This is a genomic window from Nocardia sp. NBC_01730, from assembly GCF_035920445.1.
Classification (GTDB): Bacteria; Actinomycetota; Actinomycetes; order Mycobacteriales; family Mycobacteriaceae; genus Nocardia.
The window spans coordinates 172,531-403,216 of sequence record NZ_CP109162.1 but is presented as its reverse complement, the minus strand read 5'-3'; the positions used below and the strand labels follow the sequence as shown (position 1 = coordinate 403,216).

Sequence of the window (230,686 nt, the reverse complement as noted above, 5' to 3'; positions counted from 1 at the left end):
GGCCGCCATGGAATGCGATGTGCCACCGGGGCCCATCCCGAGAGCGGTGCCCGAGCCGCCGCCCTTGCCGCCCCCGCCCTGCACGGCGAGTGCGAACCGGTTGGCGATCCAGTCGTTGCCGCGGCCGAGACCCGCGCTCAGCCGCTTCAGCTGGAGAATCGCGATGACCTCCACGATGGCGCCGAGGACGAGCACCAATGTCACCTGGCCGTGAGCTTCGTGGAACAGATTGCCCAGGAACAGTACGTAGACCCCGAGAAAGATGGTGTATGCCGCCATACGCCCGGCCGCGATCACGCTGTCCACGATATTGCGCACCAGGAAGGTCTGTGTGGGCCCGTAGACGAATCCGCCTGCCGCGAATCCGAAGATCGACATGAAGCCGTGATAGACCGAATCCAGAGCGGCCCAGACGATCTTGATCCCGAGGTACGCCCCGAAGCAGAGCAGGACCGCTGCACAGAACAGCAACACCAGACCGGAACCGATCTGCCCCATGCTGGGATGGTTCGCCTTGGCATACGCCATCGGGTCGCCGCAGGCGCGCATGCCGTTCATCACTCGGGAGTCCTCACCGGACCGCACCGCCGCCGTCCAGGCGGCCGCGCACCGCGGCGACTCGTCGACCACGTGACCGAAGTTCCACACCTGCACCGGCCGCCGGGCGAAGTTGTCGGCCAGATCGCCCTGCATCGTCGCGATCAACTGGTCAGGATTCGGCGCGACGTGGCCGTTCAACCCCGCGGCCACCGAGATTCCGAGGTCGCGTCCCTGCGCCAACAGACCGTCCGACGACAACACTTCCGCCAAGGGCGCCGCCAGTACGAACGGGCCGACGAGCGCGACCCCCAGCATCGTCACGATCTGCATGGTGGCCTTGGCGTGGTATCCGCGTACTACGAACCAGCCGACGAAGAACGCGCCGATCGTCGCCGCCAGAGTCATCAGGATCGGGGTGGCGATCTGGCCGGTCAGGCTGTCGGCGACCCCGCTCAACGCCCGCCCGAAGGGATCCAGCCACTGGAAGCTGATCGCGAAACCGATCGCCCACACCGCGCTGGTCACGATCACCATGTACCCGACGAACTCCAGGCCGAGCACTGTCGACACCGCGGTCTCCACCGGATTGAACAGGCCGCCACCGCTGGTGGCGAATACATAGCCGGTCAACTGGACGCCGGCCGAATCCCGAATATTCATCCAGCTCAGCGCGTCGATACTGGATCCCGCCGTGGTCGAGTCACCCTCCCCCACCGCCATGGCGGTGGCTCCGACGACTCCGGGAAAGACGAACAACACGACTGCGATGGCCAGAAACGACACCACCCTGCGCCGCGCGCGCGAGGCGCCGACCCACGTACGGCACCGCCCCAGCAGCACCGGAAGCTGCCATCGGACCGGATCCCAGAACGCCATCTCCCGAGCCGACCATGACCTCCGCAATCCCGACTTTCGCACTGACGCAATGGGTTTCACGGCGGACAAGGAGAGGTTCGTCGGCACAGTCATCGGATTCTTTCGGTCGAAGATCGGTCGGCCGACATCAATGGGGCCCTTCACCTAAATTGGTACGTAAGTACCACTCTGGCAACCTGCGCTACCTTACTGCTCTTTCGCCCTTGCAATACCGGGCACTCCGGTCATGGCATGAACTGAGAACGATGGAGAGAAGCGCCAGCACGCTCCGTTCGATCAACGGTAGGGTCCGCCGAAAGCTGGCCAGAGATATGCAATCAGCGTGATCACAACATCACCACCAACCACCACCCGGACGGACTCGACCGTATGACCTGCCGCGGGCGTGGTCGACGCCTTGGTCGCCCGCGCCGATGACAGCGTCGGCCGTGATGTGCGAGTCGCGTTGGCGCGCACCGCATCCTGGTTGCTCGACGCGCCGGATCGCACGCCACATCACCCGCAGACCGCGGCCCCGAGCCCGGCCCACGCGGTGCGACACGGGCAGATCGCCACCGCCGCACCCGCCCTCGCCGAGTACCCCGACTACGCCTTGCCCGCACCCGCCCACGGCGCGGTTCGCCCCGCTCGGCGGCAGCCGACACACGGACCGGCCTGGATCCGAAAGGCGACTAACCAGCCGCGGGCACGTCTGCCATGAGGGCGGCCACGGCTTGCGCCAAACGGTCCCCGTCGGGGAGCCTCACATCCGGAGCGATCGTCTGCAGCACGCCGAGCCCCTGTACGAGCACGAAGTACAGCTCGGCCATCGCCTCCGCCTGTTCCGCGCGCAGGTGCGGGTGCGCCTCACGCAACGCCACCGCCATGTCACGATAGGCCCCGGGCAGGCTCTCGGCGAAGAATTTCTGCGACTCCGGCGACCGCGCGACCCGAACCAGGTTCTCCATGCTCGCGAGCATGGAGTCCCGGTTGTCCGCGAATACCTTGGGCATCACGTTCCACATCGCGGCGAACGCTTCGAGCGGTGCGACGCCGCCTCCCTCGCGGATCATCTCCTCCATGCTGTCGCCGATCGCGGTGCCAAGGGTGTCCGTCAGCGCCTCGGTGATCAGTTGCTCCTTCGAGCCGAAGTGATATCCGATCGCCGCCAGGCTCACGCCCGCGGCCGAGGCGATATCACGGGCCGTTGCCTTGGCGACGCCGCGCTCGACGATGACTTTCCGTGCCCCCGCCAGTAGATCCTCGCGATTTCCCATGACCAGAGGCTACAACGTCTCAGACAAACGTACTAGACACTCGTACCATCGCGCACCGCCGATGCCGGCGAGTTGCCGCCTCAGCGCGGCGAGGCCGCTCCGGCTCGCTAGTCTCGTGCCGTGCGGCAGAAAATCATCATGGACGTCGATACCGGCATCGACGACTCGCTCGCGCTGCTCTACCTGCTCGCGTCCCCCGACGCCGAGATCGCCGGGATAGCCGCGACGGCCGGCAACGTGCCCGCAGCACAGGTCGCCGCGAACAATCTCGCATGGCTGGATGTCTGCCACGCCCCAGACATCGAGGTCGCGCTCGGCGCCGCCGGCCCCATCGCGATCCCGTTGCGCACCACCGAGGACACCCACGGACCGCAGGGCCTCGGCTACGCCGAATTGCCCGCCGCCACCCGCCGTCTCTCCCCGCGCCCGGCCGCGCGAATGTGGGCCGACCTGGCTCGCGCGCACCCCGGCGAACTCGTCGGACTCTGCACCGGCCCCCTGACCAACCTGGCCCTCGCCCTGCGGATCGAGCCCGAGTTGCCGATGCTGCTGCGCCGCCTCGTGATCATGGGCGGCGCGTTCAACCACCCCGGCAACACGACACCGACCAACGAATGGAACGTGCACGTCGACCCCGAGGCCGCCAAAGAGGTTTTCGACGCGTTCGCCGCGGCGCCCGCGCAGCGCAGGCCGATCGTCTGCGCGCTCGACATCACCGAGACCATCGAGATGCTGCCGTCGCACCTGGTCCGGTTCGCTGAGCGTGCGAAAAGCCTTCCGGCGGAATTGGTTTCGGAGAATAATCGGCCCGAGTCCCGCTCCGCCGCGAGCAATCCGATCGTCCGGTACGTCACCGACGCGGTGCGGTTCTACTTCGACTTTCACCGCAGCCACGACCTGGGGTATCTCGCCCACATGCACGATCCGTTCGCGGCAGCGGTGGCGCTGGACCCGACGCTGGCCCGCACCCGTCCCGCGACGGTCGACGTCGAGCTGGCGGGCACCCTTACGCGCGCGACCACGGTCGCCGACTGGGCGGGCATGTGGGGCAGGGAACCCAATGCCGACATCGTGATCGGCACCGACCCGGAGCTGTTTTTCGAGCGGCTGATCACGCGGGTCGGCGATTTCGCGCAGGCCGTCCATCCCCCCGCCACCCAAGAGGTGCGATGACCGACGACGCGGCCACGGACCTTTCCGCCTTTCGCACCAGGCTCGACTTGCCCGGAATCATCGACGTGCACACCCATTTCATGCCCGACCAGGTACTGCGCAAGGTGTGGGCGTACTTCGACTCGGTGGGTCCGCTGATCGGCCGCAGCTGGCCGATCACCTACCGGGCCGACGAACAGGTCCGCCTGAAGACTTTGCGCGACTTCGGCGTTCGGGCGTTCACGTCGCTGGCGTATCCGCACAAGCCGGATATGGCCGCGTGGCTCAACGAGTGGACCGCCGAGTTCGCCGAGCGGACCCCGGACTGCCTGCACACCGCCACGTTCTTCCCCGAGCCGCAAGCGGAGGGCTACGTGAAGGCGGCCATCGAGCGAGGTGCACGCGTCTTCAAAGCGCATGTGCAGGTCGGCGGCTACCATCCGGGCGACCCGTTACTGGACCCGGTGTGGGGCTTGATCGAGGCCGCTCGGATTCCGGTAGTCATCCATTGTGGTTCCGGACCCGCGCCCGGCACATATACCGGCCCGGAACCGATCGCCGGTGTACTGCGGCGCTTTCCGCGCCTATCGCTGGTCATCGCGCACATGGGGACTCCTGAGTACTCCGAATTCCTGGACTTGGCCGAGGATTACGCGGATGTCAGGTTCGACACCACCATGGTGTGGACCGATTTCTCGGAAGCGAACGCTCCCTTCCCTACCGGCGAGCGCGGCAGGCTGCGCTATTTTGCCGACCGCATCCTGTTCGGCAGCGACTTTCCCAATATCCCGTACTCCTACCGCCATTCGATCCAGGTTCTCGAACGCCTCGAGCTGGGCGATGACTGGTTGCGGCAGGTCTGCTACCGGAACGCGGCCCGGCTCTTCGGCGTCGAATAAGCACCGGTGCCACGCACTTGTTCCTGTCGTATTGTGCCCCAGGGATTCTGTGTACCGCACGGGCCGAGAACGCCGAGCCCCAGCCCGTGCGGCCGCCCTCACCGGGTGCGGTCGAAATGGAACGGGCAGTGCGAGCCACCGCGCCCGATGGTCGTCGCCCTCTCGAAACCGAAGCCGTGCTTCGCCGGGTCGATGGCTCCGATCCAGTTCGCGTCGAACTCACACATCACCGGCGTCAGCTCGGCCACCGAATGCGCCACCAGCACATCGTGATAGAAGCACCGCACGACGTCTACGTGGTAGGTGCGGTCGTCGTCCACGGGACGGACAAAGGTGAAACCAGCACCGAAGGCCTGCCGCTCACGCGCCTTGGACACCGCGACCATGGCCGCGAAGGGGTCGGGCGCGGCATCCAGCATGGCGAGGGCGCCCGCCCCCACCGCGGCGCCGAGAGCGGTTCCACGAACGCACGGCGCAGCGCGGTGATCGTCGCCTCGGTGCCCAGATGAGGACGTAGAATTCGGTAGGCCACCACGAGCGCGGGGGTCATCCGTCCAATCCGGCTGGTCCACACAACCTCCCGGCACGGCGCCGGTGCGCGAACGCATCCTTCGCCTGCGCACGACTCGCCTGATCGCCGACGGCGCCGGTAGCCGGCGCCATGGGTGGATCAGCGGCCGTCGAAGGCCCGCAGCAGTTCCTCGGCCGCCAGCGCTGCGGTCAGGGTGCCATCGCGGACCTGCTTCTCCACCTGCGCCCGAATGGTTTTCACCTCCGGGTTGTCCGCCAGCCTGCGCAACAGCTGGTCGTGCACCATGGTCCAGGTCCAGTCGATCTGCTGGCGGCGACGCTTCTCGTCGAACTCCCCGGCGTCGGTAAGCACCCGGCGATGGTCCAGCACGGTGTCCCAGAACTTGTCCAGTCCCGTGCCTTGCAGTCCGCTCATGGTGAGCACCGGCGGCCGCCACAGCGCGTCGTGCGGGTGGATGAGGCGCAACGCTCCCGCGAGTTCGCGGGCGGCGGCTTTCGCCTCCATCTCGTGTTTGCCGTCGGCCTTGTTCACCGCCACCAGGTCGGCGAGCTCCAGCACTCCTTTCTTGATGCCCTGCAGCTGGTCACCGGTGCGGGCCAGAGTAAGGAAGCAGAACACGTCGACCATGTTCGCCACGGTGACCTCGGACTGGCCGACCCCGACGGTCTCCACCAGGATCACGTCGTAGCCCGCGGCCTCGAGCAGCACGATGGTTTCGCGGGTCGCCTTGGCGACCCCGCCGAGCGTGCCCGCGGTAGGCGACGGGCGGATGTAGGCGTCGCGTTGCACCGACAGCCGTGCCATCCTGGTCTTGTCGCCGAGGATGGAGCCGCCGGTCCTGGTCGAGGACGGATCAACCGCTAGTACGGCGACCCGATGCCCTCTGCCGATCAGATACATGCCGAGCGCGTCGATGAACGTGGATTTGCCGACGCCGGGAACACCCGTGATTCCGACCCGGTTCGAGACCGTGGCCGTCGCGGAACCGCCGCCCTCCGGTGTCACCTTCAGCAGCAGTCGCTGCGCCAGCGCCCTGTGATCGGCGCGGGTGGACTCCACCAGGGTGATCGCCCGCGCCAAGGCGGACCGCTCGTTGTTGCGGACCGCCTCGGCGAGCGCGTCGACATCGATCGTCCGGCGCACGGTCACCTTCGCGGCCTGCGAACCCACTTCGCTCATTCCGTGGCGGCGGAATCAGCGGCGCCGCTCCCGAGTTCGTGACCCAATTCGGCGCCGAGCTTCTTCAGCAGGTCGATTGCCGCGTCGGCGATCACCGTGCCGGGCGGGAAGATCGCCGCGGCGCCGGCCTGGTAGAGCTCGTCGAAGTCGCCGGGCGGGATGACGCCGCCGACGATGACCATGATGTCGGGACGTCCGACATCCGCCAGTGCCTGCCGCAGGGCGGGCACCAGCGTGAGGTGGCCTGCCGCCAGCGAGGACACGCCGACGACGTGCACGTCGTTGTCGGCTGCCTGCCGCGCCACCTCTTCCGGGGTCTGGAACAGCGGGCCCACGTCGACGTCGAAGCCGAGATCGGCGAAGGCGGTGGCGATCACCTTCTGTCCACGGTCGTGGCCGTCCTGGCCCATCTTGGCGACGAGGATGCGCGGACGACGGCCTTCGGCCTCCGCGAACTCCTCGACCAGCTCACTCGCCTTCGTGATATTCGTGACCTTTCCTGCCTCGTCGCGGTACACACCGGAGAGCGTCCGGATTTCGGCCTGATGGCGGCCGTACACCTGCTCCAGCGCGTCGGAGATCTCCCCGACGGTGGCCTTGGCGCGCGCCGCGTCGATCGCCAAGGCGAGCAGGTTGTTCGCCATACCGCCCTCGGCTGGTGTCCCAGGGTCGCTCCGCGGGCTCCGCTCCCATGCTGCGGCGCGGGTCAATTCGACCAGCGCCCGCCGCACTGCGTCGGGGTCGCGCTCGGCACGCAACCGCCGGAGCTTCTCGATCTGCTCGGCGCGCACCCGGGAGTTCTCGACCTTGAGAACCTCGACCTGCTGGTCCTCTTCGACCTGGTATTTGTTGACGCCGATCACCGGCTGCTGGCCGGTGTCGATGCGCGCCTGGGTCCGCGCGGCCGCTTCCTCGATACGCAGCTTCGGAATGCCCTCACCGATCGCCTGCGCCATGCCGCCGTGTGCCTCGACCTCGGCGATGTGCGCGCGGGCTCGGTTGGCCAGCTGATGGGTCAGCCATTCGACGTAGTACGAACCGCCCCAGGGGTCGATCGGACGGGTGGTGTTGGACTCCTGCTGGATCAGCAGCTGCGTGTTGCGTGCGATGCGCGCGGAGAAATCCGTCGGCAGCGCCAGCGCCTCGTCGAGCGCGTTGGTGTGCAGCGACTGTGTGTGGCCCTGGGTCGCCGCCATCGCCTCGATGCAGGTGCGCGCGACGTTGTTGTAGGCGTCCTGCGCGGTGAGCGACCAGCCGGAGGTCTGCGAATGGGTGCGCAGCGATAGCGATTTCGCGCTCTTCGGATCGAACTTCGCGACCAACTCGCTCCACAGCAGACGCCCGGCACGCAGCTTGGCCACCTCCATGAAGAAGTTCATGCCGATGGCCCAGAAGAACGACAGCCGTGGTGCGAACTTGTCGACCTCCATGCCGGCGTCGATGCCGGCGCGGATGTACTCGACACCGTCGGCGAGGGTGTAGGCCAGCTCCAGGTCGGCGGTCGCGCCCGCCTCCTGGATGTGGTAGCCGGAGATGGAGATCGAGTTGAACTTCGGCATCTTCGCGCTGGTGTAAGCGAAGATGTCGGAGATGATCCGCATCGAGGGCTTCGGCGGGTAGATGTAGGTGTTGCGGACCATGAACTCTTTCAGAATGTCGTTCTGAATGGTTCCGGCCAGTTGCTCCGGTGCGACGCCTTGTTCTTCGGCGGCGACGACATACAGCGCCAGGATCGGCAGCACCGCGCCGTTCATCGTCATCGACACGCTGACCTGGTCCAGCGGAATGTGGTCGAACAGCTGGCGCATGTCCAGGATCGAGTCGATGGCGACACCCGCCATGCCGACGTCACCCTGCACTCGCGGGTGGTCGGAGTCGTAGCCGCGGTGGGTGGCCAGGTCGAACGCGACCGACAGGCCCTTCTGGCCCGCCTGCAGGTTGCGGCGGTAGAAGGCGTTCGAGTCCGCCGCGGTGGAGAAGCCCGCGTACTGGCGGATGGTCCACGGCTGGTTGACGTACATCGTGGGGTACGGCCCGCGCACGAACGGCGCGATGCCCGGCACACTGCCGAGCGGATATCCTTCGGCGGCAACGTCATCCCGGTCGGCCTTGGTGAACACCGGCGGCACGTCGATACCTTCCGGCGTCGACCACACCAGCTGCTCGGGCGTGTGGTGGTTGGCCGCCGCTGCCGCCCGCACGTACGCCTGCACCTGTGCCGCCTCGACGGCGACCGCCTTCGGCGCGCGCTCGGCCAGCGGCACGTCGGCGAAACTGCCGATCAGATGCTTGATCTCGCGAGTGGTCATCAGGCTCCCGCCTTCTCCAGCAGGGCGAACAATGCCGCGACCGCGTCTATGCGCGCCGCGAGGAATCCGTCCGGACGCTGCGCGTCACTCAGTTCGGCGACGGCCTTGGCCGCACCGGCCAGCAGCACGGTCGGCACCCCTGCCGCGCGCAACTGCTCCACCGCGGCCCCCGCTTCCGCCGCGTACCGCGCGTCCGACCCGCACAGCACCGCGATCGGCGCGCCGGCTTCCGTTGCCGCGGCGGCGATTCCGCTCACCTCGAGCGGCCCCGGGTTGATCGATGCGATCCCCCCCGAGGCCAGCAGGTTCGCGACGAAGGTGACCCGCACATTGTGCTCGGCGACCGAACCGAGCGGCACCAGAAGGGCTTTCGGCCGCGCGCCGGTAGCCGCCAGGTAGGCGTCGGAGCGGTTGCGCAGTTCCTCGAACGCCGCGCCGTAACGGGCGACCCGGCCCGCCCGCCACGCTGCCTCGGACAGTGGCTGCTCGGCCAGGTTAGGGAATTCGTTGACGCCGGTGACGGCAGTCTTGCGATGCGCGACATCGGTGTCGCGCGCGGTCTTGACGTCGGCGATGCGCTCGGCGAGCAGTCCGGAGTCCAGCGCGGCGAGGTAACCGCCCGCCACCTCGATCTCCTGCATGAACTCCCACGCCTTCATGGCGAGCGCGGCGGTGAGGTCCTCGACGTACCAGGAGCCCGCGCCCGGGTCCTGCACGTGGCCGAGATGCGATTCCTCGAGCAGCAGCAGCTGGGTGTTGCGCGCCATGCGATCGGAGAACGACTTCGAGACGCCGAGCTCACCTGGTGGAAGCGCGGCGTCGAAGGGCAGCACGGTCACGGTGTCGGCGCCACCGACGCCCGCGCCGAACGCGGCGAGCGTGGTGCGCAGCATGTTCACCCAGGGATCGCGCTGGCTCATCATGGCCGCCGAGGTCACCGCGTGTTGCGGCGCGCCCCCGAAATCCGGTGCGCCGCACACGTGCGCGACCCGGGCCCAGAGTTGGCGTGCGGCGCGGAACTTCGCGGTGGTGGCGAACTGGTCGTCGGTGGCGGCGAACCGGAACTCCAGCTGCTCCAACGCGTCCGCGATGTCGAGCCCCTCGGTCAGCGACCGCAAATAGGCCAGCCCGGCCGCAATGGCCGCGCCGAGCTCCTGGGCATCGGAGGCGCCCGCGTCGTGGAAGACGGTGCCGTCCACGGTGATCGCGCGCACCGTCTCGGCGCGCGCGGCGGCCTGTCCGGCGAGCGTGACCGCCTCGATGAGGTCGACATCGGCGAGGCCGGCGAAGCGGCTGGTCAGCGGCGCGGCACCGAGGGCGACCCGAATGTCCTTGCGGGACGGCGCGGAATAGCCGTCCAGCGTGGTGAAAACCTGCGCCGCCGCGTCGGCGGCCGCGCTGCCCGCGTCCAGGGTCAGCGGAGCCAGCTCGAACAGCAGACCCGCAACAGCGGTCGGCAGGTCGGCCACCGGCAGGCCGCGCTCGCCGACACCCAGCCAGATCGCGCTGATTCCGTTCTCCAAACCAGCCAGGATCTCCCGGTTGGCCGTCGCGGCATCGCGTTCGCCGACCCGGGCGCTCACGTACCATCCGCGGTGCACGTCCCGGGTGGCGTCCCGGCCCCGGACGAAGGGGAAGGAACCCGGCAGCGGCTGCTCGGGCAACTCGTCGCGCAAGGTGTACAGCGGGGCAATGGTCAGCCCGTCATAGGTGGTCTCGTCGAGCAGCCGCTCGGGCTCCTCAGGAAGTTCGGTGATTTCGACCCGGCGAGACTTCGCCAGCACGCCGGCCACGCCCTTGCGCCACGCGGCGTACTCGGGCACCGGATCCACCCCAGGATCTGAAGCAATCGGCATATTGCTGTTCCTCTTCCTCGACACGGGCACACCGCCTGAGTGGGCCGGATACCCTCATATTCGCCCAGCTCAGCGACTACTTTAGTTAACGATCATTCGTCCCGCCTCCTTCGATGCTAGCGGGCGGTTTCACGCCGGTTGACCCTGCCCGCTACTACCAACCGGTAACCTGTCGCGGGTGACCAAGCTGATCCGAGACCCGCGTATCGCCGGGCTGTTCGTCGGCGCGGCCGCGTTGTTCGTCGCGGCGATGCTGGTTCCGCTGCCGAGTCCACACCAGATCCAGGACTGGGCGACCTCGGTCGGCCCCGTTTTTCCCCTGCTGTTCTTCGCGGTCCACGCACTGGTCACGGTGGCGCCGATCCCGCGGACCGTGTTCACCGTGAGCGCCGGGCTGCTGTTCGGTCCACTGCTGGGCAGCACGCTCGCGGTGGGGGCGACGACGGTCAGCGCTGCGCTGGCGATCCTGCTCGTACGCGCGCTCGATCGCGATCAGGTCGCCTCCCGGCTTACCCATCCCGCGGTGCGCGCCATCGACGACCGTCTGCGACGCCGCGGCTGGCTCGCGGTCGGTTCGCTGCGGCTCATCGCCGCGGTGCCGTTCTCCGTGATCAATTACTGCTGCGGGTTGTCCTCGATCCGGTTCTGGCCGTACCTGATCGCCACGGTGCTCGGGGTATTGCCCGGCACCATCGGCACGGTCATCCTCGGCGACGCGCTCACCGGGACGACGCATCCGGCGATGCTGGTGCTCTCCGGCGTCTGCCTCGCGGTCGGCGTCGTCGGCCTGGTCGTCGACACACGCTGGCAGATGACAACAACGCCGGTCCAGGAGCCTGCGCGTCGTTCAGTCGACAGTCAGTTCGATCGGGACGGCGATCACGTCCACCATGGCCCCGTTGCGTAACACCGTCACGGGCAGGTGCACACCGATCACCTCCGCGAACAACTGCCGCTGTATTCCCTGCGCGTCACGCACTTCCGAACGTGCCACGCTGAGCACGAGATCGCCGCGGCGTAGTCCAGCCCGGTCGGCGGGTCCGCCGCGGATCACTTCCACGATGCGCACCCCAGCGTCTCGGCCGGTCCGGGTGGCAACGGTCTCGGGCAGCGGCGCGGGCACGCCGACCAGCCCGAGCGGGCTCCCACCGCGACCACCAACTCGCCGACCACCAAAAGGTCCGCGTCCCCGAGCGATGCCGCGCCCGGCGCACCGCTGCGGGTGCGCAGCACCGCAAGATCCGACAGCGGATCGACCCCGATGACGTCGAACCGCACGTCGACCCCGTCGGCGAAGACCACCTCTCCGCCGTTCGCCCCGCCGATGACATGCGCGTTGGTCAGTTTGGACACCCTTTCGTAGCGAACTCGCAACCTTGCAGGTGATCTTCAACAGATCTGACACCTCGTACCGACGGCTGTTCACGCCGTGCCTGCGGCCAGCCCACGGGAGGTGGTCCTCGTGAACCACATCTTGCCGCCGGTGTTGCCCAGCGGTGGCTCTCCTCCTCCACGGTCAGATGCTTCTATATTTGTCAAGCTGTGCTGGTGTTTGGTGAGCTGAAGTCAGGATTCGGAAGAGTTGCCTGGTGACGTAGCGTTTCAGGCTGCGCATGATCTCTTTGGTCGTGCGGCTCTCGGCTCGTCGGCGGGCGACGTAGACGCGGGTGGCGGGATCGATGCGCATCCGCACGATGACGACGGTGGTCAACGCGCGGTTGACGCGGCGGTCGCCGCCGCGATTGAGTCTGTGGCGCACCGTGTTTCCCGATGATGCCGGGACCGGGCAGGTTCCGGCGAGCGCTGCGAAGGCAGCCTCGGACCGTACTCGCCCTGGATGTGACCCGGCGATCAGGACGGAGGCTGCGACGACGGCCCCGACGCCGGGTGTCGCGGTCAGGTCCGGCGCGGTGGTTTCGATCAGCGCGTCGAGGGCTTTGCGGTTGTCGCGCAGCTCGATGTCCAGCGCCCTGATCGATGGGCCCGTTCGCCGATGAATCCGATAACGCTATTGATGTCGCCCGTCGGGTGCTCGGATCCGACGCCTTCGCTGCGGTGGAAGCGCAGGGTTCACGGTTGCGTCCGGAACACAACGAGGTACAGCGGCTCGCCTTGGGCACACTGACCATCGACACCCCACAGGACAAGCCCATCACCTCGCGGTGGGACGAGTTGACTCCTGCCGAGCGGCAGGTCGCCATCCTGGCCACGGCCGGATGGACCAACCCCGCCATTGCCGTCCGCCGCGGGAAATCGGCCAGAACCATCGACTCCCAAATGGCCGCAATCCTGCAAAAACTGGGCATCACCTCCCGCGAAGACATCATCGACCACATCCCCAAAGACATCATCGAACAAGTCCGCACCGAAACCATCCGACGACCACAACGAAACACCCGCAAACCACAACCACACTGAGGTGACGTTCGCGGAGATGTCGGCGTCGCCGAGGTGTGTGGCCGAGCTGTAGCAGAGTTGGTGCAGGCGTAGGCCGTCGCCGTAGTGGCCGAGCAGTATGCGGGCGCAGTCGTATCCGAGCCTGCTGCAGCCGGTCTGGGGGCAGATGTAGCCGGGTCGGTCGTCACGCAGCGGTGCGGCCCGGGCCGGTATTCGGACAGAAGCGGCGGCCCGTGGTCGCGTCCGGCGATGAGCCTGGGCAACAGGTGGGCGGTGTCGGTGCCCCAGGTGATCCACATGGTGTGGCCGTCCTTGGCGGTGATCTTGGCTTGCTTGTTGGGCAGGTCCAGGTCCTCGACGTTGAGCGCGAGCACGGCGCTGGCTCTGCTGGCTGACTTATACAGCATCCGCCACAGTGTCTTCTCCCCGAATCTGCACGCCGCGGCGGCGGCAGAGCCGGTCGATGCGGGAGCGTGCGACGGCTTTGGTGGTGTCGGGGCTTGACCAACAACCGAACGGCCAAGGGCGGTAGCCGTGCTGAGGTTCGTTGAAGTACTGCCCGTGGCTGTTCTGACGTGGTCTGATGATGTCAGGGCAAGCTCTGGTGCGGGCTGCAGTACACGGGCATGCGCAACCCGCTCCACCACCGTCACCGGACCCGGCCGGATCACCCGCGCCGGGATTCGTAATTACGGAAGTTCACTCCGGCGGTGCTGTCGAGCGTGAGGTTCGCCGGTGGCAAAAGCCTCGACCTGCTCTGCCACTGAAGATGATCCACCGCAGGTCAGGGGGCTGCTAGTGGCTCACCTCCGCTGTCATAGGACAGCTTTGTAGGTAGCGGTATCGGTATGTCACCGATGTGGGGTTGTTGTCACCGACGCAGGGTGGTTGTCGTACAGGAAAAGCAGGTCCGGGCGCCGTCAGTGAAGCATCCGGATCGAGCGACTTCCAGCGATCCCGCATCGAGCAACGACGCGCACATATCTATGCATGAGGTGCTTTATGAAAATCCTGAGCCAGCGTTGTGCCACACTCGAATACACGGTGACAACTGCGAGTTCGGCGGCAATAACGCTCGATCCGGTGAATATCGGTGCGTTGCAAGAGTTTTCCGATTGCCTCTTTCTGCTGGTGGGTGTCGAGCGCAGCGACCTCGGGGTGGCTCGGCAGGCCGCGAAGGCGATCAACCGGATCGCGAACAAGACCGGTGCGACTCGGATCGTGATCAACGGTTTTTCTCAGATGGCCGACCCGTATGAGCATTGCGATGGGCCTACTGCTCAGCATGTGTTGGCGGTGCTGGCCGAACTGCTGTCCGCGCGTGGCTGGGATGTGCACACCATGCCCTTCGGCTGGAACAAGGAATGGACAGCCCACGTGCTCGATGGCGAGTGGGAGCAACGCGTCACGCATCTCCCGGCCTCGAACAACCAGTCCGAGGCGGTGACCACGCCGACGGTTCGGCACCGACCGGGAGGGATCATGACCGGGCTAGGAGCCCAGAACGACCATCCTGCTGGATCCGGGCCGTCTGGCCCCGTCCGGCCTTCGGTTCAGTCGCCGGACCGAGTTGTCCGGACCTAACCGCCTCGACGAGGCCAGAAGGCCTGTTAAGGATGGCGTCGCCTGGTACGTCTAACCAACAGTCGACGAGCTCCTGAGCCGCTTGGTGTCGTTGGCGCCCTTGGCCGTTGGGATGTTGGTCAAGCCCCTACACCGGCCGCAAACCCGCCCTCACCCCCGAGCAGGCACAGCAGCTGCGGGCAAAGGCCGCGGCGGGGAAACCAAAGTCCGTACTGGCCACTGAGTTCGGCATCAGCCGCGAGACCTTCTACAGCTACCTGCGCAAGCCCCTCCAGTGCAACCGGGCGCACGGCCGGTCGAGACGGCGCGCCCGACGCTGGGTCCAGCATGATCGAAACCGTTCGGTCGGAGAAACGCTCTTCCATGCGTCGGAGCGGGGCGCTCGACCTGCATCCGCCGCAGGTCTGACACAAACCGCCGCAGTTCGTCTACCACGCAGATGGTTCGGTATCGGCCTGCTACGCGGGTGAGGGCTGGCATGTGACAGGCACGGATCGCCGCGACGCAATCGAGAAGCTGGCTGCCGAACTCGAACGCCGCCTCCAAGGACCCGGCATACATAGCCGCACGATGGGCAGGCTGACCAGCGACTTACGCCACGGCCACAGGGTTCGAGCAAGCGACAAAGTGGCGACCGAGCACGTTGGGCGCCTGGACGTGCCCGAGCGTGGTGTGAGGTGATCGGGTCGGTCGCTGTTCGAGGTACCAAAGTCGGCAGGGCAGGCGTCGGTTCACACCGAGACTTCGTGGACTGCGGCGCCGGCCCGCACGTCGAGGACCGCCAGCAGGACCATCCGGCACACGGCCATATTCGACATGTGTCCGTGCAGGGTTATCACCGCGTGTGCTGCGGCTCGCCGGCATTCCTGGACGAGATCGACGAATGCGGGGGGCAGTGTCGCGTTCTGCGGTGCGGGCTCGTGGAATACCGTTCCCAGTTCGTAGCCGAGCGAGCGGGCGGTGTTGCGCAGCTTGTCTTCACTCGAACCCGAGTCGCGGTCATCGAGTAGATCGTCGCGCACGTAACCGTAGGCAAGGGGCAATAGAGCAGTTGTCATGGTGGTTCGGTTCCAGTCGGCCGGGCCACAGAAGATGTCGCAGACTACCTCTGTAAGCAGGATGGATCTGTTCTCGCGGGGCGATGTGCCACCTGTGTCACCTTCGGCTCGGCATGCAAACGTCGAGCTCGGCTATCGCATTCGTCGCCCAGTCGTGTCCCGGGCCGCGGCACCGTACCTCGCCGTATCCGGGACCTCGTCACAGCCTCGGCGGCATTGCCGAAGATGTCTGCTGCGATCCCTCGGGCGTCCTCGCTCGACTCGGTCACACACCATCGTGTGCCGCTATGGGATCGTGATTCCCGCTGACGGACCACCGTCGTTGGTGGTCCTTCCAGCGTCGTTGCTCGATGCGGGATCACTGGGAGTCGCTCGATCCGGATGCTTCACTGACGGCGCCCGGACCTGCTTTTCCTGTACGACAACCACCCTGTGTCGGTGACGACAACCCCACATCGGTGACATGCCGATACCGCTACCTACAAAGCTGTCCTGTGACAGCGGAGGTGAGCCACTGTTACTACCGGAACCCCTCGATGAGCTGATCGGGTACGTCCGCGATGGCGACACTGTGATCGTGCACTCGATGGACCGCCTCGCCCGCAACCTCGACGATCTGCGGCGGCTGGTGCGCACCCTGACCGGCAAAGGGATGCGGGTGGAGTTCGTGAAGGAGTCGCTGACCTTCACCGGGGAGGATTCACCGATGGCGAGCCTGCTGCTGAGCGTGATGGGTGCCTTCGCCGAGTTCGAGCGCGCCCTGATCCTGGAACGTCTGCGCGCCCGCGTGGCCGGCGGGGAGTCCAAAGCCGCGCTGGCCAAGGAATTCGGTGTCAGCCGCGTAACCGCCTACAGCTACCTACGCGCCGGTCTGCCTCCGCGTCATCGACCGCTGGTTGAGCTATACGGGCGCGGCTGATGGGGAATGGAACCGGGGCCGGGTCACCCGGCCGGGATGCCTCGATGACGCCGAGATGCGCTGTGAGACTGGACAAGCCGGTGAGGCGGCCTTGGCCGTGTGGGGTGCCGACGAGGAAGACCTCGATCTCGCAATCTTGCACGGTTCAGCAACCCCGAGCCGCGAGGTAAGGTGCCGGGCTATGAACACACATACGTGGCGAAATCGCTGCGAAATGGGTGTCCTAAGGTCAGCAGGAACCCGTCGTCGGTGAACACCACCGCCGATCCGTTCCCCCGCTTGGTTTGCACGCTGGCGACATGCGGCGTCACCGAAGCCGCGACCGCGATCACCGTGCGGGAATAGGCATCCATCGCGGCGTCGTCCATCGAGACCACCACCCTGATTACACGATGACAACAACACCAGGATGCCCACGCACCGCCCCGCGGCGCACCGTGTTCGCCACAGGCGCAACCGGACCGTGGCGAACCGGGTGCCGCTGGGATGTCCGCGGGACTCCGCCAGGCTGGACACTCCATTCGGTGCACTGTCCGGCCGATCCGGCGCGCGACCAGCAGGGCCCGCAGCTCTCGTGCACGGATGGTCGAGCACGCGCCGGGGCCGGATGCCATGGTCCGGCCCGCGACAAGTGTCGACAGCTTCCCGCGCCAAGAGCGGACGTTACGCCGACGGCACCCGGTCCAGGAAGCCGTGCACGCCGATGATCCGGTCGTCGGCGGAAAGGTTGATCACGTCGGAGCCTGCGACCGGTGCACTGCCGTCAGCGAGTGAGACCAACTCCCACGCGAAGCGCGCGACGTCGTGGTGTCCGTCTACGACGCCGATCCGACGGAACTCGAAACCCGGGAACTGCGCCTGCACTCCCCCGATGGCCGCCGCGAGCTGGTCGTGCCCGCTGACGTCCGCGAGCGGGTCGGTGTAGAACCCGTCCTCGGTCCATGCAGCGGCGACCGCCTTGGCCCTGGCCTCCTCCTCGGTGGCATTCCACGCCTCGAAGTACCGGTCTACCGCTTCCTCGTATCGCGACATGGCGAATCCTCCTGTGCAGAAATGGTTTTCGTCATCCGGCCCGGGTTTCCGGACCGGCTTCCTCCACGATGCCGTGCCACGTGCGCCAAGTCGATTACGCGCGAGGTAATGATCCGCCGGACCCGGATCAGCGCAGCCAGCCCTTCTTCTTGATGTAGGCCAGCGGAATCACCGCGGCGACGAGAGTCATCAGGGTGGTGGCCAGGAAACCGTGCTGCCATTCCAGTTCGGGCATCCAGGTGAAGTTCATCCCATAGAAGGTGGCGATCAACGTGGGCGGCACGAAGACCGCGGTGATGATGGTGAACACCTTGACGATCTGGTTCTGCTTCACGTCCAACCAGGTCAGCACGGATTGCTGCAGATAACGGACCTTGTCGTGCTCGAAGCCCGCGTGCTGCTTCACGCCGTCGATGTCGGCGATCAGGATGGTGATCAGGCTGTCCAGCTCGCGGTGCTCGGCTGGTGTGTCGGCCATGAGATGCCGCGCGGCCCGGGCTAGTTGCAGCTGGGTCTCCTGGGTGCGCGAGACGATCTCCTCGGCCGCGTTCATCCGCGACATCGTGCCACGCATGTCGGCGACGCCGATCTCGCGACCGCGCCGGTCGTAACCGTTGGTCGCCATCTCGATCTCGTCGGTCATCGCCTCCAGCGCGTCGCTGGCGTAGTGGATCACCCGCTCCGAAGCCTCGTTCAGCGCCCAGAGAAGCGCGTACATCACGCCGTGCGCGGAGCCCGCGAGCGCCGGATTTCGGCGCATCTTCGCGATCGCCTTGTCGAACGGGACGAAGTGCTCGGCCGGTTGCAATGTCACGAGAAAATCGCTACCGAGGGCGAAGACGATGGTCTCGCGCTCGATGGTCTCGCCGCGTTTGTAGTTGGCGACCACCGGAAGGTAGAGAAAGTTGTCGGTCTCCCAGACGCGGTCGCGTGCGGCGGCGAAGTCCACGCCGAGCCGTTCCCGGAGCACGGCGGCAGTGTCGGCGTCGTCGCGGGCCAGGGGAATCCAATGCTGCTGAAGCACTTCGGTGTCGAAACGGTCCGCGGTCACGGCGCTGAGGAGGGTGGTCATCGGCCTACCGCCCGGAAGACGTGTGGGCGGGCGAGACCGACGGGGAGCCGACCGGATGTTGGGGATGCACGTAGTGCATCGTCAGCAGGCCCGCACTGATGAACAGGTAGAGATCGACGGTGAACCAGATCGCTTGACGCTCCAGATTCGTTGCGCGCCGCGCAGATTCAGCTTTCTCGAACAATGTGGCCATCACGGTAAGCTCCAATACTCACTATCGTCGCGGGTGAGCGCACTCCTCCCGGTCAGGGGACGGGCACGCATGAGCGGGCAGCGCCGAGCCGCGCGGCGGACCACTGCCGGTCGCGCCACAGGCGAAGGACCGCGTGCCGGGCACCCGGACACGCCGCCCTGTCAGGGTCGAAGAATGACGACTGTGGGGTTTCGGTGCCGCATCAGGCGATCGAGCCGGACCTGCCCGGCCACCGGTCCCGTACGCAGATCAACAACGAAACGGCACAACCCATTTCGCCAGAACGGCCCGGCTGTGAACGTCGATACTGTCATCCGGCATCTGCCGCTCACCCCGTTTCGTTGGTCGATCGACGCACGAATTGCGCCATCCATCATTAGAAACCCGCCGATCCGGGTACGTCAATCAGTTGCGCAAGCATTCCGCTGCGCGCAACTCGGTAGACACCTTACAGGCGGGCGATTCGTCCAATCACAGACTGTGGCAGCGCTTTTCGGGCATGGCGGCGAACGTGTGCGCCCCGGTCGATCAACAGGCCACGCACCCGGACCGCAGCGAAAGGATGCCACAGCGTCACACATCTCCAGTTGGCAAATTTTTAGCAAACTCAATATCGCACCGCTGGCATCTCATGACAGACCACGCAAAGTACTCAATATTCAGGCATTTCGGACAGATTACAACGACATCGCACGAAATCAATCGAAGCAACCCATACTGTTCGGTAAAGATTTGGCTATCCCCCGGGAACCGGGATAGAGGCTGCGGCACGACGCCAGATCCCGTAGCCAGGAGCGGCCCGGGAGGTTAGCCGTGCCCCCTCCGCCCCACGACCCAGAGTGAGTGCAGCCATGATTCTCACCGCCGTTCACGAAGCCCTCCTTGCCCAGATCGACAATCCCACGCCGGAGGCGCCGCCCGGCGCGGAGAAGATCCTGCAGCTGGTCCGCTATCTCACCTGGTTCGTGCTGCTGTCGGGTGTCTCCGGCATCACCTACGCGGGAGGCAAATTCGCCTGGGAGAAGTGGAGCGGCGGCACCCTCGATTCGCCGAAGATGGTCGCGGGTGCCATGATCGGCGGCGTCGTCGCCACCAGCGCGGGGACCATCATGAACGCCGTCGTCGGGTGATCGGCCCCGCCTCCACCTGATCCGCGCTCGGTTGCGCAACCGATCACGCCGTGCCACGCTACCGACAGGTTGGAGGCGGACGTGACCAAGCATGGAGAGCCGCCGGGCCTTATCCCGGCGGACCGATTACAGGATGCGGCAGCGGTTTTCGGAATGCTCGCGGCCACCGCTCGTCTGCAGATCCTGTGGCTGCTCAGCCAGGGCGATCGCGACGTCGGGACCCTCGCCGCCGCGATCGGCCAGACCGTACCCGCCGTGAGCCAGCACCTGGCCAAACTGAAACTCGCCGGCCTCGTCCGCGCCAACAAGGACGGCAGGCGCAACGTCTACGCGATCGCCGACCCCGACATCGCCGATATCGTCCGCCTCGCCTTCCGCCACCAGCTCGGGCCGCACGACAAGCACTTCGACTGAACGAACGGCCCCTACTCCTCGACCTCCACCCCGTAACCGAGAGCCAGAGTGGCGAGATCGGTCGGATGGCCCTGGCCGACCGCGCGCAAACGCCAAACGTCGCCGCGCAGATAGATCTCGGCGAGCACCAGCGTCCGCTCCTCGGTGGCAGCATCCAGCGTCGCGCGAGCAACGACGCTCGCCTCGACACCCGGCGTCACCTCGAACTCGAGAGCTCCTACGTCGCCGAACGTGACATTCGCGCCGTCCAGCGCGACGGCCAGCACGATCCGGCGAATATGACCAGGCAGTTGGTCCAAGCGCAGCGCGATGGACTGTTCGTCGGGGCCGTCGGCGCTAAGCCGCACACCGCCGGTCTCCGGCTGGTTGTAGAAGACGAAGTCCTCGTCGCCCGTAACCTGCTCGGCGCCGTCTACTAGGAACGCGACCAGGTCCACCATCCAGCTGCCGTTCTGCGCCCAGGACGCGCGAATAGTCCAGTCCGCGCCATACTCGTCCACCGGAAGGTCCATCACCTGGCCGCGGCGCAGCGGCACCGGCTCGGCCGCGTCGTGCCGCGTCGTCGACAGCTCTGCGGGCGGCCGCTCGGCCGACAGCAGGTCGGCACCGTGTACAGGCAGCCCGAGCTCGGCGGCTTTCGCGTAGCGACGGTCGGCGTGCCCGCCCGCAAGCAAGAGCACGTCGGTCACCCTGGCGGACATGTTCACCGCCGCCGATCCACCGAGCTCGACGATGCGAGCCCGCGCGGTGACGGCATGATCGTGCGAACCGCCCAGCACTAGCACCCGGTGTTGCGCCAATGGCCCGGCGGGACCGCCGGGCACGCGCGCCGTTCGCACAAGGCGGGGCGCGGGCCGTCGCGACTGCTCGTCTTTGCGCCTACCCGGCTCGACGCGTTCGAGCAGCAGCAGGAACCTGCTCTCCCCGACAATCGGCGTGCCAACCTCGATCGCCTTGCGCGCCTTGCCCGTCGAAGAGTCCGGCGCGTTCGTGACGAGCACACTCGTGCGGCCGCTCACCGCGCTGGTCACCTCGAGTCCGGCCGCCTCGGCGCTCGAGACCAGAGTGTCCCGGTCGGTTGCGGTGTCGCCGGTGAAGGCCACCTTCATCCCCTGAACGAGAGTGCCGCCGGTCTCGAGCCGCCCCGGATAGACATAGGGACACGGCGCTTTCGGGCCGGTACGTTCGGTCGGCAGACCCCATGTGCTCTGGTAGTTCTCCTTCGGCGGGCAACGCAGCAGCGGCGGCGTGATCCCGAGCCGCGCCGCGTCGGCCACCAGCGCACGCAGCACGCCCGCCAGCACGCGGGTATCGTCCAGTACGTCATGGGCCTTCGAGCGCGGCACACCGTAGTAGGCCGCCAGTGTGTCGAGCTTGCAATTCGGAGTGGGCGGCGCGACGCGTCGGGCGAGGGCGAGCGTGCACAGCCGACGGTCCACCGGAAGGTCGGCGCCGGTCCTGCCGAATTCGCGGGCGAGGAACCCGTAGTCGAACTGCGCGTTGTGCGCAACCATTACCCGTCCGGCGAGCAGCGCCGAAAGCGGTTCGCGCACATGCTCGAACCGAGGCGAGCCGCGCAGGATCTCAGCGGTCAGCCCGTGAACATGCACCGGCCCCGGGTCGCACCCGGGATCGAGCAATGTGTGGAACTCGCGGGCCACTCGGCCGTCGGCGTCCAACGCCAGTGCCGCCACCGACAACACCCGGTGGCCGGACGCCCGCAGCCCCGAGGTCTCCACATCGACGATGGTGTAAGCGCCGAAGCCCGCCGCAGAAGGCACTTGGCGCACAATCGAATTACCCTGCACGGCCAACTCATCGGTGCGCGGGCGGTGAATGTTGCACCCGGCTCCAGCCAGGCCGATCCGGACTCGGGGCCTTGCCACTGTCGAGTGGGCCCCAAGGACAACACGCTCATGGCGAGTACCGAGCGCGGGGCCATGCGATCACGGGAGTGTATTCGGGGTCGGTGCGGCGGGACGACCAGGACCACTTGGCGAACCAGGACGGTGGCAGCCCTGATCGTTGGGCGGGCGCACTCGCCAGCAGCCGGATGACGCCAACGCACCTATCAGTTAGAACCGTGATCCCATCCGACACTTGTCAGACACCTTGCCTGAGGCGAAGTTTGCACCTAGCAGCCGAACTTGGTCAGTGCGCCGCTGCGATTGCTCTTGAACCACCGGGCTCCGGACAGGTAAACGTTCACCTTGATACTCGCTATCTTCCGCAGCACTTTGCCGCCGACCTCATCCAGCGCTAGGTGCTGGATGAGGTCGTACGCTTACTCTTCAGGGTGTCAGGCGGTGGGCCTGTTGAACTCGCCGCCTTGCACCCCTGCGGTGAAGGCGTACCACTCGCCTGGCGTGAACACCAACGCCGGACCGGTCGGTTTCTTCGAGTCACGGACCCCGATCAAGTGCACCTGGTGAATCCGGATCCGATGGCCGCACAACTTCATGAACTCACGGGGCGAGCCACACGAGCGGGTTACCACCCGGTGCGCGGCAGCTCGGCGCCGTACGTCTGGGAACTCGTGGACGCCGAGGACGGCGCACCCATCCTTTCCGCGTCCAGGCTCGAACAAATCGAGCAGTGGCTCGATTCATGAGCGAGTGGCACCCCAGCGAGAGCTTTCTCGCGTTTCGCCACAGCCATGTCCCGAGCTCAGAACAGGAAGTAGCGCTGGGCCATCGGGAGTTCGGTGGCGGGCTGTTCGGTCCAGACCTCGCCGTCGATGCGGACGGTGAACGTGTCGGGGTCGACCTCGATGCGCGGCATGGCGTCGTTGTGCGGCATCTCCGTCTTCGCGACTCGTCGGACATTACGAACCGGCACCAGTTTGCGGCGCACCCGCAGCTGCTCGGCCAGCCCGTCCTCGATCGCCTGCTCGGAGACGAAGTGCAACGAGGTCGCCGCGGCGGTCGAGGGGGCTGCGCCGAACATGGGACGCGGCAGCACCGGCTGCGGTGTCGGGATGGAGGCGTTGGCATCGCCCATGGCGGCCCAGGCGATCGTGCCGCCCTTGAGCACGGCGTGCGGACGAACGCCGAAGAACGCGGGCTCCCACAGCACCAGGTCGGCCAGCTTGCCCACCTCGACCGAGCCGATCTCGTGGTCGAGGCCGTGTGCGACAGCCGGGCAGATGGTGTATTTCGCGACGTAGCGCTGAACGCGGGCGTTGTCCGCCGCGCCGTCGCCTGGCAGTGCGCCGCGGCGGCGCTTCATCACGTGCGCGGTCTGCCAGGTGCGCATCACGACCTCGCCGATCCGCCCCATGGCCTGCGAGTCGCTGCCGATCATCGAGATGGCACCGAGGTCGTGCAGCAGATCCTCGGCGGCGATGGTGGACGGGCGGATACGGCTCTCGGCGAACGCGAGATCCTCCGGGATGGAGGCGCTCAGGTGATGGCACACCATCAGCATGTCCAGGTGCTCGTCGAGGGTGTTGACCGTGTGCGGGCGGGTCGGGTTCGTCGAGCTGGGCAGCACGTTGAGCTGGGCGGCGACGGTGATGATGTCGGGCGCGTGCCCGCCGCCCGCGCCCTCGGTGTGATAGGCGTGAATGCCGCGGCCCGCGATGGCGCCGAGAGTGTCCTCGACGAAACCGGCCTCGTTCAAGGTGTCCGAGTGCAACGCCACCTGCACACCGGCGGCGTCCGCGACGGTGAGGCACGCGTCGATGGCAGCCGGGGTGGAACCCCAGTCCTCGTGCAGTTTGAAACCCGCCGCGCCGCCGCGCAATTGCTCCCACATGGCTTCGGCGCTGACGGTATTGCCCTTGCCGAGCAGCAGGATGTTCATCGGCCAGCCGTCGGTGGCCTCCAGCATGCGCGCCAGATGCCACGAGCCGGGCGTCACGGTGGTTGCCTTGCTGCCCTCGGCGGGACCGGTGCCGCCGCCGATCAGCGTGGTGATGCCGCCGCCGAGCGCCTCTCCCATCAGCTGCGGGCAGATGAAGTGGACGTGGCAGTCGATGGCGCCCGCGGTGAGGATGCGGCCGTTGCCCGCGATGATCTCGGTGGATGGGCCGACGACCAGGTCCGGGTGCACCCCGCTCATGGTGTCCGGGTTGCCCGCCTTCCCAAGGGCGCAGATGCGGCCATCCCGAATGCCGATGTCCGCCTTGATGATTCCCCAGTGATCGATGATCACCGCGCCGGTGATCACGGTGTCGGGGGCGCCCTCGGCGCGGGTCGCGCGGCCCTGGCCCATCGACTCGCGCAGCACCTTGCCGCCGCCGAACACGGCTTCGTCGCCCGCCAGTCCCGGTCCGCCGCTGCGGTCCTCGGTGATCGCGATCAGCAGATCGGTATCGGCAAGGCGGATCCGGTCACCGGTGGTCGGCCCGAACAGCTCGGCGTAGCGGGCGCGGCTCAGTTCACTCATGTCTGCACCTCGCCTGCGCTCGGCTCCGGCATGCGCGACGCACCCGGTGACATGATTCGCTCGCTGCGCTCACTCATGACTGCACCTCGCTGGCGCTCGGCTCCGTCATGACCGAGCGATGCTCAGCTGTGCCCATTGTTCGCTCGCTGCGCTCACTCATGACTGCACCTCGCTGGCGCTCGGCTCCGTCATGACCGAGCGATGCTCAGCTGTGCCCATTGTTCGCTCGCTGCGCTCACTCATGCGGGTCCATCCAGGAGTCCGGGCGGGGTCGGACTGATTCCGTGCACTTCGCGTGCACCGCCCAGCGGGACCAATGAAACCCGCTGACCGAGGCCGGGTTCGAAGCGCACTGCGGTGCCCGCCGGGATATCGAGGCGGTGCCCATGCGCGGCGGCGCGGTCGAAGCGCAACGCGGCGTTTGCCTGCGGGAAATGCATGTGGCTGCCGACCTGCACCGGTCGATCACCGGTGTTCAGCACATCCAGCTCGATCCGGTCGGCCCCGGCGTTCAGCTCGATCGCGCCCTCGGCGCACAGGTACTCGCCCGGAATCACACGGTCCTCCTAGCCGATCGGGTTGTGCACGGTGACGAGCTTGGTTCCGTCCGGGAAGGTCGCCTCGACCTGGACATCGTGGATCATCTCCGGCACGCCCTCCATCACGTCGGCACGGGCGAGAACCGTTCGCCCCGAGGACATCAGCTCGGCGACTGTGCGGCCGTCCCGCGCGCCCTCGAGCACGTGGTCGGTGATCAGCGCGACCGCCTCCGGGTGGTTCAACCTGAGTCCGCGCGCCTGCCTGCGCCGGGCCAGCCCGGCGGCGTAGCTCAGCAGGAGGCGCTCCTGCTCGTGCGGCGACAGTCGCATCCGGGCTCCTCACCGGGTCGAAGTGGCTGGGTGACGGACATTCTGGCACGCGGGTTCCGCCGTTGCCGGACGAGCGCGCTCAGGGGCGATGCGGCAGGTTCTGCAGCCGCACCTGGCCGTGCGCCACGGTGCGGCCCTGCTCGTCGGTGATGACGACCTGCCACAGCTGCTGGAGCCTGCCGCGATGCACCGGCGTCGCCTCGCCGGTCAGGGTGCCCTCGCGGACCGCGCGCAGAAAGTCGGTGTTGTTGTTCACGCCGACCACCGTGCCTTGGTCGCCGAACCAGATCCCGCCCGCCATGCTGGCGAGCGTCTCGATGACAGTGCAGTACACGCCGCCGTTCTGGATGCCGGCGGGCTGGTACAGGTGCGGCTTGACGACCCACTCGCCGCGCACCCGGTCGGCACTCAGCTCGGTGTAGCGCAGGCCGATCAGGTCGGTGAAGGTGCCTTCGCTGAGTTTGTTGATCTGCTCGGGCGTGAGCTCCGCCAGCGAGCCGATGGCCTGGGTCTCCTGCTGTGTCATGTCTTCACTGTCGCACAACGCCAGTGACTGCCCGCCGCACACCCGGCGCCCTGCGGGTCGACGGGAATCATGGGAAACAGAGCGACGGGCCCCACCGGAGTGGAGCCCGTCGCGGCAAGGGATCGGGGGTCACCGCAGCCCTCGGGACTCTCACGCGATCCATACGCCGGGTATGAGTATAGGCCAGGCTTACCTAACTAAGCAACCCCGCAGGTCGACACACCGGAAGTCCGCGGTCGGCAAGCGCGGCCAGCAGCGCCCGACCGCGCCGTGCGCCGAGGACCGAGTCGGTCCGCGCGAGGTCGGGCACGTAAGTCGAAGCACCCGCGATGGATTCGCCGACGAGAGACCAGAACCGGCGCGGACTCAGTCCGGAGCAGTGCGCCATGCTCGCCTGGATGAGCGCCAGCGGAGGTTCGCAGCGATGCGCGAGCCAGACGTACATGGCCTCCTCGCACGGCAAGGTGACCACGCCGGGCTCGCTGGCGAGCCGGTCACCGTCCAGCACCCGAATCGTGGTGTCCACCAGGCCGGCCCAGTCGATTCCGCCGTCGTTGTCGGTGTGTATCCAGAGGTTTTCCAGCCCCGGATCCCACGCGCGCCCCTCCGCGACAAGCAACGCGACCACGCGACCCACGACCGCGTGAATCAGAGCCGTCGCAACGACTTCCGCGGCGATGTCGGCGCTGATCATCTCCGCGGCGTGGCGCCTATACATGAGTTCGATCCGACCCTCGCGCGCTCCGTCCGACAGCCGCCACCAGCGTCGTTTGCCCTGCTCCGCCATCGCCGCCACGGCGTACACCCGCGGATGCTCCGGTTGCAGCGCGCGCAGCCGGGCACAGGCGCGCCCGAATGCAGGCTGGGATCGGCGCGGTGTGGTGACGAGCTCGGTCATCGGACCTCCTCGGGTCGGCGTAGTCGAAAGATAGGTTAGGCTTACCAGACCTAGCAAGTAGCGCGGTTCGAGTAGGAGCAGTTCGTCGCCGTGAATCCCCTTGGCACCGTGAGGCGGCGTCGCCTTTCCGGACTCCTCGTCTTGACCACCCTGCTACTACTGGCCGTTACGGCCGGCGTCGCCGTCGGCACCCGCTCGCTCGCACCGGGAACCGTGTACGACGCCGCGCACCACGCGCTGAGCTGCCCCGGCGGGCCCTTCACCTGCCCGGCGGACTCGACCGAGGAACAGATCGTGCGCGGCCTGCGCATCCCCCGTACCGCGCTCGCACTGGTCTGCGGGCTGGCGCTGGGCATCGCGGGCGCACTCATCCAGGGCTACACCCGGAACCCGCTCGCCGACGCCGGGCTGCTCGGCCTCAACGCGGGGGCAGCCTTCCTCGCGGCGCTGAGCGTGTACCTGTTTGCGTTCACTGCGCCCGAGCAGTACATCTGGTTCGCGTTCGCAGGGGCGTTGATCGCCGGTCTGGTGGTGTTCGGAACCTCGGCCGTCGGCGGCGGCAAGGCGAGCCCGCTGAGCCTCGTGCTGGCCGGCGTCGCGGTGACCGCGTTCTTGCAGGCAATGACGAACGCCATCATCGTGCTCGACGCGTCGGCGCTGGATACCTACCGGTTCTGGGTGGTCGGCACGGTCGCGGGCCGCGATGCCGGGGTGTTCTGGCAGGTGCTTCCGTTCCTGGCGCTCGGCACGCTGCTCGCGGTCGCGGCGTCGCCGAGACTGAATCTGCTGAGCCTCGGCGACGAGGTCGCGCGGGGGCTCGGCGTGCACGTCGGCCGGAGCCGGGCAGTGGGACTGGCGGCCGTCGTGCTGCTGTCGGGAGCGGCGACGGCGGCGGTCGGGCCGATCGCGTTCCTCGGCCTCGCCGTCCCGCACCTCGCCAAGGTGTTCACCGGTCCGGACTACCGCTGGCTGGTTCCCTACTCCGGTTTGTTCGGCGCGTTGCTGCTGCTGGTCGCCGACATCGTCGGCCGCCTGGTGGTGCGGCCCGGCGAGTTGCAGGTCGGGGTGACGCTTGCCGCGCTCGGCGCGCCGTTCTTCCTCACGTTCGTCCGTCGCCGCAAGCTGGTGAGCCTGTGACGATCTCGCTGGAGACCAGAAGCAGGCGACGCGCACTGCGGGTAGGACCGGTCTCGATGGTGCTGCGTCCGGCGATGGCACTGATCGTCGTCGCGCTGGCCGCGCTGGCGCTGGCGCTGTTCTGCCTCGACATCGCCGTCGGCGAGTCGCACCTCCCGCTCGGACGTGTACTCGACGTGCTGACCGGAGGCGGCACCCGCTCGCAGCGGTTCATCGTGCTCGAATCCCGGCTGCCGCGCGCGCTCACCGCCTTGGTGGTCGGCGTCGCGCTCGGCCTCGCGGGCGCGATCACGCAGTCGATTCTGCACAACCCGCTGACCGCACCGGACATGCTCGGCATCACCTCCGGCGCGAGCCTCGGCGCGGTCGCCGCCCTGGCCGGCACAGGCGGCGCGAGCGCAGGACTGGCCGCCACGGTCGGCGCGCCGCTGGCCGCGCTGGTAGGCGGGCTGCTCACCGCGGTTGCCGTCTACCTGCTCGCCTGGGGACGCAGTCCCACCGGTGCGCGCGGCGCCACCGGCCTGCGGCTGGTTTTGATCGGCGTGGGCGTCAACGCGCTGCTGGTGTCTGGCATCAGCTGGCTGCTCACGCGCGCCAGCTCGGTGGACGCGCAGCGCGCGCAACTATGGCTCAACGGATCGCTCGACGCGGCCGACCGCACTCACCTGGCACCCGCTGGGCTCGCCACGACCGTAGTCGTGCTCGTCGCGCTCGGCTCGGCCCGCACACTCGCGGCACTGCGCCTCGGCGCGGACACTACCCGCGCGCTCGGTGTGCGAATCCAGACCCAGCAGGCCGTCCTGATCGGCGCGGCAGTGGTGGCCGCCTCGGTGGCGACGGCCACTGTCGGGCCGGTGAGCTTCGTCGCGCTGGCGGGCCCGCAGATCGCGCGCCTGCTGCTGCGCACTCCGGGCGAACCACTGATCGGCTCAGCGCTGATCGGCGCCATCCTCGTGGTCGGCGCGGATGTCGCCTCGCGTGCGTTGTTCCCGGTCGACCTGCCGGTGGGCGTCGTGACCGCGACATTCGGCGGTCCGTTCCTGCTGTACCTGATCGTGCGGATGAATCGGAAGGCGACGCTGTCATGACCACCGGGGACATCACCACTACGGAAACCACGGGCACCCGGCCGAACGCCTCTGAGCACTGGCTCGGCGCCGACGGTGTCACCCTCGGCTACGGCGACCGGGTGATCGTCGAGGGGCTGAGCCTGGATGTCACTCCCGGTGTGATCACCACGGTGATCGGGCCGAACGGCTGCGGCAAGTCCACGCTACTGCGCTCGCTCGGGCGGCTGCTGCGCCCGCGAACGGGCCAGGTCCTGTTGGACGGCAAGGCCATTTCGACGATGAAGACCAAGGACGTGGCCCGCGTCGTCGGCATGCTTCCGCAGTCGCCGGTCGCGCCGGAAGGGCTCACCGTCGCCGATCTCGTCGCGCGCGGTCGCCATCCCCATCAGTCCTGGTTCCTGCAGTGGTCGGCGACCGACGAAGCCGAGGTCACCACCGCGCTGGAGCAGACGGGGATCGCCGATCTGGCCGACCGCACGCTCGACGAACTCTCCGGCGGACAGCGCCAGCGCGCCTGGATTTCCATGGCGCTGGCCCAGGGCACCGACATCTTGCTACTCGACGAGCCGACCACTTTCCTCGATCTGGCGCATTCGGTCGAGGTACTCGATCTCGTCGACCGGCTGCACGCCGACCTCGGCCGCACCGTCGTCATGGTGCTGCACGATCTGAACCTCGCGATCCGCTACAGCGACCAGCTGGTCGTGATGCGCGCCGGGCGCATCGTCGCCACCGGCGCCCCGACTGACGTCGTGTCCGTCGACCTGTTACGCGAGGTCTTCGACTTGGACGCCGCGGTGCTCGAGGACCCGGTCTCGGGCAGGCCGATGGTCGTGCCGATCGGCACCAGGCACGTGCGCGGCACAGCGGGCGGACCGGCTACCGTCGCGCCGGAAACCGCACCGTATGAGAAATGACACACCAGCTATTCCATAGTTACGACATCCTGTAGTACGCATCGGCGTCGTTGATTACCTAAAATTGTGGAATGGCAGGTCTTGGTGAACTCGAGAAAGCGGTTATGGACCAGTTGTGGTCGACCGACGAACCGCAGACGGTCCGGCAGGTGCACGAGGCGCTCGCCGCACGCCGTGAGCTCGCGTACACCACGGTGATGACCGTGCTGCAACGCCTCGCTAAGAAGAACCTCGTGGTTCAACAACGCGACGACCGCGCGCACCGCTACGCACCCGTGCACACGCGCGACGAACTCGTGGCCAGTCTGATGGTCGACGCCTTACAACAGGCGGACGAGGCGGGCAGCCGCGCCGCCGCGCTCGTGCACTTCGTCGAACAGGTCGGTAAGGACGAGGCTGCCGCGTTGCGGGAAGCACTCGCTAAGCTCGAAGCAACCGAGGATTCGGCACCGCCACCGCAGTAGTCTCCTCGGGCGCCCTGGCCCCACAACGCAGTGAGCTGAGTCGATGAACGCAACCGCGCCGGTCTTCGCCGGACTCGCTTTGCTTCTCGCGGGGCCTGCCCCGGCCTTACTCAGTCGGGCGACCTGGACTTACCGGACGCCCCGTGCAGCGTTGGTGCTCTGGCAGGCCATCGCGCTGGCCGCGGTGCTCAGCGCATTCGGGTCTGGGCTCGCCATCGCGGCTGAACTGCTCGTTCCCGGCCCGGACGGGCACCCGACCACCGCACCAACCCGCGAGATCGACGCTCTCGGCCTGCCGCTGTGGCTGGCTTATGTGCTCGTCTTCGCGCTCACGCTCTTGGTCGGCGCCAGGCTGATCTACGCCATCGTCCGGGTCGGCGTGCACACCCGCAGGCGGCGCGCACACCATCGCATGCTCGTCGACCTGCTCGACCAGAGCGGTCCGCACCGACGCGCGGCCGATATCCGGGTGCTCGCCGCCACCGAACCGATCGCCTACTGCCTGCCCGGCCTGCGCCGACGGGTCGTACTCAGCGAGGGCACGCTGACCAACCTGGCGGACGCCGAGGTCACCGCCATCGTGAGCCATGAGCGGTCGCACCTGCGGGCCAGGCACGATCTGGTGCTCGAGGCGTTCACCGCGGTGCACGAGGCCTTCCCCAGACTGGTGCGCAGCGAGGCGGCGCTCGGTTCGGTGAAACTGCTCATCGAATTGCTCGCCGACGATTCCGCCGTCAAGGTCACCGGGCCGAAACCGCTGGCCCGCGCTTTGGTGGCGTGTGCGAAGTCCACCGCCCCGCAGGGCGCGCTCGCGGCGGGCGGGCCGACCACACTCATCCGTATCCAGCGCCTGAGCGATCGGATCGGCGACGTGCGCGTCGCCACAGCCGCCTATCTCGGCTCGGCCACCATTCTGGTGGTTCCGACACTGGCTGTGGCCGTACCCTGGCTCGTGGAACTGGGTCGGCTGTTCCACGGCTGAACCGTGGGCACGTATCCTGAACACTCGGCCGCTCTCCGGTCGGCCGCACCACCTCACCACCGGCACTCGATCGCTCGCGCCGCAGCGCGGTGAACCGATCGTGCACCGCTCTCGATCCCACCGAACAGTGCGTTCCTCGTCGAACGCGTTGTGCGACGAAAGGCATACACACCTCGTGACCCCCTCGACCACCGTCGCCGCGGCGCCCACCGTGACCTTTGCGGAACTGGGCCTGCCCGCCGTGCTCGTGCAGGCACTGCGGCGCGACGGCATCGAGATGCCGTTCCCGATCCAGGCCGCCACCGTGCCGGACGCCTTGGCCGCCAAAGACGTGCTCGGCCGCGGGCCGACCGGTTCCGGGAAGACCCTCGCCTTCGGCCTTCCGATGCTCACCCGTTTGGCGGGCGCGTCCGCCAAGCCGGGCAGGCCGCGCGGGCTCGTACTGGTGCCGACCCGCGAGCTGGCCGCACAGATCGAGCGGGCCCTCGACGAGCCTGCACTCGCCCTCGGCCTCCGGGTTGCCTCGGTGGTCGGCGGCGCGCCGATCAGGCGCCAGGCCGACCGGCTAGCCCGCGGCGTCGACCTGCTCATCGCCACGCCGGGGCGGCTCGCGGATCTCCTCGCACAAGGCTCCGCCGACCTGTCCGACGTGGCGATCACCGCGCTGGACGAGGCCGACCACATGGCCGACATGGGCTTTCTGCCGCAGGTGACCAAACTGCTCGACCGCACACCGAAAGACGGCCAGCGCCTGCTGTTCTCGGCCACCTTGGACGGCGATGTCGACAAGCTGGTCAAGCGCTACCTGCGCTCCCCAGTCACCCATTCCACCGCGCCGCCCTCGGCCTCGGTCGCGACGATGTCGCACCACCTGCTGTACGTACGGGACAAGGTGGCCAAGCGAGCTGTTGCCACCGAGATCGCCGCGCGCGAGGGTCTGACCATCATGTTCGTCCGCACCAAGCACGGCGCGGACCGCCTCGCCAAACAGCTGCGCGGCGCGGGCATCCCCACAGGCGCGCTGCACGGCGGTAAGGCACAGAACAACCGGACCCGCACCCTCGCCGCATTCGCCGACGGCTCGGTGCCGGTACTGGTCACCACCGACGTCGCCGCCCGCGGCATCCACGTCGACGGCATTTCCCTTGTCGTGCATGTCGATCCGCCCGCCGAGCCGAAGGCATACCTGCACCGGGCCGGGCGCACCGCCCGCGCCGGCGAGGACGGCGTCGTGGTCACGCTCGTCATGGATGAGGAACGCCGTGACGTCGAGTCGATGGCGCGCAAGGCGGGAGTCGAGGTCGACGGGGTCGAGGTCCGTCCAGGCGACCGCGCGCTGATTCGGATCACCGGCGCGCGCCGACCGTCCGGTGTTCCGGTCGCGGCGCCGACCGCACCCGCGGCACCCGCCACCGACCCGGCGAAGTCCGCGCGCCGGAAGCCAGGGCGTCGCGGAGAGCCTTCCGCAACCGGTGGGCGCGGCGCGGGCGCGGCGAAGCAGTCCGGCGGACGTTCAGGCGCGGCGGCGTCCCCGGCGGGCCGCGTCAGCGGCCCCGCCAAGGGAACATCGAGCCGACGCGGCGCCGCGAAACTCGCTGGAAATTCCGCCGCGGGCAACACTGTGGGACGGCATGCGGGCGCGCCGAAGGCCGCACCCGCGCGCAACTCCGGTGCGGCGGCCGAATTCTCGGCTCGAGCCGGAGGTTCCGGGTCCGCCGACACGCCCGGGCGGCCGCGGCGACGCGCCGTGCGAGCACAGCAGTCACCACGGCTTGGCAATCACGGAGCGAACTAGTCGGTGTCCAACCATTCGGTCGGGGCCGTCGTCAGCGCGCTCATCGCGGCGCTGCTGTTCGCGGTCGCCGCGGTCGCGCAGCAACGGGCGGCGGCCGCGGTACCGGAGGGGAAATCTCTCGTCGGATCGCTGCTGCGCAACCCACGGTGGTGGGCGGGCATCGTCGGGGACGCGGGCGGATATGCCATGCAGGTCGCCGCGCTCGCGCTGGGCGCGGTGCTGTTGGTGCAGCCCATCCTGGTGAGCGCGCTGGTATTCGCGCTGCCGTTGGCCGCGCGGCTCAACAACCGCCGAATCACAGCCCGCACCTGGGCGACCGCGCTCACCCTGACCGCCGCGCTGGCTTGTTTTCTCCTCGTCGGCGATCCGACCCAGGGCAATGCCAATGCGCCGTTGCGTGAATGGCTGCTTCCGCTGGGAGTATTGCTCGGTTTGATCCTCGCGGCCACCGCAGGCGGCATCGGCGCGGCGGACCCAGCGCGGCGGGCGCTGCTGCTCGGCGCGGCCAGCGGGTCCCTGTACGGTTTGGCCGCCGCCCTCACCTCTTATGTCACCGGACTGTTCGAGCATGGCCTCGGTCACGTGGTCGGCGCCTGGCAGACCTGGGCGCTGGTCGCGGCGGGCGTCACCGGCGTCTATCTGCAGCAGCGCGCGTTCCAGGCCGGGCCGCTCGCCGCGTCACTGCCCGCCGTCACGATCGCCGAGCCGCTGGCCGCCGCCTTCCTCGGCCTCGCAGTGCTGGACGAACGCTTCCGCACCAATACGGTAGGCCTCGTCGTCACCGGGCTCGCGGTGCTGGTCATGTGCGCTACCGCGATCGCGCTCTCCCGCTCCCAGGCTGCCGCCTGATCGCCGGCATCAGCGGCCGACTCGGCATTCGCGCTATCGCGCACGAGTATCCGCACCGCCCGCGATGCCGCGCACCGGCATTCGCACATGATCGCCGACGAAGTGCGGGCGACCACGGCGTGGTTCCGGGGCGCTGCGGGGCAGGCGCGGGAGAACCAGCTCAGGACGCGCCGGTCAGCAGGTCGGTCGCCGCGGCAATGTAGGCGTGCCAGAGAACGGCGCACTCGCACCGCCTGCCGGTTATCATCGGACAAGTGCACTTTCTCCCTGGTCACCAGCCGCCGTACGACCTGACCTACGACGATATCTTCCTCGTCCCGAACCGGACCGATGTCGCGTCACGCTTCGACGTCGATCTATCCACGGCCGACGGGTCCGGCACCACCATCCCGATCGTCGTGGCCAACATGACCGCCGTCGCCGGGCGCCGGATGGCCGAGACCGTGGCCCGCCGCGGCGGCATCGTGGTCCTCCCGCAGGACCTGCCGATCAGCGCCGCCTCCGACACCATCGCCTTCGTCAAGAGTCGCTCGCTCACCGCCGACACCCCGGTCAGCCTCGACCCCGACCGCTCGGTCTCCGAGGCCGTCGCCCTTATGCACAAGCGCGCCCACGGCGCCGTGATCGTCGTCGACTCCGGACGTCCGGTCGGCGTGGTCACGGAGGCGTCCTGCGCCGACGTCGACCGCTTCGCCCGGCTGCGCGAGGTCGCGGTCACCGATTTCGTGCAGGCGCCGGCGAGTGCCTCCCCGCGCGACATCTTCGACCTGCTGGACAGCAAGCACGCCGCGTTCGCCGTGCTCACCGCCGAGGACGGCACCCTGGCGGGCGTGCTGACCCGGACCGGCGCCGTCCGCGCCGGCATCTACCAGCCCGCCGTCGACGCCAAGGGCAAGCTGCGCGTCGCGGCCGCGGTCGGCATCAACGGCGACGTGGCCGCCAAGTCCAAGTCCCTCGTCGACGCAGGCGCCGACCTGCTCGTCATCGACACCGCGCATGGCCACCAGACCAAGATGCTCGAAACCCTCGCCGCCGTCCGCGATCTCGGCCTCGGCGTCCCGCTGGTCGCGGGCAACGTGGTCTCCGCCTCGGGCACCAGAGACCTCGCCGAGGCCGGCGCGGACATCATCAAGGTCGGTGTCGGCCCCGGCGCGATGTGCACCACCCGCATGATGACCGGCGTCGGCCGTCCGCAGTTCTCCGCGGTGGCCGAATGCGCCGCCGCCGCCAAAGAACTCGGTGTGCACACCTGGGCCGACGGCGGGGTGCGCCATCCCCGCGACGTGGCGCTCGCGCTGGCCGCGGGCGCGTCCAACGTGATGATCGGCTCCTGGTTCGCAGGAACCTACGAGTCGCCCGGCGACCTGCGCGTCGACCGCGAAGGCAACGCCTACAAGGAGAGCTTCGGCATGGCGTCCAAGCGCGCAGTCGCCGCCCGCACTGCCTCCGACAGCGAATTCGACCGCGCGCGCAAGGCGCTGTTCGAGGAGGGCATCTCCAGCTCGCGGATGCGGCTGGACCCCGAGCGTCCCGGCGTCGAAGACCTGATCGACCACATCTGCTCCGGCCTCCGCAGCGCGTGCACCTACGCGGGTGCGCGAAGCCTCACCGAATTCCACGACAAGGCCGTGCTCGGCGTCCAGTCCGCGGCCGGCTTCGCCGAAGGTCGTCCGCTGCCCAGCGGTTGGTGAGTCGAGACACGGGCGAACAACCCGCCACCGGCCCACGCGACCCGACGCGTGGGCCGGTAACATAGTGGTTGCCGGACTCCGGCACCATGGCTCATTCCGCGAAAGGATCCAGTTGTCACCCGCGTCCGAGGGCGCCGCACAGGAGGGCTCCTCTATCGAGCCGGGTGACAAACCCGGCGTCCTCCTCTTCGCAGTAGTCGTCCCATCCCCTACAGGCCGGTTCCCAGCACCGTTCGGATGGTGTTGACGATGTCTGTCGCGCTCACCGCGCTCAGTTTGATCGGGCTCGTCGCTCTCACAGTCGGCACCGCCCTGTTCGTCGCCGCCGAGTTCTCCCTCACCGCACTGGAACGCAGCACCGTCGAGGCGCACGCCCGCACCGGTGACGTGCGCGCGCGGATGGTCCGCAAGGCGCATCGCACGCTGTCGTTCCAGCTGTCCGGCGCACAGCTCGGCATCACCATCACCACGCTGATCACCGGCTACATCGCCGAGCCCGTGCTGGCCAGGCTGCTGAACCCGCTGTTCACCGGGATCGGCCTGAGCGATGCCGCCGCGCACGGCGTCGCGCTCGCGCTCGCGCTGGTGCTGGCCACCTCGCTGTCGATGATCTACGGCGAGCTGGTGCCGAAGAACATCGCCATCGCCAAGCCGCTGGCCACCGCCCGCACAACGGCCGGCCCGATGATCGGCTTCTCTGTGGTGTTCAAGTGGATGATCCATTTCCTCAACAGCACCGCGAACTGGGTGGTCCGCAGGCTCGGCGTGGAGCCCGCCGAGGAGTTGCGCTCGGCGCGGTCCCCGCAGGAACTCGGCTCCCTGGTGCGCACGTCCGCGCTGCGCGGCGCGCTCGACCAGCGCACCGCTCAGGTGATGGATCGCTCGCTGCAGTTCGGCGAGCGCAGCGCCGAGGAGCTGATGACGCCGCGGGTGAAGATCGAGTCACTGGACAAGCTCGACACCATCGCCGATCTCATCGACACGGCGGGCCGCACCGGCTACTCCCGATTCCCGGTGATCGATGGCGATCTCGACAACACCTTGGGCTTCGTGCATGTCAAGCAGGCGTTCACGCACCCGGCGAACACGCGCAGGACGATCCCCTTGCGCATGCTCGCCCGCCCGGTACCGATCGTGCCCGCCAGCCTCGACGGCGACGAGGTGCTCGAACGCGTCCGTGCCGACGGCATGCAGGTAGCGCTCGTCGTCGACGAGTACGGCGGCACCGCTGGTCTGGTCACCATGGAGGACATCATCGAGGAGATCCTCGGCGACGTCCGCGACGAGCACGACGAGGAGGAGCGCGATGTGCGGCGCGTCTCCGACGGCTGGGACTGCTCAGGTCTGCTGCGCATCGACGAGGTCTCCCGGGCCACCGGATACGACGCCCCCGAGGGCGAATACGAGACCCTGGGCGGCCTCGTGCTGACCAGGCTGGGCCGTATCCCCGTGGCGGGCGACGAAGTCGTGCTGCCGAATCCCCGCTCACAGCAGTGGTCGGCGGCGGACACCCCCCGCACAGGCGGCTGGGTCGCCCGCGTCGAGCGGATGGACGGGCGGCGCATCGACCGGGTGCGCTTGATCCCGGTCGCCGCCGACGCCCTCGCCACCAGGGAGCACAGCCATGGGTGACCTGTTCGGCGTGCTGCTCACCGTCGTGCTGCTCGGCGGCAACGCCTTCTTCGTCGCGGCCGAGTTCGCGCTCATCTCCGCGCGCCGGGACCGGCTGGAAGCGCTGGCGGCACAAGGCAAACGGAACGCGACCACGGTGATCCGCGCGGGCGAGAACCTCTCGATGATGCTGGCGGCTGCCCAGCTCGGCATCACGATCTGCTCGATCCTGCTCGGCCGCGTCGGCGAGCCCGCCATCGCGCACCTGCTGGAGGGCCCCTTCGAGCTGCTCGGCCTGCCCGAGCAGCTGTTGCACCCGGTGGCGTTCACGCTCGCGCTCACCATCGTGGTCATCCTGCACATCCTGTTCGGCGAGATGATCCCGAAGAACATCGCGCTGGCCGGGCCGGAACGCAGTGCACTGCTGCTGGTTCCGGTGCACTTGATGTGGCTGCGGCTGGCCCGCCCGCTCATCGCGCTCTACAACCTCGCCGCCAACCTGTCGCTGCGGCTGCTGCAGATCGAGCCGAAGGACGAGCTGCAAGCCACCGTCTCCTCGGTCGAGCTCGCCGAGATGATCGGCGAGTCACGCTCGGAGGGCCTGCTCGACGAGGAGGAGCACCGACGCCTCACCCAGGCGCTCGGCACCAGCGACCGGGTAGTCGCCGACGTCATGGTGCCGCTGGACGCCACCCGGTCGATTCCGTTGCGTGGCAACGGGACCACCCTCGGCGACATCGAGTCCGCCGTCGCCGAGACCGGGTTCTCCCGCTACCCGGTTCGGGCGAGCGACGGCTCGCTGGTCGGGTACCTGCACGTCAAGGACGTGCTCGACAAGGTCGCCGACGAGAGCGCCGGCCCCGCGACGCCGATCCCGCGCACCGATATCCGGCCGCTGCCGACCGTCGGCATGGGCACCACGCTCTACGAGGCGTTGGCCCGCCTGCGACGCACCAACAGCCACCTCGGCCGGGTGGTCGACGAGCGGGGCAACACCACCGGTGTCGTCGCGCTGGAGGACCTCGTGGAGGAGTTCGTCGGCACCGTCCGGGACGGTACGCACCGGGTGATCGAATGAGTGCCGGGCATCGAGTTCCACCGCCCCGTCGACGGGATGTCCGCATGACCGTACTGCCTGCGGCGCGCTGGCGGGCGAGCGCTGCCGCCCACCGGGTCCGGCTCGACGAGCTGGTCGGGCCGTACTTCGAACGGCGGGCGCAGGGCTCGTCGCATCCGGTGATCGACTTCTTGTTCACCTATTACGGTCACAAGCCCGCCCAGTTGCGGCGCTGGCATCCGGGTTACGGTATCGCGCTGGCGGATGCCGCCGAATACGAAGGCTTCCGCGGGTATCGCCACACGACGGTGGAAAGCGCTACCGGAAGCAACGGCGCGGCACACGCGTTACCCAGCGGCGATTTCGACAACGTCTTCACCGCCGACCTCGCCTATCTGACCAAGCGCCGTGACACCGTCGAGTTCGTCGCGAATCTGCTGCGCGCCACCGCCTCCCGACCCGCGCAGCTGTCCTGCTTCGGCCTGCACGAGTGGGCGATGGTGTATCGCACCGACGACATCCGTCACCAGAAGGTTCCGCTGCGGCTGGGACGATCGGGCACCGACGCCGTGGTCGAGTCGATGTCGTTGCGCTGCACGCATTTCGATGCCTATCGCTTCTTCACCCCGGAGGCGGTGGGCCGGAATGCCGAGCCGCTGACGCGGGCCGACCAGGTGTTCCGCGAACAGCCGGGATGCCTGCACGCCAACATGGATTTGTACAAGTGGGGCTTCAAGCTGGTCCCGCTGATCTCCTCCGAGCTGCTGCTGGACTTTTTCGAATCGGCCTGCGCCGCCCGCGAACTCGACATGCGCGCCAGCCCCTACGATCTGTCCGAGTACGGCTATGAGCCGGTGCGCATCGAGACACCGGTGGGGCGCGCCGAGTACGTCCGCGCACAATCGGCGCTGGCCGAGCGCGCGGCCGAGTTGCGCCAGATCTTCCTTGCCGTATGCGACGGACTTCTCGCGCAGCACTCCGCTCCGCCGCCGTTCGCCCGGCCCGGTCATTGGTACCGGGCGTAGCACACCGCTGAGTGCCGATCGTACGAAAATTTCCGCTCGGCCTTCGCCTACAAAGGCAAGAGCGCTCGCTCGATGATCCACCAGCAGGGTCTGGAAGCGGGGCTGATGGGCACGCTGCTCACCCAGCGCACGGCGGCGCGGCCGTCCTGATCGCCACGCGCCGTCAGGACGCCATGTGCAGCGCGAACCCGCTCGCGCCCTTCGCCTCCCGACCGGGCTCCAGGCGCAGGCTCCGGTCGTAGTCGCCCCCACCTTGCGAGCGGTAGCGGATCGGTTCCAGCTTCGCCAGGTTCGACATTCGCTGCCTGAGGTCGTCGGCGACCTCGTCGAAACGCTCCGAGCCGAGCCGAATAGTGCCGTGCACGAGGAACGGCGGCAGCACGTCCATACCCGGGTAGTAAAGAATGCCGTGGTGAATCGGGAATAGCAGGTCGTCGACCGGCCCATTGATGCCGCGATCGGAGTACGACGGCTCCCTGCCGCCGATACTGACCACGAGCATGGCACGCCTGCCCGCCAGCACGCCTGCCCCATACCTCGGCAGCGCATTCCCCCCGGCACCGTAGGCGAACCCGCAGGTGAGAACCCGATCGACCCAGCCCTTCATGATCGCGGGCATGCTGAACCACCACAGCGGGAAATGCAGGAGGACCGTGTCGGCCCAGAGCAGTTTCTCCTGCTCGGCGCGGATGTCGGGGCTCAGCGTCCCGTTCTGATAGGCGGCACCTGAGGCCAGCATGAAGTTGGTCTCCTCGACCGCACCGAAATCGTCGGTGTCGGCGTGGGCTTTCCAGCCCATGGCGTACAGATCTGTTATCAGTACCTCGTGGCCGTCTGCCCGTAACTGTTGCACTGCGACGTCTTTCAGCGCGCCGGTGAGTGAGTCCGGCTTCGGGTGGGCGTACACGACCAGTACGTTCATTCCAGCTTTCGTCACATCTCGGCGCAACGCCGTTGGCTGCGGAGGTATTCCGGCATGCCTTCGACCTGCACCGACTTGCCTCGCCGTCCACCAGAACGCAGAAGCCGACGGTGTTCACGGGCGTTTCCTACCTCTCCTACGCCTGGCCGATCTCCGAGGACGGCCGGAAACACACGGTGGGCGGCGCCTTCTCCACCGCCGGCGGCGTCCTGGGTGCCCTCGCCGAAGCCCTCTGGATCGAGCCCCGCGCATCGACAACCGTCAACGGACAGCCACCCGGAATCTCCATCGATCAACGCATAGCCGCGGGAACTATCCCAGGATCGGTTAGCGGCCAACCCCGGCTGGGCGGATCAGGTTTTCTCGGTGAACCGGTACCAGTGCCCCTCGAACGTCTCGTACTCGACGCCGTTGGCGGCGGGCGGGCCGATGTGGGGTGGGGTCGCGGTGTCGCGGAAGTAGGCGAATCCGCCCGAGTTAGATTCGTGTGCTTGGGTGTAGAACAGGCAGCCGCCGTCACGGGAAGTGATGTAGGTGATGGTGTAGATGCCGAGGCGGGTGCGGTGGCCCGGGTTGGCGCAGTCGGCGGCTTGGTCTTCGAGGATGGTGCGCGAGAGCCGCCAGCCGGTGGTTTCCGGTATGTCGAACCAGACCAGCGCTACCAGGACGCCGATGAGGAGAGGCGAAACGAGACTGTGGAAGAAGGCGCGGTAGCGGAGCAGGCCCAGCAGCCCGAACAGCAGGGCGATCGCGCCGAGCACCCCGAGTACGAGCCACAGCACAACGATCGTCGGGAGCGTCCCCTCGGCCGCCAGCTGCCAGAACAGCGCTAGACAGGACACTGCGACGAGGGCGGCCAAGAGCCCCATCCAGAGAACGAACCAACGAGGAATACGCGCCCGTGTACGGGGTCTGGTGGTGCTCACCTGATCAAGATACGAGCGGGGCGGGCTTCGCGGGCGCTATCGAGGGCGAAATCGTCCGACCCGCTGGCGATCACGACACTGCGGCCCCCAGCCAGGCGGGACGATCAGAGGCGGGAGACCCGCGGAATCGGTGCACATCCCAATTCCGCAAGGCGACCGAGCGCTACACGATGGGTTGACGATGTGCATCCCTTCGAACTTTCCTGACAATCCGACGATCACTTGCCGTCGCCGCACACCTCGCAATCGTGAACTCACGTTTCGGCCCGGCACCGGCCTCGGACGCGAAAATCCCCCGGCCAGGCACCTGACCAGGGGATTCGACTATCGAAATCGATCGCTCACAGCGGCGGGAACCCCGCCGACCCGGTGGCCAGCCAATTCCAGAACATCGCGGCACGATTGACGAGCAATGCCACGATGTCGAGCACAACGCTTCCCATGAATCTTCCTCACAAATCGACGATCTCGTGCGCCCACAGGGTAACGGATTGATAAACGGGAGTCGATGCTCGTCATAGTGGAAAGCGCGAATCCCCCGGCCGACCAAGTCGACCAGGGAATTCGCGACATGCGGAATTACACGGAGGCCAGCGACTTCGCCTCGCGGCGACGGCGGTGCAGGATCGGCTCGGTGTAGCCGTTCGGCTGCCTGGCGCCCTCCAGGATCAGTTCCTTGGCGGCCTGGAAGGCGATGCTCCCTACAAAGTCCGGTGCCATGGCCCGATAGCTCCGGTCGCCGGCGTTCTGCCGGTCCACGACCGGGGCCATCCGCTCCAGGCTGGCCACCACCTCATCGGCCGTGACGATGCCGTGGCGCAGCCAGTTGGCCATCAGCTGGCTCGAAATGCGCAGGGTCGCACGGTCTTCCATGAGCGCGACATCCTTGATGTCGGGCACCTTGGAGCAGCCGACGCCCTGGTCGATCCAGCGCACCACGTAGCCCAGGATGGACTGCGAGTTGTTGTCCAGCTCTTGGCGCTTCTCTTCGTCGGTCCAGTTCGGCTGGGCGGCCAACGGGATCTCCAGGATTTCCTCGACGGTGGCGCGGCGGCCGCCCTTGGCGATCTCCTGCTGCCGTTTGAACACATCGACCAGGTGGTAATGCGTCGCGTGCAGGGTGGCGGCGGTCGGCGACGGGACCCATGCGGTATTGGCCCCCGCCCGCGGGTGGCCGATCTTCTGTGTGAGCATGTCAGCCATCAGGTCCGGCATGGCCCACATGCCCTTGCCGATCTGCGCCTTGCCCGGCAGGCCCGCGGCAAGACCGGTGTCGACGTTCCAGTCCTCGTAGGACAGAATCCACTGCTGAGACTTCATGTCGGCCTTGCGGACCATCGGACCGGCCTCCATGGAGGTGTGGATCTCGTCGCCGGTACGGTCGAGGAAGCCGGTATTGATGAACACGACGCGCTCCGCCGCGGCCTGGATACAGGCCTTCAGGTTCACCGTGGTGCGACGCTCCTCATCCATGATGCCGACCTTGAGCGTGTTGCGATCCAGCCCGATCACGTCCTCGATCCGGCCGAACAACTCGTTGGTGAACGCGACCTCGTCCGGACCGTGCATCTTCGGCTTCACGATGTAGACCGAGCCGGTCCGGCTGTTCTTCAGCGCGGTGTCGCCGTTCAGGCTGTGCTTGGCGACCAGCGAGGTGATCAGGCCGTCCATGATGCCTTCGGGCACCTCGTTGTCCTCGGCGTCGAGGATCGCGTCGGAGGTCATCAGGTGACCGACGTTGCGCACGAACAGCAGCGAACGGCCGTGCAGCACGAGCTCACCGCCGTCCAGCGCGGTGTACACGCGGTCGGGGTTCATGGTGCGGGTGAAGGTCTTCTCGCCCTTGCTGACCTTCTCGGCCAGGTCACCCTTCATCAGGCCGAGCCAGTTGTGGTAGCAGAGCACCTTGTCCTCGGCGTCCACGGCGGCGACCGAGTCCTCGAAGTCCATGATCGTGGTGACCGCGGACTCCAGCACGAGGTCCTTGATGCCCGCGCTGTCGGTGCTGCCGATCGGCGAGGCCGGGTCGATCTGGATCTCGATGTGCAAACCGTTGTGCTTCAGCAGGACCGAACTCGGGGACTCGGGATCGCCGAGGTAGCCGACCAGTTGCGAGGCGTCGGCGAGGCCGATGCTGGTGCCGTCCTCCAAGACGACCTCCAGCTCGCCGTCGACAATCCGGTACGACGCCGAGCCGATGTGCGAGCCGGTGATCAGAGTGACCGAGTCGTCGAGGAAGTTGCGCGCCCACTCGATGACCTTGTCGCCGCGCACCTTGTTGTAGCCGCTGCCCTTCTCCGCGCCGTTCTCCTCGGAGATGGCATCGGTGCCGTAGAGCGCGTCGTAGAGCGAGCCCCAGCGTGCGTTCGCGGCGTTGATCGCGAAGCGGGCGTTCATCACCGGCACCACGAGCTGCGGTCCGGCGGTAGTGGCGATCTCGTCGTCCACGTTCTGCGTGGCGATCCGGAATTCGGCGGGCTCGGCACGCAGGTAGCCGATGTCGGTCAGGAAGTTCTTGTAGGCGGCCTTGTCGTAGTTCGCGCCGGGGTGCTCGGCGTGCCAGGCGTCGACCTTGCCCTGGATCTCGTCGCGTTCGGCCAGCAGGGCACGGTTGCGCGGCGCGAGATCGTTGATGATCTGCTCGGCACCGGCCCAGAACGCGGCGGAATCCACGCCGGTCCCGGGGAGCGCCTCGTTCTCGATGAACTCGTGGAGAACGCTGGCCACCTGGAGCCCGCCGACCTGAATCCGCTCTGTCATCTACTGCCTCACTTCTGAGAAAGCCGGGTGGGAAAAGACGCAACCATGTTACCCGTCGGTAGTAATACCACCGTGCGTCGGGTCGACACGCCGTCTGCCCAATCTGTTCCGCCACGCCAATCGTGAGTGGGTCCACTACTCGGCGGGTCGCAAAGGTGTCGGCGGTCGGCCGGACAACCCCTTGATCGTATCGCGCGACCTGACTAATGTACTGATCGGAACATTTTCGGGCACAGAGCCAGGAGGGCAGGTGTCACTCACGGACAAGTCGTCGTCACCGGAGGCAGCCGGGGCCTCGACAAGGAGACGGTGCTCGCATTGGAGGCGGCGGAGGCGAAGGTGGTGATCGCCGGCCGCAAACTCGACGACTGCGCCACCCTGGCCGCCGGGGTGAAGAATCAGGACGGGCACCGACCCCTGCCGGTGGCCCCTGGATCCGGCGCGATGATCGCCCCGGTCCGTCGACGTGGTCGCCCGCCCGCCGCTGAGTCGACAGCGGGCGACACCAGGCAGCGGATCGTGCGGGCGGCGATCGATCTCTTCGCCGAGAAGGGCTTTCACGGCACCGGTGTGGCCGAGATCGGCGAGCGCGCCGACATACAGCGCGGCGCGCTGTATTACCACATCGGCTCCAAAGAAGAGTTGCTCTGGCAGATCCTGCGCGACTACATCCAGCCGATGCTGGTCGAGGCCGAACAGATCACCGACGGCGACGACGATCCGATCACCAAGCTGCGCAACCTGATCCACAGTCACGTCCGGCTGATCATCCGGCATCAGCGCGAGGTAACCATCCAGCTACGCGACGTCGGTGCGTTGACCGGCGGACGCGCCGCCGACCTGCAGGGCCTGCGCGACCGTATCCAGCGCTGCTGGCAGCGCGTCATCGACGCGGGCCATGCCGGGGGGCTGCTGCGCACCGACGACCACGTGGTCACCAACAGCGTGCTCGGCATGTTGAACATGGTGACGTTCTGGTACCGCCCACACGGCGGCCACTCCCCAGGCGAGATCGCCGACATCCTCGCGACCACCCTCCTCGACGGCGTGGTGACCTGCACCGACAGAAACACGAAAGGCTGACCATGGCGTGGGATTTCGAGACGGATCCGGAGTACCAGAAGAAGCTGGACTGGGCGGCAGCGTTCGTCCGCGCCGAGGTGGAACCGCTCGACCTGCTGTACCCGAACCCTTACGACCGCACCGACCGAGAAGCTATGGCGCTGATGCGCCCGCTGAAGGAGAAGGTCAAGGAGCAGGGCCTGTGGGCTTGCCACTTGGGACCGGAACTCGGCGGCCCCGGCTACGGGCAGATGAAACTCGCGTTACTCAACGAGGTACTGGGCACCTCGGTCTGGGCGCCCTCGGTATTCGGTTGCCAGGCACCGGACTCCGGCAACGCGGAGATTCTCGCCCACTACGGCACCCCGGAGCAGAAGGCCATCTATCTGGAGCCGTTGTTGGCCGGTGAGATCGGCTCCTGTTATGTAATGACCGAGCCGACCGGCGGCTCGGACCCCACGCTGTTCACCACCCGTGCGGTGCGCGACGGCGATCACTGGGTGATCAACGGCGAGAAGTGGTTCAACTCGAACGCGCAGTTCGCCGGCTTCCACATCGTCATGGTGGTGACCAACCCGGATGTCAGCCCGTACCAGGGCATGTCGATGTTCATCGTGCCCGCGGGCACGCCCGGTCTGGAGATCGTCAAGAACTTCCACGTCGCGGGGTTCAGCGAGCACGAGGGCCATTTGCGGTTCACCGACGTCCGCGTCCCCGCCGATCATCTGCTCGGCGCCGAGGGGCAGGGCTTCGTCGTCGCGCAGACCCGTCTGGGTGGCGGGCGGGTGCATCACGCGATGCGTACCGTCGCCCTGGTGCGCAAGGCCTTCGACATGATGGCCGAGCGCGCGGTATCCCGCCGCATGCGCAACGGTCCGCTGGCGGGGCTGCAGATGACCCAGGAACGCATCGCCGACAGCTGGATCGAGATGGAGCAGTTCCGGCTACTGGTGCTGCGCACGGCGTGGCGCATCGACAAGGAGCAGGACTACCTGAAGGTGCGCAAAGACATCGCCGCCATCAAGGTCGCGATGCCCAAGGTGATGCACGATATGGCCCAGCGCGCGCTGCACCTGCACGGCGCGATCGGCGTCAGCCAAGACCTGCCGTTCATCGACATGCTCGGCTACGCCGAGGTGATGGCGATCGCCGACGGACCGACAGAGGTGCACAAGATCACCCTGGCGAAGGAGGTCCTGAAGGACTACGTGCCCGGCGATCCGGTGTACCCGAGCGGGTATCGCCCCGCGCTGCGGGAGAAGGCGCGCGAACTGGTGGCCGAACGGTTGGAGCACATCGTCGGAAACCTCTGACCCGCCCCGGCAGGCAGTTCGCGGCACCGGGCACGTGCATGATCGTGACCAGGCGCCTTGGGGATCGGCGGCGCTCGATGTGGAGCCCTGGATCACGACGCGCGCTCGGCCGGAGCAGCGGGACGCACCGGATCGGAGTACTCCGCCACCGGACTCAACCGCAGAACCGAGGGCATCCGCCGGGTGAGCGCGGACGGTCCGGTGAACTCCACGCGACCCATGCGCACCGCGTGCGTCAACAGCAGCCTGCCCAGCCACACCTGGTACAGCGAGCCGACGTCGGAACTGATGACGACATCCACCGGATACCCGGGATCGGACTCGCACACCGACGGCACGCCTGCCTCGATCACGATCCAGAAGCGGCGGGGCTCGTCGGCGAAGCGCACCAGCAGCACCTGACGCCTGCCCGGTAACGACGAGGTGTCCAGGCGGGTGTGCATCCACCACACCAGCAGCGCCGCGTCGAGTTCGTCGGCCTGCGGGTCGCCGAAGGTCCAGCGCGCACCCCATTCGCCGAGGCCGAACAGGATCGGCTCCAGTTCACGTCCTGCCTGCGAATTGGAGATGCGCTACCGTGACGTACACGGCTGCCTGTTCCACCCGCTTCCCCGAGCCAAGCAGACCCACTTCACCGGTCGTGTTCTGCTCGGACACACGCCGATCGGTTGACACCGCCACCCGCCTCATTCCCTTGGTGGGGCGCAAGCCCGAAAAATGACGACCGCCCAGCACGGTCGACGGGGCGGCGCCGTCGTCTCCGCTCCCCCGACCTCGAGCGCGCCACGACGCAGTCACACACCACCGCCCGTGGCGCGTTCGTCTCCCATGAGCACAGGTTCAACGTCTCCTTCGACGCTGCCGTGCCGCGGCCGGTCTGAACCGCCTCTGGCAGCTTCGACGCACCCGATCGGGCCGCGGGACGCACCGCCGGAAAATAGCCCGACAACGGCGGGTACGTTGTGTCACCATGTGATTCGACGATGACCACCGGATCGAGGCTGGTCACCGAACAGTGGAGAGGAGGGGCGGCAGTGATTCCGGAGAAAACGAATCGGGTGGATCCCGACGCGATGCCGCGGTTGTCGACCGCGGGCGACGCGTTCGGCTCGCAGTTGTGCATAGCGCACGGCGGACCGGACGACAGCCGCCTCCCGGCCGCCTGCTGACGCCGGCGCACCTCTCTCGTCTCTCGCTCGATTTCGCACGAAACATGGTGATTCCCATGCCATTCCGCCGCACCACCGATCAGGTGGTGTTGACCGCCGACAACTGGATACACACCGGTGTGCTGGTCCTGAACGCCTCTTACGAGGCGCTCGACGAGATCGGTGCCGACCGGGCTGTCGTGCTGCTTATCGCCGGAGCGGCGGAGACGGTCGCGGACCGCGAGCCGCACTTCCCGATTCGGTCTCGGCGCGTGGAACTCGCTCTGCCGGAGACCATTCGGCTGCTGCGCTATGTGTACATCGAACACGCCGCGCGGGTGCACGACGAGAGCCGGGCGACACCGGCCGGTGTGCTGCGCCGGGACAACCATCGGTGCGGCTACTGCGCGGGCTGGGCCCACACCGTGGACCATATCCGGCCACGCTCGCGGGGCGGCCCGAACATTTGGAGCAACCTGGTGGCTTGCTGCGCGCCGTGCAACATGGCCAAGGCCGATCGCACCCCAGAGGAGTCGGGCATGCGCCTGCTCTGGGAGCCGAAGGCGCCCAACCACCGCGCCAAACAGCAACGGCGGATCTGGAAGCAGCTCGCCACCACATGACCACGATCCGAGGAAGGAGAAGATCACGATGACCCGCACCGAGACCACGACCGTCGCGGAGTCGACCCTGGCCGACCTGCTCCCACTCTCGGATTCCCGAGAGTGGCACCGGGCAGCCTGCCGCGGCGACCCGAACCACGAAGCCTGGTTCCCATACCCCTCGCAGGATTTCGACTATGCGCGCGAAGTCTGTGCGGTCTGCCCGATCCGGGACGCGTGCGGTGAATTCGCCGCACGCACCGGACAGTCCGGTGTCTGGGGCGGGCACGAGTTCGACCGTGGACACGTGATCCGCCAGTGACGATCCGCCGTCGCGCCCCGCCAGGCGCGGCATCGCATGCGACGCGCACCGTCCGCCGCGGCGCAGGTGAGGGAACCTCGCCGATCCGGGCAACCGCGGGTGACCATACACTGAGCGCGTGGGCACTCATCGCAGCGGAACCAGGTCCCGGGGCGTCAGCAAAGGTCCGGTTATCGCAGTGGTCGCCGTTGCGCTACTCGTCGCGAGCGTCGTCGGCTGGTTTCAGCTACGGGATAGGGCGGCCGATCAGGACAGCGCGGCGGCGGCCGAGTGCGTGGAGGGGCCCGCGACGCTCTACGTGACCGCCGATCAGGACATCGCATCGCAGGTGCGGGCCGTCGCCGACAGCTACAACGCGACCAAGCCGCGGGTACGCGACCACTGCGCGCAGGTCGAGGTGACGGCGCAGCCGTCCACGGCGATCGTCGCCGCGTTCACCGGCGGCAAAGCGTGGGACCGGGCGCTCGGCCCGCAGCCTGCGCTGTGGATCGCCGATTCGACCCGCTCGATCGAGTCGATGCGGGTGCCTGGGCTGATCGAGGGCAGTCCCGTGCCGGTAGTCGGGAGTCCGATCGTGCTCGCGGTGCCGGAGGATCTGCGCGGCGCGCTGGAGCAGGCCCAGCTCGGCTGGGCGGATCTACCGCGCCTGCAACAAGGTTCGCTCGGCGAGCTCGGACTGTCCGGCTGGGGCGGTCTGCGGATGGCCTTGCCGTCGGGTGACGCCACGCTCGCCGCGGCGACCGCGGTCGGCGCCGCGGTGTCGGGCACCGACCCGCTCAGCGCGGAGGCCGCGCAGTCCGGTCAGGTCGTCGCCGCGGTTTCCGGGCTCGCCGCAGGCGCTCCTGAGGCGTCCGACACCGCGGCCGCGCTCGACGCCCTCGCAGGTGCGCAGGACGCGCCGATTCACGCGGTGGCCGCTACTGAACAGCAACTGAAAGCGCGACCTGGGCTCGCCGCGTTCCGCCCCGCCGGGTCCGCGCCGATGGCAGATTACCCGGCCGCACTGATGTCCGGGCCGTGGGTGGACAAGACGCAGAATCTCATCGCCGGACGCTTCATCGACTACCTGCGTGCCCCGAATCAGGCGCAGAACTTCCTCGCGGCCGGATTCACCACCGCACCGCAGTCCGCGGCCGCTGCCCCGCCGCGTGCCGTCCTCGACAAGATTCGGGCCACCCTCGCGAATCCCGTTCTCGGCGTGCAGTCCACGGTCCTGGTCGACGTTTCGTCCTCCATGGCGACCACCGAGGGCGGCACCACACGTCTGGCGAATGTTCTTGCCGCCCTGAACTCCACGATGACCGTCATGCCACCCGATTTCGGCCTCGGCGTCTGGACCTTCGGCAAGAATCTCGACGGCGCCGCCCCGTACCAGGTGCAGGCCGCCACGGCGCCGCTCACCGCCGATCAGCGAACAAAAATCAGCACCGCCCTGAATTCCGTGCGCCCCAGTGAGATTCGTTCCGACCAGGCGTACCCGTCCCTGATCGCCGCGTACAAGAGCGCCATCGACGGGTACGCACCGGGCCGCACCAACTCGGTGCTGCTGATCACCGACGGACCCGAGGACGACTCGACCGTCACCGGAACCAAGCTGGCAGCCGACATCGCCGCCGCGATCGACCGCGCCCACCCGGTCCGGATCGACGTGATCGTAATCGGCAGCGGCACCCAGACCCTCCAAAGCCTGGCGCAGCAGACCGGCGGCACCTATACCCGCCTGGCCACATCCGACGACATCAGCTTCGGCTCCGCCGTCGTTCAGGCCCTCACCACGCCGTAGCCGACCCCGGGCCGTCGGCGTAAGACTCCAACGGCGGGCATGAGCACACCAAATTCCGATCGCCATAAGCCCCGTCGACCCGGCGTACCGGCGGCCACACCTTGGCCCTGGCGTGCGCAAGGCCGCGGGGGTAGACGGCGAGCTCGCGGCTGTAGGGATGCCCCCACTCCCCCACCAGCGACGCCGCGGTGTGCGGCGCACCGCGCAGCGGGTTGTCGGTCACCGGCCACACTCCCGCAGCGACCTGGTCGATCTCGGCGCGGATGGCGATCATCGCGTCGATGAAATCGTCCAGCTCGGCGAGGTTCTCGCTCTCGGTCGGCTCTACCATGAGCGTGCCCGCCACTGGGAAACTCATGGTCGGTGCGTGGAAACCATAGTCCGCCAGGCGCTTGGCCACGTCGTCGACGGTGACACCGGTGTGCTTCGTGATCTCGCGCAGGTCGAGGATGCACTCGTGCGCGACCATGCCGCTCGCACCGGTGTAGAGCACCGGGAAGTACTCGTCGAGCCTGCGGGCGATGTAGTTCGCCGAGGCGATCGCCGACAGCGTGGCCCTGCGCAGGCCGTCGGCGCCCATCATGCGGATATACGCCCAGGTGATCGGCAGGATCGAGGCCGAGCCGTACTTCGCCGCCGACACCGCGTGCGAGCCTGACTGCAGCGGATCGCCGGGCAGATACCGCGCCAGGTGTGCGCGCACCGCGACCGGGCCGACACCGGGACCGCCGCCACCGTGCGGGATGCAGAACGTCTTGTGCAGGTTGAGGTGGCTCACATCGCCGCCGAACCGGCCCGGACGAGCGAGGCCGACCAGAGCGTTCAGGTTCGCGCCGTCCACGTAGACCTGGCCGCCCGCGTCGTGCACGAGTGCGCACAGCTCGGCGACCTCATGCTCGTACACCCCATGCGTGGACGGGTAGGTGATCATGATGCAGGCCAGCCGGTCGGCGTGGTCGGCGATCTTGGCGCGCAGGTCGTCCAGATCGACATCCCCGTTGTCGCGGCACCTCACCACCTCGACGCGCAGCCCGGCCATGGCCGCCGATGCCGCGTTGGTGCCGTGCGCGCTGGATGGGATGAGGCAGGTGTCGCGGTGGGCGTCACCGCGGTCCAGGTGGTAGCGCCGGATGGCCAGCAGCCCAGCGTACTCGCCCTGACTGCCCGCGTTCGGCTGCAGGCTCACCGAGTCGTAGCCCGTGATATCCGACAGCCAGTTCTCCAGGTCCGATATCACCCGCAGTAGTCCGGTCGCGTCCTCGACTGGCGCGTACGGGTGCACACGGGCAAAGCCGGGCCAGGTGATGGCCTCCATCTCCGCGGTGGCGTTGAGCTTCATGGTGCACGAGCCGAGCGGAATCATGCTCCGGTCCAACGCGATGTCCTTGTCGGACAGCGACCGCAGATAGCGGAGCATCGCCGTCTCGGTGTGGTACTTCGTGAACGCGGGATGGGTCAGGAACTTCGAGGTGCGGGTCTCGATCGCGGCGATCGGGGCGGCCGCGCCCTGCTCGGACGACAGCGCGGTCCCGAAGGATTCGAGCACGGCCGCGACATGCGCGTCGGTCGTCGTCTCGTCGCAGGCGATACCGACGCGGTCGGCGTCCACGAGGCGCAGGTTGATGCCGCGCGACTTCGCCTTCGCCACAACGGCTTCCGCTCCCCCGGGCACATATGCGAGCACGGTGTCGAAGAAGGTGTCGTACACGACGGCGCCGTCCAGCCCCGCCGCGATCGCCGCAGCGTGCCCGTGCACCCTGCGGGCGATGGCGCGCAGGCCCTCGGCACCGTGGTAGCTGGCGTACATCGCGGCCACGATGGCCAGCAGCACCTGCGCGGTACAGATGTTGGAGGTCGCCTTTTCGCGGCGAATGTGCTGCTCACGGGTCTGCAGCGCGAGACGGTATGCGATGTCGCCGTCTGCGTCCACCGAAACGCCGACCAGGCGACCGGGCAGCTGACGAGCCTGCGCCTTGCGCACCGCGAGATACCCGGCGTGCGGACCACCGTAGCCGAGCGGAACACCGAAACGCTGGGTGGTGCCGAAGCACACGTCGACGCCCTGCTCGCCGGGCGGCGTGATGAGCGTCATCGCCAGCAGGTCCGCGCCCACCGCGACCAGCGCACCGCGCTCGTGTGCCGCGGTGATGACGCCGGTCCAGTCCACGACGCGACCGGAGGCACCGGGCGTCTGCGCCAGCACGCCGAAGAACTCGCCGTCGGGCAGGTCGCCGGTGGACAGATCCGCCTCGACGATCTCGAGGCCGAGCGGCTCGGCCCTGGTGAACAACACGGTCCTGGTCTGCGGGAACAGATCGGAGTCGATGACCAGGCGCGAGGACTTGGACTTGCTCGCGCGATGCAGCAGCGTCATCGCCTCGGCGGCGGCGGTGGCTTCGTCCAGCATGGACGCATTGGCGACGTCCATTCCGGTCAGCTCGGACACCATGGTCTGGAAGTTGATGAGCGCCTCGAGTCTGCCCTGGCTGATCTCCGGCTGATAGGGCGTGTAGGCGGTGTACCAGGCCGGGTTCTCCAGCAGGTTGCGCACCAGCACCGGCGGGGTCAGCGTGTCGTAGTAGCCGAGCCCGATCATCGAGCTGGCCACGGTGTTCGCCTGTGCGAGCCCGGCCAGCTCGGCCAGCACCTCGTGCTCGGTGGCCGCCGCGGGCAGTCCGGTCAGGCCGGTGCTGTCCAGGATGCCGGCGGGCAGCGCCTTGGCGGCCAGCTCGTCGAGCGACGGCACGCCGACGGCGTCCAGGATCCGGGCGAGTTCGTCCCGGTCGGGTCCGATGTGGCGGTCGGCGAATGAGCGAGTCACGGCAGCTCCCAAGGTCGGGCGGTGTCGACGGTGGTCGACGGGTACCAGCCCTCCCCCTCTGTCGTGGCGCCTGAGAGATTCGGGTGGCGCGACCTTCGCCGAGCCCCTTTCCCCATGGGCGGGCAGCTCGAAGCCACCACTTTCCAGAGGCGCCGAAGCCCGCACGGTCCTTGTTGCCTGAGAGATTGACGGGGAGGTGCTGCTCCTTCGGCGCCCGGACTCATGTCGAGCCGGGACTCTCCCGCACGGCGGCGACGCAACGTCAGTTTAATGCCGACGCCACGCCGAAGCGCGCCGTAGGACCCCGCGCAGCTGTGTCGTTCTCATCACTCCGCGATCGTGCGCGGCCTCAGATCGCAAGACCGTGGCGCAGCCGGATCGCCGCGAGCATCATAGCTTCCGCTTGAATTCGCACCAGCCGCTCCAGCGGTATCGGGACGCCCGGCGCATTCTGCTCGACGTCGGCGCACCAACCGGCGAAAACCGCGGCGAACCGGTCACGTTCCATCGCCAGCACAGGCGACCCGTCGCGCCGGCATTCCGCCTCGAGCATCCGCAGCAGCATGCCCCCGAGCCGAAGTCGCAGCATCGCGGTCCAGTCGTACTGTCCGACGAAGATCTCGCCGCGGGTCGCGATCCGATGCCGCCCTGGCACAGTCTGTCTGCTCGTCGCGAGACCGGGCAGCCCGGCGATCAAGGCGCGCACCGACCGCTCGAACGGGCTACGACCGCTCAACCGGTCGGAGACCCGACCGAGCACGTCGGCCGCGACCTCGGCCAGCGCACGGAAGTCGGCCGCGGTCGCGTCGAGCAGGTCGCCGAGCACTCGGTCACCCGCCGAGCCGTCGCCGATCCGCGGATCGACCCACAGCGGCAGCTCGCAGACCAGAATCGCCGTGCCGTAGCGGGCCGCGTAGTCCCGGCAGCCGCCCCCGCCCAGCGCCGCGACCGCGTCGACGCCCTGGGCCGTGAGCCGGTCGGCCATCGTGTCGAACCGCGGCAGTTCGAAGACCCCCTGCGCCACGGTGCGTGCACCGGGCGCGTCGGGTTGGCCGTGATAGATCGGCACGTCCGCGGCGACGAGCCGCTCGGTCAGCGCCGACCAGTACTCGGGGTCACCACCGGTGGTGTAGAAGAAACCGCCGCCGAACTCCGCATTGTGCAGCGAAGCGATCAGGGCCGGCCGGGTGCGGTCGATCAGTGTCATCAGCGCCTTGGTCTCCGGCATGGGGACACCGACGGGATGGCCGCGCCACACAGTGGGAAAGCACCATTCCGGCTGTTCCACCGCAGGCGGGCGATAGAAGCCGCGGGCGACACCGGTCCTGGTATGCGGACCCGCGAACCAGCTTTCGTTGAGCCGAGTTCCGTCCGGGTCGACGCACAGCACGAAATGCCAGGTGGCGCCGAGCGTGAGCGCATCGTCCTCAGCCATCCTGCCGAGCAGATGACGGATCGTGGCCATTCCGATGGGCTCGTTCGGGTGCGGATTGCCGAACACCAGGATGTGCTGTCGGCCCGCACCTACCCGCACCTCACGGATCGGATCACCGCCACGCGATCGCCCGATCTCGGTGCTCGATATCCGGTCCGGATGGGCCGCGGACAGCGCGTCAGCGAATCCGTTCAGCTCGTCCACCGTCGGGAATGCGCTGATCCGGCCGATCGGCCCCACCAACTCGGTGATGTCGTCACCGACTCGCACGACGGCCCCCTCCTCGCCGTCGCGGTACGCATACGATCGTCCGCGACGGCACCTACCGGCGCACCACGGCCGGGGAGGATGCATGCATGTCCCGGCCGTGGGAGCGCTTCGATTGTCATCCGAAACGCCGCGATCGAGAGAGCAGTCGCTCCGATCGCGCTCATCGAGCGGCGACCGGACCTAGCCCGTCTTGCGGTTCATCCGCGCCTTGCGGCGGAAGGACAGCTCGTCCTCGGGGCGTTCGGTGACGGCCGACGCCCGTTCCGCGGGGAAATTGGCGATCGCGCCGGTCAACTCGCGCATGGCACCGCTGACGGCGATCCCGAAGACACCCTGCCCGCCCTGCAGTAAATCGACGACCTCCTCGGGCGAGGTGCACTCGTAGACCGAGGTGCCGTCGGAGAAGAGCGTGATGCCCGCCAGATCCTGCACGCCGCGGCTGCGTAGATGGTCGACGGCGATGCGGATGTTCTGCAGCGAGATGCCCGCGTCCAGCAGCCGCTTGACGATCTTGAGGACCAGGATGTCCTTGAACGAGTACAACCGCTGACTACCCGAGCCGGCGGCGCCACGAACGGAGGGCACGACCAAACCGGTGCGAGCCCAGTAGTCGAGTTGCCGGTAGGTGATCCCGGCCACCTGGCATGCGCTGGGCACGCGATAGCCGACCAGGTCGTCAGGTACCGAGTCGTCCGGGAACAGGCCTGGCTGTACCACATCCTGCGATTGCTCTGCCACTGACCACTCCCTTGCTTCGCCGACGCATTCACAGCCTCATCGATGACCCGGCTCCGTTGGTGGCCGAACCGGGTCGGATCCGGCCGAAACGGACGTGGCCCCAACTGTCGAGATTACTCCCTTCGATTGTCCAGGGAGCGCCCTCATCGAGCCAAACGCGACGCGCGGTAAAAGTCTCGACCTCTACTTCAGCTGTCGGTCGCCTTGAAGTCATCCGGTGACACCGACTCGAGAAATTCCTTGAACTTCTCCACCTCGTCCTCGCGCTCGTCCGGCATGACCAGCCCGGCCTCCTCGAGGACAGGCTCCTCGGCATAGATCGGGCAACCAACCCGCAAGGCGATCGCAATCGAATCGGACGGGCGCGCCGAGATCCGCAGATCGTTCTCGAAGACCAGGTCCGCGTAGAACGTGCCCTCTTGGAGGTCGACGATCCTGACCTCCTTGAGCGTGTGCCCGAGCTCGGTGATCAGGACCTTGATCAGATCGTGCGTCAACGGGCGGATCGGGGTCACCCCCTCCTGCTCGAGCACGATCGCCGTCGCTTCGGCCTGCCCGATCCAGATCGGCAGATACCGATCCCCCGCGACCTCGCGGAGCAACAGCACGGGCTGGTTCTGTGGCTGCTCGACACGGATGCCGATCACGCGCATTTCGCTCATCGCACTGCCTCCCATACTCGCCGCCAGCCCGGCATGACCGCTGCAGAGCTCGCCGTACCACGAGTCTAAGCGAACCAGCACGGGTGCAGCGATCCGTGTGCACAGCCGAAATCGGCGTGTTGGCTCGGCGAAACCCGCGGGCCGGAACCGACGGGGGGCTCAACCGCCCAGCGAACTCCGGACCGAAGCCTTGACCAGACAGGTGTGCAAGGTCAGCGACAGCGCCGCCAGTTCCCGCACCGTCTCCTCCGCGCGGGCTCGCGCACCCGCGTCGCGGCTCTTCGCAATCGGGGCGGCGATCTGCGCGACGAGCGCGGCCTCGCGATCGGCGGCGAGCTTGAACGCGCGCAGATGCCTTGCCTCCAAACCGAATTCGGCCATCGCCCGCGCGGCCTTCGCCAGCGTGACCGCGTCGGCGTCGAAGTACCCCGCTGGTCCCGGCGTGATCAGGTTGGCGCGGATCAGGTCGTTGAGAAACTTCTCATCGATCTCGGCCTGGTCGAGCAGATCCGTCCGGGTGACGCGGATTTCCGGATCGAACCGCAGATCATCCGGCGAGATCTCGCTCGGCACGACGCCGAGCCTACGTGGCGCCGCCACCTGGCGCGCGCCACGCTCGGCAGCCGAAGCGGGATGCTCCGCGTCCGGCGACACGTGCCCGGACTCCGCGGCACCGACGTGCGCCCGGGCGCGCGCTTCCCGCACACCGAGCGTCGCCGCACCGCTGTCGATCGCCTCGAGCTGCTCCTTGATCACCTTCAGCGGCAGGTACTGATCGCGTTGCGCGGTCAGTACGAACCGGAGCCGTTCGACATCCGCGACGGAAAATCTGCGGTAGCCCGAGGGCGTCCGCTCCGGCCGGATCAGGCCCTCCGCTTCCAAGAAGCGGATCTTCGAGATGGTGACGTCGGGAAAGTCGGGGCGCAGCAGGTCGAGCACGGAGCCGATCGACATACCTCCGCGGGCCCACTGCGCCGCACCGGTCACCGCGCCAGGTCCTTCATGACCCCGAGCCTTTCATGAGGTGTGAGACCCAGCGCCCTCGTTGTCATAGACTGCCCGCACCCGCCGACGAGTCGGTCACCTGCGCGCGCGGTCCGGTCAGGAACACCAGCCGGAACTTGCCGATCTGCACCTCGTCACCGTTCTGCAGCTCCGACGAGTCGACCGGCTCCCGGTTCACATAGGTGCCGTTTAGGCTGCCTACGTCGACGACCTGGAACGAATCGTCGTCCTGACGGAACTCGGCGTGCCGACGGCTGACAGTGACGTCGTCGAGAAAAATGTCACTGTCGGGGTGGCGCCCCGCCGACGTGGTCGGCTGATCCAGCAGGAACCGCGAGCCCGCGTTCGGGCCGCGTTTGACGACCAGAAGGGCCGCGCCAACGGGCAGACCCTCGACCCCTTGGACCGGCTGCTCGCCGGTCGTCTCTGCGGCGCGCGACGCGTCGACCTCGTTCAGGAAATCCGCGCGGAAGACCGACGTCGTCTCGGCCGCGGTCTCCCCGTAACCCGGGTCTTTGTTCTCGCTCACCGTTTCTCTCCTCCTCGAACCTGATTATCCATGCAAGCAGGTGATACCTCTGGCACCACGACCTGCCCTCGAGTGCCTGGACTCCCGGCACAACCGCCGGATACGTCTATTGGCATTGACCGTACCCTGCCGGGCCGCACCCGTGCAGGTAGAACTGGGAAGGCTGATTCAGCCCCCGATAACTCCTTGATAACCGGCGGCATCCAGCAGTTCACCGAGCGTCGCATCCAGGCGCTCCGCGTCGCTCGCCTCCAGCTCGAACAGCCACCCCTCACCGTAGGGATCGGTGTTCAACGTCTCCGGCTTCGAGGTCAACTTCTCGTTCACCGCAACGACTTTCGCGCTCAGCGGCGCGTAGATGTCGGACACGCTCTTGGTCGACTCCACCTCCGCGATGCTGTCCTCGGCGGCCACGTCCGTGTCCGTCTGAGGCAACTGTACGAACACAACGTCACCGAGTTGAGACTGGGCGTAGTCGGTAATGCCCACCCGAACCCGGGTCGGGGCGATCCGGCGAACCCACTCGTGCTCCTCGGTGTAGCGCAGATCCTCGGGGGTCTGGGTCACAGGCCGTCCTTTCGTTTGAACGTTGCACGCAAACTCTATCGGCTACGCCGCCCGGTCCGGCACAGCCGGTATCGCTCTTGCGACCGCGATGGCCTTGCCGGTGTAGAGAACGCCGGTCCACACGTAGACCGCCGTACCCCAGACCAGTAATGCCCCACCGAAGGCCCGCCCGAAACCGTCGGCCGCCCACTCCATCTGCCCCGCGAGCAACCAGGGCAGCGCGGACATCAGCGCGAAGGTGGCCGCTTTGCCCAGGTAGATCACCTCGGGCGGGGGCAGATCACGACGCTTGTAGACCGAGAGAGTGAGGGTGAGCGCGAGGTCGCGGCCGACCAGGATCACGGCCACCCACCACGGGATCAGGCCTCGGATCACGAAGGCCGCCAGCGTCGTGACCAGATACAGCCGGTCGACGAACGGATCGAGCAGCGCCCCGAGCCGCGAGGACTGGTCGAGCAGCCGCGCGAGCTTGCCGTCCAGGAAGTCGGTGACGCCGCTGGCGACCAGCAGCGTGAACGCCCAGCCATCGGCCCGCTGGACCAGCAGCAACCACACGAACAGCGGAACGCCGAGCAGGCGCAGCACGCTGAGCACGTTCGGCACGGTCAGGACGCGGTCGGCGAGGACGCCGCTGTCCGCGTCGTCGGCGCCCGCGCGTTCCCCCGGTTCCGTTCTGCCCGATTCGGTTGTCACGACCTGTGCATACCGCACCGACCCCCGCCGCCGCCATCTCCCCGCCCCGATTCTCCGATATCCCCGCCGCCGCTACCGTGCGACGATGGTTTTCGCCACAGCTCGACGATGACAGAATGAGTATGAAATTATCTCACCTATCGGCAGATGAGTGAGAGGTAGGCATGTCCGCATTCGACTACGACGTAGTAGTGATCGGCTCCGGCTTCGGCGGCAGCGTCAGCGCCTTGCGGCTCACTGAGAAGGGATACCGCGTCGGCGTCCTCGAGGCAGGTCGACGGTGGAACGCCCAGGACATCCCGCGCACGAATTGGAATGTGCGCAAATCGATCTGGGCTCCGCGACTCGGCCTCACCGGACCCCAGCGGATCAGCCTGCTCGGCAAGTGCGCCGTATTCTCCGGCGCGGGCGTCGGCGGGGGCTCGCTCATCTACGGCAACACCCTCTACGAACCGCTGCCGAACTTCTACACCGACCAGCAGTGGGCCCACATCACCGACTGGCGTGCGGAGCTGGCTCCGTACTACGACCAAGCCAAGCGCATGCTCGGCGTCACGCCGAATCCGCGCATGACCCCGGCCGACGAGGTGATCCAGCAGATCGCCGAGGACCTCGGCGCCGCCGACACCTTCCACCCGACCGATGTCGGCGTGTTCTTCAACGAGAGCGATCCGGGCACCGAAGTCGACGACCCGTACTTCGGTGGCGCTGGGCCACGCCGCAACGGCTGCGTGCACTGCGCGCGATGCTTGACCGGCTGCCCGCACAACGCCAAGAACACGACCACTACCAACTACCTCTATCTGGCCGAACAGGCGGGCGCGCAGGTACACCCGCTGACCACCGCCACCACCGTACGCCCGCTGCCCGACGGCGGCTACGCGGTCGACACCCGACGGTCCGACCGCTGGGTCCGCAAGCAGCGCAGGACCTTCACCGCCGAGCAGGTGGTGTTCGCCGGAGCCGCCCTCGGCACCCAGAAGCTGCTGCACACGATGCGCGACGACGGCGTGCTGCCCAACCTGTCACCTCGGCTCGGCGGGCTGACCCGCAGCAACTCCGAGGCGATCCTCAACGTGGTGAGCCGGTCGCGCCGCGACTTCGCCGAGGGTATCGCCATCACCTCCTCGATCCATCCGGAGGCCGATACCCACGTCGAGGTGTGCCACTACGGCAAGGGACAGAACGCGCTGTTCCCGATGTCGGTACCGATCGTGGACGGCGGTGCGTTCCGCATCCTGCGGTTCCTGCTGGCGATACTGCTGCACCCGCTGGTGTTCCTGCGCAGCCTCAACGCACGGCACGCGTCGGAGAAATCGGTGATCTTGCTGATCATGCAGTCGCTGGACAACTCGCTCACCTCGTTCCGCCGGCACGGGCAGCTCGTGACCAGGCAAGGCACCGGCCGGCCGAACCCGACCTGGATTCCACTGGCCCACGACATCGGCCGCCGGTTCGGCGCGAAAGTCGACGGCGACACCCACGGCCTGATCATGGACGTGTTCGACATTCCGGCGACCGCCCACTACATCGGCGGCTGCGTCATCGGCGACAGCACAGAGACGGGAGTGGTCGACCCGTACCAGCGGGTCTACGGGCACCCTGGCCTGCACATCGCGGATGGCTCCGCGGTGACCGCCAATCTCGGCGTGAACCCGTCACTGACCATCACCGCGCAGGCCGAGCGCGCGATGGCGTTCTGGCCCAACCGGAACGAGCCCGACGCTCGGCCGGAGCTGGGATCTTCCTACCGGCGCGTCGCACCGGTAGCGCCCGCCCATCCCGCGGTGCCTGCTGCGGCGCCCGGCGCGCTGCGGCTGCCGATCGAGTCGGCGCAGCCCCCGATCTCGGCGAAGTGAGGCCGACACCACACTGTTGCGGTGCCACGCACCCGCTAGCGTGAGTCGTTGTGTCAGAAGGTGGTATCGACCTGCGCTCCTACCTGCCCGCCGACGATGTCCGCGCCAAGGGGCGTGCGCTGCGTCAGCGGGTTCCGGTCATCACGCGAGACCGGGAGGCGACTAGCGTGCGCCGTCCCAGCGTGCTCGGGTTCGTCGAGACGAGCAACGCCGGTCGGCTGCCACACCTGGTGCCGCTGCGCATCGGCCGCATGATCGCCTCCCCGTTCACCTTCTACCGTGGCGCGGCGGGTTTGATGGCGGCCGACCTGGCGGGTGGTCCGGACAGTGGGCTCGTCGCCCAGTTGTGCGGCGACGCGCACGCCGCGAACTTCGGCCTCTACGGCACCCCTCGCGGCGAAATCATCATGGACATCAACGATTTCGACGAGACAATCGCTGGCCCGTGGGAGTGGGACCTGGAGCGGCTCGCGGCCGGCTTGGTGCTGGCGGGGCGCGAAGGCGGCGCAAGCGAGGACGACTGCCGCACGGCGGCGCGCGACGCCGCCCGCTCCTACCGCCTGGCCGTCGACGCCTTGGCCACCATGCCGTTCATGGAGTCCTGGAGCGCGCTGCCGGACGAGTCGGTGATCAGCCGCGCCAAGGCCGACGACTTACTCGACGACTTCAAGAAAGCCGCGAAGAAGGCGCGCAAGAACACCAGCGCCAAGGTGGTGGCCAAGTGGACCGAGCACCTCGACGACCACGAAACCGGCATCCGCCAACATCGGTTCGTCAGCGACCCACCGATTCTCACCCTGGTGGACGACCACGTCGCCGACGCGGTGATCGGAGGACTGGAGCGCTACTCCGGGACACTGCGCGAATCCCGGCGCAACCTGATCGCCCGATTCGCGGTGTCCGACATCGCGTTTCGGATCGTGGGTACCGGAAGTGTCGGGCTGCACACCTACCTCGCGCTGCTGCACGGCAACGACGGCGAGGCACTGGTCCTCCAGGTGAAGCAGGCCGGTCCCTCCGCGCTTGCCCCGTTCCTGCCCGCGACCGGAACCCGGCACGAAGGGGAGCGAATCGTGCAGGGCGCCAGGCTCGTTCAGTCCGAGAGCGATATCCTGCTCGGCTGGACGTCGCTCGACCCGACCGGCGCCGGGGTCGAATTGCCTTTCGTCGTGCGGCAATTCCGCAATCTGAAGGGCAGCATCGACCCCGCGGAGCTGCCCGCAAGCGACCTCGACGACTACGGGAGGCTGGCGGGTGCGCTGCTGGCCAGAGCACATTCCCGCTCGCTCGACCCGCGGCTGCTGTCGGGATATTTCGACGGCGACGAGCATTTCGACGACGCGGTGGCGAGTTTCGCGGTGCGCTATGCCGATCGCACCGAGGCCGATCACGCTGAACTGGTCGACGCGGTCCGTACCGGGCGGATCGCGGCAGAACAGCCGGAGTAGTCCCGGTCCCAACACGCCGATTGTTGCCGTGGGCGCGGCGAACTCGCCGCGAAACCTCGTATCCTGTCCACTGTCGAGTGTCGACGTGAAGGGCGGTCGCCAATGCTCGTGCGAGTCCAGAACGCCGCAGGCACAAATGCCGAGCGGGCGTTGATCGATTGGCTGCGCGCCTGGAAGGATCCCGACACTCCGCACGGTGTCGCGACCATCAATTGCAGCCTGTTCCACCAGGACCGGCTGCACCAGTTCGATGCCGTGGTATGGACGCCGACCAGCTGTGTGGTGATCGAGGCCGAGGCGCTCGTCGCCCGGCAGGACGGCGTGCTGGAGGTCCCGCTCAACGGCCCGTGGACGATCAACGGCACGCCCGCCGCGACGGAGGGCCGCGACCGCGGCACGCCCCTGGAGAGGTCCCGCGAACACACTTTCGCGCTGCAAAGCTGGCTCGCCGCCCGCAGCCTCGGACAACGAGCCGTCCACGGCCTCGCACTGATCGTCCCACTGCGCGGCGCCGAGTTGCGGATCGAGCAGGCGTGGACCGATCCGAGCTTCGACGTGGTCATCGGCGACGATGCCGGGCGGCTCCGGCACTACTTCGACGTGCTCGCCGAAGAGGAGAACTTCCTCTGGACAGCCAACGACGTCGCAGTCGCATTCCGCGGCCTCGGTATCCTGCCTTATCTGCCCGCACCGCAGGACCTGCTCAACGAAGGTTTCCTCGGTCCGATCGATATCACGCTGTGGCACGGCGGACCGAACCAGGCGCAGGCCGAGGCCTACGCGGAGGAACTGGCGCAGACCGAACGGGACGCGCAGGCGTCCGCCTTCACGATCGAGGCGCCGTGGTACAGCCCGTGGAAGCTGTACCCGAGGGAGGCCGGCGATCTGGATCTCGGCCGCACATTCATGCGCACCCTTTTGGTGATCGGCATGATCATCGGCTTCGCCTGGGTGCTGTGGTTCGTTGTCACCGCGATATCGACCTATGGCCCCGGCTGACCTGCTGACTATCGTCGACCCGTGCTCGCAGTTCCGGAGAAGTTCGCCTCAGGAAATATCGTCCGGACCGGCGTCGCCGCGGCAGGAGCCGCCGTCACCGTCGCGGTGCCGATCACCCTGCCCGCCGACGGCGGTCCGTCCGCGGTCGATCGCGCGATCGCCGATCCCCTCCAGTCGGCGCTCGACGCGCGACCCGGCGTGTACGAGGCGCTCGTCGTCCCGAGCAACGGTTACATCCTGCTCCCTCTACTGCTTCTGGCGTGCGCGTGGTTCGCGTACCGCGGTGACCGGCGCCGGGCCTTGACGATGGCCGTGGTGCCGGAACTCGCTGTCGCGGTGAACACCTGGCTGCTGAAACCGCTGTGGGGACGGCAGTGGCAGGACTATCTCGCCTACCCCAGCGGGCACACCGTCCACCTCGTCGCCATCGCAAGCACGTTCGTGCTGCTGGCCGACACGCACCGCACACGATGCACGGTGTGCGCCGTAGCGAGCGTGGCACTACTGGCGGCCGCCACCGGGATGGTCGGCCTCGATTACCACCATCCGACCGACATCCTCGGCGGCGCCGCAGCGGCGATCGCGATGGTGATACTGCTGTGCTGGGCAGCCGAATTCCGGCGCGGCCGCATTTCTATGCCCCCCGCCGGTGCTCGGACTACGTCCGGTCGAACACGCTCGCGTCGTCGAGCATGGCCGCACCCAGCATCGACTCGGGCACGCCCATCGCCTCGACCAAGGCATGCGCGTGCGGACGCAGCCGGTCGACCAGCTCGTTCACGCCCCGGCGCACCGCCTTCGCCCGGTCGACCGACATGAACCGGTGCATGATGTACCAGGACTGGTTCTCCTCGATCGTCGAGTAGACGAACAGATCGCACATCGAGTCGGCGAGCGCGCGCGCGTCCGGGTCCTCGATGCCCTCGATGCCCTCGATGAACGCCTCGAGCACCAACCGGTCGATATGCGCCGCGCCTGCGGCCAGGATGTGGTCTTGGGCGTTGTTGAACGCCTCGAACGGCCGGGTGTCCGCGGCCCGGGCGCGCAACCGGTGTCCCGCGGTGCGGACCAGGTAGTCCTCCCGGTCGGCGAACAGCTGCAGCTGCACCGCGCGACGCGACAGGTCCCCGTCGTCGATCGACTCGTCACCGCGATCCTTGAGGGTTTGGATCAGCTGGCGAACGCCCGATCGCTTGCGCACCACATCCCCCGCCATGGTTGCGGCGAAGCGCACCCAGCCGAGCGCGTCCAGGTCGCGCACTTCGTCGGCGTAGGCGGTGAGCAGCTCCTTGGCCACCAACTGGGTGAGCACGATGTTGTCGCCCTCGAAGGTGGTGAACACGTCGGTGTCCGCCTTCAACGTGACGAGCCGGTTCTCGGTCAGATAGCCCGCGCCGCCGCACGCTTCGCGGCACTCCTGGATGGCACGGGTGGCGTGCTCGGTCTGCGCGACCTTCAGGCCCGCCGCGCGCTTCTCCAGCGCACGCTGCGCGCCCGGCTCGAGGTCCTGGCCGGTCTGCACCAGATGCATCCGACGTACCAGGTCGTTCTGCGCGAACGCGAGCGCGTAGGACTTCGCGACCAGCGGCAGCAGGCGACGCTGGTGGCTGCGGTAATCCAGCAGCACCGTCTCCGCGCCGGTGTCCGGGTCGGCGAACTGGCGCCGCTTCAGTGCGTAACGCACCGCGATGCTCAGCGCCACCCGCGCACCGGCCGCCGCGGCGCCACCGACGCTGACCCGGCCGCGCACCAGCGTGCCCAGCGTGGTGAAGAACCGGCGGCTCGGGTTCTCGATCTCGGAGCTGTAGGCGCCATCCGGCGCGACATCGGCGTAGCGGTTGAGCAGGTTCTCCCGGGGCACGCGCACGTGGTCGAAGACGATGCGCCCATTGTCGACACCGGGCAGGCCACCCTTGAGTCCGTCGTCGGAGGTGGTCACCCCGGGTAGATCGGCACCGCTCTCGTCGCGGATCGGCACCAGCAGGCAGTGCACACCCTTGTTCTCGCCGCTGGTGATCAACTGCGCGAAAACCGCTGCCATTCTGGCGTGTTCGGCCGCACCGCCGATATAGTCCTTGCGTGCCGACGGTGTCGGCGAGTGCACGACAAACTCCTCGGTCTGCGGATCATAGGTCGCCGTGGTCTCCAGATTCGCGACATCACTGCCATGTCCGGACTCGGTCATGGCGAAGCATCCGAGCAGATCCAGCGAGATCAGCTGTTTTATGTGCTCCCGGTGCCGTTCGCTGCCGAGATTCTCCACAGCGCCGCCGAACAATCCCCACTGCACACCCGACTTCACCCACAGCGACAGATCCGTGTAGGCCAGCATCTCCAGTCCGACCACCGCCGCCCCCGGCTCGCCGGTTCCGCCGTTCTCCCGCCGGAATCCCCGCTCGGCGTAGCCGTTCGCGGCGACGGCACGCATCTGCTCGAGCACCCGCGCCCGCGCCGCCTTGTAGTCGAGGTAGGGGTTCCCGGTGAACTGCTTCCCCGCCAGCTGGATGCGAGCTTCGTCGCGGACGGCCGCCCAGGGTCCATCGAGTGCAGTACGTAGGTGATCGGCCGTCGTTGCGGTGCCGGAAGTCATAACTCGACGATAGCCCGGTACCCGAGCGGTAAAACGTTGACGCGACATGTCCGCCGGAGCCCTTGCTAGAATCTTGAACAAGCGTTTAATATACTGAACATGTGTTTAACAAACAGCCCGTTTCGCAAGGACCCGCCGACGATCTGACCACCGCGGCCCGCATCCGCGACGCCGCGATCGAGGTGTTCGGCGAGCACGGATTCCAGGTCGGAGTCCGCACGATCGCCGCCGCCGCAGGCGTCTCCCCCGGGTTGGTCAATCATCACTTCGGTTCCAAGGACGGCTTGCGCGTCGCCTGCGACGACCGCGTTCTGCAACTGATCCGCGACGAGAAGTTCAAGGCGATCACGGCGCCCTCCGTCGCGAAAGGCATGCTCAACGCCCTCGCCGAGATCGAGTCGTACGGACCGCTGGTCGCCTACATGGTACGCAGCCTCCAGGCGGGAGGACCGATGGCGAAATCGCTACTCGATCACATGGTTTCCGACGCCGAGGGGTACCTCGAGCAGGGGGTCGAGGCGGGCATGATCAAACCGAGTCGCGACCCGGCGGCACGCGCCAGATACCTGATATTGCTCAATGTCGGCGCCACTCTGCTGTACATGCAGATGCGCAGGCAACACGGCGAGAAGATCGACTACCGCAAGGCTGTTCGCGAACTCACCGAAGAACTCACCGCACCCGCCCTGGAGTTCTACACCCAGGGCCTCCTCACCGATCCAACGATCTTGGACACATTCACCAAGGAGAACTGATGTCCGACGTCATCGAAGTCCACGATCTCCGCAAAACCTTCGGACACGTCGCCGCGCTCGACGGACTGGATCTCAGTGTGACCGAGGGCGAGATCCATGGCTTCCTCGGACCCAACGGCGCAGGCAAGTCGACCACGATCCGGGTACTGCTCGGCATCCTGCGGGCCACCGCGGGCCGGGCTCGGATCTTCGGCCGCGATCCGTGGGCCGACGCGGTCGCCCTGCACCACGAACTGGCTTATGTCCCCGGCGATGTCACGCTGTGGCCGTCGCTGTCCGGCGGCGAGACCATCGACCTGCTTGCCAGGATGCGGGGCGGCATCAACGATAAACGCCGCGGCGAACTGATCGACCGGTTCGACCTCGACCCGCGCAAGAAGGCGCGCGCCTATTCCAAGGGCAACCGTCAGAAGGTCGCGCTGATCTCCGCACTGGCTTCCGATGTGCATCTGCTACTGCTCGATGAGCCGACCGCGGGCCTCGACCCGCTGATGGAGCAGGTCTTCCGGGAATGCGTGAACGAGGCGCAGGAGCGCGGCACCACCGTCCTGCTGTCCAGCCACATCCTCTCCGAGGTGGAGGCGCTGTGTGACCGGGTGACCATCATCCGCGCCGGGCGCACGGTGGAGAGCGGCTCACTGTCAGACATGCGCCACCTCTCGCGCACCTCGATCACCGCCGAATTACTCGGCGAACCCGGCGATCTCAGCCGTATCCCTGGCGTGGAGGACATCGAGCGGGACGGCGCCACGCTGCGCTGCCAGGTCGAGGGCGAGCACCTCGGCGAGCTGATCCGGGTGCTCGGCGACGCCGGCGTGCGCAGTCTGATCAGCGCTCCGCCCACGCTCGAGGAACTGTTCCTGCGGCACTACCACGTCGACGGCGAGGCACCGGACACCGCCGCGACCACCGGGAAGAAGGTGCGAGCATGACCATCTCCACCACCGACCGCACCGCCTCGGCACCGGTATTCGGCGACTCCAGCGATTTCGCGGGCACCCGCCAGCTGCTGCGGCTGTATCTGCGGCGGGACCGGATCGTGCTGCCGCTGTGGACGCTGCTGATCGGTCTGATGCCCGCTTTCCAGATCGCCAGCATCAAGGATCTGTACGACACCCAGGCCGAGCTCGACAGCTTCGCCAGAACCACGGCGGACAGCCCGGCGCTGCTCGCCATGTACGGCCCGGTGTTCAGCTCCGAGTTCGGTTCGATCGGCACCTGGAAAGCAGGCGCCATGTACACCATGATCGCCATCGCCACGGTGCTGACGGTGATCCGGCACACCAGGGTCGAGGAGGAGACCGGGCGCGCTGAGCTGGTGGGCGCTACCAGCATCGGCCGCTATGCCGGGCTCACCGCCGCGCTGATCATGACCTATTCCGGCGCGCTGTTCGCCGGAATCGTGTGTGCCTTGTCGCTTTACGGCAACGACCTGCCCGGCGCGGGCTCACTCGCCTTCGGCGCCGCGCTCGCGGCATCGGGCATCCTCTGGGGTTCCGTCGCCGCGGTGGCGGCCCAGGTGAGCGCGGGCGCGCGGGTGGCGCGCGGCGTGGCGTTCGGCACGCTCGGCGCCGCGTTCGCGCTGCGGGCCGTCGGCGACGCCGGAAACGGTGTGCTGTCCTGGTTTTCGCCGATCGGTTGGTGCCTGCAGATCCGGCCGTACGCGAGCGAACGCTGGTGGGTGCTGATCCCGCTGTGCGCCGTCGCGGTGCTCGGCACCGCCACCGCGTACGCGCTGCTCGGCAACCGCGACACCGGCTCGGGGCTGCTCGCCGAGCGTCCCGGACCGCCGGCCGCGGCCCCCAGCCTGTCCGGCCCGCTCGGACTGGCCTGGCGGCTGCAACGCGGCACGCTGCTGGCCTGGACCGTCGGCTTCGCCCTCTACGGCCTGCTGATCGGCGGCGCGGTCAACAGCGTCGGCGACATGCTCGATAGCAGCGCCACCATTCGCGACATCGTCACCAGGATGGGTGGCTCCGAGCAGTTGCAGCAGTCGTTCATCACCTATGCCATTGCGATGCTCGCCGCGGCCGCGTCGGCCTACTCGATCTCCGCCGCCCTGCGGCTGCACGACGAGGAGTCCAGCGCACGCGCCGAGGCCACGCTGTCCGGCGCGGTCGGTCGCTCCCGATACGCGCTCAGCCATATCGGTTTCGCGCTACTCGGTCCTGCGACGGCGTTGCTGGTCGCCGGTGCCGCGATCGGCGTCGTGTACGGCTCCTCGGCGGGCGATCTGGGGACGAAGTTGCCGCAGTCGATCGGCGCGGCGGCCGTGCAACTGCCCGCGGTCTGGGTGGTCACCGGCATCACGGTGGCCCTGTACGGTCTCGTACCGCGGTTCACTCCGGTCGCGTGGGGCGTGCTCAGCGCCATGGTGGTGCTCTACTTCGTCGGTTCCCTGGACGGGCTGCCGCAGTGGATGGTGGATCTGGTGCCCTACATCCATCCGCCGAAGCTGCCCGGCGCGGAGTTCCAGGCGCAGCCGGTGCTGTGGCTACTCGGAATCACCGCGATCCTGCTCGGCGTCGGTATCGCCGCGTTTCGCAGGCGCGACCTGCGCTGATCAGAACAATCGGTGGCCAACGCGCACCCGTCGCGGGCCACTTCCCTGTAGTGGGGCAGGTCGGGTCGCGCCACACGGTGTTCGACAATACGGTTACCAGGAAATTGCCCGGTGCCGCGCGATATCGCAGGCGAACACCCCGACGAGGACCATGCCGAGATTCACCGAGTTCACCACCGCGCTCGCCATCTGCCTGATCGCTGCCGCGCTCGCCGCCCCCGGAGCATCGGCACAGCCGAACGGCGCCGAACAACCCCCGCAGTACGCGCCGACCATGCTGATCTTGGACGCGTCCGGATCGATGCAACGACCGGACCCGGCCGGAACCATGATGGACGCCGCGAAGACCGCGGTCCGCACCTTCGTCGACACCGCACCCGCAGAGTCGAAGGTCGGGCTCATGACCTACGGCACCGGGACCGGAAACACCGAGGCGGAGAAGACCTCGGGATGCCGAGACGTGCAACTGCTGCGCCGCCCGGATGCCCTCGACAAGGCGGCGTTGACCACCGCGGTCGACGGCATCGAGGCCCGCGGCTGGACCCCCATGGGTACCGCCCTGCGCCAGGCCGCCGATACCCTCCCCAGCTCCGGCCCGCGCTCTGTCGTGCTGGTCTCCGATGGCGACGACACCTGCTCCCCACCCGACCCGTGCGAGGTCGCGCGCGAGGTGAAGCAGCGCGGCGTCGACCTGATCATGCACGCGATCGGCTTCGCGGTGGACGCGAGGGCACGCGCCCAGTTGACCTGTATGGCGCAGGCGACCGGCGGCACCTACACCGATGCCGCCGACGGCCGCGCGCTGGAACGCATCCTGCCGCGCGTAAGCGCCGCCGCCTTGCGCAACTACCAGACCGCGGGAACGCCCATCACCGGCACCGGCGGCTACGAGACCGCGCCGGTGGCCGCGCCCGGCCAGCACCTGGACACGATCGGCCAGCGGGAGAAGCGGTACTGGGCGGTGGACGTACCCGCCGGGGCGACCGCCTATTTCAGTGGCACGGTGTCGTTTCCGCGTCTGCCGGACATCTCGTCGACCGAGGACCTGAATACGTTGCAGCTGCGCGTGTACGGCGAGGACGGCCAGGACTGTCACGTCTTCGAGTCCGAGTTGAGCACCGCATCCAGTGACGGCGCAGCGCTGACCGTAGCCAAGGCCTGGGATGGCGCGACCAAGGAGCACACCGGCAGCGCGAGCTCCGACAAGTGCCGTGGCGGCGGCCGCTACTTCTTCGCCCTGACCTGGGACAAGGTCTCCACGGGCGTTCCGGAGCGGTTGCCGATCGAACTGCTGGTCGGTATCGAACCCGCCGCAACCGATCCCGGCCCGGCCGCCACACCGCCGCCGACGGCCTTCGCCGAGCCCACCGGCTCGGGCACACCCGCCATCGGCGGCGGATCGTTCAACGTGGCCACGCCACTAACGGGCAGCGGCCGCTACACCGACACCCTCCGGCAAGGCGAGTTCGTGTTCTATCGGGTCCGGCTGGATTGGGGCCAAGGCCTCGCCTACCGGGTGCGCTTCGGCGGCAACGGCGGGCGCGGCCTCGAGAACCTCTCCAGTATCCGTACTACGCTCTACAGCCCGATTCGCCAGGAGATCGACTCCGACTTCGCCGCCTACACCGGCACCGACACCGTCCTGCCGACGGACAAGCCGATGGCCACGGTTCCCATCCGCTACGCCAACCGGACCGCCGACGACATCAAAGCCCGCAGAGAGTCGGTGGCGGGCTGGTACTACCTCGCGGTGAAGGTGGGCTCGACCTTCGAGCAGGGTGATGCCGCACCGGTATCGATCCAGCTGGATCTCACCGTCAGCGGCGCGCGGGAGAACGGACCGACGTACTCCTCCGGCATCGACGACGGAGTCTTCGGCGAGAAGGCCACCGGCGCGGGCAAGGCGAACGGCAGGCCGCGCACTGCGGCGGCGCCCACCGCCGACGCGGACACCAGGTCAGCGACGAAGTGGCTTCTGGTCGCGGGACTCGGCGCGGGCGCCGTCGGCGTTGTCGCGGTGATCGCAGGCCTGTTGGTGGCCCGCAGGCGAGGCTAGCGCCGTGCGAAACCGGTGGCGCTCAGGCGTCACCGGGTTTCCTCGATCCCCAGCTTCTCCGCCAGCCGCGTGAGATAGGCCCTGACGTCGTCCGCTGAGCGGTCGGGCAGCCCGTAAACCACTTCGGTGACGCCGAATTCGGCCCACTGCTTCAGCTGCGCCGCGTCGTGCCGACCGGCGAGGGCGACGATCTGGGGCGTGTCCGCGCGATCGTGCTCGTGCCAGATCCGGTGCAGAAGTGCGATTTTGTCATCCAGACCGTTCTCGGTAGGGGTCGTGATCCATCCGTCGGCGTTCTTCGCCAGCCAGGTGAAGGTCTTCTCGGTCCCCGCCGCACCGAGCAGCACGGGGATTCGCTTCCGCACCGGCTTGGGCCACGACCAGCTGGCACCGAAGGTCACGAACTCCCCGTCGAAGTCGGCCTCCTCCTCGGTCCAGAGGACGCGCATGGCGTCCAGATGCTCGCGCAGCACAGTCCTTCGCTTGCCCGCGGGCACACCGTGGTGGGCCAGCTCATCGGTGTTCCACCCGAATCCCACGCCGAGGCTGACCCGGCCGCCGGACAGATGGTCCAGCGAGGCGATGGTCTTGGCCAGCGTGATCGGATGGTGTTCGGCGGGCAGCGCCACCGCGGTGGACAGCCCGATGCGACTGGTCACGGCGGCCGCCGTGCCGAGCGCCACCCAGGGGTCGAGGGTGCGCAGGTAGCGGTCGTCGGGCAGGCTCGCGTCGCCGGTGCGTGGATGCGCCGCCGCGCGGACCACCGGGATATGGGTGTGCTCGGGCACATAGAACGTGTCGAAACCGGCACGTTCGGCGGCCACCGCCGCATCCGCGGGGCTGATTCCCCTATCGCTGGTGAACAACACGATTCCGTACCGCATCGTACCCGCTCCCATCGCCGAAATTAGAACAAGTTCTATCACGATTCGCGAGACCGACCAAGAGCCCCGGCAATCCGACACGCCCGCCCTGACGCGCCCTGATGCCAAGGACACGCCCAGTGACTAGGTTCGCGGTCATGGGTCCTGACACATTTTCCGGAGGCGACATCACCGCCGAGCGAGTCGACCACCTCGGTTGGCGCCGCGGGTTGCGGCTGCGGCGGGCCCGCCGGATTCCCGTCGTCAGCCAAGCCGTCGGTTTGCTCGTCGCGGACCGTCAGGCGACCGCGGACACCATCGTCTCGGCGCCGGCGCCGCTACAGCCGATCGACCTCACCGACGACGCCCGCGTCGCCGAGGTCCTCGATCTCGCGGTCCGCGTGGGCGAAGTTGTGCTCGCCTCCGGCACCGGTGTTGTCGACACCACGACGACGGTGCGATTCATCGCCGCCACCTACGGCCTGTCCCGCTGCAGCGTTGATGTCACCTACGACGCCATCAGGATCTGGGCCGACCGCGGACCGCAGCTGCCACCGGCGAGCGCCGCTCGGATCGTGCACTACCGGTCCCTGGATTTCACGCGCCTCGCCGCGGTGGACCGGCTGACCCGTCGGATCCGCAACAAGCTGATTCCGCCGGACGAGGCGCGCGCCGCTCTCGATGCGATCACCTCGGCCCCGCACCCCTATCAACGCTGGACCGCTACCTTGGCCTGGTCGCTCATGGCGGCGGCGATCGCCGCACTGCTCGGCGGCGGCGCCCTCGTCGCGGCCGTCAGTTTCGCCAGCACCGCGGCGATCGACCGCACCAACCGGGTGCTCAATCGCTACGGCCTGCCATTCTTCTTCCAACACGTGGTCGGCGGCGCGATCGCGGCGATCCCGGCCATCGTGCTGGCGACCCTCGCCGCCCGGCTGCACATCGACATCGACCCGACCCTGATCATCGCGGCGGGAATCACCGTGCTACTCAGTGGATTACAACTGGTCGGCTCGGTACAGGACGCGATCACCGGCGCCCCCATCACCGCGACCGCCCGCATGCTCGAGGTGATGATGATGACCGGCGGGATCATCGCGGGCATCGCGCTCACGCTGCGCATCGCCGATCTGGTGGACGCCACCGTGCCGCCGGTCTATCTCACCTCCGGCGGCGACTTCACCGACCTGCCGGTGAAGATCATGGCGGGCGCGGTCGTGGCGCTGGCCTTCGCGCTCGCCTGCTATGCCGAACGCCGCGCCCTCGCCGCCGCCGCGGGCAGCGGCGCCGCGGGCACCATCTGCTTCCTGCTCGCGCAGCAAGCCGGGTTCGGTCCGGTGATCTCCTCCGCCGTCGCCGCGACGCTGGTCGGCCTGGCTGGTGGTCTGATGGCCCGCCGGGCGCTGACTCCCCCGCTGGTCGTCGCGGTCGCGGGCATCACCCCGCTGCTACCCGGCCTCAAGGTCTATCGCGGCTTGTCCGCGCTACTCAACGACGAACTGCTGATCGGAGCCAACCAACTACTCGCGGCGGTCGGCGTCGGCTGCGCGCTGGCGGCAGGCGTTACGCTCGGCGAGTGGTTCGACCGGACCGTCCGAAGGCCACAGATACTGCGGCGATTCGGCTCGCTACGACGCCCGATCGTGCGGCGTCGCCGCCGGTCGGCGCCGGTTCAGTGAGCGGCAAGATGCCTACCGGACCTGTACCCACCCGGTACCCTCGTATCGGTTGATCAGGGCAGCCGGATACCGTGGCCGCCCCGGCGCGAGGGGAGGCGGTTCGGATATGGCGGAGGCAGTCCCGTTCTCGACGCAGATTCGCGGCGCCACCGCGCGGCAGCACGCGGAGGCGGAGAACTCCCGATTCATGAGCGACATGCTCGGCGGAGCGCTCGGCGTCGATTCGTATCACCGCTACACCGGCCAGCTCTGGTTCATCTATCGCGCGCTCGAGGGGCGCTCGGACGCGCTGGCCGACGACCCGATCGCCGGGCCGTTCATCCGGCCCGAGCTCGCGCGCACCGTCGAACTCGAGCGCGACCTCGCCCACCTCATCGGTGCCGAGTGGTGCACGGGCCTCGAACCGCTGCCCGCGACCGCCGCGTACGCCGAGCGCATCGACGAGTGCGCCCGCGACTGGCCCGCCGGCTACATCGCCCACCACTACACCCGCTACCTCGGTGACCTGTCCGGCGGACAGGTCATCCGCGGCACCGCGGAGAAGCTGTGGAACCTGCCGCACCGCGGTGACGGTGTGCGCTTCTACGTGTTCGACCGCGTCGGCAACCCGGCGGCGTTCAAGCGCGAGTATCGCGACCTGCTCGACCGGCTGCCGCTCGACGATCTGGAGCGCCGCCGCGTGCTCGACGAGGGTCGGCGCGCCTTCGCGATGAACACCGCGGTCTTCCAGGAGCTTGCCGAGCAGTTCCCCGCCGCCCAGTAGGTGAGGCGATCACCCCGGACGACCGTGGTTGCGAACAGCGAGTCGGGTCCCCTTCGGCGGGTGCGGATTCCGCCGTGCCCTGCGTGGACGGACATGGCGTGAGACAGTCGTGACATGAGAGCGCGCCGCCGCATCGCCCTGGTTCTTATCGGTCTTGTGGGTCTGGTCGGGGGATGCGATCGGGTGTCCGATGCCGGCGGGGGGCCTGCCTCCTCGACGGCGCCGCGACCGGTGCCGTTGGTCTCTACGAATGATTTGCCCGCGACGCACCCCGACGAGGTGCACCTGTTCGGTTTCAACGACCTGCACGGAAACTTACAGCCGCCGGGCGGGTCGACCGGGAAGATCACGGGATACGACGCGGGCGGGGCGGCGTATCTCGCCACCCACCTGAGGCGCTTGCAGGCCGCGTATCCGGCGAGCGCCGTGGTGGCGGCCGGAGACAACATCGGCGGCAGTCCCCTGATCTCCGGACTGTTCCACGACGAGCCGACTATCACCTTCATGAACAACGTCGGGGTGGCCGCGTCGTCGGTGGGCAATCACGAATTCGACGACGGCGTACTGGAATTGGGGCGGATCCAGCAGGGCGGTTGCGCCCCGGACGGCTGCTCCCCTGGTGCGCCGTTCACGGGCGCGAGATTCCCGTATCTGGCCGCGAATGTCGCGGACGCGCAAGGCAATCCGCCGCCCGCGCTGCGCCCGTGGATGCTACTCCCGGTGGGCGGGCACAAGATCGGCATAGTTGGGACGGTCACGCCCGACACGGCGAATATCGTTCTACCCGAAGGCATTCGCGGCTATAACTTCGGCGACGAAGCCGACGCGGTCAACCGCTACGTGCCCGAGATGAAGGCGGCGGGCGCGGAGACGATCGTGGCCCTGATACACGACGGTGGCGCCCAGCGACCGGGCAAGGACGAACCACTCGACTACAGCGGATGCGCCGACATCACACCGAACGTCACCAGGCTCGCCGAGCGGGTCGACCAGGCGGTGCGTGCGGTGATCACCGGCCACAGCCATCAGCCCTATGTGTGCACGATCGGCGGGAAGGTGGTCACCCAGGCCGCTTCGTATGGTCGGCTCATCACCGACATCACCCTGCGCTTCGGCGCCGCCGAGGTGCAGGCTTCCGCGATCAACCGAGTGGTGTCCCGCGACGTCACACCGGACGACTCGACAAGCGCGCTCGTCGATTTCTTCACCGAGCAGTCCCGCTCCCGCGCCGGCCGCGTCGTCGGCGCGACCTCGGACGCCCTTTCGCACGAACCCGGCGCTGCGGGCACCTCACCGCTCGGCGACGTGATCGCCGATTCCATGCTGTCGGTCACCGCGGGCCCCGCCGCGGCCGTCGCCGCGTTCATGAATCCCGGGGGTGTGCGCGCCGATCTGGAGGCGGGTCCGATCACCTACGGCGATATCTTCACCATCCAGCCGTTCGGCAACCAGGTCGTCACGCGCACGCTCACCGGCACTCAGATCCTGCGCCTGCTCGAGCAGCAGTGGGACAACGCGAGCAAGCCGACTGTCCTGTCCCTCGCCGGCATCACCTACGCCTACTCCGACACGGCACCCACGGGCGCGAAGGTGATCGCCGGCAGCGTCCGCGTCGCGGGACAGCCGCTCAACCCGGTCGCCGGCTACCGCATCACCACCAACAGCTTCCTCGCCTCCGGCGGCGACGGCTTCACCGTTTTCACCGAGGGCACCGACAATGCCACGGGTCCAACGGATTTGGACGCCTTCGAAACGTTCCTCCGCGGCAAGCCGCCGCTGCAGGCGCCGCCAGCCCGGGTCGAGAAGAAGTAGCGGCACCGAACGCCGCCGGATTGCTGGACACTTGACCAGAATTTGGATAACTGGAAATCTTTGTAACACACACCCTTTGACCTGGGCATACGGTGACCATTCCCACAGCTCGACCAGACCATGATCGCTTGCTCGCATCACGCGTGGTCAGTTACTGTTGAGTAACAAGTCAGGACGAAGGTGTTCCTACTTTCGGCCCGACGGATTGTCATGGGGGCCGATTCGAAGCTTTCCGCATCCACTGCTGCATGCCGACTGACTTGTGCGACAACATGATTCAAGCGAACAGCAGGAGAGTGCGATGGCTTCCTACATCGTTACAGGCGGTACCGGATTCTTGGGCCGGCGGGTTGTGCAGGATCTCCTGGATCGCGATCCCGAAGCGATCGTGCACGTGCTGGTGCGCGAGGCGTCGTTGGCAAAATTCACCGAGCTCGCAGCGGGTTGGCGTGGCGGCGAGCGCGTCTTCGCGCTGATCGGCGACCTCACCGCCGACGGGCTCGGCCTGGCCTGCGAAGCGCCGTCGGCCGACCACATCATCCACCTGGGCGCCGTCTATGACATGACCGCCGACGAGGACACCGCGCACGCCGCCAACGTCGCGGGCACCCGCTCGGTCCTTGCGCTGGCCCGAGAGTTGGACGCGGTACTGCACCACGTCTCCTCCGTCGCGGTCGCGGGCGATCACAAAGGCAAGTTCTTCGAAGAGGACTTCGATCTCGGACAGCAGCTGACCTCGCCGTATCACCGCACAAAATTCGCCGCCGAGAAGCTCGTTCGCGAGTCGCGCGGCGTGCGCTGGCGGGTGTACCGGCCCGCGATCATCGTGGGCGATTCCCACACCGGCGAGATGGACAAGATCGACGGCCCGTACTATTTCTTCGCCGCCATCGCCAAGCTCGGCGCGCTGCCGACCGATCTGCCGGTACCTCTGCCCGATCTCGGCGCGACCAACATCGTCCCAGTCGACTACGTCTCCGCTGCCATGGTCGAGCTGGTCCGCCGCCCCGGCCTGGACGGCCGCACGTTCCACCTGGTCAACCCGGCGCCGCAGCCGTTCAGCGAGATCTACAGCGCACTCGCCGCCGCGGCGGGCGCACCGTCCGGCGTCGGCCCGGTACCCGGCAGCGGCCTCGCGCTCAGCGGGCTCGCGCAGATCCCCGGTGTCCCGGCCATGCGCGATTTCCTGTTGGAGCAGTTGGGCATTCCCGCCGAGGTCGCGCCGCACACGTCGTTCTCGGCCGATTTCATCAGCGACTCCACCCGCGCCCAACTGCGCGGCGCGGGCCTGACCGTGCCATCGTTCGACAGCTACGCCGAGCGCCTGTGGCAGTACTGGCGCGATCACCTCGATCCGCAGCGCGGCCGGGTATCCCTCACCGGTGATCCGCTTGCGGGCCGGGTCGTTCTCATCACGGGCGCCTCCTCCGGCATCGGTCTGGCCACCGCGCACGCGGTCGCCCGGCGCGGCGCCACAGTGCTCATGGTCGCCCGCGGACATGACGACTTGGCCGCCGCCGCCGACGCAGTGCGCGCGGAAGGCGGTGTGGCACATGCCTATCCCTGCGATATCACCGACTCCGATGCGGTCGAGAAGCTCGTGCAGTGCGTGCTCGACGACCACGGTCACGTCGACTACCTGGTGAACAACGCCGGCCGCTCGATCCGTCGTTCGGTGCTGAACTCGACCGACCGGATGCACGATTTCGAGCGCACCATGGCGGTGAACTACTTCGGCGCTGTGCGGCTCATCCTCGGATTACTTCCGTCGATGCGGGCACGCCACTTCGGACATGTGGTCAACATCTCCTCGATCGCGGTGCAGACCAAGGTGCCCCGGTTCGCCGCGTATGTGGCGAGCAAGTCGGCGCTGGACAACTTCAGCGAGATCGCGGCGGTCGAGAACCGCGATGCCGGAATCACGTTCACCTCGGTGCGGATGCCGCTGGTGCGCACACCGATGATCGCGCCGACCGACCTGTACCGCGCGCTTCCGGTTCCCGACCCGGAGCAGGCCGCCACCATCGTCATCCGCGCGCTGGAGGACCGTCCGCATCGGATCGATACCCCGGTCGGCACCTTCGCCCAAGCGGTCGAGCTGCTGATGCCGTCGGTGAAGCGCCAGATCATGCACCAGGGCTTCCGCCTGTTCGGGGAATCCCGTGCGGCGCAAGGCCACACCGATTTCGCGACCAAGGAGCCCGCCGCGCCGGACACGCGCCGGAGTCGCGGTCCCCTCGCTGTGCTCGCCCCGGTCATCATGCCGCTCATGGCCATGCCCGGCCCCGCGGCGCGCGTCGCCCGCATCGTCCCGGGATTGCAGTGGTAGGTGCGCGATGATCGGACGATGATCGGAGGCATTGTCAAGTTCTTCCACGCCGAGAAGGGTTGGGGCGCCATCGCATCGGCCGAGTTGCCCGACGGGCACGACGTGTGGGTGCACTTTTCCGTCATCGAGGGCACGGGATTCCTGGCATTGGAGGCGGGCGATCGCGTCGAATTCCACTACGAGGCCGCCAGACAGGACAGCTTTCGTTATCGAGCCACCCGAGTCAGGAAGCTGTGATCCCGGGCACCGGCGACTCCGCGCGCTGATCGACCTATTCCAGGAGCGGGTCACTCGCATGGAGAACACAGTGCGCTGGGATTGGCGCAAAGCAATCCCCAGGTCAAGGGCTTCAATGAGACGAGTTCAGCCATGAGGCGGCACCGCTCGAGGCGACATCGGCGGACAACTCCACGACGCTGGTACTGCCTTGCGCTCATCGTGGCCGCGACCACGTTCGCCGCCGCATGCGGCCTGCAGGCCGGCTCCTCCCTCCCGTTCACCATGAACCCTGGTTCCATCCAGCACAACGACAACCTCACTGGTGTCACCCTGACCGTCGGCTCGAAGGAATTCACCGAACAAGTCCTCCTCGGCTACATACTCGCGTTCTCGCTGCAAGCCGCAGGCGCCGAGATCCGGGACCTGACATCCATCGTGGGCTCGCAGAGCACCCGCGCCGCCCAACTCTCCGGCCAGGTGCAGCTCACCTACGAGTACACCGGCAACGGCTGGATCAATTATCTCGGCCATGAGAAGCCCCTGCCCGACCCGATGGAACAGTTCAAGGCCGTGCGCGACGCGGACGTCGCCGAGAACAACATCGACTGGGTGGCACTGGCTCCGATGGACAACACTTACGCGCTGGCGGCCAGCAAGGCCGTTGTCGAACGTACCGGCGTCCGCACGCTGTCCCAGTACGCCGAACTCGCCAAAACTACACCGGCCCAAGCCAAAACCTGCGTCGACACCGAATTCAACGTCCGCCGAGACGGCTTCCCCGGAATGGCCCAGGCATACGGCCTCGACCCTGCCACGGTATTCCGCTCAGTGCTTCAGACCGGCATCATCTACAACGCCACCGCGAGCGGCACCGAATGCCTGTTCGGCGAGGTCTACACCACCGACGGTCGCATCAAAGGACTCGACTTGGTACTGCTCACCGACAACCGGTCCTTCTTCCCGCACTACAACCCGGCCGTCACCCTCTCGACCGACCTCGCCCGCCAACACCCCGAGATCGAACAGATCATGACCCCGGTCTCCCAGGCGCTGACCAACGACGAGGTCATGGAACTCAACCGACGCATCGACGTGGACGGCGAGGATATCGCGGCCGTCGCGCGGGATTGGCTGGTGAACAAGGGGTTTGTCGCGGCCGGGTGAATCGCGCGAACTCGGCGGACGAGAAGCTGCTCGCGGCGCTGCTCGGCACGCCGAATTCAATGTCGGCACCGCACAACGGATCGCCGGAACCACCGACGCCAGCACTTACCGAGCCCTGGGACGACTGACCGACGCAGGAATCCTCGAGGCGCTGCGGGAGACGACCGTAACCGCGTTTGGGCAGCGACCGACGTCTCCGGCGACTCCATCGAAGTCGACGCCCCGAACAAGTTGTGGATGTCCGATGCCACCCGGATCCCGGTCGGTGAGGGTGTGTTGTGGTTCGCCGCGGTTGCCAAGTAGCCGGACGAGTCGAATATCCTCGAAACAAGCTGTGTCGCACAGCATTTCGACACAACATCCCGACGGGCTCGTTCGTGAAAACCTACCCGGCACGGACCTGCTCTGGACATAATGGGCTCATAGACAAGATCGAAGGGGAGTCATGACGTTCGAGCTCGGGTGCAGCGACCGCTCGCGGGCTTCAGACGGCATTATCGAGCCGGACCGCTCCTCGTTCTGGTCGAAATCGGTCGGCACCGCTCGCCCACAATCGGCAGCAAACAGCGATGCAGCGCAATCATTCTCGCGATACGATCGCCGTCGCCAACGGCTCAGAGCGCATACGGGCCCGAACAGCGGCAGATCCGTCGGAGTGGGAGGAGACCGATGTGAACGAGGTACCGGTGGAGCACAGTCGGCAAGCATGGCTGATTCGCGGCGGCAGCGACGGCGAACGTGAGATGCGTGCGCTGCGCGAGGGTCTCGCGGTTATCGGCTGGGTCGAGATCGGGGACCTTGCGGCATTCGCCACCTGGGAGGACTTGGTCGCGGGCCTCCAGTCGGCGTACCCGGCCGCCGGACGGGCCACGATCGGCAACTGGGCCGGGCAGCTCTGGAAGTTCGATACCGAAATCCAAGTCGGTGACCTGGTCGTCATGCCGCTCAAACGGCACCCCGGCTCGGTGGCGATCGGGTACGTCAGCGGCCCCTATCAGTATCGAACGGGCGAATCAGCGGATTTCCGACAAGTTCGCCCTGTCGACTGGCGACGCACCGACGTCGCCTGGGACTCGATTCGCCCGGACCTGCGGGCCAGCCTCGGCTCACTGCTGACCGTGTGCGGGCTGAGCCGCAACGACGCGGTCCGGCGGATCGCTCATCTCGCCGAGCACGGCACCGATCCCGGCTTCGCGGGCGACGAAGTGGTGACCAGTGCGTCCGAGCTGCTAAAGGCGGCTGCTGAGCGCGATCCCGCCGATCCCAAGACCCTGACGATTCGCGGTCTGCTCGGCCATTGGGATGCCGAACGGCGGACCGCGCCGGTGATCGACGCGGTGAAGGCCGATCTCGCCGCGGCCGGGCTCACCACCCGTCCACCGTTCACCGAGGGGTCGCTGAGCGATCCGGTCGCACTCGTCCAACTCGGCACCGAACCGGATGATCCCGCCGCCGAGATCACGGCCGAGGATGTCGAGGACGTCACCGAGCGCGAGCCGATGACCCGCCGCCTCGACGGGCTCCCGGCGAAGCTGGTTTCGGTGGCACCGACCGACACGCTGACCTTCGTCAAAACACTGATGCTGCAACGCAATTTTTCGCAGGTCGCTGTGATCGACGCGGAGGGCACGTATCACGGAGCCATCACCTGGGAATCGATCGGTCGGGCTCATATCGCCTCCGATTCGCCCTCGCTGCGCAGCACCACGATCTCCATTTCGCCGGTCGACCACGACGCGCTGCTCCTCGACCAGATCGACGCGATCCGCGAACGTGGATTCATTCTGGTGCGCAGTACCGATCGCACCCAGGTCACCGGCATCCTCACCGCCTCCGACCTGACCGCGCAGTTCGGCACGCTGGCGCGGCCTTTCCTGCTCGTCGAGGAAGCGGAGAACCGGCTTCGACGGGCGGTGGACACGCTGGACTTCGAAGAGGTGAAGAAGGCGGTCAAGGCGCAGTCGTGGGTCAAACAGCCGTCCAACCTGACTTTCGGAAACTACGTCCATCTGCTGAAGAAGCCGGAGTGGTGGTCGAAAATCGGTTGGAAACTCGATCACGAACAGTTCGTCGACCTGCTGGAGGCGGTGCGGAAGATGCGCAACGAACTGATGCACTTCGCCCCCGACCCGGTTGCCGAGGAGAAGTTCGCCGCGGTCACCGGATTGCTGGAGTTGCTACGAGCGGCGGACCCGCACCCCTGACGACGGCAGTCGCAGCACCCAAGCATTCGGCCCGTCCACGCTCGACCAGCCCATTGCATAGCGGACGGCGGGCGTTTGGATGTAACACGCCGATACGCCGGTCGATGTGGTGTTAGCCCACTCCGCGCGGATGCGATCCGCTGGACCCGGATCAGCTCACGAGCAGGGCGGACGCCGGCCGCATCGTCGCCGAACTAAGTTTGTATGCCGATCCGTTCCATCCACCAGGAGCACCGTCGAATGACCAACGTCGAATCCCGCGACTCACTCGAGGTCGCCCCAGGCTCCATTGTCGTGGTCCGCGACGAGGAGTGGCTGGTCACCTCCACCGAGGTCGGTTCCGACGGGCGGCTGGTGCGGGTTCGCGGACTCTCGGAGCTGGTGGCCGACACCACCGCCACCTTCTATGCGAGCCTGGACGACATCAAGGCGCTCGATCCGGCGCGGGCGCAGGTGGTCGCGGACGGTTCGTCGGGCTACCGCGATTCCCGGCTGTGGTTGGAGTCGTTGCTGCGCAAAACGCCGTTCCCCTATGGCGATCAGACGCTGACCGTGTCAACCGGGATGCTGGCCGACTCGCTCGGCTATCAGCGCGCTGCAGTGGCGAAAGCTCTTGATCCCCAGCATATTCGGCCGCGCATCTTGATCGCCGACGCGGTGGGTCTCGGCAAGACGTTGGAGATCGGCATGATCCTGGCGGAGCTGGTACGACGCGGCAGGGGCGAGCGCATCCTGATCGTCAGCCCGAAGCATGTGCTCGAGCAGATGCAGCACGAACTGTGGTGCCGGTTCGCGTTGCCGTTCGTCCGCCTCGACTCGGCGGGCATTCAGAAGGTGCGCCAGAAACTGCCCGCCACCCGCAATCCGTTCACCTATTTCAAACGGGCGATCATCTCGATCGACACGTTGAAGAGCCCGCGCTACAAGGCACACCTCGAACGGCAGCACTGGGATGCCGTGGTGATCGACGAGTCGCACAACCTCACCAACGTCGGCACCCAGAACAACGAACTCGCCCGAATCCTGGCCCCCAACACCGAGGCGTTGATCTTGGCCTCGGCCACCCCGCACAACGGCAAGGACGAGTCGTTCGCGGAACTGCTACGCATGCTCGACCCGACCTCGGTGAAGGCCGATGGAACGTTCACCAAGGAGGATGTCTCCTCGCTCGTGATCCGCCGTCATCGCCATCACGAGGAGGTGGCGGCGGAGGTCGGCGCGGATTGGGCACAGCGCGCCGAACCCGTGCACCTGCTCGTCGCTCCCTCCCGTGCGGAAGACGCCGTGGCGCAGGAGCTTTCCCGGACCTGGCTGCATCCGGAGTCGGGTTCCTCACCGTATTCGGGTGAAGCCAAGACGCTGTTCCCGTGGACGCTGGCGAAAGCGTTCCTGTCCTCCCCCGCCGCCTTGGCCGAGACGATCGCCCAGCGCCGCGCACCCAAGAGCGACACGAAATCGACTCCGCCGAGTCCCGCAGAACTGGCCGCACTGGACACCCTCGATGAGCTGAACGCGAAGGCATATAACGAATTAGCGGGAAAACAGGCCGCGTTGGTCGGTCGACTGGCCCAGATCGGCGTCGGCGCGGGGTCGAGCACCCGTGCGGTGGTGTTCGCCGAACGGATCGCCACCTTGACGTGGCTGACCGGACTGTTGCCCGCCGCGTTGGGTCTGAAGCCGGAGAACGTGGTGATGCTGTACGGCGGCATGTCCGACACCGAGCAGCAGAAGGTGGTCGACAATTTCAAGTTGGAGACCTCCCCCATCCGGGTGCTCGTCACCGGAGACGTCGCCTCCGAAGGCGTGAACCTGCACGCCCAATGCCACCACCTGATCCATTACGACATCCCGTGGTCGCTCATCCGCATCGAGCAGCGAAACGGCCGCATCGACCGCTATGGTCAGCGACATTCGCCAGTGATCTCCTCACTGATCTTGCAACCTTCCGACCCGGATTTCTCCGGCGACCTTCGTGTGCTGTCACGCCTGCTCGAGCGGGAGAACCAGGCGCACGGCACGCTCGGTGATGTCGCTTCGCTGATGGGCAAACACAGTGTGGGCGAGGAAGAGTCCGCGATCCGCGATGTGCTCGCCCGCCGCACCACCCTGGACGAGCAGGTACGCACGATCGAAGAAATCGCCGAGGGCGATGACCTCGACGCCCTGTTCGCCCAGTTCGACGCCGCCGCCGAAGAGCCGGCGCCACTGCCGGACGCACCACGCCACAGCCTCTACGCCGACGACATCAGTTTCCTCGACGAAGCCCTGCTGGCCGCGTTCGACGACGCGCCACACGCGCACCCGGACGACGGCGGCGTGGGGTGGACCATCCACCGCAACTACGCCATCGCCGAGCTCGTCCCGCCGAAGGATCTGCGCCAGCGGCTCGGACAGCTGCCGCAGAACTACCTCACCGAGGGACGGGTGCTGCAACGACTCAAGCTCGCGACCTCCGCCGCGGTCGGCGCCGAACAGCTGCGGGTGGCGCGTGAAGGCAAGGGCATCAACAACACCACTTGGCCGGAGGCGCATTTCCTCGGCCCGCTGCATCCGGTGCTCGACTGGGCCAGCGACCGGGCATTGAGCGCGCTCGGCCGCAATCAGATCTTCGTCATCCGCGGCAACGTCGACGCCCCGGCCGTGCTGCTGATGAGCACGTTGATGAACCGACGCGGCCAGTTGATCTCGCGCGTTTTCAGCACCGCCGAGTTCCCCAACCTCGACAATCCCGACTTCTGCATCGTCGAACCCCGCGCGGATCTCGAATTCCTGAGCACCGACACCGGTCTGCGTCCCGGCACACCGAATCCGGGCCCGGTGGGCGACCTCGACCGATACCGCCCGCTGGTGCCAATCGCGGTGGCCAACGCACGCAGTGCCATGTCGATGGTCCTCGCCGAGCAGGAGAAGACCGCGAACGAACGGTTGGCGCAGTGGCGCCGACGTGCGGACCGCTGGCACGACGGCGCCGAGCAGCTGGAATTGTTCGGCAGTCAGAAGAGCAAGGTGGCCAAGCTTTCCCGGCGGATCGTCGAAGAGCAACGCCTCGCCGAATCCCTCGCCCCCACCCAGCAGCTGGTGCGCCCGCTGCTGGTGATCGTTCCGGATAAGGATCAGTAACCGTGGCCTCTTACGACTCGATCGTCATCGGCGAGGACTGGATCAGCGAGCACTACTTCACCACCGACTCCACGAAGGAATCGTTCCACGGCAGGGTGCTCGAGCTGCGCAAGAACTGGGACGCCGAGGCCAAACAGAACCGACCGACCGTCCGTAGCACTCTGTTGGCCGCCTGCCGTGACCTCGAGATCGCTCTTGCCCGCCTGGCCGAAAACCCCTCCGCCGCAGCGGAAGCGCATGCGCTGACGCGGACCGCACTCGGATATTCCGGCGAGCCAACGGCATTCAATTCCGAGCGCGCAGGCTCGGCATTGACGATCCCCGATGCACAGCTCCCCCGAACACCCGGAGTGTTGTTCGTCCAAGCTCTCCCGGTCTCCGCCATCGAAGAACTCCTCAACCCCGAAACCGGTCTGCTACTCACCCCTGCGACCGAGGACGGCAAACCGATCGCGGCCGCGTCCAAAGCCGTCTCCGCGGCGTTCCGTTCCGACACGCCGCCGGCCTTCGTCGTGGTGCAAGCCGGGCAGTGGCTGTTGCTCGCCGAAGCCGAACGTTGGGCCGAAGGCCGTTACCTCGCACTCGATCTGCTCGTGGTGGCCGAACGTCGGCACGAAGCACGCGGCGGCGAGATCGATAGGGCGGCAGCGATCCTCGGCGAGCAGGCGTTCGCCCCCGACGCCGACGGCACCGTGTGGTGGGCCGAGGTGCTGAAGGATTCGGTCAAGCACACCGTTGGGGTGTCCAAGGACCTGCGCGAGGGCATCCGGCTGTCCATCGAAATCATCGCCAACGAAGTCGTGCGCCGACGCGCGGCAGCGGACCCGCCCCTCGACGCGATAGACGGCCAGGAGCTGGCGAAACATTCCCTGCGTTTCCTCTACCGCATCCTGTTTCTGCTGTATGCCGAGGCTTCCCCGGAAATGCAGGTGCTGCCCAGCGGTGCAGCCGAATACGAGGAGGGCTACGGCCTCGACCGGCTCCGCGAGTTGACCCTGGCCGAACTCGGTTCGGTGCGCGCAAAAACCGGCACCCACCTGTATGCCTCGTTGAAGAAACTCTTCGACCTCGTCGATCGCGGCCACACCCCAGCGATCCGCGAGAACATCGCCGACGATCCCGCCCCCGGCCTGGTCTTCAACCCGCTGCGTGCGGACCTGTTCTCTGCCAAGGCGACCGCACTAATCGACGAGGTAGGGCTCGGCAACGAAGCTACCCAGCAGATCCTCGAACACCTGCTGCTCTCGAAGGAGAGAAAGGGCCGAAAAGGGCGCGAACGAGGGTTCATCAGCTACGCCGAACTCGGCATCAACCAACTGGGCGCGGTCTATGAGGGCCTGATGTCCTACACCGGCTTCTTCGCCGAGGAAGACCTGTACGAGGTCGCGAAGAACGGCGACCCCGAAAAAGGATCGTGGGTGGTCCCGGTCGACCGCTCCGACCACCTGTCCGAATCCGACTTCGTCCGCGCGATCGATGAAACCACGGGCGAAGAAAAGCCCGTCCTACACACCAAGGGCACCTTCGTCTTCCGCCTCGCAGGCCGCGAACGGCAACAATCCGCGTCGTACTACACGCCGGAGGTGCTGACGAAATTCGTTGTCGAACAGGCACTCGAGGAACTACTCGACCAGAACGACACCCGCACCACCCCCGAACAGATCCTGCAACTCACCATTTGCGAGCCCGCCCTCGGCTCCGGAGCGTTCGCCATCGAGGCGGTCCGCCAGCTCGCCGCCGCCTACCTCGAACGTAAACAAGAAGACCTCGGCGAACTCATCGAAGCGGACCAGTATCCGATCGAGCTACAAAAGGTGAAGGCGCATATTGCCCTCCACCAGGTGTACGGCGTGGACCTCAACGCGACCGCCGTGGAGCTGGCGGAGATCTCCCTGTGGTTGGACACCATGGTCGCCGGGTTACAAGCGCCGTGGTTCGGTTTGCATCTACGCCGGGGCAACTCGCTCATCGGCGCGCGGCGGTCTGTGTATGCCCCGAGCATGCTCGCGAAGAAAGCGTGGCTGAAGACTTCCGCCAAGGACGTGCCGCTGGGTGAGTCGATCGGTGACGGAATCCACCACTTCCTACTGCCCTCGCAGGGCTGGGGTGCGGTGGTCGATACACCCGAGGCCAGGACCTACGCACCAGAGCGACGTGAAGAACTACGGCTGTGGCGCAATGAGATTCGCAAATCGCCGAGCAAGGCGATCGTCAAGCGGCTTTCGGCGCTGGCACAGCGGGTGGAGACGCTGTGGGAGTTCACCTTACGGCGGCTCACCATCGCGGAGTCGGAGATCCGGCGGGATATTCATCTCTGGGGTACGGAGCCGGCCGAGCACACTCCGGCGGTGACGCGGGAGGAAATCGAGGCCGCGCTGAACGACGAAGATGGTGCGTATCGGCGGCTGCGGCGAGTGATGGATGCTTGGTGTGCGCTGTGGTCGTGGCCGGTGACTGGGGATGCGGAACCACCGGATTGGGATCAGTGGGTGGGCGGTCTCGAAGCTCTGATCGGAGTACCGCCGAAAGCCGGGAAGTTCGAGAAGTACGGGCAAACCAGTATGGCCGGCGACCTGGACTGGCATGCGCTCGACACCGCTGAGGATATCGATCGAACGTTTGCGCAAGTCTCGACGATCGAACACGCCGTAGTCAGGTTCCCGTGGCTGAACATCGCGTCCGGCATCGCTGTCGCGCAGGGGTTCGTCCACTGGGACCTCGACTTCGCGCCGGTGTTCTCGCACGGTGGGTTCGATCTGCAAGTCGGTAATCCGCCATGGGTTCGGCCTGACTGGGATGAGGCTGGGGTACTTGCGGAGTTCGATCCGTGGTGGCAATTGGCCGCAAAGCCTTCCGAACAGGTCAAGAAGCAGAAGCTAGCCGCCTTGCTGGAGCTAGATGTCGTTCGGAAAGCACTGCTGGATGAACGGGCCGATCAATCCGGGCAGAACGAACATCTCGGGTCCGGCATCGACCGCCCCGTACTGTCCGGGCTACAGCCCGACCTCTACCGATGCTTCATCGAGCGAACGTGGCGCTCCTCATCCCACCGTGGGATCGTATCGATGATTCATCCGGAGACGCACTTCAGCGAGGCACGGGCGAACAAACTTCGCCGACAGTGCTATCGCCGACTGCGACGACACTGGCAGTTCCGCAATGAATTAAAGCTGTTCACCGAGATCAATCACACCCGCCAATACGGCGTGCACGTTTACGGTTCCAAATCAGATGTACGGTTCATCCAAGGAACTGCTCTGTACCATCCAGAAGTACCGACCCGATCGCTCCAACACGATGGTTCCGGACCCGCCCCCGGCGTGAAGGACCCCGACGGCAAGTGGGATGTCCGGCCGCATGCCCAGCGAGTCATTGAGATAACCGAATTAGAACTCGCCGACTGGGCAGCATTGATCGATGAACCCGGCGCTCCGGCGGCCGAATCCAGGATGCTCTACCCAGTGAATCGAGCAAGCGCAGACGTACTCAACAAACTCGCTTCTGCGCCACGCATCACTGAAACCGGGCTCGAATGGACCGATGGCTGGCACGAATCCGCCGACCGGAAGGAAGGCTACTTCGAGTCACGGTCCGCTGTACCGTCCAGTTGGGACGATGCGATCTTGCAAGGGCCGCATATTACTATCGCCTGCCCAATATATCAACAGGGCAATCCCACCATGCGCAACAATCTTGACTATTCAGCGATCGACCTTGCTTCTATTTCAGAAACATTCATCGCGCGAACCAACTATCAGCCAGCTAAACGCTACGAGGAATATATCGACGCGTATCCAAATTGGAATGGCGTACCCAGTACGAACTACTTTCGCCTCGCATGGCGTCGAATGGCCGACCCCGCAACAGTGCGCACACTCCATTCTTGCATCGTACCGCCCGGCACATGCTTCGTCGGCACGGTGCTCTCCGGAAAACTGCCAACACCAGTGGACGTAACGGTCGCGTCGGGCATTTGGTCGTCCCTGCCAGTAGATTTCTTAGTGAAAACATCTGGTTCTACAGAACTAAAACACGGCCTGATTCGTCGATTACCACATATTAGACACCATTTTCTAGAGGAACGACTCATCCTTCGCACTCTTCGAATGAACTGCCTTGTCCAACCTTTCGCGCCGCTCTGGGAATATCTTTACTCGCAACGATGGGGCGATGACAATTGGGTTCCCGGCGTCGGCATAGAGCACTCCGATCGCACAAAGATCGGTGCGATCGGGTTGGCATGGCGATGGTCCACTCCCCTCCGCCGAGCAGCCGATCGCCGCCAAGCCCTCATCGAAATCGACGCTATCGTCGCCGTCATGCTCGGCATCACCTCCGAAGAACTCCTGACGATCTACCAAACCCAGTTCCCGGTATTGCAGAAATACGAACGCGAAGCCCTTTACGATGCCACCGGCCGCCAACTCCCCACCAAACTCGCTTCTGAGTACCGCAAGCGGGGCGGGCTGAAGCCCGCCGATCTGACCGTTGACGGCATCACCTACCAGGAGCCTTTCCAAGGCGTCGACCGCGAACGGGATATGGAGTTGGCACACCAGCACTTCACGCAGCTGCTGGATACCCGGAATTCGGAATGACAAAGCGGCCGTCGCCAACTTGGGTGTTCCATATCACTCGGCTCGAGCATGTTCCGTCGATGATGGAGCATGGGATTTGGAGCGACACTCTCGCATCGTCGACGGGACTGACATCTATTCCGATCGGGCACAGTCACCTCAAGCAGCAGCGCGCCGCCCGAACCGTGCCGATACACCCGGGCGGATTCCTGTCCGACTACGTCCCCTTCTACTTCGCGCCGCGCAGCCCGATGCTGTACGCGATCAACAAAGGACGTGTTGCGGGCTACACCGATGGCTGCGATCGGATCGTGTACCTTGCCACCAAGGTCACGGAGCTGCGAACCCGGACGGAGTCCGTACTCGGCACCGACAGACACGCCCTTGCGGCCTACGCACGCTTCACGGCCGATGATAGCGAGCTGACACGGCTGGTCGACTGGCCGCTCATGGAGAGCAAATACTGGCATGACGTCGACGAGTACCCGGATCGCTGCGAACGTCGGCAAGCTGAGTTGCTCGTTCACCAGCATGTTCCGTGGGATAGCATCCTGTTCATCGCGACTCGATCCGACGAGGTAGCGACCGAGGTCAGGCAGATGCTTGGGTCCAAGACTCCGACACCCAAGCTCGATGTCAGACCCGGCTGGTACTTCTAGGGTATGGAGGACGACATGATTCGAGAGGAACACGGCAACCTCCTCCGTGCAGACGCCGACGCACTGGTCAACACCGTCAACACGGTAGGAGTAATGGGCAAAGGCATCGCCCTGCAATTCCGCCGCGCCTATCCGGAGATGTTCCGTGCCTATGAGACTGCGGCCAAAGCAGGTGAGGTCCGGATCGGGGAGATATTCATCTGGGAAACCGGGGCGCTGAACGGCCCACGCTTCATCCTGAACTTCCCGACTAAACGACATTGGCGCTCACCCAGTCGGTTGCCCGATATCGAGTCCGGGCTGAGCGATCTTGTTCTAGTCATTCGCAAGTACCAGATCCGTTCCATAGCGATTCCCCCGCTTGGCTGCGGAAACGGCGGCTTGGCCTGGCAAGATGTTGCGCCACTGATCTGGAAGGCGCTCGCACCCATCGCGGCCGATGCCGACATCCGGGTCTACCCGCCTGAAGGTGCGCCACCCGCCGCCGAGATGGTCACTCGCACAGCTCCACCACGTATGACGATTGCCCGGGCCGCCGTCATCAAATTACTGCGGGCATACGAGGAAGCGGCCTTGCACGCGGCGACTCAGGTCGAAGTACAAAAGCTGGCGTATTTCCTGCAACATGCGGGACTGAACTTGCGGCTGGAGTTCAGTAAGGGCCGTTACGGACCGTACGCCGATAACTTGCGCAAGACCTTGCGGGAAATCGAGGGACACTTCGTCACCGGTTTCGGCGACGGCAGCGGTCGCGCGTTAGAGTCCGAGCCGATCCGTGTGCTAACCGAAGCCGTGGATCGCTCCGAATCGCTACTTGCCGATCATGAGGATGCGACGCGGCACGTCGAGCGTGTTATCTCATTGTCGGAGGGCTTCAGCAGCATGTACGGCATGGAGCTGTTAGCTAGCGTCCACTGGGCCGCAGCACACGGGAATTCCCAGAACAGACATGAAATCGTCGATTACGTCCGAGCCTGGACAGAGCGCAAGGGTACGCTTTTCACCGATGCGCATATTGCTGCCGCGATCGCACGGCTTACCGAACAGCATTGGCTTCCAATGGAACTCATAGATTGAGTATTGCGGGTCCTTACCGCCATAGAAACGCAACCGCGTTTGGCGGAGGCGTAACCTCAACGCCATTGCACGGTGAAAAATACACTGCTCCTGGAATTGAGTTCATGCACGCCAAGACTTTACGAGGTGCTACACCAGTGCTGCACGCTTCCCCAGAAACTCCCGTACCTCGGGCACTGTGGCATGGATACGAACCCGATTGGCAATACAGTCGATTCGCTGATGCAATCGCGTGGAGGCGAGGCTACTGATGGCGTCGAAGTTGTCGGCAAGCAGCGCGCACCCTCGGGCGATGTCACCGGAGTTGACGAAGTTGTGCGCAAGGCTGACCTGCCATGAAGCACACTCCCGCGGCCAGGCCGACGAGCCGTCGATCGCGGCTTGCAAATGGACAGCCGCCGCACCGTATTCGCCCAACCACATCTGAGCCTTGCCGGTAACTCCGCTGAGCTCAGCCTCGGGCACATACACCCAATCAGGGTCATGCCCTCGAATCGATTCATAGGCACGGTGCGCCCGGCTGATCGCCGCAGTCGCCGCGGCCTTGTCGCCACGTGCCCCTTGGGCTTCAGCCTCGCGAATCGCCGTCAGCGCTCGTAGTTTCGGACCACCGTCACGAAGAGCTGCCCGCGACGCTGCCTGTGCGTACTGCACGGCCAGGGGATGCCCTGCCGGGTTTTCGGGACGCCTCAGCATGAGATGACTGGCGTTGCCCAAGGCATGAGCTGCCGCAACCCCGTCACCAGCCACGTTTGCCGCATTCGCCGCGTCGGCGTAGTAACGGCGAGCATCGTCCAGATGGCCCGCGTCAAGATGCACCCACCCCGTAGCGGTCATCATCTCGGCGCATGCGCTGGTCAGGGCTCGTCCGACCGCTTCACTGTAGGTCGCATTGTCGAGCAACTGCTCAACGTAACGGACTTGGTTCGCGGCCACCCGGCACAGCCGGTCACCGCCAACCACCAAGTCCAGCTCGTGGATTTGGTTCACACTCTCGTTGATAGCAGCTACATCGCTCGCACCAACTTTCACGCTGGATATCGATTCGCCCTGGGCCGGTGCGTTCGCCGCCATCATGGCGGCGGCCCCGACACCTCCGAGCGCCCCTGCTCTGAAGAAATTGCGACGGTCCACATCTGCCTCCTGGTCCGACTCCACCACCAGTATGGCAAGCGGAACCCCAAGGGCGCGAGCAACAAGTCGCAGGACGCGAACATCGTGGGACGCCGGGCCACCACGCTCCAAACCGGATACCGCCGGTTGGGAGAACTTGATCAACGCACCCAACTCCGTCTGGGTCATCCCGATGGACTTCCGCACCCGCCGGATGACTTCACCGGTCGTCATGTGCATCCCCGAACCCCCTGTGTTGTTGGTTGATCTCCCCAGCATGTCCGCCGAAAACGACTGCCACCGCACAATATACGGCTCCTCGAATAGCGGGAACGGAAACCGGTATTTGTGTCCGGGCCGCGCCATTCGCGCATCTTACGTTCGGTCGCAGGTGCCCGGTGCCGGGCCGACGCCATTCCCCTCGACGGCGCATCGGCCCGCCAGAGTGGCGCGCCGGTGGCGACAGTCCCCGGCGCCGGGCACCGCCGAAAAGTGTCCGAACCAGAGAGGTGTTACGTGCCACCGAATTCGCTCGCCGTGTACCAACTCGTCGCGCTGTGCGACGCCGCCGCCCACCAGCCCCCGGTTCTGCCGTTCACCGTCGCGCAGGCCCATGAGGTGATGCGTCGTCATGTGGCCTGCCGGGCGAAACACTGCCTACGCAAAGCAGCGGCACAACAGGCGCTCGTCGACATCGGGCGGATGGTGCCGGAGACGAGTAGGCCACACTGACGCGCCGCATGCCGCCGCCCGATCAGCCGAACCCACGGTGCCACCGGCACCTCCACATCGAATCCGGCCCGCTGCGCCTGGACTATCGAGCCAGCGCCGAACAAGCCGCAAGCGTGGCCGACCAACTCGCCCAACACTTCCCGGCACTCACAGTGATTGTCGACGACAACGTTCACGACGATCTCCCGCCTCTGCCCTGCGCACGACTCTGGGACTGACGGCCATCCACGATCTCCGAAATACGAACGGACACAACTCCAATGCCATCGCAAAAGCTCCCGGACCAGAGGGGGCGACGCCGCCTCCATGCTCGTCCAGGGATGCCGCCATCCACGGACCAGCCATGAGTACTCCCGATCCCACACTCGCCCGCTGCCTGCACTACCGACACGTCGGTGGCCTACCGTGCTTCGTGCACACCGAAACCAGGCGCATCACCATGCGCGCCGGTGACATCGCCGCAGTCACCGTCCCGGAACGGCTCGGCCGAATCGTGCACAAGGACCTCGCCAACGAATACCTACTCGGCCCCGTCATCGCCCACGGCTCCCGACGCTGGACCATCCTCGCCCGCCCCGACGACACCAACAGCATCGCCCTCGACAGCGACATCTTCGTCGCACTCCTACGTGCGGCGGCGACCATCGTCCCCGACGGCGGCGAAATAGTGCTGCCCTCCCCTGCCGACGAAACCACCGGATACCGACGATGGGTCGTCGCCCCACGCGATGCGTTCCGCCCACACATCAGCACCGTCGTGCAATCGATCATCACCTGCGCAGGAACCGGCCAGACATAGCATCGCCCACAGCGGAAGCACGATCCCCAGCCTGCCACCATTCCTTCGTGACTTCGCGGGACCTGCGCGAAAACGACACCCGCCCGTCGCACGCGCCTTCGAATCATCACCCGTACCAGCGGGATTCATTACAGCCGAGCCGCCCGCTTCCCCAAGAACTCTCGCACCTCCGGCACCGCAGCGTGGACACGAACCCGCATGATGCCTGATCATGTCGAGCTGCACCCGTATCCTCATCAAGCGGATTTCGTACGGATCGCAGTTGCGAACGAGAACCGGCGTGGCGTCAGCCAGCACATAGTACGTGTCGAGGGCGACCCCTACCTACCTGCGTTTATGCAGGTAAACGGCAGTTTGTCCCTCAGCTGACGTGCGTGAGAGTGCGGCGATGTCCAGAGTTGTTGCCGTCAGCGCTGCCGTCAGAGGCGTAGACCGCTGGGCGGATCTAGGGCAAGAGCGTGAACGCGGGGATGTGGGCAGGCTTGACGACGCTGAAGTGCCGCCGGTCGAGGGTGGCCACCCGGTCTACACCGAAGCTTTCGGCCACCGCGATGACCGAGGCGTCGACCCCGCCGAGTGGGAAGTCGGCGTACTGGAGGACCAGCTCGCCCATCCGGGTCAGGTCGGCGGGGGTGAGTTGCACCAGTTCGAAGGTTCCCCGTGCGACCTGGGCCAGGAACGCGGCCTCGACCTTGGGCCAGCACTCCAGTAGCCAGCAGACCTCGGTCATGACCGGACTGGGCAGCAGGCGGCGGCCGGTGAGCGACATCAGCAGTGAGGCGCACTCGGCGTGCCGACGGTCGCCGGTGTTCAGCGCTGCCGCGAGGGGCCGGTGTCGAGGACTGTGGCGATCACGCCGAGTCGCCGAAGCGCTCGCGCATCCGCTCGCGGATGTAGTCGTCGTGCCGCTCGCCCAGGTCCGCCGGGCCGTCGATACTGCCGATCAGGGCCAGCAGCCCCTCCGGGACCGCCTCCGCCTCGGGCGACTCGGCCTCGTGAAGCGTCTGAGCGACCTGGGACAGCTCCTCGTCCTGGGTAACGAGCAGACGCAGGCGTCGCACCTGGGTCGGGGTGAGCTGGTCCACCAGGTGGTGCATGTCCTCGTAGTCGTGTGCAGCGGTCACGCAAGCAGTGTAGGACGGCCGCGCGGCCCTGGTCAGCCCAATCGGCAGAAGTTCACCCCTGTTATGCGCGATGGCGCTCGGCGTACGTGAAGGCCAGGAACTGCTCCCACACATCAGCACCGTCGTGCAATCGATCATCACCTGCGCGGGAACCGGTCACACATAGCATCGGCACAGCGGAAGCACGATCCCAGCCCGCCGCCGATCCTTCGTGACCTCGCGGGGACGTGTACGAAAGCGAGACATCCACACGTCGGACGCGCCTGTCGAATCATCCTTCGTACCAGCTGGATTCAGTACTGTGCACCGTTGAATCGGCAGCTGGGACGCCACGCCAACCGGAGTCCTGCCGAGGCGGGGGCAGGTGCGCCAACCGTACCGAACCACCTCGACCGACCGAAGAAAATATCCCTGGGAACCGAACCGCGCGTTGGCGCGTCATAGACTTCAGGGACGATTTCGACGGCCCAGATCGGGAGGCTTCGGTGGGACGACGGACGATGGCGACAGTTGCGACGTTCGCCGGGGTGGTGCTGGTCGCCTCGGCATGCGGGTCACAGACAGAGGGCACGGCCACACCGAGCACCGTCGCAGACCCGTCGGCGGCCAGCGCCGCCCTTTGGGACCCGTGCACCCAGGTCTCGGATCAGCTGCTGCAGCAGATCGGCGTGGTCTCTTCCACGAAGAAGTCAGGAGTCGCGGGTGTCGAACAACCTGGATTTAAGGTTTGCTCCTGGCATGACGCGCCTTCCCAGTGGAGTTACTCTCTTGTCGTATGGTCGACGACTCACACTGTTGACGACTTCAAGAAAAAGCCCGAAAACACTGATTTCGTCAACATCAGTGTGAGCGGACGGGACGGATTTAGTTTCAAAACCACAACCGGGGCAAACAGAGACGACTGCGATCTCATCTTTCCTGCTGATCAGGGTGCGCTACAGGTCAGCATCTTCAATACGCAGAAAAGCACGGTACTTCCATGTGATCGAGCTACGAACGCAGCCAAGGTGCTCGTCTCAGAGTTTCCACGCTGATCAGGGGGAATTTTTATGTCGATAAGCGAGGAAGTGACGCGGTGGCGATATCTTGCTGACGAAGCCAATGCTGGCCGTCTCTATCTGGACAGCTCCGTCGCAATCGGATGCCGCGACGCCTGTAACCGTCAAATCGATCTCTACGTTGCCCTGCGAGATGAACTGGAGATGCTAACGCGAGTCACTGGGCTCGGCCGCTTCGACTGCTCGGACGAACTCGCAAAGGTGCTGGGAGCCAAGGCAATTGGCGGTGACGGTGACGTGGACTCGGCGCTGAAAGAGCACATCGAGGTACTCACCCTGATGCGCGACACCATCCAGATCTCCGTGGATCGCACCGTCGCCCAGGACCAAGCGAACGCACAAAACACCAACACTCTGCTGAACTGATCTGGGGGACGGTCATGGGTCTACCGTTTTTGGTCGCGATCGCTGCCGCACTGTACGAGCAGTCGAAATCCGGTCCGCCGGACAGCGGCTCACGCGACGAGAGTCCCGATGCGGCTATTGCCCGCAACCGGATCGCCGAGGTCATGCGCGGTGGTGGTGTGGCGCAGACCCAGTCGCCGCAGGTCCCGGAGAGCGCGTACAAGAATCCGGACGATATCGACGATCTTTACCAGCGGGTGCAGGCGATGTCGGTCACGGATGTCGTGGCGCTGCATCAGCGGTGGGAGTCCATTCGGGACAGGTTGGACCAGGGCCTGCGCGATTTCTCCCCGGAAATCAACAAAGCCATGGCGGGCAAGTGGGAGGGCGCGGCGGCGAAGGCCGCGGCGGATGGAGTCAAGGAGTACGTCGACAAGTCCGCCGGGCTGATCGATTCGGTGCGGATCGTCGCGGAGAAGGTGAAGATCATCCGGTCGGGCATCGAGGTCACCCGGCCTGCCGTGCAGGAAGCGCCGAGCCACACCTGGACCAGCGACCTCGCGAGCTGGGTGCCCGGCCCGACGTGGAAGGCGAACCGGCACCGTGACGATGCCGCGCACGACGCGTCGGTGAATGTCGTGAAGAACGTCTTCTATCCCGCGGTCCGGGAATCCGATACCGGTGTTCCGCTGGTGCCCAAGCCGTACAACCCGGTATACCAGCCCGGTGGCCCGACGTCCCCGTCGAGCAATCCTGGGCCATCCCCGTCACCAGGTACCTCGCCCGGCGACACATCCAGCACAACGCAATCCAGTCAGCCGGCCGGCACCAGCGAAAACCCGCAGGACACCGTAACGACCGGCACTGATCCTATTGATACACAGCAAAATACGACCGCTCAGTCGACGACGACCCCCGCGAACACGAACACCCCATCGACTCAACCGGCGAGCACAGCCACCGATCCGGCACTGACCCGCCCCGGCACACCCAGCACCGGACACCTCAATACGCCGAGCCCCGGTACGACGAGCCTTCCAGCTCCCGGTACACCGGCTCCGGGCCGGAGTGTCCCCGGCGTACCCGGTCTTCTCGGCGTCGCTCCCGCCGCCACGACTCGTCCCGGCGCGAACCGTCCCGGCATGGCCGGGATGCCGGGTATGACACCGCCGGGAGCCCGCGGCAAGGGCGACGACGACAAGGAGCACCAGACGAAGGACTACCTGGTGAACCAGCGCAACGGCGAGGAACTCACCGGTCTGGGCGAGCACAACCGCACCAAGACGGTGCCCCCGGTGATCGGCGAATGACCGCACGCACCGTCGCCACCATGCATATCTCCATGACGTGCCCACGATGTACGAGTCCGAGGTGTATGACGAGCGAACGAGCGTCATGAGTCGAAGAGACTGGTCGTTCACGGCGCTCGGCTTCACGGTGCTGTGGCGCGCCGTCGACCGTGACGTACTGCCCTACCCGTTGCAGTATCGGTCCACCGCCGAAACGATCGCCGAATACGAGGAAGACTGGAAATCCGAAGCGGCCGGACTACATCGGTGTTTCGACGAAGCGCTGTACGGCGCGCTGCGCGTGCTCGCCGAACCGGAAGCACGCATCGAGCTCGCGGGATTCGACCGCGAGCGGAAGATGCGGGTGCACGCCGCCGTCCACTACCGGCATGCCGTGCTGCTGGTACAGGAGCCGACCTCGTCACCGGATCACGGTGGGGCCGTTCACATGTCGCTGATCGACGCTGATGCGGTCAGCGGTCGGCTCATCGACCTGCTGCCACCCGCTCCCCGCGGCGGCGGCCCCCGCATCGAGGTCTCCCGACACGATCTCGACACCGAGCACGAAGAGCCGTACCGCGTGGGCGCACAGCCGACGCCGCGCGTGCGGGCCGCACGGTTCTTCGAACGCCCGCGCACGACTATCGCCCACGTCGGGGTTTACGCGGGCCCGGCATGGGACAACCGGCCCACACCCGCCAGGGGCTTCCACGTGATGGACTATCCAGACGGCCGCTACCTCGTCCGCAGCGGAGCCACCGTCACGGCGATCCCCGCCGACACCACCGAGATACGAACTCAGCTCCAGCGAACGGTGCAGGTGACTGTCAAGGGCTACCGCGAGGACAACGACCCGAACTACACGTGAGCTTCGATCGGCCCCGGGCAGATACACCCGATTCGGGTCATGCTCACGAACCGAATCATGTGCACAGGTTCCCGACTGATCGCCGCTGTCATGACCGCCCGATGACACGAAGATAAGTCGGGAATTACTTGACCGCTGACATGATCGCTCACGGCTGCGGTTTCGTGTGGCATCCGGGGATGCGAGCAGAGTCACGATGCACCCGCGACCGATGCACCCGCGACTGCACCGAACACTGTTACCGTAGGCGCGGAGCAGGATACGAGCAGCTATGGGGGAGCAAAATGATCGAAAACACGGACGAACTAGCGGCGCGGGTCAAGCGGATCAACGAGGCGACAGAGCGGGTGCGCGGACGAGCGCAATCCACCGACAGCACCGTCTATATCGAGACCGACGCCCGCGGGGCGATCACCGATCTCCAGCTGTCGCCCTATGCGCAGGAGCATGATCCGGATCGACTGGCTGCGCTCATCACCGATCGGCATCGTGTCGCACACGCGAATGCCGAGGCCGAAGCCGAGCGCGTCTTCACGGAGTTGTCATCGGAGTACCAACCGTCGACGTTCGCCCCGGCGAGCCGACACGATGAGCGCGGTCCCGGTCACGGCGGGTTCGGCGACCACGGATATGTGATCTGAGGTCAGGGAATGTTCAATATGGACCCAGGGCGAGTCCGGGAACTCGCCAGTCAGGTGCGCGGACATGCGGAGACGGTCGACGGCAAGGCGCCAATGGCCATCCCAGCCCGTGACGAATCCCGTAAGGGAGCGGACGAGTCACTGGCACTTACCCGGGTACAGGAGACTTTGCAGGCACTCGACGGAGTGCTGAAGTTCCATGCCAGTCGGTTTACCGGCGTCGCGGACATCTTGGACAAAGCGGTGACCGATTTCGAGAACCAGGACCAGATGCGAGCCGCCCGATTCACGCAAGAAGGTCCGCGATGAGCGAGGCCAAAGACCTGCTGATCCCGGAGGTGCTGCAGTGGAATCTGAGTCCCGCAAGGGAGCTGGCTTCGATTCTTTCCCGGGCCGCAGGAGAAATCGAAACGGAAGTCGAGGCAGTTGCTCGCGCGGTCGGTGACTCGCAACCGTATTTCGACAATGCAACCGGTGAATCAGCGCGACAGCGCACCCAAGACGATCGCAAGGATGCGCTCGTCACAGTGGACCTCTATGAGTCGATGTCCGGCATTATCACTTCCACGGCTGCCATTTTCGACGGCATGATCCTCCTGATTCGCGCCGTTATCAAGGAGGTCGAAGACTCCGAGTGGGATCTGTTCTACCACGATGACGGCGGAGTGTCGTCTCGGAAATCCAACTGGGAGTGGATGAAGAAGTACTGGTGGGCACCAGGCACTGCGGTCGCCAGAAAGGAGCTCGAAGAAATCCGGCTAACCGGCGGACTACGTCAAGCCCTGAGCAGAATCCAGGAAGCCGATCTCACCGCCGAGGGAAATATCCAGAATCTGCTCGAGCAGGTGCCGAACTCTGCCAAGCAGGCACTGGTCGCCATGCCGACCGACCCGACCCTGGCGAAGATCCTCGCCGACTATCAAACCGAGGCATCGGAATCCGCCCCTGTGGTGTGGCCGAGCGGCTGGTTGCTCGACTACATCCGTACCATGGACCCGAGCTTCCAGCCGAGTTCACTTCCGCGCGAAGAGGCCAACGCCTTGGAGATGCTTGTCTCCCGGCACGGCGCAGTCGGCCTCTGGGACTTCTACCAAATCAAGAACGAGGCAGAGCAGGCTGGCCTGGAGCAGTATAAAGGGCTGAAGAACGAAGACCTTCAGAGGAATGCCGACGCAGACGGACACGGAGACGCATTTCGTCACACGTACTGGAACGCACGGATGACACAGGAATTCGGCGACGATTGGACCAAGGCGTACACGACCGCACACGAGAAGTCCGGCGGTAACCCACCGGCCCGCGAAGCGATGGATCTGTTCAACAACGAAAAAGGCCGGGAAATCGGCCGGGACAACCCTGATGCCAGTCCAGAAGAACTGAAAGCCAAGATCGGCGCGTCTATTCAAGAGGGAAATATGATCGTGCTCCATGCTCCGACCGAGGGAGCCAACCCACAAATCGCATGGAGCAACAGCGTGCAACCTGGCGATACCGCGATCCAACCTGGAGTCAGCGTACCTCTTCCTGGGAAGTAACGGAGCGAGCAATGAAAAGTAAATACTTGATCGTTGTCGCAGCACTGGTGCCGATATTGAGTGGCTGCATCGGACCGTTCGCGTCATCGTCTTCGCCCGAATTGCCCTGCAACGCAGAAGTTGTCAACTTCTACGGCAATATCGAAACGCTCGGTTCGGGTACGAGGTTCACCGAGGAACTGGGGAAAGCGGCGCGGGATTCCGACTCGGTGACGCTCATCGAGGTCACCCGTGCGGCCGGATGGACCGACGGCTGGGAACGAATGGTGGATGTGCAACCGGCTATGGACCCCGAGGATCTGAGCCGCGCCGCGCAGGCCAACGTCGCGCCGGGCTGCTGGAAGGGAATTCCCGCAAAACAGGATTCGAGCACGGAGGTGCCGTGGGGGTACTACCTATTCTTCGCCAACAACAGGCCTGTCCAGAAGATTATTTGGACAGGCGATAAAAAGCCGCTCCGTCTGAACGACCGGCTCGCCCTCGCACCTCCGTCAGTGTTGATCCGTGACCCGAAGGGACGTCTCGTACCTGCACCGTGAGATACCCGACCGCCCCGCGGTCGCTCGATGAGAATCGACACCGCGGCTCGGTGTCGTGTGCATAGTCCGCCGCAAGTAGTTCCACTCCCCGGAGAGGCGATGATCGGCGGCGGCACCGTCGCGGCGATCCCCGCCGACACTACCGAAATGCGGACTCGGCTCCGGCGAACGGTGCAGGTCACCGTCGATGGACTACCGCGAGAAGCGGCCCAGATTACGCCTGGGAACTCGCCGACCAACCGCTCCGCGGCAACCCTGTCCGGTGATAACCGCGAAGCCGTTGCTACAGCCGCTTGGTAGGTTGGTGAGCGCCTGTCTCGGTGTCGTGTATCGCAAAACGCACCATCGTCAGGTGCGGGATGGGATAACAGCAGGGCGAAGCAGAGTCGGGGTCACGAATCCCGGCACGACGAAGGGGGCGGGCGTCGGCGAGACCGGCCGACAACCACTCACGACGCTGCTGCGCGACACGGAAACGGAAGAGAGCCGATCTTGGGGGAACTACTGCCCACGTTGCAGGCCCGTCGTCTGCGCAACGGCCTGACCGATTACCTCACGACGACTTTCGCGCTCACCGACCCCGACGCCTACGGCGCGCTGGCGGACTTCATCGGCGACCCGGCGGCGGGGATCTTCAAGGGCCCCTATGTCCGGCTACGGCTGCCATTCGCCCCGGCGAGGGGCAACTGGGGCGTGCACTTGGATTGGCGGCCTGACGGATTCACCCCCTACGGCCACCAGGCCGCCGCGTTCGAGCGACTCTCGACCAAAACGCAGCAGCGTCCGAAACCGACGCTGGTGACCACCGGTACCGGTTCCGGTAAGACCGAATCGTTTCTATTCCCGATCCTCGACCATGTCCTGCGAGCCAGGCGGGCGGGCATCACCGGGATGAAGGCGCTGATCCTCTACCCGATGAACGCGCTGGCCAATGACCAGGCGGAACGTTTGGCGAAGGTCATCACCGATGACCCGCGCCTGGCCGAGGTCACGGCCGGGCTATTCACCGGTGAGCAGTCCTCGGAACGCACCATCGTCTCCGAAGCCGGATTGATCACCGACCGCAACCTTCTGCACAAGTCACCGCCGGACATCTTGCTCACCAACTACAAGATGCTCGACCATCTGTTGCTGCGCCCCGACCGCGCCGATATGTGGCGATTGTCCGCGCACTCATTGCAATACATCGTGTTGGACGAGTTCCACACCTATGACGGTGCCCAAGGTACCGACGTGGCCATGCTGCTGCGGCGGCTCGGCCTCACGGTCAAGTCGTACTGGACCGATCGGACGGCGGTGACCGAGGAGGACCGGGCGCGTCCACTCGGCCGGATCACGCCGGTCGCCACCTCCGCCACGCTCGGGTCCAAGGCAGCGCCGACGGCGATGCTCGACTTCGCGCACACCGTGTTCGGCGAGGTTTTCGACAGCGACGCGGTGATCGGCGAGACCCGACTCGAGGTCGGCGAGTGGCTGGCGGATCGGGATGCCGCGCTCGGGACACGATTCGAACCGATAACCCCGGCGACCACCGACGCCAAGGTGCTCAGCCGCCTGGAGAAAGCCGCCGAGCGCGGCGGCAAGGCCCTGGCTGCTGAAGTACTCGCGACACTGTTTCGGTCGACCGACGGTGTCGAAGACCCCGCCGAACTCGTGGACAATTTCGCCCTGTTCGAACCGGTAGATCAACTGTGCCTGCTGAAAACCCACGACGGCTTCGCCCAATTGGTCCGGCGCACCGTCGACGCCATTTCGATGGCCGATGTCGTCGCCGACATCTTCACCAGCTCTGTCACCCCGACCGGCGCGGCAGCGAAACGACCACACTTCCTCGAACACCTCCTAGCGGTGCTGTCGTACCTGCGCACCGAAATCGGCCGCACCGCACTGAGTGTCGATGTGCACCTGTGGATTCGGGAACTGACCCGGATCGACCGAGCCGTCTCGACCGCGACGGCCTATCACTGGTCCGACGACGGACCACCCGAAGATCCGCAGACCATGTACCTGCCCGCGATCTTCTGCCGCCACTGCGGACGCTCGGGGTGGGGTGCGCGACTCGCGCCGACCGGCACCACACTCGACCACTCCGACAAAAACATTCGCGGCGACCACGCCGCGGGCGACGGCCGATTCCGCGCTCTCATCTCCGCACCCGCCGAAGCCGCCTTCGACACGACCGTCGAAGGGCTGCGCTGGTTCCGGCTCTACGACCGCGACATCACCGACACGGCACCGGATCTCGAAGGCGCCGATTATCTGAACGGCAACGTGCTTCCGGTCCTCGTGCTGACCGGGCCGGACGCCGACGAGGAATCGAAGGCGGACAAGTGCCCTTCCTGCGGCACCACCGACGGCATCCGGTTCCTCGGTAGCGCGGTGGCGACCCAACTGTCGGTGACGCTGTCCAACATGTTCGGCGACGCCGGCCTGGACACCGACGAGAAAAAGGCGTTGATGTTCACCGACAGCGTGCAGGATGCCGCGCACCGCGCGGGATTCGTCCAAGCACGTTCACACACGCTGAGCCTGCGCTCGGCACTGCGCAGCGCGATGGGACCCGACAAGCTGACCCTGCCGGAACTCGCCGCGGCGGTCGTCGACCGCGCCGGCAACGACCCGATCCGCCGCTACCACCTGCTCGCACCCGACATCGTCGAACGTGACGAGTTCGTCGACTTCTGGCGAGCGGACGCCACCTCGCGGCAACGCCGCGATGCCACCAGGCGGGCACTGCTGCGGCTGCAGTTCGACATCGACCTGGAGTTCGGGCTGCAATCGCGGCTCGGCCGGACGCTCGAACTCACCGGCAGCGCGGTCGCCGAGGTGAATCTCGGCGCACGTGATCGCGCCCAGCAACTCGGCCGCGCCGCGATGGACGCCATCGACCACCAATTGCCGCTCACTGCACCGGATTCTGCCGCGATCACGCGCTGGGTCCGCGGCACGGTCGAACGGGTGCGCATGCGTGGCGCCATCCACCACCGATGGCTGGAAACGTACATCGCGAAGGACGCGAACCGGCGTTGGGTCTGGGGCGGGCGGCCACGCGGAGAGGGGATGCCCGCATTCCCCAAAGGAAGGCCCGCTCCCGCGTTTCCCGCGATCGGCTCACGCAGCGTGCCAGAGGGCTTCGACTCCATCACCGCCCCGACATCCTGGTACGCCAAATGGGCGGCGCAATGCCTGAGTGTCGCGCCCGGCGACGCGGGACACCTGGCGAAGTCGCTGTTCTCGGTGCTTGCCGAGAAGCGTGTAATCACCGAGCTGACCACCGAAAGTGGTCTCACCGCATACGGACTCACTGCGGCAGCTGTCGCGGTCAGCGTCCCCGACGAGCAGGACCTCGTCGATCACAAGCATCTGCTGGTGTGCACGGTCTGCCGGACGCCGAACCCCGGCAGCCAGCTCGTCATCGATCAACTCGACGGGGCTCCCTGCATGCTGGACCGCTGTCCGGGGACGTTGCAGCGCGGGATCAACTCGTCGAACTTCTATCGCACGCTCTACGGCGAATCGGAGATGAAGCGGGTCGTCGCGAGGGAGCACACGTCGCTGCTGCCCGCGCAGACGCGACTGGCCTACGAGGCGGCGTTCAAGAATGGGAGCGCCGACCCGCAGGCACCGAACGTCCTGGTCGCGACCCCGACACTCGAGATGGGTATCGACATCGGCGACCTGTCCACCGTCATGCTGGGGTCGCTGCCACGCACCGTGTCGTCGTACCTACAGCGGGTCGGTCGCGCCGGACGCCGCACGGGAAATTCCCTGGTGCTCGCCTTCGTTCGCGGACGCGGCGAACATCTGCCGAAGCTCAACGAACCACTGTCGGTGATTCAGGGCGAGGTCCGTCCACCGGCTACCTTCCTGACCGCCGAGGAGATACTGCAACGGCAGTACATCGCGCACATCGTCGACCGCATCGCCCGAGCGACCACCGGCGCCTTCACGCCACGGCTCGAGGCGCAGGATGTGCTGCGTAGCTTCGACGTGGGTAGCTGGATGGGGAACCTGATCGCCCTCGCCGACCATCGGGCCACCGAGCTGCTCGACGAATTCCTCGCCCAGTTCGACGGCACCCTGGCCGAGCCCGCCGCCGACGCCCTTCGTGCATGGGCGACACCGCACGCCGACGCGGACAGTGCACTGACGGCATTCCTGCGCGAGTCGGTGCACAGGTGGAACAACGACTACACCGAGCTGAACGCCCGGCGCGACGCGGTCCTGGCCGAGCTCCCGGAATTCGAGCGCCGCGCGAACGCTCCCGCCGCCACCGACGACGACAAGCGCGACTTCAAAACCGCCAAAGGATCGCTGAAACTGCTCGGCGGTCAGATCTACGAGCTGACCGCCGACTTCTGGATCAGCGTGCTCGAACGGTACGGGGTACTACCCAACTACACGCTGCTCGACGACTCGGTGACCCTCGACGTCGGCGTCACCTGGATCGACCCGGACACCAAGGAGTACCTGAGCGACACCGTCAGTTATCGCCGCGGATCGCGGATCGCGCTTACCGAACTCGCCCCTGGTGCAACGTTTTACGCACAGGGTCTGGCCGTACAGATCGACGCTGTCGACCTCGGCGCGAACGAGTCGAAGATCGAACTGTGGCGCATGTGCCCGCGCTGCGGTTGGGCTCAGACGACTCCCGCGGGCCACGAGGTCGCGCGGGTATCACAGTGCCCACGGTGCCACAGCAGCGCCGTCACCGATGTCAGCCAGCAGTTGCGCGTGGTCGAGATGTCCAGAGTCTCCGCCGCTGTGCGACGCGATGAAGCCGTTATCAACGACGCCCGCGACGAGCGCCACCGGGAGTCGTTCACGATCGTCACCGCCGCCGACATCAAACCGGAGAACATCGGAAGTGCGTGGTTCGTTCCCGATCTCGATTTCGGCGCGGAGTACCTGCGCCACACCGATATTCGCTGGCTCAATATGGGGCGGGGAAGCTCCCAGGGCAGCAAGCGCATGATCGCGGGCCAGGAGACGGCCACCGGCTTGTTCCGGGTGTGCCGGGGATGCGGGCAGCTGAACCGGACGTCGGGGCGCAATGTGCGGCACGAACACCGCAGTTGGTGCCGCTACCGGACCGCGACCACCGAGCACGTCGACGAGATCGCGCTCGCCCGCACGCTGCGGACCCAGGCGGTACTGCTGCACCTGCCGGTCGCCCTCGAATACGACCCGTTCGCGCACCCGAGTCTGAGTGCGGCGATCCTGCTCGGGCTCAGGCAGGTGATCGGCGGATCACCCGAACACCTCGACGTCGCGAGCATTCCCGACGCGCTGCACGCACCCAACCAGCGGGCGCTACTGATCCACGACACCGTGCCGGGCGGCACCGGCTATCTTGCCGAGTTCGCCGATGCCGGGAAGGTGTGGTCGGTGCTGCGCGCGGCACGGGAGGTCGTCTCGACCTGCGACTGTGCCGAACAAGAACGGCTCGCATGCCACAAGTGCCTGCTGCCGTTCGCCCCACCACACGAGATGGACCTGGTATCCAGGAAGACGGCAGCGAAACTGCTCGACCAGTTGCTCGACGTCGGCGACGACGCGCAGCCACAGTGGGATTCGTGGCAAGCGAGAATCGTCCACGCCACACCCACCAAATCCGTTGGCAGCGAAGAATCCCCGTTGGAGAAAGAGTTCTACGCCGCCTTCATCGAACGGTGGAGATCCAAGGGCGCGACGGTCAGGGAAAAAGCAGGCACCTACGGCCCTTCGGCCAAGATCACCGTGTCGGGCAAAACGATTCGCACGTGGACATTGACCCCGCAGGTACTGGTGGGGGCCGCGCGACCCGACTTCGAGCTCAGCACCGACGACGCCACGATTCCGCCCATCGCGATCTTCGCCGACGGCCGCAAATACCACGCGACACCCGAACACAACCAGGTCGCCGACGATGCCGACAAACGCGCGGTCCTGCGTGCGGGCGGCCACCTCGTCTGGGCATTCGGGCACGAGGATCTTCAGCACTTCAAGAGCAAGGAGTCGGCGCAACCGTCGTGGTATGCGCACGGCCACGCCAAGCGGATGACCAGCGTGGTCACGCTGCAGCCCACAGTGGTCGAACTACTGACGGCCGATCCGATCACTCAGCTGATCGCCTTGGTCGAGAACCCGGATCTGGACGCATGGGAAGCCCTGGCACGCTGGCTGCCGATAATGTTCCAACGCGACGGTCGCGCCAAGGGCGACGGTGACGGGATCGCCCGCCGCGCGCGCGACGCCCTCGACGGAAGCTCGGCGGCCTTTCCGCCAGGCACCGACATGTGCTGGTCGTTCACTCATGGCCCACTCGTGGTCAGCGCGACAATGCGGCAGGCCACGAAAACGATCAATGCCGTACTGGCCCTCGATGATTACGACGACACGCTGGAGGCGCAGGAAGGCAAGGCGTGGAAGGACTGGCTGCGCCTGTCCAATTGGCTGGGCTTGAGCGACAACCATCTCATCACCACCCGCAGTCTGCTCGTCGCGGACTCCGCCGCGCCGAGCGGTGCGTCGGTGTACGCCAACCTCGCACTGAGTGCCGAATGGCAACAACGGTTCGATCTCACTGTGTCCGACGCCGAACGGACGCTGATCCTGCAACTGGCGGCCGAGGGCGTGCCGTTGCCGGTGGTGGGCGAGGAAACCCGCGATGGCGTGGTCATGACCTTGTCCTGGGCGGGCCGGGTCGGGGTGATGTTGGACGACGAGCCCGAGGTGGTCAAGACGTTGTCCGAGCAGGGGTGGACGGTCTGTCCGCCGATGGTGGTGCGGATCGTCGACGCACTCGAGACGAACGGGGTGATGTGATGGCGAACGTGGTGCTCGCGACCAACGGCAAGTCGATGCCGAAACTCGACGGGTCGATCAAGAACAAGGTGTACGACTTCTTCGAGAAGGTCCGCGCCGACGACACCGCGCCAGGCCTGCATATCGAGCCGATCAAAGGTGCCCGCGACCCACGAGTGCGCACCGGTCGGGTGGACTTGAACTTCCGCGCCATCATGTTTCGGGTCGATGACACCGGCGGTGAAACCACCTATATCTACCTCGGTACCTGGAAGCACGATGTCGCCATCACGCTTGCCGAACGGTCCACGCTGCGGGTGAATCCGATCAACGGTGTGCTCGAAGGAATCGTCGGCGAGCTGAGCGACGGCGCAAAGGGCCCTGTCACACCGCATTTCACGACATCACCGAGTAAGCAGGACGCGAAACCACCGACACCGTCCTTCCTTCGTGGGCTCGGCTTCACCAGTGCGGACCTGACAGACCAACTCGGGCTCGATCCAGATCTCGCCGCCCGCGCGCTCGCAGCGCCCGACGACAACGCGATTATCGAGATCGCCGCCACCGCGATCAGCTGGCAAGGCAGCGCGCTACTCGACCTCGCGGTTGGCATCGGCATCGACCAGATCCGCGACGCCTACGGTTTCACCGACGGACCGGTGGACGGCACCCTCAGCGAGGACGACCAGATCCTCGCCGCGATCGACCATCCTGCATCGAAAATGCAGTTCACCATTATCGATAACAATGACGAACTGCGCCGTGTGATCGAGGGCGGCGACTTCGCCAAGTGGCGTACCTTCCTGCACCCGACGCAACGCAAGTACGCCGAGAAGAGCTACCGGGGAACGTTCCGGCTGTGCGGTGGCGCGGGCACCGGGAAAACGGTCGTCGCCTTGCATCGGGCCAGGAATCTCGCGAAGCGGAACAAGGACGCACGAATCATCCTGACCACCTTCAACAAGACCCTCGCCCTGGATCTCAAGGCTGATCTCCGGATCCTCGATCCGGCGCTGATCATCGCGAACAAGCCTGGCGAACCCGGTATTTATGTGGCGGGCATCGATCAGCTCGCCAACGCCGTCCTGAACCAGTCCCCCGATCTCGGCCCCGCCTTCGCAGCCGTCTTCGGTTCCAGCGCGGGCGAGTTCGGGTCCAGTCGCACCGACACCGACAAGACGTGGCGGGAGGTGGTGCAGACTGTGGCCAGCGGGCTCGATCATCGACTCACGCACCCGAGCTTCCTCGAAAACGAGTACGTCGCAGTGGTACTCGGCAACAACGTAACCAGCCTGGAACAGTACGCGAAGGTCATGCGAACCGGACGTGGGGTGCGCCTGACCCGACCGCAGCGCATCGCGGTCTGGAAGCTGATCGACGGGTTCCGCCGACGCAGCCGGATGGACGAATCGGTCAGCTTCCCCGAGGTGCTGGCCTTGGCGGCCAAAGAGCTTCAACTGCGTGCCGATTCCGGAGCCGAGCGCCTGGCGGACCACGTCATCGTCGACGAAGCCCAGGACCTGCATGCCACGCATTGGGCACTGCTGCGCGCACTCGTTGCCGAGGGACCCGACGATCTGTTCATCGCCGAGGATTCGTATCAGCGAATCTACGGTCAACCGGTGGTGCTCAGTCGCCTCGGCATCAACATTCGTGGCCGCCGCTCGAACCGGCTGACGCTGAACTACCGGACCACCGCACAGAACCTGCATTTCGCGGTGAACATTTTGGCGGGCGAAGAATACCGCGATCTCGAGGAGGGCGAAGAGTCGACAAAGGAATACACCTCCGCCCGACTCGGGCCGAATCCGCGCCTGCTCGAATGCGATTCCGCCACCGACGAACTCGGCAAGATCGCAGATCGGGTCAAAAAATGGCTTGCCGACGACGGCATCGCCCCGGGTAGTATCGCCGTCCTGACTCGTGGAAAAAGCGATCGCGGCCAACTGGTGCGCGCCCTCGGCGAACGCGGCGTCGAAGCCCGCGCGCTCGACGACAAACCCGCGAGCGCCGACCACGTCCAGGTGCTGACCATGCACCGATCCAAGGGCATGGAGTTCCGGTGTGTCATCCTCACCGGGATCGACGACGCCCATGTCCCCTCCGCCGCGACACTGCGCGGATATCCGCAGGAAGAGCAGGCCGAGGCGATGCAACGTGAACGTTCGCTGCTGTATGTCGCAGCCAGTCGTGCCCGCGACCAGCTGGTCGTGACCTGGAGCGGGAAACGGTCGGAGCTACTCGGCTGATCCGGTGCACGGTCGATTCGCGCTGTCACGCAGCTCCACACTCCAATTCTTTGCACGACTGCGATGTCAATCGGCTCGAGGGCGGTGTCGGCGAAGCCCTTGAAGCGGAATCGAGATTGTCGTCATCGGGAGTGTGTAAGCGCCGCGCTCAACCAAACGGGTCGTGCTGCAGTGGTGTCCACTATTGCTCCGTCTGTGGCCGTAGCGGCGCGGTGCGAAGATGACTCATGCTGGCAGCAAATCTTCCCCATCCCACGTAAACCGCGCCGTCGTCACCGCATCATCCCCATCTCCGCCCACGATGTGATGAATTCCGATCCCACTCAACTCCGCATACGTGCACCACTCGTGATCCGACGTCAGCATCAGATCCAAATCCAGCGCCGACAGCAGCGCGAAAATCTGCCCCCGATTCACGCTGTCGACCCCGACGAACACCTCGTCCAGCAAAATGACGCGCGGAGCCTGCGGCGCTGCCTGATAGTGGGCGGCGACAGCAGCGAACAGCGGCAGGTGCAGCGCGATGGCCTTCTCGCCGCCTGACAGCGCGCCGTGCAGCTTCTTGGTCAGCTCCTGGAAGCCTTCCCCATTGCCGCGATCAACCTTGACCACGAACCGATGCCATGCTGTGTAGTCGAAGACCTGGGCGAGCTGCTGTTCCCAGCTGGTGGCGGTGTCGTCGGTTTTCGCCTCCTCGATCCGGTCACGCAGGAAGCGGTGCAGGGATTCGCGGTCGGCGTCGCTGAGGCGGACGGGATCTTTGAGCAGCAGATCGCGGGCGGCCTTGGTGCCGGGTGGGAGATCTTTGCCTACCTGCCAGACGAGTTGGACGGCGACATCGGAGGCGGTGCGCACGCGCTTCAGACGCGCGTTCATGCTGTCCACGAGGTCGTTGGCCTGGCGGATGCGGGCGGCGAGGTGGCGACGGGTGTCGCCGGTCAAGGTTTGGTCGAACAGGCGCCGTTCCTGCTCGGTGATTTCGTTCCTGCTCTGTTCGGCTTCGGTGACGAGGAGCGTCGATAGTTCGGCGCAGCCGACCCGGACACCGTCGATGACCGCGGTGAAAACCTGGATGTCGTCGTCGGTTTCGAGATCGAGATCGGCGCGGGCGCTGAGCGCGGTGCGGCATTCGTGCACCGCTTCATTGAGGCGGCGCACCGCTTCGTTGAGGTTGGCCAGGGCGTATGGGATGGTGGGCCACGCCGCGGCGACCAACCGGGCGGCGTCGAGGGCGGCGCGCACACCCTCCGAACCGGCCAGCGTCTCGCGGAACTTCGCCACATCGGGGATTGCACTGTCGTCGGGGAAGGTTCCCGCAGCCAGATGGCGAAACCGCAGGGCGACATGGTCTCTCGTCACAGCCGCATTATCACGTGCTGCGGAGTCGACGGCGTGCTGGGCCGCGAGACGACCAACCTCCATGGCGAGCTCCGTGAGGTCCGTGCGGTCGTGTTCGAGGTCGTCGGTGAGTTCCTTGATTCGGATGCGCAGATCTGCGATTTCGGCCAATACCTCACGGTAGTCACGCCCGACGGATCCTTCGATCGCTTCGAGTTCGGACGCCGATCTTAGGTGCTCGTCCCCTGCTTCGGCGGCGGCTTCGGCACGCTCCGCCGCGGCGTCGGCGGAACGTTCAGCGCGGTCGGCGCGGTCGGCGGTGGTCGCACGCGCCCGACCCAAGTCGCGGCGAGCGTCGAGCCACACCTCGGCTTGACCGACGAAATCGTCGATGGCGCCGCGCAGGGCCGTGAGTGCGGTGCGTTCGGTCGGGAGTCCGGTGTCGGCGGCGAGCGCGGAGAGAGCGTGCAGAGTGCTTTTGACCGCGGCTTCCTTGATGGACACGATCTCGAGGCGTTCGCGCAGCTGGCGATCGGCTGCGGCCAGGTCTGATTCGGTTCGGGTAAGCCGGTTTTCGGCCGCGAGCACGCTGTCGTGTCCGGGGCAGCTGTCACGTTCGGATTCGATGAGGGCGCGGTGGGCGACCAGCTGCCGCCGTTGGGTGTCCAGGTTGTCGAGCCGCCGGTCATACCCGGCGATCTCGTTGTCGAGCTGACGGATGCGACGCTGTCTGGTGCGTTGGCGGGTCGAGGCGCCGATGTAGGCGGCCTGGTCTTTTCGCCAGCTACCGGTGAGATTGCCGATGCGCCAGCCGCCGTCGGCGCCGACGGCGACTACTGACGCGATGGGTAGGCGGTCGTCGAAGGCGATGGTGGCCAGCAATCGACGCACCACGTCCGGGCTGACCTCGGCGTTGGATGCGGGAACGAGCGCGTCTGCCAAGGAGCGCCCGGTCACCGGCTCCACAGCGGTGTGGTCTGCGAACACATCGTGGCCTTCGACCTCGCCGCGCGGCCCGATCCAGGCATCCACGAGTCCAGCGGATTCGAGGGCGGCCTCAATGCCTGCCGCGGTGGTGTCCAGCACTCCCTCGGCGAAATCGACCAGGCGCCAGAGTGGCGCGCCGGGCATCCGGCTCCGGTCGGTGGTGCGCCAGGGCGGCGGGGTCGGGGGAATGTCCTGTTCATCGGCGAGGCGGTCCCGTTCGGCGACCAGGTCTTCGCGCTCGCTCGTGGCGTCGGTGATTTCCCGCTCGCACCGGGCCGCTTGCCGAGCCACCTCCTCCAGCGCTGAGGCGGCCGCCTTGTTCACCGTTTCGATCACCGCCGATTGGCTGTCCGCGAGATCGGCGACGAGATCGGGATCATCGAACGACAGTGCGCAACATCCGATCGCCCAGTCCCGCAGGCGCTCACGCAATGCGTCGAGTTCGCGGGCGCGCTCCTCGGCGGCTCGGGTCTGCGATTCTCTGGCTTCTGCGAATACCGTCCTGGCCGACTCCAACGCGGTTTCGGCGTCGGTTCGCGAATCGACCGCACGTTCATGGATGTCGAGTGCGCGCGTCATGTCGTCCAACCGGTCGCGTCTACTGCGCACCGCTGCCCGCAGCAGAGTTCGAGAGTGGTCGGAGTCGGGGTCATGCGCGAGCTCGTCGTACACGCTGACGAGTCCGGCACGGTGGGCTGCCTGTTGGGCTTCGATATCGCTGTTGTCGGCAATCCGCGCCCTGCCCTGTTCTGCCTCGACAGCGGCGGCATGGTCGGCCGCGTCGCTCGCGGCGACCCGCTGCAGCCGCTGTGCGTCGGCATCGGCCCGGTTGGCCCGCGCTTCGGCGCCTCGGGTCTGTATGCGCAGGTCGTCGAGTTTCAAGCCCTGCTTGTAAGCGTCGGTCTTCATCAAACCATCGCGTCTGGATTCCGCCTGCGACACATCGGCTTTCGCCGCGTCGATGCGTTGCTCGGTCGCACGCTTGCGCTGCTCGGTGCGCTCGCACTCCTCGGCGGAGCGCTTGGCTGCGCTGGAGATTCGGTCCAGGTCGGTGGTCGCCGAGATGAGCGCGGCGGCACCGGCACGCAGCACCCGCTGGGCGTAGGTTCGCTGATAACGCGCCAGCGTGCGAGTGGCCGCCACCTCGGCATCCAAGCGCACCAATCGTTCCCGCTGTGCGTCGAGGCGCTCGAATCCCTCAGCAAGATCTGCGATTTCGTCGTGGCTCAGCGGCGGCAACGCGCGAGAGAGCAGCGTGGACAGTAGGGCGGGGTCGAGGCGCTGCGATAGTTTGGGTGTGCGCAGTTGCAGTAGTGCGGTGATCAGCGCGTCGTACCGCTGTTCGTTCAACGTCGGGAACAGGGTCGCACGCACCGCGGCGCGGTAGTCGGCCGCGCTGTCGTGCACAGTACCCGCCGCGCCGAGCCGCTCATCCAGTGCCGCGCGGGTCAGCGGGCGACCGGCATCGGTCAGGATCAGCTCGTCGCCGGAATCCGATGCGCCGACGCGCAACTCGGTCGTGAAATAGTCCGCGTGCACCGATGTGGTGCGACTGGTGGCCTGGAGTCGAGCACCACAGGTGAACCACTGGTCGAGGTCCCCCACTAGCCGAAACTCGAGCCACACGTACCCGACCCGGGTGGCGCCAGATGCGCCCTCCCCCATCAGGTTCCAGTGCATTGTCCGCTCGCTGGTGCCGAAGGTAGACAGCCGGTTGGCCCGCAGATTCGCGTCGAACAGGAACGGCAGCAACAGCTCCAGGGCCTTGGATTTGCCGCTACCGTTCGGACCGCGCAGCAGCAGACGCCCTTCATGGAATTCGAAGACCTCGTCGTAGTAGCGCCAAACATTGAGAATTCCCGCGCGGGTCGGGATCCATCGGACGCTCTCGCCAGTCTCGGGCAACGGTTGCGGCAACTCGGTCACGGTCATGACGGTTCCTCGGTTGTATCGGCTGTGCGGATCGCGCTCACGCGGTAACGGGCCGCGGCGGGTAGCGGGGTGACCAGGCCCGATGCCGACGCGCGGACCAGCCCGAACGACTTCAGCACCGCAAGCGCATCGGAAACCAGTTGTCGTGCACCGTCTTCCCCTTGGTATGTACGGGCCCAGCGGGGAAAGCGGTCCAGTATTCCGGCGGCGCTGCGCTGCAACTGTTCGACGGTGGTTGGGCCCGGCATGGCATCGAGGAGCAGCAGCGCCGCCACCTTCGCAGGGCCCGCGTCGTCGGGAAACCGGCCGTCGGTGGCGATGCCGTCCGGGTCGACTAAAAGCAAGCCTTCTGCTCGCTCTTCGAGGACGAAGCCGCCCTGCTCGGCGGCGCGACGCAGCAACTGTCTGCCGGTGGGTGAGGCGAGGTAGGCGCGTTCGTCCGCGGTGAGGTCGTCGAGGTACACGACCGGGTCGTCGACCATGCGGCGAAACACGCTGTGCCGCAACCACAAGTTGCGCTGCACATCGGAGACACCGGCGTGCTCGGCATGCCTGCCCGATCGCGCACCCGCCAGCCCGTAGCGACGTTCCCTGGTGAGTTCCGCGAGGACGTCGTCGAACCGCAGCGGCACCTCTTCCGGGGGCACGCCCAGCTGCGAGGGCCCCGACGGGACCGCCAGCAGCCGCAGCAGCAGCGTGGCGTCGACCCGGAACAGCACCTTCGCCGTCTCCGACTCCACGAACGAGTCGGCCGATCCGTCGATCGCCTCCAGCACGCTGAACGATTCCAGGAGCCGCAGCGCGTCCACGAACGCCATCCGCTCACTGCGGCTTGCCGTATCGAAGCTCGCCACCACAGGATCCTCCGCGGTGGCGGCACGCACCCGTCCGGCGAGCAGACCGATCGTCGTCACGGGCGCGGCGAACAGTTCCGCGGCCACCACACACAGCAGAACATACCGTCGGCGATCGAATTCCGCTCTGCCCGAACGCAGTCGGCGCGCCGGTCGGGTCGGGTCGATTGCCGCGCCCACCTTGATCAGCCGGGCATAGCCGAGCCGGGGCTCGACGATCAGCGTCCAGCCGCAGTAGTAGTCGAACCATTTCGCGATCGGACCGCGCCGCCGCCGGATCACGTCGAACACGTCCGGTGCGGCACGTTCGGTGATCAACGGGTCGGCGAGCAGGTGCCGCACGCCTCGGGCGACCTCCTCCCGCTCGGCGATCACCAACTGGTTGGCGAGCTCGCTCATGGCTGCCTCCTGAGATTCACCCACCGCGCCGTACTCACGCGGAGGCTCCCCGTCGGCGCGCGCCACGCCCAGGTGCGGCAACTTCCACGATGTAGTCGGGTCCGCGAAACACCCCGCGCGGCGTTTTCAGCTCGGCGATTTCGCTGTCCGGCGGCGTGCGCAGGACAATCTCGACCCGACCATCCATGGTGCTGCCCCGCCGGGTTCCGTTCGGATCCGGCGCACTGCCCAGCGCGCGACCGAGCAGCTCGAGCAGCCGCTCGAACACCTCGTGTTCCAGTTCGCCGAATGCCGAAAGACGCATGGTGCCATCGGTATCCAGCATGTCCCACGCCGCCTGCAGTTCAGCGCGTTCGACTGCGGCACGGGCCGCTCTGGCCGCCCTGATCGCGGCGACATCGGGAATCGCACCGGTTCTGCCGAAGCGCTCGGCACGACCGGACGAACGCAGCAGCGGTGAGATCTCGACCGCGGGCGCCTCATGCCACGGCGCGGTGTAGCTCACCAGCTCCTGGTCGGGGTGGGCCAGATGCGGGTGCCGCGCGGAGCTGAGCCCGAAGGCGGTGGACCACAGCCGGTGCAAATCGTCCTGTTCCGGCAGGACCGAAAACCACCGCGCCAGCTCGCGGAAGTCGGCCGCGGCGCTACTGGAACGCCTGCGCGACTCGGTGATCCGGTCGAGCACCTGCAGCAACGTGATGATCGCCTTTCGACCGACTTGGCGCAGCTGGTCGATGCGAGGCGCCGTACCGTCGACGGGCAGGAACCAGGCTCGCAGACCGTCCCAGCGCGCTCTGCGATGTTCCAGCCATGCCCCTCCGGGATCGGCACCGGTCAGTTGCGGCAGTTCGGCTCCGAGCAATGCGCGCTGGTGCATGCGCGTCAACCCGTAGTCCTCGATCGCCTGGATCCGAGACGCGATGGCGTGGCTGCGGTATTCGATGTTGGTGAGGAACTCCTGGAGATAGGCCACGGTGGCGGCCTTGACCTCGTGGAATACGTTGATGTCGACGCCGTCGGCGCGTAGCAGTCGCTGCAATTCGCCGTTGAACTGTTTGGTGTTGCCGCGCAGCGCCTCGAGATGGGACTCGAGCTCGCTCAACACCGTGAACACTCTGCGGTCCGATCCCGACTCCAGTTCATGCGACAGGTCGGCGAGCCGGTCGGAGATGGCGTCGAGCACCGCGGTCTGCAGGGCGCCGGTCGAGGCGAGGACGGTCATCGCGTGCACGACACCGGCGAACGCGGCTTCACCCTGCCTGGTGAGCGAGTACTGCAGATTTCGACGTTCGTATTCGGTTACGGTGCGGTAGTTCTCGGAATGGTTCTGGATGACGTCGACCAGATTCCAGGCGCGCAGCTGGTCGAGCGCCGCGGTCAGGTCGTCGTCTTCGATGGCCTCCAACCATCCGACCGACCGTAATCGGGCCCGGATGTCATCGATACCGAGCGCCGTCTCCAGCCGTTCGTTCGCCTCACCGAACGCATGGAGCACCGACACGTACAACCCGGCGCGATCTCCACCGGTGAATCGGAACATCTCGGGTGGTACCCGAATCGGATCCATATCGGCTCCCCCTGGCTGGTGACTCGGAGGACCACCATAGCCGCACGGTCTGATAACTACGGCGCCATATCCTCGAGCAACAGATCGACGACGCGTTCCTCTGGCACCAGCCGGCCGACTCGACGCATATGCTCGGACAGCTCCGGGTCCCACGGCGCCTGCGTCACCCGACCGACTGACGGGCCGTCGGAGCCGAACGCCGCGAGATAGTCCGTGCTGGTCATCCGCCATGGCACCACGCCGACCCTGGCCACGAGATTCGCGGCGATCCGCAATCCCTCCCCGTCGAGGTCGCCATGGTAACGCAGCTCGGCACCCGCTCGTGCCAACTGGTCGAGCAGCCGAACGCCCGCGCTGCTCGGCCAGCCCGCCGTGCACACCATCGGCGGACAGCGGTCACCGAAGCGCGCCAATGCCATTGCGAGGATGCTGGGGTTTTCGATCACCCACACCCGGGCCGCCACCTCGGTCAGCTCCGCCTCGACGCGCAGCTGTTGCAAGGTCAGCACCGCGGCGAGCCCAGCCCCCGCACAGGTGTGCAGGATCTGGCCGATCACCGTGTTCGAATCGTCGGTCGGCACACCTGCGACAAGAACTGTCGACGACAGCTCGTCGTCGGCAATGCCCGCTCGCTCCCACAATGCCCGCAGCTGGACGACATCCTTCGGCGGCTCGCTGTCATAGATCGCGGTCAAGGCGCGAATCACCATCGCCTGCGTGCGGGTGCCATCATCGAGGCCGTGCGGATCCCCCAGCATTCTGGCGGCGAACACGGGCAACGGCACCCCGGCCCCTGGCAACTCGCGCAGGACGCGCAACGCGCGCTCGAGCTCGATCGTGGTCCGCTGGACCGATCCCTCCACCAGTCCGTTTCGCCGCATCAACGCCGCCCAGCCGATCAGCGCGGGCTGGGCTCGCACCACCTCGTGATCGAACAACCACTCCCACAACCGGTTTCGCTCGGCAGTAGCGGCCGCGCGCTCGGCCGACCGATTTCCGATCGAACCGACCAGGTGCTCGACGACGGTGTAAGCGTCGCAGCCGGTCACGTCGAGCAGCACCGTGTCCACCTGCGCCAAGCTGACCATCCAGTATTCGCCGGGCATCCGCGCGGATCCGAACAGATCGGCGATGGCCGTCCGCTGCGCGGCGTTCAGCGGGCCGACTTTGACCCGGCTCACCGAACGCCCCGTCGACAGTCGTCGATGGAGCGCATGCCACAGCGGCGCCAGATCCGCTGACAGCTGCCGCGGGGACTGCGCGCTGCTCATCGGACGCGTCGACCGGGCCACGCTGTGGTGTCACCGATAGCCATCAGGCCATTGTTACGCAGTCTGGATGGAAGGTGGCGATGGCGTGCGGCTTCCAGCCCATGCGGGCCAGGTCGATCAGACACAGGTGCCGGATCGTGTGCGTGGAGAAGCGCGGCAGCTCTGCGGTTAGCGCGATCCGCCGCACCACCTTCGACCAGTCCACAACGCCGAAGGCTCTCCCCGGTGCGGCGTGATTCCGACAAGAACAGCGGGCCAGAGGTTCGACTGAGCGCCGCTCGGTGGACCACGTATCCCTGCAACAGCACTCTGGCCGAATCGTGTCCTGTGGCGTCTTCCTATGGAACTAGAACCGCTGCGCCGGTGAACCGTCCGTGCGCGAGGTCGGCCAGCGCCTGGTCGGCCGTACCGAGGGAGTACCCGTGCGTGGTCAGGTGTATCCGGTATTCGCCCGCAAGAGCGAGGAATTCACGAGCGTCCGACCGGGTGTTGGCGGTGACGGAGCGAATCTCTCGCTCCTGGAACAGATGCCGCTGATAGTTCAGCGCAGGAATGTCGCTGAGATGGATACCCGCGATAGCAAGGACCCCGCCGCGATCGAGCGCCGCCAGCGCAGGCAACACCAGGTCGCCGACGGGCGCGAACAAGATCGCCGAATCCAACCGGACCGGAGGCGGGTCGGCCGCGCCCTGTACCGAGGCCGCGCCGAGGGCGGTCGCGAGTTCACGCGCGGCGGGATCACGTGTCATCACGTGCACCTCGGCACCCTGCGCGGCCGCGACCTGGGCGGCGATGTGGGCGCTGCCGCCGAAGCCGTAGATCCCGAGTCGTCCGCCGGGTGGCAGGCTCGCCCGCCGCAGTGCCCGGTATCCGATGATGCCCGCGCACAGCAACGGTGCGGTGTCGGCATCGGAGTAGCCGCCGGGCAGGCGAAGCGCGTACGCGGCGGGCACACAGGCGAACTCGGCGTAGCCGCCGTCGGCATCCCAGCCCGTGTAAGCCGAACGTGGACAAAGGTTTTCGGCTCCGCGCAGACAGTACGCGCATTCCCCGCAGGTGTGCCGCAGCCAGGCGATGCCGACCCGATCCCCGACAGCGAACCTCGCCCCCGTCGCCGACCCGAGGGCAACGACTTCACCGACGACCTCGTGCCCGGGCACTACGCCCGCACGGTGCACCGGGAGATCCCCCTCCACCACATGCAGGTCGGTCCGGCACACACCGCAGGCGAGTACGCGCACCAGCAGCTCGCCCAGCGCCGGTTCCGGGACGGCCGAGCGCACCTTGTCCATCGGACCGGTGTCGATCGGACCCGGCCTGCGCGCCTGCCAGCAGAGCATCGAGCCGGTACCGCCGCGGACCTCGCTCATCGGATCACCTCGCACCGATCGGCTCGACACGGACCTGGCCACGGCCGGATGCCGCCGAGCTCACCCTACCCGGGGGTTTCGCACTCGCCGGGCAAGCACCTCTGATACGATTCTGTATTGAATACATTCTTGTATCCAACGGCCGCGATCAGCCCGATTCGAGGGAGGCGCCCCGTGGCATCCGATGCCGCGAAAGCAGCGCCGACCCGGGTCACCCGGCGCCGCACCGAGACGAGGAACCGGCTGCTCACCGCGGCCTACCAGGCATTCTCCGAGGAAGGGTTCGGTCGCGCCACCGTCGAACGGGTCTGCGAGCGGGCCGGCTTCACCCGTGGCGCGTTCTACTCCAACTTCAACTCCCTGGACGAGCTGTTCCTGGCGATGTGGGAACAACGTTCGGCGGCCATGCTCGCCGAGGCGAGCGCCATCCTCGACAACATCGCGGCCGAAGGCACCGATGACGTCCGCACCGCGGTCGAACGGCTGGAACGGGCGGTTCGGGTCGACGAGGGCTGGTACCGGATCACCGCGGAGTTCACCACGCATGCCCTACGCACACCCGCGCTGCGCCGGGTGATGGCCGCGCGTGAGGAAGCAATCGTCGCGGCCCTCATGCCGACGATCGTCGCCGCGCTCACACGCGGCGGCCGCTGCGTGCCGGACCCGGACGCGTTCGGCCAGGCGCTCATCGCCGTCCACGACGGCACCAGTGTGCAGGTCCTGATGGAGCCGGACAGCCTTGTCGTCCGCAGGCGGCGCACCGAACTCTTCCACCACGTTGTGCTGGCCTACAGCACCGCAACCGAAGGATGAACATGTCCCACAACAGTCCCGATGTGGCACAGAAGGCGGACGTCATCGTCGTCGGCGCCGGGCTGGCCGGCCTGGTCGCCGCGCACGAGTTGGTCAAGGCCGGACACACCGTACATGTGCTCGATCAGGAGAACCGCAACAATCTCGGCGGTCAAGCGTTCTGGTCGCTCGGCGGGCTGTTCTTCGTCGACAGCCCTGAGCAGCGCCGCCTCGGCATCAAGGATTCCTACGATCTCGCGTTGCAGGACTGGCTCGGCTCGGCCGGATTCGACCGCGATGACGAGGACCTGTGGGCGCGGCAGTGGGCGCAGGCATACGTGCGGTTCGCCGCCACCGAGAAGCGGGACTATCTGCGCGATCTCGGCCTGCGCGTGACACCGCTGGTCGGCTGGGCCGAGCGCGGCGGCGGATTCGCGGACGGACACGGCAACTCGGTGCCGCGCTTCCACCTCACCTGGGGCACCGGCCCCGAGGTGGTTCGGGTGTTCGCCGAGCCAGTGCTCGAGGGCGAGCGGCGCGGGCTGGTGAGCTTCGGCTTCCGCCACCGAGCGGACGAGCTGATCGTGGAGAACGACGCGGTGGTCGGCGTGCGCGGCACCGTGCTGGAGGACACCGATCTCGAACGCGGCCGGGCTTCGTCCCGCAACAAGGTGGGCGACTTCGAGTTCCGCGCGAAGGCGGTGATCGTGTCATCCGGCGGGATCGGCCACAACCACGAGCTGATCCGCCGCAACTGGCCGACAGAGCGGCTCGGCCCGTGCCCACAAACGATGATCTCCGGTGTGCCCGCCCACGTGGACGGACGGATGCTCGGCATCACCGAGGCGGCGGGCGGCGCTATCGTCAACCGCGACCGCATGTGGCACTACACCGAGGGCATCGTCAACTGGGACCCGATCTGGCCCGACCACGCCATCCGGATCATCCCCGGCCCGTCCTCGCTGTGGTTCGACGCAAACGGAAAGCGGCTGCCCGCACCCTGTTTCCCCGGATTCGACACCAACAGCACGATGAAGGAAATCCTGAAGTCCGGCTACGACTACTCCTGGTTCGTGCTCACCCAGTCGATCATCGAAAAGGAGTTCGCGCTGTCGGGCTCGGAACAGAACCCGGACATCACCGGCAAGGACCTCGAGCTCACGCTGAAGAGCCGGGTCGCCAAGGGGGCGCCGGGCCCGGTGGAGGCGTTCAAGCGGCACGGTGTCGACTTCGTCGTCGCGAACACGCTGCGTGAGCTGGTCGACGGCATGAACAAGATCGGGCGGGCCGGGATCGACGGGCACCGCCCCCAGCTCGACTACGACGACCTGGAACGCCAGATAGTCGCCCGGGATCGGGAACTGGCCAACAAGTACACCAAGGACGGCCAGCTGATGGCGATCGCCAACGCCCGCCGGTATTTCGGCGACAAGGTGGGACGGGTCGCCAAACCGCACCGGATCCTCGATCCGGCGGCCGGTCCGCTGATCGCCGTCCGGCTCAACATCCTGACCCGGAAAACCCTGGGCGGCTTGCAAACCAACCTGGACTCCCAGGTGATCAAGCCGGACGGCGCCGCGTTCCCCGGCCTGTACGCCGCGGGCGAGGTCGCCGGATTCGGCGGCGGCGGCGTGCACGGCTACAACGCGCTGGAGGGCACCTTCCTCGGCGGCTGCATCTTCTCCGGCCGAGCCGCCGGGCGGGCGCTGGCCGCGAAACTCGCCTGACGGCCAGGGTTCACACCTCGCAGAGGCACGTATGACAGTATCGCGGGCCCGGTCGTCAGCGGGGCGCGACAAGCGACCGTGCTCCGGTAAAGAGCCGGACGGCGAAAGTGATTGTCAGCGGCCGACCGCGTTGCGCACCAGCGCGGCATCCGACTCCTCCACCGAGCTACCTACGCCGTCTCCTCGTACCGGATGTCGTACTTGCCTGCGATCAGGTTGATCTTCGCCGGGTCCAGTTCGCCATCGGTGAGCACCGACTGCCCGGCCTCGAAAAGGTCCTCCAAGTAGCACTCCCAACCGCCGGGCGAGGAGATCTGCAGCACCCGGGGCGGCGGCTGCGACCCGCACCGCAGGGCATGCGGCACCCCGTGCGGCAGCAGCACGAACATCCCTTCCGTCGCGGTGAGTGCACGGTCGTCGAACTCGACACCGAGCACACCCTCCAACACATAGATGCACTCGTCCGCGACGTGGTGCGTGTGTCGGGGAATATCGCGGGCGAGGGTCACCTCCAGCAGGGAAAACCTGCCTTCGGCGTCCTCGCTCATCGCCTTGACCGCGAAGGCGGCAGGCAATGGCACGCGGCCAGGCCGCACTTCACCGGGGCCGAGAAGGAGGAAACGATCGTCGGACATAAGCTGTACCCTTCAGTGATAAACGGAACCGGATTCCGGTTCCATTTGAAGCGTACACAAGGAAGGATTGCTGGTGTCAAGGCCTGCAGCACCCCGTAGACAGCGCGCCGATGCCACGCTCAACCGAGCCCGCATCGTGGCGGCGGCTCGCACCCTGTTCGCCGAGCGCGGCAGCGCGGTTCAGCTACCCGAGATAGCTCGCGTCGCCGGAGTCGGCATCGGCACCGTCTATCGCCACTTTCCCACCCATGCCGACCTCATCGAGGCCGCAGCCGAGCAACGCTTCGCCGAGATCGAGGACTTCGCCCGCAACGAATGCGTGCTACACGCCGAGCCGGGTCAGGCGCTAGCCCGCTATCTGAACCATGTCGGCGAAGTTCTGACGGCCGACCGTGGATTGTCCGCGGCGATCGAGGCGGCTCGGGAGTCGACCGGCAGCGAGCCACGAGGCGAGACCCGCGCCCGGCTCGAAACCGTCATCGCCGAACTCATCGAGCGGGACCGGGCCGCGGGCGCACTCCGCGATGACTGCACGGTGGCCGATGTCTACCTGCTCGTCGGCGCGATATCGGCGACGATCGGCAACCGTAGCGGCGACTGGCGGCGACTCCTCGGGATCATGCTCGACGGTCTGTACCCGCGGGGCACAACGAGTACCGCTCCATGAGTAAGCCGACGTCAGTGGTAATCCCAGTACTGCAGCCACTGCACCGACGCGAACAACAGCAGCGTCATGGCGTAGACCACAACAACCACCGCGGCGCCCACGGCACTGATTCGCCACCCCGCACCGTCGATCGGATCGAGCCACCGCCGGAAGCATGTCGCGACCGCGGGCGACAAGAACCAACTCATCAATGCGACGCTGACGATCTGGCTCAGCCACATCGCCAACCAGGGCTCCGCTCCGATCTCGTCCAGCACCGGGCCGAGAAACCTCGACAATGTCATCACCGTCGGATACAGCACCAACAGCACCAACATGGCGATCTTCCACGTCGGCGTGATTCGGGTCTCGCCGTCGACCGTTCGGAACGTGGACCCGAACGGTGTGGCGTGCGCATCGACCGTGAAATCCTCGGTCAACTCCGAGCGCAATTCCGGCAGGACGGCGGCGCGTTCCTCCGAGCGCATCCAATCCGACAGCTGGTGTCCCGTTCGGAATCGGAGCACCGAAAACCATTGCCCGGCTTTGCTCGTGGGAAAAAGCGCGGCGCCCTCGAATCCGGAAAATGTGGAACTCGACGCGACCAAGCGCAATTCCGTCGCCGCGAATTCATCTTCCTTTCCGCGGGCGACGCTGTGCCGGAACACGCCGATCCCCGGAGGTGGCAATCCACCTTCGACGATGATCAGGTCCGAACACTTGCGGCGAAACCCCAGCGACTCGCCTTCGACCAGCAAGCGCGCCCTGTCGGTCGAGTCCAGAAAATCGTGCACTGCCCGTTCGGATCGGAAAGTGACACTGAAACCCGGCTCGAGCTGGGGACCATCACGCACCGCGACGGACACGTCCACGAATCCGTCCGCGGCCTCGGCGATTTCGATCATCCGCGCCAGCCAAGCATGAAATTCCGTGCTGTCCGACGGGCGATGAAAGACAGTGACGGCGGTCGCGGCAGTTGTCATCGGCGCGCCTCTAGGCGCCGTCGATGCGATGGCCCCGAACGTAGACCTCCGAGATCACGGGCTCGCGCATACCCATCAGCAGTGCGAACAGTGTCTGATCCCGCGCCGATCTGGGGTCTTCGGAACGAATCCCCTGTGCCAGCGCACCCGCCAACGCCGGACAGCGCGCCGGTTCGACGACGATGAAGTCGGCTTCCTTGCCGAGATCGAAATTCCCGAATCGACTTTCCATGTCGAGAGCCCGCGCGCCGGCCAACGTGCCGGTGAACAGCATTTCCGCCGGATGCATCGACACGCCGTCGTCACCCGGCTCGGAGATATGGACCTTGAACGCGGCCGACAAGACCTGCGGGATCAGCCATTCATCCCCACCGCCGAAGTCGGTTCCCGCGGCCACGTTGACTCCAGAGGCGATCGTCCGCTTCCACGGCATCGTGCCGGATCCCAAAAACTGCTGCGAAACAGGACAGTGTGCGACCGAAGTGCCGGTCTCGGCCATCCGCTCGAGTTCGATGTCCTGACAGTGCACGCAATGCGCGAGGATGCTGCGCCGACCGAGCAGGCTCTTGCCACCCTCGGCCGAGCCGACCAGGAACTTCCCGTCGTAGGTGTCGAGGTACGAATCGACTCGGTAGACCTGCTTGGTGGTTTCGACCTCACCGGTTCCAGGGCGATTGTTCTCGTTGAGGTGACTGTGGAAATAGACACCGCGATCACGAACCGAATCATACAGTTCACCAAGATTCTTCAGCGTCTCACGCGTCACCGATAGCGAAAAGCGAGGAACGACAGCCACATGCAAGAGTGCCGTATCGACATCACCGGTATCGGCGGCATGCCATTTCTCGATCTCCTCCCTCGTCAACCTCAGGGCGTCTTCCTCCGAAGTGATCAGGGGCGCCGCGGACTGGTCTCCCGTCGTCTGGATCCCGCGGCCGCTGACCATCCGCAAGCCATGCCGTAGCGTTTCGGTGAACAACGAGTCTTGCGCTTGCGGAAAAGCCGACCCGAAGACCATCGCCGCGGTTGTTCCCGCCGCGATGCGTCGCGCGCAGAATTCGACGGCCGCCCGCTGCGCGAAGTCGGGTTCCGCATACCGGGATTCCGCGGGGTACATGCAGAGATTGAGCCATTCCAGCAGCTGACCACCGCCGTACGCGTCGCCGGCGAAGGTCTGCGGAAAATGAACATGGGTGTCGACGAAACCAGGAAGGAGAAAGCCTGGGCGGTGATCGAACGCCTTTCCGCCGCGGTATTCGGACGGGACCTCGTCGCGGCTACCGCAGTAACCGATCCGACCGTCGTCACCGATTACCAGAGCGCCGTCCGGCACCGCGACCAGAGCGTCAGCCGCATCGTCGGCAACGGGACGACCGGCAATGTGATAAATGTGCCCCAAGTGGACTTGGCTCACCGTTCGAGCAGAACACAAAATAATGGGTCATATCGGTGATTCGACAAAAAAGGGTGTCCGACCTCGGCCATGGCGCTCGGCACCGGCGTCGTCGACATCAGCAGGCCACCGGCGGTCGCGCCGACAATCCGAGCACGCGCTGGTCCGCCGGGATGCCTCGATGATCGGGGCATGAAACCCGCCGATACGGTCACCGCAGCTGAACCTGCTCCGGCGCGGCGGGCCGGAGCACGCCGGCCAGGTATCGGACTGTGCCAGCGCAACAGGCCTCGGCGCCGCTCCTGGCGGAGAATCGCGGAGATAACCGGTGCTGACCAGGAGCGGGATGCACCCGGCTGGCCGCGCTGTCACCGACACGCAGCGGTCAAGGCATATGCTGAACCAGCTGACACCAGCACCGGGAGGCCGACTCGCGGGGCCTCGGGCGGGAATCGCGATGCCGCGGTCAAGTCAGCGATCTGAGTACACGCGGCATCGGTCGGCGCTGAGTCGATGCCTTTCTCAGCTCAGCAGTCGTTCCAGAGGAAGGAGACCGAGGGTGTGACGGATGACCCGGTCCAGCTGATTGTGGTGGATGCAGCGAATGTCGTCGGCTCGCGGCCCGATGGTTGGTGGCGCGATCGCACTGGTGCGGCCGGGCGATTGCTCGTGAAGCTGACGAGGTTGGACGAGCACCTGGAGCGGCCGGCCCAGGTGGTTGCCGTGCTCGAGGGTGTGGCGAAGGCCGCAGGTGCTGTCCAGACGAATCCGGAATTCGAAAGCCTACATGTCGTGCTGGCGGACGGTTCGGGAGATGACGCGATCGTTGGCGTGGTAGCGGCAGCCGTTGAGGAGGACAGCAACCGTTCGATCACTGTCGTGACCGCAGATCGCGGACTACGCGATCGTGTTGAGGCGCTCGGGGCACACACTGTCGGGCCGCGCTGGCTCCTGGAGCGCATCGAGTCGTAGCGGTTTGATCGCAAGGAACAGCGACCACCGCGATCGCCGATCGTCACTCGTCGGGCAGCCAGACAAGACAGAAGGTGTGCCCTACCGGATCTGCATAGACGCGGAAGGCGCCGTCGGTGTCCAGCTGGACCGGAGTCGCGCCCAACGCGATCGCTTCTGCCTGGGCCACTTCGATATCGTCGACCAAAATGTCGAAGTGGATCTGCTGGGACGCTTCAGGATCCGGGAAGCGCGGCGGTTTGTACTCCGGCGCCGTCTGGAAAGCGATCCGTCGGCCCGACTCGTCGACCAGGACGACCCAGTCGTTGTCACTGCCGTCGAGCAGTTCGGCGCCGAGCAGTCCGCGATAGAACTCAGCGAGCTTGCGCGGCTCGGGACAATCCAGTACGACGCTGCGCAACTTCCCGACACCGTCATTTGTTGCCATCCTCCGGCCTCCCTCTGGTGGAACCCTCATCGCTTACCCGTGCCGCGGCGAAACAAACACCAGCGCCCTTCCCCGAGAAAGGACCGTCGGAACGGCGGTTGATCCGGATCTCGATGCGACCGGCCGAATCCAACGAATCCTTCTATGCTGCCGCTGATTACCGGATAGCTAGCGCAATCGGTCGTGACGCGGGAACAGCGAACGCCCAGCCTCGTCGGCGGCCTCGACCAGCAGGCGGCCGAGACGAGCGGTATCCAATACCGTTCGCTCACCGCCGATCTGGCCCGACAGCGACAGGGCGGCCACCGCGGCGCTGCGCCCACGAATCGGCACAGCGACGCACCCGATGCCGGGGACCGACTCCTCGTTGTCGACCGCGACACCCTGCCGATGGCGGATACGCATGAGCTCGCGATGCAGTTCGGTGCGATCGCAGATGGTACGCGGGGTGAGCTGCGGGATCCGGTCGCGAAAAGACACCTCGACGATGCTCGGTTCGAGCGAGGCGAGCAGCGCTTTGCCCAGTGCCGTGCTATGCGCGGGCATCCGGCCGCCGAGCCGGGTGGGAACGGCCGCGGCGCACCGGCCACCGGCCTTGTCCAGGTACAGCACCTCGCGCCCGTCCAGGACGCCGAGGTGCCCGACCATGCCGGTTCGTTGACAGAGGTCGTGCAGCATCGGGCTCACCACATCACGAATCTCGTTGTGGCCGGCGGCGAGTCCGCCCAACTCGAGCGTGCGCATGCCGAGCCGGTAGCCGCCCGGCGTGTGCGCGAGCCAGCGCAGCCGGATCATCTGGTCGAGGATGCGGTGCACGGTAGACCGCGGCAGCCCGGTGCGTTCGGCGAGACCTAGGAGGGTGAGGGTCGGCGTCGCACCGTCGAAAGCATCGAGTATCAGCGTCATTCGCTCGATCATCGACACCGGGGGCTGCGCGGGCCGTGCGGGCCCCGATCCAGTCCACAACTCTCCGGACTCGAGATGGGTCACCACCTCGACTGTCATGCTCACCTCCACACTGCGTGCCGCCTAGAGCTTAGAAGCAATTCGACCAGTATGTACGTTTCCGGCACGCACGCTCATACCGTCCCACCACAATGCCCCGTTCGGAAATCCCGTAAACACGAAGACCGGCTACGAATGTTCGCACGTCCAAAAATAGAACACGTTCTTGTCTTGCGGGCACTTACGTGCCACCCTCGACAGATGGATCTCGACGCCATCGAAGCCGTCCGCCAGCTGAAGTACCGCTACTTCCGAGCCCTCGACCTCAAACGGTGGGACGAGTTCGGCGATACCCTCGCCGTCGACGCGACCGGCCGCTATGGCACGCACGCGCTCGGCGAGCCACTGAGCCTGGACGGCCGCGACGCCATCACCGCGTTCATGCGGGAAAATCTCGGCCCCTCGGTCGTCACCGTCCACATCGCCAGCCATCCGGAAATCAGCGTCGATGGCGAAACAGCTACGGGTTCATGGGCTTTCGAAGACACGGTGATCGCGACGCAGTACGGCGTCCTGATCCGCGGCGCCGGTTACTACACCGACACCTACCGCCGCGACACCGATGATCAATGGCGCATCACCTCGACCGGCTACCAGCGCATCTACGAATCTATGCAAGCGCTGTCCGATACCCCCAGTTTCCAGCTGCTGTCCAACATGTGGGCGTTCGAGAAGTAGATTGCCGTCCTGGTCGCCGCCGCCTGGATACCTCGACCGATCCCCGGCAAACACCGCCAACCTGCGCTCGGCGCAGTCGAGCTCGCCGTCGGATGGCCAGAAGGCGTCGCGAGCGTATCGCCGCGGACCACTGCGGGAGAATCGGTCCACTATTCGTGCAGTGGCGCTGGACGGCACCGGGAATGGTGGCGGATGCTGCGGATATGTCCTCCCTAGCGCCGCACGAGTTCACGCCAGAGACCACCTATCTGAACACGGCCTCGTACGGACTGCCGTCCACGCGCGCGCTGACCGCGGTCCGCGACGCAGGCACGACCTGGGCGGCGGGCCGCGGCGGCCCTACGGAACTCGATCAGCTGGTGCCCGAACTGCGCGCGGGGTTCGCCCGCCTGCTCGACGGCGCGACGCCCGATGACATCGCGCTCGCCGGCGGAGTCGCCGGACTCATCGCCCCGGTGGCCGCCACACTGCCGCCCGGCGCCGAGGTGCTGCTTGCCGAGGGCGAATTCTCCTCGGTCTCTATGCCTTTCGTGTACCGCGGCGACCTCGTCGTGCGCTTCGCCCCGCTGGACGAGCTGGCCGCGCAGGTCCGGCCGGAGACCGCGCTGGTGGCGGTGAGTGTGGTCCAATCCGCGGACGGACGCATCATCGACCTGACCGAACTGCGCGCGGCGACCCGGGCCAACGGCACCCGGCTGCTCGTCGACGCCAGCCAGGCCGCAGGCTGGCTACCGTTGCGCTTCGCCGCCGCGGACTACTGGGTGTGTGCCTCGTACAAATGGCTCGTCGGCGCGCGCAGCATCGCGTTCTTCGCCGCGGCGCCCGAGTTCGCCGCCCAGCTGCGCCCGGTCGGATCCAGCTGGTACGCCGCGGAGGATCGCTGGGCTGAGCTCTACCATCCCGTCGCACTGCCCACTACCGCACGGCGCTTGGACGCGACGCCGGATTGGCTCGGCGTCATCGCCGCGACGGCGGGCCTGTCTTTGATCGAGGAACTGACGGTCGAGAAGATCGGCGCGCACAATATCGAACTGGCCGACCGGTTCCGCAATGGACTGCGCGAGCTCGGTTTCGAGCCCGTCGAAGCTCGCTCGCCTATCGTCGTCGTTCCCGGCGCTGGTGACGCGACAGCCCGGCTGCAAACGGCAGGTGTGATCGCTTCAACCCGCGCGGGTGGGCTGCGGTTCGCGTTCCATCTCTACAACAGCGATGCGGATATCGAACGGGCACTGGCAGCGCTGCGCACCACGTAAGCAGGCTCGAGCGACGCGATCCGGCGGGTACTCAGATGCCGCGCCCGAGTCCTCGAACTCGGCGAAGTCCGCGGCGCACGACGTTACGTCGGGCCCGGCCTCGCCTGGATCAGGCTCGAGCGAACCGTCTGTCGCGCTCCGGTTACGCCCGCACGACCTGATCCGGATCAGCGGCTCGAACGACGCCGTACGCCACGCGCGGTTGCGCCGCACGGCCTCATCCGGATCAACCGGTCGGCCGTACCGCAGGGCCGGTGATCAGCGGCAGGTCGAGCGCGGTGAGTATGCCTGCCGGCGCAGCGACCACGGCAGGAACGGCGTTGACGATGCGCATGCCGGTGGCGAGCAAAGTCGCGTAGTTGTGATCGCCGTTGCGGCTCGAGGTCACCAGATCCAGTGCGTAGTTCGGCTCACCGGTGATCTCGACCCGGTAGGAGCCCGCCGGGTGCGCAGGCTGCGGCCAGTCGGGGCACAGGTCGGGTCGCAGCCGGGTGACGTGCTCGAGCACCGTGACAGGCACGTCGCCGACCATGCCGCGCACCTCGAAACGCAATGCGGCAGCGGCGCCTTCAGCAACGTGCCCGGTGGCGATGTCGAACGACTCCGGCGCGGGAATCCGCTCGTAGGTCTCCGTGACGGCGTCGAGCGTGACGCCGATTCCCGCGGCAAGCTGACGGACCGTGCCGCCCCAGGCCAGTGCCAGCACACCGGGCTGTAACAGCATCGGGATATCGTCGACTGGCTTGCCGAAGCCCATGATGTCGAACATCACCTCGCGGTTGTCGTAGCTGGCGTAGTCGACGATCTCCAGGCAACGCAGCTGATCGATGCGCAGACAGGTGCCCGCGAGGGCAAGTGGAAGCAGATCGTTGGCGAAACCCGGGTCGATGCCGTTCACCCACAGTGACGAGTTCCCTTGCGCGGCCGCCTCCTGCACCGGCTTCAACAGCTCGTCCGGAAGCACACCGTAGGGGTACTGGAAGAACACCGGCGCACAGGCGACGACGTTGATTCCCGCGGCGAGGATGCGCTGCAGATCCTGCACGGCCTCGAACAGGCGGTTGTCGGTCATCGAGCAGTACACGACGCAATCCGGACGCGACGCCAGCAAAGCATCCGCATCGGTCGTCGCGGCGACACCGACCGAATCATCCAGTCCCGCGAGCCTTCCCGCGTCGATTCCGTCCTTCGCGGCTCCGGATACCCACACGCCGGTCAATTCCAAGTCAGGGTTGGCGATGACGCCGGCGAGCGCATGCCTGCCGACATTGCCGGTGCCCCACTGCACTACGCGATAAGTCATGTCACAGGTCCGGGATCGGGAGGTCGAGGTTCGGGATGATCAAGCCGCCGTCGGGCTCGAGGATCTTGCCGGTGAGGTACTTCCCTGCGGGCGAGACGAGGTAAAGGGCGGCCGCGGCGATGTCATCGGGTTCGCCGATGCGGTGCAGCGGGGTCTTGGCCTCCAGTTCGGTGCGCATCGCCTCATTGCCCGCGACAATCTCGAGCGCGGAGGTCAGGATCGCGCCGGGCGCGATCGCGTTCACCCGGATGCGCGGATTCAGGTCGAGCGCCGCAAGCTTGGTGTAGTGGGCGAGGGCGGCCTTCGCAGTGCCATAGGCGGCGAAGGCGCGACCAGGCAGGCGTCCCATGGTGGAGGTGATGTTCAGGATGGAACCACCACCGGCGGTTTCGAGCATGCGCGGCACCGCGGCCCGGACCAGGGCGTGCGCGTTGACGACGTTGAAGTCGAACGCGTCCGCCAGCGCCCGGGGTGTCGTGTCGAGCAACGGGCACGGCAGCGCCCCGCCCACGTTGTTGACCACGATGTCCAGGCGCCCGAAACGTTCGACCGCCGTTGCCGCGAGGGCCGCCGTGGCATCGGCATCGCTCAGGTCCGCGGGCACCACGTGGGCCTGTCGTCCGGTCGCCGCCACCTGCTCGGCGACTTCATCCAGCTGGCTCTTGGTGCGTGCGGCGATGACGACATCCGCGCCCGCCTCCGCGAACGCCAGGGCGATCGCCGCCCCAAGGCCGCGACCTGCTCCCGTGACGATGGCGACCTGTCCGTCGATCCGGAACCGATCCAGAATCATCCGCGCTCCCTAGCTCCCAACGCGCTGAGATGTCGACTATTCGACACCATGTGATCTAATATTCGTCATCGTAAGTCGCCAGCCCGAGCTGAGACAAGGGGTCGCCGCGATGCCGGACCGATCAGCCTCGCCACCGACGCGCCGCGTCGTCGAGATCGTGTCGCTGCTCGTGACCTCCGGTGAGCCGATCAGTGTGGCAGGGATCGCCGAGCGGCTCGGTATCGCCCGCGCGACCGCGACCGCGATCCTGGTCGAGTTGGACGCGGCCGGTTGGGTTGTCCGCGACCCGGCCCGCGGCTACGGCATCGGCCCCGCTCTGGCCGGGCTGCACGGAGCCGCGCTTCCGCACGGCGTCGGCGACATCCTCGCAGCCCTGGCCGCTCGCACCGGGTATGGGGCGACGTTCAGCCGGATCGAACCCGATCGGCTCACGGTGCTCGATGTTCGGCACGGCGTCGACCGTGTCGTCCCCGGCATTCCGGTGGGGCATCGCATTCCGTTGCAGTTCCCAGCGGGCGCGAGCGTCATGCCCTGGCGTTCGGCGAGCGAGCAGAACACCTGGCTGGGCACCGCCGTGGGCGCGGACCGGCGAATCACCGGGTCGCTGCTCACGCTCGTCCGCGACCGCGGCGTTGCCGTCTTCCGTCCACGCGCCGATGACGCGGGGCTGGTCGACCTACTTGCCGACCTGCTCGGTGCGGTCGGCTCCGAGCTGCTGCAACCGCACCTGCGCGCCCGCGCCCTACGCCAGCTGGCCGCGCTCACCTCGCGGCCATTCTCCCGGGCCGAGCTGGATTCCGACGACCCGCTGCCCCTCAGCTATCTCGCGGCGCCTGTCTTCGACGCGACCGGCATCGCTGCTTACGAAATCCAACTCGGCCCGCTGCGCGTCGCTACGACGAAAAGCGAACGCGCCGAGTTCATTTCGGCCGTTCTCGCGGCCGCACGTGACCTCACCGCGGCACTGGCAGCAGGCAGGCATAATGGCTGACGGTGCGCCAGCTCGGCTCTACAGGTAACCGAGTCAATGCGACCTCGTCGCGACAGTTATTCCGTTAGAAAATACGAAATGGCCCTCAGCTCTTGCCGAGGGCCATTTTGTGTATAAACGCCGATAGGGGACCCTGGTGTGGGTCCCCTATCGTGAAAGGATGTTCCGGCGGTGTCCTACTCTCCCACACCCTGTCGGGTGCAGTACCATCGGCGCTGGCAGGCTTAGCTTCCGGGTTCGGAATGGGACCGGGCGTTTCCCTGCCGCTATGGCCGCCGTAACTCTGTGAAACTGTTCACGCGGCGCAACTCCCGGGGTGTTGTTGGGGGGTTGCGGTGCGGGCGTGTGTTGTTTCAGATACTGCACAGTGGACGCGTAGCTTCTTTGTTGGTAAGTCCTCGGCCTATTAGTACCGGTCACCTCCACACGTTACCGTGCTTCCAGTTCCGGCCTATCAACCCCATGGTCTGTAGGGGGCCTTAACCACTCGGTGGTGGTGAGAAACCTCATCTTGGAACAGGCTTCCCGCTTAGATGCTTTCAGCGGTTATCCCTTCCGAACGTAGCTAACCAGCAGTGCCCTTGGCAGGACAACTGGCACACCAGAGGTTCGTCCGTCCCGGTCCTCTCGTACTAGGGACAGCCTTCCTCAAGTTTCTGACGCGCGCGGCGGATAGAGACCGAACTGTCTCACGACGTTCTAAACCCAGCTCGCGTGCCGCTTTAATGGGCGAACAGCCCAACCCTTGGGACCTACTCCAGCCCCAGGATGCGACGAGCCGACATCGAGGTGCCAAACCATCCCGTCGATATGGACTCTTGGGGAAGATCAGCCTGTTATCCCCGGGGTACCTTTTATCCGTTGAGCGACACCGCTTCCACTTGCCGGTGCCGGATCACTAGTCCCGACTTTCGTCCCTGCTCGACATGTCTGTCTCACAGTCAAGCTCCCTTGTGCACTTGCACTCGACACCTGATTGCCAACCAGGCTGAGGGAACCTTTGGGCGCCTCCGTTACATTTTAGGAGGCAACCGCCCCAGTTAAACTACCCACCAGGCACTGTCCCTGAACCAGATCATGGTCCGAGGTTAGAAGTCCAATACGATCAGAGTGGTATTTCAACGATGACTCCACGAACACTGGCGTGCCCGCTTCATAGTCTCCCACCTATCCTACACAAACCGTACCGAACACCAATACCAAGCTATAGTGAAGGTCCCGGGGTCTTTTCGTCCTGCCGCGCGTAACGAGCATCTTTACTCGTAATGCAATTTCGCCGAGTCTGTGGTTGAGACAGCAGAGAAGTCGTTACGCCATTCGTGCAGGTCGGAACTTACCCGACAAGGAATTTCGCTACCTTAGGATGGTTATAGTTACCACCGCCGTTTACCGGGGCTTAAATTCTCAGCTTCGCACCCCGAAGGGCGCTAACCGGTCCTCTTAACCTTCCGGCACCGGGCAGGCGTCAGTCCGTATACATCGTCTTACGACTTCGCACGGACCTGTGTTTTTAGTAAACAGTCGCTTCTCTCTGGTCTCTGCGACCACACCCAGCTCAGACCGCGAGGGTCATCACCAGACGTGGTCCCCCTTCTCCCGAAGTTACGGGGGCATTTTGCCGAGTTCCTTAACCACAGTTCTCTCGATCGCCTCGGTATTCTCTACCTGACCACCTGTGTCGGTTTGGGGTACGGGCCGTGTATCAACTCACTAGAGGCTTTTCTCGGCAGCATAGGATCACTGAATTCACCTCAATCGGCTACGCATCACCTCTCAGGCACGTGTTGTGCGGATTTGCCTACACAACGCCCTACAGGCTTACACCAGTACAACCACTGACTGGCCCAGCTACCTTCCTGCGTCACCCCATCGCTTGACTACTACCAGCCGGGGTCGTGTGCAGCCCCTCACTCGAGACCCGAAGGCCTTCTCGGAGGTTTTGGACACTTAGCACAACTGATTCATCATGGGCGCGGATACACGGGTACGGGAATATCAACCCGTTGTCCATCGACTACGCCTGTCGGCCTCGCCTTAGGTCCCGACTCACCCTGGGCGGATTAACCTGGCCCAGGAACCCTTGGTCATTCGGCGGACGAGTTTCTCACTCGTCTTTCGCTACTCATGCCTGCATTCTCACTCCCACACCCTCCACCACTGGATCACTCCGTGGCTTCCCTGGATGCAGGACGCTCCCCTACCCACCCGAACCACTGCACACCCGACCGGAGTCGGATGCGGATGTATTGTTCGAGTGCCGCGGCTTCGGCGGTGTACTTGAGCCCCGCTACATTGTCGGCGCAGGATCACTTGACCAGTGAGCTATTACGCACTCTTTCAAGGGTGGCTGCTTCTAAGCCAACCTCCTGGTTGTCTTCGCGACCCCACATCCTTTTCCACTTAGTACACGCTTAGGGGCCTTAGCCGGCGATCTGGGCTGTTTCCCTCTCGACTACGAAGCTTATCCCCCGCAGTCTCACTGCCACGCTCTCACACACCGGCATTCGGAGTTTGGCTGATTTCGGTAAGCTTGTAGGCCCCCTAGACCATCCAGTAGCTCTACCTCCGGCGTGAAACACGTGACGCTGCACCTAAATGCATTTCGGGGAGAACCAGCTATCACGGAGTTTGATTGGCCTTTCACCCCTACCCACAACTCATCCCCTCAGTTTTCAACCTAAGTGGGTTCGGGCCTCCACGACGTCTTACCGTCGCTTCACCCTGGCCATGGGTAGATCACTCCGCTTCGGGTCTAGAACACGCGACTGGAACGCCCTATTCGGACTCGCTTTCGCTACGGCTACCCCACACGGGTTAACCTCGCCACATGCCACTAACTCGCAGGCTCATTCTTCAAAAGGCACGCCATCACCCCACACCCGAAGGCGAAGGCTCTGACGGATTGTAAGCGCACGGTTTCAGGTACTATTTCACTCCCCTCCCGGGGTACTTTTCACCTTTCCCTCACGGTACTAGTCCGCTATCGGTCACCAGGGAGTATTCAGGCTTACCGGGTGGTCCCGGCAGATTCACAGCAGATTTCACGGGCCCGCTGCTACTCGGGCACCCACTACAACAGAGCACGTGTTTTCGTCTACGGGACTCTCACCCTCTACGACAGGCCGTTCCAGACCACTTCGACTAACACGAACTTTTCTGACTGTTGCTTGCCACGGCAGTGACAAGAAAGTGAGCCCCACAACACCACACGGACAACCCCTGCCGGGTATCACATCCGCATGGTTTAGCCTCATCCGCTTTCGCTCGCCACTACTCACGGAATCACAATTGTTTTCTCTTCCTGCGGGTACTGAGATGTTTCACTTCCCCGCGTTCCCTCCACACACCCTATATATTCAGGTGTGGGTAACACGACATCACTCGTGCTGGGTTTCCCCATTCGGAAATCCTCGGATCTCAGCTCGGTTGACAGCTCCCCGAGGCTTATCGCAGCCTCCTACGTCCTTCATCGGCTCCTGGTGCCAAGGCATCCACCGTACGCTCTTAAACACTTACTAACAAAGATGCTCGCGTCCACTGTGCAGTTCTCAAACAACACACAAGACCGAACCTGACTCAGCACCAGCCGAGGATCCGAAAACCCTCGCGGTATGACTGAAGACCCAGCCTTGTCGTTATCTTGCCCAAGAGGAAACACTCGCGTGTTCTCTCAGGACCCAACAGTGTGTCGATATATTCACCGCGACCAACCACCGAGGATTGATCGAATGCGATAAAAGCTGTCAGCGTTCCACCCATGAGCGTCCGCAGTCCCACAGATGGGGACTCAACGGTCTCTGGCATCAACGTTTACCATCCCCGACTCTTCGGGGTGCGATGCAGAAGTGCTCCTTAGAAAGGAGGTGATCCAGCCGCACCTTCCGGTACGGCTACCTTGTTACGACTTCGTCCCAATCGCCAATCCCACCTTCGACGGCTCCCTCCCACAAGGGGTTAGGCCACCGGCTTCGGGTGTTACCGACTTTCATGACGTGACGGGCGGTGTGTACAAGGCCCGGGAACGTATTCACCGCAGCGTTGCTGATCTGCGATTACTAGCGACTCCAACTTCACGGGGTCGAGTTGCAGACCCCGATCCGAACTGAGACCGGCTTTAAGGGATTCGCTCCACCTCGCGGTATCGCAGCCCTCTGTACCGGCCATTGTAGCATGTGTGAAGCCCTGGACATAAGGGGCATGATGACTTGACGTCGTCCCCACCTTCCTCCGAGTTGACCCCGGCAGTCTCTCACGAGTCCCCGCCATTACGCGCTGGCAACATAAGATAAGGGTTGCGCTCGTTGCGGGACTTAACCCAACATCTCACGACACGAGCTGACGACAGCCATGCACCACCTGTACACCGACCACAAGGGGGCCTACATCTCTGCAGGTTTCCGGTGTATGTCAAACCCAGGTAAGGTTCTTCGCGTTGCATCGAATTAATCCACATGCTCCGCCGCTTGTGCGGGCCCCCGTCAATTCCTTTGAGTTTTAGCCTTGCGGCCGTACTCCCCAGGCGGGGTACTTAATGCGTTAGCTACGGCACGGATCCCGTGGAAGGAAACCCACACCTAGTACCCACCGTTTACGGCGTGGACTACCAGGGTATCTAATCCTGTTCGCTACCCACGCTTTCGCTTCTCAGCGTCAGTTACTTCCCAGAGACCCGCCTTCGCCACCGGTGTTCCTCCTGATATCTGCGCATTTCACCGCTACACCAGGAATTCCAGTCTCCCCTGAAGTACTCAAGTCTGCCCGTATCGCCTGCAAGCTCACAGTTGAGCTGTGAGTTTTCACAGACGACGCGACAAACCGCCTACAAGCTCTTTACGCCCAGTAATTCCGGACAACGCTCGCACCCTACGTATTACCGCGGCTGCTGGCACGTAGTTGGCCGGTGCTTCTTCTACTCCTACCGTCACTCTCGCTTCGTCGGAGTCGAAAGAGGTTTACAACCCGAAGGCCGTCATCCCTCACGCGGCGTCGCTGCATCAGGCTTTCGCCCATTGTGCAATATTCCCCACTGCTGCCTCCCGTAGGAGTCTGGGCCGTGTCTCAGTCCCAGTGTGGCCGGTCACCCTCTCAGGTCGGCTACCCGTCGTCGCCTTGGTGGGCCGTTACCCCACCAACAAGCTGATAGGCCGCGGGCCCATCTCGCACCGATAAATCTTTCCACCCTCGGACATGCATCCAAAGGTCCTATCCGGTATTAGACCCAGTTTCCCAGGCTTATCCCGAAGTACGAGGCAGATCACCCACGTGTTACTCACCCGTTCGCCGCTCGTGTACCCCGAAGGGCCTTACCGCTCGACTTGCATGTGTTAAGCACGCCGCCAGCGTTCGTCCTGAGCCAGGATCAAACTCTCCGTTGAAGACTCCAACCACACCCGAAAGGGTGCAATCAAAAGTATTTAAACCAGAGTCCGAAAACCCAGCAAAACAAAACGCCAACAAAATGTTGACTAAAATGTCCAACCTTCCAACCGGGGGGTATGAAAGGCCGGAACCAATAAAATATTGGCACTGACATTCATCGACACACTATTGAGTTCTCAAAGAACACACGCACACACCATCGCCCGGCGTTCAAACCGATTGATCAGTGAGGCAACTTATCAAGCTTAGCTCAACCCGTTCACCCGAACAAAATCGGGGTCCCGATCGAACTAGTGTGAGCGTCAGGCGCTCCTCGTCCTACCTCGTTTCCCGGTCCTTCCACTCAGCGTTTCCGCTGGGCTTCTCGGCCCCGGGTCGGTGTCCGTGTCGCTCTGACTTGGATAAAGTTACGCGGCGGAAAACGCTACGTCAAATCGCCTGCGCAGCGCGATATTTCGCAGGTCAGAGGCTTGCGATCGGCCCGGACGGCAACTCGATCAGCCGAATGTGATGCAGGCCACGACAAGATCGTTTCGGGGTGACTGCGGTCGTTCGCGAGCGTGCCCGAAGCAGCGAGGTCCCGATACAACGGCGCCGACGCTTGCACCGTCAGACCACCAGGGCAACAGCGGCCGCCTGCCAGTCCCGACGCCCAGTCGGTCCTCGGGACCGGGAAGCGCGGACCGGGCCGGGATCAGCCGCCCAGCGGCGCCCGCCGCGGAATGACTTTGCGGTAAGAGATGCGCCAGCCACTCGATACCCGCACCACCACGTCCTCGTAGGTCACGCTCGCGCAACTACCGTCGGCGTTGATCCCGATTCCCTTGGACAGCACCCGAACCACCCCCGCCTCGGTCTCGGCGACAATGACATTGGTGACGTGATGCCCGACCGGGTTGGCGTCGCCGAGCGCGACCGCGGCGTCGCGGAGGGCCACGATCCCGTGCAGCTCGCCGAAGCCCAGAGCGGTGAGGTCGTAGACGATCTCGGAGGTGAACAGTTCCGCCATCCGATCGAGCTCTCCCGCGTCCACCAGGTGACCGTGCCTGGCGATGAGGTCGTTGATCTCGAGCCGGTCTTCCATCGATAGCGTCATGCGGAGACACGGTAGCGCCGCGCCCGGCATGGGTCAGGTGAATATCGCCTGGTTGTCGGTTCAGCGTGGATTGCGGACCGCGCGAGGCAGTTTCGTGCCGAGTGCGCTGACCAGGTCCTTCATCTCCGGAAGTTCGGTGACCTCGAAGTCCGGAATTCAGGTGGGCTATGCGGAGGACGGTTCACTCCAGCGCGTCGGCGGAGGTGCGGAGACGCTTGGCGCATCATCGGCCGGGCTTACCCGGCCACACCGAAATCCACGCGACGGTACCGTCGGGGCGGTCGCGGCGGCATCATGAACGTATGGCGACGCGCGGGGCGGTTCAGGCAGGCGCGTTCGCGAGGATCTACGACCCGAGCTTCGGTGAGCCGCAATCGTGGTACATCAACGACCACACACTCGTGCGCGACGACGACGGGCGATGGCACATTTTCGGGATCACCCACCCCGAGCCCGCGGACCCGTTCGACGAGACCGAATTCGCCCACGCCACCGCCGCGCGGTTGGGCGGGCCATGGCGCAAGCACGCGCCCGCGTTACGCGTCGACCGGGAATACGGGGAGACATTTCTGTGGGCGCCGTACGTGGTCGGCGCGCACCGTCGGTACTACATGTTCTACGCGGCAGGCGGCGCCGATCGCACCGGCGCGGCGCTGAACCTGGCCACCTCCACCGACCTGTTCCATTGGACGAGACAACAGGCCGGCCCACTGTTCCGAGACGGCTACGACGCCCGCGACCCGATGGTGGCGCGTGTGGGCGACCAGTGGGTGATGTACTACTGCGCGACCAGCACCCCGACCGGGGGACATCACGTCGTCGCCTACCGCACCAGCACCGACCTCGTGCACTGGGGCGACCGGCATATCGCCTACACGGATCCGACCCGGGGCACCGAGGCGGGCAACACCGAATCCCCGTTCGTGGTGCGGCACGACGGCTGGTGGTACCTGTTCATCGGCCCGCGCCCGCACTACATCGGCACCGACGTGTTCCGTAGCGACAGCCCGTTCCGCTTCCACATAGGCGACAAGGTCGGCCATATCGCGTCGCACGCCGCCGAGGTAGTGCACGACGACGGCCGCTGGTGGATCACCAGTGCGGGCTGGGGTCAGAGCGGCGTGCACCTGGCGCCGCTCACCTTCCCGCAGTCGCGCGTCGTCAAAGCGGTTCCGCGGTAAGCGGTCCGGTGCACCGGACCGGGTTCGATTTCGCGAATCACGCCAACGGACCCGGCCCGGCTGGTATCTGTTGAGTGAGTCGAACTCTCCGACCACCCACCTACGGGAGGGACCGGCATGGCCCGTATCGGCGTTATCAGCATTTCCGATGGCCGCGACTATGTGCATGCGGGCATCGCCGATTTCATCGCAACCACCGAGGATCGGCTGGTGGACGCGCTGACCGCGGCCGGACACGATGTGGTCCGCGGCACGGAACCGATCAGCGACAACGCGTTGGCGAGTTCAGTGGCGCGCACGGTCGCCGCGGCAGGGGTTGATCTGACCGTCCTGCACTACGCGGTCTGGGCGTTTCCGCACTTCACCATGCTCGCGGCGGGCGCGACCCCTGGGCCGCTGCTGTTGCTGTCGAATATCGACCCGGTGCAGCCCGGTATGGTCGGCATGCTCGCCGCCGGTGGTGCGCTGGACCAGATCGGCCGCGGGCACAGCAGGCTGTGGGGCGATCCGTCCGATCCCGCGCTGATCGAGGCGATCGGCGTGCGAGCGCGCGCCGCCGCGGTCGTGTCCGGTTTGCGCGGTTCCACCTTCGGTCGCTTCGGTGGACGGCCGATGGGCATGAACACCGCGGTCGCCAATACCGATCAGTGGCAGCGGCTCTTCGGCATCGACGTCGAGGAGATCGACCAGTGGGAGATCGTGCGCCGCGCCGAGCTGGCCGACGGTGCGGAGGCGAAGGCCGCGCGCGAGTGGTTGGAGCGGCACACCGCGGGGGTGCACTACGACGGCGCGAAGCTCACCCCGGAGCTGCTGGAACGGCAGATCCGTTCGTACCTCGCGGTGCGCGAACTGATCGCCGAGTGGCGCCTGGACTTCTCCGGCATCAAGGGGCAGCCCGAGCTCACCCAGTACTTCGCCACGATGGACGTCACCGAAGCGTTTCTCAACGATCCCTACGACTGGAACGGTCCGAAACAGCCGCATGTCTGCGCCACCGAAGCGGACATGGACGGTGCGCTCACCATGCAGTTGCTCAAGCAGATCGCGGGCACTCCGGTGCTGTTCGCCGACGTGCGGCACTATCACGCCGACCGGGACATCTGGGATCTGTGCAACTCCGGTCAGCACGCCACCTGGTTCGCCGCGCGCAGCGCCGACCCCGCGGAAAACCTGGCGAAGGTGCACCTGTATCCCGAGGTGTTCTTCTTCCCGGCGGGCGGCGCCTCGGTGCATCACCTGGCCGCGCCGGGACAGATGACCCTCGCGCGGCTCACCCGCATCGACGGCGACTACCGGATGCAGCTGATGCTCGGCGAATTCGAGGACTACGACCAGCAAACCAACGAAGCGCTGATGAAACAATCCACCTGGGAGTGGCCGCACGCCTTCGCCCGGCTGGACGCGCGAGCCGAGGATTTCCTGTCCCGCTTCGGCGCCAACCACATCCACGCGGTTCCCGGCGATCATCGGGCCACTGTGCGCGCGGCATGCGAACTGCTCCACGTCACGCTGGACGAGTTCGCGCGGTGACGATATTTCTCGGCATCGACATCGGAACCGCCAGCTCCAAGGGCGTGCTCACCACCGAGGACGGCACGATCCTCGCCAAAGCCGAACGGACGCACGGCATTTCCATGCCGCGCCCCGGGTGGGTGGAACACGATGCGGAGGCGGTGTGGTGGGACGACTTCGTCGCGCTTGCCCGCGACCTGGTGTGTGCGGCTGACAGCGCGCACCTCGACGGACTCGCGGTGTCGGGGATCGGCCCGTGCTTGCTGCCCGCGGACGCCGAGGGCCGGCCGCTGCGCCCGGCCATCCTCTACGGTGTCGATACCAGAGCCCGCGCCGAAATCGCCGAGCTGAACGACGAATTCGGCGCGCAGGCGGTGCTAGAGCGCGCCGGGTCGCCACTTACCAGCCAGGCCGTCGGTCCGAAGGCGCGATGGCTGGTCAAGCACGAGCCTGAGGTCGCGGAGCGTACCGCGATGCTGCTGATGGCGAGTTCCTTCCTGGTGCACCGGCTCACCGGCCGATACGTGCTGGACCACCAGTCCGCCAGCCAGTGCGTGCCCCTCTACGACCTGCGCGAGCGCGCGTGGGCCACGGACTGGGCCGAACGGGTGGTGCCGGGATGGACCCTGCCGGATCTGACCTGGCCGACCGAGATCGTCGGTCACGTGACCGCCGACGCGGCGGCCGTCACGGGCCTTCCTGCGGGGCTGCCGGTCACCACCGGCACCATCGATGCCTGGGCGGAGGCCGCCAGTGTCGGCGTTCGCGCGCCGGGCGACGCCATGATCATGTACGGCACCACCCTGTTCCTGGTGCAGGTGCTCACGGATCCGCGTCCACATCCCGGACTCTGGGGCACCTGCGGCACCTGGCCGGGCACCTACACGCTCGCCGCGGGCATGGCGACCTCGGGCGCGGTCACCGACTGGCTACGCAAGCTCGTCGGCGGCGAGTTCGCCGATCTGATCGCCGCGGCGGCCGATGTCCCCGCGGGCAGCAGGGGACTGCTCATGCTGCCGTACTTCGCGGGTGAGCGCACTCCCCTGTTCGATGCGGACGCCAGGGGCATTATCGCCGGTCTGACCCTCGAGCACGGCCGCGCCGAGCTCTATCGCGCGGTGCTGGAGGGCATCGCCTACGGGGTGCGGCACAACATGGCGGCGATGGCCGAGGCAGGTGGGCAGGCCAGGCGGCTGGTCGCGGTCGGGGGCGGCACCAAGGGCGGGCTGTGGACCCGGATCGTCTCCGACGTCACCGGCCTGCCGCAGCAGCTTCCAGCCGACACCGTCGGCGCCTGCCTCGGCGACGCTTTGCTCGCTGCCGAAGCCGCCGGTGTCGACACGTCCGCGTGGAATCCCATTATCGACACGGTCGAGCCCTATCCCGAGCGCACCGCGAAATACGAACCGTACTATCGGCACTACCGCGAACTGTACGAACGCACGACCGATATCGCGCATTTCCTGGCATCCGAACACCATCGCGCGGGCGCGGCTTTCTGATTCCGGCTGTTCATGCGAGGATGCGGGGTTGGTTTGTAGGACAACTTATGAGGACGCCATGCCCACAATCGACCTGACCCAGCACACCTTCGACACCGTCATCGCGTCCAACCCCATCGTGCTCGTGGATTGGTGGGCGGGATGGTGTGGACCATGTCAGTATTTCGCCCCGGTGTACGAGGCGTCGTCGGACCGTCACCCGGAGATCGTGCACGGCAAGGTGGACACCGAAGCCGAAGTCACGTTGAAAACCAATGCACGGGTCACTCAGTTCCCGACGCTGATGGCGTTCCGGGAGGGCCTGCTGGTGTATTCGGAGGCGGGCGCTTTGGCAGGCGACGCGCTGGAAGACCTGGTCCAGCAGATCCTGTGGCTCGACATGGACCAGATTCGGCGGGAAGTCGCCAGGCAGTCCGAAGCCCAACAGCTCGCCACGGCGACCGCGTCATCCGCCGTTCCCGCCGCGCGCATGGCCGGACCGGCGCCGATACCGAGTCGGTATGGATGGCCCGGACTATGACTGCGTCGGTCGGGGACCTGTGGCGGCTGGACGGCGCGCGGACGCGATCCATCAGTGCCGAGAACCCCACCGGCGCTCCCGGCGCGGGCGCGCGGGCGGGCGACGGCACCGGCGCGTACGCGGCCCGGCTGCTGGGCGTCGGCTGGAAGGTGTCGCCCTCGATCGCGCTCACCGACGGCGAAACCGCCACGCTGGCAGACGTTTCCGGCCCCGGGGTGTTCCGGCACTTTTGGCTGACGACGGAGCGCACCGCGCTGCGCGCACTGACCCTGCGAATGTACTGGGACGACGAGACGCGGCCCGCGATCGACCTGCCACTCGGCGATTTCTTCTGCAACGGGTGGGGCGAGTTGGCGCTGCTGAGTTCTGAGATGGTGGTTGTCGCCCCAGCGGGCGGACTGAACAGCTACTGGCCCATGCCGTTTCGGCACCGGGCTCGGATCACGCTCGAAAACCGCTGCGGGCAGACGGTTCCGGTGTACTACCAGGCCACCTACACCGAAGAGGAGGTGCCAGACGCCGCGGGATACCTGCATACAAGCTGGTCGCGCACCACGCGGTTGGGTATTCCGGCGGTGCACACGATCCTCGACACGGTGTCGGGCCCCGGCCGCTACGTCGGCACCTATCTGGCTATTCGCCCGGGCGCGCCGGGGTGGTGGGGCGAGGGCGAAGTCAAGTTCTATCTCGACGGCGACGACGCACACCCGACCATTTGCGGCACCGGTACCGAAGATTACTTCGGCGGCGCGTGGAATTTTGATCTCGACGGGACATATCGGACATATTCCACGCCATATCTCGGTCTGCACCAAGTGCTGCCGCCGGAGGAAATCTATCGACCGGACCAGCAATTCGGGATGTATCGCTGGCATGTGCGCGATCCGATCTGTTTCGACAGCGATCTGCGCGTCACAGTTCAGGCGCTCGGATGGCAGGACGCGGAAACCTATCTTCCGCTCACGGACGCCGACATCGCGACCACGGCGTGGTGGTATCAGTCCTGATCCGGTGAATCTGCTGGATTCGGCCCAGGAAAGTCCATCGCCATCAGTTCGTCGGCGCGCGCCAGTGCCGCGTCCATGCTCGCGGTCAGGTCGTCCATCATTGTCAGACCGTCCAGCAGTTCCGCGAGTTCTTCCTGCACGGCCTGTAGTTCCGCGATCGCCGGATCGACCCGGTACCAAGCGACTGCGTCATGCCACCACGGATCGTCGGAGAGCCACGCCCGCAGCACGTCCCGCACCAGTACCGCGTCGGAGGTGTACAGCTGGAAGGACTCGTTCGCCGACCCGGCCCGATGCTCCAGCTCGTAGACGCCGTCGGGCAGCAGACGGGCCCGGATATCGTGCAGGTCGGCGCGGCTGAGTTCCAGAATCGGGCGGTCCGGATCGGGCGGTTCTTCGAGCAGGTCGCCGAGCTCGGCCTGGGTAAGTTCCGGCAGCGGGGGCCCGTCTCCCGCACGGATGCGCACGTCTGCGGGCTGATGCGGATGGGTGCTCACCGGGCCAGTCTGCCCGATGCCGCGCCCGACTACCCGAAATGCGCCGGGCAGAGGCACTTCAGGTGCAAGGTGGTGGAATGCGTGCGGTGGGCGAGGCGTCTGGTCGGTTATCGGTGCAGGAGCTACCCGGCCCGATCCCGAAGCTCGGCGAGGTGCTGGTCCGGGTCGACGCTGTCGGCATCCGCGGCCCGCACCGGCAGGTCGACGGCGAACTCGCGCTGACGCCGTATTCGATCGCGCCCGCTCACGGTTCCACGGGCACGCTCATCGCATCGGAGGCAGACAGCCTCCCGGAAGGCACGCGGGTTGCGGTCGATTTCGCGCGGTACTGCGACGCCTGCCGGCGCTGCTCGATCGGACGACACGACCCCGGCGAGCACTGCGGGCCGATCGGCGACCTGGGATGGGCCGCATGACGACGGTCGCGGGGGTGGACAGTTCCACCCAATCCTGCAAAGTCGTCGTCTGTGACGCCGACAGTGGCGCGATCGTGCGCCGAGGACAGGCAGCGCATCCGGGTGGTACGGAAGTCGACCCGAATGCCTGGTGGGACGCATTTCGCACGGCGAGCACCGGGTTGCTCGACGACGTCGACGCGATCGCCGTCGCAGGGCAGCAGCACGGTTTGGTTGCCCTGGACGCCGAGGGCGCTCCGGTGCGGGATGCCTTGCTGTGGAACGACACTCGCTCTGCCGAAGCGGCCGAGGACCTGATCGTCGAGCTGGGCGGTCCGCAGGCGTGGGTCGACGCGGTCGGCAGCGTGCCGGTGGCCGCGCTGACGATCGCCAAACTGCGCTGGATGGCCGACCACGAACCGGAGCAGGCCGACCGCACCGCGCACGTCCTGCTGCCGCACGACTACTTGACCTGGCGGCTGCGCGGCGGCGAGCCGGGACGCATGCCCCCACCGACCACCGACCGCGGCGACGCCTCGGGCACCGGCTACTGGTCACCCGCCACCGGCGACTACCGCGAAGACTTGCTCGCCATGGGCTTTCGCGGACGGACGCCCGAGCTCCCCCACGTTCTCGGCCCGGCCCAACCAGCGGGGCGGACACCGTCGGGCATGCTGGTCGCCGCAGGAACGGGCGACAACGCCGGGGCCGCGTTGGGTCTCGGCGTCACGGAGGGCGACGTGGTGGTCTCCCTCGGCACCAGCGGTACGGTCTTCGCCCGCGCTACGGGTGCCGGTGCAGACCCGAGCGGCGCGGTGGCCGGATTCGCGGACGCGACCGGCGCTTTCCTGCCGCTGGTCTGCACGCTCAACGCCGCCCGCGTCCTCACCTCCACCGCCGACCTGCTCGGCGTGGACTTGAACTCGTTGGAATCGATTGCTGCACAATCTGTTCCAGGTTCCGACGGCGTCGTGCTGCTCCCCTATCTGTCCGGTGAACGCACCCCCAACCTTCCGCACACGGCGGGCAGCCTGCACGGGCTGCGCCCGGGAGCCATGCGTCCCGCGACCATCGCACGCGCCGCCTTCGAGGGTATGCTGTGCAACCTGGCCGACGCGCTCGACCATCTCACCGGCATCGGGGTGGCAACGCGACACGTCCTACTCATCGGCGGCGCCGCCCGCTCATCCCTGGTCGCCGAGGTCGCCGCCCAGATCTTCGGCGTCGCCGTGACGGTACCGGAACCGAATGAGTACGTCGCGCTCGGCGCCGCCCGGCAGGCCGCCTGGGCGCTCAGCGGTGCGCCGCAGCCTCCCGGCTGGCCCGCGCACACGGTCGCGGAAATCCCCACACCGCCCGATGCCACGGTGGGTCGGCAAATCCGAGCGCAGTACCGGCAGGCACGCCAGGCGCTCTACGGCTGACTGTCCGTTCGGTTTCGACGGCGCAGCGACCTGGTCGGGCACTCGTCCACGCAGGTGGCAGTTCGCCGGTTCCGCAGCGTCGTGCCCGCTCACGTGAAAGCCCCCACGGATCGTCCACCGATGAATTTCGGTGCCGGGTGGCGTACCGAGTCCAGGAGGGGTTGGATCACCCCTGGGTAAGGAGAGATGAACGAATGAGCGATGCCGAGGTGCGAAAAGCGGTGACGGCGGAACGCACCGATCTCGCAGACCTCCTGGCCGGGCTCGATGCCGCGAGCTGGGATGCGCCGACGCTCTGTGCGGGCTGGCGGGTGCGTGAAGTGGTCGCACACATCACCATGCCGTTTCGCCTGTCGAGTTCGCGCTTCGTGCTGGAGATGATCAGGGCGATGGGCAGTTTCGATCGGATGGCCGATCGCCGCGCACGCGACGACGCCGCGGACCTGAACGCCGAGGATTTGCTGAAGTCGCTGTGGGACAACGTCGATCACCCGTGGAAGCCGCCGGGTGGCGCATTCACCGGCGCGTTGAGCCATGACGTCATCCATGGCTTGGACATCACCGTGGCACTGGGACTAGACCGCCGAGTGCCGGAGGATCGGCTGCGTCTGGTTCTCGACGCGCTGAATCGCAAGAGTGTCGCATTCTTCGGCGTCGACCTGAAGGGCATCGAACTGCGCGCCGACGACCTGGATTTCAGCTACGGCTCCGGCACGGTGCTGTCGGGCTCCGCTCAGGATCTGCTACTCGTGCTGTGCGGCCGTACGCTGCCGGAAGGACACCTCACCGGCGCTCCAGCGGCGCGATTCAGCACGCCCGGCTCAACTGCCTGAATCGTCCGAGGACGGCTTTCGCTTCTTCTTTTTCTCGGGTCGGTCGGCAGAGTTGCTTGCGTTGGAACGCTTGCCCTTGCTGCCCTTCCGGCGAGCCGGTTGGGTCTCGTCCGGTTGCCCCGAAAAGACGATCGGGAAGCTCCGCGGTAACCGGATGGCCCCAGATCCGGCCGTACGCCCGCGCACCCACTGACCCAGAGCAGCCACGGCTGAAACGACAGCTATCGCGACAGTGAACCACGCGACAGAAGTGAGACCGGCGGTGACGTAGGAATACCGTTGGGCCCCAGGAACCAATATTCTGCCGTTCCCGGAGGCCCAGCGAATCAGCTGCCCGACCTGGGTGCCCAGATCCCGCTGGCTTCCGGCACTGAGCATGCCCCGCACGGCGGACGCTTGACCGTTCAGGTTGACCACGGCAAGGACGACGAAAATCGCCATGGCGACCGAGGAACCCACAGCCACATAAGACAGTGCCGCACTGCGTGCGCGGAGATTGATTACTACCGCGAAGACGGTGACAGCGCTGGCGACGGCGGCAAGGACTGCCCACATGCCATTGATATGCGCGGGAGGCGGTGGCGATCCCGACCAGAGAGCCACGAGGGAACTGGATATCTGAAGCTTCCCAAAGGGGTTCGCCTTGATCCCGCCGTCGGCCGCTTTGGCGTCGAGCCACGGCTGAAACAGCAGGGCAAACGTGAGGATGCTCCCGGCCGCGGCGAACAGGTAGCCCCAGTACCCACGGAGCGAGTCCAAAACCTTCAGGACGATCTCGTCGTTGAACTGACGGCGCCGGGAACCGTCTTCTGCGCGACTGGGCGAGCCGGCTTCTCGGTCTGGAGTTTTGCTCGCTTGCCAGGGAGTCGACTGAACCATTACCTCAGTTTAAGAGTTGGACGGCGGGTCAGAGCTCGGGCCGAGCTCACCTCCAGGGGGAAGCCTGTGCTGTGCTCGGCACAGGCGCAAATCCTGATCAGTCCTCGGCTGCCGCAATTGTGCGGCAATTGGATCAGCTCTGGGTAGGGATGCACGAATGACCGATATCGAGGTGCGAAGAGTGGAGACGGCGGAGCGCACGAATCTCGCCGACCTCCGGCACGCCGACGACCTGGATTTCAGCGACGGCTCGGCACGGCGCTATCGGGCTCCGCCCAGGATCTGATACGCCTGCTGCACGGCCGTACGCTGCCGGAAGGACACCTCACCGGCGCTCCAGCGGCGCGATTCAGCACACCCGGCTCAACTGCCTGAATCGTCAACTGTCTGAATCGTCCGAGGGCGGCTTTCGCTTTTTCTTTTTCTTGGGCCGGTTGGCAGCGTTGCCCGCGTTGGAACGCTTGCCCTTGCTGCCCTTCCGGCGAGCCGGTTGGGTCTCGTCCGGTTGCCCCGAAAAGACGATCGGGAAGCTCCGCGGTAACCGGATGGTCCCAGATCCGGCCGTACGCCCGTGCACCCACTGGCCAAGAGCAGCCATAGCTGAAACGACAGATATCGCCACAGCGAACCACGCGACAGAAGTGAGACTGGCGGTGACGTAGGAAACCTTCCGGAGTCCCGGTACCGGGTAAGTGCCGTTACCGGAGGCCCAGCGGATCAGCTGCCCGACCTGGGTGCCCAGATCCCGCTGACCTCCGGACCCGACTATGCCCCGCACTGCTTCAGCTTTACCGTTCAGGTGGACCACGGCAAAGACGACAAACATCGCCATGGCGACCGAGGAACCCACAGCCACATAAGACAGTGCCGCACTGCGTGCTCGGAGATTGATTACTACCGCGAAGACGGTGATGGTGATGGCGGCGCTGGCAAGGACCGCCCACATGCCGTTGATCTGCGCGCCAGGCGGTGGCGCCCCCGACCAAAGAGCCACGAGGGAGGTGGATATCTGAAGCTTCCCAAAGGGAGTCGCCTTGATCCCGCCGTCGGGCCCGTTACCGGTGAGCCACGGCTCGAACAGCAGGGCAAACGTGACGATGCTCCCGGCCGCGGCGAACAGGTAGCCCCAGTACCCGCGGAGCGAGGCCAGAACCTTCAGGACGATCTCGTCGTCGAACTGACGGCGCCAGGAGCCGTCTTTTGCGCGACTGGGCGGGCCGGGCTCTGGATCTGGAGTTTTGCTCGCTTGCCAGGGGGTTGGCTGCACCATTCTCCCAGTTTAGGAGTTGGACAGCGGGTGAGAGGTCGATCCGAGCTCACCTCCCGTGGGAAGCTCGCGCTGTGCATCGGCCGCGCCGGCGGCGAGCGGCGCAGATCCTGATCGGTCCGCGGCTGCCGCACCTGGTGCGGCAAGGCCGCTGTGGCTGACATCCACGAAGGGCGAAGGCCCGCTCAGCTGCCCGGTAGGTCAGCCTCCTACTATGAAGCTAGCGATGATGGACCCGTCGCCCTGTCTGCCGCCAAGGACGAAGATCCTGGCTCCTAACGCCACCTCGGACACCCGGGTACCGAAAAACACAAGGACGTTTGTCTTGGCAGTGGTGTGCACGGTGGTCGTGGCACCCCCGATGCCCTCGATCTTCAGCGTCTTGCCATCGTTCGCGGTGACCCTGCCGACGGCCGTCGTTCCATGTACCACCGCCGGGGCGGATGCCACGGGACTGGCGGACCTGGCGGGCCGGCTTGTCGATATCGAAACGGTGGACTCGTTCGCGAACAGGCGAGTGCCTGCCAGCACGAGAAGGATCAGCGCGACACTGATTCCGACAAGCATGCCGATTCGGGGTTGGGTAGGCCTTGGCGGACTGGGCATTTCGATCTCGGGCGTGTTCGTCGGCGGGGCGCTGCTGCTGTGGCTCGACAGCGAGTTCTCGGTGGCGGTGAGTAACGGTGCCGGATCACGGGTCTGCTGCGCGCCGCGAAACTGCTCGGTGGACCGATCTTTGGACGGATTCGTCCACGGAGTCCCCTGTTCACCCACAGAGTAAGGGTAAGGCGCCGGGTGTCAGGTGCCTATCGTCACTGACGGGAGCACTCAGACGGCCAGCACCGCCGTCTTATGGCGGCGGCGTTCACCAAGTGGCCCACTTCCACTCGCGGGCGTAGCCTCGGTCGACGGGGCACCGGTCGAGGGCGTCGTGCGAACGTCTACAACTTGTAACCGATCTGGCGCAGTAGCTGTCTACGGTCTGCCTGGTCGTCGGCATTTTCTACGCCCAGCGGCGCGGTCCCGTCGACCACGCCGACGATCCCCCTACCGAGCTCGGTTTCGGCAATCAATACTTCTACGGGATTGGCTGTGGCACAGAAGATTCCGCAGACTTCCGGAACGTGCTTGACCGCATTGAGCACATTGACCGGATATCCCTCGCGGAGGAAGACGATGAACGAGTGTCCCGCGCCTACCGCGACTGCGTTTTTCGTTGCGAGCTCGACCAGATCGTCGTCGTTGCCGGAGCGGCGGACCAGGCACGGCCCGGATGCTTCACAGAATGCGAGTCCGAACCGCAGGTGAGGACCGACCCCGACCAGCGCCTCGTGCAGGTCCTCGACGGTCTTGATGAAGTGGGCCTGCCCGATGATGACGTTGAGATCGTCCGGTTTGTCGATTTGCACGGCTGTCAACTCCACAGGACCATACTGCGCCTCACCGAACCGGAATCTCAGCACTTCGGCACCGATCGCGTGTCGACGACGCCTGCCCGGACCCGCCGACGGGCGACCGCCGGATCGGGATCGCTGAAGCCTCCTCGGCCGGTTCAGTCCGCCGCGGTGCCGCGTCGAGCCGCGTCGAGCAGAGAATCCAGCAGACCGGGGAAACGGGCGTCGAGATCCTCGCGACGTAACGACAGCAAGAGTTCTCTGCCGGATGGTCGCTGCCAGATGACGCCGGCATCGCCGCATTCCAACCGACCACCGACATCACCGAAACCGAATTCGACCGCGTCGTCGACATCAACTTCAAAGGCGTCTTCTTCACCATCCAAAAGACCCTCCCCCTGCTGACCGACCACGCGGCGATCGTGATCAACGCGTCCTGGACGCTGCACCGCGGCCTGCCCGGCGCCTCCCTCTACTCGGCGACCAAAGCAGCCGTGCACAATCTGGCGCAGACTCTCGCGGCCGAGCTGGCGCCCAAGGGAATTCGAGTCAACTCTGTGAGCCCGGGCTACATCGAAACCCCGTCATACCGCGACAACGTCTCCGCCGAAGCACAAACCGCGGCCGTCGCCGCGGTGGCCGCCGGTCGGCTCGGCACCGCCGAGGACGTCGCTGACGCGGTCGCCTTTCTAGCTTCCCGCGAAGCGTCCTACATCAACGGACAGGACCTCCTGATCGATGGCGGCCTGATCGCCGCCGTCCCCGAGCGGATGGTGTAGCTACCGGGGGCGGAGCCTCTCCACCGCCCGAATTCGCGTGCTCCAGAAGCTGCAGGCATGGCTCGATCACCACCGCGACACACTGCTGTGCAAGTGCGCCGGGCTGGACGGCGACCAACTGCGCAAGCAGGCCGTCGAGCCCTCGACCATGTCGCTGCTCGGCCTCGGACGACACATGACCGAGGTCGAACGCGGGTGGTTCCGCCGAGCCGCTGCGGGCCAGGAACTGGACTACGTCTACTGCTCCGAGGACAACCCGGACGGCGACTTCGGCGACGTAGACGACGCCGATCCGGAGGCGATGTTCGCCGCCTTCCGCAACGAGATCGCCGACGCCGGCGTGCCGCTGGACCATCCTTCCGCCACCGCTGGCGGGATGCCGACTACAACCTGCGCTGGGTGTACGTGCACATGATCGAGGAGTACGCCCGGCACAACGGACACGCGGATCTGTTGCGCGAGCGGATCGACGGCGTCACCGGCGCCTGACGATCGGGCCGGGTGCCCGCTCACTCACGCGCCACCTGGGCAACCCAGGTGGCGCCTGGCGCGGCGGATCACACGGGCCGACCACTCGACGCATGCGATCCACCGGCCGGACGGCAGCGCGGCGCCACACGGCCCGACGCGCACCACCACCTGATCAACGCCGCGCCGCGTCACCCGCCGCGCGCACCACTGCCGACAACGACGCTGCGAGCACGGAATCGCTTCGCCCGCAGGCCCATCCGTTCCGAGTGTCGCCGCGATACTCCACATACATGAGAGCGACGCTGTCATTGCCCGACCCGATCGACTGCTGGGTCAGGCCGAGCACTTCGATCGGATAACCTGCTTCCTCCAGCGCCGCGGTGATCTCCACGCCCGTGTCGGCGGCGCGGGCCTGCACGTACTTGGCGAAATCGATCTGCAGGCGGCGCGGCAGGTCGATCCCGTACTCGGTGTGCAGCAGGTAGGCGATGCCGCCCTTGCCGGACTGTGAATTGACCCGGATCACCGCGTCGTAAGTGCGGCCGATGTCGGCTGGGTCGATCTCGACGTTGCCGGTGCGTTCGCCGTTGCCGGGGACGCAGCCCTCGCCCGCTGCGCGCCCGCGAGCACCGCCAACTCGGCACAGGCGATACCGGTACCGCGGTCGTTGTGCGGGTGCACCGACAGAATGACGCTGTCGCGGCGGGCCAGATTGCGGTGCATGTACTCGATCTGGTCTGCGTACACGTTCAGGGTCGCGACCTCGACCGTTGCAGGCAGGTTCAGGATCACCGGCCGCTGTGCGGTGGCGTCCCACAGTGTGGTCATGCGGTCACACAGATCGAGCACGAAGTCGGGCTCGGTCAGTTGAACACCTCGGGCGAGAACTCGAAGCGCACGTTCGGCAGGTCGTCCGTGTATGCCAGCACGTCGCGGCCGCCGGCGAGGATCAGCTCTCGCAGCGCGTCATGTTCCTTGCCGAGCACGGTGTCGCGCCAGGTGGGGCGGTCGCGGTATACATGTGGATCACCACGTCGTTGCGGATGCCGCGGACCGATTCGACGGTGCGCTCGATGAGGTCGCGCCGCGCAGGGGTGAAGACGACGATCGCGACGTCCTCGGGTGCGAGATCGGTGTCGGCGATGAGGCGCACGAAGTCGAAGTCGGTCTGCGACGCGGACGGATATCCGACCTCGATCTCCTTGTAGCCCATGGCGATCATGAGCTCGAAGAAGCGCCGCTTGCGCGCCGGGTCCATCGGCTCGGCCAGCGCCTGGTTGCCGTCGCGCAGGTCGACCGGAACCCACAGCGGCGCTTGGGTGAGCCTGACATCCGGCCAATGCCGTTGGCGCAGCGGCGCTTCCACGCGGTCGATGGCCGGTCCACAGCACGGACTGAACCGAGCCGGTGACCTGGCGTTTTCGGCAACTCGGCTGCGGTGGCACGAAATCTTCGGAAAACTTTCGCGCAGCATGTCGATTCGGTCGGTGGTCGTTCGATGCAGTGGTGTGAGGGTCGGACGATCCTGACGACAACCAACCAAGGATGCCGAGATGCGATACATGATGCTCATTCACGTGGACCCGATTACCGCGCCGGAGCCGGACGACGCACTGTTCGAACCCTCGACACCTACCACCTCCGCCATGCCGTTCGCGGCGATATGCTCGCCCAACTCGGCCGGCACGCGGAGGCGAGCGTGGTATTCATCCGCGCGGCCGAACTAACCGGCAACAGCGCCGACGGCCGCGCGGCCGTATGCGCACGGGATGACACCCGCAACTGACCCGGCCCGCACCACGGTGGTAACTCCGCTGTAATCGCCACACCGCAATCACGTGTGAGCATGCAACGAAATCGACTACCACTGAAAGGAATGCGGCCACGTGCGGCAGTTCTATCGAGCAGTGCTCCTCACAAACGACCACCGTCTGCTCGGCTACGTCGAGCCGGGCACGAAACTCATGGAACACGCCGGGATCGGCCACCATCTCGTCCAGGGGATCGAGCGACTACTCGGAACGCCCGCCCGGGTCGTGTGGGCGGGCCGTGCCGCGCCACCACAGCACAACGACGAAACTCTCTACGGCACAGCGTCTTCCGTTGCCCCACTGGTCGCACCGGAGCACGGCGCCATCGGCCGGTACCTGCTCAACCACGACCGGAGGGCCTTTGTGGACAAGGCGACCGTGCTGGAGAACGAAACCCGCCACCGCGTCCACCCACTGCCGCTGCTCACCGCGGAGCCCGCCCCGGCAGCGAACAACCGCCGCACCGTCGGCGACCACACTCTCATCGGCTCCTGGGCCCGCGCCCTCATCTCGGTGCGCGACACCGTGCCGGACGGATTCGAGCAGCTGAAATTCGATCTGATCGAGCGCCGCCCCTGACCGGGGCCTAGCTCGAGTCTTATGGCTAGGCCAAGTCGCCGCCGAAGACCTCCCTGACTCTTTCGCACACCTCGGCGATAAGTCGCCCGACGGCGTCCGGCGTGATCCGCAACCGCTCGCCAACTTCGTCAGGGGCGTATCCATCGAGGAAGTGCAGCACCATCACATGCTCGGCCAGGTCCGGTTCCGGCAGCTCCGACAGCGCCTCCCGCAGCCGCCCCAGAAACTCCGGGTCGGTGAACGGTGACCCGGTCAGGTCGGCTTCCTCCTCCACCGGCTGCGCGTCCGGGTCGGCGAAGTCGAGCGTGGGTGATCCCGGCCTATCGCCGACCGGAGCGTCCTTCGAGCGGGTCCGCAGCTCGAGCAACCTTCGCAGTTCGACAATCGCCGCCCGGTCGAGGTCGAGTGCCTGCGCGATCTCGGCATCGTCGGGCCGTGTCCCTGTCGCATCGCGACGCCGATTGATGTACGTGTTGACGCGTATGAGCTGATCCCGCGTTCTCCGGTCTCCTGGGTACATGCGCTCGTAATATGCCTGCATCAGCGCGTAGTGGGCGGACGTCCACGCGAGTGGTGTGAACTTTCCGGGCGGGACGAACCCCGGAATGGCCCGCAAAATCGCCTCGACGGCTAATTGTTCGAGGTCGTCACGCTGATCGCGTGGGAAAGATCTCGCCCAGCGGGAGGCCACTGCCTCTGCAACCCATACGTATCCTGTGAAGATCCGCCTTTTGATCTCCTTCTCCTGCTCCGACCCTGGGCGGGTGGCGATCAGATGCCAGAACAACTGCTCCTCGGCTGCGTCACCGGGCACGGCTGCGGGGTATGTGTAGAAGCGCCGCAAAACCGCTGCAAGTGTATCGTTCGGTATATCCAAGGAGTCCCGGAGCTTTCGGAGAGAAATAACACGGGGTTTCGATCTACCGCCCTCCACGCCACCCAACCAACTCTGCGACATTCCGATCCGTTCATAAAGTGCGTTCCGGGTTATCCTGTGGTATAGCCGCGCCGCCAGCACCCAGTCGTTGACTGAATCATAGCGAGCGGGGTCGGGCAGCGTTTCCCCGTTCGGGCCGATTCGATAGTCGTATCCCCACGCCTCGGCCAGGTTGTTCCACAGTTCCGACCGGCATGGGGCATCATCGAAAAGGTGCACAACACGATCGACAATTTTGAGTAATTGAACCTCGGACACCCGGGCACTACCGTCTTCGTAGCTGGATACGGATTTTATTTCTACTCCAAAGATTTTTGCGGCCTGATTGCGATTGAGATTGTTCCTGCGCCGGAAGTGGCGTAAGTACTCTCCGAATGAGTCAGCTGTCCTGGGATCCGGGAACAATAGTAAGTTCCTCGGCAGATCGAGATAGGTCTCGGAGAGCTCGTCATACGTCACGGTCACGCCACGGGACAGCGGCACTGCTTCGAGGACGGATTGAACAGCTTCTTTCGAAGGGGTGGTAGCCCCGATCTCCCATTTTCGGACAGTCTCTAGGGACTTGCCAGTGGAATCCACCAAAACTGTCCGTGTCAACCCCTCATATTCTCGGCGGAATCGGATGTACTGGCCGACGTGCCGGTAGCCTTCCGGATAGAACGGCTCTCCGCGTCTCGTAAGCAGACCAGGGCAGTACCGCGCCGCGGCCAGGTATTCCTCGCGGGCACCAGGTATCCGTCGAAGCAGCGCTCGCAGGTGCGCGATGTCCAGTTCGCCCGACCCGCGTTCGACCGCCTCCCACGTTCCGGGCGGGGCGTCCACCAGCTCGTCCATCAGCGCTGGATCGACCCACAAATACCCGCGAACATCGGCCAGCCAGATCGCCGAGTCACTGTCACCGGGACTCGGGAACCTCATCGTCGGCACGGCATCGAAACCGCTCGCCTCGAGTCCCGCACCAGCCAGCCACCGATTCACCTGCGTCATCTCCAGGTGGTACATCTCGGCGTACTCGGTCAGACTCTGCCCCGGCCGCGCGGGCTCGTGCACCAGCCGCGCCCGAGCCCACTCCACAAACCGGTGCTCCGCCACCGAAGCCGCAGGTCCGGGCTCGGCGTCCGGCTGCGCGACCGTCGCCGTCTCGGACGCATCGGGCGTGGCGGGAGCCGGCTGGGCCATCGGGAGTATGCCCGCACGCAGTGCTATCGCCACCATTCCCGCTCGCTGGCTGGTGCCCAGCTTGCGGCCGATGCGGTACATGTGGTTCTCGACGGTGCTTGCCGAAAGGGAAAGCTCTTCTGCGATTTCGGAGTTCGACTTGCCGTCCGAGACATGGCTGAGAACCCCGACCTCACGGGCGCTCAACTGGCCGCTGGGAGCGGCAATGGAGCCATCGGCGGGGAGGATTCCGGAACGAATCGCGATCGCTACCATTCCAGCTCGATCACCGGTGCCGAGCCTGCGGCCGATGCGGTGCAGGCGGGACCTGACGGCGACTTCGGTAAGGATGAGTTCTTCCGCTATTTCCGAGTTCGTCTTGCCGTCGGCGACGAGTGCGAGTATTTCGACCGTCGTTGGGTCGAGAATTCCCAAGCGCAGCGCTTCGAGGATCGTGGGGATCCGGCCTTCGGTGCCCAGCTTCTCGGCCGCATGCACCACGTCTCGCTGTACGGAACTCAACGAGCGCCGCTGCCTGCCGGCGATGTCGCCGCGGGACAAACCTGCGGCCATCAAGCGGAGCACCTCGATCTCGCGGCCGACCAGCTCGCCGGTCTCCGACGGTCGAGCGGGCTCGGGGATGTCAAGAATTCCCTGGCGTACCGCCGCGACCGCTGTCGGCGCCCGGCCATGAGTACCGAGCGCCGCCTCGATACGAGCGAATCGGCTCTTCACGGTCTTCTCGGATATATTGAAGATTTCCGCAATTGCCCTGTCCGGTCGGCCTTTTGCCATCAAACAGAGCAACTCGACCTCATGGTCGGACAACGAACGGTCGCGTGGAGATTCCGCTGTCGGGACGCGCCGAACGGGGGTGGGGAACAGTTCCTCCAGCCGTCGTAGGACGTGGGTGAGTGGTTCGATCGCTCCGTCGATTTGGGCGAAAGCGGCGGTCTTGCGCTCCAGTTCGCGGAGACGGTCTTCCTTGTGCGACCGCTGGGTGCGGCCTTTCCATTCGTCGGTGAGTTCGTCACTACCGGAGGGCGTGCCCGTGCGCTGAGCTGGTTCCGTCGCGGTGCTCGCGTCTGGTCCGGCGATCTCTATGGCCATTCGTTGGGCAGCGCCGAATGCAATAAGTCTGATCGTGGACACGTCGTCATATCCGAGTACTTCCGCGATCTCGGGGGGCGTCGTCCGATCTCGGCAGAGGCCGAGGACAACCTGTTTTTGTTCCCTCCCCAGTTTGCGTAGTGCATTCGATAGTTGCGACGGATTCGCTTTGGCCAATGCCTGTACCCGCGTGTCCAGTCTATGGCGTTCGTCGGGGTCGTTGGCGATGGCGATGATGCGTGTGGTGGCACGGTTCGCCGAGCTGATGACTGTGTCCGGGCTGAGGTCCAGCTCTCGTGCTATCTGGTCGACCGGCTGCTCCGATTGCAGGCGCTGCAAGATATTCCGCTGCTCGGGAGTGAGTTCACCAAGAGCAGCAAGCATTCGCCGGCGGGTGGCCGTTGCGAGTACCTGGTGCAGGTCACGCCCTTCCGGTCCCGCCACCAGAATGGCGCATAGCGTGGCACGGAACTCGGAAATCCCGGGAAGCCGATGGGATTCACGTCCGTTGTCGGCCGATTCTATCCGGGACGGCAGACCACCTTCGGAGGAGTCGAGTTGCGGCACAAGCGGTTCGGTGTTGCTGCGCGAACTCGGGTCCACGAACCCGCTGTTGAGGGATGCGGTCTGACCCGGGTCTGGTTCGTGCTCCCCCAACCCGACCCGAGGCATGGACCCGTCACCCGCTCGGTCGCTGGGCCCGGCCGCCGAAGAATCGCGGCGACCCCGGACAGGCTCGGGATCGGGCCCGCGGTTTGCCCCGGACATTGCCACCCTGCCCGGGTCGAACCGTCCCCTGAACGGATCCGCCACCGGACCGTAGCCACCCGCCGCCCGCCCGCCGCCGATAGCCGCCAGCACATCCGCGACACCAGCCGGGTCGCCAAACACCGCACCGGCCGACCCGAAAGCCCACGTGTCCGGGCTCAACCGTGCGTTGAAAGTGTTGAACTTCGACGGATCTTCGGAGGTGCCCTGGTAGCCACTCGGCCGCTCTTGGTGCCGAGTGCCATCACCGAGACGCGATCCGCGTTGTTCTCCACGATCATTCCGCGATCCGGGAGGAGAAATGCCCGGCGACCGTTGTGCCGCCTGCTCTTCCGGCGCCCGTCGGACAGGTGTCGGGGCCGGCTGCACGACACCGACGTTGTCGGCCGGTTCAGTGCCTGAGAGCGAGCCGTCGGACAAAGACCCGTCCGACAGCTTTCCTGCTGAGGAAGATCCGTCGGAGAATGATCCGTCGGATAGCGACCCGTCCGAGTACCGTCCGCCTTTGCGGCCTACTTCCGGTTCGGGCACCGTGTGTGGGTCTTTCGGGGTGGTGGGTTCGTTGCGCGGGGGCACGGGTGCGGTGGCCGCCGAGACACGGAAGTCTCCGGGTAGTTGGCTGTTCATGAAGAACTCCACCCCGGGTTGGGGCTGCCCGGGCATGTACCCGACCCCGGCCATGGCGGCGCGCATCCGCTGCGGGGGAAGATTCAGCGCGGCGCCCCGGTTATGGGCCATCGGCCCTTTCACCGGTTGGCGACGCCGGCGTCGCCGACTGCCACCACGGCTATTCAGAGCGCCATCTGTGGCGGGTGTCGGCTGCGCGCTGTTGCCGCCCGGGTTCGCCTGTGCGCGGGTGTGGCCCGGCACCGCCAGTGGCTGATGTCGTTCAGCAGCGGCGGTCGTGCTGTCGTCGGTGAGTTCGAGGGTGTTTGCGCCGGCGCGATGCGCACCCGCCTCGACACGGTGCGCTGCCGTGTCGGTGGGCGTGTTCTCCGGTGAAACGTCTTGATCCACCGGTTCCGATGTGTCATCCGCGCGGTGGGTCGGGACGAGGAACGTGTCGCCTAATTCTTCGAGTTCGGCGATATGCAGGAGGAATTCGTCCCGTAGTTTTTCGAGTCGAGCGATATGCAGGTCGCTGTATTCGTCGTATCTACCTGCGTAGTTCGCCCCGCCCGGCACACGGCTGATTTCGTCGATGAACTGTGCGGCCCGATGACGCTGCGGTCCTTCCGGGAACTTGTCGGGATTCATATCCCCCATCGAGCTGCGGAACAGACGTCTACCCGTCTTCTTGCTCTGCAGGGTCACGACCCCCGATTCCTCTGCCACGCATGGTTCCCCCATCGCCGCCTTACTCGCGGCGCGGGCCGCAAGCGGCAGTTGATTGTCGGTGGGTTCTCCGCCGGTATCGGTGGTGGTGTCCGCGAGCGGGGAGCGGCGGGGGTTGTAGCCGGGGTTCACGACGAAAAACGGCTGGTCTGGTGATTCGGGGTCGAGTTGGAGGTAGCCGACGATGAAGGCTGGGTGTATTCCTCCGGGGAAGACGATCAGCGTGTGTCCGTCCACACTCGCGCCGTGCTGGCGGAACCCGCCAGGGGCGTCGATGACATAGATACGTTCGGTACCGAATTGTATGGCCGCACTCAAAGATTCGAGGGTGTAGACCAGTCCGCCGGTGTCCGCCCCTGCGCGGAAACCCTGGTCGAACAGTTGACCGGCGGCGGAGGAATGTTCGCCCGCGGTGGCACCCGGGGCGGGGAAGTCCGGGCAGAACACCACGCTGGTGTTCTCGCCCCGCCATGTCGTCGCTACGGGGTGTTGCGCCCAGCTGCGCAGCAGCCGACCCATATCGACACTGCCCCGATCCACGGCGGCAGGCATCGGATCAGCCCCCTTGGGCAGTCCGGTCCCGGCGACCCCGTTGCCTGTCGGCGAGCCGGAGCTGCCGTCGCCGCGGGGCCCACCGACACCCGCCCGCCGATGCGGCGCCGGTGCGTCCTGCTCCCCCAACTCGATCCGCACAGTCTTCGACGGCCGGGCCGACCCCGCCGCCTGAGGGGAAGGACCTGTCTTGCGGGCATACGGGTGCTCCACACCCGCCTTCCCCAACGGCTTTTCCCCCAACCCCAACGGACGCACTGCACACCCGTCAGCGCCATAAAAGATCCCGTACACCCTGTCCCCGACAGGCTGCTCCTGCCCCCTCTCATACAGGTACTCGAACGCCTTCTCCCCGTTCCACTCACGCACCACCACCACACCTCGGCGATCCGGATGCGAGAAATATGTCACCGAACGCACACTCCCCGCTCCCTCCACCAGCCCGAGGAACACCCCACCCGAATCCCGCACCCGGCCGGCGGCCGCATCCAACGATTCCAAGCCCTGGCGATGCCCGGAACCAGGATGCCAATCGCCACCGGCAGCTTCCGCCCATGCCTGTGTCCCCAACCCCACCTTCCCGAGCGCGACCCCGTCACCGGTCACCGGAAAAATCCCCTCGAGACCCAACACCTCCCTGCCGTAATGCAACTGCTCCACACCTCCCAGCACCGGCACCTCACCCCCCGTCGAGGGCGCCTCCCCCGCGCCGGGACGCCGATACTCCACCCCGGCAGAAGCGAACTTCTCGGCCAACGCCCCATGCGAGACGAACGCCGAGGTATCCCGCACCCCGACCCCACCGTCCAGCCCCTGCCGCGCCTCTGCCGCGCTCCGGTCCACGGGCCGAACCTCGCCACCACGATTCGGATCGGTACCCGCATCTGGCTCTGCCTGCACACCCTTACCAGGCGAGGGCACCTGCGCACCAGAACGATCCGACACCGCCGACCCCGCATGCTGATCTGTGACCGCTGGCGTCCTCTGCTGCCCTGCAACAACATTCCCAGCACCGTCCGTTGCCCCGGACTGGCTCGCACCGGCAATACTCGCACTTCCATCACCAGCGGCCGTCTGAGCCCTCACCAGCTTCGACACACCGCCTCGGTCGGCTGTTGTTGACCCATTTCTCCGCTCGGCCGGAGCCGACCCTTCACCTCGCGCCACCGTTCCCGACCTGCCGCTTCGCTCGGCGGGAGCCCACCCATCACCTCGCGTCGCCGATCCCGCCCCGCCACCCCTCGGGCTCGCAGCGCCCTCAGACGATGCCGACCTGCCGCCACCGTCCGCGGGCGGTGCCGAACTACCATCACCCGCCGTGAACGGTCTATCCGGCGCACGACGAGCCGGCGGCTCCGCGGCACCTTCCCTCCAACTTTCCCGCAATTCCCGCAGTTCGACTACATGCTGGTCGCTGTACTGGTTTGCCTTATTCCGCGCATTTGCCTCGTTGACAATATCCGTGACACGGAGGGCGAATTTGGGGGCGCGGACTTCCCCAGCCCCCGTAGTGTCGGAATGCATTTCCTTGATGAGCTGACGGGCGAGGATCGTGCCCACCGCCCGGGATTCCGCGGTGACAACAGCCGGTGCACGCGGGCTACCACCACCCGCCGACGGCACCTCACCACGACCCAACGCCGGCGAATTCAGCCCCGGCATCCCCTGCCGCATCCCCTGCAACGCTCCCAACCCCATACCCGCCGCAAACAATTCGCGGTGCACAGCCGCATCGACCTTGCCCCAATCGAAATAGCCATGCACCAACTGTGCCCCCACTTGCCAACCGACGCCCGCCCCATACATAGCCAGCGCACCCACGAACCCCCCCAACACCCCCCGCCACAACCCCTTCGCGATCGGCGACAACGCCGCCCCTGCCAACTGATGCCCCATCCATATGCCCGCAGGCACACCCGCGAACCCACCCGCAGCCCACTCCACAAACGTCCGCCCGACCTGCCCCCAATCGATCCCACCATCACGATGGCCCACCGCCACCTGCGCACCCTCGACCCCCAACTCCAGCCCCGCCCCCGCACCACCCATCCGCAACCCCGCCACAACAATCTGCTTCGAATACGGTCTCAACAGATTCTTCAAACTCACCCGCCCCGCTGTCAGGGCCAACCTCCCGATACCCAACTCACCACCGAAACGAACAGCTTGGCGACCTGATATCAATGCCAATGGGACCGCCGCCTGACCCCACGGCGCCATCGCCCGCAACGAAAAGACCGTATACGCCGTTATCCCCGCAAAAATCGCCAAGATGATCTGAGTACGCTCGATATCCGTACCACCCTGCCGCGTATACAATCCGAGATCCTCGAACCCCTGAGCCGTCACCTCGATCGAATACTCCCCCTCGAGCAATTTCTCGAACTCGGCCTCGACCGCAACAGCACCCTCACCCTCATAAAATTTCTGCGTCGCATCCATCACTGCCCTCAGATCCGGCTCCGACACCAACAACTGCGCCGCAAACCTCAAATATTCATCACCCAACGCGAAATAATCCGTCGCATCATCCTCGGGATACTCCGCACCAAAATTAAGGGCCGACAAGATATCCGGCGGAATCCAAGACCAATACGACGCGATCGAATCCATCGCGATCTTCCCGACCTACCGCACACCAGCCGCCGCGCGCGCCACCGGAACTCACCACGCCGAGTTCGTCACACCCGACCCCGGGCCACTCTCCTGCACATCAGTGAACTCTGTCGACCCCTCCGCCGCACCCGACCCCCTCCGAGCCGCCGAACCCAACGGCGCCACCGACACCTCCGGCGCCTCAGGCAACATCTCCAACACATCGGGCATCCCCGGAAGAAACTCCGAAATCTTCGGCATCCGCGCCTGATCCTCCTGAACTCCCCTCAACAACTCCACCGTCGCCTCCCGCACCCGAGCCGCAGCATCCTGCGCAGCACACAACGTCGCCGCCGCGATCTCCCCATACGACAGCTCACCCACATCGTCACCGAACCGAACATCGATCACGACACCATCGGCATTCACCGACACCGACACACGCCCACCCCCCGCCGAACCCGTCGCCGTCAACTCAGCCCGCCGCCGCTGCGCCACCGCAATCGAATCCATACCCGCCCGCACAGCGTCCACCACATCAGCCAACCGCGCCTTCGACACCGCATCCATCACCACACAACCCCCTCAGTCCGCCCGAACAGACAACTCGACCAACTCCGAACCGTAACCGCTCACGTCCGGAACCCCTGTTCATTGTCGAACTCCATGGCGTCGAGCCGATTCGCGGCCTCACGCAGCCCCTCCGAATAAGACTGCAACAACTCCGGTTTGGACTCGGCAGCGGCTTTCAGATTCTTCTTCCCCGCGTCGTACCCATTGCCCCCGCGGAACGTCTGCCCGAACTTGCCTTTGCCGATCCGCCCCTCATAGGCCGCCGCCGACGCCCACAGCTCCGAGAGCATCCCGGCCACCCTGCCCCCGACATCATCCAGATCACCTGCGGTTCCACGGAATTCCACCGACTCGAACCTGATCTCTTCGGCCATATCGTCTCCTCATAACCGACCTGAACGCCGGGAGCCTCGAGCAGAGCACCCCATTTTGTCACAAGAACCCGACAAGGCCCATCCCCGACCCGAATGGACCGCCGGGGGTTGCAACCGGTGCTCGAACCCGTGGCATCGGGTCCAACGGCGACATGGCTGCCGGACAGGCGCCGACAGCAGATCCCCTGAAAAAGCATTGGCGACCAGACGATCCACCTGCCGATGACACCATCGTCCCGCGTCGCAACCCGACACGCCGCTACTCCTACAGCCGTCTGTGCCGCTGCTGGAGTCGCTGCTCGAAATCGGCCGCGTAGGTCGAGGGCGCGATCGACGAAGACGACTGCTCCAGCACGCCGTCGTCGGTGATATAGACGATGGCGCGGCCGATCGTGTTCTCCCCCTGCTCGGTTGGTACACAGACCATCCAGCCGTCGGTGATCCGCAAGGCCGTCAACTCCGACAGGAAGTGCCCGGTGGTGTCGATACCTCGGTCGAGAATGTATTGCCGCACCCGAGCGATAGCTTCCTCCGGCGGTATCCGATCCAGCACTGCCGCCGCCACACCGGCGATCGACAGCTGATACATGGCACCGTCGATGTCGAAGCCTTCCTCTTCGTCGAAGACCTCCAGCAGAGTGTCACGGGTGACCACCCCTGCCTCCGCGGCAGCCACCAAGGCCGCCACCGCGTCGCGCTCCTGGTCGCTCGGCTGCTCCGCGATCAAACCCGCGACCACCTGGATCACGGTGTTTGCGGTCCACATACCGGGGACGGCGTCGCTGAGCTCGTGGGCGGGCGGCGACTCGCCTCGGTACCAGCGCCCGCCCTCCCACCAGTAGCAGAACGACAGCAAGCCGTTCGCCGCACGTGGGTTCAGTACCGGGTTCGCCACCCAATGTGGTGCGCCCACATAGAAGTCCGGCATCGGCTCGCCGTCGTTGTAGGTGGCGTCCAATGCGAGGGCGTCCCAATGTCCACCCGAGAGCACCGCGCGTCCACCGGGCAGGGCGTATATCGTCGAACCACCGCGCTTCGCCCCCTCGAACCACCCCAGCGAAGGCAGAATCCTCGGACCCCAAGGCGATCCGACGGCGACGAATGCGGCGGCAATGGTCGCCCACCGCGCCCACATCGTGGGAAACGGTGGAAAGTCTCCTTCGAAAGGCAACGCCCACATCTCCTCAGCGCGGTCGGCGCGGACCTTCGCAGCCGCTTGTTGCGGGGTACGCGACTGACGACCCTCGTGGCCGACATACGCGGCGAGCCACACCGGGAGCCGGCCACGCGGATATTCCTCCAGATCCGCCCGATACGCCGCGGGGGCGAACAACTGATCGTCGGGAAATGGCTCGTCTCCGTAGTCGTAGTCGACCTCGAGTTCGCCGTCGGCGCTCAGCTGTAGCATCAGCCGCCACCACGGCCCGGCACTGAGCCGGGCCGCGATATCACGCTGTTCCCGTACGCGCGCGAGCACCGCCTGCGACGGTTCCACCCGCACCGACCTGTCCCCATTCGAGAAGTAGACGTGCGCCACTTCGGACACCGCCGTCAGCGCGAACACCGCTTCCAGCTGTCGCCAACCGGCCGGACCCACGGCCGCGAGATCGCGGGCCACCTGACGGATCAGCTCCCTCCCACACTGCTCCACCTCGGCGGCAACCGTGGGTGCCACATCAGGTGTCGCACGATCGTCGGCTACCCGATCCCTATGCTGCGCCACCTCAGCCGCAGGCGCCGGATCAGGTGTCATGTTGAATGCGACGTCCGGATCGTCGTCCCACTCCCCGAGTCGTTGCCCGACCCCGACCATGAGATCCTCGCCCGGACTCCCTTCGCCGACTGAAGATTCAGCCGCAGCGGCAGCACCGGCGGACCGGTCCGCCGAAACAGCACCGCCCAGCTCTTCCGGCTCGCCGACCTTACCTTCGAGCCCGTGACTGCTGACCATACGCTGTTCCCCCTTCGCGCCGAGACCAACCACTAGCCGACCGTCAGATTACCCAGCTACAGCACCGTTGGCCTGCACAATCATCCCGAGGGCACCACTCCGACACGGCGCTTTATGGGGTGCTGCGGGCAACCAGCCGTGCATCCCCCGCTGCTGCCATTCGACGCAACCCGCCCTCGTCGAAGTTCACGACAAGTCTTCCGACACAATAGATTCCGGTGTAGGTGACGGTTCCGACCGCCTCGCCGCTCCGCTATCTCACGAACGAACGCTCATTGTTTCCCGCCCGAGCCGGTGCGGTGCTCGGCCTCGGCGAGGTCCTTCAGCGTCCGCAATTGCTTGCGCATCATGAGCACATCGCCGACGGCCAGCGCCACGGCGATCGGTTTCGGTGCGCCACAGCGCATACGCACCACCAGCCTGGTCCCCGCCCCTTCGGGCCGCACCGCGTAGGTGACGCAGAACTTGCCCGTGACCAGCGTGATGTGGCGGCCGAGGATGAAGGAGACCAGCTCGAACTGGGACATGAACCGTTGTCCCGCTTCTAGTTCGGTGAGCATGGGGTCGCGCCGGTGCGGGCTGCGGCGCCCAAAGTTGTCCAGCAGGTCGTAGCTGTAGGGCGCGACGCGCAATTGGCACAGCCAGGCGTAGACGAGCGCGGGCGGGGCTTCGATGCTGATCGCCCGATCGGCCTGCAATCCACCGGGTCGCAGGTCGTCGCACGGCAGCGGCGCCTCGCGCTCGGCCTCGGTGGCGCCCCACACGGTCCCGGGGATCATGCCGCCGCCTCGATCCGGCGCAGGAGTCGCCGCACCATTATCCGGTGGCCGCCCGACCCGATCACCAGCGCCCGATAGATTCTGCCGTGCAGCCCGGGGAAGTTGCCGAAGGACCGTGCACGGACGCGGGTCCGGCTCGGTCCCTCCTCGTCCAGCTCGAAGACCAGCGCGTATTTCGAGAACCAGTGGCTACCTCGCAACGCCAGCCGGTGCGGCTCCTCAGCGGAATCCAAGGCGAACCCGCTCGGCGCCGACGACGGATCGGCCAGGTCCTTGCAGACAACCTTCAGCAACGCTTTCCACGCCCGATCACGGTTCGCGTCCACTGATCTGGCATGCTCATCTATATAGGGTAAACGCTCCATATAGAAGGAACGTACTAGTCCATGGCACCACCCCGCAAGCACGACACCGATGTGATCCTCGACGCAGCACGCACTCTGGTGCTCGCCGACGGCCCGCGCGCGGCCAGCGTCGCGGCCATCGCCGAAGCCAGCGGCGCACCGGTCGGCACGCTCTACCACCGCTTCGGTAACCGCGACGGCGTGCTGACCGCGGCCTGGTTGCGCGCGCTGCGGCGCTTCCAGGACCGCACCCTGGCGGCCGCCGAGGACCCGGATCCGGTCGAGGCCGGCGTCGCGATGGCGCGCGCCGCCCTGCGGTTCGGGCGCGAATTGCCCGGCGACGCAAAGCTTCTGCTCAACCTGCGCCCCAGCGATTTGCTCGACACCGGCCCCGACGAGGAGTTCCGCGGCGCCCTGGCGCGGATGAACGCACCGCTGATCTATCAACTGCGCCGTATCGCGGACGCGCTCTTGGGCCACGACGGCGACCGCGAAATCGACGCCGTCAGCCGCGCGATCGTGGACCTTCCCTACGCCGCGCTGCGCCGCCACGCCCACGCCGAGCCCCTGCCCGACTGGCTCGACGACGACCTCACCACCGCCGTCCGAACCCTCCTGACCTCTTACCGTCCCTGACGGCGCAGCAGCGGCGGATCAACCGTCCACCAGCGTGGGGGTCAATTCGTCGAGGCCGTCGACCACGTGGGCGGCCAATGCCAGCGCGTCGGGCGCGGGTGGGTACTCCGGGCGCGGGGCGGCGATGACGCGCATGCCCGCGGCATGGGCCGAGCGCAGGCCGTTGCTCGAATCCTCCACGGCGGCGCAGTCGGTGGGCTGCCTGCGCAGGAAGGCCGCGACCGCCAGGTAGACATCGGGCGCGGGCTTGCCACGGTCGACCTCCTCGGTGGAGAAGGTGACGGTGAAGAACTCGATGAGACCCGTCTGCCCGAGCACGGCGTCGATCAGGGCGCGCGGCGACGAGCTGGCCAGACCGAGCGTCCATCGTTCGCTGATCCGCTGCACCGCTTCGACCGCGCCGGGCAGCAGCGGAACGGCCTTGTCGTAGTGCTCGGACATCCGAGCGACGACGTCACGCGCCACCGTCTCCGGCGGCTCGCGGACCCCGAGTTCCCCGCTGAGGTACTCCGACCATTCCTGGGTGCTCATACCCATCAGGCGGTGCTGGGTATCGGGCAGCCATTGCCCGCCCTTCTCCGCGACGTAGGCGCGCCGAACCTTCTCCCACACCGGCTCGGAGTCGATCAGTACACCGTCCATGTCGAAGACGACCGCCGTGATACCCATGCGCCCATAGCCTTTCGCCAGCCGATCCGGTCAGGTGTCGATGCGGGCCGACCCCAACTCCGCCCGCGGTCCCTCCGGTGTCACATCCCGGAAGGCGAGTTTGCCGATCGCGCCCCAGCCTAGGGGAAACAGCTCGGATCGGCGTGACCCCAGCACCCGCTCTGCGAACATCGGGCGGGCGAACGATAACGTGTTCTCATGAACGAACAGCAGGCCGGCCCGCTGCCGAACGAGGAGCATCACGAGGGCGGGTTCCGGCCGATGACGGAGCTGATCGCCGCGCACGAAGCCGCCCAGGACGCCGACATCACCCGCGGCGGGCCGCACTACGGCGAATTCATCGAGCAAATCCGCGGTCTGATGGACCGCGCCCGCCTGACCTGTCCGTCCGACGAACTGACGGTGGAGGCGATCGGCGTCCTGAAGGAGCTGAACGACCGGCTCGACGATGCGGTCGTGGACGAGTGGTCGACCCCCACCTGGACCCGCTTCGACCTGCCCGCACGCGGCAACATCACGCTGCCACCGTTCTTCATCGACCACGCGGACCAGGACGGCGTCGACGCCCGCATCACCTTCCGCACGTTCCACCTCGGCGGCAACAACGCCGCTCACGGTGGTCACGTGGCGATCGGCTTCGACGACCTGCTCGGCATGACGGCCGCGGTGCATACGGGCGCGGTGACCAGAACCGCCTCGCTCACCGTCGACTACCGTGCAATCACCCCGTTGAACACCGAGCTGAAGGTTCGTGCCTGGGTCGAACGACGGGAAGGGCGCAAGGTCTATGTCCGCGCCACGCTGCACGACGGCGAGCGTCTGTGCGCCGAAGCCAACGGGCTGTTCATCGTGCTCAACCCCGGCCAGCCCTGACCTCGGAGCTCGCCCTGGTGCGCGATAGTTCGCTGGTCCGATCAGCGGGCGATCAGCGCGGTTGTCCGCACCGTGCCCGATAACGGATTCGACCCCAGCGATAAATCTCCGATCCCGCCTTGCGGCGATCCGCCGGGTATGGACCGGTCATGGGGCACTTTTTCAGCTCGTAGCGATGCCATGTCCGGTACCGGGCGGAACCAGTCGATCATGCCCTGACCGCCGAGTTCATCGAGCACCGAGCGAGGTAACCGGCGCCAGAGCCCGGCCTCGGTCCAGACGGGTGAACCGCCGATGCGCGGTCGGCACGGTGACCGAGAACGACGGCGGCGACGTCCGCCATGTGCTGCCACTGGTCAGCCCGAATACCACCGCGCTCGCTCATCGGCCGGGGTGGTTCCGCCACCCTGCGGGCGCGGTTCCCACTCGGGCAGCAGCGGTCCGACGGCCACAACTCATCCGACACCAACCGCTGCGAAAGATTGTCGACCACGGGCAAATAATCTGCCGCACAACAAATTACAGCGACGCGCACCCGCTCCGAGAACCCATGGACCCATGTCGATAAATCGGCCGAGGAATTTATCCTGACGACGTTTCAGGCGGTCGCCCATGCGATTTCGAGATACCCCATGACACAATTCTGCCAGCACCGGATGAATCCATTTGCGCCCAACGGCAGTTGGTTGAATACCAAATCCACGGAAAGTCCTGTTACGCGGGTTCGGCCAGGAAATCGCACGGGAAGATTCCACAGATCCAGCGGCTCAGCCGTGACAGCATCCGGATGGCAGGCGCTACAAAACCGCAGATCCGAGCTATAGCAGAGAGGGTGCGCGGTCGCATCCACGAAGCAGGGCTGCGCGCCCGGTTCGATGGTTCTCATACCGAAAATAGTGTTCACTTCTGCGGCACTCCGCAGCTGCACTCCGCGTGGATTTTTCCCCGGCCTCATCCAAGAAGGCCCGCGCCGCGACCACTACAAAGGATGGCTGATCCATTACATCACCGGCACACAATGACATGTCATTGACTTAATAGTAAGTTGCGTTCCATGACACGTGCATCGTCTGTGGATGGAAAGCCGTTCGGATTACGGGCCGTCCCAGGATCGGGCGATCCGTAATGTGGAGGTAAGGGCATGGGCGAATACACGCCGACCTTGATAGTTCTTTATGACCTCGGTTCTTCGGAACCACGACGAGTGGCCGAGTTCCGGCTGACATCCAGCGGCGAGGTGGCGCTCATCGTCACCGACCCCAACGGATGCCTGGTTGCCGAGCGCTGGTACGACCGCGGTGTCGAGGTCTACGACCCGACGGCGCGGGTCAGACCCGACGAAGGGCCCCGGTTCCTGCGTGCGCTGCTCCAGTCACCAGGGATGAGCTACTACCGCGTGGTTGACGAAAGCCCTGAAGAGCAGGAAAAGCCGGTCCGTCGCTCCCCGTGGTCGACGACGCCCGAACAACGTTCCCGCGTCACCCCGCCGCCGCACTCGCTTTGAGAGACAGCGTTACCCCGCTGCTGCGCCAAATCGCCAAACGTTTGACCGGAACGTTGGACCTGGCGGCGCGGTCGGTCGAAGGCACGGTTCGGCGCACCGGCAGCACCGTGGAAGCCGGTGCGCGCGACTTCCGGGAGGCCGACGAACGGTCCTCGCATCTGCTCGAAGAGGCGACCGCGGTGCGGCAACCACACCCGATGCACGCGGCCAGGAACCGAACGTGGAACTACCAGCCGAGCGCTGCCGAATCGGCCATGCGTGCACGTCGATTGACCACCGAAGTCAAGTTTTCCGGCGATATGACACATGCCGTCGCGCGTAGCTCGACCGAGGTGCGGAAGATGCGCTCGGATGACGGAGAACTGAACATATACAAGCCCATACACGGTGAAACCTACGACCCGCACCTGCCTTTCATTCATGCCCCTGGCGCGCTGACGAGCAGGGAAATCGCGGCATATCGCGTCGATGAAGCGCTCGGATTCGGCAGAGTACCCCCGACCGCCCGGACAGACGGCGTGATCGGACCCGACGGCACACCATCCGGCCCCGGTATGGTCCAGCAGTTCGTCGATTCGGAGCAGGCGAGAGCGGTCAGCGACTATCCCAAAGTCCAGCAGCAGCAGGTCGGCGTGCTCGACTACGTGATCGGAATGCTCGATCGCCATCCCGGCAACTACCGCACCGTAGACCGCGGTGACCATCTCGACGTGGTGGCCATCGATCACGGCAGATCCTTCCCTGTCTCGACACGTCCACTCGAGATAGGTATCGACTCCGATTTCGTCGCCGCCCAGAAAGGCGAGCGGCTCGAGGCCGATGTGTTGCGCGCGGTGAAGGATGTGGACATGGACCGGTTTCGGGCAGCGCTCGGGGACGCGGGTCTGCATCCCAATGCCGTAGACGGGGCTGTGGCACGGCTGGAGAAGATCAGGGACCTGCAGATGATCCCAGCCGACGTCCGGTTGCTGCCACCCTGACCACCTGCCTCGTCCGAGCCCTGCTTGTCACCAATCAGTCACGAATCACCGCGAGTGCGCACGAGCTCGAGCAGATGCGGACTGGATGTCATAGCAGGCAGTACGTTCAGGTGTGCTCGCCGGTCGAATCACATGACCGGCGGGCACCGAATGATCACCGTCCCACGAAGTGCGCCTCCCGATACGCGCCGAACCGGGCGTCCACCTGATCGGCGGTGAGCCCGAAATCGGCGAGGGTGTATCGATGCGCCGGACGCGCCGCGCCCGATGCGCTCTCCGCGTGCAAGGCCGCCATCGCCGAGGTCGCCTCGTCGGTCAGCGGCAGCCCGAAGTGCCGGTAGATCGACCCGACCGTGCCGATCGGATCGGCGACGAAATCGTCGTAGTCGACATCGCAGAACTGGGCCGCGTCGTACCGTGTGCGGTCCGCGAGGAAACGTTCGGCGCCACGCCCCCACAGATCCAGCTGTGCCGCGCCGACGACCGGCCCGCGGAACTTCTCCGACCAGCCCGCCGACGCCTGTTCGTTCAGGCTGCACACCGAGGCGATGATGGTCCGCGGATCACGGTGCATTTGGATGACCAGCGCGTCCGGGTAGACCTCGAAGATGGCGTCCAGCGCGAACAGGTGGCTCGGATTCTTCAGCACCCACCGCTTCCCGACGTCCGGCAAGCCGATCAACTGCAGGTTGCGCCGATGCCTGCGGTACGCGGGCGTCCAATCCCGCTCGCGTAGCCATGCGGAGTACCCGGGTAGGTAGGCCAGGCACTCGTAGGACACCGACATGGCCGACTGCCGCAGCAGCTGCCAGCACTCCTCCACCTGATCGGCCGAGATGTGGTGTACGCCCATGAATTCCGGGTGCTCCACGTGGTGCTTCTCGTAGGCGGCCTCGAGACGCTGATACACCGGGTTGCTCGCCCAGGTGTCGCGCGGCGGGCGCGGCTGTGGCATCTCGGTGAGCCACATCTCGAGCCCCTGGTGCGCCGGGTCGGCGTTCAGCAGCCGATGCACCGCCGTCGTGCCCGAGCGCGGCAGACCGGTCACGAAGATCGGCCGCTCGATCGCCACATCGGCATATTCCGGAAAGCGCTGCCAGGCCGCCTCGCTGAGCAGCCGAGCGATCAGCGCGCCGCGCAGGAACGCGCGATTCACCTTGTTTCCGAACGGCGTGAGCTCCGCATCTTCGGCATACGACTCGAGCAGTACCTCGAGCCCCTCGCGGTAGTCGTCAGTACCGAAATCGTCCAGTCCGACGACCTTGGTCGCCGAGGCGTGCAGATCGTCGATGGTCCCGACGTCGTCCCTGCCGATCACGTTCATCTCCTCAGTGTTCATGCGGGACACCCGCACCCGGTCGGGATCGCAAGCGCTGCGCGATGATGACTCACGATGCCCTCCCCGGTGTTCATGCGGGACACCCGCACCCGGTCGGGATCGCAAGCGCTGCGCGATGATGACTCACGATGCCCTCCTCAGTGGTGGTATTCGCCGGCGTTGACGTCCAGACACGCGCCCGTGATCGCGCGCGCCATGGCGGACGCGAAGAACACGACCGCGTCGGCGATCTCGTCGGGCTCGGGCAACTTGCGCAGGTCGGTGGCCTTCGCGGTCTCGGTGTAGACCTCTTCGGAGGTGATGCCGCGCTGCTCCGCAAGGTAGTTGAAGTACCACTTGAGGTTGTCAGCCCAGATGTAGCCGGGCGCCACCGAATTCACCCGGATGCCCTTGGGGCCGAGCTCGGTGGCCAGGCTCTGCGCCAGCGCCAGAAGGCTCGCCTTGGCCATCTTGTAGGGGCCGAAGGTGCGCCGCGAATGCCGCAGCACCGCCGAGTTGATCATCACCACCGAGCCTTCGGTCTCGGTGAGCGCGGGCACGAACAGCCGGGTCAGCCGCAGCGCGGCCAGCACGTTGGTTTCGAAGCCTGCACGCACTTGATCCAGGTCGACATCGGCGAGATCGACGATGGGCGGGATCGCGAACGCGTTGTTGACCAGCGTGTCGACCTTGCCGAACGCGCTCAGGGCGGTCTCGACCAGATTCGCGGCCGCGGCCTCGTCGTTGATGTCGGTCGGCACGACCACAGCACGCCTGCCCAGTTCGGTGATTTCCTCGGCCACCTCGGTCAGCCGCGACTCGGTCCGCGAGGCGAGCACCACGTCGGCGCCCGCCTTCGCGCTCTGCACCGCGATGGCGCGGCCGAGACCGGGCCCGACACCAGAGACCACGACTACCTTGTCCTGCAACAACATCAACCGAGCATCCTTTCCGCGACGGCCACCTGCCGTGCCGCGATCCGCGCGCGCCATTGTTCCGGCGTGACGCGCGCCTGGTCGTAGAACGGCAATCTCTCCGGCAGGTCGGCGACCGGCACCACCTCCACGGTCGGGCCGTCGTCGGGCTTCATGTCCCTGGACAACCGCTGCCAACGGAACTGCAGGTACCCCCGTGCGTGCCCGGTGCGTTCGATCCAGTTGGCCAGACCGGGGTCACGCTCGGCGACCACGAGGCGGATCATCCCGTCCTGGTCTACGTGCGCCTGATCGGCGGTGAGGCTGGTCTGGTGGTTGATGTAGTCCAGCGACAGATACCACATGCTTCCGAGCTGGAAGCCCTGGTACGGCGCGTCGGATTTCGGCACCGTGATGATCATCGCCTGGTCGTCGTCCAGCTCGTAGTGACCCACCGAGGAGAACTGCGTGGTGAGCCCGCCCGGGGTGGACCTCGGCTCGGTCAATGTGTTCACCGGCAGGTTCAGATAGAACCATTCCGGGAAGGCTAGGAAGGTCTTCAGCCGCGAAACCAGCATCTTGCCCGCGACGCCGTACCGCTTGGTGAGCACGCCCTTGGTCAGCGGCGGCGGGGCGTCGCCGATCCGGTCGACCCGCTGGATGCGCAGGGTGCCCGCCTTCTCGGTGGCCCAGTCGCTGTGCACCTCACGCACGACCAGCATCTCCGAGTCGGGACTCAGATGCACGTACCCGGGGCGCGCCGCATCGGGACCGAACCGGATCTCGAAGCTCCCGTCCTGGCCGATCTCCAGCTCACGGTCGTCGAATGCGGTGAGGCTGTCGGGGACATCGACCGGCGAGTAATTGCCATTGAGCACCTGGAAGCTCAGGTCGCGCGTGGTCCCGCGCTTGCCGGTCACCACATATTCCGCGTCCGACCGCAGGTAGGAGTGGAAATAGAGGGTGTCGGGGTTGTCCAAGCCCATCTTGGTGTACGGCCCGGTGGACTGCACGAAGAACGGGAAGTCCCGCTCATAGGCCCACGCCATCTGCAGCGAGGCACGGATGCTGCCCGCCAGATAGTCGTACCCCTCGACGAGGTCCTGTTCGGTGCGGATGTGCGCGGCTCCGGTGATGATCTGCTCGGCGGCGGCGATGGCGTCCGCGAACGGCTGTGTCAGCAAGAGGCTCTCCGGTGTTCCAAATATGTACCACTCTGGTACATTTCAACAAGAGCAAGATTAGAACGTGTTCTAGGAGTGGTCAATGGTCGGCCGTCGGTCCGCACCCACCGTGCGGGTGGTTCAGGTACTGGATTTCTTCGTCGAGCAGCGCGGCAAACGCTTCGGGCTCTCCGAGACCGCCCGCGCACTCGACCTGGCCAAGCCGACCTGCCTCGGCATTTTGACCGAACTGACCGCGGCCGGGTACCTGGTGCGCGATGCCAACTCGCTCACCTACGGCCTCGGACCCGCGCTCATCGCGGCGGGCCGGGTGGCGCAGGACAGCTTCGCCATTTCCGCGCTCGCCCGCGACGAGCTGGAGAAACTCACCACGCACTACCGCACGACCTGCACCGCGTCGGCCGTGGTCGGCGAGCAGATCATGGTGCTGGAAAGCACCGGACCCGGCCTGGTCAAGGTGGGTGCGGCGTACCACTTCGCACCTCCGGTCGGCCTGATGTACGTGCTCTGGGACACCGACGCGGCCTTCGACGCGTGGCTGGCCAAGCCACCGACGGTGCCGGTGCGACAGGACGAGGCCCGGTTGCGACAGGTCGTCGCCGAGTGCCGCGAACGCGGTTTCCTGGCGGAGAGCATGACCACAGCTGGTCGCAGGCTGTACTCGCTGCTGGCCGGCGTCGCCGACCGCGATCTACCCGACGGGCTGCGCGAACTGGTCGGCGAGCTGGTCACCAGCCTCGGCGAACGGGTCTACCTCGGGTCGGATCTGCGTCCGCGCAAGGAGCACGCGGTGAGCCTGCTCGCCGCGCCGACCTACAGCGGCGACGGCAGGCAGAACATGGTGCTCACCATGTACGTCGGCGCGTCGATCACCGGCGCCGAGATCGCGAGACGTGGCGCGGCGCTGGTCGCCGCCGCGGACGCCGTGACGGCGAGTTCGGGCGGGCACAAACCATTGACCAACAAGCGAAACGTGTTCTAGTTTTGCTGTGTGAGCCAGTACGCGAAGTCGACGGCGAGCACCTACGAGCTGCCTCATCTGGACGCACTCGAGGCCGAGTCGGCGCACATATTCCGTGAAGTCGCAGCGACGTTCGAACGCCCGGTGTTGCTGTTCTCCGGCGGAAAGGATTCGGTGGTGATGCTGCATCTGGCGGCCAAGGCCTTCTGGCCTGCGCCGCTGCCGTTCCCGGTGCTGCACATCGACACCGGGCACAACTTCGACGAGGTGATCGCCTACCGCGACGAGACGGTGGCGCGGCTGGGACTGCGCTTGGCGGTCGGGCGGGTGCAGGACGACATCGACGCGGGACGGGTGGTCGAGGAGACCGGCCCGCGCGCCTCCCGTAATCGGCTGCAGACCACGACATTGCTGCGCTCGATCCAGGAAGGATCGTTCGACGCGGTGTTCGGCGGTGCGCGCCGCGACGAGGAGAAGGCCCGGGCCAAGGAGCGGGTGTTCAGCTTCCGCGACGAATACGGCCAGTGGGAACCGCGCAGCCAGCGCCCCGAGCTGTGGAACCTGTACAACGGCAGGCACCGGACGGGCGAGCACATCCGGGTGTTCCCACTGTCGAACTGGACCGAGCTGGATATCTGGAGCTACATCTCCGCCGAAGGCATCGAGCTCCCTCCGCTCTACTACGCGCACCGCAGGCCGGTGGTGCAACGCGATGGAATGCTGTTGGCGCACACCCGTTTTCTCGAACTCCTCGACGGCGAGCAGCCCTACGACGCCACCGTTCGGTTCCGCACCGTCGGCGACGCGACCTGCACCGGCTGCGTCGAATCCACCGCGGTCACCCCGGCCGAGGTGGTTGCCGAGGTCGCCGCGGCACGCGTCACCGAGCGCGGCGCCACCCGCGCCGACGACCGTATTTCCGAAGCAGGCATGGAAGACCGCAAGCGAGAAGGCTACTTCTGATGACGACCACACTGTTGCGCCTGGCTACCGCGGGCAGCGTCGACGACGGCAAGTCGACCCTGATCGGTCGTCTGCTCTTCGACTCCAAGACCATCTTCACCGACCAGCTCGCCGCGGTGGAACGCACCAGCCGCGACCGCGGCGACGACTACCCGAATCTGGCCTTGCTCACCGACGGCCTGCGCGCCGAACGTGAACAGGGCATCACCATCGACGTGGCGCATCGCTATTTCGCCACGCCGAGACGGAAATTCATCATCGCCGACACCCCGGGGCACATCCAGTACACCCGCAACATGGTGACCGGCGCGTCCACAGCGGATCTGGCGTTGATCCTGGTGGATGCCCGCAAGGGCGTGGTGGAACAGACCCGCCGCCACGCGTTCCTCGCGAGCCTGCTCGGCATCCCACACCTGGTGCTGTGCGTGAACAAGATGGATCTGGTCGGCTGGTCGCAGGACCGGTACGAGGAGATCCGTGCGGAATTCGCGCGGTTCGCCTCCAAACTCGACGTATCCGATCTGACTTTCGTGCCGGTGTCGGCGTTGCACGGCGACAACATCGTGCATCGCGGCGCGAGCATGCCGTGGTACGAGGGCACTCCCCTGCTGCACCATCTCGAAGAGGTGCACATCGCCTCGGACCGCAACCTGATCGACGCCCGATTCCCGGTGCAGTACGTCACGCGCAGGCACGCCCAGGATTTCCGCGGTTACGCCGGAACCGTGGCAGGCGGAGTGTTCAAGCCGGGCGACGAAGTGGCGGTACTGCCTTCGGGATTCACCACCACCGTCGAGGCGATCTGGGGTCCGGGTGGCATCCCCGTCGCGGAGGCCTTTCCGCCACAGGCGGTCACCATCCAGCTCGCCGACGAACTCGATATCTCCCGCGGTGACCTGATCTGCCGCCCGAACAACCGGCCGCACACCGGCCGCGACCTCGACGCCATGGTGTGCTGGTTCGCCGAGGACGCGCAGCTCACCCCCGGCGCGACCTACACGATCCGGCACACCACCCGCACGGCCACCGTCGAGATCCGTACTCTGGACTACCGGCTCGACGTCAACACGCTGCACCGCGACGAGGGTGCGGAGTCGTTGTCACTCAACGAGATCGGGCGCATTCAACTGCGGACACGGCAACCGCTGCTGTTCGACCCGTATCGCCGCAACCGCGCCACCGGCAGCTTCATCCTGGTCGACGACGCCACCAACAACACCGTCGCCGCGGGCATGATCACCGGTCCGAGCCTGCCGTCCTCCCGGGTGGTCTGGCATTCCACGGCGGTCGAGCGCGACGAGCGCGCCACGCGGGGCCTCACGGTCTGGCTGACCGGCTTGTCCGGCTCCGGAAAGTCCACGGTCGCAGTGGAATTAGAGCGCAGATTGGTGGCGGCGGGCCGTCCGGCGTTCCTTCTCGACGGCGACAACCTGCGCCACGGGCTCAACTCGGATCTCGGGTTCAGCGCGGCCGATCGGATGGAGAACGTCCGGCGAGTCGGCGAAGTCGCCAGACTGTTCGCCGAAGCCGGTGTGGTTGCGGTGGTTTCACTGATCAGCCCATACCGGGCCGATCGCGACCGCGCTCGGTCGGCACATCAGGCGCCAGGCATCCCGTTCGTCGAGGTATTCGTCGACACCCCGCTCGAGGTCTGCGAAGCCCGCGACCCCAAAGGCATGTACGCCAAGGCTCGTGCGGGCGAGATCCGTGGCTTCACCGGCATCGACGATCCCTACGAGGCGCCGACGGATGCCGAACTCGTCCTGCGACCCGACCACGGCGATCCCGCGGCGATGGCCGCGACGATCCTCGCGAGGTTGGCCCGGCTGGACTGAATCCACGCACGCCGGGGCAGGCGGCGAAGTTCGCTGAACTACGGATCTTTGAATCTTGTTGTGCTAGCTGCTGATTTGTCGCCAGTCATAGCGCAGGAGGCTCGAGGTGGGGGTGCGGCGCTGTCGAGTCCATCGAACACAGTCGGTCTTTGCCGAGACAGCGCCGACTTCCTCCCCTGGGATGGAGAGGAATGCCGAGGAGATGCAGTCGTTGCGAGCAATAGGATGTGGAAGTGCCAGCGGGAGAGCATGATTCGCTGTTCACGAGACCCGAGAACGGGACTGTCGTTCGCAGGAGAAGCCCGCAGGGGCGGAACGGAACCACAATGAACACCAACAAGAACACCAGCAGGCGGATTGCCGCAGCCCTCGGGGCCATCTCGGTCGCCGTTGCCGGCAGCATCGTGGTCCTGGGCGCAGGCACCGCCTCCGCCCAAGACTGCGCCCCTTCCACCGATAGCTACACCACCGAGAACACCGACCACGAAAACACCGGCAATGAAAACACCGACAGCGAAAACACCAACAGCGAAAGCTACGAGGTCGAGAATACTTGTTAAGCGGAACCCGACGGACATCGTTGCCGTCGATTGGAGCCGGGACCGAGGCTCGGTTTGTGGGGCCGGTGGAGACGTGTGCTCCAGCCGGCCCCAGCCGTGCCCGGACTCGGCGATCACGCGCCGAGTGGTGAGCCTATCGCTGGCGAACCGGTCTACGGTGAGCTGGTCGAGGGTTTCGCGATTCTGGATGCCATGCTGGCGTTGCCGGTCTCGACATGGCGACACAGCTGGGAAGTTCGAGGTTGTGCGAACTGAGCCCAGTGGTAAATAGCTCGGCGAGATAGTGGTCGTCTCCGACGACAGGTTCACGGGTTTCGGGTATCTGTCACATCCTGGCTGCTGAACTGGTCATAGACGACGTTGAAGCCCTCGCACGTCCGCTGGTACCTGTCGAGTTGGCGGCGGAGCGCGGATGCCGCTTTCGGCGCTCGACGCTCCAGCTCGGCCCAGTGTGTGAAGCACAGTTCAGCGGGCATCGGGATCAGGCCAGTGATCGCATCCCAGAACGCGTTCCAGTTCATGCCGTAGAACGAAGGAAATCCGAGGGTTCGCATCAGGACGGCGTGTAGGTCGCGCTCACTATGGACCGACCCGACGTCGATCGCCACTTGTCGAGGCACATCTTGTTCCGGCTCCTCAGGGCATCCCCAGAAGGACGGGAGCCACCAGCACAAGACCGATCGGTCGTCGGGCCAGGGGCGATGCGCTTCGCCCGTCCAGTCCTCGAACGAGTCCGCGGCCGGGTCGATCGGGCGCCAGCCACGGTCGAGAGGCTCGTCATCTGTCGGCGGCCGTGCGAACCGTCTGCCGCGCTGATCACAGGCACCGAACGCCTGGAAGTTCTGCTGAGCCTCGACGAGTGAGACTTGATTGGCGCCACCGGGCATGAAGGGCCACCGGAGCTGCAGCAGGTCGTCTTCCCAGAAGCAGACAGGGCAGATGGCATAAGAGCCAGGCCATCCGTCCTCGACGTCGAAGACGAGATGACCGCAGCACGCACAGGGCCGACGCGTATCCACCGGTGCAGTCTGGCCGAGAGCACCGCAACACAGCGACCCCTTTTCGAAAACGATCAACGATGCTCGGGCAGCGATCTCCAACCTGTGTTCTCGGTCTTGCAATCCACCGGAGCAGACAACCGCTACCAATCGGATGTCCGCCGCTTGTCCGAGTTTGTGACGGCAGGCAAATGGTGGCCGAACGGTGACGTATCGCCGCCATATCACTACGCTCGCTGAACTACTCGACGGCGGAGTCTCGACCAGATGTCTGCAGGCACCATTGCCGCCCAGCACAGATGCCGCACGGCGAAGGGCAGGCGGTGACCGACGTCTGCCCTTCGGTTCACCGGGTCAGTCGCCGAGCGTACCGAAGAACTCGCGGATGTCGCCGACGAGCAGCTCCGGCACCTCCAGCGCCGGGAAGTGGCCACCGGAGTAGAACTCCGACCAGTGCGTGATGGTGTGCGCCTTCTCGGCGAAGCGGCGGATGGCGTAATCGCCGTCCTTGAACACCGCGACACCGGTCGGTACCGTGCCCTTCGGCTTCGGCGCGAACATGCTCGCGTCGTGGAAGCGCTCGTAGTAGAAGTTCGCGACGCTGCGCGCGGTGTCGGTGAACCAGTAGATGCTCACGGTGGCCAGCAGCCGGTCCTTGTCGACAGCCTGTTCGGGCAACTCGCGGGATTGGTCGGTCCACTCCTTGTACTTCTCCACGATCCAGCCGAGCTGACCGGCCGGGGAGTCCGCGAGCAGCTGCGCGATGGTGGTCGGCCGCGAGCCCTTCAGATTCATGTAGGCCGAGCCGTCGTTCTGGAAGTGCTTCATCGCGGCGAGCCGCGCCTGTTCCGCGTCGGTGAGCGCGGCCAAGTCGGCGGGGTCACCGGTCGGGAACGTCACCAGCGCGTTGACATGTACGCCGAGTACGTGGTCGGCGTCGGCCCGTCCGAGCGCTGGTGCGATGAAGGCGCCGTGGTCACCGCCCTGCACGCCGTAGCGGTCGTAGCCAAGGCGTGCCATCAGCTCGGCCAGTGCGGCCGCGAATCGGCCGTCGTTCCAACCCGCCTCGGTGATCGGACCGGAGAAGCCGTGACCAGGAAGCGACGGGATGACCAGGTGGAATGCCGGGGCGTTGGCGGCGCCGTGCGCCGCGGGGTCGGTCAGCGGGCCGGTCACATCGAGGAAGTCGACAACCGAGCTCGGCCAGCCATGCAGGAGCAGCAGCGGGGTGGCGTTCTCCTGAGTCGAGCGGAGGTGCAGAAAGTGCACGATTTGGCTGTCGATGGTGGTGGTGAACTGCGGGTACTTGTTCAGCTCCGCCTCGGTGGCGCGCCAGTCGAACTTCTCGGCCCAGTAGCCGGCCAGCTCCTTCAGGTACGCGATCGGTACGCCGCGCTCCCAGCCTGTGCCGGGCAGGTTGTCGATCCAGCGGGTGCGGGCCAAGCGCTCGCGCAGGTCGTCGAGGTCGGATTGCGGGACCTCGATGCGGAAGGGACGGATGTCGTTCGCGTTGTTCGTCATGCCATTGATACTTCGGGTAACGAGGGGGTGGCCGAATCACGAGAATTCGTTATTTCGCGCCCTGAGACCTCTTTATCCGCGGGCTTGGCACGCACGGCGTCGTCCGGGCATGATCGCGGAGTGGTGAGCCTTCCTGTGTGCAATGCCTTCGTCGGACGGGCAGGCGAGGTGGCGGCGTTGCAGGACGCCTACCGGGACCCGGTGGTGCACACCGTGCTGGTCGGCGGTGAGGCAGGGCTCGGGAAGTCCCGGCTGGTAGCGGAGTTCACCACTCGGCTCGGCGCGAACGCCGCGGTGTTGGCCGGGCGGTGTCCGGAGTCGGGTGGCCGCGTGCCGTTCGCGCCCTTTCTCGCGGTGCTCCGCACGCTGGTCCGGGAGCTGGGCGTCGACGGGCTCGCGACGCTACTGCCTGTCGTCAGGCCCGCATTGTCGCGCTGGCTCCCGGAGCAGGCCGCGCACTCCGGCCCGGCGGAGCCGGACACCGATCGCATTCAGCTGTTCGGCGAGATCCTGACGGTGCTCGAACAACTTGCGCTGACCAGACCTGTGGTGGTGGTGCTGGAGGATCTACACTGGGCCGACGATGCCAGCCGCGAACTGCTCGCGTTCCTGGTGGCCAACCTCGCGCAACGTGACCTGCTGCTGGTCGGCACCTATCGGCCCGCCGATTCCGCGCCGCTGCGCAGGCTCGTCACGGGGCTGCGCCGCGACCCCGGCGTCCTCCTGCTGACTCCGGCACCGCTGACCAAGCATGAGGTGGGAAGGCAGCTCGCCGCGTTGCTCGGCCGGGAGCCGGAGCCCGGGGTGGTCGCGCGAGTCTTCGAGCGCAGCAGGGGAATTCCGCTGTTCGTCGAGGCGCTGAGCCCAGCGCCCGAGGACACGCCCGCCGACCTGTCGGAGCTGCTGCTCAGCTACCAGTCCGGCCTGCCCGCCGAAGCCAGGTCGGTGCTGCGCCTGGCCGCGGTGGCCGGATCGCCGGTCCGCCACGCGCTGCTGGCGTCCGCCACCGATCTCACCGAGGACGCGCTCAGCACGGCACTGCGCCAGTTGGTCGACCAACAGCTGCTCGTCGCCACCGACACCGGATACGAGTTCCGCCACATCCTCATCCGTGATGCTGTCTACGACGATCTACTACCGATCGAACGAAAGCGCTTGCACACCAGTCTTTCCCAGATTCTGGCCGCCGCCGGGGAGAGCAGTCCGGACGAGTGCCCGTCGGGCGAGCTCGCCTATCACGCCTACGCGGCAGGCGATCTACCCCTTGCCATGGCAGCCTGCCTGCGCGCCGCATCGGACGCGGAAAGTGCTGGTGCGCATGGTGATCGGGTACGTTACCTAGATCGGGTACTCGAGCTGTCGGACCGAGCGCCGGAAGCGGCGACGGATCGACTCGGCGTGCTGGAACACCTCGTGGCGGCGTGCTATGACGGCGGCGTCGTCGAGCGCGGCATCGCGGCCGCCGACGAGGCGCTCGCCGCGGTCGACGTCGCGCGAGAACCGAAGCGAGCCGCTCGGCTGCACCATTACCGGGCCGGACTGCGCAACCAGACCCATAGCGGCGGCGAGCACGATCTGCTCGCGGCGCTGGCGTTGCTGCCCACGGATCGGCCGACCGTGCTGCGTGGCGAGGTGCTCGCCGAGCTCGCCGCGGCGCACGTCTTCGGCGGGGACACGGCCGGGGCCGAACGCGACGCGCGCGCCGCCGTAGAGGTGGCTGAACAGCTCGGCGCCAGGTCACTGGCCGCGCGGGCACACGCGTATCTCGGGTTGGCTACCGTGAACCGATCCGAGGTAGCGATGGCGCATTTCGCGAAGGCGCACGCCGCCGCGAAGGCCGCAGCCGATCCGCGGACGCTGCTGACGGTGGCGCTGTGGGAATCGGCGGTGCTGGTCGCGGCCGGCGACAACGACACGGCCATCGAGGTGATCCAGCAGGGGCTCCGGGCTGCGCACGAGACCTTCCGCTTCATCGAGGCCGGTCCGATCCTGCTGGTCAAATGGGCGCAGGCGCTGACAAACCTCGGCCGCTGGAACGAGGCGCTCGACCTCGTCGACGAGTCGCTGACCGAGCAGCTGCCACCGCTGAGCACCGCCGCACTGCTGCTGTGTCACGCGAGAATCGTGCTGGCGCGCGGTGATGCGAACGCGGCGGCGGCCAGCGTGAAAACCGCGGAGCCGTTGCTGGGCGACAGCCACTGGACCATGCAATACCAGATCCAGCTGCGCACCATGAAATTCGAGATCGCGCACGTGGCGGGCCGACCGCAACGCGCCATCGACATCCCCGCGAAGGTCATGGCGGCACATCCGCACGAGGCGTGGGCCCTGGTCACGGCGGTGGCCCGAACCGAAGGCATGGCGGCGGATCTCGACGCCGTCGCGGCAGCGCTGCCGGTGACCACAGCCGTCGACACCGCCCACCGGGCGGTGTTCCGGGCCGCCCGCAGCGGGCGTCCGGCCGACTGGGCGGTGGCGGTGTCCGCCTGGCGAGCCCTCCGGCAACCGCACGAGCTGGCGCGCAGCCTGCTCGGATCGGCCGAGGCCGAACTGGCCGACGGCAATCGCGCGGTGGCTGGGGAAGCACTGCGGGCCGTCCTCGAGCCTGCAGAGAACCTGGCGGCGAACCCGCTTGCCGAACACGCCAGGCAGCTGGCCGACCGAGCCGGGATCACCCTCGACGAACCCGCCGGTCCCCCCGCCCAGTCGACGGCGCCGAGCACCTCCGGCCTGCCCCCCCGGGAACAGGACGTGCTACGACTGGTCGCCAAAGGACTGAGCAATCGTCAGATCGCGGCCGAGCTGTTCATCAGCGGCAACACCGCGGGCGTGCATGTCTCGCGCATCCTCGCAAAGCTGGGAGCCGCCACCCGCACCGAAGCCGCCGCGACCGCACGGGACCGCGGCCTGCTGGATCTCATGGGGTGACGTCATGGTCGGTGATCCGGTCGCGCCACTCCTAAGATACAGTGAGTCGAAGATGTCTCGAAAGGACGGGCTGATGCGGTCGACCTTGCTGTCCCGGCGCGATCTCGATTTTCTGCTCTACGAGTGGCTGAACGTCGAGGAGCTCACCAAACGCGAGCGGTACACCGAGCACTCGCGGGAGACCTTCGACGCCGTGCTCGACCTCAGCGAACAGCTCGCCACCAAGTACTTCGCGCCGCACAACAAACTCAACGACACCAACGAGCCGACCTTCGACGGCGAACGCGTGACCATCATCCCCCAGGTGGGTCAGGCGATCGCCGCGTTCGCCGCGTCCGGGATGCCGTCGGCCACAATGGATTACGAGCTCGGCGGCGCGCAACTGCCCGCGACCGTCGCGCAGGCGAGCTCCGCCTGGTTCCAGGCGGCCAATCCGGGCACCGCGGGCTACCCGTTCCTCACCGCGGCCAACGCCAATCTGCTTGTCGCCCACGGCGGTCCGGAGTATGTCGAGAAGTTCGTCCGCCCCATGCTGGCCGGACGGTTCTTCGGCACCATGTGCCTGTCGGAGCCGCAGGCGGGATCGTCGCTCGCCGACATCGTCACCCGTGCCGAGCCGCAGGACGACGGCACCTATCGGCTGTTCGGCACCAAGATGTGGATCTCCGGCGGCGATCACGAACTCGGCGAGAACATCGTGCACCTGGTGCTCGCGAAGATCCCCGGCGGGCCCGCGGGCACCAAGGGCATCTCACTGTTCGTGGTACCCCGGTTCCTGGTCGGCGACGATGGCGCGATCGGCGAGCGCAACGATGTCGCACTGGCCGGGCTCAACCACAAGATGGGCTTCCGCGGCACAGTGAACACCGTGCTGAACTTCGGCGAGGGCCGCTGGACACCTGGCGACGCGCCCGGCGCGATCGGCTACCTGGTCGGCGAGCCGCATGGCGGGCTGAGCTACATGTTCCACATGATGAACGAGGCGCGGATCGGCGTCGGCCTGGTCGCCACCGCGCTCGGCTACACCGGCTACCTCGAGTCGCTCGACTACGCGCGCACCCGCACGCAGGGACGGGCCAAACTGCCCGCCGATCCCGCGGCGGCGCAGCGGCCGATCATCGAGCACGCGGATGTGAAGCGAATGCTCTTGGCACAGAAGGCGTACGCGGAAGGCGCGCTGGCGCTGGTGCTCTACTGTGCGCGGCTGGTCGACGAACAGCACACCGCGCACACCGAGGAGGACCGCCGCGCGGTCACCCTCCTGCTGGACATCCTGACACCGATCGCCAAGAGCTGGCCATCGCAGTGGTGCCTGGAGGCCAACAGCCTCGCCATCCAGGTGCTCGGCGGCTACGGCTACACCCGCGAGTACAACGTCGAGCAGCACTACCGGGACAACCGGCTCAACCCGATCCATGAGGGCACGCACGGCATCCAGGGCCTGGATCTACTGGGGCGCAAGGTAACCCAGCAGGGCGGGGCGAGCCTGCTCGCACTCGGCGGGCGGGTCGGCGCCACCATCGCAGCCGCCCGTGCCGCGGGCGGCGAGGCGGCCGAGCTTGCCACCCAGCTGGATTCGGCGTGGCAGCGGCTGGTCGAGGTGACCGCAGGACTGTTCGCCTCCGGCGATATCGAGGCCGCGCTGGCCAACAGTTCGGTGTACCTGGAGGCGTTCGGGCACATCGTGCTCGCCTGGATCTGGCTCGAGCAGTTCCTCGCCGCCGACCATTCCGGCGACTTCTACGAGGGGAAACGACACGCGGCGCGTTTCTTCTACGGCTTCGAATTGCCCAAGACCGCACCGGCACTGGACCTGCTCGCCCGCCTGGACACGACTACCCTGCGGATGCGGAACGAATGGTTCTGAGCACCGGTTCGATACAGAGTTCGTAAGATGTACCATTCCCCGGTGACCGATTCCAGCCAGCCGACCACCCGACCTCCTGGCCGACCGGCCTCGGCGACCAGAGAACAGGTCATCGAGCTCGCCCGGCAGGCATTCCTGTCCGGCGAACGCGTGGATATCCAGGCGATCGCCGGGCAACTCGGGCTCAGCCGCGCCTCGATCTACCGTTGGTTCGGCTCCCGCGACGGCGTCCTCGGCACGGTCCTCGCCGGTGAATTCGAGGCGCTGCTCACCCGCGCGGACGCGCGCCGACGCTCCACCGGCGCCCGACGCATCCTGGATGTGCTGTATCGGGTCAACCGCTGGATGACCGACAACGAACCGTTCCGCCGTTACTTCGAGAACGAGCCGCTGTCGGGTCTGCGTATCCTGACCGCGAGCGACGGACCGGTGCAGCCGCTAATCGTCACCACCGTCCTGGCGCTGATCGCCCGCGCGGAGCGGGAGGACGGCTACCTTCCGCCGATCGAACCCGCACTGCTGGCCTATGCGCTGGTCCGGCTCGGCGAGGCGTTCCTCTACAACGACAACGTCGCGGGCATTCGCGGCGACATCGACCGGCTGCACGAGGTGCAGGCGGCACTGCTCGGCATCCCCCAGGCCATCGCACCGCGGCCCGGCCGCTAGAGCCGCAACCGGTTCACACCACCTACGATTCCCCCTAGCAGATCAGCCCGACCCGGTCGCTGGATGCCCACATTCGAATCGGCGTGATCGATCTGAGCACCGAGCCCGCGGATATCGCCACCCTGGCGGCCGCGCTGCGGCACTCGGCGCGGCAGATCCGGGTGGGTGCGGCGCGTGGGCTGGCCGGCGCGAATCCTGACCTCGCAGTGCCGATCCTGGCCGAGGCGCTGGACGACCCACATTCGACGTACGCAAAGCGGTAGTGCTGTCGCTGGCGGCCCGCCCGGACCTGGCCGCCGCGCACGAGGCGCTGCGCGGCGCGATCGAAGATGCCGATGCCGACGTCCGCGCGTATGCCTGGCGGGCGCTGGCCCAGATCCCGGCCTAGCGCCGAGTGGTTGCCGTTGCTCCGATCGCTGGATAGATTTACGGCTTGACCGTCGCCGCACCCGCTAGCTGGGCCATAGCCGTCCGGTGCCGAGCGGCGACGGTGGTCGCCGACGACAAACAGCTGTCGGTGTTCACGATGAGCAGCGACGGGAGTGTGGCGTTGACCTTGCCGAACTGGCTGGATCTCGCCGTGTTCGTCGCCATGGTGGTCGCCGCGTCGTTCGGGTGGCGCCGTGGCGCGATCACGGCGCTGCTCGGGTTCGCCGGTGTCATAGCGGGCGCGGGCATCGCTGCCACGATCGGGGGGACGGCGCTCGCATACCTCGCCCCCGGTGCCGTCCGGCTGCTGCTCGTGTTGGTTCTGCTCATCGGGTTGGTCGCGGTCGGAGCGGCCGTCGGGCACCGGGCCGGACACGCGGCCCGGGCGGCGATTTCCGGACCTGCTGCCCGGCGCACCGACGCCGTGGGCGGGATCGCCGCCCATTCGATCGTGGTGCCGCTGGTGGTGTGGCTGTTCGCCGCGCCATTGGGATCGCTGACGGCCGTGCGTGATTCGACGATCGTGCGAACCCTGGACGATGTAGCGCCGTTCTGGCTGACCAGCCTGTCCACGGCGCTCACCACGCCCATCGTCGACGCGGGCCTCGCCCGTCCGCCGGCGCCGCCCGATCCGAGCATCCTCGACGGACCGGCGCCCGCCGATCTGCGCGAGAGCGTATTTCGCATCCGTGATCTCGCACCTACCTGCGGGTTGCGCCAATCCGGTTCCGGATTCGTGGTAGCGCCGAAACGGGTCCTGACCAATGCCCACGTCGTGGCGGGCTCCACCAAGGTTTCTGTCGACGCCTCGTCGGGGCCGCTCGCGGCGACTGTCGTGCAGTTCGATCCGACGATGGACATCGCCGTTCTGGCCGTCCCCGATCTCACCGCACCCACCGTCACCGTCGCGCCCGAACCCGCCGAACCCGGCGCCGACGCGATCGCCCTCGGCTACCCGAAGGGTGGGCCATACGCCGCGGCCGCGACCCGGGTGCGGAGCACGGCCGTACGCCAGGTCCGCGACATCTACCGCACCAGGCTCGGTGAGCGCCGGATCTACACCGTGGACGGTTCGATCCAGCACGGCAATTCCGGCGGTCCGCTCATCGATATCCGCGGCCGCGTGCTCGGGATCATCTTCGGCGTCGACGAGAACGACGACAACATCGGATTCGCCACCAATCTGCCGGAGGTGCTCGATCGCCTACACGACGGCTTGCGCTCCGATCGCCCCGTCGACACCGGTCCCTGCGCCGCGTAGTCGGGACTCGTCGGTGTTTCAGGACGCGTCGGCGATGATCACGACGCCACTGGAGGCGTCGAGCAAACCGACCTCATGCCCCGCCTCGATCAGCAGCGGGAGCAGGCGGACTCCGATAACACCGGTCGCACCGGCCAGGAAGATGCGCACCGATCCACCATAATCCGCGTCTAGATCCGATACCCGACACGCACCGATTCGTGCCGTTTCCCGAAGCTCAGGCCGAGGTGATCGGCAGTCGCAGCGCGCCGTGGGCAGCGACCGGGACGACCGAGGCGGTGCGGTCGACGAACGCCGAACTATTCCGGGTGGAGCGGATCGAGAAGTTCAGAGTCCGGTCGGCTCCTCAGTCGGAGTCCGACCGCGCGGAGTCCGGCACTGCCGAGCGCCGTGACCCGTCAGCCGTCCGCGGTCGTCCGGGTCCCGAGCCTGCTTCCATATAGCAGTTGAGCGACCGCCACCACCGCAGATCCCAGGGATGTTGCGCCTGCGGCCATCCCCGATGTTGTGAGAGTCGGGCTGGCGTAGGACACCGAACGCAGCCCGGGGACAGGGTACTGGCCGTTGCCTGCGGCCGTGCGTATGATCAGGCCGATCTGGGTGCCCAGGTCACGCGGTGGTCCGGACCCGATCACGGCCTTCAGGTCATTCCCTTTACCGTTGAAGTAGATCAGGGCGAAGACGACGAATACCGCGACCGCGACCGTGGACCCCGCCACCAGTCGGGACAGCGTCTCGGTGCGTGCCCGGAGATTCAGCACGACGGTAGCCACGGTGACGACGACGGCCACGCCCGCGAGGACGCCCCACAGCCCGCTGACCTTCGCGCCGGGAGGTGGCGACGACGACCAGAGTCCCACCATGGACGTGGTGACGGTGATGCGGCCGAAGGCGTTGGTGGAGACCTTGCCGTCGGCACCGCTGATGGCCAGCCACGGCTGGAACAACAGCACGAACGTGATGACACTCCCGACCGCGGCACCCAGATAGCCCCAGTCGCCCCGCCATCCGGCCGAGATCGCCCGGATGTCGATACGCCGTGCGGGAGAGGCGATTTCGGGGTGGCTGGCCGGCTTGGTCTGCCGTTGGTGTGACATCGCGACCGTTTGCCAGGGAGTTGGCTGCACCATGGGCTGAAACTTTAAGTGGCCATTCACGGCTCGGGGTGGAGGCTAACCATTGGCAGCCGCATGCCACCAATCCGCATCGATGCCCGATCACCCGCCGCACCATTAAGTTTGCCACCTGCACCGCGCCAATAAAGTGACATGGAGACGATTTCAATCATTGTGGAGCAAATACATGGCAAATAGGCCGAACCGGACATTGCGACAGTGCTGACCATCACTCCGAATGCCCCCGAAGCGCCCGCCGGCTCGGGCTCTTGAAGCAACCACAGCATCGGTCCGGTCGACCGGAACCACATCGGCTGCCATCGCAGCGGACTTGCCGGCCCCGGCGACGCCGTGGTCCGCACACCTCCGGTCAACCGTGGCGGACATCGCGCGGGCTGACGTCGAACCGGCGACGGAAAGCCGTGCTGAAGGCGCTGGCCGAGCTGAAGCCCAGTCCCATGGCAACGTCTGCGATGGTCCAGTCGCGGTAGACGGGACTGCGCAGGCGCGAATAGGCCAGTTGCAGGCGTTCTTCCTTGATCAGTTCGCTCGGTGTGGTGCCGGCATGCTGGAACGCGAGCTGGATTTGCCGGAGGGACCAACCGAGAGCACGGGCGATCGTCGCGCCGGTGAGGTCGGGGTCTCCAGCGTGGGTGCGGACGTAATGCCGGACAGCGGCTTCCACGTCGGCGAGATGGCCGGGACCGGTGGGCTGGTCACCGATGATGTGCATGCACAGCAGTTCCACCAGGTGGGTGGAGGCGGTGTCGAATTGATGTCGAGTCAGGTCGCCGCCTTGGGCGAACAGCCCGGCGGCGAGGTCGGCGACCACCCTGCCGAGCCCTGCCGTGAGGTCGGCGGGAGTGACAGGTAGCTCCGGCGTATGGCCCAGCCGATGGTCGATCTCTCGTCGGGGGATGGTCATCAGCAGTCCCCTGCTGCCATCACCCAGCGAGAATGCGAACGGTCGGTCGATGGTCACCAGGCAACCGACACCCGATGGCAGGCGCGCGTGCTGGCCGGCCTGAAAGAGGTCCACTTGCCCGGCGGTGGGTAGCAGCAGTCGAAAATCGTCGTCGGAGTCGCCTTGCACGTGCCCGGCGCTGCGGTAGTAGGTCACCGCGTCGGATTCCCAGCCGATGAGCTGGTAGTCGTGGGTGCGTCGCAAGGTCGTGCGACCCTCGAAGTCGCTTCCACGTGGGAAGGTATAGCCCAGACGCCGATGGTACGAGTTGATCAGTTCCGACCAGTAGTCTGCGCGCTCGTGCGGGGCGACGACGCGCGTCGTGGCGTCTTGGACGAAGACGGCTCTGTCGCTCACCGTCACCACTTCCCTACTTCGTGACCGGTTCTCACACCCGAGCACGCCAGGCATCCGACGAGTCGGTGTAGGCCAGAGTAGTCCGTGGCCGGGGTTATCGCCTCCGTTGTCAGATCGTTGCTGGATCGCGAGTTCACCCGGCGAACTCGGGTTCTACCTCACCCTCACGTCGAGACGGCACCGTGGAATTCAGGATCCCTACAGCCGCGGCAACTGCATTTCCGTCCCGCCGTTGCCCGACCCCGTAGCAGCGGCGATCAGGATGTGCGTGTACAGCGTCCACCGCCACACGTCGACGTCCTCGGTCACCCACACCGGAACCGTCTCCAGGTCCACACCGTTGTGAACCGCTGCCAACGCCATTGTCGGCACAGCGAGGGTGTTGGGCACCCGCACCTGGAGACGAATCCATCCGGGCTCCGGCGACGACGCTGTCACCCGATCTACGGCCAGGTAATCCGACGGCTCGCCGCGGAAGCTGCGATCTCGAGGCATGGATCGCGAGACGCGGCAATCGGTTCGGTCCGAGTTGTTCGGCTCATTGCTGTGGTTCAGGGCTCCAGATACAGGCGTTCGTTGGGTAGGCGTGGGTACCTGTGGGTGTCACCAGGGATCACCGCGACATGCTTCGGATAGCGGCGGGCGCGGCAATCTTGTATGAACAACAAAGCCGCGGTGGCGCAAGCGGTGAAATCGAAGCGCACATTTCCGAGTTGCACTACAAGGTGCACATCCGATTCCTCGGGATACGGAGATGTCTGGTTGCCCATGTCCGGCGCGAGCCTCGTCGAGCACCGGACAGAAGTCCTCGTGGCCATCAATCGCGAAGACACCTTCGAGCTCCGATTCATCAGTTCGTTCCGGCGCGGTGCACCGTACAGACGGTTCGATGGGCGTGGCGAAATGCAGCTCGACGTGATCGGCTGGCCGGCAATTGGGGCGAACGCGTATTTCGCCGTGTCGAGCACTCCATGACTCCTCCTTGTGCACTCGCTGGAGCTGTGCATATGAGCCACGCTATGAGCCGAATCGTGGGCGGACTACATTCTCTGCGAATGAAAGTTTGCACGGAGCGCACATGCGGCGCCGCACGGATAGAGCGGACCCACCCCGGCACACGACCGGGCACCGGCGCTGCGGCAAGCAGCAAGTCACAGCCCATCTATTTCGACAGTGGCGCCGCGGCGGATACCTCACGACGTGCTTCGCGCACCGTCGACCGTGGCACCGAACTCGATGCCCCAACGCGCGAACAGGGCGTGATCACTCGAGGGTAGGCCGAGGATCTCGCAGATCACCTTGCTGGGCACCTGAATCCCGAACTCTTCGATTAGGTCGACCGGTTCATCTCCCGGACCGCCTGTGGCGAGGATGCGGCCAGGGGAGTCGATGGATCCGTGGTCAGGAATCGAGGCAGGGCGGTGCAGAGAGCCGACAGGTCTGTGCCAGTGCGCTGGACAGTCCCGTCTGGGCGGACGAGGGCGGTGTGCCCCCGGCGCAGCCAGCGGCACAGTTCGCTTGCAGGGCTGGCGATCACCAGGATCCCGCCCCGTTCTCGGATCTGGGCGCGTTGTGCGGATGTCGGCTCGACCGTGGTGACGATCGCGTACCGGCCCGCGACGACATCGTCGTAACGACGACCGTCGTCCAAGACCGCATTGGGAACCAACCGCCCCACCCGGCCACGAAGCAGGCGCGACCGCAATATCAGGTCGGACCGGTGCAGCGGCGGTGTCTCACTAGTGGTGACCAGTGCATGGAAACCGGGCAAGCGGCGCAGGTGCGGCGTGATGAGACGGCGGAAGAGGTTGCCGAGTTCACCGCCATCGGTCATGGCCATACCGGTGACCTTCGCGAGCCGAATCATGGTCCGCGCATGCGGTTTCCGCTCGACGAGATGGGCGGCGCGGCTCCGCATCGGCTGCGCTCCCAGCACTTTCGCCGAGCCCAGCAGCAGGAAAAGCACAGCGAGCACGACGGCGAGGGAGGTCGAAGCGCCCGTCATTGCGGCACCTCGACCTTCCATTCGATCGCATAGCGGCCGAGGATCGCCGCTACGGTCTTCTCATCGCCGACCGGGTCGAGTTCGACGATCGCGACAATCGCGCCGTCTTCGACCGTGGCGGCGATGTTGCGCACTCCGGCGATCTCGGCGAGGGCGTCGAGGAGTTCGCGACGGGTGGCGTCCGCGCGCAGCCCGAGCTTGTAGGGTTTGCCCACGTCGGTGACCGGCAGCGCGTCGAGCACCGTGACCGTCTTGGGAGCCGCGGCACGCTCGGGTACGTGCCGGCTCGCCCACTCGAGCAGTTCGGCTTCGGTGACTGCGGCGCCGGGCACCAGAGTGACGTAGGCGACCGCCACCTCACCGGCATGGATGTCGGGGCGTCCGACCGCGCAGGCCGCGGCGACCTTCGGATGAGAGAGCAAGGCGTCATCGATGATCGCCGGGTCGATGTTGTGCCCGCCGCGAATGATCAGATCCTTGGCGCGCCCGTGCAGATGGATGAACCCTTCCTCGTCGATGTGGGCGAGGTCGCCGGTGTCGAGCCAGCCGTCGACCAGTGTGCCCATGCCATCGAGCACGTGCCCGTGCTCGGTACGGCCGATCACGTATCCCGCGAAAACCGTGGGGCCGCCGATGACCAGCACCCCGACCTCGCCGACAGACAGTTCCACCCAGGTTCCGACCTCGTCGGCACGCACCACCTTCATGTGCTGATAAGGCAGGCGTTGCCCCACCGCATGAGGTCGCGGCAGGTCGGGGAAGCTGCGCGCACTGGCACAGGTCGCCTCGGTCAGTCCGTAACCCTCGACCAGGGTGATTCCGGTGTGCAACTCGAAGTTCTCCCGGACCGCGGGCGGCAGCGGCGAGGCACCCACCATCGCGTATCGCAAACTGCTGATGTCGGCGTTGACCGGGCATTGCGCTAGCACCGCGTACACGGTGGGCACCGCGCTCATCGCGGCGAGCCGGTAGTGCTCGACGATGTTCCAGAACTCGGTGTAGATCGCGAGGTCCCGGTAACCGAGCGGTCCGGCCCACACCACCGACTGCCCCTTGAACAGGGGCGCGAGCAAGGTGACGACCAGCGCGTTGACGTGGAACAGCGGCAAGGCCGCGAACACGACGGAATCTTCGTCGAACAGGGAGTTCGCAGCAATCATCCACGCATTGGCGACCTCGCCCGCATGGGTGTGCGCGGCCAGCTTCGGCACACCGGTGGTGCCTCCGGTATGGAACAGCGCGGCAAGATCCGACGCGACCGGGGTTTTCCCGGCGAAGGCGGCCGACTCGTGCGCCGCGGCCGACTCGTCGAGGTATTCGACGCGCACACCGTCGATCCGCTGCAGCGCCTGCGGTTCGCCCGCCGCCGCGGTCGGCCGCAGCACGAGTACCGCGTCCAGCAGGCCGTCGACAGCCAGCGCACGCACGGAATCCCAGACGGCGTCGGACAATTCGGGTCCAGCCGCGACGAGCACCCGGGCACCGGTGAGCCGCAGTAGTTCGGCGATATGCCGCCGGGACAGCCCGCCATTGATCGGGGCGGCGATCCCGGCCAACTGGGCAGCGAGGGTCGCGGGAATCAGCTCAGCACAGTTGGGGGCGATCAAGGCCACCGCGTCATCGCGCCGCACACCGAGTTCGTGCAGCAGGTTCGCATACCGGTGGACATCGCCAAGCAGCTCAGCAAAGCTGCGCCGCAATGGTTCCCGCCACCGCGCCGCCTCCGGCAACATGGTGACGGCGGTACGGTCCGGCCACAGTTCCGCGGCCCGCACCAGCTGTGCGTAGGTCGATTCCGGCAGGCCTCGCTCGGCCAGCGGCACGGATTCGATCTCGGTCAGGTCGCTCGGCCCCGCGTAGCGCGGCCACAGCAGATCCTCGGTTATCAGATCGTCGGTCATCGGGTGTACCTCACGACCGTGCGCTGCCGTCCCAGCTCGATCGCACCGTCGTCGGTGGATACAGTGGCCTCGATGACGTCGCCGTGCTGCAGATACTTCGGGTTCTTGGCTTGCCCCTTGAAGAAGAGCTTCCATTTCGTCGCGGCAGGTAGCAGGGACCCGATGATCTCGACCGGCTTGGCTGGAGCGCTGATCGCCGTGCCCACCGGCGTTCCGGTCAGCAGCAGATCACCGGCATCCATGCGCTGGAAACGAGCCAGCGCCCGGAGCGTTTCGACGGGGCCGTAGATCATGTCGGCGACAGTCATGTCCTGGCGCCGCTCGCCGTTGACCCACAACCGCAGCCGCAGATCGGTGAACCGCTTCAGCTCATCGGCGTCCAACAGCACGAGCGCGGGCCCGACCGGGGTAAACGTCGGATACGACTTCGCCTCGTAGAACTGGGTTTTCGGCAACTGTACGTCACGCGCCGACACATCGTTGGTGACGACAAGGCCTGTCACGTAGTCGGCGAGGTTGTCCGCGGTGATCGAGGTGCCTACCGGCATCGAACGGCCGAAGACGAGCCCGACCTCTACCTCGTAATCCAGCAGCCGCACATGGGAAGGCCGCACCACATCGTCGTAGGGGCCGCTGATCGACCCGGAGGTCTTGCGGAAGAAGGTCAGCGGCACGGCCTCCGGGTCCATGCCCGAGTCCTTGACGTGCGAGGCGAAATTCGTCATCTGCGCGACCACCCGGCACGGCGCGGTCACCGGCGAGACCAGCGAAAGGCTTTCGACGGGCACGATCTCGGTGCTCGCGGCCGCCGCGACGATCGCCTGCCGATCGGCAAGCAGCTGACCGGTGGTGGTCGCCGCGGTGTCGACCTCGGCGGCGCCGGAGGGCGTGGCCACCCACCAGGCATCGGCGGTACGTAAGACGGAGATGCTCATGAATTGGCTACTTTCATCAGGCCACGTAGGCGGTCGAGGTCGAATTCGTTGTCCTCGCGCAGTGCGTCGACCATGGCGCGAAGCTCGCGAAGGGCTTCCAGGCCCGGCTTGAGGCCGAGGAAATCTTTGCTGGCGGGCGGCCCCCACTGGGCCAGCCCCGAGGCACTCATTGGTGCCCAGCCCGGCTCCAGCGTGCAGTCGAACATGTCGCCGTCGCTGAAATGCTCGACCAGAAACCCGTCCGGATCACGCCAGTAGTCGAAGATCTGGCTGCCCTGGATATGGCGGCCGATCCCCCATGACCGGTAGTAGCCATGGTCGAGCAGGTACTCCCCGCCCGCAGCCATCGCGTCCAGGTCGGCGACCTGATAGGCCGAATGCACATACCGGTTGGCGCCACCCAACACCAATGCGAGCGTGTGGTGGTCGGTCGGGGTGGAGCCGCGATCGCAGCGGATGAAGCTCATTACCGGTCCCCGTTCGCGCTGCCCCGCGTAGTAGAGGAAATCGCTGACGATCAGGCCCAGGTGCCGCAGATACCAGTCGAGCGTCCGGCGGTACGTGGTGGTCTGCACCACCACATGCCCGAGACGCTGAACTCTCGCCGGCGCACGGGGCGGTCGCTGGGTCCGATTCGCGCGGGCCACCTCGTGCCCGAAGTTCAGTGTGTGCGGAGCCTGCACGGGCAGGGCCCCGAGCTTGTGGGTGTCGGCGACCACACGCACCCGCAGGCCACTCGGGTCGGTCAGGTCGACGGTTGATCCGCCCAGGCTCTCGGGCAGGTTCACCACCTTGCTTCCGCCGGCCTCCGCAAGCCGGAGCAGATCGGCGGTGCCCGCCGCACGGAAAGCCGGCCCGACGAACCTCGATCGCAGCCCTCGATGTATCACCACGCACGGCGCGCCCGGGTCCATACCCCGCAGCCGCAGTTCGTTCGGAGTGCTCAGGGATGTCGCGAATCCGAAAGCATGCGCGAAGGTTTCGGCTCGCGCGAGGTCCGGCTTCTCGAACTCCAGCCACGCCAGATCGTGCACCTTGATGATCGGATCCCGCGCCCGACCCGGATGTTCACCGGCAGATGCGCCGCGCTCGCTGTGCAAGCCGGTGTGCGGGTCGTGATGGTCAGTCATAGCCCACTCCTCCCAAAAGATTGACGATATCGTCACATAAGATGCGATAGTCAGTCAAGGAGTTTTGACTAATTCGTCACTATTGATACAAGGCGATTCCATGACGGCCGAAGCCGCGCAGCACATCAATCAACCGAGCGAGAGGCGAACAGCGTCCGAATCCCCGATCACAGCCTCCGATCCGATGTCGTCGATCGAGAAGGGCAGATCGCAGCTGCCGATCATTCGGTAACGGCCTGCCGCACTTCGGCTTCGGTTCCCTGTATGTAACGGTGCTCCAGTTCGGCGCCTTCGATGTCGAGGTCGGGGACGTAGCGGGCGAACCAGCGAGGGTGGTACCACATGCGATTTCCGATCAGGGCCATAACGGCGGGCACCAGCGTCAGGCGGACGATGAAAGCGTCGAGAAGGACGCCGATGGCGAGGGTGAATGCCAGCGGTTTGACGACCGGGTTGTCGACGGTGGTGAATGCGACGAAGACGGCGAACATGATCAGCGCCGCGGCGGTCACGACGCGCGCCGACTGTGCGACGCCGTTCTGCACCGAGGCGATCGCGTTGGGGGTGCGGCTGCGTTCCTCCTTGATCCGGGAGACGACGAAAATCTGATAGTCGCTGGAGAGCCCGAAGATGATGGCCAGGATGATGATCGGAAGAAAGCTGAGCGTCTGCGCCTTGGTGACGTCGAAAAGAGTTGCCCCCCAGCCCCATTGGAACACGGCGACTTGGGCGCCGAGGGCGGCGAAGACCGATAGGATGAATCCGACGATCGACGACAGCGGCACCAGCACGGTACGGAACGCGATCGTCAACAGCACCAGCGCCAGACCCACGACGACCGCGAGGAAGACCGGCAGCGCGTCCGCCAGCCTGCTCGAGGTATCAATGTTCGCGGCGGTGGTGCCGCCGATCAGATAGGTTGCCGCGGTGCCGTTGACGATGCCGGCACGGTCGTCACGCAGCCGGGTCACCAGATCGGCGGTCGCCGTGTCATCGGGGCCGGTCTTCGGAACCACCTGGATCAGCAGCAGCCCGTCCGAAGCACCTGCGGGCTGCACCGCGGCGACGTTCGGCTCCTGCCGCAGCCGGCTCATCACCGTTTGCGCCGCGTCCGGGCTGGTGGCTCGAGACAGGTCGGTCACCACCAGCAGCGGCCCGTTGAACCCGGGACCGAATGAGCGGCTGACCAGTTCGTAAGCCTTGTGCGCAGTGCTCGATTCCGGTTGCGACTCGCCACTGGGCAGCCCGAGATGGATCCGCGTGACCGGGGCCGCCGAGACGACCAGCACCGCGATGCCGAGCACCAGCAACGGGATCCGGAACCGGGTGACGAACCGTCCCCACGCGTGCCCCACGGTGCGCTCGGGCTCGTGCGCGGCGATCCGCGCCACCTCCTCTGGTCGCCCCGGGTGCAGCGGCGGCGAGATGAACCGGGCGACCGTGCCCCCGGCGAATCCGAGCAGCGCAGGCAGAAGCGTCAGCGCGACCAGCATCGCCACCAGCACAGCACCGGCCGCCGTCAAACCCATCACGGTCAGGAACGGGATACCCGCGACCGACAGCCCGCACAGCGCGATGATCACTGTTACCGCGGCGAACACCACCGAACTGCCCGCGGTCCCGACCGCCAGTGGTATCGACTCCGCAGCCGGGATCCCCAGCACAATGTTGTGCCGGTGCCGCGACAGGATGAACAGCGCGTAGTCGATCCCGCACGACAGGCCCAGCATCAGTGCGAGCGACGTCGCCGCCGCGGGCACGTCGACAAAGGACGCGACGCCCAGGATCCCGGTGAGCCCGATGCCAACGCCGATCAACGCGGTGACAATGGGGAGCCCCGCCGCGACCACGGCGCCGAAGGTGATCAGCAGGATGACGAACGCCGCGGCGATGCCGAAGATCTCCGGCGTCTCGGGGACTTCGGCCGTGAAGCCCGGGTACACAGCGCCGGAGAATTCCACTTCCAAGCCCGCGTCGCGCGCCGGTTCGGCGATGCGATCCACCTCGTCCAGAGTTTCCTCGGTGACTTCTCCGGCCGGCACCGAGAACTGCACACTGCCCAACGCGACACGCTGGTCCGGCGACACGGCCTTGGCCTGGAACGGGTCGACCACGGCGGCGACCTGCGGCAACCCCTTGAATCCGGCCAGCACTTGCTCGATCTGGGCATTCGGCTGCGAGTCGGTCACCTCGGCCATACCGGGCGTGGCGAACACCACCTGCATCTTGGCACCGCTGAACGCCGGCATTCGCTGCTGCAGCAATGACACGGCATCCTGCGACTCGGTGCCGGGGACGGTGAAGTTGTCAGTCGTCTTACCGCCGGTCCCCACGGCGAACCCGATCGCGCCGGCCAGCAGCACCACCCACACCGCCAGCACCCACCAGCGGCGACGCGCCACCAGCCGACCAAGACCGAACAGATACCGAGACATGCGGGTCCTCTCGTCGAGCCACTGACCGACACACCGCCGAAACGATCGCACGCAGCTTCGGTACAGTAACACGCATGATGACGATTTCCTCATAAACGCAGTAATGGTCAGCAAAGCACTCCGGTGAGCCCGGGCACCGGCGGCATTCGCCGGGCAGCCCACTGCCGTCAGGTCGGCTCAGGCAACAGCCGAGAGATTCTGAGTGAATCGTCACTGCTGACCGGTGAAGCTAGGATGGCGACCGAGTTGTGTCAGGGAGAGGTGGACAGCGATGGCCGTGCAGACCGGTTCGGAACCCAACCGCCTGGAGCGCCGCAAAGCGCGCACCCGCGCCGCGCTGGTGAGTGCGGCCCAGTCGCTCATCGCAGCGGGGAAACTCAACGTGCCGATCCTGGAGATCACCCAGGCCGCCGACGTCGGGATGGGGTCGTTCTACAACCACTTCCAGAGCCGGGAAGAGCTGTTCCAGGCCGCAGTCGAGGAAGCGCTCGACCGGCATGGCGCCGTCCTCGACCTACTGTGCGAGGACGTGGACGATCCCGCTCATGTGTTCGCGCAAAGCTTCCGGCTCACCGGCCGCCTGCACCGACGCAACCCGACCCTCAGCAAGGTCCTGCTCAACAACGGACTCATCCTCGCCGGCTCCGGCAAGGGCCTGGCACCCCGCGCCCAACGCGATGTCGAGGCCGCAGCGCGCGCAGGCCGGTTCCAGGTCCGCGACCCGGAACTGGCCATGACCATCGTTGCCGGCGCCGCCCTCTGCCTCGGACGACTCCTGCACGACCACCCCGAACGCGACGACGCCGAGGCCGCCGACCAAGTCGCCGAGGACCTGCTGCGCATGTTCGGCCTACCTGCCGACGAAGCCCACGAGATCTGCCGGCGCCCACTGCCGCCCCTCGACGCACCACCACAAGACGACACCGCCATGTGAACCACCAGGCTGTGCGGCGGCCCAACTCGTCGGCTCGGACGAGAACATCCGCAGCTCAGCGGAGGTCGGCCGCGGCACGGAGTCGGACTGGGCCGCACCAGGGTCGGTGAGTTCGGCTCACCGCCGATGGACTACGAGGCGCACACCGCACGAGCGCGTCGAGCCTGCCATACCCGTATTCGTCGCTGCCTGTCCGCGCGTAGTCGCAGTCCTGCGGATCGATCTCGCCGCAGGAGTTTTTCGGGCGGCAAAGTCGAGATCGGTTGTGGCGCAGGATGTTGCCACAGAGTGCAGTACTCGCCGACCGAACGGATCTCGGTCGGCACGGCGGAATCGGTGGCGTGGCAGCGGAGACGGGGAATCGCGTTGACTACGCTGCTGAGGGTGTCCGAATCTGTGCCACTGACGAGGCTGCTCGATGACGCGGGGTTGCTGTCGCTCGAGCACCGACTCCACCTCGAAGAAGTGCTGGGCGCACACGCATGGCAAGCCGATCTGGATGGACGCCGACTCGAATTCGTCGGCGCAGAGCGCTCAATCGTGTGCACCAAGGTGCACCTGCTCGGCACGGCCGACGCCGAGTCGTGGTTGTGGGGATGGGCGAATCCATGGGGCTACCCGCCTGCGCTGATCAAGGCCGCGCAGACGGTGCGCGAGTTCGGCTTTCGGTACGGCGTAGCCGAACTGTGCGCAGCAGAACTACCTGTCCACCTCGCGGGCGCGGCACCCGAGCCGCACCAGGTGGCCGGGCTGCTGGCCGATGCCGCCAAGGTCGTCTGTGGGCGTTGGAGTTCCTACTGCGGTGTCACCAACGGCACGTGCGTGGCGTTTCTCGTCGAACATCCGGCGTTCCTGCTACCGCCGCCCACCGCCTCCGGGCTTGCGCGTGTGCTTGCCTACGGCATCGGCGCGCTGCCGCTGACGGACCATCGACGCGCCATCCACAGCTACCTGACCAGGCGGGGCCTGCTCACCGAATTTCTCGACGGCTACCGGTGGCTCGAATTCAGCGGCCACGGCGTCGCGGGCGACATCGAATTCGATGCTTCCGGACATGTCGCACACTTCGATATCCAGGTGGTCATGGATCGGATCGAGCTGCCGTCCGGGACGATGACGCATTCGGCCCACTCGGACCGAGCACCGGTCACCTGACTGCCATCTCTGCATCGATGACGCGTCCAGCACATCGAGACAGTTGAAGCCGAGCGAGACATCGGACGCGGTGACAAGGGCAGCGGGCTCGCACAGACGAAGGTCGGCCCTCGGCGCCGCCTCCCCAGCACGCTATCGATGACAAGAGCGCCGCTTCTCGCCGACAATCCCTGCTCAGACTGGCCGAACCCCGTGCACAGAAAGGGAATCGGCGTCGACTGTCCAACGAGCAGTTGCTCGCCATCGACATGGTCGCGGCGAGCACGAGGCTGCCGTCGGCGGCGGTGTGGGATTACTGTCGGAGCCATGCCCAGCGAGCAGTCGACACCCGGCCCTCCACTGTCGTTCCATGTGGACGCGATTCCCCCCGATCGCACCGACAACGTGCGAGACGATGTGCCCATCGACGACCCGATGACCGCGCTGATCGGCATCCTCGACCTTCAGGCAGCATTACCGGGCATTCGACGGATGCGCCGCTGGGGACACGACGCCTTGGCAGTCGGGCCGGGGGAATACGCGCTGGACATAGGCACCGGAACAGGTAGCGAGGTCTTGGAATTCGCCGACCGAGTCGGCCCCGACGGCGACGCGGTCGGCGTCGATCCGAATCCCGCGATGCTCGCCACCGCCCGGGCGCGAGCCGAGGGCGCGGGCTCGCGGGCCCGCTTCGTCGAGGGCACCGCCTACCACCTGCCGTTCCCGGACGACTCCTTCGACGCGGTTCGTTGCGAGCGCGTCTACCAGCACCTCGACGACCCGGCCGCTGCCACCGCCGAGATCGCGCGGGTCCTGCGGCCGGGCGGGCGGGTGCTGCTCGTCGACAGCGACTGGCACACCGCGATCGCCCATCCCGGCGACGCCGACGTGATCACCCGCCTGACGACGACGATGCTCGCGACTACCCCGAACCCCACGTCGGGCCGCCGCCTGCGCGGTCTCCTCACGGCCGCCGGGTTCTCGATCGACGACATCGGATCGGAGGCGGTGATCTGGGATCCGGACACCGTTCGCCCCCTGTTCGCGCGGATGACCGAACACGCCCTCGCCGACGATGTGATCACCGAGCAGCAGCGCCTCGACCTGGTCTCTGGAATGGAGGTGGGCATCACCACAGGCGACTACCACCTCTCGGTGACCATGTTCGCGGTGCTCGGCCACCGGCCACCACGCGGTCGAGCGGCCGCCGGAATCGGCGCCGCAATGCCCGTCACGTAGGAGCGGCCCGGCAGAGATGACCCCGCCGAGCCGGTGGCCACGAGTCTCCGCCGCGGGTCAGCCGAGGACGGCGTTCATGATCGTACCCGCGCTGGTCGCCACCACGCCGCCGGTCATGGCGCTGGCGACCATCTTGGGCGACTGCAGGGTGCCGCCATTCCACTTCTCCCACGCGAACCTGCCACCGCCATAGGTGATCGCGGTGACGCCCGACAGCTGAACCAGCCAGGTGAAGTACTGGCCCATCTGCATCAATTTGTCCGCCAGCGGCGGCGCTTCCGGGGTCGGATTGTCGATCTCCGCAAGAACGGTGTCGTGTAGCGCGGCGAGAATCATGCTCACGTTCGTGCTCCTTTTCGCATGCTGAGGTGATGCCGGAGGTAGATTCGAGCGAAGATTTGCGCTCCCGTGGAATTCGGCGCGCCACGGGTACTGCGACGCTATGTACGGCCGCCGACTCGGGCGTCCCGTGTCATGGCTGTCTCCTGCTTTCCACGTGGTTGCTGAGAAGACTCGTGACAAGATCAATTGAACCCGATCGAGTTGGGGTGACCCCGGCGACACACCGGTCAGCGCATGACTCGACTCACAGCCGCAGGCCGTGCCCACCGCGGGCTGTCGCCTTAGGATTTCACTGGTGCAGGGAGTGACATCATGTCGGTGCAGTGCGGCGCCGAACCTTCCGCTGACATCACCGTGACCGCGGGGAGGGCACAATGCACACCGCTTTTCTGATTCCACTGATCACCGCACTGCTGGCCGTCACGGCGACGGCCGTCGTGGCAGGCTACGCCACCGTTATCGCGGCCTATTGGTTCGAGCTGCGCTCCACCGAACGACACGGCGGCCGCCCGAATCCTTCGCGGCGCTGATAGCGCGACTGCGCCGCTCGTGATGGGAACGGCGCAGGAACTTCGGACAGAATCGGCACGTCCGGATAGCGCCCGGAGCCCGGCCGGTCTCCAGCGATCCGCGCCCTACCGGGCCTTCGTTGCCCTACCATTAACAAGGAAATTCATAGAACAAAGTCGTCGTTCGGGGGCGACTTCGGTGCCGCGCAGCCCGACACGCGGCACCATTTCAGGAGGGAACCGCCATGCCCGACACCGACGCGCAGGTGACTAGCCGGTTGCCGGCCATACTCGACACGAGCGTCCCGCATGATGCGCGCGTCTACGATTACTGGCTCGGCGGAAAGGACAACTACCCAGCTGATCGCGCGCTCGGCGACACGATCGCCACGCACGTTCCCGCCATTCGCAGCATGGCGCGGGCCAATCGCGCGTTCCTCGGCCGCGCGGTAAGTCATCTGGTGGGCGCGGCGGGTATCGATCAGTTCCTCGACATCGGAACCGGGATGCCGAGCGCGGGCAACACCCACGAGGTGGCCCAGCGGCTCGATCCGGCGGCCCGCGTCGTCTACGTCGACAACGACCCCGTCGTGCTCGCGCACGCGCGCGCCCTGATGGCCAGCACACCGCAGGGCAGGACCGCGTTTGCCCATGCCGACCTGCACGCTCCGCACTCCATCCTGGACGACCCCGCCCTGAGCACCCTCGATCTCGACCGGCCGATTGCGATCATGCTGGTGGCGATCCTGATGTACTTCCGGGACGACGACGATCCGCACGGCATCATCGGTCGACTCTTGGACGCAGTGCCCTCGGGGAGCTATCTGGTGATCACTCATCCCACCGCCGACTTCGACGAGCGCGCCATGGCGAGGGTGACGGCGTCCGCCGAGCAGGCGGGCCTCATCTTCCATCCGCGCAGCCGCGTCGAGACCGAATCTCTTTTCACTGGAACGGAAATCGTTGATCCGGGTGTCGTGCCGGTGGCCGCGTGGCGACCGGACTCCGGCAGCGCCGTCGATCCGGAGTCCGCCTGGTATTGGGCGGGAATCGGCCGCAAACCCTGATCCCGGTGCCAACCGGGTGACATTTGAGCCACGTTCGTTCGGCAATCACGTCGGATGGACCCGAACGCCAGGTGCGACAAGGCGGTGACAATGGTCAACGATGTCGAGAAACGCTGGCGCGACCCGCGCACGTTCCGCCGCGCCGCGACCTATGTCTGCTCCGTCCTCGCCACGGCAGCGCTGGTCTTCGCGCTGGCCCTGCTCTGGACCGCGGAACGGCAGAACTGTTCGGAAGCCGACACGCTGTTGTGCGATACCCCGGCCCAGGCCGCCGTGCTGATCGGACCGTCATCCGTCCTGCTGATCGGCGGCATCGGCGCCTTCGTCGAAACCTACGTGCAGTGGCGCCGCGGCCGGACCTGGCCGATCTGGCAGGGCGCGGGCTGGTTCCTGTTCACCCTGATGGTCGTCTATCTCGGGATCGGCGGCGGCTCGCTGACCGCCTGAACCCAGGCCGCGATACCGACGGCGCGTGCGCCCTTGATCGCGGCGATCCGGCCGACGGCCGAGCCCACCGGGCCGGTAGCGGCGGCGACCACGAGCGTCTCACTCGGCTGCGGTTTGCGGACACCGAATCCCGTTGCACCCCAGCGGGGTCGGCGTGAGCGTTCGGGACATCGAGATGAGTCGCCGAGGCATTGGCATGGTCGCCAGAGGTTCGTAGCGTCGAGAGTATGACCTTGGAAATCGGCATTATCCTGCCCACCTCGACACCCGATCCCGCGCATCCCATCCTCGGCGACGTGCGGGCAAGCGCCTGGTTCGCCGAGCAGATCGGGCTCGACTCGGTGTGGTCCACCGATCATCTGGTGGCCAGCGCCCCGATCCTGGACAGCACCGTCGTGCTGGCCACCGCCGCCGCGGCGACCGAACGCATCCGCGTCGGCTACGGCGTGATGCTGCTGGCGTTGCGACCGGTGGCCTGGGCGGCCAAACAGATCGCCACACTGCAGTACGTCTCCGGTAATCGCCTCGTCCTCGGCGTCGGCACCGGCAATCCGGCGCACGGCGATGTCGCGTGGCGCGCCGCAGGCGCAACGTTCGCCGACCGCGGGCGGCGCACCGACGACGCGTTGCGAGTGCTGCCCGACCTGGTCGCCGGGCGGCCGACGACCCTGCCCGACGGGACCGAGGTCACGCTGTCGCCGGGCGCACTCATGCCGCCGGTCCTGGTCGCAGGCGACGCACCCAAGGCGCGGCGCCGCGCCGCAGCCTATGGTGACGGCTGGGTCGCCATCGGACTCGAGCCGCGTGAGGTGAGTGCGAGCGTAACCGAATTGGGCGCGCTCGCCGACGAATACGGCCGACGGCCACCAGCCGTCACCGTCGTCGCGCCCTCGCTGCCAACCGATCCCGCCCGAGCGGCCGAACAAATGACTGCCTACGCCGATGCGGGCGCCGAGCGGGTCGTCCTCGCCCCGTCCGGTCCGGAGTGGCGTGCCGACTACGAGTTCGCGGCAAAGATCAAGGAGCAATTGTGAATTCGCTGCTCACCCGGTGCACAGTAGCGCCAGGCCGAGTCCGAGCAGCACCACCGCGATCACCGAATCCAGCACCCGCCAGGCCAGCGGGCGGGCAAACAGCGGTCCGAGTAGGCGCGCGCCGAATCCCAGCGCGGTGAACCAGAGCACGCTGGCCAGCATCGCCCCCGCGCCGAGGAACCAGCGGTCCGAGCTCGCGTAGGTGCTCGCGAAGGAGCCGAGCAGCACCACGGTGTCCAGGTAGACGTGCGGGTTGAGCCAGGTCAGCGCCAGGCAGGTGGCCACCGTGGCGCCGAAGGCGGCGGTGGCTTCGGCGGATTCGACCCTCAGTGCGTGAGGCGACCATGCCCGCCGGGCGGTCGGCACCGCATACCCGATCAGGAACACCGCACCCGCGTAGCGCGCCACCGCCAGCACCTCCGGGGCAGATTCGACGATCACGCCGAATCCGCCGACCCCGGCCGCGATCAGCACGATGTCCGACACCGTGCACACCGTGACCACCGCCGCCACATGTCTGCCGCTGATCCCCTGGCGCAGCACGAAGACATTCTGCGCGCCGATCGCCACGATCAAGGAGAGGCCGAAGCCCAAACCGGACATGGCCGCCATCGCCGCGGAAGAAACGCTCACGGCCGTCGACGCTAAATCCCGGCATCATAGTCAGACAAGCTAAAGATTCTTATCTATCATTAGAATCTCTTGATATGGATCTCCAACTCGACCAGCTTCGCGCACTCGACGCCGCGATCACCGAGGGGACGTTCGACGCGGCGGCGCGCCGACTGAACGTCACGCCGTCGGCGATCAGTCAGCGGATCAAGACGCTGGAAGACGCGGCGGGACGGATTCTCGTGCGGCGCACGAAACCGGTGCGTGCCACCGAATCCGGGCTCGCGGTGCTCCGGCTGGCCAGACAGATCGAGTTGCTCGCCCGGGACACCGCGCGCGAACTCGGCGACGAGCTGTCCGAGGGGCCGGTCCGGGTGCCGATCGCGGTGAACGCCGATTCGCTGGAGACCTGGGTGATGTCCGCGCTGGGGTGTGCGCCGTCCGGGGTGTGTTTCGAGATCCACCGCGAGGACGAGGAGCACACCACCGGGCTGCTGCGCGACGGCACCGTGATGGCCGCGATCACGGCCACCGCGCAACCGGTGCAGGGCTGCAAGGTCGATCGACTCGGTGCGATGCGGTACCGGCCGGTGGCCAGTCCGGAGTTCGCCAGGACCTGGTTCGGTGACGGCGCCGCGGCGGGGGCCTATGCGGTGGCCCCGGTCGTGCTCTTCGACCGCAAAGACGACCTGCAGGATCGGCTCCTGCGTCGCCGCAGCCGAAAGCCACTCGATCCGCCGCGCCACTACGTCCCGTCGTCCGCCGGATTCGCCACGGCCGTCCGCCTCGGGCTCGGTTGGGGCATGCTGCCCGACCTGCAAACCAAGGACGATCTTGCGGCCGGCCGGCTGGTCCCGATCGACCCCGGCGTCGTCATCGATGTCCCCTTGTACTGGCAGCAGTGGCGCGTGCACTCCGCCGCCCTCAGCGCCGTCGCCGCCACCATCGCCGCCGCGGCGGCGGACGCGTTACGCTGACCACGCAATACACCCTGCCCGACAACGTATTCGGTGCCCGTGACGCAGCCGGACCAGAAGCGCGGACACCCAGGCATGGAGTCGCCGCATCCCGAGAAGGCGCGACCGTGGGCACGGTAGTACCGTCGCCGACTGGGAGGTGTAGCGGTGTGCGCCGGTAGGCCACTCGGCCTCGCATGTCCACCTCATCGAAGGGGTGCTCGCCCCGATGTATCTGGAGAACGAATCCGTCACTCTCGGGCACGAGGTCGCCGGCACCGTGCACGCGCTGGGGAAGCTGCGCCGAAACCATCGCATCGACTTCGCCGAATCCGTGAGTGCCGTCGTCCCGCTGTCCGACGCCGAAAGGCTGTGCACGCACTGGAAAACAAGGAAGGCAATCCGATCCGGATCGTCCTCACGCCGTAAGAATCGCTGGTCGCACCCTTCAGTCCCGCCGGTGGCCCCAACTCGCATTGGGGCCGCCGTGGCCGAACCAGCCAGTGCCCGAGTCTATCCTCAAACCCCGACCTCGAAAGAAATACTGCCACATCGGTCCAACCACGTCGCGTCGGCGAACTCTCATCCATGAGTAGATGCGCTCGTCCGCGGGAACCGCTACCACCGAATCGAGGTTGTTCGGCGCGCCCCGAGAAGGACACCGCGCGATGCCGTGCGGCAGACCACACCTCAAACAATCCCCCCGCCCGGGCTCATCTCCGAAAGCAGGTCCCTGAGGAATCGCAGGCTCCCCGGCGGTGACAACGCTTCCACGCTGAGCCGGTTCATGACCGACATGTACAGCTCGACGTCGCGCCGTTTGTCCAGGTAGAGCGAGCTGGTGAGTTGCTCGGTGTAGACGATGTCGAGCAGTTCGGTCTCTGGAAAGCGCAGGATGCTGAACGGCCCGCCCGCGGCGGAATGCCCTCCGGCCGAATACGGCAGCACCTGGATTCTGATGTTGGGACGCTCGGCCATCTCTACCAGGTGCTCGATCTGCTCCCGGAGCACCCGCATCCCGCCGACCGGTCTTCGTAGCGCGTTCTCGTCGATCACCGCCCACAGGGTCGGGGCGACGACCCGGAAGAGAATATGCTGACGACGCACACGGATGGCGACCCGCCGCTCCGTTTCGTCGGTGTTGCCGAGCTGGATCACCGCACGGGCGTAGTCGGCGGTCTGCAGCAGACCAGGAACGAATTGCGCCTCGTAGGTGCGGATCGTGGTCGCGGCTTGTTCGAGGCCGATGTAGGTTTCGAACCAGACGGGGAGCAGGTCGCTGTAATTCTGCCACCAGCCCGGGTCGTTGGCTCTGCGGGCCGATTCGAGGTACGTTTCGCGTTCAGCGGGGTCGACAACACCGTAGAGGGTCAGCAGATCCCTCAGGTCGCGCTCCTTGAACCCGGTCCGCCCCAACTCCAGACGACTGATCTTGGCATGCGACCCGCGGATGGAATCACCCGCGGCCTCCCTGCTGATCCCGCAACCTTCGCGCAGCTGACGCAGCCGACTGCCGAGCGCGATCCGCAGTACCGTCGGACCACGTTCTGCCGCAAGAGATTCCGCATCTCCGCTGCTGTCTTCGTCATTCGTCATAGATGCCTCCGGCCGATAGGGGGTAGACCGCGGGGCGCACTGCCTCCACCATTACAGATCATCTGATGTCGGGTGCCGATCCTACTCGGCGCGAACGACGCCGGACAACGACGCGAGCACAGGTCGACTCCGCGGTGCGGTGGCATGGATGCACCAGAGCGGCAACGCAATAAATTGAAGGCAATCCCTGACGGCCGGGCCGCCCGGTAAAGTCGCCCACGACGGTGGCTGACCTGTTCCACGACCACGGAGCCCGGCATGACATCGAACGATCCGCAGATCACCGATCGGGACGTCCTGGCGAAGCTGGCCGATGTCCTCAGCTTCACCAGCATCGACCTGGCGACTTCCAAGGACGGCGTCAACTGGTGCTCGAACGCGTTCTTCGCGGAGCTGGACGGAGATCCGTTCCGCCTCACCCTTGTACTCGAATCCGGCGGCAAGACGCTCGATAACCTGCGCGCCAATCCGAACATAGGAGTCAAGGTCGTCCCCTCGGGATTCCTTTACCCGTTCGCACAGGGCCTTGGAACGGCTGTAGTGCGCGAGGATCCGAGCGAACGGAAGGAGACCTTCGAGACATTGCTCCGTAAGGAGCCGCAGATCGAACCGTTCCTGTCCACCCCCATCGAGGCGTTGATCATCCGTGTCGACCGGTGGCGGGTGACGCACGTTCAGGGCGGCTTGCTGCCCGGACGAGTACTGCACCGATCGGACGGGTCATGAGCGAGCGTCAGCGGTACCTTACCGTATCCACCGCTCGGTTGTGGTCGAAACGATCGCCCTTCGATGAGACGAAATCATCACTGGCTGAACGCATCCGATGTTTATTGCCGTGATAATTGGTGGACTCTAGGCTGGTGAGCCAGGCTGCGGCAATGCATAGAGAGGTCTCCATGTCCGATCCCACTCCCCAGACCGGTGTCCGTGCGCCGGTTGGCGTGGACACGACACGGGCGAGCATAGCCCGCGTATACGACGCCACTCTGGGCGGCAAAGACAATTACGAGGTCGACCGCTACGTCCGCGACAAGGTCGCCGAGGTCGCGCCACATCAGAGCGACGTGGCACGGATGAACCGCCGCTGGCTGCACCGCGTGGTCAGGTATCTGGCCGGAACCGCGGGCATCGACCAATTCCTCGACATCGGGGCGGGTCTGCCCACCGTGGGCAACACGCATGAGATCGCCCAGCAGCAGAACCCCGAAGCGCGCGTGGTGTACGTCGACAACGACCCGGTCTGCAATATCCACGGTCGTGTGTTGCTGGAACGCAACGAATTCACCCACTTCGTGCCTGCCGATCTGACCGAGCCGAAAACGCTGCTCGCGCACTCGGAGGTCACCCCGCATCTCGACCTCACCCGCCCGTTGGCGCTGATCCTGTGCGGAATCCTGCACCACGTCGACGATGCGCTGGATCCCGCCGGGATCATGCGCCAGTACATCGACGCACTCCCCGCCGGTTCGTACGTCGGGATCACGCACTTCTACGACCCCGACGACGGCTCCGAGGCCCACGACATGGCCATCGAGCTGCAACGGCGTTTCACCGAAATGGGTTTGGGCTCCGGCTGGTACCGGACTCACGAGGAGATCGCCTCGTACTTCGGCGATCTGGAGTTGATCGAGCCCGGCCTGGTCGAACTCGACGACTGGTGGCCGATGGGCCCGTCGGTACGCCCGCGGCTGACCGAGGAGCGGCTGCTGTTGGGCGGACTGGGTTACAAATCCGGATCCCTGGACACCGTCGTGACCTCCCTGCATCGCAGGGCGGCAAGCAAGAACTATCGACCTGGTTCCGCCAATGGCGGTTCGGCGGAAAGGTAATGCGGCAATGACCTACGACGACCTGAACGGACCAGACCTCCGAGACGACCGGTGGCGCTTTCTGGAAGTTCCCCTGGGGGACGGCCAGACCTGGAGCTACGCCGACCCCTCGGCCCGGACCGACATCGAAGACGGCACCGTGTCGGTCCGCATCGACACCTTCACCCGGTCGCATTCGGACGTCCAGATCCTCGACAACCCGAAGCATCTGCTGGTGTCGGTCCAGGAATTCGACCTCAACGGTGGACCTCGGACCTTCGCGGTGGAGATGGCAGCCGAGAACATCGGCTCCACCGGCGAGGATTACCGGGACGGGTTCGCCGCCTTCAATGTCCTCGATATGGGCAGCGCCCAAGTGTTCGACCTGATCGCGACCAGCAAGCACGCCTACGCGATTCACGAACGGCTGTTCGTGCCCGGTGTCGTACCGGAAGAACAAGCGTTCACGCATATCGTGCACGCTCCGCTGGCGGGCATCGACATCAAACCCGCCGAATTCCACCATTACGCGGTCACCATCGACCGGGGTGCCTGCAGCGTCAGCTGGTCCGTCGACGCCACCCCCGTCTACACCGCACATGTACCGAATCTGCCGGAGACTGTTCAGATCGGATTCGGCATCATCACCCTGCATCCGATCCGTGACGGGCAAAGCACCTCGCTGCGCGGACAGGGTCTGCATGGTCTCTGGCGAAAATTCATCGCGGACTGAGCACACCCGCTGACCCGGGGTCCGGAATGCCCAGACCCCAGGTGGGACATCAGCGCAGATACCGGTGGATTATCCGTTCAGGCAGCCGCGAGAGAATCGTCCAACACCGGCGGCTCGCATGCCTTGCCCAGTCTCCGGCAGCACCATCGACAGCTGACCGGGCGCGGGCCCGCCCTGGGTGCCCAGACTTGTGACGCTCCGGCCGACGACCACAGTGGCCCTGACGGAGTCGGTGCCCAGCCGAGTACGACTGGGCACCATGCCGTCCGGGCGGGCGGACGTCCACCGCGAGATGACGTCGTGCGAACTCACCGCCGTCGAGCGGTACCAACTCCGGTCGTCCGCACCCAGAGCAGATGTTCGACGTCACCGATCATCACGATCCGTGACGCCGAACTACCTTGCGCCGTATGGCGGCGCCGATGCCGCCACCGTTCAGATCATTTCCTTACGCGGCCACTCGTGGCGGCGAGCTCGGGCGAAATCCTGTCCCATAGCGTCACTCTCGGCCAGATCCCGCTCGAACTCGTCAAAACTGTCATCCCGGCGGCGCGGATCCCACACCATAGCCGCGGCCGAACCGACCAACAACGTAACGACAATGGCCGCTACGATTGCGTACAGCACGTCTTCCACCCTCCTGAGAATCCGAATCGATGGCGCGGACCATGGCGGATACTCAACGCACACAGCCTTTTTCACGCCGCACGCATAGTAGACTGTGCTCCTCCGGATGGCATGCGCAGGACCCAAGACTCCCTGTTCGTCGGAACAGATTCGCATCCGAAGCGCGTGCGCGCCGATTCGCGGAAACGCCACCGCGAATCATCAGCGTCGCCTACGCTCGTCTCTGTCCCGGTGGCCCCGGGACATGCAGCGCGGGACCGGTACGCCCAAGCCGACCGCGATCGCTGGTGGTAGCGGTGAGGTTCGACCGTTCGATGAACCTCACCGTCACGCCTGTCCCGCAGCAAATACTGCGGACATTCGCTCGGAATAACGCGCATCCGGCATCCTCCGGGCTACCGTCTTCGGTCATGGACGACATCGAACTGCAGCCTCCGACCGTCGCCTCCGCGAAGCAGACCGGACTGGTCCTGGACATCGCCACCCTCGACATCCACAACCCCCTCGCCGTGCCCGGCGAAACCACCTACCCCTATGTCCGCTGCACCGACCACCGGGTTCTGCGTCTACCCCGGCCACTGCACCGCTGGGCGACCGACACCATCGCGCTCAATTACGCCCAGCACGCCAGTGGCGCGGTCCCACTATTCCCCGGACAGGTCGAATTCGGCATCCTCGACGGCACCATGTACGCCGAACTCCTCTGAACAGCACCTCCACGGCGAGGGCCCGACCGATACGGCCGGCCCTCGCCGCCGACATTCGCGGACCCGGTCCCGCCCTGCAGAGGTGCGCGAGCAATCCACCCTGTCGACATCACGCGGCTTCCGCACCGCAGGCATTCCGGCGGTAAACCTCGGGTCGTCTGCCGCGTAGATGATCGCGGCGACCAGGTGGGCGTACACAGGGCCGGGCTTGGCGCTGCGGGCGATCGACCACGCCGAACCCGCCGACCTCACCGGCGCATTCGATGCCTTCCTCGACTGCCGCCGCGCCGCGCTCGACCACTACCGGACGCTGCGGCGACGCGGCGGCGGATCATGACGCTCGCCCGCCGCGGGCGCCGGCGACGCCATGCACAGCGTCATCCGGCCGGAGCCGGGTGCGGCTCAGGCACTCTCACCCTCCGTGTCCCGGGCCGACGTCGGCCTGAAACACCTGTTCGGGTGATGACACGTGGGTCCGACGGCCCGAGCACCAGCTGGGGCGTGGGCGGCCTTCGACCCGGCTCGGTAGCGAACACGCCGGAGTCACGACACACTGGAGGCCGTGAATCGCATGTCATTCGGACGGCGCGCCTGCGCACTGGACGGCCCGCCGTGACCGATCTCGCTCGCGGTGAGAACCGCCCCGCTCCCGGTGATCGGCTGACGGTCACCGTTACGTGTTCGGCCCCCGTCGACGTTTCGGCGCTACTGCTGAGCCCCGAAGGGCGAGTACGGTCCGACACCGACTTCGTGTTCTTCAACCAGCCGGTGGCCCCCGGCGTCACCTACCGGCACGGTCGCGGCTCCGGTGACGTGGTGGAGATCCAGACCTCCGCTGTGCCCGCCGACGTCGACCGGGTGGTCGTCACCGCCAGCCTGGACGGCAGCGGGCCCGCCACCTTCGCGAGCGTCGGCTCGCTGCGCGCGACCATCGCGGCCGATGCGGGCCGGCTGGACTTCCCGATGACCGGACTCGGCACCGAGACCGCCGTGGTGTGCGTGGAGATCTACCGCCGCGGCGGCAGCTGGAAGGTCCGCGCGGTCGGCCAGGGCTACGACAACGGCCTGGCCGGGATCGCGACGGCGTTCGGCGTGAACATCGACGACGAGCCAGCGCCTCCGACTCCGCCACCCGCCCCGGCTCCCCCACCCATATACCCACCCACCAATCCGGTGGCGCAGCCGTATCAGCCCGCGCCATCGACTTTTTCACCGCCACCGGCCTATCCCTCGTCACCCGCCCCGGTGCCGCCACCACCGATTCCCTCACCTCAGCAAGGAGCGCTGCCGATGCAGAGCGAACTGTTCGCCCCGAGCCATGCCGAAGTCACCGGCGCCGGCATCCAGAAGCAGGGCGGCAAGATGATCAAGGTCGCCGTCAATGGCGAGGTCATGGCGCGCGCCGGGTCGATGGTCGCCTACCAGGGCGACCTGCAGTTCCAGGCGCTCGGCTCGGGCGGCATCGGACGAGCGATCCAGCAGCGGCTCACCGGCGAGGGTGTTCCGCTGATGAAGGTGTCCGGCCGCGGCGATCTGTTCGTCGCCAATGGCGCCGCCGACGTGCACACCATCGATCTCGACGGCACCGACGGCCTCACCATCAACGGCGCCAACGTGCTCGCATTCGATTCCACGCTGACATACAACGTCCGTATGGTGCAGGGCGCGGCCGGGTTCGCAAGCAACGCGGGGTTGTTCAACTGTGTCTTCACCGGCCGGGGCCGCATCGCGATCACCACACACGGCACGCCGGTCGTGCTCAACGTCGACCAGCCGACCTACGCCGACCCGCAGGCGGCAGTGGCTTGGTCGTCGAGCCTGCAGACCGGGATCAAGCGAAACGATTCGTTCGGCCTCGGCAGGCTCATGGGTCGCAGCACCGGCGAGGGCATGACGCTGTCGTTCTCCGGCGGCGGTTTCGTCATCGTGCAGCCCTCGGAGCTGCCGCCCGGCGGCTTCATCGGCGGCACCGGCGGCGGCCAGGAGGCGGGCCAGAGCGGCGGGGTCCTCGGCGGGCTGTTCGGATAGCGCGAGCGTTCGCGGTCACGCCTGCCGTGACACCAGTTCCACGACGGTGATGTCCGACGGTGCGCCCACACGCACCGGCGGACCCCACGCCCCGGCTCCCCTGGTGACGTACAACTGTGTGTCGCCGTACCGCTCCAGCCCGGCGACCGTGGGATTCACCAGTCCCGCAAGGTAATTGCCCGGCCAGATCTGCCCCCCGTGGGTATGGCCGGACAGTTGCAGATCGACACCGTGGGCTACCGCGTCATCGATGAGCACGGGCTGGTGTGCCAACAGGACGGCGGTCCGCGAGCGGTCCCGGTCGCCGAGTGCCTTGCCGAAGTCGGGGCCATGCCCGGTACGTTCGCCCTGCAGGTCGTTCACGCCCGCCAGATCGAATCCGGGCAACTCCGTGCGGGCGTTCGCGAGCAGGTGCATCCCGAGTTCCTGAACGTGGTCGATCCACTGTTCGGCGCCGGAGAAGTACTCGTGGTTGCCGGTAACGAAGAACGCGCCGTGGCGCGCGTGCAGGTCGGCCAGCGGCTCGACGGCGGACCGCAGGTGCTCGACACTGCCGTCTACCAGGTCACCGACGATGGCGATGAGGTCCGGCTGAGTGTCATTGACGGTGTGGACCACCCGCTCGGCGAAGCCGCGGCCCAGGATGGGGCCGAGATGGATATCGCTGACCACCGTGATGCGGAATCCGTCCGCTCGGCGCGGCAGTTTCGCCAGCGGCACGGCCACGTGCTTGACGCTCGGTCCATCGAGAACGCTGTAGGTCCCCGAGCCGACGGTCGTCGCCGCGGCGGCCACGGCCGCACCGCCCACGATTCGGGAGACGAAGACCCGGCGCGGCATCCGATCGGCCGTGGCCGCGAGCTGCGACCGAACAGCAGTGTCCGGCAATGCATTCAGCTCGGATGCGGAGTCCGCGGATGCGACGGCGGCGACCGGTACGGTCACCGATTTCTCGCCGAACCGCAGCAGCACAAGCCGCACCGGCTCGCCGACGAACAGCGCGAACAACAGGTAGACGAACAGCGCACCCCACAGGTAGCCGGGCCAGGCGATGATCCGGACGAACGGCAATGGCGCCGAGGCCAATTCGGCGACCGCCGAGCCGACCAGCAGCAGCGGGCCCGCCACTACGACGGCGGTGCCGACGCGCCGCCCGCGGGACCCGGCGGTGGTCGTATCCCGCACGAGACGCCGCCACACATACCAGTGCAGCGCGCCGAACAACGCCAGGACGACGAGGCACAACGCCAGGACGACGATCCCGACGAGAACAATCACAACGACCACGGCTGCACTTTCTGCGAACAATCCAGTTCCGCGGCACCAACTTACGTCACCGCATCGTCAGTGCGTGCCGCATCCGGTTCACGCCCGGGTCATGTCGTCCGCTCGATGACGCCGCGCACGAAGGCGGCCTGGCCCGCATGCTGCAGATCGTCGGAGATCACGCTGACCAGCCGGACGCCGAGCGTCACCGGCGGATCCCATCGGATGTCCACGATCCGTTCGAGGTCGCTGTCGCCCAGTTTCCGGACGAAGCGCAGCGTCTGCTCGTGCACCGCGTCGTAGTAGCCGGTGAGCAGCTCGGCCGGGGCGCGAATGACGGCGACGTCGACGGGACGGTCACCGTATCCGGTCGCCCTCCCATCGATCGGCAGGGCGAACCGGTCGGACCAGCCCCGCGCCGTCCACACCTGCTCAACGTCGGCGACTTCGGAGACGTGGTCGTCCTGCACCCGGGTCAGATGCCAGACGAGCCACGCGATCGAGTTGGCACCCTGGTCGATCCGGTGGGCCAGCTCATCTTCGCCGAGCCCGTCCACCGCTTCGTGCACCACCTCCCGAATCCGTTCGAAAGCATCGGTCAGCACATCGGCACTCGTCATCGTTGTCGGCTCCTACATCGATGTCTGGTGCCGTCGACCGTACCCACCCACGCGCCGGCGCGCCGGAACATTCAGCCAACGCGGGACCCGATTCCATTCGGTTCGACGGCCAGAGCGTCGAATTCCCGTACGATGGCGCCATATTGAACGTGCCGTTGATTAACGGTACGATATAAATCGGCGAGGTTGGTTCTCTTGCCTCCTGAGGGAATTGATGTCGACCAGACCAACCAGTTGGTCATTGACTGGACAATACGTACCGAAGTGAGGAAGTACCGATGATCCAAGACGTCGACGCCGGACGTGCCCGGCGAGTGATCGCCCGGGTGGCGCTGGCTTCCGCGATCGCGCTGACGCCCATCGCCGTCACGGCAGCACCCGCGCTGGCACAGGAGCCCTCGGTCGCGGTCACGCAGACGAACCAGGGCGAGGAGATCCACGGCGGCTGGGGCCACGGGGGCTGGGGCCATGGCGGCTGGGGTCGCGGTGGCTGGGGTCGCGGTGGCGGCTACGGGGGTTGGGGCGGTTATGGCGGCTGGGGCAACCCCTTCGGCTACTGGGGCAGCCCGTTCGGCATCTGGCCGGGCCTCGGGTTTTTCCTGCCCGGCACCGGAAGCGCATTCTGATCACGACGACGCCCACCACAGTCGGCAGGTGATTTCCGGCTCCGCGCCGCCGGTCCAGACAACCGGCACATCGGAGCCGGAAAACGCCTGTCGCCCAACAGATCAGTTTTCGGCAGCGCCGACGGGCTCCCGTGCGGGCCGGATCGGCGAATCCGGCTGCCGGACCGGTCGCAACACTCCACGCGTACCGCGTAGGACGACTCTGATCGGATGCATGCCCGGCCCGGAACGGGCCTCGTCGGGGTCCGGCTCACTCCGCTGACCGGCGAGCACCCCTCCCGCACCTACCAGCACCGCCGCATAGGCGACGACGTAACCGTTCATCAGAATCGGCGCGATCGGCCACCACGGCGGATACAGGAACAGCCCGACACTCACGTAGGTCTCGCTCCACTGATAGGTCCACGCACCGATCGAGACGTACAGAACGGCCGCGCCGATCCACCACCGCGGACGGGTCAGCGCCTTGTGTACGAGGTGGACCAGCAAGGGCACGAACCACACCCAGTGATGCCCCCAGGAGAAGGGCGAGATCGCGCAGGCGGTGAGACCGGCGAGCACGATAGCGAGCAGCCGTTCCCCGCGTGCGTGCAGCCGCGCCGTCACCACCAAGCTGATAGCGGCCACAGCGCCCGCCACCGGCAGCCACAGCCACATCGGTGCGGGATGACCGGTCAGATGCGCGATGGCGCCCCGAAGGGATTGGTTGGCAGGGTGGGTGTCCAGCGCGATGCGATCGGACTGGAGGAACGTCGAACTCCAGTACTGCCATGAGTCGGCGGGCAGGACCGCCCACGCGAGGCCGACCGACGCCACGAAAGTCGCCGACGCCGTCAGCGCCGCGCGCCACTGTCGCAACGCGATGAAATGCGCGACGAAATACAGCGGAACGAGCTTGATCCCCGCGGCCACGCCGACACCGAGACCGCGTAGCCCGCCGCGATCACCGCGCGCGCAGTCCCACAGCACCAGCAGCATGAGAACCAGGTTGATCTGCCCGTAGTACAGCGTGGTGCGGACCGGCTCGATGAACGCACAGGTGATCGCCAGCAGCGCGCAGGCCGAGGTCGACCGCGCGTCGAGCCGGTACCCGAGGATGCGCCAGCTCAGCCGGATACAACCGAACAAGACGATCAGGTTCACCGCCAGCCACGTGTTGGTGACCCACCCCCACGGCAGCAGATCTATGGGGATGAAGGCGAGGGTGGAGAACGGCGTGTAGGTGTAGAGCAACCCGTGCAGGCTGGGTTCGGTGTAGAGCGGATGCCCGTGCAGGACGCGCCACGCGCCGTCGCGGTAGACGTGCGCGTCGAGACCGCCGACCAGAATGCCCGCCTGGTCGAGCCATGGATCGACCGTGGTGAAAACCAGCATCAGCGCGACAAGGGCGCTGCCCATCAGGACGAAAAGCGCTGGGCCCGTGCGCGGAACCTCCAGCGACCGCGAATTGCGCACCCAAGCCTCATCGTTGATCGAGCTGTTTCTTCGATATCACATCTGTTGCCGTGCAGCGATTTTGCCGACGCTCAACCTACCCAACCACGTCAGGGCGAGCATGCCCCAAAGATTTGGGTCGTTTCGTCGGGTTTCGCCCGTTCCTCCCGCGGTTATACCCGGTCGCTCGGATATCAAACCCTGCGCGATCACGACGCATCCGGTGGCGACCGTCACAACAGGACACATCACCCGGTACCAGCACGTGCGACGACCGCGCCATCGCCCGAATGCCGATGTCCTGTCGTCTCGGATGGGGGCGAGCGTCGGCCGGGAATCCGCAACACGCCGGCAGCCTCGAATTATGCTGCCGCACAAGAAGAGAACATGAGGAAAGTAATCGCCGTGTCTCCGGAGCGGCGCAGCGCGATACGGGCTTCCAGCTTCGACACAGCACCCTGTCGTCGAACTCGACCTGGACAATCCGCCACTCCATTTTCCAGTAGTTTTCATTGGGATAGGCACCGGATAGGCTGGCACGCTGGACAAATCAGCACATTATTCGCTACCCCAGTGAACGCATCGAATGAGGTCGCCGAAGTGCACACGGAATTCGCACACGAGATCAGTGCCGGCGCGCCAACGTTTTCCGTCGAATTTGCAGAATGATTGCTTCGGGAAAGTCGTCCAGCCGAAATGGGTGGGCCGAGATCCGGCATCTCGAGACTCGCCGGTTCGCACGGGCTGCGCCCCCGCATCGAGCGCGAGGTCGGCGGCGACGTCGCCGAGGCGGTGTTCGTCACCAACCCCGCTACGCAAAGCCGGGAACCGAAGGCAGCGTCGTCGAATGCGCCACGCGCTACGAGAATTTCATCGGCGGCGAATGGACCGCCCCGGTCGAGGGCCGTTACTTCGAGAATCCTTCCCTGGTGGACGGAGCGACGTTCTGTGCGGTGGCGCGATCGTCGGCGGCCGATGTCGATCTCGCTCTCGATGCCGCGCACCGGGCGTCCGACGGGTGGGGACGCACGTCGGCCACCGAGCGTGCCAACATCCTCAACAAGATCGCCGACCGGATCGAGGCGAACCTCGAGGCTCTGGCGGTCGCCGCGGCGAGTTCCGGGTGGGCGCATCGGACGTGCTGCTCGGCCACCTCGGTACGGACACCCCGTTCTGGATGAGCGCCGACCAGTACGAGTACTGGCGCCACACCCACCTCACCGTCGACGTGGTGCCGGGACGGGGCAGCGGATTTTTCCCTCGAAGCGCCCGAAGGGGTGCGCTTCCTGATCCGTTCCCGCCTGCTCACCGACGAGGAGATGGCCTACCTCGACGCGGAGCCGCCACCACGAACCAGGGCGGATCCGCCCCGTTGAACGGCGCACCGGCGGACTGCCGGATACGGCACCGGCGGTGCACCGACAGGGCTGCTCACCGAATGCCGCCTCGGTGAGCAGCCCACCTTTCACCCACGGCGGTGGCACAGACAGCTGGTTTTCGGAAGTGGCGACACCGGAATCCGGCGCATGCTGAGGCTCCTGACCGAACCTGGACTTGGAGGAAACAGTGGCTCTCGGCATGTGCGTGATCATCGGGGCGTTCTTTCTGGCGATGGGCGCCTATGCGCTGATCGCGCCGACCGTGCTGATCCAGCCGTTCGGCATTCAGCTCACCGCACCGAGCGCACGCTACGAGGTGCGCGCCGTCTACGGCGGCTTCGGCCTCGCAATGGCGGCCGTGCTCGCCGTAGCGGCACTGGATGTCGGATCGCTGCGCGCCGGGATCATGGTCACCGTCGGCGCTGCGCTGGCGGGTATGGCGGTGGGTCGGGTGCTGTCCGCGGCACTCGACGAACGAACGGCCTTCTACCCCAATTGGTTCTATTGCGCGGTGGAGGCGATCGCGGCCACCGCGCTGTTCCTCACGGCGTAGCGGCGCAGGCGAGGTGGACAAAACATGCAGCCACCACCGCAGTGCCTCGCGGTTCTCTGCGATTGAACCCTCCGGCTAGCGGTCCACAGAATCAGTTGCTGCGCTGGACTTTCCGAGCTTGTTCAGCGCCAGGTAGCCAGCCGACACCAACGCCGCCCACACCACGCCGACCGCGAGCGCCGTCCGCCCGCTGTCGGTGAAGAAAAGCAGCACGACCACCAGACCGAGGAAGGCCAACGCCAGCACGGTGGTGTAGGGCGCGGCAGGCAGCCGGTAGTCGCTCGCGGGGAGTTCACCACGCGCGACCTTGGCCCGATAAAGCAGGTGGCAGACCAGGATGATGCCCCAGACGAAGATGATGCCGATGGTCGACACCGAGGTGATGTAGGCGAACGCCTTGTCCGGGGAGATGATATTGACGATCACGCCGATCACCATCGCAGCCGCCGACGCGGTGATCCCGGCGTAAGGCACCGCGTTCGCGCTCAGTTTGTTCAGCCGGCCAGGCGCCTCGCCGTGCAGCGACAGAGTGCGCAGCATGCGGCCGGTCGAGTAGATGCCCGAGTTGCAGGACGACAGCGCCGCGGTGAGCAGCACGAAGTTGATGATGCCCGCCGCTCCGGGAATGCCGATCTGCTCGAAAACCTCCACGAACGGACTCTTGCCCGCGTGGAAGTTGCGCCAACTGGACACCGACATGATCACCACGAGCGCACCGACGTAGAACAGGCCGATGCGCATCGGCAGCGTGTTGATCGCCTTGCGCAGGGTCTTGCGCGGTTCCCGAGCCTCCCCGGCCGTGACGCCGACCAACTCGACACCGACATAGGCGAACAACACGATCTGCAGCACCAGCAGTGACTGTCCGATGCCGTTGGGGAACACGCCGCCCACGGCCCACAGGTTCGTGACGGTCGGGTCGGCGGCATGGCCGAAACCGAACAGCAGCACGCCGATGCCGAGCAGGATCATGCCGACGATCGCGGTGACCTTGATGGTGGAGAACCAGAACTCGCCCTCGCCGAACAGCCGCACCGAGATCAGGTTCGCGCCGAACATCACCGCGAGCACGACCAGCGCGGTGATCCACGGTTCGATGTCGAACCAGTACTGCACATACTTGCCCGCCACGGTGATCTCGGCCATGCAGGTGGCAACCCACACGGCCCAATACGACCAGCCGGTCACGAATCCGGCGAAGCGGCCCAGGAATTCGTGCGCGTACTCGGCGAAGCTGCCCGAGACGGGGCGATAGGTCAACAGCTCTCCGAGCGCCCGCATGATCACGAAGATGACTACACCCGCGGCCAGATAAGCCAAGATCAGTCCGGGTCCGGCCTGCTCGATCGCGCCACCCGCGCCGTAGAACAAGCCGGTGCCGATCGCGCCACCGATGGCGATCATCTGGATGGTGCGCGGACTCAGCCCCCGTGCGTAGCCTTCCGAGTCGCCGGAGTCCGCCGAGCTCAGCGGCCCCGTGTCCTGGAGTTGACGGTCGGAGGCTGTCATCGTGCGGTCCTTCCCCTCTTACAGCAGGGACGCCGGGATCGTCGCTCGGTGCGCCGACCACATGGCGTCGGATCGTCGCCTGTTCGGCATCGATCACGGTCACGCTACCGGCCCGCGCCGCCACGCGCCCGCCGCACTGCCCGATGCTCCCGGCCGAACGCCGGGCCTGGCGAAGCCTTCCCGACCAACCGTCCACCATGCCATCATCGGTGTCATCACTGATGGCTTCGGCGAGGATGGGCTACGGCGAATGATCAGCACACCGGTGCGGGCCATGCGGGTCGAGCGCCGCTCATGACCGAACAGCCCACCCAGCGGCCGCGACGACGCCACTACGCACTTCGCGCAGTGGTCGCCCTCGGCGCGGTCATCGTCGTCCTGATCGGCGCGGCGTTCGCGGCGACAACAGTGCTGCATATCCCCTCGCCGCCGACGCTGCTGCGGCTCATGACGACTCCGCCTTCCATCCAGGGCGAACTGTTCACGAGCCGGACCGTGGCCGCCTCCCCCACCCCACGCCCGCTGCCCGTCGGGACCGAGCCGCTGCCGGACACGGTTCCGTGGCGCGGTTCGCGGGTTTCGGTCGCACAGTTCCTCGACACCACGCACACCAACTCGTTCCTGGTTCTGCGCGGCGGCGCGCTGACCCACGAGTGGTACCGCGACGGCGTCGAGGCGACGTCGCGCCAGTCCTCATGGTCGGTGGCGAAGTCGGTCGTGTCGCTGCTGACCGGCCGGGCCGTCGACGCGGGGAAGCTGCGCGAGGACGATCGACTGGTGGAGATCCTGCCGGAGCTGACCACCGGCGGCGAATACGACACCGTCACCATCCGAGACCTGCTCGACATGACCTCCGGCGTCGACGTCTCGGAGAACTACAACAAGTACATGCCGCTGACCGGGACCGCCCGGATGTACCTCACCGAGGATCTGGCCGGCTTCGTCCACGCGCATCGCGGCCTGCGGTTCATCCCCGGGAGCGAGGGCGAGTACCGCAGTGTGGACACCCAGCTACTCGGCATGGCGCTGGCGAAGGTCGAGGGGCTACCGCTGAGCGAACTGTTGCAGCGCGACATCTGGGGTCCGATCGGCGCGCAGGACGACGCGCTGTGGAACCTCGACCGCGCGGGCGGACAGGAGAAAGCGTTCTGCTGCCTCGACGCCACCGCCCGCGACTTCGCCAAGATCGGCAGGCTGGTGCTGGACGGCGGGCGGGTCGGCGACGCGCAGATCGTGCCGCCCGCGTGGCTCGAGCGCATCCGCATCCCGGCGCCGCACCAGGTCGGCGACTGGCGCTATGGGGCGCAGTGGTGGCACCCCACGGGCGGAAGCGGCCAGGACATCTCGGCAGTGGGGGTCTATGGGCAGTACATCTACGTCGACCCGCCGAGCGGCACGGTCATCGTGAAACTCAGCGATCACGGGACCACCCAGGACGAGCAGGAGACCGTCGACGTGTTCCGTGCGATCGCACGGCGCTGAGGCGGCGCGCGAAATACGCCGGGCTCACCGAGTGTTGGGACTGGCGATCGCACCTTGGAGGAGACTCATGATCGACGTCCCGCTGTCCGTACTGGATCTCGCGCCGGTGCAATCCGGCCGCACCGTCGGCGAGGGGCTCGACGCGACCACCGAATTGGCGCGGCGTACCGAGGCGGTGGGCTATCACCGCTTCTGGGTCGCCGAACACCACAACATGCCGGGTATCGCCAGCTCGGCGCCGAGCGTGCTGCTCGCCCACCTGGCGGCCGCCACCACGACCATCCGGGTGGGTTCCGGCGGGGTGATGCTGCCCAACCACGCGCCGCTGGTGGTCGCCGAACAGTTCGGCACCCTGCACGCGCTGCATCCTGGACGGGTCGACCTGGGCATCGGGCGGGCGCCAGGCACCGACCAGGCGACCGCCCGCGCGCTGCGCCGGACCGAGGACGGACTGTCGGCGGCGTCGTTCCCCCGGGAACTGGCGGCCTTACTCGGCTACTTCCGCGGCCCCGATCCCGGTGGCATCGCCGCGACGCCCGGTCGTGGCGAGGAGCCTGAGGTCTGGCTGCTCGGCTCCAGCGGCTACAGCGCCCAGGTCGCCGCGGTGCTCGGCCTGCCGTTCGCCTTCGCCCACCACATCAGCCCGGCCAACACCGAGTCCGCGCTGGCGCTCTACCGCGAGCACTTCCGGCCGTCGGCACAGCTGGAGCGCCCGCACGCGATGGTCGCGGTCGCCGCGATCTGCGCCGACACCGACGAGCGCGCCGAAACCCTCGCCGTGCCCCGCGACCTCGCCTTCCTGAACCTGGTGAGCGGCAGGCCGCAGGCGCTGGCGAGCCAGGAGGAGGCGGCCGCGTTCCGGCCTTCCGAGCGCGAGCGCGCGTTCATCGAGCAGCGCAGGGCCGGACAATTGCTCGGCTCGCCGCAGACCGTGCGCGCTCAGCTCGACGACCTGCTGCGGCGCACCGACGCCGACGAGCTGATGATCAACACGCTCGTCTACAACATCGACGACCGCGTCCGCTCGTTCGAATTGATCAAGGAGAAGGTCGCGGCCTGACCCGCTTCAGTGCAGTCGGAAGCCGTGATCGGTCAGCGAATCGCGCAGCCGGTGCCTGCCGTTGAGGTCGGCCGCCGACGCGAGCCTGATCGAGTCCGCGGCCTGAGCCGAAACGCAGGTAACCTGAGTAAGGTAATCCTAATTACTACGAACTGTCGGAGGTTCCCTATGGCACGACCCCGCACCACCCTCACGGTGCAACGCACCGAATGGCTGACCCCGCACCTGATCCGCGTCCACCTCGGCGGCCCCGGTTTCGCCACGTACCAGCCCAGCGAGTTCACCGACTCGTACGTGAAATTCATCTTCCCGCGTGACGGGAGCGAGGTGGTGCGCACCTACACCGTTCGCTCGGTGGACCAGGCCGCCGGGGAGATCGCCGCGGATTTCGTCTTCCACGGCGCGGAGGGGATCGCGGGACCGTGGGCGGCCTCGGTACAGCCGGGCGAGACCATCGACCTCTACGGCCCAGGCGGCGCCTACTCCCCGCGCTCGGACGCCGACTGGCACCTGTTGGCCGGTGACGAGGCGGCGCTGCCCGCCATCGCGACCGCCATGGAGGCGATGGATGCCGACGCGGCCGGGCTCGCGTTCGTCGAGGTCGCGGGCCCCGATGACGAGCTGCCGCTGAAGAAGCCGGACGGCGTCGAGCTCACCTGGCTGCACCGCGGCCTCCGCCCGCCGGGCGAACTGCTCGCGGAGACCGTCCGCCAGGCGCCGTGGGCGCCGGGGCAGGTCCAGGTCTTCATCCACGGCGAGGCACAGGCCGTCATGCACGATCTGCGCCGCTACGTGCGCAGGGAACACGGCGTGCCCGCCGAATGGGCCGCGTCGATTTCCGGCTATTGGCGCCTCGGTCGCACCGAGGAGGGCTTCCGGCAGTGGAAGGCCGAACTCAACACGACAGAGTCCGCGGCGGCCGCCTCGGCCAACACCTGAGCCACGCGACGCGAGGCACCCTTGAAGGCTGTGAACACCCGAAGACGTTGCCGCCCAGCATTATTCACCGGTCAGTCGCCCCAGCCGCTCGATGCCAGGATGGCGTCCCAGGTGAGCGAGGGCAGCTCGGGGTGGCGTTGGCGCAGGATCTCACCGGCCAGGCTCCCCGGTGGAGCCTTGCGCCTATCGGCCAGCGCCTGAGCTTCGATGTCGTCGGCGCGCGGAATCGCCTGCGATAGTCGCTCGGCGTGGTGCCGAGCAATTCGAGGAAGGTGCGGCGCATCGTCTCCTCCGAGCCGAACCCGCTGTGGCGGGCCACGGCCGCCATCGGCTCGTCGCCGGATTCGAGCAGCGCCTGCGCGGCCTCGAGCCGCACCTGCTTGACGTACTGCCCAGGAGTCATGCCGATCTCCTGCCGAAACAACCTGCTCAGGTGGCGCTCGCTGAGCGCGCCGCGAGCGGCCATCGCGGCAAGGCTGTGATCCGCGGACAGGTTCTCGACCACCGCGTCCACCACTCGACGCAGCCCGTCGGTGCGCGGTGTCGCGATGCTCGTGCGCACGCTGAACTGCGACTGCCCGCCGGGCCGATGCAGGAACACGACGAGGTGCTTGGCCAGCGTGCGGGCGAGCTCGGCGCCGTGCTCCTCCTCCACGAGGGCCAGCGCCATGTCGATGCCCGCGGTGACGCCCGCGGAGGTGATGATCGGCCCATCCCGCAGGTAGATGGCATCGGCGTCGACTCGAACGCGCGGGAACCGCTGTGCCAGTTCAGCACATGCCAGCCAGTGTGTGGTGGCACGCCGTCCGTCGAGCAGACCCGCTTCGGCGAGCACGAACGCGCCGGTGCACACCGACGCCACCCGGCGGGACGCACCGCCGACCGTCCGCACCGCGTCCACGAGCGCGGCCGGAACGCGGTCCTCCGGCGAATATCCCGGCACCACCAAGGTTTCGACCGAGCCACCCACGTCGCCGAGCGCGCCGTCGACGCCGAGCGGCACCCTCACGTCGGTGCGCACCGGCGCACCGTCGGGCGAGGCGAATCGGATCCGGTGCCCTGCCCAGTGCAGCACCTGGACGGGTCCGGCGACGTCGAGCATCAGCACACCGTCCGATACCGCCACCACGACGTCATCGCTTGCCTTCATGAACCCAGTCTCGAGCCCACGAGGGCATGTCGGCAAGGACATACACCCCACAGATCCGGACAGGCCGAATGGCGGCTCGACCCTCGGGCGATGGATCAGGGTGGGCATGTCGGGCAGCGCGCGGAGTCGGCGAGCATTCGACGGCGCACCGATCGCGCCGCCGGCTTCGACCGCGGCGAGCCGCCCGAGCGCCGTAGTGGCCCTCGGGCGGCTCGCCGGATATCCGGAACGACGCGCGCTACTGCTGCGGCACGCGCAACGCGTCCTCCACGAACTTCGTGGTGTATGTCTCGGACAGGTCGATGCGATCGCGCACGGGTCGCACGTTCTTCGAGTATTTGCCGAGAATGTCCAGAACGTTTTGCGCGCCTTCGGGTTTCATCAGACCGTCGCCGTTGAACATGCCGATCGAGTCACGAATCGACTGGACGTAGAGGTCCTTGCCCGCACTGGCGTACTGCGACGGCATCTTCGCCGCGATCTCCTCCGGCGTGTGCGCCTTGATCCACTGCAACGTCTGCACGAACGCCGCGGCGAGCTTGCCGATGATGTCCGGATGGGCATCGATCGTCGCGCAGTTCATGTACAGCGAGGACGCCGGATACAGCCCGCCGAGCG

202 protein-coding genes, 3 rRNA genes, 6 pseudogenes and 1 riboswitch (2 of these 212 running past the window's edge) are annotated in these 230,686 nt (G+C 66.4%); of the genes and pseudogenes, 118 read left to right on the top strand and 93 right to left on the bottom strand.

Features of this window, described 5'->3' with window-relative positions:
• A protein-coding gene (locus tag OHB12_RS01880; protein WP_327115556.1) for a hypothetical protein crosses the window boundary here: on the bottom strand, positions 1 to 1,416 show its 5' portion. Its footprint begins 906 nt before the window's first position; only the first 1,416 of its 2,322 coding nucleotides appear in the window; its start codon is at positions 1,414 to 1,416; its stop codon lies beyond the left edge, outside the window.
• Positions 1,417 to 1,801: 385 nt separating this feature from the next.
• Here OHB12_RS01880 and OHB12_RS01875 point away from each other — a divergent pair, with 385 nt between their 5' ends.
• Complete coding sequence (locus OHB12_RS01875) at positions 1,802 to 2,116, top strand: hypothetical protein (RefSeq protein ID WP_327115554.1); 315 nt, start codon at positions 1,802 to 1,804, stop codon at positions 2,114 to 2,116.
• Here OHB12_RS01875 and OHB12_RS01870 read toward each other — a convergent pair.
• Entirely contained in the window at positions 2,088 to 2,672 is a 585-nt protein-coding gene (locus tag OHB12_RS01870) for a TetR/AcrR family transcriptional regulator (protein WP_327115552.1), read from the bottom strand. The two genes, OHB12_RS01875 and OHB12_RS01870, sit on opposite strands and share 29 nt — an antisense overlap.
• Before the next feature lie 138 nt (positions 2,673 to 2,810).
• Here OHB12_RS01870 and OHB12_RS01865 point away from each other — a divergent pair, with 138 nt between their 5' ends.
• Both OHB12_RS01865 and OHB12_RS01860 read left to right on the top strand, forming a co-directional pair.
• Positions 2,811 to 3,845, top strand: a complete 1,035-nt coding sequence (locus OHB12_RS01865; RefSeq protein WP_442800060.1) for a nucleoside hydrolase — start codon at positions 2,811 to 2,813, stop codon at positions 3,843 to 3,845.
• Positions 3,842 to 4,723, top strand: a complete 882-nt coding sequence (locus OHB12_RS01860; RefSeq protein ID WP_327115548.1) for an amidohydrolase family protein — start codon at positions 3,842 to 3,844, stop codon at positions 4,721 to 4,723. The genes OHB12_RS01865 and OHB12_RS01860 overlap by 4 nt, the downstream gene beginning before the upstream one ends.
• Before the next feature lie 98 nt (positions 4,724 to 4,821).
• Here the strand turns inward: OHB12_RS01860 and OHB12_RS01855 are convergent, their stop codons facing one another.
• From OHB12_RS01855 to OHB12_RS01840, 4 genes are all read right to left on the bottom strand, one after another.
• On the bottom strand, positions 4,822 to 5,163 hold the full coding sequence (locus OHB12_RS01855) for an L-2-amino-thiazoline-4-carboxylic acid hydrolase (protein WP_327115546.1): 342 nt from the start codon (positions 5,161 to 5,163) through the stop codon (positions 4,822 to 4,824).
• Between the two features lie 230 nt (positions 5,164 to 5,393).
• On the bottom strand, positions 5,394 to 6,434 hold the full coding sequence (gene meaB / locus OHB12_RS01850) for a methylmalonyl Co-A mutase-associated GTPase MeaB (RefSeq protein WP_327115545.1): 1,041 nt from the start codon (positions 6,432 to 6,434) through the stop codon (positions 5,394 to 5,396).
• A complete protein-coding gene (scpA, locus tag OHB12_RS01845; protein WP_327115543.1) occupies positions 6,431 to 8,743 on the bottom strand; it encodes a methylmalonyl-CoA mutase in 2,313 nt (770 codons plus the stop codon). The genes meaB and scpA overlap by 4 nt, the downstream gene beginning before the upstream one ends.
• A complete protein-coding gene (locus OHB12_RS01840) occupies positions 8,743 to 10,599 on the bottom strand; it encodes a methylmalonyl-CoA mutase subunit beta (RefSeq protein WP_327115541.1) in 1,857 nt (618 codons plus the stop codon). Before OHB12_RS01840 ends, scpA begins: the two co-directional genes overlap by 1 nt.
• A 178-nt stretch (positions 10,600 to 10,777) precedes the next feature.
• Here OHB12_RS01840 and OHB12_RS01835 point away from each other — a divergent pair, with 178 nt between their 5' ends.
• Entirely contained in the window at positions 10,778 to 11,506 is a 729-nt protein-coding gene (locus tag OHB12_RS01835; protein WP_327115539.1) for a TVP38/TMEM64 family protein, read from the top strand.
• Here OHB12_RS01835 and OHB12_RS01830 read toward each other — a convergent pair.
• The 3 genes and pseudogenes from OHB12_RS01830 to OHB12_RS01820 all read right to left on the bottom strand — a co-directional run.
• Entirely contained in the window at positions 11,447 to 11,659 is a 213-nt protein-coding gene (locus OHB12_RS01830; RefSeq protein ID WP_327115537.1) for a PDZ domain-containing protein, read from the bottom strand. The genes OHB12_RS01835 and OHB12_RS01830 overlap by 60 nt on opposite strands.
• Entirely contained in the window at positions 11,650 to 11,952 is a 303-nt protein-coding gene (locus tag OHB12_RS01825) for a S1C family serine protease (protein ID WP_327115535.1), read from the bottom strand. Before OHB12_RS01825 ends, OHB12_RS01830 begins: the two co-directional genes overlap by 10 nt.
• A 163-nt stretch (positions 11,953 to 12,115) precedes the next feature.
• A pseudogene (locus tag OHB12_RS01820) lies at positions 12,116 to 12,574 on the bottom strand (transposase); the annotation flags it as partial.
• 2 nt (positions 12,575 to 12,576) lie between these two features.
• On the opposite strand from OHB12_RS01820, the gene OHB12_RS01815 reads away from it, so the two are divergent.
• The 4 genes from OHB12_RS01815 (at position 12,577) to OHB12_RS35990 (ending at position 15,050) form a co-directional block, all read left to right on the top strand.
• Positions 12,577 to 13,017 carry a helix-turn-helix domain-containing protein gene (locus tag OHB12_RS01815; RefSeq protein ID WP_327115533.1) on the top strand — a complete coding sequence of 147 codons (441 nt, stop codon included), beginning with the start codon at positions 12,577 to 12,579 and terminating at the stop codon, positions 13,015 to 13,017.
• 228 nt (positions 13,018 to 13,245) lie between these two features.
• Positions 13,246 to 13,500, top strand: coding sequence for a hypothetical protein (locus OHB12_RS01810; protein ID WP_327115531.1), 255 nt, complete (start codon positions 13,246 to 13,248; stop codon positions 13,498 to 13,500).
• A gap of 486 nt (positions 13,501 to 13,986) precedes the next feature.
• A complete protein-coding gene (locus tag OHB12_RS01805; RefSeq protein ID WP_327115529.1) occupies positions 13,987 to 14,580 on the top strand; it encodes a threonyl-tRNA synthetase editing domain-containing protein in 594 nt (197 codons plus the stop codon).
• Between the two features lie 107 nt (positions 14,581 to 14,687).
• Positions 14,688 to 15,050: a helix-turn-helix domain-containing protein gene (locus OHB12_RS35990; RefSeq protein ID WP_442799938.1), complete on the top strand. Its 363-nt coding sequence runs from the start codon at positions 14,688 to 14,690 to the stop codon at positions 15,048 to 15,050.
• A gap of 261 nt (positions 15,051 to 15,311) precedes the next feature.
• Here the strand turns inward: OHB12_RS35990 and OHB12_RS01795 are convergent, their stop codons facing one another.
• Positions 15,312 to 15,638, bottom strand: coding sequence for a hypothetical protein (locus OHB12_RS01795; protein WP_327115527.1), 327 nt, complete (start codon positions 15,636 to 15,638; stop codon positions 15,312 to 15,314).
• A 463-nt stretch (positions 15,639 to 16,101) separates the two neighbouring features.
• Between OHB12_RS01795 and OHB12_RS01790 the strand changes: the two genes are divergently transcribed.
• Complete coding sequence (locus OHB12_RS01790) at positions 16,102 to 16,557, top strand: recombinase family protein (RefSeq protein ID WP_442799937.1); 456 nt, start codon at positions 16,102 to 16,104, stop codon at positions 16,555 to 16,557.
• A 179-nt stretch (positions 16,558 to 16,736) separates the two neighbouring features.
• Here the strand turns inward: OHB12_RS01790 and OHB12_RS01785 are convergent, their stop codons facing one another.
• The 4 genes from OHB12_RS01785 to OHB12_RS01770 form a co-directional block, all read right to left on the bottom strand.
• A complete protein-coding gene (locus OHB12_RS01785) occupies positions 16,737 to 16,925 on the bottom strand; it encodes a hypothetical protein (RefSeq protein ID WP_327115525.1) in 189 nt (62 codons plus the stop codon).
• A gap of 295 nt (positions 16,926 to 17,220) precedes the next feature.
• Positions 17,221 to 17,589 (bottom strand): nuclear transport factor 2 family protein, encoded by a 369-nt coding sequence (locus OHB12_RS01780; protein WP_327115523.1) that lies wholly within the window; start codon positions 17,587 to 17,589, stop codon positions 17,221 to 17,223.
• Between the two features lie 127 nt (positions 17,590 to 17,716).
• The gene (locus tag OHB12_RS01775) at positions 17,717 to 18,661 is read right to left on the bottom strand and encodes a magnesium transporter CorA family protein (RefSeq protein WP_327115521.1); all 945 of its coding nucleotides are present in this window, start codon (positions 18,659 to 18,661) and stop codon (positions 17,717 to 17,719) included.
• 4 nt (positions 18,662 to 18,665) lie between these two features.
• The gene (locus OHB12_RS01770) at positions 18,666 to 18,854 is read right to left on the bottom strand and encodes a hypothetical protein (protein WP_327115520.1); all 189 of its coding nucleotides are present in this window, start codon (positions 18,852 to 18,854) and stop codon (positions 18,666 to 18,668) included.
• A gap of 851 nt (positions 18,855 to 19,705) precedes the next feature.
• Between OHB12_RS01770 and OHB12_RS01765 the strand changes: the two genes are divergently transcribed.
• Positions 19,706 to 19,984, top strand: a complete 279-nt coding sequence (locus OHB12_RS01765) for a hypothetical protein (RefSeq protein WP_327115519.1) — start codon at positions 19,706 to 19,708, stop codon at positions 19,982 to 19,984.
• A gap of 81 nt (positions 19,985 to 20,065) precedes the next feature.
• Positions 20,066 to 20,398 (top strand): ArsR/SmtB family transcription factor, encoded by a 333-nt coding sequence (locus tag OHB12_RS01760; RefSeq protein WP_327115518.1) that lies wholly within the window; start codon positions 20,066 to 20,068, stop codon positions 20,396 to 20,398.
• An 11-nt stretch (positions 20,399 to 20,409) separates the two neighbouring features.
• Here the strand turns inward: OHB12_RS01760 and OHB12_RS01755 are convergent, their stop codons facing one another.
• Both OHB12_RS01755 and OHB12_RS01750 read right to left on the bottom strand, forming a co-directional pair.
• Positions 20,410 to 22,206, bottom strand: a complete 1,797-nt coding sequence (locus OHB12_RS01755) for a TerD family protein (protein ID WP_327115517.1) — start codon at positions 22,204 to 22,206, stop codon at positions 20,410 to 20,412.
• A gap of 491 nt (positions 22,207 to 22,697) precedes the next feature.
• A complete protein-coding gene (locus OHB12_RS01750; RefSeq protein WP_442799936.1) occupies positions 22,698 to 22,859 on the bottom strand; it encodes a DUF397 domain-containing protein in 162 nt (53 codons plus the stop codon).
• Between OHB12_RS01750 and OHB12_RS01745 the strand changes: the two genes are divergently transcribed.
• Positions 22,842 to 23,009 (top strand): hypothetical protein, encoded by a 168-nt coding sequence (locus tag OHB12_RS01745; RefSeq protein WP_327115515.1) that lies wholly within the window; start codon positions 22,842 to 22,844, stop codon positions 23,007 to 23,009. The genes OHB12_RS01750 and OHB12_RS01745 overlap by 18 nt on opposite strands.
• A 56-nt stretch (positions 23,010 to 23,065) precedes the next feature.
• Here OHB12_RS01745 and OHB12_RS01740 read toward each other — a convergent pair whose 3' ends face one another.
• The 5 genes from OHB12_RS01740 to OHB12_RS01720 form a co-directional block, all read right to left on the bottom strand.
• Complete coding sequence (locus tag OHB12_RS01740) at positions 23,066 to 24,787, bottom strand: urease subunit alpha (protein ID WP_327115513.1); 1,722 nt, start codon at positions 24,785 to 24,787, stop codon at positions 23,066 to 23,068.
• Between the two features lie 239 nt (positions 24,788 to 25,026).
• The gene (locus tag OHB12_RS01735) at positions 25,027 to 25,344 is read right to left on the bottom strand and encodes an urease subunit beta (protein ID WP_327115511.1); all 318 of its coding nucleotides are present in this window, start codon (positions 25,342 to 25,344) and stop codon (positions 25,027 to 25,029) included.
• A gap of 9 nt (positions 25,345 to 25,353) precedes the next feature.
• Positions 25,354 to 25,656: an urease subunit gamma gene (locus OHB12_RS01730; protein ID WP_327115509.1), complete on the bottom strand. Its 303-nt coding sequence runs from the start codon at positions 25,654 to 25,656 to the stop codon at positions 25,354 to 25,356.
• 79 nt (positions 25,657 to 25,735) lie between these two features.
• Positions 25,736 to 26,182, bottom strand: coding sequence for a PaaI family thioesterase (locus OHB12_RS01725; protein ID WP_327115507.1), 447 nt, complete (start codon positions 26,180 to 26,182; stop codon positions 25,736 to 25,738).
• Positions 26,183 to 26,375: 193 nt separating this feature from the next.
• Complete coding sequence (locus OHB12_RS01720; RefSeq protein WP_327115505.1) at positions 26,376 to 27,080, bottom strand: hypothetical protein; 705 nt, start codon at positions 27,078 to 27,080, stop codon at positions 26,376 to 26,378.
• A gap of 90 nt (positions 27,081 to 27,170) precedes the next feature.
• Between OHB12_RS01720 and OHB12_RS01715 the strand changes: the two genes are divergently transcribed.
• The 11 genes from OHB12_RS01715 to OHB12_RS01665 all read left to right on the top strand — a co-directional run bounded on the left by OHB12_RS01715 (position 27,171) and on the right by OHB12_RS01665 (position 39,678).
• Positions 27,171 to 28,217, top strand: a complete 1,047-nt coding sequence (locus OHB12_RS01715; RefSeq protein ID WP_442799935.1) for a FecCD family ABC transporter permease — start codon at positions 27,171 to 27,173, stop codon at positions 28,215 to 28,217.
• Entirely contained in the window at positions 28,214 to 29,305 is a 1,092-nt protein-coding gene (locus OHB12_RS01710) for a FecCD family ABC transporter permease (RefSeq protein ID WP_327115501.1), read from the top strand. Before OHB12_RS01715 ends, OHB12_RS01710 begins: the two co-directional genes overlap by 4 nt.
• Positions 29,302 to 30,204, top strand: a complete 903-nt coding sequence (locus tag OHB12_RS01705; protein ID WP_327115499.1) for an ABC transporter ATP-binding protein — start codon at positions 29,302 to 29,304, stop codon at positions 30,202 to 30,204. Before OHB12_RS01710 ends, OHB12_RS01705 begins: the two co-directional genes overlap by 4 nt.
• Before the next feature lie 71 nt (positions 30,205 to 30,275).
• On the top strand, positions 30,276 to 30,668 hold the full coding sequence (locus OHB12_RS01700) for a BlaI/MecI/CopY family transcriptional regulator (RefSeq protein ID WP_327115497.1): 393 nt from the start codon (positions 30,276 to 30,278) through the stop codon (positions 30,666 to 30,668).
• 43 nt (positions 30,669 to 30,711) lie between these two features.
• Positions 30,712 to 31,650, top strand: coding sequence for a M56 family metallopeptidase (locus OHB12_RS01695; RefSeq protein WP_327115495.1), 939 nt, complete (start codon positions 30,712 to 30,714; stop codon positions 31,648 to 31,650).
• A gap of 175 nt (positions 31,651 to 31,825) precedes the next feature.
• Positions 31,826 to 33,445 (top strand): DEAD/DEAH box helicase, encoded by a 1,620-nt coding sequence (locus OHB12_RS01690; RefSeq protein WP_327115492.1) that lies wholly within the window; start codon positions 31,826 to 31,828, stop codon positions 33,443 to 33,445.
• Between the two features lie 3 nt (positions 33,446 to 33,448).
• Complete coding sequence (locus OHB12_RS01685) at positions 33,449 to 34,294, top strand: DMT family transporter (RefSeq protein WP_327115490.1); 846 nt, start codon at positions 33,449 to 33,451, stop codon at positions 34,292 to 34,294.
• Positions 34,295 to 34,548: 254 nt separating this feature from the next.
• On the top strand, positions 34,549 to 35,985 hold the full coding sequence (locus OHB12_RS01680) for a GuaB1 family IMP dehydrogenase-related protein (protein ID WP_327115488.1): 1,437 nt from the start codon (positions 34,549 to 34,551) through the stop codon (positions 35,983 to 35,985).
• A 249-nt stretch (positions 35,986 to 36,234) separates the two neighbouring features.
• The gene (locus OHB12_RS01675) at positions 36,235 to 37,617 is read left to right on the top strand and encodes a hemolysin family protein (protein WP_327115486.1); all 1,383 of its coding nucleotides are present in this window, start codon (positions 36,235 to 36,237) and stop codon (positions 37,615 to 37,617) included.
• A complete protein-coding gene (locus tag OHB12_RS01670; protein WP_327115484.1) occupies positions 37,610 to 38,674 on the top strand; it encodes a hemolysin family protein in 1,065 nt (354 codons plus the stop codon). The genes OHB12_RS01675 and OHB12_RS01670 overlap by 8 nt, the downstream gene beginning before the upstream one ends.
• Before the next feature lie 44 nt (positions 38,675 to 38,718).
• Positions 38,719 to 39,678 carry a 3-methyladenine DNA glycosylase gene (locus tag OHB12_RS01665; RefSeq protein ID WP_327115482.1) on the top strand — a complete coding sequence of 320 codons (960 nt, stop codon included), beginning with the start codon at positions 38,719 to 38,721 and terminating at the stop codon, positions 39,676 to 39,678.
• 163 nt (positions 39,679 to 39,841) lie between these two features.
• Here the strand turns inward: OHB12_RS01665 and OHB12_RS01660 are convergent, their stop codons facing one another.
• The 3 genes from OHB12_RS01660 to OHB12_RS01650 all read right to left on the bottom strand — a co-directional run bounded on the left by OHB12_RS01660 (position 39,842) and on the right by OHB12_RS01650 (position 44,286).
• Positions 39,842 to 40,600 (bottom strand): NAD(P)H-dependent oxidoreductase, encoded by a 759-nt coding sequence (locus tag OHB12_RS01660; RefSeq protein ID WP_327115480.1) that lies wholly within the window; start codon positions 40,598 to 40,600, stop codon positions 39,842 to 39,844.
• Positions 40,601 to 40,953: 353 nt separating this feature from the next.
• Positions 40,954 to 41,469, bottom strand: coding sequence for a hypothetical protein (locus tag OHB12_RS01655; protein WP_327115478.1), 516 nt, complete (start codon positions 41,467 to 41,469; stop codon positions 40,954 to 40,956).
• A gap of 636 nt (positions 41,470 to 42,105) precedes the next feature.
• Positions 42,106 to 44,286, bottom strand: coding sequence for a malate synthase G (locus tag OHB12_RS01650; protein WP_327115476.1), 2,181 nt, complete (start codon positions 44,284 to 44,286; stop codon positions 42,106 to 42,108).
• A gap of 444 nt (positions 44,287 to 44,730) precedes the next feature.
• Here OHB12_RS01650 and OHB12_RS01645 point away from each other — a divergent pair, with 444 nt between their 5' ends.
• Both OHB12_RS01645 and OHB12_RS01640 read left to right on the top strand, forming a co-directional pair.
• Entirely contained in the window at positions 44,731 to 45,369 is a 639-nt protein-coding gene (locus tag OHB12_RS01645; RefSeq protein WP_327120834.1) for a TetR/AcrR family transcriptional regulator, read from the top strand.
• Positions 45,370 to 45,371: 2 nt separating this feature from the next.
• Positions 45,372 to 46,661, top strand: a complete 1,290-nt coding sequence (locus OHB12_RS01640) for an acyl-CoA dehydrogenase family protein (RefSeq protein ID WP_327115474.1) — start codon at positions 45,372 to 45,374, stop codon at positions 46,659 to 46,661.
• 92 nt (positions 46,662 to 46,753) lie between these two features.
• On the opposite strand, the gene OHB12_RS01635 is transcribed toward OHB12_RS01640, so the two are convergent.
• A complete protein-coding gene (locus OHB12_RS01635) occupies positions 46,754 to 47,104 on the bottom strand; it encodes a hypothetical protein (protein ID WP_327115472.1) in 351 nt (116 codons plus the stop codon).
• Between the two features lie 540 nt (positions 47,105 to 47,644).
• Between OHB12_RS01635 and OHB12_RS01630 the strand changes: the two genes are divergently transcribed.
• The 4 genes from OHB12_RS01630 (at position 47,645) to OHB12_RS01615 (ending at position 50,516) form a co-directional block, all read left to right on the top strand.
• The gene (locus OHB12_RS01630; protein ID WP_327115470.1) at positions 47,645 to 47,830 is read left to right on the top strand and encodes a hypothetical protein; all 186 of its coding nucleotides are present in this window, start codon (positions 47,645 to 47,647) and stop codon (positions 47,828 to 47,830) included.
• Between the two features lie 56 nt (positions 47,831 to 47,886).
• Entirely contained in the window at positions 47,887 to 48,432 is a 546-nt protein-coding gene (locus OHB12_RS01625; protein WP_327115468.1) for an HNH endonuclease, read from the top strand.
• A 28-nt stretch (positions 48,433 to 48,460) separates the two neighbouring features.
• Complete coding sequence (locus OHB12_RS01620; protein ID WP_327115466.1) at positions 48,461 to 48,733, top strand: WhiB family transcriptional regulator; 273 nt, start codon at positions 48,461 to 48,463, stop codon at positions 48,731 to 48,733.
• A gap of 118 nt (positions 48,734 to 48,851) precedes the next feature.
• Positions 48,852 to 50,516 carry a VWA domain-containing protein gene (locus tag OHB12_RS01615; protein ID WP_327115464.1) on the top strand — a complete coding sequence of 555 codons (1,665 nt, stop codon included), beginning with the start codon at positions 48,852 to 48,854 and terminating at the stop codon, positions 50,514 to 50,516.
• Here OHB12_RS01615 and gcvP read toward each other — a convergent pair.
• The 8 genes from gcvP to OHB12_RS01575 form a co-directional block, all read right to left on the bottom strand.
• Entirely contained in the window at positions 50,503 to 53,337 is a 2,835-nt protein-coding gene (gene gcvP, locus OHB12_RS01610) for an aminomethyl-transferring glycine dehydrogenase (RefSeq protein WP_442799934.1), read from the bottom strand. The two genes, OHB12_RS01615 and gcvP, sit on opposite strands and share 14 nt — an antisense overlap.
• Before the next feature lie 154 nt (positions 53,338 to 53,491).
• Positions 53,492 to 53,591: riboswitch (glycine riboswitch) on the bottom strand.
• Between the two features lie 95 nt (positions 53,592 to 53,686).
• Positions 53,687 to 55,042, bottom strand: a complete 1,356-nt coding sequence (locus OHB12_RS01605; protein WP_327115460.1) for a M14 family zinc carboxypeptidase — start codon at positions 55,040 to 55,042, stop codon at positions 53,687 to 53,689.
• A 180-nt stretch (positions 55,043 to 55,222) separates the two neighbouring features.
• Positions 55,223 to 55,780 (bottom strand): MerR family transcriptional regulator, encoded by a 558-nt coding sequence (locus OHB12_RS01600; protein WP_327115458.1) that lies wholly within the window; start codon positions 55,778 to 55,780, stop codon positions 55,223 to 55,225.
• Positions 55,781 to 55,968: 188 nt separating this feature from the next.
• Positions 55,969 to 56,442 carry a bifunctional nuclease family protein gene (locus OHB12_RS01595; protein ID WP_327115456.1) on the bottom strand — a complete coding sequence of 158 codons (474 nt, stop codon included), beginning with the start codon at positions 56,440 to 56,442 and terminating at the stop codon, positions 55,969 to 55,971.
• Between the two features lie 159 nt (positions 56,443 to 56,601).
• Entirely contained in the window at positions 56,602 to 57,396 is a 795-nt protein-coding gene (gene ftsR, locus OHB12_RS01590; RefSeq protein ID WP_327120832.1) for a transcriptional regulator FtsR, read from the bottom strand.
• A gap of 94 nt (positions 57,397 to 57,490) precedes the next feature.
• Positions 57,491 to 57,976, bottom strand: a complete 486-nt coding sequence (gene garA, locus OHB12_RS01585; protein WP_327115454.1) for a glycogen accumulation regulator GarA — start codon at positions 57,974 to 57,976, stop codon at positions 57,491 to 57,493.
• 168 nt (positions 57,977 to 58,144) lie between these two features.
• Positions 58,145 to 58,543, bottom strand: coding sequence for a glycine cleavage system protein GcvH (gene gcvH / locus OHB12_RS01580; protein ID WP_327115452.1), 399 nt, complete (start codon positions 58,541 to 58,543; stop codon positions 58,145 to 58,147).
• Between the two features lie 42 nt (positions 58,544 to 58,585).
• A complete protein-coding gene (locus OHB12_RS01575; RefSeq protein WP_442799933.1) occupies positions 58,586 to 59,236 on the bottom strand; it encodes a CDP-alcohol phosphatidyltransferase family protein in 651 nt (216 codons plus the stop codon).
• A gap of 164 nt (positions 59,237 to 59,400) precedes the next feature.
• Here OHB12_RS01575 and OHB12_RS01570 point away from each other — a divergent pair, with 164 nt between their 5' ends.
• The 4 genes and pseudogenes from OHB12_RS01570 to OHB12_RS01555 form a co-directional block, all read left to right on the top strand.
• Positions 59,401 to 61,095, top strand: coding sequence for a GMC family oxidoreductase (locus OHB12_RS01570; protein WP_327115450.1), 1,695 nt, complete (start codon positions 59,401 to 59,403; stop codon positions 61,093 to 61,095).
• A 50-nt stretch (positions 61,096 to 61,145) separates the two neighbouring features.
• Entirely contained in the window at positions 61,146 to 62,543 is a 1,398-nt protein-coding gene (locus OHB12_RS01565) for a DUF2252 domain-containing protein (protein WP_327115448.1), read from the top strand.
• Positions 62,544 to 62,645: 102 nt separating this feature from the next.
• The gene (locus OHB12_RS01560; protein ID WP_327115446.1) at positions 62,646 to 63,542 is read left to right on the top strand and encodes a nuclease-related domain-containing protein; all 897 of its coding nucleotides are present in this window, start codon (positions 62,646 to 62,648) and stop codon (positions 63,540 to 63,542) included.
• Between the two features lie 306 nt (positions 63,543 to 63,848).
• Positions 63,849 to 64,142, top strand: a pseudogene (locus OHB12_RS01555) (phosphatase PAP2 family protein); the annotation flags it as partial.
• Positions 64,143 to 64,200: 58 nt separating this feature from the next.
• On the opposite strand, the gene OHB12_RS01550 reads toward OHB12_RS01555, so the two are convergent.
• The gene (locus OHB12_RS01550; RefSeq protein ID WP_327115444.1) at positions 64,201 to 66,132 is read right to left on the bottom strand and encodes an acyl-CoA dehydrogenase family protein; all 1,932 of its coding nucleotides are present in this window, start codon (positions 66,130 to 66,132) and stop codon (positions 64,201 to 64,203) included.
• A gap of 101 nt (positions 66,133 to 66,233) precedes the next feature.
• On the opposite strand from OHB12_RS01550, the gene OHB12_RS01545 reads away from it, so the two are divergent.
• From OHB12_RS01545 to OHB12_RS01530, 4 genes are all read left to right on the top strand, one after another.
• Positions 66,234 to 66,887 (top strand): TetR/AcrR family transcriptional regulator, encoded by a 654-nt coding sequence (locus OHB12_RS01545; protein ID WP_327115443.1) that lies wholly within the window; start codon positions 66,234 to 66,236, stop codon positions 66,885 to 66,887.
• Positions 66,887 to 67,819 (top strand): ABC transporter ATP-binding protein, encoded by a 933-nt coding sequence (locus OHB12_RS01540; protein WP_327115442.1) that lies wholly within the window; start codon positions 66,887 to 66,889, stop codon positions 67,817 to 67,819. The genes OHB12_RS01545 and OHB12_RS01540 overlap by 1 nt, the downstream gene beginning before the upstream one ends.
• Positions 67,816 to 69,450, top strand: a complete 1,635-nt coding sequence (locus OHB12_RS01535; protein WP_327115440.1) for an ABC transporter permease — start codon at positions 67,816 to 67,818, stop codon at positions 69,448 to 69,450. The genes OHB12_RS01540 and OHB12_RS01535 overlap by 4 nt, the downstream gene beginning before the upstream one ends.
• Positions 69,451 to 69,601: 151 nt before the next feature.
• Positions 69,602 to 71,506 carry a vWA domain-containing protein gene (locus tag OHB12_RS01530; RefSeq protein WP_327115438.1) on the top strand — a complete coding sequence of 635 codons (1,905 nt, stop codon included), beginning with the start codon at positions 69,602 to 69,604 and terminating at the stop codon, positions 71,504 to 71,506.
• A gap of 29 nt (positions 71,507 to 71,535) precedes the next feature.
• Here OHB12_RS01530 and OHB12_RS01525 read toward each other — a convergent pair whose 3' ends face one another.
• Positions 71,536 to 72,390, bottom strand: coding sequence for an LLM class F420-dependent oxidoreductase (locus OHB12_RS01525; RefSeq protein ID WP_327115436.1), 855 nt, complete (start codon positions 72,388 to 72,390; stop codon positions 71,536 to 71,538).
• Between the two features lie 137 nt (positions 72,391 to 72,527).
• Here OHB12_RS01525 and OHB12_RS01520 point away from each other — a divergent pair, with 137 nt between their 5' ends.
• The 11 genes from OHB12_RS01520 (at position 72,528) to darG (ending at position 91,972) form a co-directional block, all read left to right on the top strand.
• Positions 72,528 to 74,048: a threonine/serine ThrE exporter family protein gene (locus OHB12_RS01520; RefSeq protein ID WP_327115434.1), complete on the top strand. Its 1,521-nt coding sequence runs from the start codon at positions 72,528 to 72,530 to the stop codon at positions 74,046 to 74,048.
• Between the two features lie 106 nt (positions 74,049 to 74,154).
• Positions 74,155 to 74,811 carry a biliverdin-producing heme oxygenase gene (locus tag OHB12_RS01515; protein ID WP_327115432.1) on the top strand — a complete coding sequence of 219 codons (657 nt, stop codon included), beginning with the start codon at positions 74,155 to 74,157 and terminating at the stop codon, positions 74,809 to 74,811.
• A 114-nt stretch (positions 74,812 to 74,925) separates the two neighbouring features.
• Positions 74,926 to 76,623: a bifunctional metallophosphatase/5'-nucleotidase gene (locus OHB12_RS01510; protein WP_327115430.1), complete on the top strand. Its 1,698-nt coding sequence runs from the start codon at positions 74,926 to 74,928 to the stop codon at positions 76,621 to 76,623.
• Between the two features lie 301 nt (positions 76,624 to 76,924).
• The gene (locus OHB12_RS01505) at positions 76,925 to 78,952 is read left to right on the top strand and encodes an SDR family oxidoreductase (protein WP_327115428.1); all 2,028 of its coding nucleotides are present in this window, start codon (positions 76,925 to 76,927) and stop codon (positions 78,950 to 78,952) included.
• A gap of 18 nt (positions 78,953 to 78,970) precedes the next feature.
• The gene (locus tag OHB12_RS01500; RefSeq protein WP_327115426.1) at positions 78,971 to 79,189 is read left to right on the top strand and encodes a cold-shock protein; all 219 of its coding nucleotides are present in this window, start codon (positions 78,971 to 78,973) and stop codon (positions 79,187 to 79,189) included.
• A 132-nt stretch (positions 79,190 to 79,321) separates the two neighbouring features.
• Positions 79,322 to 80,335: a glycine betaine ABC transporter substrate-binding protein gene (locus OHB12_RS01495; RefSeq protein WP_327115424.1), complete on the top strand. Its 1,014-nt coding sequence runs from the start codon at positions 79,322 to 79,324 to the stop codon at positions 80,333 to 80,335.
• A gap of 671 nt (positions 80,336 to 81,006) precedes the next feature.
• Entirely contained in the window at positions 81,007 to 82,539 is a 1,533-nt protein-coding gene (locus tag OHB12_RS01485; RefSeq protein WP_327115422.1) for a CBS domain-containing protein, read from the top strand.
• Between the two features lie 240 nt (positions 82,540 to 82,779).
• Complete coding sequence (locus OHB12_RS01480; RefSeq protein WP_327115420.1) at positions 82,780 to 85,659, top strand: helicase-related protein; 2,880 nt, start codon at positions 82,780 to 82,782, stop codon at positions 85,657 to 85,659.
• A gap of 512 nt (positions 85,660 to 86,171) precedes the next feature.
• A complete protein-coding gene (locus OHB12_RS01475) occupies positions 86,172 to 90,257 on the top strand; it encodes an Eco57I restriction-modification methylase domain-containing protein (protein ID WP_327115418.1) in 4,086 nt (1,361 codons plus the stop codon).
• A complete protein-coding gene (gene darT, locus OHB12_RS01470; protein WP_327115416.1) occupies positions 90,254 to 90,895 on the top strand; it encodes a type II toxin-antitoxin system toxin DNA ADP-ribosyl transferase DarT in 642 nt (213 codons plus the stop codon). Before OHB12_RS01475 ends, darT begins: the two co-directional genes overlap by 4 nt.
• A 15-nt stretch (positions 90,896 to 90,910) precedes the next feature.
• A complete protein-coding gene (darG, locus tag OHB12_RS01465; protein ID WP_327115414.1) occupies positions 90,911 to 91,972 on the top strand; it encodes a type II toxin-antitoxin system antitoxin DNA ADP-ribosyl glycohydrolase DarG in 1,062 nt (353 codons plus the stop codon).
• Positions 91,973 to 92,101: 129 nt separating this feature from the next.
• Here darG and OHB12_RS01460 read toward each other — a convergent pair whose 3' ends face one another.
• Positions 92,102 to 93,319, bottom strand: a complete 1,218-nt coding sequence (locus OHB12_RS01460) for a helix-turn-helix domain-containing protein (protein WP_327115412.1) — start codon at positions 93,317 to 93,319, stop codon at positions 92,102 to 92,104.
• A 282-nt stretch (positions 93,320 to 93,601) separates the two neighbouring features.
• On the opposite strand from OHB12_RS01460, the gene OHB12_RS01455 reads away from it, so the two are divergent.
• A complete protein-coding gene (locus tag OHB12_RS01455; RefSeq protein WP_327115410.1) occupies positions 93,602 to 93,817 on the top strand; it encodes a hypothetical protein in 216 nt (71 codons plus the stop codon).
• 343 nt (positions 93,818 to 94,160) lie between these two features.
• Positions 94,161 to 94,616 carry a DNA-directed RNA polymerase subunit beta gene (locus OHB12_RS01450; protein WP_327115408.1) on the top strand — a complete coding sequence of 152 codons (456 nt, stop codon included), beginning with the start codon at positions 94,161 to 94,163 and terminating at the stop codon, positions 94,614 to 94,616.
• A 445-nt stretch (positions 94,617 to 95,061) separates the two neighbouring features.
• Here OHB12_RS01450 and OHB12_RS01445 read toward each other — a convergent pair whose 3' ends face one another.
• Both OHB12_RS01445 and OHB12_RS01440 read right to left on the bottom strand, forming a co-directional pair.
• Positions 95,062 to 95,430, bottom strand: coding sequence for a type II toxin-antitoxin system VapC family toxin (locus tag OHB12_RS01445; RefSeq protein WP_327120828.1), 369 nt, complete (start codon positions 95,428 to 95,430; stop codon positions 95,062 to 95,064).
• Positions 95,431 to 95,467: 37 nt separating this feature from the next.
• Positions 95,468 to 95,740, bottom strand: coding sequence for a hypothetical protein (locus OHB12_RS01440; RefSeq protein ID WP_327115406.1), 273 nt, complete (start codon positions 95,738 to 95,740; stop codon positions 95,468 to 95,470).
• A 500-nt stretch (positions 95,741 to 96,240) separates the two neighbouring features.
• On the opposite strand from OHB12_RS01440, the gene OHB12_RS01435 reads away from it, so the two are divergent.
• The 10 genes from OHB12_RS01435 to OHB12_RS01390 all read left to right on the top strand — a co-directional run bounded on the left by OHB12_RS01435 (position 96,241) and on the right by OHB12_RS01390 (position 111,050).
• The gene (locus tag OHB12_RS01435) at positions 96,241 to 96,774 is read left to right on the top strand and encodes a DUF3558 domain-containing protein (RefSeq protein WP_327115404.1); all 534 of its coding nucleotides are present in this window, start codon (positions 96,241 to 96,243) and stop codon (positions 96,772 to 96,774) included.
• A gap of 15 nt (positions 96,775 to 96,789) precedes the next feature.
• On the top strand, positions 96,790 to 97,164 hold the full coding sequence (locus OHB12_RS01430) for a hypothetical protein (protein WP_327115402.1): 375 nt from the start codon (positions 96,790 to 96,792) through the stop codon (positions 97,162 to 97,164).
• A gap of 14 nt (positions 97,165 to 97,178) precedes the next feature.
• The gene (locus OHB12_RS01425) at positions 97,179 to 98,453 is read left to right on the top strand and encodes a hypothetical protein (protein WP_327115400.1); all 1,275 of its coding nucleotides are present in this window, start codon (positions 97,179 to 97,181) and stop codon (positions 98,451 to 98,453) included.
• A gap of 85 nt (positions 98,454 to 98,538) precedes the next feature.
• Positions 98,539 to 99,300: an ESX secretion-associated protein EspG gene (locus tag OHB12_RS01420; RefSeq protein WP_327115398.1), complete on the top strand. Its 762-nt coding sequence runs from the start codon at positions 98,539 to 98,541 to the stop codon at positions 99,298 to 99,300.
• Positions 99,301 to 99,584: 284 nt separating this feature from the next.
• The gene (locus OHB12_RS01415; protein WP_327115396.1) at positions 99,585 to 99,941 is read left to right on the top strand and encodes a YbaB/EbfC family nucleoid-associated protein; all 357 of its coding nucleotides are present in this window, start codon (positions 99,585 to 99,587) and stop codon (positions 99,939 to 99,941) included.
• Positions 99,942 to 99,959: 18 nt separating this feature from the next.
• Positions 99,960 to 100,250 carry a hypothetical protein gene (locus tag OHB12_RS01410; protein WP_327115394.1) on the top strand — a complete coding sequence of 97 codons (291 nt, stop codon included), beginning with the start codon at positions 99,960 to 99,962 and terminating at the stop codon, positions 100,248 to 100,250.
• Complete coding sequence (locus OHB12_RS01405; protein WP_327115392.1) at positions 100,247 to 101,476, top strand: DUF6973 domain-containing protein; 1,230 nt, start codon at positions 100,247 to 100,249, stop codon at positions 101,474 to 101,476. Before OHB12_RS01410 ends, OHB12_RS01405 begins: the two co-directional genes overlap by 4 nt.
• A gap of 26 nt (positions 101,477 to 101,502) precedes the next feature.
• Positions 101,503 to 102,015 carry a hypothetical protein gene (locus OHB12_RS01400; protein WP_327115390.1) on the top strand — a complete coding sequence of 171 codons (513 nt, stop codon included), beginning with the start codon at positions 101,503 to 101,505 and terminating at the stop codon, positions 102,013 to 102,015.
• Between the two features lie 492 nt (positions 102,016 to 102,507).
• Positions 102,508 to 108,822 carry a DEAD/DEAH box helicase gene (locus OHB12_RS01395; RefSeq protein ID WP_327115388.1) on the top strand — a complete coding sequence of 2,105 codons (6,315 nt, stop codon included), beginning with the start codon at positions 102,508 to 102,510 and terminating at the stop codon, positions 108,820 to 108,822.
• Positions 108,822 to 111,050, top strand: coding sequence for a 3'-5' exonuclease (locus tag OHB12_RS01390; RefSeq protein WP_327115386.1), 2,229 nt, complete (start codon positions 108,822 to 108,824; stop codon positions 111,048 to 111,050). The genes OHB12_RS01395 and OHB12_RS01390 overlap by 1 nt, the downstream gene beginning before the upstream one ends.
• Before the next feature lie 225 nt (positions 111,051 to 111,275).
• Here OHB12_RS01390 and OHB12_RS01385 read toward each other — a convergent pair whose 3' ends face one another.
• From OHB12_RS01385 to OHB12_RS01360, 6 genes are all read right to left on the bottom strand, one after another.
• Positions 111,276 to 115,307, bottom strand: coding sequence for a TIGR02680 family protein (locus OHB12_RS01385; protein WP_327115384.1), 4,032 nt, complete (start codon positions 115,305 to 115,307; stop codon positions 111,276 to 111,278).
• Positions 115,304 to 116,560: a TIGR02678 family protein gene (locus tag OHB12_RS01380; RefSeq protein ID WP_327115382.1), complete on the bottom strand. Its 1,257-nt coding sequence runs from the start codon at positions 116,558 to 116,560 to the stop codon at positions 115,304 to 115,306. The genes OHB12_RS01385 and OHB12_RS01380 overlap by 4 nt, the downstream gene beginning before the upstream one ends.
• Positions 116,561 to 116,594: 34 nt before the next feature.
• The gene (locus tag OHB12_RS01375; RefSeq protein ID WP_327115380.1) at positions 116,595 to 118,127 is read right to left on the bottom strand and encodes a TIGR02677 family protein; all 1,533 of its coding nucleotides are present in this window, start codon (positions 118,125 to 118,127) and stop codon (positions 116,595 to 116,597) included.
• Positions 118,128 to 118,183: 56 nt separating this feature from the next.
• The gene (locus tag OHB12_RS01370; protein ID WP_327115378.1) at positions 118,184 to 119,308 is read right to left on the bottom strand and encodes a TIGR02679 family protein; all 1,125 of its coding nucleotides are present in this window, start codon (positions 119,306 to 119,308) and stop codon (positions 118,184 to 118,186) included.
• Between the two features lie 133 nt (positions 119,309 to 119,441).
• A complete protein-coding gene (locus tag OHB12_RS01365; RefSeq protein ID WP_327115376.1) occupies positions 119,442 to 119,603 on the bottom strand; it encodes a hypothetical protein in 162 nt (53 codons plus the stop codon).
• 133 nt (positions 119,604 to 119,736) lie between these two features.
• The gene (locus tag OHB12_RS01360; RefSeq protein WP_327120826.1) at positions 119,737 to 120,738 is read right to left on the bottom strand and encodes a zinc-binding alcohol dehydrogenase family protein; all 1,002 of its coding nucleotides are present in this window, start codon (positions 120,736 to 120,738) and stop codon (positions 119,737 to 119,739) included.
• 204 nt (positions 120,739 to 120,942) lie between these two features.
• Here OHB12_RS01360 and OHB12_RS01355 point away from each other — a divergent pair, with 204 nt between their 5' ends.
• Together OHB12_RS01355 and OHB12_RS01350 are read left to right on the top strand one after the other, a co-directional pair.
• Positions 120,943 to 121,581, top strand: a complete 639-nt coding sequence (locus OHB12_RS01355; protein ID WP_327115374.1) for a TetR/AcrR family transcriptional regulator — start codon at positions 120,943 to 120,945, stop codon at positions 121,579 to 121,581.
• A gap of 2 nt (positions 121,582 to 121,583) precedes the next feature.
• Positions 121,584 to 123,287, top strand: coding sequence for an FAD-binding dehydrogenase (locus OHB12_RS01350; protein WP_442799930.1), 1,704 nt, complete (start codon positions 121,584 to 121,586; stop codon positions 123,285 to 123,287).
• A gap of 170 nt (positions 123,288 to 123,457) precedes the next feature.
• Here OHB12_RS01350 and OHB12_RS01345 read toward each other — a convergent pair whose 3' ends face one another.
• Positions 123,458 to 123,922 carry a cupin domain-containing protein gene (locus OHB12_RS01345; RefSeq protein ID WP_327115370.1) on the bottom strand — a complete coding sequence of 155 codons (465 nt, stop codon included), beginning with the start codon at positions 123,920 to 123,922 and terminating at the stop codon, positions 123,458 to 123,460.
• Between the two features lie 73 nt (positions 123,923 to 123,995).
• On the opposite strand from OHB12_RS01345, the gene OHB12_RS01340 reads away from it, so the two are divergent.
• Complete coding sequence (locus tag OHB12_RS01340; protein ID WP_327115368.1) at positions 123,996 to 124,589, top strand: TetR/AcrR family transcriptional regulator; 594 nt, start codon at positions 123,996 to 123,998, stop codon at positions 124,587 to 124,589.
• A gap of 11 nt (positions 124,590 to 124,600) precedes the next feature.
• Here OHB12_RS01340 and OHB12_RS01335 read toward each other — a convergent pair whose 3' ends face one another.
• Together OHB12_RS01335 and OHB12_RS01330 are read right to left on the bottom strand one after the other, a co-directional pair.
• The gene (locus OHB12_RS01335) at positions 124,601 to 125,551 is read right to left on the bottom strand and encodes an antibiotic biosynthesis monooxygenase (RefSeq protein ID WP_327115367.1); all 951 of its coding nucleotides are present in this window, start codon (positions 125,549 to 125,551) and stop codon (positions 124,601 to 124,603) included.
• A gap of 10 nt (positions 125,552 to 125,561) precedes the next feature.
• The gene (locus OHB12_RS01330; protein ID WP_327115366.1) at positions 125,562 to 126,965 is read right to left on the bottom strand and encodes an amidohydrolase family protein; all 1,404 of its coding nucleotides are present in this window, start codon (positions 126,963 to 126,965) and stop codon (positions 125,562 to 125,564) included.
• A 492-nt stretch (positions 126,966 to 127,457) separates the two neighbouring features.
• Here OHB12_RS01330 and OHB12_RS01325 point away from each other — a divergent pair, with 492 nt between their 5' ends.
• Positions 127,458 to 127,916 carry a hypothetical protein gene (locus OHB12_RS01325; RefSeq protein WP_442799929.1) on the top strand — a complete coding sequence of 153 codons (459 nt, stop codon included), beginning with the start codon at positions 127,458 to 127,460 and terminating at the stop codon, positions 127,914 to 127,916.
• 43 nt (positions 127,917 to 127,959) lie between these two features.
• Here the strand turns inward: OHB12_RS01325 and OHB12_RS01320 are convergent, their stop codons facing one another.
• On the bottom strand, positions 127,960 to 128,343 hold the full coding sequence (locus tag OHB12_RS01320) for a VOC family protein (protein WP_327115364.1): 384 nt from the start codon (positions 128,341 to 128,343) through the stop codon (positions 127,960 to 127,962).
• A gap of 168 nt (positions 128,344 to 128,511) precedes the next feature.
• On the bottom strand, positions 128,512 to 129,348 hold the full coding sequence (locus tag OHB12_RS01315) for an IclR family transcriptional regulator (protein ID WP_327115363.1): 837 nt from the start codon (positions 129,346 to 129,348) through the stop codon (positions 128,512 to 128,514).
• 201 nt (positions 129,349 to 129,549) lie between these two features.
• Here OHB12_RS01315 and OHB12_RS01310 point away from each other — a divergent pair, with 201 nt between their 5' ends.
• Together OHB12_RS01310 and OHB12_RS01305 are read left to right on the top strand one after the other, a co-directional pair.
• A complete protein-coding gene (locus tag OHB12_RS01310; RefSeq protein WP_327115362.1) occupies positions 129,550 to 130,026 on the top strand; it encodes a nuclear transport factor 2 family protein in 477 nt (158 codons plus the stop codon).
• Between the two features lie 203 nt (positions 130,027 to 130,229).
• Positions 130,230 to 131,279 (top strand): aminotransferase class V-fold PLP-dependent enzyme, encoded by a 1,050-nt coding sequence (locus OHB12_RS01305; RefSeq protein ID WP_327115361.1) that lies wholly within the window; start codon positions 130,230 to 130,232, stop codon positions 131,277 to 131,279.
• Between the two features lie 226 nt (positions 131,280 to 131,505).
• On the opposite strand, the gene OHB12_RS01300 is transcribed toward OHB12_RS01305, so the two are convergent.
• Together OHB12_RS01300 and OHB12_RS01295 are read right to left on the bottom strand one after the other, a co-directional pair.
• A complete protein-coding gene (locus OHB12_RS01300) occupies positions 131,506 to 132,582 on the bottom strand; it encodes an NAD(P)H-dependent amine dehydrogenase family protein (RefSeq protein ID WP_327115360.1) in 1,077 nt (358 codons plus the stop codon).
• 1 nt (position 132,583) lies between these two features.
• A complete protein-coding gene (locus OHB12_RS01295; protein WP_327115359.1) occupies positions 132,584 to 133,375 on the bottom strand; it encodes an SDR family oxidoreductase in 792 nt (263 codons plus the stop codon).
• Between the two features lie 109 nt (positions 133,376 to 133,484).
• On the opposite strand from OHB12_RS01295, the gene OHB12_RS01290 reads away from it, so the two are divergent.
• Positions 133,485 to 134,366 carry a helix-turn-helix domain-containing protein gene (locus tag OHB12_RS01290; protein WP_327115358.1) on the top strand — a complete coding sequence of 294 codons (882 nt, stop codon included), beginning with the start codon at positions 133,485 to 133,487 and terminating at the stop codon, positions 134,364 to 134,366.
• A 163-nt stretch (positions 134,367 to 134,529) separates the two neighbouring features.
• Here the strand turns inward: OHB12_RS01290 and rrf are convergent.
• The 4 genes from rrf to OHB12_RS01270 all read right to left on the bottom strand — a co-directional run bounded on the left by rrf (position 134,530) and on the right by OHB12_RS01270 (position 140,841).
• Positions 134,530 to 134,646: ribosomal RNA gene (gene rrf, locus OHB12_RS01285) — 5S ribosomal RNA — on the bottom strand.
• A gap of 106 nt (positions 134,647 to 134,752) precedes the next feature.
• A 23S ribosomal RNA gene (locus tag OHB12_RS01280) occupies positions 134,753 to 137,884 on the bottom strand.
• Between the two features lie 338 nt (positions 137,885 to 138,222).
• Positions 138,223 to 139,741, bottom strand: a 16S ribosomal RNA gene (locus OHB12_RS01275).
• Together the 16S, 23S and 5S rRNA genes form the textbook arrangement of a ribosomal RNA operon.
• Positions 139,742 to 140,439: 698 nt before the next feature.
• On the bottom strand, positions 140,440 to 140,841 hold the full coding sequence (locus OHB12_RS01270; RefSeq protein WP_327115357.1) for a nuclear transport factor 2 family protein: 402 nt from the start codon (positions 140,839 to 140,841) through the stop codon (positions 140,440 to 140,442).
• Between OHB12_RS01270 and OHB12_RS01265 the strand changes: the two genes are divergently transcribed.
• From OHB12_RS01265 to OHB12_RS01240, 6 genes are all read left to right on the top strand, one after another.
• Positions 140,840 to 141,139, top strand: coding sequence for a hypothetical protein (locus OHB12_RS01265; protein ID WP_327115356.1), 300 nt, complete (start codon positions 140,840 to 140,842; stop codon positions 141,137 to 141,139). The two genes, OHB12_RS01270 and OHB12_RS01265, sit on opposite strands and share 2 nt — an antisense overlap.
• A 4-nt stretch (positions 141,140 to 141,143) precedes the next feature.
• Positions 141,144 to 142,022, top strand: a complete 879-nt coding sequence (locus OHB12_RS01260; RefSeq protein WP_327115355.1) for a glycosyl hydrolase family 32 — start codon at positions 141,144 to 141,146, stop codon at positions 142,020 to 142,022.
• A 117-nt stretch (positions 142,023 to 142,139) separates the two neighbouring features.
• Positions 142,140 to 143,552: an L-fucose/L-arabinose isomerase family protein gene (locus OHB12_RS01255; protein ID WP_327115353.1), complete on the top strand. Its 1,413-nt coding sequence runs from the start codon at positions 142,140 to 142,142 to the stop codon at positions 143,550 to 143,552.
• Positions 143,549 to 145,036, top strand: coding sequence for an FGGY-family carbohydrate kinase (locus OHB12_RS01250; protein ID WP_327115351.1), 1,488 nt, complete (start codon positions 143,549 to 143,551; stop codon positions 145,034 to 145,036). Before OHB12_RS01255 ends, OHB12_RS01250 begins: the two co-directional genes overlap by 4 nt.
• A 58-nt stretch (positions 145,037 to 145,094) precedes the next feature.
• Positions 145,095 to 145,556, top strand: coding sequence for a thioredoxin family protein (locus tag OHB12_RS01245; RefSeq protein WP_327115349.1), 462 nt, complete (start codon positions 145,095 to 145,097; stop codon positions 145,554 to 145,556).
• Positions 145,553 to 146,563, top strand: a complete 1,011-nt coding sequence (locus tag OHB12_RS01240; protein ID WP_327115347.1) for a glycoside hydrolase family 172 protein — start codon at positions 145,553 to 145,555, stop codon at positions 146,561 to 146,563. Before OHB12_RS01245 ends, OHB12_RS01240 begins: the two co-directional genes overlap by 4 nt.
• Here the strand turns inward: OHB12_RS01240 and OHB12_RS01235 are convergent.
• On the bottom strand, positions 146,554 to 147,060 hold the full coding sequence (locus OHB12_RS01235; RefSeq protein WP_327115345.1) for a hypothetical protein: 507 nt from the start codon (positions 147,058 to 147,060) through the stop codon (positions 146,554 to 146,556). The genes OHB12_RS01240 and OHB12_RS01235 overlap by 10 nt on opposite strands.
• Positions 147,061 to 147,146: 86 nt before the next feature.
• Between OHB12_RS01235 and OHB12_RS01230 the strand changes: the two genes are divergently transcribed.
• From OHB12_RS01230 to OHB12_RS01220, 3 genes are all read left to right on the top strand, one after another.
• Complete coding sequence (locus tag OHB12_RS01230) at positions 147,147 to 147,476, top strand: alcohol dehydrogenase catalytic domain-containing protein (protein ID WP_327115343.1); 330 nt, start codon at positions 147,147 to 147,149, stop codon at positions 147,474 to 147,476.
• The gene (xylB, locus tag OHB12_RS01225) at positions 147,473 to 148,879 is read left to right on the top strand and encodes a xylulokinase (RefSeq protein ID WP_327115341.1); all 1,407 of its coding nucleotides are present in this window, start codon (positions 147,473 to 147,475) and stop codon (positions 148,877 to 148,879) included. Before OHB12_RS01230 ends, xylB begins: the two co-directional genes overlap by 4 nt.
• Positions 148,880 to 149,073: 194 nt before the next feature.
• Entirely contained in the window at positions 149,074 to 149,712 is a 639-nt protein-coding gene (locus OHB12_RS01220; RefSeq protein WP_327115339.1) for a maleylpyruvate isomerase family mycothiol-dependent enzyme, read from the top strand.
• Here the strand turns inward: OHB12_RS01220 and OHB12_RS01215 are convergent.
• Complete coding sequence (locus OHB12_RS01215; protein WP_327115337.1) at positions 149,701 to 150,591, bottom strand: hypothetical protein; 891 nt, start codon at positions 150,589 to 150,591, stop codon at positions 149,701 to 149,703. The two genes, OHB12_RS01220 and OHB12_RS01215, sit on opposite strands and share 12 nt — an antisense overlap.
• A 157-nt stretch (positions 150,592 to 150,748) precedes the next feature.
• On the opposite strand from OHB12_RS01215, the gene OHB12_RS01210 reads away from it, so the two are divergent.
• Positions 150,749 to 150,877, top strand: coding sequence for a hypothetical protein (locus OHB12_RS01210; RefSeq protein ID WP_327115335.1), 129 nt, complete (start codon positions 150,749 to 150,751; stop codon positions 150,875 to 150,877).
• A gap of 93 nt (positions 150,878 to 150,970) precedes the next feature.
• Here OHB12_RS01210 and OHB12_RS01205 read toward each other — a convergent pair whose 3' ends face one another.
• From OHB12_RS01205 to OHB12_RS01195, 3 genes are all read right to left on the bottom strand, one after another.
• Complete coding sequence (locus tag OHB12_RS01205; RefSeq protein ID WP_327115333.1) at positions 150,971 to 151,861, bottom strand: hypothetical protein; 891 nt, start codon at positions 151,859 to 151,861, stop codon at positions 150,971 to 150,973.
• Between the two features lie 938 nt (positions 151,862 to 152,799).
• Entirely contained in the window at positions 152,800 to 153,282 is a 483-nt protein-coding gene (locus OHB12_RS01200; protein WP_327115331.1) for an adenosine-specific kinase, read from the bottom strand.
• A gap of 128 nt (positions 153,283 to 153,410) precedes the next feature.
• Positions 153,411 to 153,665, bottom strand: a complete 255-nt coding sequence (locus OHB12_RS01195; RefSeq protein WP_327115329.1) for a hypothetical protein — start codon at positions 153,663 to 153,665, stop codon at positions 153,411 to 153,413.
• Here OHB12_RS01195 and OHB12_RS01190 point away from each other — a divergent pair.
• From OHB12_RS01190 to OHB12_RS01180, 3 genes are read left to right on the top strand one after another with little or no spacing between them, the layout of a single operon-like run.
• The gene (locus OHB12_RS01190) at positions 153,546 to 154,031 is read left to right on the top strand and encodes an SDR family NAD(P)-dependent oxidoreductase (protein WP_327120824.1); all 486 of its coding nucleotides are present in this window, start codon (positions 153,546 to 153,548) and stop codon (positions 154,029 to 154,031) included. The genes OHB12_RS01195 and OHB12_RS01190 overlap by 120 nt on opposite strands.
• Before the next feature lie 37 nt (positions 154,032 to 154,068).
• Entirely contained in the window at positions 154,069 to 154,446 is a 378-nt protein-coding gene (locus OHB12_RS01185) for a mycothiol transferase (RefSeq protein ID WP_327115327.1), read from the top strand.
• A complete protein-coding gene (locus tag OHB12_RS01180; RefSeq protein ID WP_327115326.1) occupies positions 154,431 to 154,520 on the top strand; it encodes a mycothiol transferase in 90 nt (29 codons plus the stop codon). Before OHB12_RS01185 ends, OHB12_RS01180 begins: the two co-directional genes overlap by 16 nt.
• 154 nt (positions 154,521 to 154,674) lie before the next feature.
• Here the strand turns inward: OHB12_RS01180 and OHB12_RS01175 are convergent.
• A pseudogene (locus tag OHB12_RS01175) lies at positions 154,675 to 155,976 on the bottom strand (hypothetical protein).
• Between the two features lie 412 nt (positions 155,977 to 156,388).
• Between OHB12_RS01175 and OHB12_RS01170 the strand changes: the two are divergent.
• The gene (locus OHB12_RS01170; RefSeq protein WP_327115324.1) at positions 156,389 to 156,892 is read left to right on the top strand and encodes a hypothetical protein; all 504 of its coding nucleotides are present in this window, start codon (positions 156,389 to 156,391) and stop codon (positions 156,890 to 156,892) included.
• Positions 156,893 to 156,917: 25 nt separating this feature from the next.
• Here the strand turns inward: OHB12_RS01170 and OHB12_RS01165 are convergent, their stop codons facing one another.
• From OHB12_RS01165 to OHB12_RS01140, 7 genes and pseudogenes are all read right to left on the bottom strand, one after another.
• Positions 156,918 to 163,595, bottom strand: coding sequence for a LuxR C-terminal-related transcriptional regulator (locus OHB12_RS01165; protein WP_327115323.1), 6,678 nt, complete (start codon positions 163,593 to 163,595; stop codon positions 156,918 to 156,920).
• A 1,371-nt stretch (positions 163,596 to 164,966) separates the two neighbouring features.
• Positions 164,967 to 165,365, bottom strand: a pseudogene (locus OHB12_RS35985) (WXG100-like domain-containing protein); the annotation flags it as partial.
• 51 nt (positions 165,366 to 165,416) lie between these two features.
• Positions 165,417 to 165,917, bottom strand: a complete 501-nt coding sequence (locus tag OHB12_RS01160; protein ID WP_327120822.1) for a YbaB/EbfC family nucleoid-associated protein — start codon at positions 165,915 to 165,917, stop codon at positions 165,417 to 165,419.
• A gap of 62 nt (positions 165,918 to 165,979) precedes the next feature.
• Positions 165,980 to 166,294, bottom strand: coding sequence for a hypothetical protein (locus OHB12_RS01155; RefSeq protein WP_327115321.1), 315 nt, complete (start codon positions 166,292 to 166,294; stop codon positions 165,980 to 165,982).
• 265 nt (positions 166,295 to 166,559) lie between these two features.
• Complete coding sequence (locus OHB12_RS01150) at positions 166,560 to 168,245, bottom strand: hypothetical protein (protein ID WP_327115319.1); 1,686 nt, start codon at positions 168,243 to 168,245, stop codon at positions 166,560 to 166,562.
• A 272-nt stretch (positions 168,246 to 168,517) separates the two neighbouring features.
• A complete protein-coding gene (locus OHB12_RS01145) occupies positions 168,518 to 169,024 on the bottom strand; it encodes a hypothetical protein (protein ID WP_327115317.1) in 507 nt (168 codons plus the stop codon).
• The gene (locus OHB12_RS01140; protein ID WP_327115315.1) at positions 169,021 to 169,350 is read right to left on the bottom strand and encodes a hypothetical protein; all 330 of its coding nucleotides are present in this window, start codon (positions 169,348 to 169,350) and stop codon (positions 169,021 to 169,023) included. Before OHB12_RS01140 ends, OHB12_RS01145 begins: the two co-directional genes overlap by 4 nt.
• Before the next feature lie 60 nt (positions 169,351 to 169,410).
• On the opposite strand from OHB12_RS01140, the gene OHB12_RS01135 reads away from it, so the two are divergent.
• Positions 169,411 to 170,004 (top strand): TetR/AcrR family transcriptional regulator, encoded by a 594-nt coding sequence (locus OHB12_RS01135; RefSeq protein WP_327115313.1) that lies wholly within the window; start codon positions 169,411 to 169,413, stop codon positions 170,002 to 170,004.
• A gap of 18 nt (positions 170,005 to 170,022) precedes the next feature.
• Here OHB12_RS01135 and OHB12_RS01130 read toward each other — a convergent pair whose 3' ends face one another.
• Complete coding sequence (locus OHB12_RS01130; RefSeq protein WP_327115311.1) at positions 170,023 to 170,673, bottom strand: HAD family hydrolase; 651 nt, start codon at positions 170,671 to 170,673, stop codon at positions 170,023 to 170,025.
• A gap of 198 nt (positions 170,674 to 170,871) precedes the next feature.
• On the opposite strand from OHB12_RS01130, the gene OHB12_RS01125 reads away from it, so the two are divergent.
• The 3 genes from OHB12_RS01125 to OHB12_RS01115 all read left to right on the top strand — a co-directional run bounded on the left by OHB12_RS01125 (position 170,872) and on the right by OHB12_RS01115 (position 174,030).
• Positions 170,872 to 171,546, top strand: coding sequence for a PaaI family thioesterase (locus OHB12_RS01125; RefSeq protein ID WP_327115309.1), 675 nt, complete (start codon positions 170,872 to 170,874; stop codon positions 171,544 to 171,546).
• A gap of 1,141 nt (positions 171,547 to 172,687) precedes the next feature.
• Positions 172,688 to 173,050, top strand: a complete 363-nt coding sequence (locus tag OHB12_RS01120) for a hypothetical protein (RefSeq protein WP_327115307.1) — start codon at positions 172,688 to 172,690, stop codon at positions 173,048 to 173,050.
• Positions 173,047 to 174,030 (top strand): hypothetical protein, encoded by a 984-nt coding sequence (locus OHB12_RS01115; RefSeq protein WP_327115305.1) that lies wholly within the window; start codon positions 173,047 to 173,049, stop codon positions 174,028 to 174,030. The genes OHB12_RS01120 and OHB12_RS01115 overlap by 4 nt, the downstream gene beginning before the upstream one ends.
• Before the next feature lie 154 nt (positions 174,031 to 174,184).
• Here the strand turns inward: OHB12_RS01115 and OHB12_RS01110 are convergent, their stop codons facing one another.
• The 3 genes from OHB12_RS01110 to OHB12_RS01100 all read right to left on the bottom strand — a co-directional run bounded on the left by OHB12_RS01110 (position 174,185) and on the right by OHB12_RS01100 (position 177,446).
• Complete coding sequence (locus OHB12_RS01110) at positions 174,185 to 175,369, bottom strand: sulfotransferase family protein (protein WP_327115303.1); 1,185 nt, start codon at positions 175,367 to 175,369, stop codon at positions 174,185 to 174,187.
• A gap of 137 nt (positions 175,370 to 175,506) precedes the next feature.
• The gene (locus OHB12_RS01105; RefSeq protein WP_327120820.1) at positions 175,507 to 176,283 is read right to left on the bottom strand and encodes an SDR family oxidoreductase; all 777 of its coding nucleotides are present in this window, start codon (positions 176,281 to 176,283) and stop codon (positions 175,507 to 175,509) included.
• On the bottom strand, positions 176,283 to 177,446 hold the full coding sequence (locus OHB12_RS01100; RefSeq protein ID WP_327115301.1) for a hypothetical protein: 1,164 nt from the start codon (positions 177,444 to 177,446) through the stop codon (positions 176,283 to 176,285). The genes OHB12_RS01105 and OHB12_RS01100 overlap by 1 nt, the downstream gene beginning before the upstream one ends.
• Before the next feature lie 82 nt (positions 177,447 to 177,528).
• Between OHB12_RS01100 and OHB12_RS01095 the strand changes: the two genes are divergently transcribed.
• The 4 genes from OHB12_RS01095 to OHB12_RS01080 all read left to right on the top strand — a co-directional run bounded on the left by OHB12_RS01095 (position 177,529) and on the right by OHB12_RS01080 (position 181,765).
• Positions 177,529 to 178,428, top strand: coding sequence for a helix-turn-helix domain-containing protein (locus OHB12_RS01095; protein WP_327115299.1), 900 nt, complete (start codon positions 177,529 to 177,531; stop codon positions 178,426 to 178,428).
• A 9-nt stretch (positions 178,429 to 178,437) separates the two neighbouring features.
• Positions 178,438 to 179,370: a sulfate adenylyltransferase subunit CysD gene (gene cysD / locus OHB12_RS01090; RefSeq protein WP_327115297.1), complete on the top strand. Its 933-nt coding sequence runs from the start codon at positions 178,438 to 178,440 to the stop codon at positions 179,368 to 179,370.
• Positions 179,370 to 181,205 (top strand): adenylyl-sulfate kinase, encoded by a 1,836-nt coding sequence (gene cysC / locus OHB12_RS01085; RefSeq protein ID WP_327115295.1) that lies wholly within the window; start codon positions 179,370 to 179,372, stop codon positions 181,203 to 181,205. The genes cysD and cysC overlap by 1 nt, the downstream gene beginning before the upstream one ends.
• A 326-nt stretch (positions 181,206 to 181,531) precedes the next feature.
• The gene (locus OHB12_RS01080; protein ID WP_327115293.1) at positions 181,532 to 181,765 is read left to right on the top strand and encodes a hypothetical protein; all 234 of its coding nucleotides are present in this window, start codon (positions 181,532 to 181,534) and stop codon (positions 181,763 to 181,765) included.
• Between the two features lie 305 nt (positions 181,766 to 182,070).
• On the opposite strand, the gene OHB12_RS01075 is transcribed toward OHB12_RS01080, so the two are convergent.
• Both OHB12_RS01075 and OHB12_RS01070 read right to left on the bottom strand, forming a co-directional pair.
• On the bottom strand, positions 182,071 to 182,784 hold the full coding sequence (locus OHB12_RS01075) for a CPCC family cysteine-rich protein (protein WP_327115291.1): 714 nt from the start codon (positions 182,782 to 182,784) through the stop codon (positions 182,071 to 182,073).
• Between the two features lie 333 nt (positions 182,785 to 183,117).
• Positions 183,118 to 184,284: an epoxide hydrolase family protein gene (locus OHB12_RS01070; protein ID WP_327115289.1), complete on the bottom strand. Its 1,167-nt coding sequence runs from the start codon at positions 184,282 to 184,284 to the stop codon at positions 183,118 to 183,120.
• Positions 184,285 to 184,407: 123 nt separating this feature from the next.
• On the opposite strand from OHB12_RS01070, the gene OHB12_RS01065 reads away from it, so the two are divergent.
• The 6 genes from OHB12_RS01065 (at position 184,408) to OHB12_RS01045 (ending at position 191,435) form a co-directional block, all read left to right on the top strand.
• Positions 184,408 to 187,212 carry a helix-turn-helix transcriptional regulator gene (locus tag OHB12_RS01065; protein WP_327115287.1) on the top strand — a complete coding sequence of 935 codons (2,805 nt, stop codon included), beginning with the start codon at positions 184,408 to 184,410 and terminating at the stop codon, positions 187,210 to 187,212.
• Positions 187,213 to 187,285: 73 nt separating this feature from the next.
• Positions 187,286 to 189,079: an acyl-CoA dehydrogenase gene (locus OHB12_RS01060; protein ID WP_327115285.1), complete on the top strand. Its 1,794-nt coding sequence runs from the start codon at positions 187,286 to 187,288 to the stop codon at positions 189,077 to 189,079.
• Positions 189,080 to 189,121: 42 nt separating this feature from the next.
• The gene (locus OHB12_RS01055; protein WP_327115283.1) at positions 189,122 to 189,745 is read left to right on the top strand and encodes a QsdR family transcriptional regulator; all 624 of its coding nucleotides are present in this window, start codon (positions 189,122 to 189,124) and stop codon (positions 189,743 to 189,745) included.
• An 83-nt stretch (positions 189,746 to 189,828) separates the two neighbouring features.
• Positions 189,829 to 190,008, top strand: a complete 180-nt coding sequence (locus tag OHB12_RS35980; protein ID WP_442799927.1) for a hypothetical protein — start codon at positions 189,829 to 189,831, stop codon at positions 190,006 to 190,008.
• Positions 190,008 to 190,133, top strand: coding sequence for a hypothetical protein (locus OHB12_RS35975; protein ID WP_442799926.1), 126 nt, complete (start codon positions 190,008 to 190,010; stop codon positions 190,131 to 190,133). Before OHB12_RS35980 ends, OHB12_RS35975 begins: the two co-directional genes overlap by 1 nt.
• Before the next feature lie 45 nt (positions 190,134 to 190,178).
• Positions 190,179 to 191,435, top strand: coding sequence for a MarP family serine protease (locus OHB12_RS01045; RefSeq protein WP_327115281.1), 1,257 nt, complete (start codon positions 190,179 to 190,181; stop codon positions 191,433 to 191,435).
• Between the two features lie 18 nt (positions 191,436 to 191,453).
• Here OHB12_RS01045 and OHB12_RS01040 read toward each other — a convergent pair whose 3' ends face one another.
• From OHB12_RS01040 to OHB12_RS01025, 4 genes are all read right to left on the bottom strand, one after another.
• On the bottom strand, positions 191,454 to 191,585 hold the full coding sequence (locus OHB12_RS01040; RefSeq protein WP_327115279.1) for a hypothetical protein: 132 nt from the start codon (positions 191,583 to 191,585) through the stop codon (positions 191,454 to 191,456).
• 248 nt (positions 191,586 to 191,833) lie between these two features.
• Complete coding sequence (locus OHB12_RS01035) at positions 191,834 to 192,565, bottom strand: hypothetical protein (RefSeq protein ID WP_327115277.1); 732 nt, start codon at positions 192,563 to 192,565, stop codon at positions 191,834 to 191,836.
• A 355-nt stretch (positions 192,566 to 192,920) separates the two neighbouring features.
• Complete coding sequence (locus tag OHB12_RS01030) at positions 192,921 to 193,871, bottom strand: AraC family transcriptional regulator (protein WP_327115275.1); 951 nt, start codon at positions 193,869 to 193,871, stop codon at positions 192,921 to 192,923.
• Positions 193,872 to 194,069: 198 nt separating this feature from the next.
• Positions 194,070 to 194,366 (bottom strand): hypothetical protein, encoded by a 297-nt coding sequence (locus OHB12_RS01025; protein WP_327115273.1) that lies wholly within the window; start codon positions 194,364 to 194,366, stop codon positions 194,070 to 194,072.
• Positions 194,367 to 194,639: 273 nt separating this feature from the next.
• Here OHB12_RS01025 and OHB12_RS01020 point away from each other — a divergent pair, with 273 nt between their 5' ends.
• Entirely contained in the window at positions 194,640 to 194,846 is a 207-nt protein-coding gene (locus OHB12_RS01020; RefSeq protein ID WP_327115271.1) for a hypothetical protein, read from the top strand.
• Between the two features lie 355 nt (positions 194,847 to 195,201).
• Here OHB12_RS01020 and OHB12_RS01015 read toward each other — a convergent pair whose 3' ends face one another.
• The 5 genes from OHB12_RS01015 to OHB12_RS00995 form a co-directional block, all read right to left on the bottom strand.
• On the bottom strand, positions 195,202 to 195,876 hold the full coding sequence (locus OHB12_RS01015) for a hypothetical protein (RefSeq protein WP_327115269.1): 675 nt from the start codon (positions 195,874 to 195,876) through the stop codon (positions 195,202 to 195,204).
• Positions 195,873 to 197,777, bottom strand: coding sequence for an acyl-CoA synthetase (locus OHB12_RS01010; RefSeq protein WP_327115267.1), 1,905 nt, complete (start codon positions 197,775 to 197,777; stop codon positions 195,873 to 195,875). Before OHB12_RS01010 ends, OHB12_RS01015 begins: the two co-directional genes overlap by 4 nt.
• Entirely contained in the window at positions 197,774 to 198,712 is a 939-nt protein-coding gene (locus tag OHB12_RS01005; protein ID WP_327115265.1) for a fumarylacetoacetate hydrolase family protein, read from the bottom strand. Before OHB12_RS01005 ends, OHB12_RS01010 begins: the two co-directional genes overlap by 4 nt.
• On the bottom strand, positions 198,709 to 199,842 hold the full coding sequence (locus OHB12_RS01000; protein WP_327115263.1) for a VOC family protein: 1,134 nt from the start codon (positions 199,840 to 199,842) through the stop codon (positions 198,709 to 198,711). The genes OHB12_RS01005 and OHB12_RS01000 overlap by 4 nt, the downstream gene beginning before the upstream one ends.
• A gap of 221 nt (positions 199,843 to 200,063) precedes the next feature.
• Positions 200,064 to 202,277, bottom strand: coding sequence for an MMPL family transporter (locus OHB12_RS00995; RefSeq protein WP_327115261.1), 2,214 nt, complete (start codon positions 202,275 to 202,277; stop codon positions 200,064 to 200,066).
• A gap of 271 nt (positions 202,278 to 202,548) precedes the next feature.
• Here OHB12_RS00995 and OHB12_RS00990 point away from each other — a divergent pair, with 271 nt between their 5' ends.
• From OHB12_RS00990 to OHB12_RS00980, 3 genes are all read left to right on the top strand, one after another.
• On the top strand, positions 202,549 to 203,211 hold the full coding sequence (locus OHB12_RS00990; protein ID WP_327115259.1) for a TetR/AcrR family transcriptional regulator: 663 nt from the start codon (positions 202,549 to 202,551) through the stop codon (positions 203,209 to 203,211).
• Between the two features lie 384 nt (positions 203,212 to 203,595).
• On the top strand, positions 203,596 to 204,366 hold the full coding sequence (locus OHB12_RS00985; protein WP_327115257.1) for a DUF6882 domain-containing protein: 771 nt from the start codon (positions 203,596 to 203,598) through the stop codon (positions 204,364 to 204,366).
• Positions 204,367 to 204,672: 306 nt separating this feature from the next.
• Positions 204,673 to 205,584, top strand: a complete 912-nt coding sequence (locus OHB12_RS00980) for a methyltransferase domain-containing protein (protein ID WP_327115255.1) — start codon at positions 204,673 to 204,675, stop codon at positions 205,582 to 205,584.
• Positions 205,585 to 205,641: 57 nt separating this feature from the next.
• Here the strand turns inward: OHB12_RS00980 and OHB12_RS00975 are convergent, their stop codons facing one another.
• Positions 205,642 to 205,920: a hypothetical protein gene (locus tag OHB12_RS00975; RefSeq protein ID WP_327120818.1), complete on the bottom strand. Its 279-nt coding sequence runs from the start codon at positions 205,918 to 205,920 to the stop codon at positions 205,642 to 205,644.
• Between the two features lie 380 nt (positions 205,921 to 206,300).
• On the opposite strand from OHB12_RS00975, the gene OHB12_RS00970 reads away from it, so the two are divergent.
• From OHB12_RS00970 to OHB12_RS00950, 4 genes are all read left to right on the top strand, one after another.
• Positions 206,301 to 206,456, top strand: a complete 156-nt coding sequence (locus OHB12_RS00970) for a hypothetical protein (RefSeq protein WP_327115253.1) — start codon at positions 206,301 to 206,303, stop codon at positions 206,454 to 206,456.
• Positions 206,457 to 206,680: 224 nt separating this feature from the next.
• Positions 206,681 to 207,502: an SAM-dependent methyltransferase gene (locus tag OHB12_RS00965; protein WP_327115251.1), complete on the top strand. Its 822-nt coding sequence runs from the start codon at positions 206,681 to 206,683 to the stop codon at positions 207,500 to 207,502.
• Positions 207,503 to 207,592: 90 nt separating this feature from the next.
• Complete coding sequence (locus OHB12_RS00960; protein ID WP_327115249.1) at positions 207,593 to 207,949, top strand: hypothetical protein; 357 nt, start codon at positions 207,593 to 207,595, stop codon at positions 207,947 to 207,949.
• Positions 207,950 to 208,176: 227 nt separating this feature from the next.
• A complete protein-coding gene (locus OHB12_RS00950) occupies positions 208,177 to 208,983 on the top strand; it encodes an LLM class flavin-dependent oxidoreductase (RefSeq protein WP_327115247.1) in 807 nt (268 codons plus the stop codon).
• Between the two features lie 9 nt (positions 208,984 to 208,992).
• Here OHB12_RS00950 and OHB12_RS00945 read toward each other — a convergent pair whose 3' ends face one another.
• The gene (locus OHB12_RS00945) at positions 208,993 to 209,616 is read right to left on the bottom strand and encodes a LysE/ArgO family amino acid transporter (RefSeq protein WP_327115245.1); all 624 of its coding nucleotides are present in this window, start codon (positions 209,614 to 209,616) and stop codon (positions 208,993 to 208,995) included.
• A gap of 74 nt (positions 209,617 to 209,690) precedes the next feature.
• Here OHB12_RS00945 and OHB12_RS00940 point away from each other — a divergent pair, with 74 nt between their 5' ends.
• Positions 209,691 to 210,572 carry a LysR family transcriptional regulator ArgP gene (locus tag OHB12_RS00940; protein ID WP_327115243.1) on the top strand — a complete coding sequence of 294 codons (882 nt, stop codon included), beginning with the start codon at positions 209,691 to 209,693 and terminating at the stop codon, positions 210,570 to 210,572.
• Between the two features lie 669 nt (positions 210,573 to 211,241).
• On the opposite strand, the gene OHB12_RS00935 is transcribed toward OHB12_RS00940, so the two are convergent.
• The gene (locus tag OHB12_RS00935) at positions 211,242 to 212,147 is read right to left on the bottom strand and encodes a helix-turn-helix domain-containing protein (protein ID WP_327115241.1); all 906 of its coding nucleotides are present in this window, start codon (positions 212,145 to 212,147) and stop codon (positions 211,242 to 211,244) included.
• A gap of 258 nt (positions 212,148 to 212,405) precedes the next feature.
• Between OHB12_RS00935 and OHB12_RS00930 the strand changes: the two genes are divergently transcribed.
• The 3 genes from OHB12_RS00930 (at position 212,406) to OHB12_RS00920 (ending at position 214,688) form a co-directional block, all read left to right on the top strand.
• Positions 212,406 to 212,873, top strand: a complete 468-nt coding sequence (locus OHB12_RS00930; protein ID WP_327115239.1) for a hypothetical protein — start codon at positions 212,406 to 212,408, stop codon at positions 212,871 to 212,873.
• Between the two features lie 170 nt (positions 212,874 to 213,043).
• On the top strand, positions 213,044 to 213,976 hold the full coding sequence (locus OHB12_RS00925) for an SAM-dependent methyltransferase (protein WP_327115237.1): 933 nt from the start codon (positions 213,044 to 213,046) through the stop codon (positions 213,974 to 213,976).
• A 7-nt stretch (positions 213,977 to 213,983) separates the two neighbouring features.
• Positions 213,984 to 214,688 (top strand): DUF6081 family protein, encoded by a 705-nt coding sequence (locus OHB12_RS00920; RefSeq protein WP_327115235.1) that lies wholly within the window; start codon positions 213,984 to 213,986, stop codon positions 214,686 to 214,688.
• A 435-nt stretch (positions 214,689 to 215,123) separates the two neighbouring features.
• Here the strand turns inward: OHB12_RS00920 and OHB12_RS00915 are convergent, their stop codons facing one another.
• A complete protein-coding gene (locus OHB12_RS00915) occupies positions 215,124 to 215,315 on the bottom strand; it encodes a hypothetical protein (RefSeq protein WP_327115233.1) in 192 nt (63 codons plus the stop codon).
• A gap of 410 nt (positions 215,316 to 215,725) precedes the next feature.
• Between OHB12_RS00915 and OHB12_RS00910 the strand changes: the two genes are divergently transcribed.
• The 3 genes from OHB12_RS00910 to OHB12_RS00900 all read left to right on the top strand — a co-directional run bounded on the left by OHB12_RS00910 (position 215,726) and on the right by OHB12_RS00900 (position 218,050).
• Positions 215,726 to 216,022 (top strand): hypothetical protein, encoded by a 297-nt coding sequence (locus tag OHB12_RS00910; protein WP_327115231.1) that lies wholly within the window; start codon positions 215,726 to 215,728, stop codon positions 216,020 to 216,022.
• A gap of 169 nt (positions 216,023 to 216,191) precedes the next feature.
• Complete coding sequence (locus OHB12_RS00905) at positions 216,192 to 216,359, top strand: hypothetical protein (RefSeq protein WP_327115229.1); 168 nt, start codon at positions 216,192 to 216,194, stop codon at positions 216,357 to 216,359.
• A gap of 275 nt (positions 216,360 to 216,634) precedes the next feature.
• Positions 216,635 to 218,050 (top strand): AIM24 family protein, encoded by a 1,416-nt coding sequence (locus tag OHB12_RS00900; RefSeq protein WP_327115227.1) that lies wholly within the window; start codon positions 216,635 to 216,637, stop codon positions 218,048 to 218,050.
• Between the two features lie 15 nt (positions 218,051 to 218,065).
• Here OHB12_RS00900 and OHB12_RS00895 read toward each other — a convergent pair whose 3' ends face one another.
• Entirely contained in the window at positions 218,066 to 219,337 is a 1,272-nt protein-coding gene (locus tag OHB12_RS00895) for a metallophosphoesterase (RefSeq protein ID WP_327115225.1), read from the bottom strand.
• An 89-nt stretch (positions 219,338 to 219,426) separates the two neighbouring features.
• Positions 219,427 to 219,936, bottom strand: a complete 510-nt coding sequence (locus OHB12_RS00890) for a mycothiol transferase (protein ID WP_327115223.1) — start codon at positions 219,934 to 219,936, stop codon at positions 219,427 to 219,429.
• Between the two features lie 278 nt (positions 219,937 to 220,214).
• Between OHB12_RS00890 and OHB12_RS00885 the strand changes: the two genes are divergently transcribed.
• Entirely contained in the window at positions 220,215 to 220,562 is a 348-nt protein-coding gene (locus OHB12_RS00885; protein ID WP_327115222.1) for a hypothetical protein, read from the top strand.
• Between the two features lie 102 nt (positions 220,563 to 220,664).
• On the opposite strand, the gene OHB12_RS00880 is transcribed toward OHB12_RS00885, so the two are convergent.
• Positions 220,665 to 222,017, bottom strand: coding sequence for a glycosyltransferase 87 family protein (locus tag OHB12_RS00880; protein ID WP_327115220.1), 1,353 nt, complete (start codon positions 222,015 to 222,017; stop codon positions 220,665 to 220,667).
• A 791-nt stretch (positions 222,018 to 222,808) separates the two neighbouring features.
• On the opposite strand from OHB12_RS00880, the pseudogene OHB12_RS00875 reads away from it, so the two are divergent.
• The 3 genes and pseudogenes from OHB12_RS00875 to OHB12_RS00865 all read left to right on the top strand — a co-directional run.
• Positions 222,809 to 223,105 (top strand): annotated as a pseudogene (locus tag OHB12_RS00875) (aldehyde dehydrogenase family protein); the annotation flags it as partial.
• Positions 223,015 to 223,372: pseudogene (locus tag OHB12_RS00870) on the top strand (DUF779 domain-containing protein). The pseudogenes OHB12_RS00875 and OHB12_RS00870, both read left to right, overlap by 91 nt.
• Positions 223,373 to 223,562: 190 nt before the next feature.
• Complete coding sequence (locus tag OHB12_RS00865; protein WP_442799924.1) at positions 223,563 to 223,928, top strand: DUF4345 family protein; 366 nt, start codon at positions 223,563 to 223,565, stop codon at positions 223,926 to 223,928.
• 75 nt (positions 223,929 to 224,003) lie between these two features.
• On the opposite strand, the gene OHB12_RS00860 is transcribed toward OHB12_RS00865, so the two are convergent.
• Entirely contained in the window at positions 224,004 to 225,437 is a 1,434-nt protein-coding gene (locus tag OHB12_RS00860; protein ID WP_327115218.1) for an amino acid permease, read from the bottom strand.
• Position 225,438: 1 nt separating this feature from the next.
• Here OHB12_RS00860 and OHB12_RS00855 point away from each other — a divergent pair, with 1 nt between their 5' ends.
• From OHB12_RS00855 to OHB12_RS00840, 4 genes are all read left to right on the top strand, one after another.
• A complete protein-coding gene (locus tag OHB12_RS00855; protein WP_327115216.1) occupies positions 225,439 to 225,735 on the top strand; it encodes a hypothetical protein in 297 nt (98 codons plus the stop codon).
• On the top strand, positions 225,732 to 226,919 hold the full coding sequence (locus tag OHB12_RS00850; RefSeq protein WP_327115214.1) for a serine hydrolase domain-containing protein: 1,188 nt from the start codon (positions 225,732 to 225,734) through the stop codon (positions 226,917 to 226,919). Before OHB12_RS00855 ends, OHB12_RS00850 begins: the two co-directional genes overlap by 4 nt.
• Before the next feature lie 67 nt (positions 226,920 to 226,986).
• A complete protein-coding gene (locus tag OHB12_RS00845; protein ID WP_327115213.1) occupies positions 226,987 to 227,979 on the top strand; it encodes an LLM class flavin-dependent oxidoreductase in 993 nt (330 codons plus the stop codon).
• Positions 227,980 to 228,147: 168 nt separating this feature from the next.
• On the top strand, positions 228,148 to 228,918 hold the full coding sequence (locus OHB12_RS00840; protein WP_327115211.1) for a siderophore-interacting protein: 771 nt from the start codon (positions 228,148 to 228,150) through the stop codon (positions 228,916 to 228,918).
• A 64-nt stretch (positions 228,919 to 228,982) separates the two neighbouring features.
• Here the strand turns inward: OHB12_RS00840 and OHB12_RS00835 are convergent, their stop codons facing one another.
• Positions 228,983 to 230,068 carry a GlxA family transcriptional regulator gene (locus tag OHB12_RS00835; RefSeq protein ID WP_327115209.1) on the bottom strand — a complete coding sequence of 362 codons (1,086 nt, stop codon included), beginning with the start codon at positions 230,066 to 230,068 and terminating at the stop codon, positions 228,983 to 228,985.
• A 238-nt stretch (positions 230,069 to 230,306) separates the two neighbouring features.
• Positions 230,307 to 230,686, bottom strand: the 3' end of a protein-coding gene (locus OHB12_RS00830; protein ID WP_327115207.1) for an ABC transporter substrate-binding protein. Its footprint extends 673 nt past the window's final position; 380 of the gene's 1,053 nt are visible here — the last part of the coding sequence; its start codon lies beyond the right edge, outside the window; it ends in the stop codon at positions 230,307 to 230,309.

Excerpts from the sequence above, each read along its gene's own strand:
- OHB12_RS01870 (WP_327115552.1), bottom strand. The coding sequence starts at position 2,672 with ATGGGAAATCGCGAGGATCTACTGGCGGGGGCACGGAAAGTCATCGTC.
- OHB12_RS01865 (WP_442800060.1), top strand. The coding sequence starts at position 2,811 with ATGGACGTCGATACCGGCATCGACGACTCGCTCGCGCTGCTCTACCTG.
- OHB12_RS01860 (WP_327115548.1), top strand. The coding sequence starts at position 3,842 with ATGACCGACGACGCGGCCACGGACCTTTCCGCCTTTCGCACCAGGCTC.
- meaB (WP_327115545.1), bottom strand. The coding sequence starts at position 6,434 with ATGAGCGAAGTGGGTTCGCAGGCCGCGAAGGTGACCGTGCGCCGGACG.
- scpA (WP_327115543.1), bottom strand. The coding sequence starts at position 8,743 with ATGACCACTCGCGAGATCAAGCATCTGATCGGCAGTTTCGCCGACGTG.
- OHB12_RS01840 (WP_327115541.1), bottom strand. The coding sequence starts at position 10,599 with ATGCCGATTGCTTCAGATCCTGGGGTGGATCCGGTGCCCGAGTACGCC.
- OHB12_RS01815 (WP_327115533.1), top strand. The coding sequence starts at position 12,577 with ATGGGCCCGTTCGCCGATGAATCCGATAACGCTATTGATGTCGCCCGT.
- OHB12_RS01810 (WP_327115531.1), top strand. The coding sequence starts at position 13,246 with ATGAGCCTGGGCAACAGGTGGGCGGTGTCGGTGCCCCAGGTGATCCAC.
- OHB12_RS01805 (WP_327115529.1), top strand. The coding sequence starts at position 13,987 with ATGAGGTGCTTTATGAAAATCCTGAGCCAGCGTTGTGCCACACTCGAA.
- OHB12_RS01795 (WP_327115527.1), bottom strand. The coding sequence starts at position 15,638 with ATGACAACTGCTCTATTGCCCCTTGCCTACGGTTACGTGCGCGACGAT.
- OHB12_RS01790 (WP_442799937.1), top strand. The coding sequence starts at position 16,102 with ATGCCGATACCGCTACCTACAAAGCTGTCCTGTGACAGCGGAGGTGAG.
- OHB12_RS01785 (WP_327115525.1), bottom strand. The coding sequence starts at position 16,925 with ATGGACGACGCCGCGATGGATGCCTATTCCCGCACGGTGATCGCGGTC.
- OHB12_RS01780 (WP_327115523.1), bottom strand. The coding sequence starts at position 17,589 with ATGTCGCGATACGAGGAAGCGGTAGACCGGTACTTCGAGGCGTGGAAT.
- OHB12_RS01775 (WP_327115521.1), bottom strand. The coding sequence starts at position 18,661 with ATGACCACCCTCCTCAGCGCCGTGACCGCGGACCGTTTCGACACCGAA.
- OHB12_RS01770 (WP_327115520.1), bottom strand. The coding sequence starts at position 18,854 with ATGGCCACATTGTTCGAGAAAGCTGAATCTGCGCGGCGCGCAACGAAT.
- OHB12_RS01765 (WP_327115519.1), top strand. The coding sequence starts at position 19,706 with ATGATTCTCACCGCCGTTCACGAAGCCCTCCTTGCCCAGATCGACAAT.
- OHB12_RS01745 (WP_327115515.1), top strand. The coding sequence starts at position 22,842 with ATGGCCGCACAACTTCATGAACTCACGGGGCGAGCCACACGAGCGGGT.
- OHB12_RS01750 (WP_442799936.1), bottom strand. The coding sequence starts at position 22,859 with ATGAAGTTGTGCGGCCATCGGATCCGGATTCACCAGGTGCACTTGATC.
- OHB12_RS01740 (WP_327115513.1), bottom strand. The coding sequence starts at position 24,787 with ATGAGTGAACTGAGCCGCGCCCGCTACGCCGAGCTGTTCGGGCCGACC.
- OHB12_RS01730 (WP_327115509.1), bottom strand. The coding sequence starts at position 25,656 with ATGCGACTGTCGCCGCACGAGCAGGAGCGCCTCCTGCTGAGCTACGCC.
- OHB12_RS01725 (WP_327115507.1), bottom strand. The coding sequence starts at position 26,182 with ATGACACAGCAGGAGACCCAGGCCATCGGCTCGCTGGCGGAGCTCACG.
- OHB12_RS01720 (WP_327115505.1), bottom strand. The coding sequence starts at position 27,080 with ATGACCGAGCTCGTCACCACACCGCGCCGATCCCAGCCTGCATTCGGG.
- OHB12_RS01705 (WP_327115499.1), top strand. The coding sequence starts at position 29,302 with ATGACCACCGGGGACATCACCACTACGGAAACCACGGGCACCCGGCCG.
- OHB12_RS01700 (WP_327115497.1), top strand. The coding sequence starts at position 30,276 with ATGGCAGGTCTTGGTGAACTCGAGAAAGCGGTTATGGACCAGTTGTGG.
- OHB12_RS01695 (WP_327115495.1), top strand. The coding sequence starts at position 30,712 with ATGAACGCAACCGCGCCGGTCTTCGCCGGACTCGCTTTGCTTCTCGCG.
- OHB12_RS01675 (WP_327115486.1), top strand. The coding sequence starts at position 36,235 with ATGTCTGTCGCGCTCACCGCGCTCAGTTTGATCGGGCTCGTCGCTCTC.
- OHB12_RS01670 (WP_327115484.1), top strand. The coding sequence starts at position 37,610 with ATGGGTGACCTGTTCGGCGTGCTGCTCACCGTCGTGCTGCTCGGCGGC.
- OHB12_RS01665 (WP_327115482.1), top strand. The coding sequence starts at position 38,719 with ATGACCGTACTGCCTGCGGCGCGCTGGCGGGCGAGCGCTGCCGCCCAC.
- OHB12_RS01660 (WP_327115480.1), bottom strand. The coding sequence starts at position 40,600 with ATGAACGTACTGGTCGTGTACGCCCACCCGAAGCCGGACTCACTCACC.
- OHB12_RS01655 (WP_327115478.1), bottom strand. The coding sequence starts at position 41,469 with ATGGGGCTCTTGGCCGCCCTCGTCGCAGTGTCCTGTCTAGCGCTGTTC.
- OHB12_RS01650 (WP_327115476.1), bottom strand. The coding sequence starts at position 44,286 with ATGACAGAGCGGATTCAGGTCGGCGGGCTCCAGGTGGCCAGCGTTCTC.
- OHB12_RS01645 (WP_327120834.1), top strand. The coding sequence starts at position 44,731 with ATGATCGCCCCGGTCCGTCGACGTGGTCGCCCGCCCGCCGCTGAGTCG.
- OHB12_RS01640 (WP_327115474.1), top strand. The coding sequence starts at position 45,372 with ATGGCGTGGGATTTCGAGACGGATCCGGAGTACCAGAAGAAGCTGGAC.
- OHB12_RS01635 (WP_327115472.1), bottom strand. The coding sequence starts at position 47,104 with ATGCACACCCGCCTGGACACCTCGTCGTTACCGGGCAGGCGTCAGGTG.
- OHB12_RS01630 (WP_327115470.1), top strand. The coding sequence starts at position 47,645 with ATGACCACCGGATCGAGGCTGGTCACCGAACAGTGGAGAGGAGGGGCG.
- OHB12_RS01625 (WP_327115468.1), top strand. The coding sequence starts at position 47,887 with ATGCCATTCCGCCGCACCACCGATCAGGTGGTGTTGACCGCCGACAAC.
- OHB12_RS01620 (WP_327115466.1), top strand. The coding sequence starts at position 48,461 with ATGACCCGCACCGAGACCACGACCGTCGCGGAGTCGACCCTGGCCGAC.
- OHB12_RS01595 (WP_327115456.1), bottom strand. The coding sequence starts at position 56,442 with ATGAGCGAAATGCGCGTGATCGGCATCCGTGTCGAGCAGCCACAGAAC.
- ftsR (WP_327120832.1), bottom strand. The coding sequence starts at position 57,396 with ATGTCGATCGGCTCCGTGCTCGACCTGCTGCGCCCCGACTTTCCCGAC.
- OHB12_RS01570 (WP_327115450.1), top strand. The coding sequence starts at position 59,401 with ATGTCCGCATTCGACTACGACGTAGTAGTGATCGGCTCCGGCTTCGGC.
- OHB12_RS01560 (WP_327115446.1), top strand. The coding sequence starts at position 62,646 with ATGCTCGTGCGAGTCCAGAACGCCGCAGGCACAAATGCCGAGCGGGCG.
- OHB12_RS01550 (WP_327115444.1), bottom strand. The coding sequence starts at position 66,132 with ATGACTTCCGGCACCGCAACGACGGCCGATCACCTACGTACTGCACTC.
- OHB12_RS01540 (WP_327115442.1), top strand. The coding sequence starts at position 66,887 with ATGTCCGACGTCATCGAAGTCCACGATCTCCGCAAAACCTTCGGACAC.
- OHB12_RS01535 (WP_327115440.1), top strand. The coding sequence starts at position 67,816 with ATGACCATCTCCACCACCGACCGCACCGCCTCGGCACCGGTATTCGGC.
- OHB12_RS01530 (WP_327115438.1), top strand. The coding sequence starts at position 69,602 with ATGCCGAGATTCACCGAGTTCACCACCGCGCTCGCCATCTGCCTGATC.
- OHB12_RS01525 (WP_327115436.1), bottom strand. The coding sequence starts at position 72,390 with ATGCGGTACGGAATCGTGTTGTTCACCAGCGATAGGGGAATCAGCCCC.
- OHB12_RS01520 (WP_327115434.1), top strand. The coding sequence starts at position 72,528 with ATGGGTCCTGACACATTTTCCGGAGGCGACATCACCGCCGAGCGAGTC.
- OHB12_RS01515 (WP_327115432.1), top strand. The coding sequence starts at position 74,155 with ATGGCGGAGGCAGTCCCGTTCTCGACGCAGATTCGCGGCGCCACCGCG.
- OHB12_RS01510 (WP_327115430.1), top strand. The coding sequence starts at position 74,926 with ATGAGAGCGCGCCGCCGCATCGCCCTGGTTCTTATCGGTCTTGTGGGT.
- OHB12_RS01505 (WP_327115428.1), top strand. The coding sequence starts at position 76,925 with ATGGCTTCCTACATCGTTACAGGCGGTACCGGATTCTTGGGCCGGCGG.
- OHB12_RS01500 (WP_327115426.1), top strand. The coding sequence starts at position 78,971 with ATGATCGGAGGCATTGTCAAGTTCTTCCACGCCGAGAAGGGTTGGGGC.
- OHB12_RS01495 (WP_327115424.1), top strand. The coding sequence starts at position 79,322 with ATGAGGCGGCACCGCTCGAGGCGACATCGGCGGACAACTCCACGACGC.
- OHB12_RS01480 (WP_327115420.1), top strand. The coding sequence starts at position 82,780 with ATGACCAACGTCGAATCCCGCGACTCACTCGAGGTCGCCCCAGGCTCC.
- darT (WP_327115416.1), top strand. The coding sequence starts at position 90,254 with ATGACAAAGCGGCCGTCGCCAACTTGGGTGTTCCATATCACTCGGCTC.
- darG (WP_327115414.1), top strand. The coding sequence starts at position 90,911 with ATGATTCGAGAGGAACACGGCAACCTCCTCCGTGCAGACGCCGACGCA.
- OHB12_RS01460 (WP_327115412.1), bottom strand. The coding sequence starts at position 93,319 with ATGACGACCGGTGAAGTCATCCGGCGGGTGCGGAAGTCCATCGGGATG.
- OHB12_RS01450 (WP_327115408.1), top strand. The coding sequence starts at position 94,161 with ATGAGTACTCCCGATCCCACACTCGCCCGCTGCCTGCACTACCGACAC.
- OHB12_RS01435 (WP_327115404.1), top strand. The coding sequence starts at position 96,241 with ATGGCGACAGTTGCGACGTTCGCCGGGGTGGTGCTGGTCGCCTCGGCA.
- OHB12_RS01430 (WP_327115402.1), top strand. The coding sequence starts at position 96,790 with ATGTCGATAAGCGAGGAAGTGACGCGGTGGCGATATCTTGCTGACGAA.
- OHB12_RS01425 (WP_327115400.1), top strand. The coding sequence starts at position 97,179 with ATGGGTCTACCGTTTTTGGTCGCGATCGCTGCCGCACTGTACGAGCAG.
- OHB12_RS01420 (WP_327115398.1), top strand. The coding sequence starts at position 98,539 with ATGAGTCGAAGAGACTGGTCGTTCACGGCGCTCGGCTTCACGGTGCTG.
- OHB12_RS01415 (WP_327115396.1), top strand. The coding sequence starts at position 99,585 with ATGATCGAAAACACGGACGAACTAGCGGCGCGGGTCAAGCGGATCAAC.
- OHB12_RS01410 (WP_327115394.1), top strand. The coding sequence starts at position 99,960 with ATGGACCCAGGGCGAGTCCGGGAACTCGCCAGTCAGGTGCGCGGACAT.
- OHB12_RS01405 (WP_327115392.1), top strand. The coding sequence starts at position 100,247 with ATGAGCGAGGCCAAAGACCTGCTGATCCCGGAGGTGCTGCAGTGGAAT.
- OHB12_RS01390 (WP_327115386.1), top strand. The coding sequence starts at position 108,822 with ATGGCGAACGTGGTGCTCGCGACCAACGGCAAGTCGATGCCGAAACTC.
- OHB12_RS01385 (WP_327115384.1), bottom strand. The coding sequence starts at position 115,307 with ATGACCGTGACCGAGTTGCCGCAACCGTTGCCCGAGACTGGCGAGAGC.
- OHB12_RS01380 (WP_327115382.1), bottom strand. The coding sequence starts at position 116,560 with ATGAGCGAGCTCGCCAACCAGTTGGTGATCGCCGAGCGGGAGGAGGTC.
- OHB12_RS01375 (WP_327115380.1), bottom strand. The coding sequence starts at position 118,127 with ATGGATCCGATTCGGGTACCACCCGAGATGTTCCGATTCACCGGTGGA.
- OHB12_RS01360 (WP_327120826.1), bottom strand. The coding sequence starts at position 120,738 with ATGCTCTGCTGGCAGGCGCGCAGGCCGGGTCCGATCGACACCGGTCCG.
- OHB12_RS01350 (WP_442799930.1), top strand. The coding sequence starts at position 121,584 with ATGTCCCACAACAGTCCCGATGTGGCACAGAAGGCGGACGTCATCGTC.
- OHB12_RS01345 (WP_327115370.1), bottom strand. The coding sequence starts at position 123,922 with ATGTCCGACGATCGTTTCCTCCTTCTCGGCCCCGGTGAAGTGCGGCCT.
- OHB12_RS01335 (WP_327115367.1), bottom strand. The coding sequence starts at position 125,551 with ATGACAACTGCCGCGACCGCCGTCACTGTCTTTCATCGCCCGTCGGAC.
- OHB12_RS01325 (WP_442799929.1), top strand. The coding sequence starts at position 127,458 with ATGCCTTTCTCAGCTCAGCAGTCGTTCCAGAGGAAGGAGACCGAGGGT.
- OHB12_RS01320 (WP_327115364.1), bottom strand. The coding sequence starts at position 128,343 with ATGGCAACAAATGACGGTGTCGGGAAGTTGCGCAGCGTCGTACTGGAT.
- OHB12_RS01315 (WP_327115363.1), bottom strand. The coding sequence starts at position 129,348 with ATGACAGTCGAGGTGGTGACCCATCTCGAGTCCGGAGAGTTGTGGACT.
- OHB12_RS01310 (WP_327115362.1), top strand. The coding sequence starts at position 129,550 with ATGGATCTCGACGCCATCGAAGCCGTCCGCCAGCTGAAGTACCGCTAC.
- OHB12_RS01305 (WP_327115361.1), top strand. The coding sequence starts at position 130,230 with ATGTCCTCCCTAGCGCCGCACGAGTTCACGCCAGAGACCACCTATCTG.
- OHB12_RS01300 (WP_327115360.1), bottom strand. The coding sequence starts at position 132,582 with ATGACTTATCGCGTAGTGCAGTGGGGCACCGGCAATGTCGGCAGGCAT.
- OHB12_RS01295 (WP_327115359.1), bottom strand. The coding sequence starts at position 133,375 with ATGATTCTGGATCGGTTCCGGATCGACGGACAGGTCGCCATCGTCACG.
- OHB12_RS01290 (WP_327115358.1), top strand. The coding sequence starts at position 133,485 with ATGCCGGACCGATCAGCCTCGCCACCGACGCGCCGCGTCGTCGAGATC.
- OHB12_RS01265 (WP_327115356.1), top strand. The coding sequence starts at position 140,840 with ATGCGGAGACACGGTAGCGCCGCGCCCGGCATGGGTCAGGTGAATATC.
- OHB12_RS01270 (WP_327115357.1), bottom strand. The coding sequence starts at position 140,841 with ATGACGCTATCGATGGAAGACCGGCTCGAGATCAACGACCTCATCGCC.
- OHB12_RS01260 (WP_327115355.1), top strand. The coding sequence starts at position 141,144 with ATGGCGACGCGCGGGGCGGTTCAGGCAGGCGCGTTCGCGAGGATCTAC.
- OHB12_RS01255 (WP_327115353.1), top strand. The coding sequence starts at position 142,140 with ATGGCCCGTATCGGCGTTATCAGCATTTCCGATGGCCGCGACTATGTG.
- OHB12_RS01245 (WP_327115349.1), top strand. The coding sequence starts at position 145,095 with ATGCCCACAATCGACCTGACCCAGCACACCTTCGACACCGTCATCGCG.
- OHB12_RS01240 (WP_327115347.1), top strand. The coding sequence starts at position 145,553 with ATGACTGCGTCGGTCGGGGACCTGTGGCGGCTGGACGGCGCGCGGACG.
- xylB (WP_327115341.1), top strand. The coding sequence starts at position 147,473 with ATGACGACGGTCGCGGGGGTGGACAGTTCCACCCAATCCTGCAAAGTC.
- OHB12_RS01220 (WP_327115339.1), top strand. The coding sequence starts at position 149,074 with ATGAGCGATGCCGAGGTGCGAAAAGCGGTGACGGCGGAACGCACCGAT.
- OHB12_RS01215 (WP_327115337.1), bottom strand. The coding sequence starts at position 150,591 with ATGGTTCAGTCGACTCCCTGGCAAGCGAGCAAAACTCCAGACCGAGAA.
- OHB12_RS01210 (WP_327115335.1), top strand. The coding sequence starts at position 150,749 with ATGACCGATATCGAGGTGCGAAGAGTGGAGACGGCGGAGCGCACGAAT.
- OHB12_RS01205 (WP_327115333.1), bottom strand. The coding sequence starts at position 151,861 with ATGGTGCAGCCAACCCCCTGGCAAGCGAGCAAAACTCCAGATCCAGAG.
- OHB12_RS01160 (WP_327120822.1), bottom strand. The coding sequence starts at position 165,917 with ATGGATGCGGTGTCGAAGGCGCGGTTGGCTGATGTGGTGGACGCTGTG.
- OHB12_RS01155 (WP_327115321.1), bottom strand. The coding sequence starts at position 166,294 with ATGGCCGAAGAGATCAGGTTCGAGTCGGTGGAATTCCGTGGAACCGCA.
- OHB12_RS01150 (WP_327115319.1), bottom strand. The coding sequence starts at position 168,245 with ATGGTCAGCAGTCACGGGCTCGAAGGTAAGGTCGGCGAGCCGGAAGAG.
- OHB12_RS01145 (WP_327115317.1), bottom strand. The coding sequence starts at position 169,024 with ATGATCCCCGGGACCGTGTGGGGCGCCACCGAGGCCGAGCGCGAGGCG.
- OHB12_RS01135 (WP_327115313.1), top strand. The coding sequence starts at position 169,411 with ATGGCACCACCCCGCAAGCACGACACCGATGTGATCCTCGACGCAGCA.
- OHB12_RS01130 (WP_327115311.1), bottom strand. The coding sequence starts at position 170,673 with ATGGGTATCACGGCGGTCGTCTTCGACATGGACGGTGTACTGATCGAC.
- OHB12_RS01125 (WP_327115309.1), top strand. The coding sequence starts at position 170,872 with ATGAACGAACAGCAGGCCGGCCCGCTGCCGAACGAGGAGCATCACGAG.
- OHB12_RS01120 (WP_327115307.1), top strand. The coding sequence starts at position 172,688 with ATGGGCGAATACACGCCGACCTTGATAGTTCTTTATGACCTCGGTTCT.
- OHB12_RS01110 (WP_327115303.1), bottom strand. The coding sequence starts at position 175,369 with ATGAACACTGAGGAGATGAACGTGATCGGCAGGGACGACGTCGGGACC.
- OHB12_RS01105 (WP_327120820.1), bottom strand. The coding sequence starts at position 176,283 with ATGTTGTTGCAGGACAAGGTAGTCGTGGTCTCTGGTGTCGGGCCCGGT.
- OHB12_RS01095 (WP_327115299.1), top strand. The coding sequence starts at position 177,529 with ATGGTCGGCCGTCGGTCCGCACCCACCGTGCGGGTGGTTCAGGTACTG.
- cysC (WP_327115295.1), top strand. The coding sequence starts at position 179,370 with ATGACGACCACACTGTTGCGCCTGGCTACCGCGGGCAGCGTCGACGAC.
- OHB12_RS01080 (WP_327115293.1), top strand. The coding sequence starts at position 181,532 with ATGAACACCAACAAGAACACCAGCAGGCGGATTGCCGCAGCCCTCGGG.
- OHB12_RS01070 (WP_327115289.1), bottom strand. The coding sequence starts at position 184,284 with ATGACGAACAACGCGAACGACATCCGTCCCTTCCGCATCGAGGTCCCG.
- OHB12_RS01060 (WP_327115285.1), top strand. The coding sequence starts at position 187,286 with ATGCGGTCGACCTTGCTGTCCCGGCGCGATCTCGATTTTCTGCTCTAC.
- OHB12_RS01035 (WP_327115277.1), bottom strand. The coding sequence starts at position 192,565 with ATGGTGCAGCCAACTCCCTGGCAAACGGTCGCGATGTCACACCAACGG.
- OHB12_RS01025 (WP_327115273.1), bottom strand. The coding sequence starts at position 194,366 with ATGCCTCGAGATCGCAGCTTCCGCGGCGAGCCGTCGGATTACCTGGCC.
- OHB12_RS01020 (WP_327115271.1), top strand. The coding sequence starts at position 194,640 with ATGTCCGGCGCGAGCCTCGTCGAGCACCGGACAGAAGTCCTCGTGGCC.
- OHB12_RS01015 (WP_327115269.1), bottom strand. The coding sequence starts at position 195,876 with ATGACGGGCGCTTCGACCTCCCTCGCCGTCGTGCTCGCTGTGCTTTTC.
- OHB12_RS01010 (WP_327115267.1), bottom strand. The coding sequence starts at position 197,777 with ATGACCGACGATCTGATAACCGAGGATCTGCTGTGGCCGCGCTACGCG.
- OHB12_RS01005 (WP_327115265.1), bottom strand. The coding sequence starts at position 198,712 with ATGAGCATCTCCGTCTTACGTACCGCCGATGCCTGGTGGGTGGCCACG.
- OHB12_RS01000 (WP_327115263.1), bottom strand. The coding sequence starts at position 199,842 with ATGACTGACCATCACGACCCGCACACCGGCTTGCACAGCGAGCGCGGC.
- OHB12_RS00995 (WP_327115261.1), bottom strand. The coding sequence starts at position 202,277 with ATGTCTCGGTATCTGTTCGGTCTTGGTCGGCTGGTGGCGCGTCGCCGC.
- OHB12_RS00990 (WP_327115259.1), top strand. The coding sequence starts at position 202,549 with ATGGCCGTGCAGACCGGTTCGGAACCCAACCGCCTGGAGCGCCGCAAA.
- OHB12_RS00980 (WP_327115255.1), top strand. The coding sequence starts at position 204,673 with ATGCCCAGCGAGCAGTCGACACCCGGCCCTCCACTGTCGTTCCATGTG.
- OHB12_RS00975 (WP_327120818.1), bottom strand. The coding sequence starts at position 205,920 with ATGATTCTCGCCGCGCTACACGACACCGTTCTTGCGGAGATCGACAAT.
- OHB12_RS00970 (WP_327115253.1), top strand. The coding sequence starts at position 206,301 with ATGCACACCGCTTTTCTGATTCCACTGATCACCGCACTGCTGGCCGTC.
- OHB12_RS00965 (WP_327115251.1), top strand. The coding sequence starts at position 206,681 with ATGCCCGACACCGACGCGCAGGTGACTAGCCGGTTGCCGGCCATACTC.
- OHB12_RS00960 (WP_327115249.1), top strand. The coding sequence starts at position 207,593 with ATGGTCAACGATGTCGAGAAACGCTGGCGCGACCCGCGCACGTTCCGC.
- OHB12_RS00950 (WP_327115247.1), top strand. The coding sequence starts at position 208,177 with ATGACCTTGGAAATCGGCATTATCCTGCCCACCTCGACACCCGATCCC.
- OHB12_RS00940 (WP_327115243.1), top strand. The coding sequence starts at position 209,691 with ATGGATCTCCAACTCGACCAGCTTCGCGCACTCGACGCCGCGATCACC.
- OHB12_RS00935 (WP_327115241.1), bottom strand. The coding sequence starts at position 212,147 with ATGACGAATGACGAAGACAGCAGCGGAGATGCGGAATCTCTTGCGGCA.
- OHB12_RS00930 (WP_327115239.1), top strand. The coding sequence starts at position 212,406 with ATGACATCGAACGATCCGCAGATCACCGATCGGGACGTCCTGGCGAAG.
- OHB12_RS00925 (WP_327115237.1), top strand. The coding sequence starts at position 213,044 with ATGTCCGATCCCACTCCCCAGACCGGTGTCCGTGCGCCGGTTGGCGTG.
- OHB12_RS00920 (WP_327115235.1), top strand. The coding sequence starts at position 213,984 with ATGACCTACGACGACCTGAACGGACCAGACCTCCGAGACGACCGGTGG.
- OHB12_RS00910 (WP_327115231.1), top strand. The coding sequence starts at position 215,726 with ATGGACGACATCGAACTGCAGCCTCCGACCGTCGCCTCCGCGAAGCAG.
- OHB12_RS00905 (WP_327115229.1), top strand. The coding sequence starts at position 216,192 with ATGATCGCGGCGACCAGGTGGGCGTACACAGGGCCGGGCTTGGCGCTG.
- OHB12_RS00890 (WP_327115223.1), bottom strand. The coding sequence starts at position 219,936 with ATGACGAGTGCCGATGTGCTGACCGATGCTTTCGAACGGATTCGGGAG.
- OHB12_RS00885 (WP_327115222.1), top strand. The coding sequence starts at position 220,215 with ATGATCCAAGACGTCGACGCCGGACGTGCCCGGCGAGTGATCGCCCGG.
- OHB12_RS00860 (WP_327115218.1), bottom strand. The coding sequence starts at position 225,437 with ATGACAGCCTCCGACCGTCAACTCCAGGACACGGGGCCGCTGAGCTCG.
- OHB12_RS00850 (WP_327115214.1), top strand. The coding sequence starts at position 225,732 with ATGACCGAACAGCCCACCCAGCGGCCGCGACGACGCCACTACGCACTT.
- OHB12_RS00845 (WP_327115213.1), top strand. The coding sequence starts at position 226,987 with ATGATCGACGTCCCGCTGTCCGTACTGGATCTCGCGCCGGTGCAATCC.
- OHB12_RS00840 (WP_327115211.1), top strand. The coding sequence starts at position 228,148 with ATGGCACGACCCCGCACCACCCTCACGGTGCAACGCACCGAATGGCTG.
- OHB12_RS00835 (WP_327115209.1), bottom strand. The coding sequence starts at position 230,068 with ATGAAGGCAAGCGATGACGTCGTGGTGGCGGTATCGGACGGTGTGCTG.